Annotated in this window: 214 protein-coding genes, 1 tRNA gene, 1 other RNA gene, 4 pseudogenes and 1 riboswitch; of the genes and pseudogenes, 107 read left to right on the top strand and 113 right to left on the bottom strand. The window is 50.8% G+C overall.

Translation table 11 applies throughout. From position 1 onward, the window contains the following. Position 1: 1 nt before the first annotated feature. Complete coding sequence (locus ACJHYR_RS05335) at positions 2-532, bottom strand: hypothetical protein (RefSeq protein ID WP_001294022.1); 531 nt, start codon at positions 530-532, stop codon at positions 2-4. 157 nt (positions 533-689) lie between these two features. Here ACJHYR_RS05335 and ACJHYR_RS05330 point away from each other — a divergent pair, with 157 nt between their 5' ends. Then, positions 690-1,409 (top strand): murein L,D-transpeptidase family protein, encoded by a 720-nt coding sequence (locus tag ACJHYR_RS05330; RefSeq protein WP_000532754.1) that lies wholly within the window; start codon positions 690-692, stop codon positions 1,407-1,409. Here the strand turns inward: ACJHYR_RS05330 and ACJHYR_RS05325 are convergent. From ACJHYR_RS05325 to ACJHYR_RS05315, 3 genes are all read right to left on the bottom strand, one after another. Further along, positions 1,387-2,394 carry a luciferase-like monooxygenase gene (locus ACJHYR_RS05325; protein ID WP_000130402.1) on the bottom strand — a complete coding sequence of 336 codons (1,008 nt, stop codon included), beginning with the start codon at positions 2,392-2,394 and terminating at the stop codon, positions 1,387-1,389. The two genes, ACJHYR_RS05330 and ACJHYR_RS05325, sit on opposite strands and share 23 nt — an antisense overlap. An 80-nt stretch (positions 2,395-2,474) precedes the next feature. Then, positions 2,475-3,353 (bottom strand): U32 family peptidase, encoded by an 879-nt coding sequence (locus ACJHYR_RS05320; RefSeq protein ID WP_001298329.1) that lies wholly within the window; start codon positions 3,351-3,353, stop codon positions 2,475-2,477. 8 nt (positions 3,354-3,361) lie between these two features. Continuing rightward, a complete protein-coding gene (locus ACJHYR_RS05315) occupies positions 3,362-4,357 on the bottom strand; it encodes a peptidase U32 family protein (protein ID WP_000421305.1) in 996 nt (331 codons plus the stop codon). Positions 4,358-4,565: 208 nt separating this feature from the next. Between ACJHYR_RS05315 and ACJHYR_RS05310 the strand changes: the two genes are divergently transcribed. Both ACJHYR_RS05310 and ACJHYR_RS05305 read left to right on the top strand, forming a co-directional pair. Continuing rightward, complete coding sequence (locus ACJHYR_RS05310) at positions 4,566-5,090, top strand: SCP2 domain-containing protein (RefSeq protein WP_072837420.1); 525 nt, start codon at positions 4,566-4,568, stop codon at positions 5,088-5,090. Further along, positions 5,084-5,587, top strand: a complete 504-nt coding sequence (locus tag ACJHYR_RS05305) for a GNAT family N-acetyltransferase (protein ID WP_000908551.1) — start codon at positions 5,084-5,086, stop codon at positions 5,585-5,587. The genes ACJHYR_RS05310 and ACJHYR_RS05305 overlap by 7 nt, the downstream gene beginning before the upstream one ends. Here the strand turns inward: ACJHYR_RS05305 and yhbQ are convergent. Next, a complete protein-coding gene (yhbQ, locus tag ACJHYR_RS05300) occupies positions 5,574-5,876 on the bottom strand; it encodes a DNA damage response exodeoxyribonuclease YhbQ (RefSeq protein ID WP_059328202.1) in 303 nt (100 codons plus the stop codon). The genes ACJHYR_RS05305 and yhbQ overlap by 14 nt on opposite strands. A 50-nt stretch (positions 5,877-5,926) precedes the next feature. Between yhbQ and ACJHYR_RS05295 the strand changes: the two genes are divergently transcribed. Continuing rightward, the gene (locus ACJHYR_RS05295; RefSeq protein WP_000449453.1) at positions 5,927-6,370 is read left to right on the top strand and encodes a YhbP family protein; all 444 of its coding nucleotides are present in this window, start codon (positions 5,927-5,929) and stop codon (positions 6,368-6,370) included. On the opposite strand, the gene yhbO is transcribed toward ACJHYR_RS05295, so the two are convergent. After that, positions 6,350-6,868, bottom strand: a complete 519-nt coding sequence (gene yhbO / locus ACJHYR_RS05290) for a protein/nucleic acid deglycase (RefSeq protein ID WP_000037608.1) — start codon at positions 6,866-6,868, stop codon at positions 6,350-6,352. The genes ACJHYR_RS05295 and yhbO overlap by 21 nt on opposite strands. A gap of 127 nt (positions 6,869-6,995) precedes the next feature. Here yhbO and ACJHYR_RS05285 point away from each other — a divergent pair, with 127 nt between their 5' ends. Both ACJHYR_RS05285 and ACJHYR_RS05280 read left to right on the top strand, forming a co-directional pair. Then, entirely contained in the window at positions 6,996-7,631 is a 636-nt protein-coding gene (locus ACJHYR_RS05285; RefSeq protein WP_001309782.1) for an NAD(P)H-binding protein, read from the top strand. A 72-nt stretch (positions 7,632-7,703) separates the two neighbouring features. Then, entirely contained in the window at positions 7,704-8,744 is a 1,041-nt protein-coding gene (locus tag ACJHYR_RS05280; protein WP_000147608.1) for a permease, read from the top strand. A gap of 112 nt (positions 8,745-8,856) precedes the next feature. Here ACJHYR_RS05280 and dolP read toward each other — a convergent pair whose 3' ends face one another. Genes dolP through lpoA form a run of 4 tightly spaced genes read right to left on the bottom strand, consistent with a single transcriptional unit; the run spans position 8,857 to position 12,441 of the window. Then, positions 8,857-9,432, bottom strand: coding sequence for a division/outer membrane stress-associated lipid-binding lipoprotein (dolP, locus tag ACJHYR_RS05275; RefSeq protein WP_000646049.1), 576 nt, complete (start codon positions 9,430-9,432; stop codon positions 8,857-8,859). Between the two features lie 9 nt (positions 9,433-9,441). Further along, positions 9,442-10,032 carry a DnaA initiator-associating protein DiaA gene (gene diaA, locus ACJHYR_RS05270; protein WP_001158035.1) on the bottom strand — a complete coding sequence of 197 codons (591 nt, stop codon included), beginning with the start codon at positions 10,030-10,032 and terminating at the stop codon, positions 9,442-9,444. A 19-nt stretch (positions 10,033-10,051) separates the two neighbouring features. After that, entirely contained in the window at positions 10,052-10,447 is a 396-nt protein-coding gene (locus ACJHYR_RS05265; protein ID WP_000246847.1) for a YraN family protein, read from the bottom strand. Further along, positions 10,405-12,441 (bottom strand): penicillin-binding protein activator LpoA, encoded by a 2,037-nt coding sequence (gene lpoA / locus ACJHYR_RS05260; RefSeq protein ID WP_000249120.1) that lies wholly within the window; start codon positions 12,439-12,441, stop codon positions 10,405-10,407. The genes ACJHYR_RS05265 and lpoA overlap by 43 nt, the downstream gene beginning before the upstream one ends. Before the next feature lie 64 nt (positions 12,442-12,505). On the opposite strand from lpoA, the gene rsmI reads away from it, so the two are divergent. Further along, positions 12,506-13,369: a 16S rRNA (cytidine(1402)-2'-O)-methyltransferase gene (gene rsmI, locus ACJHYR_RS05255; protein WP_000809263.1), complete on the top strand. Its 864-nt coding sequence runs from the start codon at positions 12,506-12,508 to the stop codon at positions 13,367-13,369. Between the two features lie 49 nt (positions 13,370-13,418). Here rsmI and ACJHYR_RS05250 read toward each other — a convergent pair whose 3' ends face one another. The 12 genes from ACJHYR_RS05250 to kbaZ form a co-directional block, all read right to left on the bottom strand. Beyond that, a complete protein-coding gene (locus ACJHYR_RS05250) occupies positions 13,419-14,186 on the bottom strand; it encodes a galactosamine-6-phosphate isomerase (protein WP_014639316.1) in 768 nt (255 codons plus the stop codon). Next, entirely contained in the window at positions 14,187-14,978 is a 792-nt protein-coding gene (agaD, locus tag ACJHYR_RS05245) for a PTS galactosamine transporter subunit IID (RefSeq protein WP_000534351.1), read from the bottom strand. Beyond that, positions 14,968-15,771, bottom strand: a complete 804-nt coding sequence (agaC, locus tag ACJHYR_RS05240) for a PTS galactosamine transporter subunit IIC (protein ID WP_000544474.1) — start codon at positions 15,769-15,771, stop codon at positions 14,968-14,970. Before agaC ends, agaD begins: the two co-directional genes overlap by 11 nt. A gap of 38 nt (positions 15,772-15,809) precedes the next feature. Then, positions 15,810-16,286: a PTS galactosamine transporter subunit IIB gene (gene agaB, locus ACJHYR_RS05235; protein ID WP_000098025.1), complete on the bottom strand. Its 477-nt coding sequence runs from the start codon at positions 16,284-16,286 to the stop codon at positions 15,810-15,812. Between the two features lie 166 nt (positions 16,287-16,452). Continuing rightward, positions 16,453-17,313, bottom strand: coding sequence for a tagatose-bisphosphate aldolase subunit KbaY (gene kbaY, locus ACJHYR_RS05230; protein ID WP_000022766.1), 861 nt, complete (start codon positions 17,311-17,313; stop codon positions 16,453-16,455). Between the two features lie 12 nt (positions 17,314-17,325). Beyond that, positions 17,326-18,480 (bottom strand): AgaS family sugar isomerase, encoded by a 1,155-nt coding sequence (locus tag ACJHYR_RS05225; RefSeq protein WP_059328200.1) that lies wholly within the window; start codon positions 18,478-18,480, stop codon positions 17,326-17,328. 350 nt (positions 18,481-18,830) lie between these two features. Continuing rightward, positions 18,831-19,964, bottom strand: coding sequence for an N-acetylglucosamine-6-phosphate deacetylase (gene nagA, locus ACJHYR_RS05220; RefSeq protein ID WP_059328199.1), 1,134 nt, complete (start codon positions 19,962-19,964; stop codon positions 18,831-18,833). Further along, entirely contained in the window at positions 19,961-20,395 is a 435-nt protein-coding gene (gene agaF, locus ACJHYR_RS05215; RefSeq protein WP_000948818.1) for a PTS galactosamine/N-acetylgalactosamine transporter subunit IIA, read from the bottom strand. Before agaF ends, nagA begins: the two co-directional genes overlap by 4 nt. A 17-nt stretch (positions 20,396-20,412) precedes the next feature. Continuing rightward, the gene (gene agaE / locus ACJHYR_RS05210; RefSeq protein WP_001295548.1) at positions 20,413-21,291 is read right to left on the bottom strand and encodes a PTS N-acetylgalactosamine transporter subunit IID; all 879 of its coding nucleotides are present in this window, start codon (positions 21,289-21,291) and stop codon (positions 20,413-20,415) included. Then, positions 21,281-22,060: a PTS N-acetylgalactosamine transporter subunit IIC gene (gene agaW, locus ACJHYR_RS05205; RefSeq protein ID WP_000406214.1), complete on the bottom strand. Its 780-nt coding sequence runs from the start codon at positions 22,058-22,060 to the stop codon at positions 21,281-21,283. The genes agaE and agaW overlap by 11 nt, the downstream gene beginning before the upstream one ends. Positions 22,061-22,070: 10 nt before the next feature. Further along, positions 22,071-22,544 (bottom strand): PTS N-acetylgalactosamine transporter subunit IIB, encoded by a 474-nt coding sequence (gene agaV, locus ACJHYR_RS05200; protein ID WP_001295547.1) that lies wholly within the window; start codon positions 22,542-22,544, stop codon positions 22,071-22,073. 22 nt (positions 22,545-22,566) lie between these two features. Further along, positions 22,567-23,847 (bottom strand): tagatose-bisphosphate aldolase subunit KbaZ, encoded by a 1,281-nt coding sequence (gene kbaZ, locus ACJHYR_RS05195; RefSeq protein WP_059328198.1) that lies wholly within the window; start codon positions 23,845-23,847, stop codon positions 22,567-22,569. A 248-nt stretch (positions 23,848-24,095) separates the two neighbouring features. Here kbaZ and agaR point away from each other — a divergent pair, with 248 nt between their 5' ends. After that, a complete protein-coding gene (agaR, locus tag ACJHYR_RS05190) occupies positions 24,096-24,905 on the top strand; it encodes an aga operon transcriptional regulator AgaR (RefSeq protein ID WP_000072171.1) in 810 nt (269 codons plus the stop codon). A 54-nt stretch (positions 24,906-24,959) separates the two neighbouring features. On the opposite strand, the gene yhaV is transcribed toward agaR, so the two are convergent. The 3 genes from yhaV to garD all read right to left on the bottom strand — a co-directional run bounded on the left by yhaV (position 24,960) and on the right by garD (position 27,479). Continuing rightward, the gene (yhaV, locus tag ACJHYR_RS05185) at positions 24,960-25,424 is read right to left on the bottom strand and encodes a type II toxin-antitoxin system ribonuclease toxin YhaV (protein WP_000347272.1); all 465 of its coding nucleotides are present in this window, start codon (positions 25,422-25,424) and stop codon (positions 24,960-24,962) included. Further along, positions 25,424-25,759, bottom strand: coding sequence for a type II toxin-antitoxin system antitoxin PrlF (gene prlF / locus ACJHYR_RS05180; protein WP_001307405.1), 336 nt, complete (start codon positions 25,757-25,759; stop codon positions 25,424-25,426). Before prlF ends, yhaV begins: the two co-directional genes overlap by 1 nt. 148 nt (positions 25,760-25,907) lie before the next feature. Further along, positions 25,908-27,479 carry a galactarate dehydratase gene (gene garD / locus ACJHYR_RS05175; RefSeq protein ID WP_001273772.1) on the bottom strand — a complete coding sequence of 524 codons (1,572 nt, stop codon included), beginning with the start codon at positions 27,477-27,479 and terminating at the stop codon, positions 25,908-25,910. Between the two features lie 374 nt (positions 27,480-27,853). Here garD and garP point away from each other — a divergent pair, with 374 nt between their 5' ends. The 5 genes from garP (at position 27,854) to rnpB (ending at position 32,545) form a co-directional block, all read left to right on the top strand. After that, positions 27,854-29,188, top strand: coding sequence for a galactarate/glucarate/glycerate transporter GarP (gene garP / locus ACJHYR_RS05170; RefSeq protein ID WP_000599651.1), 1,335 nt, complete (start codon positions 27,854-27,856; stop codon positions 29,186-29,188). Positions 29,189-29,203: 15 nt separating this feature from the next. Further along, positions 29,204-29,974, top strand: a complete 771-nt coding sequence (gene garL / locus ACJHYR_RS05165; protein WP_001058227.1) for a 2-dehydro-3-deoxyglucarate aldolase — start codon at positions 29,204-29,206, stop codon at positions 29,972-29,974. A gap of 29 nt (positions 29,975-30,003) precedes the next feature. Continuing rightward, positions 30,004-30,894, top strand: coding sequence for a 2-hydroxy-3-oxopropionate reductase (gene garR, locus ACJHYR_RS05160; protein ID WP_001303675.1), 891 nt, complete (start codon positions 30,004-30,006; stop codon positions 30,892-30,894). Positions 30,895-30,990: 96 nt separating this feature from the next. Further along, positions 30,991-32,136, top strand: coding sequence for a glycerate 2-kinase (garK, locus tag ACJHYR_RS05155; protein ID WP_001315025.1), 1,146 nt, complete (start codon positions 30,991-30,993; stop codon positions 32,134-32,136). Between the two features lie 32 nt (positions 32,137-32,168). Continuing rightward, positions 32,169-32,545: RNase P RNA component class A (gene rnpB / locus ACJHYR_RS05150), an RNA gene on the top strand. Between the two features lie 227 nt (positions 32,546-32,772). Here rnpB and ACJHYR_RS05145 read toward each other — a convergent pair. The 3 genes from ACJHYR_RS05145 to tdcR form a co-directional block, all read right to left on the bottom strand. Further along, a complete protein-coding gene (locus ACJHYR_RS05145) occupies positions 32,773-33,960 on the bottom strand; it encodes a YhaC family protein (RefSeq protein WP_072837419.1) in 1,188 nt (395 codons plus the stop codon). Positions 33,961-33,981: 21 nt separating this feature from the next. Next, positions 33,982-34,521 (bottom strand): protein YhaB, encoded by a 540-nt coding sequence (gene yhaB, locus ACJHYR_RS05140; protein ID WP_000675750.1) that lies wholly within the window; start codon positions 34,519-34,521, stop codon positions 33,982-33,984. A 255-nt stretch (positions 34,522-34,776) separates the two neighbouring features. Then, complete coding sequence (gene tdcR / locus ACJHYR_RS05135) at positions 34,777-34,995, bottom strand: transcriptional activator TdcR (RefSeq protein WP_014639313.1); 219 nt, start codon at positions 34,993-34,995, stop codon at positions 34,777-34,779. Positions 34,996-35,309: 314 nt separating this feature from the next. Between tdcR and tdcA the strand changes: the two genes are divergently transcribed. The 9 genes from tdcA (at position 35,310) to cyuA (ending at position 47,034) form a co-directional block, all read left to right on the top strand. Beyond that, positions 35,310-36,248, top strand: a complete 939-nt coding sequence (gene tdcA, locus ACJHYR_RS05130; protein ID WP_000104211.1) for a transcriptional regulator TdcA — start codon at positions 35,310-35,312, stop codon at positions 36,246-36,248. Between the two features lie 98 nt (positions 36,249-36,346). After that, on the top strand, positions 36,347-37,336 hold the full coding sequence (tdcB, locus tag ACJHYR_RS05125; RefSeq protein ID WP_000548347.1) for a bifunctional threonine ammonia-lyase/L-serine ammonia-lyase TdcB: 990 nt from the start codon (positions 36,347-36,349) through the stop codon (positions 37,334-37,336). 21 nt (positions 37,337-37,357) lie between these two features. Next, positions 37,358-38,689, top strand: a complete 1,332-nt coding sequence (gene tdcC / locus ACJHYR_RS05120; RefSeq protein ID WP_000107721.1) for a threonine/serine transporter TdcC — start codon at positions 37,358-37,360, stop codon at positions 38,687-38,689. 25 nt (positions 38,690-38,714) lie between these two features. Beyond that, the gene (gene tdcD / locus ACJHYR_RS05115) at positions 38,715-39,923 is read left to right on the top strand and encodes a propionate kinase (protein WP_001389443.1); all 1,209 of its coding nucleotides are present in this window, start codon (positions 38,715-38,717) and stop codon (positions 39,921-39,923) included. A gap of 33 nt (positions 39,924-39,956) precedes the next feature. Then, complete coding sequence (gene tdcE, locus ACJHYR_RS05110; protein WP_000861746.1) at positions 39,957-42,251, top strand: 2-ketobutyrate formate-lyase/pyruvate formate-lyase; 2,295 nt, start codon at positions 39,957-39,959, stop codon at positions 42,249-42,251. 13 nt (positions 42,252-42,264) lie between these two features. Further along, a complete protein-coding gene (locus ACJHYR_RS05105; protein WP_000719990.1) occupies positions 42,265-42,654 on the top strand; it encodes an enamine/imine deaminase in 390 nt (129 codons plus the stop codon). Positions 42,655-42,725: 71 nt separating this feature from the next. Beyond that, positions 42,726-44,090, top strand: a complete 1,365-nt coding sequence (gene tdcG / locus ACJHYR_RS05100) for an L-serine ammonia-lyase (RefSeq protein WP_000622115.1) — start codon at positions 42,726-42,728, stop codon at positions 44,088-44,090. A 274-nt stretch (positions 44,091-44,364) separates the two neighbouring features. Continuing rightward, positions 44,365-45,696, top strand: a complete 1,332-nt coding sequence (locus tag ACJHYR_RS05095; RefSeq protein WP_000401593.1) for an amino acid permease — start codon at positions 44,365-44,367, stop codon at positions 45,694-45,696. A gap of 27 nt (positions 45,697-45,723) precedes the next feature. Next, the gene (cyuA, locus tag ACJHYR_RS05090) at positions 45,724-47,034 is read left to right on the top strand and encodes a cysteine desulfidase (RefSeq protein ID WP_000460503.1); all 1,311 of its coding nucleotides are present in this window, start codon (positions 45,724-45,726) and stop codon (positions 47,032-47,034) included. A 132-nt stretch (positions 47,035-47,166) separates the two neighbouring features. Here cyuA and yhaL read toward each other — a convergent pair whose 3' ends face one another. Together yhaL and ACJHYR_RS05080 are read right to left on the bottom strand one after the other, a co-directional pair. Next, positions 47,167-47,331 (bottom strand): protein YhaL, encoded by a 165-nt coding sequence (gene yhaL, locus ACJHYR_RS05085; protein ID WP_001306007.1) that lies wholly within the window; start codon positions 47,329-47,331, stop codon positions 47,167-47,169. Positions 47,332-47,353: 22 nt separating this feature from the next. Continuing rightward, on the bottom strand, positions 47,354-48,055 hold the full coding sequence (locus ACJHYR_RS05080) for a pirin family protein (RefSeq protein WP_000633599.1): 702 nt from the start codon (positions 48,053-48,055) through the stop codon (positions 47,354-47,356). Positions 48,056-48,159: 104 nt separating this feature from the next. Here ACJHYR_RS05080 and yhaJ point away from each other — a divergent pair, with 104 nt between their 5' ends. Next, complete coding sequence (gene yhaJ, locus ACJHYR_RS05075; protein ID WP_001041010.1) at positions 48,160-49,056, top strand: DNA-binding transcriptional regulator YhaJ; 897 nt, start codon at positions 48,160-48,162, stop codon at positions 49,054-49,056. A 50-nt stretch (positions 49,057-49,106) separates the two neighbouring features. On the opposite strand, the gene ACJHYR_RS05070 is transcribed toward yhaJ, so the two are convergent. The 13 genes from ACJHYR_RS05070 to exuT form a co-directional block, all read right to left on the bottom strand. Beyond that, positions 49,107-49,463 (bottom strand): DUF805 domain-containing protein, encoded by a 357-nt coding sequence (locus ACJHYR_RS05070; protein ID WP_001198802.1) that lies wholly within the window; start codon positions 49,461-49,463, stop codon positions 49,107-49,109. A gap of 241 nt (positions 49,464-49,704) precedes the next feature. After that, positions 49,705-50,070 carry a DUF805 domain-containing protein gene (locus ACJHYR_RS05065; RefSeq protein ID WP_000384145.1) on the bottom strand — a complete coding sequence of 122 codons (366 nt, stop codon included), beginning with the start codon at positions 50,068-50,070 and terminating at the stop codon, positions 49,705-49,707. Positions 50,071-50,361: 291 nt separating this feature from the next. Beyond that, complete coding sequence (gene yqjG / locus ACJHYR_RS05060; RefSeq protein ID WP_000531202.1) at positions 50,362-51,348, bottom strand: glutathionyl-hydroquinone reductase YqjG; 987 nt, start codon at positions 51,346-51,348, stop codon at positions 50,362-50,364. A gap of 69 nt (positions 51,349-51,417) precedes the next feature. Then, a complete protein-coding gene (locus ACJHYR_RS05055; protein ID WP_000732240.1) occupies positions 51,418-51,810 on the bottom strand; it encodes a DoxX family protein in 393 nt (130 codons plus the stop codon). A gap of 185 nt (positions 51,811-51,995) precedes the next feature. Continuing rightward, the gene (locus ACJHYR_RS05050) at positions 51,996-52,295 is read right to left on the bottom strand and encodes a YqjK-like family protein (protein WP_000095939.1); all 300 of its coding nucleotides are present in this window, start codon (positions 52,293-52,295) and stop codon (positions 51,996-51,998) included. Then, positions 52,285-52,689 carry a phage holin family protein gene (locus ACJHYR_RS05045; RefSeq protein ID WP_000785722.1) on the bottom strand — a complete coding sequence of 135 codons (405 nt, stop codon included), beginning with the start codon at positions 52,687-52,689 and terminating at the stop codon, positions 52,285-52,287. The genes ACJHYR_RS05050 and ACJHYR_RS05045 overlap by 11 nt, the downstream gene beginning before the upstream one ends. A gap of 2 nt (positions 52,690-52,691) precedes the next feature. Further along, entirely contained in the window at positions 52,692-52,997 is a 306-nt protein-coding gene (locus ACJHYR_RS05040; RefSeq protein ID WP_000031415.1) for a YqjD family protein, read from the bottom strand. A 37-nt stretch (positions 52,998-53,034) separates the two neighbouring features. Next, positions 53,035-53,403, bottom strand: coding sequence for a DUF1090 family protein YqjC (gene yqjC / locus ACJHYR_RS05035; RefSeq protein ID WP_001295543.1), 369 nt, complete (start codon positions 53,401-53,403; stop codon positions 53,035-53,037). 146 nt (positions 53,404-53,549) lie between these two features. Then, the gene (gene mzrA, locus ACJHYR_RS05030) at positions 53,550-53,933 is read right to left on the bottom strand and encodes an EnvZ/OmpR regulon moderator MzrA (protein ID WP_001166760.1); all 384 of its coding nucleotides are present in this window, start codon (positions 53,931-53,933) and stop codon (positions 53,550-53,552) included. A 3-nt stretch (positions 53,934-53,936) separates the two neighbouring features. Continuing rightward, complete coding sequence (yqjA, locus tag ACJHYR_RS05025; RefSeq protein WP_000422149.1) at positions 53,937-54,599, bottom strand: DedA family general envelope maintenance protein YqjA; 663 nt, start codon at positions 54,597-54,599, stop codon at positions 53,937-53,939. A gap of 21 nt (positions 54,600-54,620) precedes the next feature. Then, the gene (gene yqiM / locus ACJHYR_RS05020; RefSeq protein WP_212735802.1) at positions 54,621-54,704 is read right to left on the bottom strand and encodes a hypothetical protein; all 84 of its coding nucleotides are present in this window, start codon (positions 54,702-54,704) and stop codon (positions 54,621-54,623) included. Between the two features lie 239 nt (positions 54,705-54,943). After that, entirely contained in the window at positions 54,944-55,720 is a 777-nt protein-coding gene (gene exuR / locus ACJHYR_RS05015; protein ID WP_000406487.1) for a transcriptional regulator ExuR, read from the bottom strand. 129 nt (positions 55,721-55,849) lie between these two features. Further along, positions 55,850-57,148, bottom strand: coding sequence for a hexuronate transporter ExuT (gene exuT / locus ACJHYR_RS05010; RefSeq protein WP_001226463.1), 1,299 nt, complete (start codon positions 57,146-57,148; stop codon positions 55,850-55,852). Between the two features lie 482 nt (positions 57,149-57,630). On the opposite strand from exuT, the gene uxaC reads away from it, so the two are divergent. From uxaC to ACJHYR_RS04995, 3 genes are all read left to right on the top strand, one after another. Continuing rightward, positions 57,631-59,043, top strand: a complete 1,413-nt coding sequence (gene uxaC, locus ACJHYR_RS05005) for a glucuronate isomerase (protein ID WP_000187442.1) — start codon at positions 57,631-57,633, stop codon at positions 59,041-59,043. A 14-nt stretch (positions 59,044-59,057) separates the two neighbouring features. After that, positions 59,058-60,545 (top strand): altronate dehydratase, encoded by a 1,488-nt coding sequence (gene uxaA / locus ACJHYR_RS05000; protein ID WP_001586285.1) that lies wholly within the window; start codon positions 59,058-59,060, stop codon positions 60,543-60,545. A gap of 82 nt (positions 60,546-60,627) precedes the next feature. Further along, positions 60,628-61,179 (top strand): YgjV family protein, encoded by a 552-nt coding sequence (locus tag ACJHYR_RS04995; RefSeq protein ID WP_000128138.1) that lies wholly within the window; start codon positions 60,628-60,630, stop codon positions 61,177-61,179. Between the two features lie 3 nt (positions 61,180-61,182). On the opposite strand, the gene sstT is transcribed toward ACJHYR_RS04995, so the two are convergent. The 6 genes from sstT to ACJHYR_RS04965 all read right to left on the bottom strand — a co-directional run bounded on the left by sstT (position 61,183) and on the right by ACJHYR_RS04965 (position 66,619). Continuing rightward, positions 61,183-62,427, bottom strand: coding sequence for a serine/threonine transporter SstT (sstT, locus tag ACJHYR_RS04990; RefSeq protein WP_000211655.1), 1,245 nt, complete (start codon positions 62,425-62,427; stop codon positions 61,183-61,185). 204 nt (positions 62,428-62,631) lie between these two features. Continuing rightward, a complete protein-coding gene (locus ACJHYR_RS04985; protein ID WP_410233087.1) occupies positions 62,632-62,934 on the bottom strand; it encodes a hypothetical protein in 303 nt (100 codons plus the stop codon). Positions 62,935-63,042: 108 nt separating this feature from the next. After that, on the bottom strand, positions 63,043-64,008 hold the full coding sequence (alx, locus tag ACJHYR_RS04980) for a TerC family membrane protein Alx (protein WP_001098805.1): 966 nt from the start codon (positions 64,006-64,008) through the stop codon (positions 63,043-63,045). A gap of 282 nt (positions 64,009-64,290) precedes the next feature. Further along, positions 64,291-65,277, bottom strand: coding sequence for a Gfo/Idh/MocA family protein (locus tag ACJHYR_RS04975; RefSeq protein WP_001315023.1), 987 nt, complete (start codon positions 65,275-65,277; stop codon positions 64,291-64,293). A 78-nt stretch (positions 65,278-65,355) separates the two neighbouring features. Continuing rightward, positions 65,356-66,039 (bottom strand): vancomycin high temperature exclusion protein, encoded by a 684-nt coding sequence (locus ACJHYR_RS04970; RefSeq protein ID WP_001183054.1) that lies wholly within the window; start codon positions 66,037-66,039, stop codon positions 65,356-65,358. A 76-nt stretch (positions 66,040-66,115) separates the two neighbouring features. Further along, positions 66,116-66,619: a M48 family metallopeptidase gene (locus tag ACJHYR_RS04965; protein ID WP_001309773.1), complete on the bottom strand. Its 504-nt coding sequence runs from the start codon at positions 66,617-66,619 to the stop codon at positions 66,116-66,118. Between the two features lie 84 nt (positions 66,620-66,703). Here ACJHYR_RS04965 and rlmG point away from each other — a divergent pair, with 84 nt between their 5' ends. From rlmG to higA, 3 genes are all read left to right on the top strand, one after another. Continuing rightward, positions 66,704-67,840, top strand: coding sequence for a 23S rRNA (guanine(1835)-N(2))-methyltransferase RlmG (gene rlmG, locus ACJHYR_RS04960; RefSeq protein WP_000018677.1), 1,137 nt, complete (start codon positions 66,704-66,706; stop codon positions 67,838-67,840). Positions 67,841-68,124: 284 nt separating this feature from the next. Continuing rightward, positions 68,125-68,439, top strand: a complete 315-nt coding sequence (higB, locus tag ACJHYR_RS04955; RefSeq protein WP_000550189.1) for a type II toxin-antitoxin system toxin HigB — start codon at positions 68,125-68,127, stop codon at positions 68,437-68,439. Further along, positions 68,436-68,852, top strand: a complete 417-nt coding sequence (gene higA / locus ACJHYR_RS04950; protein WP_000560253.1) for a type II toxin-antitoxin system antitoxin HigA — start codon at positions 68,436-68,438, stop codon at positions 68,850-68,852. Before higB ends, higA begins: the two co-directional genes overlap by 4 nt. Before the next feature lie 44 nt (positions 68,853-68,896). Here the strand turns inward: higA and fadH are convergent, their stop codons facing one another. The 7 genes and pseudogenes from fadH to ebgR form a co-directional block, all read right to left on the bottom strand. Further along, complete coding sequence (gene fadH / locus ACJHYR_RS04945) at positions 68,897-70,915, bottom strand: NADPH-dependent 2,4-dienoyl-CoA reductase (protein ID WP_072837418.1); 2,019 nt, start codon at positions 70,913-70,915, stop codon at positions 68,897-68,899. A gap of 170 nt (positions 70,916-71,085) precedes the next feature. Beyond that, positions 71,086-73,447: pseudogene (gene ygjK / locus ACJHYR_RS04940) on the bottom strand (alpha-glucosidase). 16 nt (positions 73,448-73,463) lie between these two features. Continuing rightward, positions 73,464-74,534, bottom strand: a complete 1,071-nt coding sequence (gene ygjJ / locus ACJHYR_RS04935; RefSeq protein ID WP_000767633.1) for a protein YgjJ — start codon at positions 74,532-74,534, stop codon at positions 73,464-73,466. Positions 74,535-74,667: 133 nt separating this feature from the next. Then, positions 74,668-76,101: an amino acid permease gene (locus ACJHYR_RS04930; protein WP_001285446.1), complete on the bottom strand. Its 1,434-nt coding sequence runs from the start codon at positions 76,099-76,101 to the stop codon at positions 74,668-74,670. 62 nt (positions 76,102-76,163) lie between these two features. After that, positions 76,164-76,613, bottom strand: coding sequence for a beta-galactosidase subunit beta (locus ACJHYR_RS04925; protein WP_001219954.1), 450 nt, complete (start codon positions 76,611-76,613; stop codon positions 76,164-76,166). Next, the gene (ebgA, locus tag ACJHYR_RS04920; protein WP_001082833.1) at positions 76,610-79,702 is read right to left on the bottom strand and encodes a beta-galactosidase subunit alpha; all 3,093 of its coding nucleotides are present in this window, start codon (positions 79,700-79,702) and stop codon (positions 76,610-76,612) included. Before ebgA ends, ACJHYR_RS04925 begins: the two co-directional genes overlap by 4 nt. A 183-nt stretch (positions 79,703-79,885) precedes the next feature. Continuing rightward, positions 79,886-80,869, bottom strand: a complete 984-nt coding sequence (gene ebgR, locus ACJHYR_RS04915; RefSeq protein ID WP_000212457.1) for a transcriptional regulator EbgR — start codon at positions 80,867-80,869, stop codon at positions 79,886-79,888. A 218-nt stretch (positions 80,870-81,087) separates the two neighbouring features. Here ebgR and ACJHYR_RS04910 point away from each other — a divergent pair, with 218 nt between their 5' ends. Beyond that, positions 81,088-81,420, top strand: a complete 333-nt coding sequence (locus ACJHYR_RS04910) for a tRNA-binding protein (RefSeq protein WP_000450587.1) — start codon at positions 81,088-81,090, stop codon at positions 81,418-81,420. A 41-nt stretch (positions 81,421-81,461) separates the two neighbouring features. On the opposite strand, the gene ygjG is transcribed toward ACJHYR_RS04910, so the two are convergent. Continuing rightward, positions 81,462-82,841, bottom strand: coding sequence for a putrescine aminotransferase (gene ygjG / locus ACJHYR_RS04905; RefSeq protein ID WP_077248664.1), 1,380 nt, complete (start codon positions 82,839-82,841; stop codon positions 81,462-81,464). A gap of 417 nt (positions 82,842-83,258) precedes the next feature. Between ygjG and aer the strand changes: the two genes are divergently transcribed. Further along, positions 83,259-84,779 (top strand): aerotaxis sensor receptor Aer, encoded by a 1,521-nt coding sequence (gene aer, locus ACJHYR_RS04900; protein WP_000094732.1) that lies wholly within the window; start codon positions 83,259-83,261, stop codon positions 84,777-84,779. A gap of 104 nt (positions 84,780-84,883) precedes the next feature. Here the strand turns inward: aer and nfeR are convergent, their stop codons facing one another. After that, positions 84,884-85,507, bottom strand: a complete 624-nt coding sequence (nfeR, locus tag ACJHYR_RS04895) for a DNA-binding transcriptional regulator NfeR (protein ID WP_000018005.1) — start codon at positions 85,505-85,507, stop codon at positions 84,884-84,886. 276 nt (positions 85,508-85,783) lie between these two features. Here nfeR and nfeF point away from each other — a divergent pair, with 276 nt between their 5' ends. Continuing rightward, positions 85,784-86,548 (top strand): NADPH-dependent ferric chelate reductase NfeF, encoded by a 765-nt coding sequence (nfeF, locus tag ACJHYR_RS04890; protein ID WP_001065878.1) that lies wholly within the window; start codon positions 85,784-85,786, stop codon positions 86,546-86,548. 53 nt (positions 86,549-86,601) lie between these two features. Here nfeF and ACJHYR_RS04885 read toward each other — a convergent pair. Then, positions 86,602-86,677: transfer RNA gene (locus tag ACJHYR_RS04885), tRNA-Ile, on the bottom strand. A 124-nt stretch (positions 86,678-86,801) separates the two neighbouring features. On the opposite strand from ACJHYR_RS04885, the gene mug reads away from it, so the two are divergent. Next, positions 86,802-87,308: a G/U mismatch-specific DNA glycosylase gene (gene mug / locus ACJHYR_RS04880; RefSeq protein WP_000228937.1), complete on the top strand. Its 507-nt coding sequence runs from the start codon at positions 86,802-86,804 to the stop codon at positions 87,306-87,308. Positions 87,309-87,386: 78 nt separating this feature from the next. On the opposite strand, the gene rpoD is transcribed toward mug, so the two are convergent. The 3 genes from rpoD to rpsU all read right to left on the bottom strand — a co-directional run bounded on the left by rpoD (position 87,387) and on the right by rpsU (position 91,494). Continuing rightward, positions 87,387-89,228, bottom strand: coding sequence for an RNA polymerase sigma factor RpoD (rpoD, locus tag ACJHYR_RS04875; RefSeq protein ID WP_000437371.1), 1,842 nt, complete (start codon positions 89,226-89,228; stop codon positions 87,387-87,389). 194 nt (positions 89,229-89,422) lie between these two features. Further along, positions 89,423-91,168 (bottom strand): DNA primase, encoded by a 1,746-nt coding sequence (gene dnaG / locus ACJHYR_RS04870; protein WP_000918827.1) that lies wholly within the window; start codon positions 91,166-91,168, stop codon positions 89,423-89,425. 110 nt (positions 91,169-91,278) lie between these two features. After that, positions 91,279-91,494, bottom strand: coding sequence for a 30S ribosomal protein S21 (gene rpsU / locus ACJHYR_RS04865; protein ID WP_001144069.1), 216 nt, complete (start codon positions 91,492-91,494; stop codon positions 91,279-91,281). Positions 91,495-91,731: 237 nt separating this feature from the next. Here rpsU and tsaD point away from each other — a divergent pair, with 237 nt between their 5' ends. Further along, positions 91,732-92,745 (top strand): tRNA (adenosine(37)-N6)-threonylcarbamoyltransferase complex transferase subunit TsaD, encoded by a 1,014-nt coding sequence (tsaD, locus tag ACJHYR_RS04860; RefSeq protein ID WP_001264352.1) that lies wholly within the window; start codon positions 91,732-91,734, stop codon positions 92,743-92,745. Positions 92,746-92,787: 42 nt separating this feature from the next. On the opposite strand, the gene ttdT is transcribed toward tsaD, so the two are convergent. Genes ttdT through ttdA form a run of 3 tightly spaced genes read right to left on the bottom strand, consistent with a single transcriptional unit; the run spans position 92,788 to position 95,813 of the window. Beyond that, positions 92,788-94,251 (bottom strand): L-tartrate/succinate antiporter, encoded by a 1,464-nt coding sequence (gene ttdT / locus ACJHYR_RS04855; protein ID WP_001586282.1) that lies wholly within the window; start codon positions 94,249-94,251, stop codon positions 92,788-92,790. A gap of 48 nt (positions 94,252-94,299) precedes the next feature. Next, positions 94,300-94,905, bottom strand: a complete 606-nt coding sequence (gene ttdB, locus ACJHYR_RS04850; protein WP_000722957.1) for a L(+)-tartrate dehydratase subunit beta — start codon at positions 94,903-94,905, stop codon at positions 94,300-94,302. Continuing rightward, positions 94,902-95,813 carry a L(+)-tartrate dehydratase subunit alpha gene (gene ttdA, locus ACJHYR_RS04845; protein WP_001551674.1) on the bottom strand — a complete coding sequence of 304 codons (912 nt, stop codon included), beginning with the start codon at positions 95,811-95,813 and terminating at the stop codon, positions 94,902-94,904. Before ttdA ends, ttdB begins: the two co-directional genes overlap by 4 nt. 206 nt (positions 95,814-96,019) lie before the next feature. Between ttdA and ttdR the strand changes: the two genes are divergently transcribed. Then, positions 96,020-96,952 carry an L-tartrate utilization transcriptional activator TtdR gene (gene ttdR, locus ACJHYR_RS04840; RefSeq protein ID WP_001586280.1) on the top strand — a complete coding sequence of 311 codons (933 nt, stop codon included), beginning with the start codon at positions 96,020-96,022 and terminating at the stop codon, positions 96,950-96,952. 12 nt (positions 96,953-96,964) lie between these two features. On the opposite strand, the gene plsY is transcribed toward ttdR, so the two are convergent. Further along, on the bottom strand, positions 96,965-97,582 hold the full coding sequence (gene plsY / locus ACJHYR_RS04835; protein WP_001272796.1) for a glycerol-3-phosphate 1-O-acyltransferase PlsY: 618 nt from the start codon (positions 97,580-97,582) through the stop codon (positions 96,965-96,967). A gap of 104 nt (positions 97,583-97,686) precedes the next feature. Between plsY and folB the strand changes: the two genes are divergently transcribed. Both folB and bacA read left to right on the top strand, forming a co-directional pair. Next, entirely contained in the window at positions 97,687-98,055 is a 369-nt protein-coding gene (folB, locus tag ACJHYR_RS04830) for a bifunctional dihydroneopterin aldolase/7,8-dihydroneopterin epimerase (RefSeq protein ID WP_001295541.1), read from the top strand. A 90-nt stretch (positions 98,056-98,145) separates the two neighbouring features. Next, on the top strand, positions 98,146-98,967 hold the full coding sequence (gene bacA, locus ACJHYR_RS04825; protein ID WP_001305111.1) for an undecaprenyl-diphosphate phosphatase: 822 nt from the start codon (positions 98,146-98,148) through the stop codon (positions 98,965-98,967). Positions 98,968-99,047: 80 nt separating this feature from the next. On the opposite strand, the gene cca is transcribed toward bacA, so the two are convergent. Together cca and ACJHYR_RS04815 are read right to left on the bottom strand one after the other, a co-directional pair. Then, positions 99,048-100,286: a fused tRNA nucleotidyltransferase/2',3'-cyclic phosphodiesterase/2' nucleotidase/phosphatase Cca gene (gene cca / locus ACJHYR_RS04820; protein WP_000708490.1), complete on the bottom strand. Its 1,239-nt coding sequence runs from the start codon at positions 100,284-100,286 to the stop codon at positions 99,048-99,050. Between the two features lie 63 nt (positions 100,287-100,349). After that, positions 100,350-100,970 (bottom strand): TIGR04211 family SH3 domain-containing protein, encoded by a 621-nt coding sequence (locus tag ACJHYR_RS04815; protein ID WP_001125331.1) that lies wholly within the window; start codon positions 100,968-100,970, stop codon positions 100,350-100,352. 241 nt (positions 100,971-101,211) lie between these two features. Between ACJHYR_RS04815 and ygiF the strand changes: the two genes are divergently transcribed. Genes ygiF through hldE form a run of 3 tightly spaced genes read left to right on the top strand, consistent with a single transcriptional unit; the run spans position 101,212 to position 106,857 of the window. Continuing rightward, positions 101,212-102,513: an inorganic triphosphatase gene (ygiF, locus tag ACJHYR_RS04810; protein WP_410233080.1), complete on the top strand. Its 1,302-nt coding sequence runs from the start codon at positions 101,212-101,214 to the stop codon at positions 102,511-102,513. 22 nt (positions 102,514-102,535) lie between these two features. Then, positions 102,536-105,376, top strand: a complete 2,841-nt coding sequence (gene glnE, locus ACJHYR_RS04805; protein ID WP_001586275.1) for a bifunctional [glutamate--ammonia ligase]-adenylyl-L-tyrosine phosphorylase/[glutamate--ammonia-ligase] adenylyltransferase — start codon at positions 102,536-102,538, stop codon at positions 105,374-105,376. A gap of 47 nt (positions 105,377-105,423) precedes the next feature. Beyond that, positions 105,424-106,857, top strand: coding sequence for a bifunctional D-glycero-beta-D-manno-heptose-7-phosphate kinase/D-glycero-beta-D-manno-heptose 1-phosphate adenylyltransferase HldE (gene hldE / locus ACJHYR_RS04800; RefSeq protein WP_000869178.1), 1,434 nt, complete (start codon positions 105,424-105,426; stop codon positions 106,855-106,857). Positions 106,858-106,980: 123 nt separating this feature from the next. Here the strand turns inward: hldE and ACJHYR_RS04795 are convergent. From ACJHYR_RS04795 to ACJHYR_RS04780, 4 genes and pseudogenes are all read right to left on the bottom strand, one after another. After that, positions 106,981-107,037, bottom strand: a pseudogene (locus tag ACJHYR_RS04795) (type I toxin-antitoxin system Ibs family toxin); the annotation flags it as partial. Positions 107,038-107,353: 316 nt separating this feature from the next. Further along, a complete protein-coding gene (locus tag ACJHYR_RS04790; protein WP_105461410.1) occupies positions 107,354-107,413 on the bottom strand; it encodes a type I toxin-antitoxin system Ibs family toxin in 60 nt (19 codons plus the stop codon). A 238-nt stretch (positions 107,414-107,651) separates the two neighbouring features. Continuing rightward, positions 107,652-109,313 carry a flotillin family protein gene (locus ACJHYR_RS04785; RefSeq protein ID WP_001559965.1) on the bottom strand — a complete coding sequence of 554 codons (1,662 nt, stop codon included), beginning with the start codon at positions 109,311-109,313 and terminating at the stop codon, positions 107,652-107,654. A gap of 26 nt (positions 109,314-109,339) precedes the next feature. Next, positions 109,340-109,969 carry an OB-fold-containig protein gene (locus tag ACJHYR_RS04780; protein ID WP_000599928.1) on the bottom strand — a complete coding sequence of 210 codons (630 nt, stop codon included), beginning with the start codon at positions 109,967-109,969 and terminating at the stop codon, positions 109,340-109,342. A gap of 268 nt (positions 109,970-110,237) precedes the next feature. Between ACJHYR_RS04780 and glgS the strand changes: the two genes are divergently transcribed. After that, positions 110,238-110,438, top strand: coding sequence for a cell surface composition regulator GlgS (glgS, locus tag ACJHYR_RS04775; RefSeq protein WP_001296424.1), 201 nt, complete (start codon positions 110,238-110,240; stop codon positions 110,436-110,438). Positions 110,439-110,472: 34 nt separating this feature from the next. Here the strand turns inward: glgS and ubiK are convergent, their stop codons facing one another. Next, on the bottom strand, positions 110,473-110,772 hold the full coding sequence (gene ubiK, locus ACJHYR_RS04770) for a ubiquinone biosynthesis accessory factor UbiK (protein WP_001298379.1): 300 nt from the start codon (positions 110,770-110,772) through the stop codon (positions 110,473-110,475). Between the two features lie 121 nt (positions 110,773-110,893). Further along, positions 110,894-111,042: riboswitch (FMN riboswitch) on the top strand. Between the two features lie 103 nt (positions 111,043-111,145). On the opposite strand from ubiK, the gene ribB reads away from it, so the two are divergent. Then, positions 111,146-111,799 carry a 3,4-dihydroxy-2-butanone-4-phosphate synthase gene (gene ribB, locus ACJHYR_RS04765; protein WP_001076997.1) on the top strand — a complete coding sequence of 218 codons (654 nt, stop codon included), beginning with the start codon at positions 111,146-111,148 and terminating at the stop codon, positions 111,797-111,799. Positions 111,800-111,852: 53 nt separating this feature from the next. Here the strand turns inward: ribB and ACJHYR_RS04760 are convergent, their stop codons facing one another. The 4 genes from ACJHYR_RS04760 to ACJHYR_RS04745 all read right to left on the bottom strand — a co-directional run bounded on the left by ACJHYR_RS04760 (position 111,853) and on the right by ACJHYR_RS04745 (position 116,827). Then, positions 111,853-112,902: a pilus protein gene (locus ACJHYR_RS04760; protein ID WP_000631274.1), complete on the bottom strand. Its 1,050-nt coding sequence runs from the start codon at positions 112,900-112,902 to the stop codon at positions 111,853-111,855. Continuing rightward, positions 112,899-113,639 (bottom strand): molecular chaperone, encoded by a 741-nt coding sequence (locus ACJHYR_RS04755; protein WP_077248680.1) that lies wholly within the window; start codon positions 113,637-113,639, stop codon positions 112,899-112,901. Before ACJHYR_RS04755 ends, ACJHYR_RS04760 begins: the two co-directional genes overlap by 4 nt. A gap of 15 nt (positions 113,640-113,654) precedes the next feature. Beyond that, complete coding sequence (locus ACJHYR_RS04750; protein WP_001060682.1) at positions 113,655-116,177, bottom strand: fimbria/pilus outer membrane usher protein; 2,523 nt, start codon at positions 116,175-116,177, stop codon at positions 113,655-113,657. A gap of 86 nt (positions 116,178-116,263) precedes the next feature. Next, a complete protein-coding gene (locus tag ACJHYR_RS04745; RefSeq protein ID WP_000475129.1) occupies positions 116,264-116,827 on the bottom strand; it encodes a fimbrial-like protein in 564 nt (187 codons plus the stop codon). 581 nt (positions 116,828-117,408) lie between these two features. Here ACJHYR_RS04745 and ACJHYR_RS04740 point away from each other — a divergent pair. Further along, the gene (locus tag ACJHYR_RS04740; protein ID WP_001296421.1) at positions 117,409-117,579 is read left to right on the top strand and encodes a hypothetical protein; all 171 of its coding nucleotides are present in this window, start codon (positions 117,409-117,411) and stop codon (positions 117,577-117,579) included. Positions 117,580-117,640: 61 nt separating this feature from the next. Here the strand turns inward: ACJHYR_RS04740 and zupT are convergent, their stop codons facing one another. Beyond that, a complete protein-coding gene (gene zupT / locus ACJHYR_RS04735) occupies positions 117,641-118,414 on the bottom strand; it encodes a zinc transporter ZupT (RefSeq protein ID WP_001295627.1) in 774 nt (257 codons plus the stop codon). A gap of 142 nt (positions 118,415-118,556) precedes the next feature. Between zupT and ygiD the strand changes: the two genes are divergently transcribed. Beyond that, complete coding sequence (gene ygiD, locus ACJHYR_RS04730) at positions 118,557-119,345, top strand: 4,5-DOPA dioxygenase extradiol (RefSeq protein ID WP_001445835.1); 789 nt, start codon at positions 118,557-118,559, stop codon at positions 119,343-119,345. Between the two features lie 45 nt (positions 119,346-119,390). On the opposite strand, the gene dsbI is transcribed toward ygiD, so the two are convergent. The 6 genes from dsbI to tolC all read right to left on the bottom strand — a co-directional run bounded on the left by dsbI (position 119,391) and on the right by tolC (position 126,510). After that, positions 119,391-120,062 (bottom strand): protein-disulfide oxidoreductase DsbI, encoded by a 672-nt coding sequence (dsbI, locus tag ACJHYR_RS04725; RefSeq protein WP_000511501.1) that lies wholly within the window; start codon positions 120,060-120,062, stop codon positions 119,391-119,393. A gap of 14 nt (positions 120,063-120,076) precedes the next feature. Further along, the gene (locus tag ACJHYR_RS04720; RefSeq protein WP_000040021.1) at positions 120,077-120,745 is read right to left on the bottom strand and encodes a thiol:disulfide interchange protein DsbA/DsbL; all 669 of its coding nucleotides are present in this window, start codon (positions 120,743-120,745) and stop codon (positions 120,077-120,079) included. Between the two features lie 17 nt (positions 120,746-120,762). After that, the gene (locus tag ACJHYR_RS04715; protein ID WP_000459856.1) at positions 120,763-122,559 is read right to left on the bottom strand and encodes an aryl-sulfate sulfotransferase; all 1,797 of its coding nucleotides are present in this window, start codon (positions 122,557-122,559) and stop codon (positions 120,763-120,765) included. 484 nt (positions 122,560-123,043) lie between these two features. Continuing rightward, the gene (locus ACJHYR_RS04710) at positions 123,044-124,204 is read right to left on the bottom strand and encodes a glutathionylspermidine synthase family protein (RefSeq protein WP_000442860.1); all 1,161 of its coding nucleotides are present in this window, start codon (positions 124,202-124,204) and stop codon (positions 123,044-123,046) included. 5 nt (positions 124,205-124,209) lie between these two features. Further along, entirely contained in the window at positions 124,210-124,881 is a 672-nt protein-coding gene (locus tag ACJHYR_RS04705) for a DUF1190 family protein (protein ID WP_000831543.1), read from the bottom strand. Positions 124,882-125,028: 147 nt separating this feature from the next. Next, positions 125,029-126,510: an outer membrane channel protein TolC gene (tolC, locus tag ACJHYR_RS04700; RefSeq protein ID WP_000735278.1), complete on the bottom strand. Its 1,482-nt coding sequence runs from the start codon at positions 126,508-126,510 to the stop codon at positions 125,029-125,031. A 204-nt stretch (positions 126,511-126,714) separates the two neighbouring features. Between tolC and nudF the strand changes: the two genes are divergently transcribed. Genes nudF through parE form a run of 5 tightly spaced genes read left to right on the top strand, consistent with a single transcriptional unit; the run spans position 126,715 to position 131,121 of the window. Then, positions 126,715-127,344 carry an ADP-ribose diphosphatase gene (gene nudF / locus ACJHYR_RS04695; protein ID WP_000917117.1) on the top strand — a complete coding sequence of 210 codons (630 nt, stop codon included), beginning with the start codon at positions 126,715-126,717 and terminating at the stop codon, positions 127,342-127,344. After that, complete coding sequence (locus tag ACJHYR_RS04690; RefSeq protein ID WP_000833393.1) at positions 127,345-127,767, top strand: DUF1249 family protein; 423 nt, start codon at positions 127,345-127,347, stop codon at positions 127,765-127,767. Positions 127,768-127,791: 24 nt separating this feature from the next. Further along, positions 127,792-128,619 carry a 3',5'-cyclic-AMP phosphodiesterase gene (gene cpdA / locus ACJHYR_RS04685; RefSeq protein WP_000444747.1) on the top strand — a complete coding sequence of 276 codons (828 nt, stop codon included), beginning with the start codon at positions 127,792-127,794 and terminating at the stop codon, positions 128,617-128,619. Continuing rightward, on the top strand, positions 128,619-129,200 hold the full coding sequence (gene yqiA, locus ACJHYR_RS04680) for an esterase YqiA (protein ID WP_000105733.1): 582 nt from the start codon (positions 128,619-128,621) through the stop codon (positions 129,198-129,200). Before cpdA ends, yqiA begins: the two co-directional genes overlap by 1 nt. A 28-nt stretch (positions 129,201-129,228) precedes the next feature. After that, the gene (gene parE / locus ACJHYR_RS04675) at positions 129,229-131,121 is read left to right on the top strand and encodes a DNA topoisomerase IV subunit B (RefSeq protein WP_000195296.1); all 1,893 of its coding nucleotides are present in this window, start codon (positions 129,229-129,231) and stop codon (positions 131,119-131,121) included. A gap of 63 nt (positions 131,122-131,184) precedes the next feature. Here parE and ACJHYR_RS04670 read toward each other — a convergent pair whose 3' ends face one another. Continuing rightward, positions 131,185-133,326: a TonB-dependent siderophore receptor gene (locus ACJHYR_RS04670; RefSeq protein WP_072837496.1), complete on the bottom strand. Its 2,142-nt coding sequence runs from the start codon at positions 133,324-133,326 to the stop codon at positions 131,185-131,187. 373 nt (positions 133,327-133,699) lie between these two features. Here ACJHYR_RS04670 and ACJHYR_RS04665 point away from each other — a divergent pair, with 373 nt between their 5' ends. From ACJHYR_RS04665 to ACJHYR_RS04645, 5 genes are read left to right on the top strand one after another with little or no spacing between them, the layout of a single operon-like run. Beyond that, the gene (locus tag ACJHYR_RS04665; protein WP_000940887.1) at positions 133,700-134,509 is read left to right on the top strand and encodes an ABC transporter ATP-binding protein; all 810 of its coding nucleotides are present in this window, start codon (positions 133,700-133,702) and stop codon (positions 134,507-134,509) included. Continuing rightward, positions 134,506-135,489 (top strand): FecCD family ABC transporter permease, encoded by a 984-nt coding sequence (locus tag ACJHYR_RS04660; protein ID WP_000986441.1) that lies wholly within the window; start codon positions 134,506-134,508, stop codon positions 135,487-135,489. Before ACJHYR_RS04665 ends, ACJHYR_RS04660 begins: the two co-directional genes overlap by 4 nt. A gap of 8 nt (positions 135,490-135,497) precedes the next feature. Then, complete coding sequence (locus ACJHYR_RS04655) at positions 135,498-136,535, top strand: FecCD family ABC transporter permease (protein ID WP_122986655.1); 1,038 nt, start codon at positions 135,498-135,500, stop codon at positions 136,533-136,535. Between the two features lie 10 nt (positions 136,536-136,545). Then, positions 136,546-137,493 carry an iron-siderophore ABC transporter substrate-binding protein gene (locus ACJHYR_RS04650; RefSeq protein ID WP_001315018.1) on the top strand — a complete coding sequence of 316 codons (948 nt, stop codon included), beginning with the start codon at positions 136,546-136,548 and terminating at the stop codon, positions 137,491-137,493. After that, complete coding sequence (locus ACJHYR_RS04645) at positions 137,490-138,377, top strand: MurR/RpiR family transcriptional regulator (RefSeq protein ID WP_000614957.1); 888 nt, start codon at positions 137,490-137,492, stop codon at positions 138,375-138,377. Before ACJHYR_RS04650 ends, ACJHYR_RS04645 begins: the two co-directional genes overlap by 4 nt. A gap of 44 nt (positions 138,378-138,421) precedes the next feature. Here ACJHYR_RS04645 and ACJHYR_RS04640 read toward each other — a convergent pair whose 3' ends face one another. The 4 genes from ACJHYR_RS04640 to qseB all read right to left on the bottom strand — a co-directional run bounded on the left by ACJHYR_RS04640 (position 138,422) and on the right by qseB (position 141,463). Then, positions 138,422-138,736 (bottom strand): putative quinol monooxygenase, encoded by a 315-nt coding sequence (locus tag ACJHYR_RS04640; protein WP_000958598.1) that lies wholly within the window; start codon positions 138,734-138,736, stop codon positions 138,422-138,424. Positions 138,737-138,766: 30 nt separating this feature from the next. Further along, positions 138,767-139,348: an NADPH:quinone oxidoreductase MdaB gene (mdaB, locus tag ACJHYR_RS04635; protein ID WP_000072420.1), complete on the bottom strand. Its 582-nt coding sequence runs from the start codon at positions 139,346-139,348 to the stop codon at positions 138,767-138,769. Positions 139,349-139,457: 109 nt separating this feature from the next. Then, positions 139,458-140,807, bottom strand: coding sequence for a quorum sensing histidine kinase QseC (gene qseC, locus ACJHYR_RS04630; protein ID WP_000673370.1), 1,350 nt, complete (start codon positions 140,805-140,807; stop codon positions 139,458-139,460). Beyond that, positions 140,804-141,463: a quorum sensing response regulator transcription factor QseB gene (qseB, locus tag ACJHYR_RS04625; RefSeq protein ID WP_001221493.1), complete on the bottom strand. Its 660-nt coding sequence runs from the start codon at positions 141,461-141,463 to the stop codon at positions 140,804-140,806. The genes qseC and qseB overlap by 4 nt, the downstream gene beginning before the upstream one ends. 151 nt (positions 141,464-141,614) lie before the next feature. Here qseB and ygiW point away from each other — a divergent pair, with 151 nt between their 5' ends. The 6 genes from ygiW (at position 141,615) to ACJHYR_RS04595 (ending at position 150,134) form a co-directional block, all read left to right on the top strand. After that, positions 141,615-142,007 (top strand): OB fold stress tolerance protein YgiW, encoded by a 393-nt coding sequence (gene ygiW, locus ACJHYR_RS04620; RefSeq protein WP_000712658.1) that lies wholly within the window; start codon positions 141,615-141,617, stop codon positions 142,005-142,007. Between the two features lie 52 nt (positions 142,008-142,059). Continuing rightward, positions 142,060-142,542 (top strand): GyrI-like domain-containing protein, encoded by a 483-nt coding sequence (locus ACJHYR_RS04615; protein WP_000183504.1) that lies wholly within the window; start codon positions 142,060-142,062, stop codon positions 142,540-142,542. Positions 142,543-143,087: 545 nt separating this feature from the next. Beyond that, positions 143,088-145,346, top strand: coding sequence for a DNA topoisomerase IV subunit A (gene parC / locus ACJHYR_RS04610; RefSeq protein WP_001281919.1), 2,259 nt, complete (start codon positions 143,088-143,090; stop codon positions 145,344-145,346). A 233-nt stretch (positions 145,347-145,579) separates the two neighbouring features. Continuing rightward, positions 145,580-146,317: a 1-acylglycerol-3-phosphate O-acyltransferase gene (gene plsC, locus ACJHYR_RS04605; protein ID WP_000965712.1), complete on the top strand. Its 738-nt coding sequence runs from the start codon at positions 145,580-145,582 to the stop codon at positions 146,315-146,317. 74 nt (positions 146,318-146,391) lie between these two features. Further along, complete coding sequence (gene ftsP, locus ACJHYR_RS04600; RefSeq protein WP_000059395.1) at positions 146,392-147,804, top strand: cell division protein FtsP; 1,413 nt, start codon at positions 146,392-146,394, stop codon at positions 147,802-147,804. Between the two features lie 110 nt (positions 147,805-147,914). Continuing rightward, positions 147,915-150,134, top strand: a complete 2,220-nt coding sequence (locus ACJHYR_RS04595) for a YgiQ family radical SAM protein (RefSeq protein ID WP_000095187.1) — start codon at positions 147,915-147,917, stop codon at positions 150,132-150,134. A gap of 41 nt (positions 150,135-150,175) precedes the next feature. Here ACJHYR_RS04595 and yqhH read toward each other — a convergent pair whose 3' ends face one another. From yqhH to yqhD, 4 genes are all read right to left on the bottom strand, one after another. Continuing rightward, complete coding sequence (yqhH, locus tag ACJHYR_RS04590) at positions 150,176-150,433, bottom strand: lipoprotein YqhH (RefSeq protein ID WP_000848523.1); 258 nt, start codon at positions 150,431-150,433, stop codon at positions 150,176-150,178. A gap of 50 nt (positions 150,434-150,483) precedes the next feature. Then, positions 150,484-151,410, bottom strand: a complete 927-nt coding sequence (locus ACJHYR_RS04585; protein WP_033547602.1) for a YbjP/YqhG family protein — start codon at positions 151,408-151,410, stop codon at positions 150,484-150,486. A 199-nt stretch (positions 151,411-151,609) separates the two neighbouring features. After that, the gene (gene dkgA, locus ACJHYR_RS04580; protein ID WP_033547603.1) at positions 151,610-152,437 is read right to left on the bottom strand and encodes a 2,5-didehydrogluconate reductase DkgA; all 828 of its coding nucleotides are present in this window, start codon (positions 152,435-152,437) and stop codon (positions 151,610-151,612) included. Between the two features lie 104 nt (positions 152,438-152,541). Beyond that, the gene (yqhD, locus tag ACJHYR_RS04575) at positions 152,542-153,705 is read right to left on the bottom strand and encodes an alcohol dehydrogenase (protein ID WP_001058802.1); all 1,164 of its coding nucleotides are present in this window, start codon (positions 153,703-153,705) and stop codon (positions 152,542-152,544) included. 193 nt (positions 153,706-153,898) lie between these two features. On the opposite strand from yqhD, the gene yqhC reads away from it, so the two are divergent. After that, a complete protein-coding gene (gene yqhC, locus ACJHYR_RS04570; RefSeq protein WP_001329635.1) occupies positions 153,899-154,798 on the top strand; it encodes a DNA-binding transcriptional regulator YqhC in 900 nt (299 codons plus the stop codon). A gap of 39 nt (positions 154,799-154,837) precedes the next feature. On the opposite strand, the gene yghB is transcribed toward yqhC, so the two are convergent. Continuing rightward, positions 154,838-155,497, bottom strand: coding sequence for a DedA family general envelope maintenance protein YghB (gene yghB, locus ACJHYR_RS04565; protein WP_000268426.1), 660 nt, complete (start codon positions 155,495-155,497; stop codon positions 154,838-154,840). A 139-nt stretch (positions 155,498-155,636) separates the two neighbouring features. Next, positions 155,637-156,824, bottom strand: a complete 1,188-nt coding sequence (gene metC, locus ACJHYR_RS04560; protein WP_033547604.1) for a cystathionine beta-lyase — start codon at positions 156,822-156,824, stop codon at positions 155,637-155,639. A 251-nt stretch (positions 156,825-157,075) separates the two neighbouring features. On the opposite strand from metC, the gene exbB reads away from it, so the two are divergent. Together exbB and exbD are read left to right on the top strand one after the other, a co-directional pair. Continuing rightward, entirely contained in the window at positions 157,076-157,810 is a 735-nt protein-coding gene (gene exbB / locus ACJHYR_RS04555; RefSeq protein WP_000527864.1) for a tol-pal system-associated acyl-CoA thioesterase, read from the top strand. A gap of 6 nt (positions 157,811-157,816) precedes the next feature. After that, the gene (gene exbD / locus ACJHYR_RS04550; RefSeq protein ID WP_001240712.1) at positions 157,817-158,242 is read left to right on the top strand and encodes a TonB system transport protein ExbD; all 426 of its coding nucleotides are present in this window, start codon (positions 157,817-157,819) and stop codon (positions 158,240-158,242) included. A 38-nt stretch (positions 158,243-158,280) separates the two neighbouring features. Here the strand turns inward: exbD and yghA are convergent, their stop codons facing one another. After that, positions 158,281-159,165: an NADP(+)-dependent aldehyde reductase gene (yghA, locus tag ACJHYR_RS04545; RefSeq protein ID WP_072837497.1), complete on the bottom strand. Its 885-nt coding sequence runs from the start codon at positions 159,163-159,165 to the stop codon at positions 158,281-158,283. Positions 159,166-159,355: 190 nt separating this feature from the next. On the opposite strand from yghA, the gene ACJHYR_RS04540 reads away from it, so the two are divergent. Beyond that, positions 159,356-159,850, top strand: coding sequence for a TIGR00645 family protein (locus tag ACJHYR_RS04540; RefSeq protein ID WP_000439331.1), 495 nt, complete (start codon positions 159,356-159,358; stop codon positions 159,848-159,850). 39 nt (positions 159,851-159,889) lie between these two features. Here the strand turns inward: ACJHYR_RS04540 and gpr are convergent, their stop codons facing one another. Next, a complete protein-coding gene (gene gpr, locus ACJHYR_RS04535; RefSeq protein WP_000262160.1) occupies positions 159,890-160,930 on the bottom strand; it encodes an L-glyceraldehyde 3-phosphate reductase in 1,041 nt (346 codons plus the stop codon). 156 nt (positions 160,931-161,086) lie between these two features. Between gpr and yghX the strand changes: the two genes are divergently transcribed. From yghX to hybG, 10 genes are all read left to right on the top strand, one after another. Beyond that, positions 161,087-161,974 (top strand): YghX family hydrolase, encoded by an 888-nt coding sequence (yghX, locus tag ACJHYR_RS04530; RefSeq protein ID WP_001315014.1) that lies wholly within the window; start codon positions 161,087-161,089, stop codon positions 161,972-161,974. A 118-nt stretch (positions 161,975-162,092) separates the two neighbouring features. After that, complete coding sequence (yghW, locus tag ACJHYR_RS04525) at positions 162,093-162,380, top strand: DUF2623 family protein YghW (protein WP_001059139.1); 288 nt, start codon at positions 162,093-162,095, stop codon at positions 162,378-162,380. Positions 162,381-162,568: 188 nt separating this feature from the next. Next, a complete protein-coding gene (gene hybO / locus ACJHYR_RS04520; protein ID WP_000145410.1) occupies positions 162,569-163,687 on the top strand; it encodes a hydrogenase 2 small subunit in 1,119 nt (372 codons plus the stop codon). Positions 163,688-163,689: 2 nt separating this feature from the next. Further along, positions 163,690-164,676, top strand: a complete 987-nt coding sequence (hybA, locus tag ACJHYR_RS04515) for a hydrogenase 2 operon protein HybA (protein WP_001081870.1) — start codon at positions 163,690-163,692, stop codon at positions 164,674-164,676. Then, positions 164,666-165,844 (top strand): Ni/Fe-hydrogenase cytochrome b subunit, encoded by a 1,179-nt coding sequence (gene hybB / locus ACJHYR_RS04510; RefSeq protein ID WP_000017703.1) that lies wholly within the window; start codon positions 164,666-164,668, stop codon positions 165,842-165,844. The genes hybA and hybB overlap by 11 nt, the downstream gene beginning before the upstream one ends. After that, on the top strand, positions 165,841-167,544 hold the full coding sequence (gene hybC / locus ACJHYR_RS04505; protein ID WP_000083065.1) for a hydrogenase 2 large subunit: 1,704 nt from the start codon (positions 165,841-165,843) through the stop codon (positions 167,542-167,544). The genes hybB and hybC overlap by 4 nt, the downstream gene beginning before the upstream one ends. Continuing rightward, entirely contained in the window at positions 167,544-168,038 is a 495-nt protein-coding gene (locus ACJHYR_RS04500; RefSeq protein WP_001221940.1) for a HyaD/HybD family hydrogenase maturation endopeptidase, read from the top strand. The genes hybC and ACJHYR_RS04500 overlap by 1 nt, the downstream gene beginning before the upstream one ends. After that, a complete protein-coding gene (hybE, locus tag ACJHYR_RS04495) occupies positions 168,031-168,519 on the top strand; it encodes a hydrogenase-2 assembly chaperone (protein ID WP_000134014.1) in 489 nt (162 codons plus the stop codon). The genes ACJHYR_RS04500 and hybE overlap by 8 nt, the downstream gene beginning before the upstream one ends. Beyond that, a complete protein-coding gene (gene hypA / locus ACJHYR_RS04490; protein WP_000544953.1) occupies positions 168,512-168,853 on the top strand; it encodes a hydrogenase maturation nickel metallochaperone HypA in 342 nt (113 codons plus the stop codon). The genes hybE and hypA overlap by 8 nt, the downstream gene beginning before the upstream one ends. A 12-nt stretch (positions 168,854-168,865) precedes the next feature. After that, a complete protein-coding gene (gene hybG / locus ACJHYR_RS04485; protein WP_000334896.1) occupies positions 168,866-169,114 on the top strand; it encodes a hydrogenase maturation factor HybG in 249 nt (82 codons plus the stop codon). A 231-nt stretch (positions 169,115-169,345) separates the two neighbouring features. Here the strand turns inward: hybG and yghU are convergent, their stop codons facing one another. Next, a complete protein-coding gene (yghU, locus tag ACJHYR_RS04480) occupies positions 169,346-170,212 on the bottom strand; it encodes a glutathione-dependent disulfide-bond oxidoreductase (protein WP_021564648.1) in 867 nt (288 codons plus the stop codon). A 204-nt stretch (positions 170,213-170,416) separates the two neighbouring features. On the opposite strand from yghU, the gene gss reads away from it, so the two are divergent. Both gss and pitB read left to right on the top strand, forming a co-directional pair. Beyond that, a complete protein-coding gene (gene gss, locus ACJHYR_RS04475) occupies positions 170,417-172,276 on the top strand; it encodes a bifunctional glutathionylspermidine amidase/synthase (RefSeq protein WP_001309761.1) in 1,860 nt (619 codons plus the stop codon). 291 nt (positions 172,277-172,567) lie between these two features. Further along, a complete protein-coding gene (pitB, locus tag ACJHYR_RS04470) occupies positions 172,568-174,067 on the top strand; it encodes an inorganic phosphate transporter PitB (protein WP_000933296.1) in 1,500 nt (499 codons plus the stop codon). Positions 174,068-174,115: 48 nt separating this feature from the next. On the opposite strand, the gene ACJHYR_RS04465 is transcribed toward pitB, so the two are convergent. Continuing rightward, positions 174,116-174,808: a dTMP kinase gene (locus tag ACJHYR_RS04465; protein WP_001190774.1), complete on the bottom strand. Its 693-nt coding sequence runs from the start codon at positions 174,806-174,808 to the stop codon at positions 174,116-174,118. Positions 174,809-174,981: 173 nt separating this feature from the next. Between ACJHYR_RS04465 and ACJHYR_RS04460 the strand changes: the two genes are divergently transcribed. The 7 genes from ACJHYR_RS04460 to lptG are packed head-to-tail and all read left to right on the top strand — an operon-like array spanning position 174,982 to position 181,453. After that, positions 174,982-175,695 (top strand): dTMP kinase, encoded by a 714-nt coding sequence (locus tag ACJHYR_RS04460; RefSeq protein ID WP_001076250.1) that lies wholly within the window; start codon positions 174,982-174,984, stop codon positions 175,693-175,695. Between the two features lie 31 nt (positions 175,696-175,726). Further along, positions 175,727-176,485 carry a hypothetical protein gene (locus ACJHYR_RS04455; RefSeq protein ID WP_000339529.1) on the top strand — a complete coding sequence of 253 codons (759 nt, stop codon included), beginning with the start codon at positions 175,727-175,729 and terminating at the stop codon, positions 176,483-176,485. A gap of 45 nt (positions 176,486-176,530) precedes the next feature. Next, positions 176,531-177,880, top strand: a complete 1,350-nt coding sequence (locus tag ACJHYR_RS04450) for a lipopolysaccharide biosynthesis protein (RefSeq protein WP_000896892.1) — start codon at positions 176,531-176,533, stop codon at positions 177,878-177,880. Further along, a complete protein-coding gene (locus ACJHYR_RS04445) occupies positions 177,880-178,704 on the top strand; it encodes a hypothetical protein (RefSeq protein WP_000984964.1) in 825 nt (274 codons plus the stop codon). The genes ACJHYR_RS04450 and ACJHYR_RS04445 overlap by 1 nt, the downstream gene beginning before the upstream one ends. Positions 178,705-178,715: 11 nt before the next feature. Continuing rightward, entirely contained in the window at positions 178,716-179,276 is a 561-nt protein-coding gene (locus ACJHYR_RS04440; protein WP_072837498.1) for a YtfJ family protein, read from the top strand. Between the two features lie 30 nt (positions 179,277-179,306). Further along, positions 179,307-180,377, top strand: coding sequence for an LPS export ABC transporter permease LptF (gene lptF, locus ACJHYR_RS04435; RefSeq protein WP_000779645.1), 1,071 nt, complete (start codon positions 179,307-179,309; stop codon positions 180,375-180,377). Continuing rightward, entirely contained in the window at positions 180,374-181,453 is a 1,080-nt protein-coding gene (gene lptG, locus ACJHYR_RS04430; protein ID WP_059327708.1) for an LPS export ABC transporter permease LptG, read from the top strand. Before lptF ends, lptG begins: the two co-directional genes overlap by 4 nt. 34 nt (positions 181,454-181,487) lie before the next feature. Here lptG and spt read toward each other — a convergent pair whose 3' ends face one another. From spt to ACJHYR_RS04410, 4 genes are read right to left on the bottom strand one after another with little or no spacing between them, the layout of a single operon-like run. After that, on the bottom strand, positions 181,488-182,660 hold the full coding sequence (gene spt / locus ACJHYR_RS04425; RefSeq protein WP_000524929.1) for a serine palmitoyltransferase: 1,173 nt from the start codon (positions 182,658-182,660) through the stop codon (positions 181,488-181,490). Further along, on the bottom strand, positions 182,660-182,908 hold the full coding sequence (locus ACJHYR_RS04420; protein ID WP_000248097.1) for an acyl carrier protein: 249 nt from the start codon (positions 182,906-182,908) through the stop codon (positions 182,660-182,662). The genes spt and ACJHYR_RS04420 overlap by 1 nt, the downstream gene beginning before the upstream one ends. A 31-nt stretch (positions 182,909-182,939) precedes the next feature. Beyond that, positions 182,940-183,854: an NAD-dependent epimerase/dehydratase family protein gene (locus tag ACJHYR_RS04415; protein WP_072837499.1), complete on the bottom strand. Its 915-nt coding sequence runs from the start codon at positions 183,852-183,854 to the stop codon at positions 182,940-182,942. Further along, positions 183,851-185,575 carry a fatty acyl-AMP ligase gene (locus tag ACJHYR_RS04410; protein ID WP_001544942.1) on the bottom strand — a complete coding sequence of 575 codons (1,725 nt, stop codon included), beginning with the start codon at positions 185,573-185,575 and terminating at the stop codon, positions 183,851-183,853. Before ACJHYR_RS04410 ends, ACJHYR_RS04415 begins: the two co-directional genes overlap by 4 nt. Before the next feature lie 371 nt (positions 185,576-185,946). Here ACJHYR_RS04410 and yghO point away from each other — a divergent pair, with 371 nt between their 5' ends. Next, positions 185,947-187,089, top strand: coding sequence for a protein YghO (gene yghO, locus ACJHYR_RS04405; protein WP_001305975.1), 1,143 nt, complete (start codon positions 185,947-185,949; stop codon positions 187,087-187,089). 6 nt (positions 187,090-187,095) lie between these two features. On the opposite strand, the gene glcC is transcribed toward yghO, so the two are convergent. After that, entirely contained in the window at positions 187,096-187,860 is a 765-nt protein-coding gene (gene glcC / locus ACJHYR_RS04400) for a transcriptional regulator GlcC (RefSeq protein WP_001308066.1), read from the bottom strand. Positions 187,861-188,110: 250 nt separating this feature from the next. Here glcC and glcD point away from each other — a divergent pair, with 250 nt between their 5' ends. The 23 genes from glcD (at position 188,111) to ACJHYR_RS04285 (ending at position 219,215) form a co-directional block, all read left to right on the top strand. Further along, on the top strand, positions 188,111-189,610 hold the full coding sequence (gene glcD / locus ACJHYR_RS04395) for a glycolate oxidase subunit GlcD (protein WP_000026105.1): 1,500 nt from the start codon (positions 188,111-188,113) through the stop codon (positions 189,608-189,610). Continuing rightward, positions 189,610-190,662 (top strand): glycolate oxidase subunit GlcE, encoded by a 1,053-nt coding sequence (glcE, locus tag ACJHYR_RS04390; RefSeq protein WP_000943050.1) that lies wholly within the window; start codon positions 189,610-189,612, stop codon positions 190,660-190,662. The genes glcD and glcE overlap by 1 nt, the downstream gene beginning before the upstream one ends. 10 nt (positions 190,663-190,672) lie before the next feature. After that, complete coding sequence (gene glcF / locus ACJHYR_RS04385) at positions 190,673-191,896, top strand: glycolate oxidase subunit GlcF (RefSeq protein WP_001194805.1); 1,224 nt, start codon at positions 190,673-190,675, stop codon at positions 191,894-191,896. 4 nt (positions 191,897-191,900) lie between these two features. After that, entirely contained in the window at positions 191,901-192,305 is a 405-nt protein-coding gene (locus ACJHYR_RS04380; RefSeq protein ID WP_000853256.1) for a GlcG family protein, read from the top strand. Between the two features lie 21 nt (positions 192,306-192,326). Continuing rightward, on the top strand, positions 192,327-194,498 hold the full coding sequence (gene glcB / locus ACJHYR_RS04375; RefSeq protein WP_000005017.1) for a malate synthase G: 2,172 nt from the start codon (positions 192,327-192,329) through the stop codon (positions 194,496-194,498). 354 nt (positions 194,499-194,852) lie between these two features. Further along, positions 194,853-196,535, top strand: coding sequence for a glycolate permease GlcA (gene glcA, locus ACJHYR_RS04370; RefSeq protein ID WP_000259302.1), 1,683 nt, complete (start codon positions 194,853-194,855; stop codon positions 196,533-196,535). Between the two features lie 484 nt (positions 196,536-197,019). Then, complete coding sequence (sslE, locus tag ACJHYR_RS04365; protein ID WP_001034472.1) at positions 197,020-201,582, top strand: lipoprotein metalloprotease SslE; 4,563 nt, start codon at positions 197,020-197,022, stop codon at positions 201,580-201,582. 129 nt (positions 201,583-201,711) lie between these two features. After that, positions 201,712-202,521 (top strand): prepilin peptidase PppA, encoded by an 810-nt coding sequence (gene pppA / locus ACJHYR_RS04360; protein WP_000464638.1) that lies wholly within the window; start codon positions 201,712-201,714, stop codon positions 202,519-202,521. Positions 202,522-202,586: 65 nt separating this feature from the next. Then, on the top strand, positions 202,587-202,997 hold the full coding sequence (gspS2, locus tag ACJHYR_RS04355; protein WP_001305972.1) for a type II secretion system pilot lipoprotein GspS-beta: 411 nt from the start codon (positions 202,587-202,589) through the stop codon (positions 202,995-202,997). 17 nt (positions 202,998-203,014) lie between these two features. Next, positions 203,015-203,974, top strand: a complete 960-nt coding sequence (gene gspC / locus ACJHYR_RS04350; protein WP_001366858.1) for a type II secretion system protein GspC — start codon at positions 203,015-203,017, stop codon at positions 203,972-203,974. 29 nt (positions 203,975-204,003) lie between these two features. Then, entirely contained in the window at positions 204,004-206,064 is a 2,061-nt protein-coding gene (gspD, locus tag ACJHYR_RS04345) for a type II secretion system secretin GspD (RefSeq protein WP_072837500.1), read from the top strand. Beyond that, the gene (gene gspE, locus ACJHYR_RS04340) at positions 206,064-207,557 is read left to right on the top strand and encodes a type II secretion system ATPase GspE (protein ID WP_000249334.1); all 1,494 of its coding nucleotides are present in this window, start codon (positions 206,064-206,066) and stop codon (positions 207,555-207,557) included. Before gspD ends, gspE begins: the two co-directional genes overlap by 1 nt. Then, positions 207,557-208,780, top strand: a complete 1,224-nt coding sequence (gspF, locus tag ACJHYR_RS04335) for a type II secretion system inner membrane protein GspF (RefSeq protein ID WP_001173436.1) — start codon at positions 207,557-207,559, stop codon at positions 208,778-208,780. Before gspE ends, gspF begins: the two co-directional genes overlap by 1 nt. A 16-nt stretch (positions 208,781-208,796) precedes the next feature. Then, on the top strand, positions 208,797-209,252 hold the full coding sequence (gene gspG, locus ACJHYR_RS04330; RefSeq protein WP_001087296.1) for a type II secretion system major pseudopilin GspG: 456 nt from the start codon (positions 208,797-208,799) through the stop codon (positions 209,250-209,252). Positions 209,253-209,255: 3 nt separating this feature from the next. Beyond that, entirely contained in the window at positions 209,256-209,819 is a 564-nt protein-coding gene (gene gspH, locus ACJHYR_RS04325; protein ID WP_001588244.1) for a type II secretion system minor pseudopilin GspH, read from the top strand. Beyond that, positions 209,816-210,187, top strand: coding sequence for a type II secretion system minor pseudopilin GspI (gene gspI, locus ACJHYR_RS04320; protein WP_000820109.1), 372 nt, complete (start codon positions 209,816-209,818; stop codon positions 210,185-210,187). The genes gspH and gspI overlap by 4 nt, the downstream gene beginning before the upstream one ends. Continuing rightward, positions 210,184-210,789, top strand: coding sequence for a type II secretion system minor pseudopilin GspJ (gene gspJ, locus ACJHYR_RS04315; RefSeq protein WP_001250461.1), 606 nt, complete (start codon positions 210,184-210,186; stop codon positions 210,787-210,789). The genes gspI and gspJ overlap by 4 nt, the downstream gene beginning before the upstream one ends. Beyond that, complete coding sequence (gspK, locus tag ACJHYR_RS04310) at positions 210,786-211,763, top strand: type II secretion system minor pseudopilin GspK (RefSeq protein WP_000633218.1); 978 nt, start codon at positions 210,786-210,788, stop codon at positions 211,761-211,763. Before gspJ ends, gspK begins: the two co-directional genes overlap by 4 nt. Beyond that, positions 211,760-212,938: a type II secretion system protein GspL gene (gspL, locus tag ACJHYR_RS04305; RefSeq protein ID WP_000097233.1), complete on the top strand. Its 1,179-nt coding sequence runs from the start codon at positions 211,760-211,762 to the stop codon at positions 212,936-212,938. The genes gspK and gspL overlap by 4 nt, the downstream gene beginning before the upstream one ends. Before the next feature lies 1 nt (position 212,939). After that, the gene (gene yghD / locus ACJHYR_RS04300) at positions 212,940-213,476 is read left to right on the top strand and encodes a GspM family type II secretion system protein YghD (protein ID WP_000942803.1); all 537 of its coding nucleotides are present in this window, start codon (positions 212,940-212,942) and stop codon (positions 213,474-213,476) included. A gap of 1,150 nt (positions 213,477-214,626) precedes the next feature. Beyond that, entirely contained in the window at positions 214,627-215,403 is a 777-nt protein-coding gene (locus tag ACJHYR_RS04295; protein WP_000124296.1) for an ABC transporter permease, read from the top strand. Continuing rightward, positions 215,400-216,071, top strand: a complete 672-nt coding sequence (locus ACJHYR_RS04290; RefSeq protein ID WP_000590246.1) for an ABC transporter ATP-binding protein — start codon at positions 215,400-215,402, stop codon at positions 216,069-216,071. The genes ACJHYR_RS04295 and ACJHYR_RS04290 overlap by 4 nt, the downstream gene beginning before the upstream one ends. Before the next feature lie 231 nt (positions 216,072-216,302). Beyond that, positions 216,303-219,215: a glycosyltransferase gene (locus ACJHYR_RS04285; protein WP_053295894.1), complete on the top strand. Its 2,913-nt coding sequence runs from the start codon at positions 216,303-216,305 to the stop codon at positions 219,213-219,215. Positions 219,216-219,620: 405 nt separating this feature from the next. Here the strand turns inward: ACJHYR_RS04285 and ACJHYR_RS04280 are convergent, their stop codons facing one another. The 9 genes and pseudogenes from ACJHYR_RS04280 to ACJHYR_RS04240 all read right to left on the bottom strand — a co-directional run. Next, complete coding sequence (locus ACJHYR_RS04280) at positions 219,621-220,592, bottom strand: IS481-like element ISEc18 family transposase (RefSeq protein WP_072837501.1); 972 nt, start codon at positions 220,590-220,592, stop codon at positions 219,621-219,623. A gap of 61 nt (positions 220,593-220,653) precedes the next feature. Then, on the bottom strand, positions 220,654-221,889 hold the full coding sequence (locus ACJHYR_RS04275; protein ID WP_001161842.1) for a capsule biosynthesis protein: 1,236 nt from the start codon (positions 221,887-221,889) through the stop codon (positions 220,654-220,656). 34 nt (positions 221,890-221,923) lie between these two features. Beyond that, positions 221,924-223,951, bottom strand: a complete 2,028-nt coding sequence (locus ACJHYR_RS04270; RefSeq protein ID WP_000579524.1) for a capsular polysaccharide biosynthesis protein — start codon at positions 223,949-223,951, stop codon at positions 221,924-221,926. Continuing rightward, positions 223,948-224,688, bottom strand: coding sequence for a 3-deoxy-manno-octulosonate cytidylyltransferase (kdsB, locus tag ACJHYR_RS04265; protein ID WP_000030763.1), 741 nt, complete (start codon positions 224,686-224,688; stop codon positions 223,948-223,950). Before kdsB ends, ACJHYR_RS04270 begins: the two co-directional genes overlap by 4 nt. A 9-nt stretch (positions 224,689-224,697) precedes the next feature. Then, on the bottom strand, positions 224,698-226,374 hold the full coding sequence (locus tag ACJHYR_RS04260) for a polysaccharide biosynthesis/export family protein (protein ID WP_001305965.1): 1,677 nt from the start codon (positions 226,372-226,374) through the stop codon (positions 224,698-224,700). Positions 226,375-226,397: 23 nt separating this feature from the next. Next, positions 226,398-227,546, bottom strand: a complete 1,149-nt coding sequence (locus tag ACJHYR_RS04255) for a capsule polysaccharide export inner-membrane protein KpsE (RefSeq protein ID WP_000905920.1) — start codon at positions 227,544-227,546, stop codon at positions 226,398-226,400. 71 nt (positions 227,547-227,617) lie between these two features. Further along, positions 227,618-228,601 (bottom strand): SIS domain-containing protein, encoded by a 984-nt coding sequence (locus ACJHYR_RS04250; protein WP_001298261.1) that lies wholly within the window; start codon positions 228,599-228,601, stop codon positions 227,618-227,620. An 810-nt stretch (positions 228,602-229,411) separates the two neighbouring features. Next, positions 229,412-229,582: pseudogene (locus tag ACJHYR_RS04245) on the bottom strand (IS110 family transposase); the annotation flags it as partial. 342 nt (positions 229,583-229,924) lie between these two features. Next, positions 229,925-230,686, bottom strand: a pseudogene (locus tag ACJHYR_RS04240) (DUF4942 domain-containing protein); the annotation flags it as partial.

The following is a 230,686-nucleotide window of genomic DNA, read 5'->3' as shown; positions in this document are numbered from 1 at the left end:
ATCAAATAAACCCCTGTTTATTATAAAGTTCTTCAGCGAGAGCTTCCCCGTGCTCATCGAAAAAAGCATCGGCGATAGTTAAATTTTCTGCCTTAGGATTTGCCGTTATTTTGCTACCATTGGCATCAAATTCGAGCGCGATAGCGGTCTCCGAACCCCACCAGTAATAATAAATTAGCGCAAAATTATTTTCCCCTGGCGTAATAAACTTCTCGATTCCCCGCACACAGGCCATGAGTGGCATGAAGATTTCATAGCTCTCTGAGAGAAATATGTGATCCATCGTGACTATCTGTGTTTCTTTATTAAAGTTGATATGTTCGGCATAAATATTCTTTTCACTTTCACCAGAATTACAAGCTGCAAGATTGTTAAGCATTTTTGCAGGATCGCCGTACAACCGCTGCTTCTCGATAAACCATGGCAACCAGTCGTCATGGTCTTTGATATTTGTTGCTGGTGAATGGAAAAACTTCTCGAGGTTACTCTCGGTAATATGTGCATGAAGAAAAAAGGAAGCCGGTTCACTCATAATGATTTTCTCTGGTAATAAGTCGATTTGTTCATTTCTCTGTTTGGCGATGATAAAACGATGACTATTTTATAAAAGTACAGAACTGGACCTTTTATCTATTTCATATCATAAGAAAATATATACAAGAACTGGCTCAGAATAAGCGGAATACGAAATGGGGCGTAAAGGACTACTTGCTATTGTATTGTTGAGCCTGTTTATCGCCATGATTTTTCAATTTTTCTGGCCTGCCCCACACGATGAACACGTTTTCCTGCCAGTTGAAAAACCTGTCGCACCGTCTTTAAAAATCATTCATCCTGGTGACCAGTTATTTATCCGCATTCTGAAAGCGGAAGATAAGCTGGAACTGTGGGCAAGCACCAACAACAAGCCTTACGAACTCTATAAAACCTGGACTATATGCGCGTGGTCTGGTGGCTTAGGGCCAAAACACAAACAGGGGGATGGTAAAAGCCCGGAAGGTTTTTATGCCACCAACAAAGGGTTGCTTAACCCAAACAGCCGCTATCATCTGGCATTTAATATTGGTTACCCGAATGCTTACGATCGGGCAAACGGCTACACCGGTGATTTCATTATGGTTCACGGGAACTGCGTTTCAGCGGGCTGCTATGCCATGACCGATGCTGGTATTGAAGAGATTTATCAACTGGTGGCGCAGGCGCTGAATAGCGGGCAGAAGAGCGTGCCGGTGCATATCTTCCCGTTTGCGATGAACGAAGAAAATATGCGCCAGGCGCAGGTATGGCCGGAATATAATTTCTGGCGTATGTTGAAGCCCGGCTATGATTACTTTGAAAAAAATCGCCGATTGCCAACCATCACCGTTGAAAACCGGCGTTATAAAATCAGCCCAACAATTCTTCCTTAACATCCATCGCCAGTTCAAACGAATGCAGGCGCGCCTGGTGATCGAAAATCTGCCCGTTAACCATAATCTCATCGGCGTCGGTTTCGCGCAGGATCGACTGCAAGCCGTGACGCACTTTCGCTTTATCACCCACCAGCGACATACTCAGCGCCTGCTGCACGCCATACTGCTCGGACGGTGACCAGAACTGATCCATATTTTGAATCGGCGGCGGCAGTTGCCCGGTTTCGCCACGGCGCAGCTTCACAAAGGCTTGCTGCATTGAGGTAAACAGAAATTCAGCGTCGCGGTTGCTGTCGGCGGCGATAATATTGATGCACACCATCGCATACGGTTTTTCCAGCCGTGCCGACGGTTTGAAGTTACTGCGATAAAGATGCAGCGCCTGGAACAACATATCCGGCGCGAAGTGTGAGGCAAACGCAAACGGCAGACCAAGCTGCGCCGCCAGTTGCGCGCTGTAAAGGCTGGAGCCTAACAACCACACGGGGATTTTCTCGCCATAGCCCGGTACCGGGCGCACATGCGGATTGGGATCGCGGGCGTCAAACCAGTCCACCAGCTCCGCGACATCGCGGGGGAAATTATCAATATCGCCGCTCATATGACGACGTAGAGCCATCATGGTTCGCTGGTCACTACCCGGAGCACGGCCCAGCCCCAAATCGATTCGCCCCGGATAGAGCGTATTAAGCGTGCCGAACTGTTCGGCGATCACCAATGGTGAGTGATTAGGCAACATCACGCCGCCAGACCCCAGATGCAGCGTAGTGGTATTCGCCGCCAGATAGCCAATCAAAACTGATGTTGCAGCACTGGCAATGCCGGTCATATTGTGGTGTTCTGCCAGCCAGTAGCGATGATAGCCGCGCTTTTCAGCCAGACGGGCGAGCTCGAGAGAGTGGGAGAACGCTTCCCGCGCTGAAGAGCCTTCGGGAATGGGGGCCAGATCGAGTAGCGAAAACGCAATGGTTTTATCAGTCATAACAGCTCACTTTGTTACCGATTAATCTTTAATACTGCATTAAAGAGTAGTTAAAGTTGTTAACAAAGTGAGCTATTTACTTAGGCTTGCAGCTCCAGCCCAGCCAGCCGCCGCCAGTAGCCGTTACAGTCGCTGTTTGCCGTCAACGGCAGTGGCGCAGCGCCATTTTCATTGGCGCGGAAGGCGTCGAGCATAGCGAAAGTGTCAGTCCCCTGCGGTGACAGACGAACCACATCAACCAGTCCCTGCATGGATGCCAGCTCGTTACCGAGGTTGTAAACGTAGCCGCTCATGGTCTGAATGCCGTTGAGTACAAACACTTGTTGGTTTTCCTGCGACAGAACGTTGCGCCCGTTCGGATACTTAATGCAGCAGGTTTCGCACTCATCTTTCGGGCGGTCTTCCGAACGCGCGGTAAAGCAGCGGGCGGAGTAGGCCAGCGGCAGATGACCGTAGCTCAAGACTTCCACTTCAAACTGGTTGCGAATGCCCAGCTCATCGCACTGATTAAGCAGATTCACCAGCCAGTCGCGGGATAGCTCCACCGGCATACACCAGCGCATCATGCCCTGTTTGAGCAATATTTTCAGTGTCACCGCGTTGTAGCAGTTCAGCGCGTGCCCGGCGACGAACGGCAGTTTGCGTTCAGCGCACATATTCACCACGCCGAGATCGCTGGCTTCAATCAGAAACTCACCGTTCTCAACATAGCGTTTCAGTTCGCCCAGTTCGGAGGACGCCTGCACCAGTGCCAGCGTGGAGAGCACAATCTGCTTACCACTTCCGGCGAGCGATTTCGCCATCTCCAGCCAGTCGCCAACTTTGGTTGCCCGACGCTTGCTGCATACCGCTTCACCAAGATAAATCACGTCGGCGCTGCTGGCGGCGGCCTGCTGATAAAATTCTTCCAGCGTCTCTTTTGGCCAGTACCACAGCACTGGCCCTAAGGAATATTTCATTGCTTTTCTCACTGCCATTTACGGTGATACGCGCCAAGGGTGGTCTGCGTGCCTTCGGACATCGACCCGAGCGTCTCCATCCACGCGCTTTGCGGTACGAAGTTTTGCGGATCGGCCTTACAACGGTCGATAGCCTGACGCCAGACTTTCGCCACCTGGCTGACATACGCCGGGCTACGCTGGCGGCCTTCAATTTTCACCGAAGCAATATTCGCTGCCATTAACTCCGGCAGCAGTTCCAGGGTATTGAGACTGGTGGGTTCTTCCAGCGCGTGATAGCGCTCGCCGTCCACCAGATAACGCCCTTTACACAGCGTCGGATAACCTGCGTTTTCGCCGTCCTGATAACGGTCGATCAGCACTTCGTTCAGGCGGGATTCCAGCCCCTGCGGCGTTTGCTGCCAGCGCACGAAGCGAGCCGGAGAACATGCACCGACGGTGTTGGGCGATTCACCCGTCAGATATGACGACAGATAGCAACGGCCTTCCGACATAATGCACAGGCTGCCGAAAGCAAAGACTTCCAGTGGTACAGGCGTGACCCGCGCCAGTTGTTTCACCTGATGAATCGACAACACGCGCGGCAGCACCACGCGTGCAACGTCAAAATGGCGATGATAAAAGTTAATCGCCTCTTCATTGGTCGCCGAAGCCTGCACTGACACATGACGCTCAATATGCGGGTAACGCTCGGCGGCGTACTCCAGCATGGCGAGGTCGGCGAGGATAAGCGCGTCGGCACCCAGCTGCGCCGCCATATCCACGGCGCGCTGCCAACGGGCGTAACCGTCCGGATGCGCAAAAGTGTTAATCGCGATGTGAAGTTTGCGGCGATGTTGATGGACAAAACTCACCGCTTCCTGCAATTTTTTCTCGGTAAAGTTAAGGCCGGCGAAGTGACGGGCATTGGTATCATCTTTTAGCCCGATATAAACAGCATCTGCGCCGTTTTCGATGGCCGCCTTAAGCGCCGGGAGATTTCCGGCAGGGCAGAGCAGCTCCATAATTTTTCCTGAAGGTTGCGCTATCAAAACGCAAAAATGTTAACGAACTGGGATTTTAGTTAACCTTGCTGCGACAATTTTTGATTTAAGGCAGTTAAAGTTGTATTGGTGGTAGCAGCAATTTCATATGGAATTGTTGATTTATACCGCTATGTTATTTTTCTGATATGGCAAAATAGGATGATTGTTGAAACAGGGAGTAAAACTCGTGTTGGATAAACTGCGTTCCCGTATTGTGCATTTGGGGCCATCTCTGTTGAGTGTACCGGTAAAACTGACGCCATTTGCGCTAAAACGCCAGGTTCTTGAGCAGGTCCTAAGCTGGCAATTCCGTCAGGCGCTGGATGATGGCGAGCTGGAGTTTCTTGAAGGCCGCTGGTTAAGTATTCATGTGCGTGATATTGACCTGCAATGGTTTACCTCGGTGGTGAATGGCAAACTGGTCGTTAGCCAGAACGCGCAAGCTGATGTGAGTTTTAGTGCCGACGCCAGCGATCTGCTGATGATTGCGGCGCGTAAACAAGATCCGGATACGCTCTTCTTCCAGCGTCGGCTGGCGATTGAAGGCGATACGGAGCTGGGGCTGTATGTGAAAAACCTGATGGACGCCATTGAACTGGAGCAAATGCCGAAAGCCTTACGCATGATGCTGCTGCAACTGGCGGATTTTGTTGAGGCGGGAATTAAAACCGCGCCTGAAACCAAACAGACATCGGTAGGTGAACCATGCTAATTCGAGTAGAAATTCCCATTGATGCGCCGGGTATTGATGCCCTGCTGCGTCGTTCATTCGAAAGTGATGCGGAAGCGAAGCTGGTTCACGATCTGCGTGAAGATGGCTTTCTGACGTTGGGGCTGGTGGCGACAGATGACGAAGGTCAGGTCATTGGCTATGTGGCATTTAGTCCGGTTGATGTGCAGGGCGAAGACCTGCAATGGGTCGGCATGGCACCGTTGGCGGTTGATGAAAAATACCGTGGACAGGGGCTGGCACGCCAACTGGTCTATGAAGGACTCGATTCGCTTAATGAGTTCGGCTATGCCGCAGTGGTGACGCTGGGCGATCCGGCGCTGTACAGTCGTTTCGGCTTTGAGCTGGCGGCGCATCACGATCTGCGTTGCCGCTGGCCGGGCACTGAAAGCGCCTTCCAGGTACATCGTTTAGCGGATGACGCGCTGAAAGGCGTAACCGGTCTGGTTGAGTATCACGAGCACTTCAATCGCTTTTAATCTTTGGGGGTTGCAGGCTGCTCAACAGTTCTGCAAACCCTGTGCCTTCCGCTACCAGACGCTCTTTTTGCCGTTTGGTCAGTTGCTTAACGCGATATTCCGCCCGTAGTGCCAGTGAACGGTCGCCCACTGGCGCGGAAAATGCCAGCGTCAGTTCACCTTTCCCACGCAGTGCTTTTGCGCCTTTGCCGCTTTGATGTTGCTGATAGCGGCGTTCGACATCCGTGGTGATCCCGGTATAAAGCTTATTGTCGGCGGTACGGATCAAGTAAAGAAACCAGGGTGTCATCGTCTGCGTCGCATGTTAAGGTCAGGCCCACAGAATAAAAGAGAACAGCAATGGAAACACTCACCGCCATCAGCCGTTGGCTGGCAAAACAACATGTTGTCACCTGGTGTGTGCAGCAGGAAGGGGAACTCTGGTGCGCTAATGCCTTTTATCTTTTTGATGCGCAGAAAGTCGCCTTCTACATTTTGACGGAAGAAAAAACGCGCCACGCGCAGATGAGTGGGCCGCAGGCGGCAGTTGCCGGAACTGTAAACGGTCAGCCGAAAACGGTAGCGTTAATTCGCGGCGTGCAATTTAAAGGCGAGATCCGCAGGCTTGAAGGTGAGGAAAGCGACCTCGCACGCAAGGCGTACAACCGTCGCTTTCCGGTTGCCAGAATGCTGTCGGCCCCGGTATGGGAAATCCGGCTCGATGAAATCAAATTCACCGACAACACGCTGGGCTTTGGTAAAAAAATGATTTGGCTACGTAACTCAGGCACCGAGCAGGCGTAACGCCTCACGGTTAAACGCTGGCAGATCGTCCGGCGTTCGGCTGGTAACCAGCTGATCTTTATCGACCACCACTTCCTGATCGTAAAATTCCGCGCCCGCGTTTTTAACATCAATAATGATCGGTTTAACTGCGGTCAGTTTGCGCCCCCGAATCACATCGGCGCTGATCAGCAGCTGCGGACCGTGACAGATGGCGAAAACAGGTTTGCCGCTATTCACAAAATCACGGGTGAAAGTGACAAAACGATTGTCGCCACGCAGATAATCCGGTGAATGACCGCCCGGTAGCAACAGGGCATCAAACTCCGCTGGCGTCACTTCATCGATGGATTTATCGATGGTCACGCTGGCTTCTCCTTTTTTGCCTTTCACCGTTTTACCCGCTTGCTTTTCAATGGTAATCACTTCGTGTCCGGCTTTACGGAACTCGTCTGCGGGTGAAGTAAATTCTGAATCCTCAAATTCATCAGTGATTAAAACGGCAATTTTCTTACTCATGCTTCCTCCGCGTTGTTGCATTGGATGAGGCGAATTTCCCACAATCGGGGATAATTACCTCATGGTCTATTAAGCCTGGTGCATGAGCCGGGGAGCGCAAGGCAGACAATTCTGTAAAGGAGCGAAGATGAGTCAGGTACTGATTACAGGCGCAACGGGGCTGGTGGGCGGTCACCTGCTGCGGATGTTGATTAACGAACCGAAAGTTAACGCCATAGCCGCGCCGACGCGACGTCCGTTGGGCGATATGCCCGGGGTGTTTAATCCCCATGATCCGCAACTGACCGACGCGCTGGCGCAGGTCACCGATCCCATCGACATTGTGTTTTGTTGTCTCGGCACCACGCGGCGAGAAGCGGGGAGTAAAGAGGCGTTTATTCATGCCGATTACACGCTGGTAGTGGATACCGCATTAACCGGGCGGCGGTTGGGCGCACAGCATATGCTGGTAGTCAGTGCTATGGGTGCCAAGGCCCACTCGCCGTTTTTCTATAACCGCGTCAAAGGGGAGATGGAAGAAGCATTAATTGCCCAGAACTGGCCGAAATTGACCATTGCTCGCCCGTCGATGTTACTGGGCGATCGTAGCAAACAGCGGATGAACGAAACGCTTTTTGCGCCGCTGTTCCGTTTGTTACCTGGTAACTGGAAATCCATTGATGCGAGAGACGTGGCGCGGGTCATGCTGGCAGAGGCGATGCGGCCTGAGCATGAAGGTGTGACGATTTTAAGCTCTTCAGAATTACGCAAAAGAGCTGAATAATTATTCCCAAGAATTGATAGTGAGCGTAATATTCACGCGCTCAATTATCATAACTTATTCCTGGGGAATGCTATGACTGGTCAGTCTTCATCTCAGGCGGCAACGCCCATTCAGTGGTGGAAACCCGCGCTTTTCTTTCTGGTTGTCATTGCCGGTCTCTGGTATGTGAAATGGCAACCTTACTACGGCAAAGCGTTTACTGCTGCCGAAACCCACAGTATCGGTAAATCTATCCTTGCGCAGGCGGATGCTAATCCGTGGCAGGCGGCGTTGGATTACGCGATGATCTATTTCCTCGCGGTATGGAAAGCGGCGGTGCTGGGGGTGATCCTCGGTTCGTTGATACAGGTGCTGATCCCGCGTGACTGGTTGCTGCGTACGCTTGGGCAATCGCGCTTTCGCGGCACGCTGCTGGGAACGCTGTTTTCGCTGCCGGGCATGATGTGTACCTGCTGTGCGGCTCCGGTCGCGGCGGGAATGCGTCGCCAACAGGTATCGATGGGCGGGGCGCTGGCATTCTGGATGGGCAATCCGTTGTTAAACCCGGCGACGCTGGTGTTTATGGGGTTTGTCCTCGGTTGGCAATTTGCCGCGATTCGTCTGGTTGCAGGCCTTGCGATGGTGTTGCTGATTGCGACGCTGGTACAAAAATGGGTACGTGAAATACCGCTAACGCAGGCACCGGTCGAAATTGACATACCGGAAGCGCAGGGCGGATTTTTTAGCCGCTGGGGCAGGGCGCTATGGACGCTTTTCTGGAGTACGATCCCGGTTTACATCCTTGCAGTACTGGTGTTGGGTGCCGCTCGCGTCTGGTTATTCCCCCATGCCGATGGTGCTGTCGATAACAGCCTTATGTGGGTGGTGGCGATGGCGGTAGCAGGATGCTTGTTTGTCATTCCCACGGCAGCAGAAATTCCAATTGTGCAAACGATGATGCTGGCAGGTATGGGAACCGCTCCGGCGCTGGCATTGTTGATGACGCTCCCGGCGGTGAGTTTGCCGTCACTGATTATGCTGCGTAAAGCGTTCCCGGCGAAAGCCTTATGGCTGACGGGGGCGATGGTGGCAGTGTCTGGTGTGATTGTCGGCGGGCTGGCGCTGTTGGTTTGATTTGAGGGAAAACATGTCGGATGCGGCGTAAACGCGTTATTCGACCTACGGTTTGCATCGTTGTAGGCCTGATAAGACGCGGCAAGCGTCGCATCAGGCATTACAAGGGCTGCTATTTAATAAACGTAAACGCCGTGGTTACCCGCTTCACGCCGCTTACCCGGCTGGCAATATCTGCCGCCGCTTTCGCTTCACGTTCAGTCACTAGCCCCATCAGGAACACTTCACCGTTTTCGGTGGTCACTTTCACGTTGGACGATTTCACCAGGTCGCTGGTTAACAGCTGCGAACGCACTTTGGTGGTGATCCACGTATCGTTAGACGCTTCGCCCAGACCAATCGGCTGGCCCTGACGAATCTCGTTATACACTTCGTTGGCACCGTCGACGCCCATCGCAATTTGTTTAGCGCGAGCCGAAAGTTCAGCGTTTGGTGACTGCCCAACCAGCAGCACTTTGCCCTGATAAGCCGTGACATTAATACGGGTTTCTTTCTTAATCTGTTCGTCTTTCGACAATGCGCTGTTTACGCGCACTTCCAGGGTACCATCGTCCACCTGGGTGCCGACACTGCGTGGATCAGTTGCGGCTTTGGTACCCACAGCAGCGGTACCCACTACGGCAGCGGCAACACAACCTTGCAACAGCAGCGCGGAAAGAAGGACTGCGATTGGCGATAATGCCTTCATGTATTCTCCTTAAACATCCTGGTGAGGGAAAAGCGTGTTATCGATCAGATCGCACAGGCAATTTACCGTCAGCATATGCATCTCCTGAATGCGAGCACTACGATGCGAAGGAATGCGGATCTCCACATCCTGTGGCCCTAACAAACCTGCAAGTTCACCGCCGTCATAGCCGGTTAATGCCACAATGGTCATATCACGCGTAACGGCAGCTTCTACCGCTTTTACAATATCGCGGCTGTTGCCACGGGTGGAAATGGCTAACAATACATCTCCCGCATGACCCAGCGCCCGCACCTGTTTTGCATACACTTCATCATGTAAGCGATCGTTGGCAATCGCCGTTAAGACAACATTATCAGTATTTAGTGCAATGGCAGGTAAGCTGGGCCGCTCCGTTTCGAAACGGTTGATCATGCTGGCAGCAAAATGCTGTGCATTGGCAGCGGAAGTTCCATTACCACAACAGAGGATTTTGTTGCCATTGAGCAGAGACTGAACCAGCGTCATGGCTGCACGGGAGATGGCATCCGGAAGCGCCTCTGCCGCCGCAATTTGAGTTTGAATGCTTTCAGTGAAGCAAGCTTTAATTCTTTCTTGCACGCTAATCCTTAAACCTTAATTATGAGTGGTCATTAAAGGCATCCTTAATCCACTCAACCTCATTCCCGGTGAAGGCTACCACATCGAACCGGCAATCCACAGTATCAAAACTCCCATTATGACGCGCGAGCCACAAGCGGGCAGTCTGTAATAATTTGTGTTGTTTGCTGCGGGTCACACTGGCTGCCGCGCCGCCATAAAGCGCAGAGCGGCGGTAACGCACCTCGACAAAAACGGTGGTCCGGCCTTCACGCATTATCAGATCGATCTCGCCGCCACGCTCGTTCACGTTAGCGGCGATAAACCGCAGTCCTTTGCCTTCCAGCCAGCGACGCGCTTGTACTTCCCACGCATCGCCGGTCTGTTTGGTGGTTAACTGGCGGGGACTACCTGACCTTGTTGGTACTGTAGCCATGATAACTTCCTGTTAATCACGCAATCCGGGTTAGCCGTCAGACTTCCGGTATTACCGTTGATTTCAAAACCCTGAACCTGGCGCATTTGTGAGAAATGATTTGCCAACGACCAGGCATCAACGCCCATCGCATACATGCGAGCCAGCGAATAATCGTTGTTCACCGCGCTGAGCGCCTGCTGCATTAACGGCAGATTACCGCCTGCCAGCATCGGGATTTCGCTGTACTGCAAGCCTTCCATCTCCAGGCGGAAATCCGGGCCAGCGGTCCCTTGCGCACTGCGGGAGCTGGCGTACAGCGTCGCACCGCTGTGACTGCCGTTACGCATGGCGATCATCGGTTTGATAAAGGCGATTTCGCCCGGCGTTGCCACAATGTACACCGCATCGACACGACCGCCATTATTGGTGAACTGGTCATCGGTTGGCGTGGTTTGCAGCGTTGGATTGTTGGTCGTCATGCCGGAGTCGGTTGTCGCTCTGGGAGTAATCGGGCTACCCGTTAAAGCAATACCAGAACCGCCGTTAACACCCGCGCGTAATTCGCTGGTGGAACCAAATTTTTGTTGCAGAACGGTGCCGCCACCCAGTTTCTGCCACTCTTGCGCAAACGCATTGGCTACGCGATCGCCCAATGAACTGCGCGGGATCAGCACCAGCGGCGCTTGTTTACCCTGGTCACGAATATGACGCGCTGCATCGCGCGCTTCGTCTTCCGGCGAAAGCGCGAAGTAACAAATATTGACGCGGTTTTCGATATTTTCCGGCTGGTTCAGTGCCAGCACGTTCAGCGGAGTGTTGCTCTTCAGCAACTCTTCAACGTTATTTTTCAGTAGCGGGCCGACCACAATACTCGCGCCATCCTGCTGGACCTGGCTTAAGATCTGGCTAAGTGGTTGTGATGATGTATCGTAGATTTTCAGCTCTGCGGATGGATTTGCTGGTGCGCTTACCGCTGCGGTGGTTGCCGCCGGGGCGCTTACAGGCACCGGCTGGGCCGCAGGTTGTTCACCGGTCAGATCGCTAACCGAGGCTTGTGCCGGGCTGGCAACGCCATCCACGGTTTGCGGCTGAGGTTGTTCTGCTACGTCTGCGGCAGGTGCGGCAGCTACCTGAGCCGCCACTGGCTGAGTGCCGATATTTTTCGCCGCTTCAAAGCCTTGCTGAATAGTGCGACCAAATACCGCTGCCTGGCCATTCAGTGGCAACAGCAGGGCGATTTTGTTGGTCGATGCGGGTTTAAACGCTTTTACGTTAACCAACTGCGTTGGCAGCATTTTCGCGCCCGGGTTGTTCGGATAACGTTTCTGCCAGTCGGCGATCCCAGCTTTCATCATGTCGGGATCGTTACGGTTATCAAACCAGATGCGCTGCAGATCCAGCCAGCCTTGCAGAATATTTTCGTCGGCATTGATCACCAGCGTATTCGCCTGTTCCTGAGTCATGGAGGAGAGCGCCTGCCAGGTGGCATCAATATTCTGCTGTTTTTCTTTCGCGCCAAGCAGCGGTTCCTGAGCAATTAACGCGCGCAGTAAATCAATGGAAGGACGCCCCTGGCTGGCATCGATTTTTGCCTGCCAGTAACGGGCTTGCTGGTTTTGTTCTAAATCGGCAGGTGTGATTTTCGCCAGCAAGTTTTGCGCGCCAGCAAAATCTTTCTGCGCCAGTTTAATCTCTGCCGCCAGCAGTGTTTTCTCGCGACGCTGAGAATCGTTCAGTTCTTGCGGTAGTTGGTTAAACAACTCCACCGCCTGTCCGGTTTTACCTTCTTTCACCAGTGCACGAATGGCGAGTAATTGCCAGTTGATCCTGGTATCATCAGAACTTTGCTGCATCTGTTGCAGGTAAAAGGCAGAATCAGCCTGCGCCGTGCCCTGCATATAAGCAGTGGACTGATCGGGAGTATGGGTGCCACAACCGGCGAAAATCAGGGCTGCCAGAACAACAGGCAGACAACGCGCGGCTTTCAAACGAGAAAATGTTGAGGGTACCATAATGTATCCAGTGATATTTTTTTTACGCAATGCTCAATATTAAATCGGCAATACGGACGACACAATGAAACAACACCAATCGGCGGATAATTCTCAGGGCCAGCTTTACATTGTACCGACGCCAATCGGCAATCTGGCGGATATCACCCAGCGTGCGTTGGAGGTATTACAGGCCGTTGATCTGATTGCCGCCGAGGATACGCGTCACACCGGTTTATTGCTGCAACATTTTGGGATTAATGCTCGGTTGTTTGCGCTGCACGACCATAACGAACAACAAAAAGCCGAAACGCTGCTGGCGAAGCTGCAAGAGGGGCAAAACATTGCGCTGGTTTCCGATGCCGGAACGCCGCTAATTAACGATCCTGGCTACCATCTGGTGCGTACCTGCCGTGAAGCGGGGATTCGCGTGGTGCCGCTACCCGGGCCGTGTGCTGCTATCACTGCGTTAAGCGCCGCGGGTTTACCATCCGATCGTTTTTGTTATGAAGGATTTTTACCTGCCAAATCAAAAGGCCGCCGTGATGCGCTAAAAGCCATTGAAGCGGAGCCGCGTACGCTGATTTTTTATGAATCTACCCACCGTCTGTTAGATAGCCTGGAAGATATCGTTGCGGTATTAGGCGAATCCCGCTACGTGGTTCTGGCGCGTGAGCTGACCAAAACCTGGGAAACCATTCACGGCGCGCCCGTTGGCGAGCTGCTGGCGTGGGTCAAAGAAGATGAAAACCGTCGTAAAGGCGAAATGGTGCTGATTGTTGAAGGCCATAAAGCACAGGAAGAAGACTTACCCGCCGATGCACTGCGCACACTGGCGCTGTTGCAGGCAGAACTGCCGCTGAAAAAAGCGGCGGCGCTGGCAGCAGAAATTCACGGCGTGAAGAAAAATGCGCTGTATAAGTATGCGCTGGAGCAGCAGGGAGAGTGATTACAGGCGTTGCAGCAGGAATAGCGTTGCAACGCCTGTACCAGGCGAGTTAACGACGACACATCTCATCAATCATGCATGTGAAATAGTTATGCAGCCATAAAAATGAAGCCGGGGTAGCGGTAGAGACTTTAGCCGTGAGAAAACGTTCTGTCGCATCCTGCTTTCCTTCGCCAGTCACCAGTAACAAAACTTCGCGGGCATTGAGAATATCCTTCAGGCCTAAGGTGATCCCACGAGTCACGGGACGGCCCGCGGCTTTTAACATCTCATGTTGCTGTGTTCTGGCATCAAGTTGACTGATATGGCAGGCCGGTTGCAGGCTTTCTCCCGGTTCGTTCAGCCCAAGATGACCGTTTTTCCCCAATCCGAGAACGCATAAATCCAGACCGCCTTTGCGCGCAATCAGGTTCGTTACCCGTTCGCACTCTGTCTCATTTATCTCTTCGGAGCGAAAGCTGATGAGCTGGTCTTCACGCAGCCCCAGCGGCTGCACGATATGCTGTTGTAGGAAAGTTTCGCAGGTGCCAGGCATCGTTAATGGCAGATCCACCCATTCGTCGAGCTTCAGGAAGGTGAGCTGGCTGACATCAACCTGCTGCTGGTGGATTTTTTCTACCAGATAATGATACGTCAGTAATGGCGTGGCTCCGGTCGCCAGGCAAATCACGGCATCCGGTTTGCTACGGATCACGGCCAATAAATATTCGCTGGCACGTTCACTTAACGCCGTATAGTTTTCAACTTGTTGAAGGGTTTGCACAGGATGAAATTCCTTAAGTAAAGAGGCACCGCCAGACGCGGTGCCTCGTTCCATTTACAAAATGCCGAATGCAGAACAAACAATAGAAAGAACAAACGTCACGCCGATTAACAGCACCGGATGCGCTTTTTTCACCCGCAGGAAGTAATACATCAGCAGGGTGTAGGCCATCGGTAAAATATTCGGGAAGACTTTATCGAAGAAATCCTGCTGCAGCGCGACGCTGTGGGTACTGTCGATGGCAAACGATGTCACCACGTTAATATGCACATACGAAGCGATCAGCCCGCCGATTACCGTGATCCCGAGGATGGTTGCCGAACGAGCAATCATCTGCGAGTTCTCTCGCACTTTATCGATCGCCTTCACGCCGACTGAATAACCGACGTGGGTCCAGCCGACGCGCAGGAAGAAGATAAGCAGGTAAACGGCGAAAAATAGAATCGGCCCCAGCAAGTTTCCCTGGCTGGCAAATGATGAGCAAATTCCCGCCATAATCGGCAATAAGGTAAACCAGAAAATCGCATCGCCAATCCCGGCGATTGGGCCAAACAGTGCCACTTTGAGGCCTTTAATGGTGTCGCGGTTTTCTCCTTTTTCTTCCATCGAAATTAATAACCCCATCAGGAATCCGACCAGATTCGGGTGGGTATTAATAAATTCGAGGTTATCTTTCATCGCCGCGCTTAGGCCCGGTTTGTCGTCCTTATAAATCTTTTTCAGGATCGGCAACATCGCCCAGGTAAAACCGCCCGCCTGCATCCTTTCGTAGTTAAAGCTTGCTTGTAGCAGTGACGAACGAAAGCCCAGACGGGTGATATCTTTTTTACTGATTTCAGATCCCATTGCTGTAGTCCTCTTCTTCATTTTTACTGGCAACGGGCTGCGGTTGCGCTTGCTGCCGGGATTTCGCATTGAAAAACTCATACACCGCAAAGCCTGCGCCCAGTACGGCAACCGGCAACAGGTTGCTGACCTGGATGTAGCAAACAAACAGGAAGCCGGCGATCAGGTAAGGGATATATTGAGCTTTGAACATCACGCGCAGCAGCAAGCCAAAACCAACGGCAGGCAGAATACCGCCAGCCACTTCAAAGCCGTGGGTCAGCCAGGCGGGCATCGCTTTCACCAGCGCCTGCATCGCCCCTTGTGCCAGGTAAGTACAGAGGAAAGCAATCACCGCATACGCTGAAGCAACGATGAGCATCGTTGTCCAGTTAAGTCGGGAAAACGCTGCCGTATCCGCTTCTTTCGCGCATTTATCGGCTTTGGTCATAAATAATGAGAAAGCAGAATAGAAGAACAGAATGACGTACTGCATTAACAAACTAAACGGCAGGCCAAGACCAATTGCCGTTTTGGCATCAACGCCCGTAGACCATGCAATGACGGTGGTCATCAGACCCGCCATAATCGGGTTGGGCGGCTGAACACCACCTGCAGGGGTTAATCCGGCGAAAGCCAACTCTGTCAGACCACCGGTAATTAAGCCAGTCTGAATATCACCGAGAATAGCGCCAGTTAGGGTACAAACGATTATCGGGCGGAATAAAAATAAGGCTTCCAGCCAAAAATCAATCCCCAGAAAGAAAACTAACGCCGCCAGGGATAATCCCTGAAGTAGGGTTATTTCATGCATTTTTATTACCTCAAACCAATATTAAGGCGATTTTAGATTTAGTCAGGGATTTGTTCTTTTTGATCGCCAGGGACGTCCTGAATGAAAACATTCACGCCACGTTGTTTAATAAAACGTAAGTCCGTGAGATCCTGGTCATCGACATAAACTTTACTGCTGATTTGCTTTTTCCCTTCCGAGAAATGCATATTGCCGACGTTGACATCTTTCAGGTCAATGCCACCTTCTACCAATTTACGTACCGTTTGTGGCGTGCGGCAAATCAGGAAGATCTTCTGATGCGGTGCAGCTTTGCCGATGACGTTAATGGTTTTTTCGATAGTAAAGAAACGAATGCCAAAGCCGTAGGTTTCTGCGGTAATACCCATTAATTTCTGTTGAATATCATCGTTAGCGACAACATCATCCACGACTACCAGCAGATTCGCACCGATGGTGGATGTCCAGGTCACGCCAACCTGACCGTGAACCAGACGGTTATCAATACGGGTTAAGAGAATATTTGGACTGCTCATTGTGTAATCCTCACCATAAAGTTGAATAATATAATCTTTTTAAATATATTATTGTTGCGGTATTGTACTGATGTATTTATTAAGGTTTAGTTATCTCCTTTACCATTAAGGCACTCCCCGATATTAATCGGGAAGTACATTGGGATAAATCATAAAAAACTAATGATTATGCTGAAATTCGATTCGCTGAACCACAGACATTAATTTTATTTCTGACAACTTCTTTCATCGCATCCATACCGACGCGCATATAATAACGAGGATCATTACCCTGCGGATTTTCCGCAAACCAGGCTTTAACCGCGCCAGCGAAGGCTATTTTTAATTCTGTGGCAACGTTCACTTTTGTGACGCCAAGTTCAATAGTGCGACGGACAAATTCATCCGGGACATCGCTGGCACCATGCAGCACCAGAGGAACATCCACCACTTCACGAATTTCCGCCAGCCGCTGGAAATCAATCTTCGGCGTTTTGCTGTATAAGCCGTGCGCCGTACCAATCGCTACCGCCAGGCTGTCGACGCCAGTCAGTTCGACAAAGCGTTTAGCTTCTTGTGGATCGGTCAGGAATGCACTTTCGGCGTCAACGCTCATGTCATCTTCAACACCGCCCAGGCGGCCCAGTTCTGCTTCCACGCTGCAATCCTGTGAGTGGCAGAAGTCGACAACCGATTTCACCAGCTTTACGTTCTCGGCAAACGGGAAGTGGCTGCCGTCGATCATCGCACTGCGCACGCCTGCGTGGACTTTACGGCGAATATCATCCAGCGATTCGTGGTGGTCGAGATGCAGCGCCAGTGGCATGTTGTAGGTTGTGGAATAGGCGCTACACAGGGCGTAGATCTCTTCCAGCGCGATATGTTTAAAGGTCCCCGGCGTTCCGGCGAGGATCACCGGCGATCGCATTTCACTGCACACTTCGAGGATCGCCTGGATCGTCTCGGCGTTATGAATGTTAAAGGCAGGCACCGCGTAGCCATTGGCCTGGGCGTCCTGTAACAGATATTTGGTGGAGATAATGCTCATAATGCGATCCTCTTATGCCTGCCACGGATGAATGATTACGCCTTGCACCACGCGGTTAACGGTGCCACTGGCTGATGGGGTATCCGGCGTATTGCCCATGTGCAGCGACTGCATCAGTGCAAACGTCTGGGCGTACATCAGGAAGCAAAATGCCTGCTCAACGTCGATAAAGTGACGTGACGGCGGCAGGATGATATGTGGACCGGCGGTAATAACGTCGTTGCTTTCCGCGGCGATAGCGATTACGCGCATCGCCTGGTTATCGCGGCGAAGTTCAGCCAGCAGATCAAGATCATACTGACGGGTGTAAGGGTGGCTGGAGACAAATACCACCACCAGCGTTTCGTTATCGACCAGCGATTTCGGGCCATGACGGAATCCGGTCGGGGAATCATAAAAGGCCGCCAGTTTACCCGCCGTCAGTTCCAGTACTTTCAGCGCCGACTCGCGTGCTGCGCCCTGTAAGCCACCGCTGCCGAGATAAACGATCCGTTTCCACGGTGCGTAACCAAACACACCTTCGCTGAAATCGCCCAGTGAGGTTAGGATCGCCTGGCAACGATCCGCCACGTCGCGGAAGCTCTGGCTGTTGATCGTCTCAGGTGCGAAAACCGCGAGGCAGCTGGCCATCATGGTGGTAATGCTGCTGGTCATCGCAAAGCCGCGATCGTGCGTTTCTGCGGGCATCAGCAGGGCAAACGCGTTGTCGCTGTTGATCGCGTTTTGGTAAAGAGCGCCCGCTTCGTTGCAGGTGATCGGCAGGTGATAGCACTCGGGTACAAATTGATTTGCCAGTTCCACGGCGGCGACGCTTTCCGGGCTGTTGCCGGATCGACCGAAGGAGATCAACAGCAGTGGATGAGTTGGATTCAGGTAGTCCATCGGATTGGTGACCAGATCGGTGGTCGGTACGGCGCTGAAGTTTTTACCGGTATGGCTGGCGAGCCACGGCGCGATAATGTCACCGATAAATGCCGAGGTTCCGGCTCCGGTCAGGATTACCCGCAGATTCTCTTTGCGCAGTAACGGTTCAAGGAAGTTATTGAGCGCGGAACGTAGTGCGTCGATGTTGGTGAGTGAACGGATCCATGCGCGAGGCTGATGGCGGATCTCTTCTTCAGTCCATGTACCGGTTGCGGCAGCAGCAGGGGTGTAATTTTCTGGCATAACTCAATCCTTAGTCTGATGAACTTGACGTCGGGCGTTGTCGCTTTCGCTTACCTTTCGTTTCATTTCACTTGGTGATGTCTTTCGTTGATTAAAATCTATAGAAAAGAAACTGAAAGTTCAATGGAGAAAAAAGAAATAAAACGAAATTTGTGATCGTTGAAAGAAAAGACAAGGGAAGATTAAAGGATTGCGTGATAACGTCGCTATGTTCACCGATTGCCGGATGCGGCGTACCGTAGGTCGGATCAGACGCGTTAGCGTCGCATCCGACACCGCTGCACAGATCAAAAAGAAAGAAAAAGAAAGGCCTTACGGGGGAAGTGAAGGCCCAATAATGGAGCAAACCATCAAAACGAAGCTAATTGACCCTGAATCCAGATTTGTTGCACATGTAGCCCGCTATCCAGCGCAACGACGCTGGCGCGTTTGCCCGGTTTAAGCGATCCCAGAACACCATCAACACCCAGCATTCGCGCCGGATGCAGCGACGCCATATGGATGGCTTCCGCAGGCGTTACGCCCGTTAACTCGACCATGTTGCGCACTGCTGCATCGACAGATAGCGTACTGCCCGCCAGCCCACCGGACGCGGTACGGACAACGCCACCGTGCATCTGCACTTCTTCGCCACATAACGTATAGCGACCATCCGGCATCCCGGCTGCCTGCATCGCGTCGGTGATCAGTACGATTCTCTCTTTCGCACAGCAACAACACAGCGACATCGCCGCCGGATGCACATGATGACCATCGGCTATCAGTTCCAGCCAGGCGCGCTTGTCCGTTAATCCCGCGCCAACCATTCCCGGTTCGCGGTGATGTAAACCTGTCATCCCGTTATAGCAATGCACCAGGCCGTCGGCACCAGCATCAAATGCGGCGTGGGTTTGTTGCCAGGTCGCCGCGCTATGCCCCAGCATCACCCTTACGTTTTGCTGTTTAAGATGGCGGATGGCCTGCAATGCCCCTTCTTTTTCCGGTGCCAGCGCTACCACGCGTAAGGTGTGCTGAGAAACGGCAATCAATTGATCCAGCTCGGCAATTTCCAGCTCGCGAAACAGCTCCGGTGGATGCGCGCCTTTATTCTGCGGCGTGAAGTACGGTCCTTCGAGATAACTCCCCAGCACTTGCGCACCAGGTCCGCCGCGTTGGCAACGTTGAGCAATACGTTTCAGCGCCGCATGAATGGTATTAAGCGGCGCGGTTACGGTGGTCGGTAACCAACTGCCGACACCTTCGCATGCCTTGTGCATTGCCAGCTTGTCGAGTACATCCGGCGCGTCATCCATTACATCAACGCCCGCACCACCGTGTACATGGGTGTCGATGTAAGCGGGGCAGAGCAGTTCCGCATCGCGTTCAGTCACGCCCACTGGAATCGGTTCGATTGCTGCGATGACACCGTCAGCAATACGCAACTGATGGTCATCGAGCCATCCCTCTTCAGTTAGCAGCCTTCTGGCGCGCAGAACGGGTGTCATATTCCTTCCTCGACCGGACATTCTTCATGGCAGCGGCCTAACTCGTCCACCAAACTGGTCAGCCCACGGTGTCCACACTCCAGCGCCTGCACACGGAACTCTTCACCGCTTAACCCTTCGCGCTCCAGCACCATCTCCAGTAGCAGTTGCAAATTGGTGCCGGTGATCACTTCACAGCCCGGTTTTTGCATCGCCAGCGTTGAAGCTACGCGAAACGGCGTGCCGCCCAGCAAATCTGTCAGAAAAACAATGCCGTCTTCACAATCCAGTTGGGCGAAGGCCTCTTCAAGCTGCGATGTAAGCAGCGCGGTGCTTGAGGTTTCCGGAAAATCGATGGCGATAAACTGCGATTGCTCGCCGAGGATTTGCTTCATTGCTTTTTCCATGCCGCTGGCAAATCCGCCATGCCCTGTCAAAATAATACTTAACATCTAATACCTCATTGTATTTAAAGGAAATGACAGAATTTACCGACGATACCGAGAACCACGGTAACTGCAATCAGGCGCAGCGGACTCCAGCCGCGGCGTACCAGCCAGAACATGGTCAGGGTGTAGACCAGCGGTAAGAAGGCAGGCATCAGTTTGTCGATAACATCAGCCTGTAACTTAACCACTGCATCGCCAGCGGTGATTTCCAGCGTGGTGCTTAAACGAACATAGGTTGCTACCAGCGCGCCGATTACCGTCATCCCAACGATTGACGCAGCATGGCCGACTTTTTTGGTATTCGCTTTAATGAGTGGAATCGCCGCCACGCCCATGCGGTAAGCATAATGCGCCAGACCAAAACGCAGCCCCAGGTGTACCACGTTAAACAGCACAATAAAGACGACTGCGCCAAGAATGGAGCCTTGCAATGCCAGACTGGCTCCAATCCCGCCACAAATCGGCAGTAGCGTTAGCCAGAACATTGCATCGCCAATCCCGCCAAGCGGCGCACCGACGGCAATTTTGGTGCTCTGAATACTGTTAACGTCCTGCTTAGAACGCTCCATCGCAAGGATAATGCCGATAACAAACGTCACCAGAAACGGATGGGTATTGAAGAAACCCATATGCCCTTTCATGGCGCGCGCCAGGTCGCGTTTATTAGTGTGGATCTTTTTCAGAGCAGGCAGCAGACCGTACAACCAGCCGGAAGCCTGCATACGTTCGTAGTTAAAAGACGCTTGTAACAGCATGGAACGCCAGGCGACGCGGTTGATATCTTTTTTTGTCAGCTCCGCGCCAATACTCTGATCTTCATACACGTTTTCATTGACGCCTGTCAGCAGTGTTTCTTCGTTTTCACTGACGTTCGGCAGGGTGGTTTGATTAGATGCCATCTTCAAATTCCTCTTTCTGTGCCGCAGGTTGAGTCGGTTCAGGAGATTTACGCAGCAGGTCGATCAGCGCCATCGCCAGCGCGGCGGCAGCAATAGCCAGCACCGGTAACTTGAGCCAGGCTGCGGCAACAAAGCCCAGGATGAAGTAGGGGATGTAGACGTTTTTCATCATGATTTTCAGCAGCACGGCAAAACCGATTGCTGGCATGATGCCGCCCGCGACGCCGAGGCCGTCGATTAATCGTTGCGGCAGGACATCAATGATGGTTTTGGCATGTTCTGCGCCGAAGTAGATAGGCAGGAAAGCGCAGAGAAAATAGAAAGTGCCGAGTGCCAACAGTGCCAGATAGTTCACGCGTTCAATGCCGCGTGTATCGGCGTTCTCCGCCATCCGGTCGCAGCGGGACATTACGCCAGACATCACCGAGAACAGGAAGGTAATCCCCATCTGTACTGCGACAGCGAAAGGTACGGCGACACCGACCGCGACATCGGGTTTCACGCCAGTAGTAATGGCAAACGCCGTGCCGACGATAGTACCGATAATCACGTTAGGCGGCTGTGCGCCCGCCAGCGGGGCCAGCCCCATCCACACCAGTTCCAGCGTACCGCCGGTTAAAATACCGGTATGCAGATCGCCAAGTACCAGCCCGACTAACGGGCCGAGGACCACCGGGCGGTGCATATGGGTTAAGCCGTTAAACATATCCAGGCCAGCGATAAAGGCGATAATGCCCAACGCGAATGCCTGCAACAGACTGATTTCCATGATGAATCCCTCAAAGTAATTTAAAGAGGTCCACAGCAGGCTCTGTCGGGACGCCCTGAACGAAGCATTCCACCCCAGCGGCTTTCAGGTCGTTAAATGCTGCGATATCGCCCGCATCCACAGAAACCGTTTTGGCGATTTGTTGCTTGCCATTGGCGTAGTGCATATTGCCAACGTTAATGCGATTCACCGGAACGCCACCTTTCACCAGCGTCAGGAAATCGGCAGGTGTTTTACAAACCAGCAGGATTTTCTGTCGATCGGCGGCGCGATGAATGTTGTCGATGACTTTTTGCAGCGTCCAGAAACGTACGGCGATCCCTTCTGCCAGTACCATTTCCATCAGGTTTTGTTGTACCGGATCTTCGGCAACCTCATCGTTGGCTACCAGCACCAGATTTGCCCCCGCAAATCCGACCCACTGAACGCCGACCTGACCGTGAATCAAGCGTTCATCAATCCGGCTTAAAACAATATTTGGCATAGCGTGTTCCTCTTTGTTTTGCTTATTGGCCTTCACAGGCTGTGTGGTACTGCGCCAGGATGTCCTGAATATGGTTGATAATGAGTTCCCGTGGTGTTGGCTGCAGCTCGCCGGAGCGAACTTTCACGTACTGCAGCGGCAGATACTGGCTGATGAGCGGTAGCGGAATTGGTGAATCCGCCAGATTACGAACCAGATGAGCGAAAGCGTCATCAATCTGGCTGTCCGGCCAGTAGTAACGCACGCGATCCGAGTAGCTGTAACCACGCGCCAGACGACGCGCGTTGCCGTCACCGTGGTAGTGGCTTTGCCAGTATTCCGGGCGGTCGAGCATCACTTTTTCCAGCACCTGACGCAGACCAGAACAGGCTTTTGCTGGTACCAGTTCTTCTTCAATCGCCGCCAGAGAGAACAGAGCTTCACGCAGGGCGAAGGTCAGCGCCGGGCCAACTTTCAGAATGGCAAAGTGGTCAATCACCAGCTGGCGCAGCGATTGCGGCGTTTGATAATCGGTAGAGTGCGCTTCGAAAATCAGCGTTTCGTAGTTTTCGACCATCTGGCTTAAGGCGGTCGCTTTGGCGGGCTGATAATCAATAACGTTGGTGTGATCGAATTCGACGCCGGGTTGTACCACCAGAGCAATGATGCGTGGCCAGATGGCACTCAGACCCTGCTTTTCAAAGGCGTGACGATGGGCTTCCAGCGTGGCGCGGGCGGCATCCGGCGTGGTGACCGCCAGCTCGCTTAAGGTTTCATGCGCGCCGCCAGGTACCGGTACTTCGGTACCAATGACATACTCCAGATCGGCTTCGCCAAAGTGTTCAAGACAGGTTTCTTCCGCCACTTTCGCCAGACGTGCGGCGCGTTCAGCCACGATGTCATCAGTTAAGGGAATTGGATCGTCCTGACAGGACATGCTGCAATCAAGGTGAATTTTTTTGAATCCTGCCGCCACGTAGCTTTTAATCAAATCATCGGCATTGGCCATTGCCTGAGCGGCTGGCAGGTTTTGCCAGCGGTTTGGCCCCAGATGGTCGCCTCCCAAAATCAACGCATCCTGTGGGAAATTCAACGAGTCGGCGAGCTGACAAACAAAGCCGCGAAAATCGGCGGGCGTCATTCCAGTATAACCGCCGAACTGGTCTACCTGATTGGAGGTTGCTTCAATCAGTAACGGCGTTTGGTTTGCACTGGCGTAGCGGATTGCAGCTTCCAGCACCAGCGGATGTGCGGAACAAACGGCATAAATTCCATTTGTTTTGCCCTCTTTGTGCTGTCTCACCATTTCTGTCAGATGTTTCACTTTCCTCTCCAGTTCAGATTACTGCGATATTAATCTTTCGTTTTGTTTCAGTTGATACTGCGCCATGGTGAGATAAAAATAAAACGAAAGATAATAGTTTTCTGATCTGATTCACAAAAGAAACATAATGAAAGCCACTGAAACGAGAGTAGCTTGCGCCAATGGGTAAGGTGGGCTTGCATTTGCTTAATAGAAAGGCGTTAATAGGCAAAACGAAATGAAACGAAAGTTTTACGAAAGGACTTACTATGAGTAATACCGACGCTTCAGGTGAGAAGCGAATGACAGGCACCAGCGAGCGACGAGAACAGATCATTCAGCGTCTGCGACAGCAAGGGAGTGTGCAGGTTAACGATCTGTCGGCATTGTATGGCGTATCTACTGTGACGATCCGCAACGATCTGGCGTTTCTGGAAAAGCAGGGGATCGCTGTGCGTGCCTATGGCGGCGCGTTGATCTGCGATAGCACCACGCCGTCAGTCGAGCCATCAGTGGAAGATAAAAGCGCGCTGAACACCGCGATGAAACGCAGCGTTGCGAAAGCTGCCGTTGAGTTGATTCAGCCAGGTCATCGGGTGATCCTCGATTCCGGGACCACCACTTTTGAGATTGCTCGTCTGATGCGCAAGCACACTGACGTAATTGCGATGACCAACGGTATGAACGTGGCTAATGCGTTGCTGGAAGCGGAAGGCGTTGAGCTGCTGATGACCGGCGGGCATTTGCGCCGTCAGTCGCAATCTTTTTACGGCGATCAGGCTGAGCAATCGCTGCAAAATTACCACTTCGATATGCTGTTTCTTGGTGTAGATGCGATCGATCTGGAGCGCGGCGTCAGTACGCATAATGAAGATGAAGCCCGTTTAAACCGCCGGATGTGCGAAGTTGCGGAACGGATCATCGTGGTCACCGATTCCAGTAAATTCAATCGTTCCAGTTTACATAAGATCATTGATACTCAACGTATCGACATGATCATTGTTGATGAAGGCATTCCTGCGGATAGCCTGGAAGGGCTGCGAAAGGCTGGGGTTGAAGTGATTCTGGTCGGGGAGTGAGAAAGGGTGCCCGCTGGTCAACACGAATGCGTTCGGCGGGCATTGTGAACACCATCAATGGGGTTCTTCTGTCTCTCGGGTGAGGGTTTCCCAGTCGGCAGGAGGATGTCCTCTTTTTAACATTTTGCTGAATACGGTATAGGCATCTGTTTTTTTACCGTAGGTGCGCAGAGTGTTTTCATCGTTCATCCATCCCAGAATGATGACTTTCTCTTTTTCACTATAACGAAAGAAGAGACGATAACGACCAGCACCAAATTTTACCCGTGACCAGTCTTTATTTTTCCCAGAGCCTAACGACTTGCCATGACGGAATGCCGGTGATGATGGATTGACCGTGATATGCTCCTCAATCACTTTATGGACTACCGCCAATAACTTTGTGGCGGCTTTTCTCTGATAATTTTCAGGATCTTTTCCCTTTAATGTCTCGACTTCGGCAACTAAAGCGTCGTAGGTTTCCTGAAAACAGGGATGAGCATATAGCGCCCAACCATTAACCCTTTGTGGAAAATCCATTATTCGTCGTCGCCAATCTCATCATCAATGTTGACGTCCATGCCAGCGACAAGTTTCTTTCCTTGTTGAATGTTGAATGGACGAGTTTTTTGCGGGTTGTTCTGGATATCTGCATCCAGAAAACGCAAAAATGCATTCATAGTATGATCCTCCTGTTCATCTCCCAGTCGGCACATAAATACTTGCCCACCAGGCAGAATTTCGTAATGAATGCTGTCCTGGCCTGGCTTCAGTTTTAAGGCCTCACGCACTGGCGCGGGGATAGTTGTTTGTCCGCGTATCGTGACCTTTGATTCAGTGGTCAGTACAGCGTGAGAGCGAGCATTAGCGGGCATGATTCACTGTCCTTTTACAGCCTGTTTTCTGCTCAAATTATAAGCTTGAACTAAGGTAATGCAAATGCATTATTAATGGACGAGGGGACTTTAAACAATAAAAACATGGCACTAAGGCCATGTTTTGCGAGGGACGTTCCAAAAGAAATCAGGTCACCGGTGCCGGGTTAAACACCGCCAGCTGGTTATGCAGTCCCCATTGATCTGAGAAGGTTTTCTTCTTCCCGCTGGCGACGTCGAGAATAAAGTGGAACAACTTCCAGCCCACCTCTTCAATGCTCTCTTCGCCGGTAGCGATGGTGCCCGCATTAATATCCATTAAATCAAACCAGCGGTTCGCCAGCTCGGTGCGGGTCGCCATTTTAATGACGGGTACCGCCATCAGGCCGTACGGCGTACCGCGACCGGTCGTAAACACTTGCACGGTAATCCCTGAAGCCACCTGTTGTGTGCCACAGACAAAATCGCTGGCAGGTGTGGCCGCGTAAATTAATCCACGTTTGGTCGGACGTTGACCCGGTGACAGCACTTCAACAATCGCACTTTTACCCGATTTCGCAATGGAGCCGAGTGCCTTCTCCACCACATTTGCCAGACCGCCTTTCTTGTTGCCCGGCGAAGGGTTGGCGCTGCGGTCGGTTTTTCCCATATTGAGATAGTTATCGTACCACTCCATCTCCTCCAGCAGCCGTTTGCCGACCTCTTCGTTCACTGCGCGTGGTGTCAGCAGATGGATCGCGTCACGCACTTCCGTGACTTCTGAAAACATCACCGTTGCGCCGCAGCGCACCAGTAGATCAGACGCATACCCAACCGCCGGGTTTGCCGTTACGCCAGAAAACGCATCGCTACCGCCGCACTGCATGCCGACAACCAGTTCTGAAGCCGGACAGGTTTCTCGCTGCCGTTGATTCAGTTTGTGCAAATGGCGTTCGGCGACCTGCAAAATATCCTCGACCATGGACTGAAAACCGACATGCTTTTCATCCTGCAAGCTGACAATACTGGCGTTCTCCAGCGGAATACCTTGTACATCATCCGTGCCGACCAGCAGGCGTTCTGGCTGTAATTTCTCGCAACCCAGGCCAATCACCATCACCTCGCCGCCAAAGTTTGGGTTAAGCGAAATGTTGTGAATGGTCCGAATGGGCACCACCGCCGCCGGAGCGTTAATCGCCACGCCACAACCGTACAGATGATTCAGCCCCACCACGCCATCGACGTTCGGGTATTTCGGCAGCAGATCGCGTTCAATGATTTTTACTACGTAGTCCACCACGCCTGCCACACAGTGGACGCTGGTGGTGATGCCGAGCAGGTTTTTGGTGCCCACGCTGCCATCGGCATTGCGATAGCCTTCAAAGGTGTATCCTTCCAGCGGCGGTAAGGGTTCCGGCACTTTGGTTGCCAGTGGCAGCGTGTGTAACGGCGGCGCTTCCGGTAGTACAACCATTGATTCGTCGATCCAGCTTCCGCGTGGGATTGCGCGCACGGCGTAACCAATCACTTCGCCATAACGAATAATTTCACCATTAGCCGGAATGTCCAGCAATGCGACTTTATGCCCCTGGGGAATATGTTCAATTAATTCCAGGCCATCCGGAAAACGCGTTCCTGCTTTCAGGCCATTATCATTAACAATAATTGCCACATTATCTGTGTCGTGAACTTTTATATAAAACGCAGTTGGCGTTTCTTGTCTGATTTCGATGTTGGCCATTGTGCAATATTCTCCAGCCAGGGGTTATTAAAATGAGGACCTGGTCTCATTTAAAAATAAATGACTTCATTGGGTGAAATAAGAATGTCAGGAGTTTAAACGCAGAAATGTGATCAATGTCAATCATTTCAGGGATTGCAGTGCCGCCAGGTAAGGTAAAGCGCAAATCTGTGCTTTAGCGCGCAACCTTATGTGCATATGCTCAAAATAATATTTAAATAGTACTGATTAAATTAGCATTTGCACAATGATTATTATTCTCCCGCTGCTTATACTAATTCCCGAGTTCATTGTCGTAACGGCATAAATAAAACTCATAAATAACACCTTCCCCATAATAATAAAAATCAGCATAAGTACCCGAGGTAAATAAAATGATTCTGGACACCGTTGACGTAAAAAAGAAAGGCGTGCATACCCGCTATTTAATATTACTGATTATTTTTATTGTTACCGCCGTTAACTACGCCGATCGTGCAACGCTGTCTATTGCTGGTACCGAAGTGGCAAAAGAGTTGCAGTTAAGTGCGGTTTCGATGGGTTACATCTTCTCCGCTTTTGGCTGGGCCTACCTGCTGATGCAAATTCCCGGCGGCTGGTTGCTTGATAAGTTTGGCTCGAAAAAAGTTTACACCTACAGCCTCTTTTTCTGGTCGCTGTTCACCTTCCTGCAAGGCTTTGTTGATATGTTCCCGCTGGCCTGGGCAGGGATCTCCATGTTCTTTATGCGCTTTATGCTGGGATTCTCGGAAGCGCCATCATTCCCGGCGAACGCCCGTATTGTCGCCGCCTGGTTCCCAACGAAAGAACGTGGTACTGCCTCCGCCATCTTTAACTCGGCGCAATATTTCTCGCTGGCGCTCTTTTCGCCGCTGCTTGGCTGGCTGACTTTCGCCTGGGGCTGGGAGCACGTCTTTACCGTTATGGGGGTAATTGGTTTTGTGCTGACGGCGCTGTGGATCAAGTTGATTCATAACCCGACAGATCACCCACGTATGTCTGCGGAAGAGCTGAAGTTTATCTCAGAAAATGGCGCGGTGGTCGATATGGACCACAAAAAGCCGGGCAGTGCGGCAGCAAGCGGTCCCAAACTGCATTACATCAAGCAATTGCTCTCTAACCGCATGATGCTGGGCGTATTTTTCGGACAATATTTTATCAACACCATCACCTGGTTCTTCCTCACCTGGTTCCCAATTTATCTGGTGCAGGAAAAAGGCATGTCGATTCTGAAAGTGGGTCTGGTCGCCTCGATTCCGGCACTGTGTGGCTTTGCGGGCGGCGTGCTGGGAGGTGTCTTCTCGGATTATCTGATCAAACGCGGTTTGTCCCTGACCCTGGCACGTAAGCTACCGATTGTGCTGGGAATGTTGCTGGCTTCCACCATCATCTTATGTAACTACACCAACAACACCACGCTGGTGGTCATGCTGATGGCGCTGGCTTTCTTTGGCAAAGGATTTGGTGCGCTGGGCTGGCCAGTGATTTCTGACACCGCGCCGAAAGAGATTGTTGGTCTCTGCGGCGGCGTCTTTAACGTCTTTGGCAATGTTGCCTCCATTGTCACTCCACTGGTGATTGGCTACCTGGTAAGTGAACTGCACTCCTTCAATGCAGCACTGGTTTTCGTGGGATGTTCAGCGCTGATGGCGATGGTCTGCTACCTCTTCGTAGTTGGCGACATTAAACGTATGGAATTGCAGAAATAAGCAAAGGTATAAGCGATGAATAACGATGTTTTCCCGAATAAATTCAAAGCCGCACTGGCTGCGAAACAGGTACAAATTGGTTGCTGGTCAGCACTCTCTAACCCGATTAGCACTGAAGTCCTTGGTTTGGCTGGGTTTGACTGGCTGGTGCTGGATGGCGAACATGCGCCAAACGATATCTCCACGTTTATTCCGCAGTTAATGGCCCTGAAAGGCAGCGCCAGCGCGCCAGTAGTGCGAGTGCCGACCAACGAGCCGGTAATTATTAAGCGTCTTCTGGATATCGGTTTCTATAACTTCCTGATTCCTTTTGTAGAAACAAAAGAGGAAGCAGAGCAGGCGGTGGCATCAACCCGTTACCCACCGGAAGGCATTCGCGGCGTCTCCGTTTCTCACCGCGCCAATATGTTTGGCACCGTGGCGGATTATTTCGCTCAGTCGAACAAGAACATCACCATTCTGGTCCAGATAGAAAGTCAGCAGGGCGTAGATAACGTCGATGCCATTGCCGCTACCGAAGGTGTAGACGGTATCTTCGTCGGCCCCAGCGATCTGGCTGCGGCATTAGGCCATCTCGGCAATGCCTCGCACCCGGATGTACAAAAAGCAATTCAGCATATTTTTAACCGTGCCAGTGCGCACGGCAAACCCAGCGGTATCCTCGCACCGGTCGAAGCCGATGCGCGTCGTTATCTGGAATGGGGTGCGACGTTTGTGGCTGTCGGCAGCGATCTCGGCGTCTTCCGCTCTGCCACTCAGAAACTGGCTGATACCTTTAAAAAATAACCACCACCGCAACAAGAGAGATGATTGATATGACTATGAAAGTTGGTTTTATTGGCCTGGGGATTATGGGTAAACCAATGAGTAAAAACCTTCTGAAAGCAGGTTACTCGCTGGTGGTTGCTGACCGTAACCCAGAAGCTATTGCTGACGTGATTGCTGCAGGTGCAGAAACAGCCTCTACGGCTAAAGCGATCGCTGAACAGTGCGACGTCATCATAACCATGCTGCCAAACTCCCCTCATGTGAAAGAGGTGGCGCTGGGTGAGAATGGCATTATTGAAGGCGCGAAGCCTGGTACGGTATTGATCGATATGAGTTCTATCGCACCGCTGGCAAGCCGTGAAATCAGCGAAGCGCTGAAAGCGAAAGGCATTGATATGCTGGATGCTCCGGTGAGCGGCGGTGAACCGAAAGCTATCGACGGTACGCTGTCAGTGATGGTGGGCGGCGACAAGGCTATTTTCGACAAATACTATGATTTGATGAAAGCGATGGCGGGTTCCGTGGTGCATACCGGGGAAATCGGTGCAGGTAACGTCACCAAACTGGCAAATCAGGTCATTGTGGCGCTGAATATTGCCGCGATGTCAGAAGCGTTAACGCTGGCAACTAAAGCGGGCGTTAACCCGGACCTGGTTTATCAGGCAATTCGCGGTGGGCTGGCGGGCAGTACCGTGCTGGATGCCAAAGCGCCGATGGTGATGGACCGCAACTTCAAGCCGGGCTTCCGCATTGATCTGCATATTAAGGACCTGGCGAATGCGCTGGATACTTCTCACGGCGTCGGCGCGCAACTGCCGCTCACAGCTGCGGTTATGGAGATGATGCAGGCACTGCGTGCAGATGGTTTAGGAACGGCGGATCATAGCGCCCTGGCGTGCTACTACGAAAAACTGGCGAAAGTCGAAGTTACTCGCTAATGACGTCGTGCCCGGATGGCGTATTGCAATCCGGGCCTGGAATCCAGGCCGAATAAGAGAAACGCCCTCCGGCGTCATGTGGTAACAGGCATAGGTATGAAAATCGTAATCGCCCCAGACTCTTATAAAGAAAGTTTATCTGCCAGCGAGGTTGCGCAGGCGATAGAAAAAGGATTTCGGGAAATTTTTCCTGATGCACAGTACGTTTCTGTTCCGGTTGCCGATGGTGGCGAAGGAACGGTGGAAGCGATGATTGCAGCTACCCAGGGTTCTGAACGTCACGCCTGGGTTACAGGGCCGCTGGGCGAGAAAGTGGATGCCAGTTGGGGGATCTCCGGCGATGGCAAAACCGCGTTTATTGAAATGGCGGCGGCCAGTGGGCTGGAGCTGGTACCTGCGGAAAAACGTGATCCACTCGTGACCACTTCACGCGGCACAGGCGAGTTAATTCTGCAGGCGCTGGAGAGCGGCGCGACAAACATTATTATCGGCATTGGCGGTAGCGCTACAAATGATGGCGGCGCAGGCATGGTACAGGCGCTGGGGGCGAAATTATGCGACGCCAACGGCAATGAAATTGGTTTTGGCGGCGGTAGTCTTAATACTCTGAATGATATTGATATTTCCGGCCTCGATCCGCGCTTAAAAGATTGCGTCATTCGCGTCGCTTGTGATGTCACCAATCCGCTGGTGGGTGATAACGGCGCATCGCGCATCTTTGGCCCACAAAAGGGAGCCAGTGAAGCGATGATTGTCGAGCTGGACAATAACCTCTCTCACTATGCCGATGTCATTAAAAAAGCGCTGCATGTTGATGTGAAAGATGTCCCCGGCGCAGGAGCTGCGGGTGGTATGGGCGCGGCGCTGATGGCGTTTCTTGGTGCAGAACTGAAAAGTGGTATTGAAATAGTCACTACGGCGCTGAATCTGGAGGAACATATTCACGATTGTACGCTGGTGATCACCGGTGAAGGGCGTATTGACAGCCAGAGTATACACGGCAAGGTTCCGATTGGCGTCGCAAACGTGGCGAAAAAGTACCATAAACCGGTTATTGGCATTGCGGGTAGCCTGACCAATGATGTTGGCGTTGTACATCAGCATGGCATTGATGCGGTCTTCAGCGTATTGACCAGTATTGGTACGTTGGACGAAGCATTCCGCGGGGCTTATGACAATATTTACCGTGCTTCACGTAATATCGCCGCGACACTGGCGATTGGAATGCGCAACGTGGGGTGACAAGGGCGCGCAAACCCTCTATACTGCGCGCCGAAGCTGACCAGACAGTCGCCGCTTCGTCGTCGTCCTCTTCGGGGGAGACGGGCGGAGGGGAGGAAAGTCCGGGCTCCATAGGGCAGGGTGCCAGGTAACGCCTGGGGGGGAAACCCACGACCAGTGCAACAGAGAGCAAACCGCCGATGGCCCGCGCAAGCGGGATCAGGTAAGGGTGAAAGGGTGCGGTAAGAGCGCACCGCGCGGCTGGTAACAGTCCGTGGCACGGTAAACTCCACCCGGAGCAAGGCCAAATAGGGGTTCATAAGGTACGGCCCGTACTGAACCCGGGTAGGCTGCTTGAGCCAGTGAGCGATTGCTGGCCTAGATGAATGACTGTCCACGACAGAACCCGGCTTATCGGTCAGTTTCACCTGTTTTACGTAAAAACCCGCTTCGGCGGGTTTTTGCTTTTGGAGGGGCAGAAAGATGAATGACTGTCCACGACACTATACTCAAAAGAAAGCGGCTTATCGGTCAGTTTCACCTCTTTTAACGAAAACCCGGCAGCGTAAACTGGCGGGTTTTTGCTTTTTGGAGCATAGTGTAAGATGAATAAATATCTACGGTATAAATAATAGACTTTGTAAGAAATTATTAAGTCTATATTGCATTTAAAAGGTCGTAATCATACGTATAGTCCTCTCTGGTAAAATATTGCTTCTCTGAGTTATATGCTTCATATGTGTTATATTTTACAACCTCAAAGCAATTGTCAGGAGAATTTTCGTCTTTCTCGAGTGTATTATCTGAAAGGAATTCCTCTGAGCTAGAATCCTCTATGTTTAAATCTGTATTGTAATTATTTTTTGGATCGATAAGATAAGCATTTTCTTTGACGCTTTCATAATCTTTAATGATTATATCGATGTAATAATATATTTTTTCTAATGAGAATACTTTCATCTCTGGTAATTTAATTCTGTTCAAGTAATTGTTAATTTTCGATGAGCTTTTATATATTTCTTTTGTTAATTCATTTTCTAATTCATCTGTTAGAGTTGCTCTTGGTATAGATTCTATAATTGCAAGTCTCATAATTTTTAATTGTTCTTCGGTAATATCTCCAAGCGCATTTAAACAACTTTCGACAAGCTTAATTTTTTCTTCAGAATACATATCGTTAATGCTTGTTATAACAGGCGTTATTTTTAGTAAATAATCCCATGAGATTGTGGCGTTTTGTTTTGAACTAACGAAATTTACCTGAAACATGTTGGCATTAGTAAAATCTGTGTCATCCAATTTAAAAGGATTTAAAATTGTATTGGCCATATGTTTATCTGTAAAATCATAAAGTTCTAAATCGACATTCCGTAAGTCCAGAGAGGATAGATCAACTATACCTCCAGTCCCACAACTAAAGATTACGTTCAACCTCCTGATTTCATTGTAAATGTCTTTCAATGGGCAATTAACATTGATATTGCCTGTGGATATTTCCTGGTTTTTTAACGGTTCATTAATTGTAAGTTCACAGGTATTGTCTGATCGTTGAATAATTCGGGCGTTATAACCAAAAAAATCCATACGAAGAGAGGAGTCATTATAAAGAATTACATTTTGTAAGTACGCTAATTCTTTTTGAAAATCACCAGTGATAATGCATTTCCCACCTGGTTGTAACGCGTTAAGTAAAGTGACCATTTCAATAGAGGTCTGTTTTAGTTTTTCTATGCCTGGTGCTAGTGCTTCGAGGTTATTTCCTATGGGGCTTTCAGGAAGGTCATTCATTTTTCGACGGGCTAAATCACTACTAATATCATTACCAATTGATGAAACAGGGGACATTATTTTATCCTTCATAAATAATCAATAAAAATCATTATTAAAATGATCGGGTGAAAAAAAGAGAATTTGCCAACAATCTGAAGGAATGGAGGTTTTATTAAAGTACGTAGGGGGGGTTAAGATGGCTTCTTTTCGGGTGAATTTTGCACAATACTTAGAAATCGTCTCCTTAATACACTCCAGCTCTTTTTTATTGACGGCTGAGCAAGTACATTGTTCGCCAAAAGGTGCAAAAGTGCCTACATCTAATGTTTGTATGATATAATCGTCATGTTCTCCTGTAGAAATATCTATGATGAATGGACTCATATTTTCCGGTTGGATTCGAATCATGACAGAAGGAACATCGCCTTGATAGAAGTTCAATGCAGTAATTGCAGATAATACTCTCCGCAGTTCATTACTTATACTGTATATTTTATTAACGTCATTGGTGGAGACAATTTCTGCAAACTTTCTTTTTACCGTCCAATAATCAATATTTCTGTTGTGATTGTTAACCACTGCGTGCATTGGCGGGATTGAAGGGTGAAAAATATGTGCAATTGGGAAGCCTTTCATTGATGCCTGCCTTGTCATCATGACAAACAATAATAGATGCTTATTTTCCTCGCACGGCACTTTCGCACTATCAAAAAACGCTCATTTACCCGGCATTACAGTAAACGAAGCAACATTCTGTGGCCTACGCCGATCAAAAGCTCTGTGAAAATTCCCCTTGTTGTCTTTGGCTGACCTTATCGCGGCGACCAGCAATTATTCGTTTTGTGATCCTCAACACAAAATGCTATTCGTCACCTATGAGGGGAGAGGAATTTATGGAAAACGATTGCATTCACAAAATGACGTCCTGTCAGAAGAGAAAAAGTTGACGTTAATCAATTGTTCGAGATGATCAATACCTGTATTCGAAATTTTAACATATTGATAAAATAAATGTTTGTTCTCCAACAAATAGCGTGAAAAAATGTGACGTGCCGCATTATTTATCGCTGAAAATGATTTATTTATAATAAAATTTGAGAACTTGCTCATTAAATTTAACTCAAAATTTGCCTGGTAATTATCCGGTAATTGCTTGAAATATGGTCTCAGCCCCTTTTTTGTATTAACCACATAACGAATGATGTTATCGCCATAAAATATGGTTATCCCCGTCATTTTTTTTGACAAAAATCAGGGTTTATGCTGATTTTTATACTTTAACTTATTGATATATAAAGATATTTAATTGGAATAACGATACCATGGAAAGTATTGAAAGTTAATTTGTGAGTGGTCGCACATATCCTGTTCATTTCATTTTGATACACTTCATGCCGTCAATGAGGTAATTAACGTAGGTCGTTATGAGCACTATTCTTCTTCCGAAAACGCAACACCTGGTAGTCTTTCAGGAAGTCATTAGAAGTGGTTCTATCGGCTCGGCTGCAAAAGAATTAGGGTTAACTCAACCGGCTGTCAGTAAAATCATTAACGATATTGAAGATTATTTTGGCGTGGAATTAGTGGTGCGGAAAAATACCGGTGTAACATTAACACCTGCCGGTCAATTGTTACTCTCCCGTTCCGAATCCATTACCCGTGAAATGAAAAATATGGTTAATGAGATAAGCGGTATGTCTTCTGAGGCGGTGGTGGAAGTCTCATTTGGTTTTCCTTCATTGATTGGTTTTACTTTTATGTCAGGGATGATCAACAAGTTCAAAGAGGTGTTCCCGAAAGCGCAGGTTTCTATGTATGAAGCGCAACTGTCTTCGTTCTTACCGGCAATCCGCGACGGTCGACTGGATTTTGCGATTGGTACGTTAAGCGCAGAAATGAAGCTTCAGGATTTACATGTTGAGCCGCTGTTCGAGTCCGAGTTTGTGCTGGTAGCCAGTAAGTCCCGAACATGCACCGGCACCACCACGCTGGAGTCGTTGAAGAACGAACAGTGGGTGTTGCCACAAACCAATATGGGGTACTACAGCGAGCTACTTACTACGTTACAAAGGAATGGCATCAGTATTGAAAACATCGTTAAAACCGACTCAGTCGTGACAATTTATAATCTTGTTCTCAATGCTGATTTCTTAACTGTAATTCCTTGTGATATGACATCACCTTTTGGTTCAAATCAATTTATTACTATTCCGGTTGAAGAAACGTTACCTGTGGCACAATATGCCGCGGTATGGTCGAAAAATTATCGTATTAAAAAAGCAGCATCGGTTTTGGTGGAATTAGCCAAAGAGTATTCATCTTATAATGGGTGTAGACGAAGGCAATTAATTGAAGTTGGTTAGTTATTTGTTTTTATTTAAACATAAATAATCCACCTGTCTGTTTTGCAGGTGTCGGTTACGGTTACCTACATATTTAATTCAGGCTAAGAGGTTTTATAATGCATATTACATACGATCTCCCGGTTGCTATTGATGACATCATTGAAGCTAAACAACGACTGGCTGGGCGAATTTATAAAACAGGCATGCCTCGCTCCAACTATTTTAGTGAACGTTGCAAAGGTGAAATATTCCTCAAATTCGAAAACATGCAGCGTACCGGTTCATTTAAAATTCGTGGCGCATTTAATAAATTAAGTTCACTGACCGATGCGGAAAAACGTAAAGGTGTAGTGGCCTGCTCTGCGGGCAACCATGCGCAAGGGGTTTCGCTCTCCTGCGCGATGCTGGGTATCGACGGTAAAGTGGTGATGCCAAAAGGCGCGCCGAAATCCAAAGTAGCGGCAACGTGCGACTACTCCGCAGAAGTCGTTCTGCATGGTGATAACTTCAACGACACTATCGCTAAAGTGAGCGAAATTGTCGAAATGGAAGGCCGTATTTTTATCCCACCTTACGATGATCCGAAAGTGATTGCTGGCCAGGGAACGATTGGTCTGGAAATTATGGAAGATCTCTATGATGTCGATAACGTGATTGTGCCAATTGGTGGTGGCGGTTTAATTGCTGGTATTGCGGTGGCAATAAAATCTATTAACCCGACCATTCGTGTTATTGGCGTACAGTCAGAAAACGTTCACGGCATGGCGGCTTCTTTCCACTCCGGAGAAATAACCACGCACCGAACTACCGGCACCCTGGCGGATGGTTGTGATGTCTCCCGCCCGGGTAATTTAACTTACGAAATCGTTCGTGAATTAGTCGATGACATCGTGCTGGTCAGCGAAGATGAAATCAGAAACAGTATGATTGCCTTAATTCAGCGCAATAAAGTCGTCACCGAAGGCGCAGGCGCTCTGGCATGTGCTGCATTATTAAGCGGTAAATTAGACCAATATATTCAAAACAGAAAAACCGTCAGTATTATTTCCGGCGGCAATATCGATCTTTCTCGCGTCTCTCAAATCACCGGTTTCGTTGACGCTTAATTAATTCGTTGAGGATAGGATATGAGTACTTCAGATAGCATTGTATCCAGCCAGACAAAACAATCGTCCTGGCGTAAATCAGATACCACATGGACGTTAGGCTTGTTTGGTACGGCAATCGGCGCCGGGGTGCTGTTCTTCCCTATCCGCGCAGGTTTTGGCGGACTGATCCCGATTCTTCTGATGTTGGTATTAGCATACCCCATCGCATTTTATTGCCACCGGGCGCTGGCGCGTCTGTGTCTTTCTGGCTCTAACCCTTCCGGCAACATTACGGAAACGGTGGAAGAGCATTTTGGTAAAACTGGCGGCGTGGTTATCACGTTCCTGTACTTCTTCGCGATTTGCCCACTGCTGTGGATTTATGGCGTTACTATTACCAACACCTTTATGACCTTCTGGGAAAACCAGCTCGGCTTTGCACCGCTGAATCGCGGCTTTGTGGCGCTGTTCCTGTTGCTGCTGATGGCTTTCGTCATCTGGTTTGGTAAGGATCTGATGGTTAAAGTGATGAGCTACCTGGTATGGCCGTTTATCGCCAGCCTGGTGCTGATTTCTCTGTCGCTGATCCCTTACTGGAACTCTGCAGTTATCGACCAGGTTGACCTCGGTTCGCTGTCGTTAACCGGTCATGACGGTATCCTGATCACTGTCTGGCTGGGGATTTCCATCATGGTTTTCTCCTTTAACTTCTCGCCAATCGTCTCTTCCTTCGTGGTTTCTAAACGTGAAGAGTATGAGAAAGACTTCGGTCGCGACTTCACCGAACGTAAATGTTCCCAAATCATTTCTCGTGCCAGCATGCTGATGGTTGCAGTGGTGATGTTCTTTGCCTTTAGCTGCCTGTTTACGCTGTCTCCGGCCAACATGGCGGAAGCCAAAGCGCAGAATATTCCAGTGCTTTCTTATCTGGCTAACCACTTTGCGTCCATGACCGGTACCAAAACAACGTTCGCGATTACACTGGAATATGCGGCTTCCATCATCGCACTCGTGGCTATCTTCAAATCTTTCTTCGGTCACTATCTGGGGACGCTGGAAGGCTTGAATGGCCTGATTCTGAAGTTCGGTTATAAAGGTGACAAAACCAAAGTGTCGCTGGGTAAACTGAATACTCTCAGCATGATCTTCATCATGGGCTCCACCTGGGTTGTTGCCTACGCCAACCCGAACATCCTCGACCTGATTGAAGCCATGGGCGCACCGATTATCGCATCCCTGCTGTGCCTGTTGCCGATGTATGCCATCCGTAAAGCGCCGTCTCTGGCGAAATACCGTGGTCGTCTGGATAACGTGTTTGTTACCGTGATTGGTCTGCTGACCATCCTGAACATCGTATACAAACTGTTTTAATCCGTAACTCAGGATGAGAAAAGAGATGAATGAATTTCCGGTTGTTTTGGTTATTAACTGTGGTTCGTCTTCGATTAAGTTTTCCGTGCTCGATGCCAGCGACTGTGAAGTATTAATGTCAGGTATTGCCGACGGTATTAACTCGGAAAATGCATTCTTATCCGTAAATGGGGGAGAGCCAGCACCGCTGGCTCACCACAGCTACGAAGGTGCATTGAAGGCAATTGCATTTGAACTGGAAAAACGGAATTTAAATGACAGCGTGGCCTTAATTGGCCACCGCATCGCTCACGGCGGCAGTATTTTTACCGAGTCCGCCATTATTACCGATGAAGTCATTGATAATATCCGTCGCGTTTCTCCACTGGCACCCCTGCATAATTACGCCAATTTAAGTGGTATTGAATCGGCGCAGCAATTATTTCCTGGCGTAACTCAGGTGGCGGTATTTGATACCAGTTTCCACCAGACGATGGCTCCGGAAGCTTATTTATACGGCCTGCCGTGGAAATATTATGAAGAGTTAGGTGTACGCCGTTATGGTTTCCACGGCACGTCGCACCGCTATGTTTCCCAGCGCGCACATTCTTTGCTGAATCTGGCGGAAGATGACTCCGGCCTGGTTGTGGCGCATCTTGGCAATGGCGCGTCAATCTGCGCAGTTCGCAACGGTCAGAGTGTTGACACTTCAATGGGAATGACGCCGCTGGAAGGCTTGATGATGGGTACCCGCAGTGGTGATGTCGACTTTGGTGCGATGTCCTGGGTCGCCAGCCAAACCAACCAGAGCCTGGGTGACCTGGAACGCGTAGTGAATAAAGAGTCGGGATTATTAGGTATTTCCGGTCTTTCTTCGGATTTACGTGTTCTGGAAAAAGCCTGGCATGAAGGTCACGAACGCGCGCAACTGGCAATTAAAACCTTTGTTCACCGAATTGCCCGTCATATTGCCGGACACGCAGCCTCATTACGTCGCCTGGATGGAATTATATTCACCGGCGGAATAGGAGAAAATTCAAGTTTAATTCGTCGTCTGGTCATGGAACATTTGGCTGTATTAGGCGTAGAGATTGATACAGAAATGAATAATCGCTCTAACTCCTGTGGAGAGCGAATTGTTTCCAGTGAAAATGCCCGTGTCATTTGCGCCGTTATCCCAACCAACGAAGAAAAAATGATTGCTTTGGATGCCATTCATTTAGGCAAAGTGAACGCGTCCGCAGAATTTGCATAATTTAGTTGAAGTATTGTAGAGAGATTATTTTTCATGAAGGTAGATATTGATACCAGCGATAAGCTGTACGCCGACGCATGGCTTGGCTTTAAAGGTACGGACTGGAAAAACGAAATTAATGTCCGCGATTTTATTCAACATAACTATACACCGTATGAAGGCGATGAATCTTTCCTCGCTGAAGCGACGCCAGCCACCACGGAATTGTGGGAAAAGGTGATGGAAGGCATTCGTATTGAAAACGCAACCCACGCGCCGGTTGATTTCGATACCAATATTGCCACCACCATTACCGCTCATGATGCGGGATATATTAACCAGCCGCTGGAAAAAATAGTGGGCCTGCAAACGGATGCGCCATTAAAGCGTGCGCTGCATCCGTTCGGTGGCATTAATATGATTAAAAGTTCATTCCACGCCTATGGCCGTGAAATGGACAGTGAATTTGAATATCTGTTTACCGATCTGCGTAAAACCCATAATCAGGGCGTATTTGATGTTTACTCACCGGATATGCTGCGCTGCCGTAAATCGGGTGTACTGACTGGTTTGCCAGATGGTTATGGCCGTGGGCGCATTATCGGTGACTACCGCCGCGTGGCGCTGTATGGCATCAGTTATCTGGTGCGTGAACGCGAACTGCAATTTGCCGATCTCCAGTCCCGTCTGGAAAAAGGCGAGGATCTGGAAGCCACTATCCGTCTGCGTGAGGAGCTGGCAGAGCATCGTCATGCGCTGTTGCAGATTCAGGAAATGGCGGCGAAATATGGCTTTGATGTCTCTCGCCCGGCGCAGAATGCGCAGGAAGCGGTGCAGTGGCTCTACTTCGCTTACCTGGCGGCAGTGAAATCACAGAACGGCGGCGCGATGTCGCTGGGTCGCACGGCATCGTTCCTCGATATCTACATTGAGCGCGACTTTAAAGCTGGCGTACTCAATGAGCAGCAGGCACAGGAACTGATCGATCACTTCATCATGAAGATCCGTATGGTACGCTTCCTGCGTACACCGGAATTTGATTCGCTGTTCTCCGGCGACCCAATCTGGGCGACGGAAGTGATCGGCGGGATGGGGCTGGACGGTCGTACGCTGGTGACCAAAAACTCCTTCCGCTATTTGCACACCCTGCACACTATGGGGCCTGCACCGGAACCTAACCTGACCATTCTTTGGTCGGAAGAATTACCGATTGCCTTCAAAAAATATGCCGCGCAGGTGTCGATCGTCACCTCTTCCTTGCAGTATGAAAACGACGATCTGATGCGTACTGACTTCAACAGCGACGATTACGCGATTGCCTGCTGCGTCAGCCCAATGGTGATTGGTAAGCAGATGCAGTTCTTTGGTGCGCGCGCTAACCTGGCGAAAACACTGCTGTACGCAATTAACGGCGGGGTGGATGAGAAGCTGAAGATTCAGGTCGGGCCGAAAACAGCACCATTGATGGACGACGTGCTGGACTACGACAAAGTGATGGACAGCCTCGATCATTTCATGGACTGGCTGGCAGTGCAGTACATCAGCGCGCTGAATATCATCCACTACATGCACGACAAGTACAGCTATGAAGCCTCGCTGATGGCGCTGCACGATCGTGATGTTTATCGCACGATGGCTTGCGGCATCGCGGGTCTGTCGGTGGCGACGGACTCCCTGTCTGCCATCAAATATGCCCGCGTGAAACCGATCCGTGACGAAAACGGCCTGGCGGTGGATTTCGAAATCGACGGCGAATATCCGCAGTATGGCAACAACGACGAGCGCGTAGACAGCATTGCCTGCGATCTGGTTGAACGCTTTATGAAGAAAATTAAAGCGCTGCCAACCTATCGCAACGCCGTCCCTACCCAGTCGATTCTGACTATCACTTCTAACGTGGTGTACGGCCAGAAAACCGGTAACACGCCAGACGGTCGTCGTGCGGGTACACCGTTCGCACCGGGCGCTAACCCGATGCACGGTCGTGACCGCAAAGGTGCGGTAGCCTCGCTGACGTCGGTGGCGAAACTGCCGTTCACCTACGCCAAAGACGGGATCTCGTACACCTTCTCGATCGTGCCTGCGGCGCTGGGCAAAGAAGATCCAGTACGTAAAACCAACCTTGTCGGCCTGCTGGATGGGTATTTCCACCACGAAGCGGATGTCGAAGGCGGTCAACACCTCAACGTCAACGTAATGAATAGGGAAATGCTGCTGGATGCCATCGAGCACCCGGAAAAATATCCTAACCTGACAATCCGTGTCTCTGGCTACGCCGTGCGCTTCAACGCACTGACCCGTGAACAGCAACAGGATGTTATTTCACGTACTTTTACCCAGGCGCTCTGACGCCGGAGGATGTATGAAAAAGATTATCGAAACGCAACGTGCCCCAGGCGCAATCGGCCCTTATGTTCAGGGCGTTGATTTAGGCAGTATGGTCTTCACCTCCGGGCAAATTCCGGTTTGCCCACAAACCGGTGAGATCCCGGCTGATGTGCAAGATCAGGCGCGTTTAAGCCTCGAAAACGTCAAAGCGATCGTGGTTGCTGCCGGGCTGAGCGTGGGCGATATCATCAAGATGACCGTGTTCATCACCGATCTGAATGATTTTGCCACCATCAACGAAGTCTATAAGCAGTTCTTCGATGAGCATCAGGCGACCTACCCGACCCGGAGCTGTGTACAGGTCGCGCGTTTGCCGAAAGATGTGAAGCTGGAAATTGAAGCCATCGCAGTACGTAGTGCGTAAAGCCTCGTGAGCGGGACGGTCGCAAGGTCGTTCCGCTCCACTTCACTGAACGGCAATCCGAGGGTGTGGATATGATTAGTGCATTCGATATTTTCAAAATTGGGATTGGTCCCTCCAGTTCGCATACCGTGGGGCCAATGAATGCCGGAAAAAGTTTTATTGATCGGCTGGAAAGTAGCGGCTTATTAACCGCGACGAGCCATATTGTGGTCGATCTGTACGGGTCGTTGTCACTGACGGGCAAAGGCCATGCCACGGATGTCGCCATCATCATGGGACTGGCAGGAAACAGTCCGCAGGATGTTGTCATTGATGAGATCCCTGCATTTATAGAGTTAGTAACGCGCAGCGGGCGGCTGCCAGTGGCATCTGGTGCGCATATTGTTGATTTTCCTGTAGCAAAGAACATTATCTTCCATCCCGAAATGTTGCCTCGCCATGAGAACGGAATGCGGATCACTGCCTGGAAGGGACAGGAAGCGCTATTAAGTAAAACCTATTACTCTGTCGGCGGCGGGTTTATTGTCGAAGAAGAACACTTCGGCCTGTCGCACGATGTCGAAACGTCCGTACCTTACGATTTCCACTCAGCAGGTGAACTGCTGAAAATGTGTGATTACAACGGCCTGTCTATATCTGGTCTGATGATGCACAACGAGCTGGCGCTGCGCAGCAAAGCGGAAATTGACGCAGGGTTTGCCCGTATCTGGCAAGTGATGCATGACGGTATTGAACGCGGGATGAACACTGAAGGCGTGCTGCCTGGTCCGCTCAATGTGCCGCGTCGTGCCGTAGCGCTGCGTCGTCAGCTGGTTTCCAGCGATAACATCTCTAACGATCCGATGAATGTCATCGACTGGATCAACATGTATGCGCTGGCGGTTAGTGAAGAAAACGCAGCTGGCGGGCGTGTGGTAACGGCACCGACTAACGGTGCGTGCGGCATTATTCCGGCAGTGCTGGCTTATTACGATAAGTTCCGTCGTCCGGTAAACGAGCGGTCAATTGCCCGCTATTTTCTGGCCGCGGGAGCTATTGGCGCGCTGTATAAAATGAACGCCTCCATCTCTGGCGCGGAAGTCGGCTGTCAGGGGGAGATTGGCGTGGCCTGTTCAATGGCGGCGGCAGGGTTAACTGAACTCCTGGGCGGCAGTCCGGCGCAGGTATGCAATGCGGCGGAAATCGCGATGGAGCATAACCTTGGGCTGACCTGCGATCCGGTTGCCGGACAGGTACAAATCCCGTGCATTGAACGTAATGCCATTAATGCCGTGAAAGCAGTAAATGCCGCACGGATGGCGATGCGCCGCACCTCGGCACCACGTGTTTCACTCGATAAAGTGATCGAGACGATGTATGAAACCGGCAAAGATATGAACGATAAATACCGCGAAACATCACGCGGAGGACTGGCCATTAAAGTGGTCTGCGGCTGACATTACTGTCAGCTTTCATCCTTGGGTGCACAAATGTGCACCTTTTTTTTGTGATCTGCCGCAAATAGAGAATGAATATTCTCTTGTGATTAATTTAGTAGAAAATTCTTATCCATCTCCGTTATTTCAAAGTCTTGATTGTGAAGATTTTCTCTGACCTCGCGCGTATCATTTCTTTATTCTAATAACTCGCCTGCAAAAACGTAGACCGCATATCGCCTTGATGCGGCTCGGAAAAAAATAATAAGCCCTACAAAATATTGAGCGAGAAATTATGGAAATTGCATCGAATAAAGGCGTCATTGCAGACGCTTCGACCCCGGCGGGTCGTGCTGGAATGAGTGAGAGCGAGTGGCGAGAAGCGATCAAATTCGACAGTACTGACACCGGCTGGGTGATTATGAGTATCGGGATGGCGATTGGCGCGGGGATTGTTTTTCTCCCGGTGCAGGTCGGTTTGATGGGATTGTGGGTATTTTTGCTCTCATCGGTGATTGGTTACCCGGCAATGTATCTGTTTCAGCGATTGTTTATTAATACGCTGGCAGAATCACCAGAATGTAAAGATTACCCGAGTGTCATTAGCGGTTATTTAGGTAAAAACTGGGGCATCCTGTTAGGTGCGCTCTATTTCGTAATGCTGGTGATTTGGATGTTCGTCTATTCCACCGCCATCACCAACGATAGTGCTTCCTACCTGCATACCTTCGGCGTGACGGAAGGGTTGCTGTCAGACAGTCCCTTTTATGGTCTGGTACTGATTTGCATTCTGGTGGCGATCTCCTCACGCGGCGAGAAATTGTTATTCAAAATTTCGACGGGCATGGTGCTGACCAAGCTGCTGGTGGTCGCGGCGCTGGGCGTGTCGATGGTGGGAATGTGGCATCTGTATAACGTCGGTTCTCTACCGCCGCTGGGGCTACTGGTGAAAAACGCCATTATTACGCTGCCGTTTACCCTGACGTCGATTCTGTTTATCCAGACGTTAAGCCCGATGGTGATCTCTTATCGCTCGCGGGAAAAATCAATTGAAGTGGCGCGGCATAAAGCATTGCGGGCAATGAATATCGCGTTTGGCATTTTGTTTGTCACCGTCTTTTTCTACGCCGTGTCGTTCACGCTGGCGATGGGACATGACGAAGCGGTAAAAGCCTACGAGCAGAATATTTCCGCGTTGGCGATTGCCGCACAGTTTATTAGCGGTGACGGCGCAGCGTGGGTGAAAGTGGTCAGCGTCATTCTCAATATCTTTGCTGTAATGACTGCATTCTTTGGCGTCTATTTAGGCTTTCGCGAAGCAACGCAAGGGATCGTAATGAACATCCTGCGTCGCAAGATACCTGCCGAGAAGATTAACGAAAATCTCGTTCAGCGCGGCATCATGATTTTCGCCATTTTGCTGGCCTGGAGCGCCATCGTACTGAACGCCCCGGTGTTGAGCTTCACCTCTATCTGTAGCCCGATTTTCGGCATGGTAGGGTGCCTGATCCCGGCGTGGCTGGTTTACAAAGTACCGGCATTGCACAAATACAAAGGGATGTCTCTGTACCTGATTATCGTCACTGGTTTGTTGCTTTGTGTTTCTCCGTTCCTGGCATTTTCTTGATTTACCTGAAATTTTAAGGTTTTTAATATGTTTGATTCGACTTTAAATCCGTTATGGCAGCGTTACATCCTCGCCGTTCAGGAGGAGGTAAAACCGGCGCTGGGGTGTACTGAACCGATTTCACTGGCGCTAGCGGCGGCGGTTGCTGCGGCTGAACTGGAAGGTCCGGTTGAACGTGTAGAAGCCTGGGTTTCGCCAAATCTGATGAAGAACGGTCTGGGTGTCACCGTTCCCGGTACAGGAATGGTGGGGCTGCCAATTGCGGCGGCGCTGGGAGCGTTAGGTGGAAATGCTAACGCCGGGCTGGAAGTGCTGAAAGACGCAACAGCGCAGGCAATTGCCGATGCCAAAGCACTGCTGGCGGCGGGGAAAGTCTCAGTTAAGATCCAGGAACCTTGCGATGAAATCCTCTTCTCACGCGCCAAAGTCTGGAACGGTGAGAAGTGGGCGTGTGTCACCATCGTCGGCGGGCATACCAACATTGTGCATATTGAGACGCACAATGGTGTGGTGTTTACCCAGCAGGCGTGTGTGACAGAGGGCGAGCAAGAGTCGCCGCTGACGGTGCTTTCAAGAACGACGCTGGCTGAGATCCTGAAGTTCGTCAATGAAGTCCCGTTTGCGGCGATCCGCTTTATTCTCGATTCCGCGAAGCTAAATTGTGCGTTATCGCAGGAAGGTTTGAGCGGTAAGTGGGGGCTGCATATTGGCGCGACGCTGGAAAAACAGTGTGCACGCGGTTTGCTGGCGAAAGATCTCTCTTCATCCATTGTGATTCGTACCAGCGCGGCATCCGATGCGCGTATGGGCGGCGCTACGCTTCCGGCAATGAGTAACTCCGGCTCGGGTAACCAGGGGATCACTGCAACAATGCCAGTGGTGGTGGTAGCAGAACACTTCGGGGCCGATGATGAACGGCTGGCGCGTGCGCTGATGCTTTCGCATTTGAGCGCGATTTACATCCATAACCAGTTACCGCGTTTGTCTGCGCTTTGTGCCGCAACGACCGCAGCAATGGGGGCCGCCGCCGGGATGGCATGGCTGGTGGATGGGCGTTATGAAACCATTTCGATGGCGATCAGCAGTATGATCGGCGATGTCAGCGGCATGATTTGCGATGGTGCGTCGAACAGCTGCGCGATGAAGGTTTCGACCAGTGCTTCGGCTGCGTGGAAAGCGGTGTTAATGGCGCTGGATGATACCGCAGTGACCGGCAATGAAGGGATTGTGGCGCATGATGTTGAGCAGTCGATTGCCAACCTGTGTGCGTTAGCAAGCCATTCGATGCAGCAAACGGATCGGCAGATTATCGAGATTATGGCGAGCAAGGCCAGATAATCGCCAGGTTTTGGGTATCGTGCCGGATGCGATGCTGGCGCATCTTATCCGGCCTACGAATTGCACAATTTGTTGATGTTGTTGGGTTTTGTAGGCCGGATAAGGCGTTTACGCCGCATCCGGCACCTGTCTTTACGCGGTAGCTTCATCCTCGGCTAAACGCGTTTCAGCATCCGCGACGATGGCTTCCAGCTCGCTCAACATCTCTTCATAGCCAAAATTATTGGCGGTGCGAGCAGGTTCTTTCGCCACCACGGGCTTCACTGGCTGACGCTTTTTGGCCGATTTTTTACTCATCATCATCTCCCTGTAAAAACAACTAGACAGGCAAATCTATCAGCAAAGCGCGCAGTGGGGAATCGGCAACCAGCGTAATGTTAGCCTCGTCACGAATAAACGCCCCATCACCGCAGGTTAGCGCCGCTTTCTCTTCATGATGCGTAAGCGCATGAAATTTCCCGTGAATCGATTGCAAATACGCGCGTGGCCCATGCAACTGGAAATTCGCACTTTCGCCTTTGTCGAGCACGATATGGTGCAGCCACACTTGTTGGCGTAATTGCAGGCTTCCCATCGCACCCTCTGGCGAGGCGATTAATTGCTGCTTGTCCATATTAAGCGCCAGCTTTTGAATCAGCGGATTCTCTCGCTGCGGGCAGGCATCCAGCCAAAGCTGCATTCGCGTTAACGGTTTGTCTTTGCTGAGATTGTGTTCGCTATAGCTGACACCCGGCTGGGTAGAGAGCAGCAACGCCTCACCGGAGCTGGTCTGAACATGATTGCCTTCGCTGTCGCGATACTCTGCTTCTCCATCCAGAATCACATTTAAAATATCGACTTTGGGATAGGTTCGCGGCTGAAAGGCGGCACCTGGGGCCAGCACTTCCTGGTTAAGCACGCGCAGGGAGGCATAGCCTAACAATTTCGGGTCGAAGTAGTGTCCAAAGGAAAAAGTATACCGGGCCTGCAACCATCCGTAGTCTGCTTGTCCACACTGCCTGGCAGTTCGGGTAGTAATCATAATTCTTGACCTCTCTTTACTTCCTTTTATGGTAAGGGGCTGGACGCTACATTGTTAGCCAGATATTCTGCCCGGTATGTTCAAATTTCCTGAATGAGAACGAAATGGCCAAAGAAAGGGCATTAACGCTGGAAGCACTACGGGTTATGGATGCGATCGATCGCCGGGGCAGTTTTGCGGCGGCGGCGGATGAGCTGGGACGCGTGCCTTCCGCACTTAGCTACACCATGCAAAAACTGGAAGAAGAGCTGGATGTGGTGCTGTTTGACCGCTCGGGCCATCGCACCAAATTCACCAATGTCGGGAGGATGTTGCTGGAGCGAGGGCGCGTTTTGCTGGAAGCCGCAGATAAACTGACTACCGATGCGGAAGCCCTCGCGCGCGGTTGGGAAACGCATCTCACCATTGTGACCGAGGCGCTGGTACCGACACCTGCCTTTTTCCCGTTAATTGACAAACTGGCGGCAAAAGCCAATACCCAACTGGCAATCATCACCGAAGTGCTGGCGGGGGCGTGGGAACGACTGGAGCAGGGGCGGGCGGATATCGTTATCGCGCCGGATATGCATTTTCGTTCCTCGTCGGAGATCAACTCGCGCAAGCTCTATACGTTAATGAACGTCTACGTTGCCGCGCCTGATCACCCGATTCATCAGGAGCCGGAACCGTTATCTGAAGTGACGCGCGTGAAATATCGTGGAATTGCGGTGGCGGATACCGCTCGTGAGCGCCCGGTATTGACCGTACAGCTACTGGACAAACAGCCGCGTTTAACGGTGAGCACGATTGAAGATAAACGTCAGGCATTACTGGCGGGGCTTGGCGTGGCGACGATGCCGTATCCGATGGTCGAAAAAGATATCGCGGAAGGGCGGTTGCGTGTCGTCAGCCCAGAATCGACCAGCGAGATCGATATTATTATGGCCTGGCGTCGTGACAGTATGGGGGAAGCGAAATCCTGGTGTCTGCGGGAAATTCCCAAACTTTTTAGCGGAAAATAATATTTGTTATTGTTAATAAAAAGGGGCGAAATATCGCCCCAATTTTAATATTAATTTGAACCAAACTTCGGATCGTTTCCGTAACGATTGCTGCCAGAATTGCCCTCTAAACAGGCAAATACAAACAGAACTAACCAGCCAATGATCGGTACCAGATAGAGAAGCGCCCACGCACCTGAACGGTCAGTATCATGCAGACGACGAACGCACAGAGCAATGACCGGAATGATTGTTGCTGCCAGGTAAATGAGAGAAAGGAACGGAAACTCTAAACCTAAAATCAATTGAATGACATTGATAATAGCGCCGACGATGGCGTTAATCAGAGTAAACATCCAGTACTCTTTACGACGTGCGCGACCAGAGAAACCAACATAATTTTTTAATACGGATAAATACCACTGCATAAAAACATCCCTTTAATTAAAAGTGACGAAAGTTTATTCCGGGTATTGTGTAAATGCTATTCGTATCTTTCTTTTTCGGATGTTATAAAGGTTTTGATATTTAAGATAAATACATGGTTATTTTTTATATGTAATTTATATAACGACATTGAAATATTTTAAATAAACATTAGTAAATTATTCATTCATCAACATAATGATAAAAGCCGGATGAGTCAGACATCCGGCGAGGAGATTTGTTTTAAGGTTCCAGTTTTGGATCAGGTCCAAAGCGGTTTTCGCCTGGCGTACCCGCCTGGCAGTTAAAGACGATGATAATAAGCCAGCCGATAAACGGGATTAAGAATAGCAGTGCCCACCACGCCGAGCGGTCGGTGTCGTGCAGGCGGCGGAACTGAACTGCCCACCATGGTAAAAACACCAGAATACCGTAGATTGTCGTCAGGATGCCTTCGCCACCGGCACGTTGCCAGCCTAACATTTTATCCAGCAGCCCCAGCACGAACGTAAAGATGATGTTGACCAGAATAAACATCCAGTACTCTTTGCGCCGCGCACGACCCCGGAAACCGACATAATTTTTTAGTACTTTCAGATACCAGTCCATTTTTGCCTCAATTTTGCTCAATCACTTGTTTTTAAAGCAGCAAATTAAGAATAGACGTGAATGAAATGGCAGTAAATATTCGTTCAAGGAATTAATAAAGTGCCGTGAAGGCGCGCTAAGACTGATGACAAGCGCAAAATCGCCAGATGCGCTACGCTTATCTGGCCTACGCGGCATTGTAACATATTGAATATAAACGTTTTGTAGGTTGGAGAAGACGTTCACGCCGCATCCGACATGAACAACATGCACTTAGCTAATAATCAGAGGCACCCCGTAAGGTGCCTTTTTTTAACCGAAGCGAACATCTCGTCCATGCGGTTCATCGAGATCCTGCCACGGACCAATTGAAATAATCCCCGTAGGGTTGATGGTCTTATGGCTGCGGAAGTAATGATTACGGATGTGATTGAAATTGACAGTTTCGGCGATCCCCGGCATCTGGTAGATATCGCGCAGAAAACCGTACAGATTCAGGTAATCGCTGATGCGGTGCTTATCACACTTGAAGTGGGTCACATACACCGGATCAAAACGGACCAGCGTGGTCCACAGGCGAATATCGGCTTCGGTTAGCTGATTGCCGGTCAGGTAACGATGCTGGCCTAAAATCTGCTCCAGTCGCGCCAGCGATTCAAACACTTTCGCCACCGCCTCGTCGTAAGCTTGCTGGCTGGTGGCAAAACCAGCTTTATACACGCCGTTGTTAACGGTGTCATAAATCCAGCCGTTAAGTTCGTCAATTTTCGTTTGCAGGGCTGGTGGGTAGTAATCACCCGCTTTCGCGCCCAGCGCATCAAACGCGGTATTGAACATGCGGATGATTTCCGCTGATTCGTTGCTGACGATGGTGTGGTTCTTTTTGTCCCAGAGTACGGGAACAGTAACTCGTCCGCTGTAGTGTGGATCGGCGTGGAGATAAAGCTGATACAAAAATTCATGTTGATAGAGTGTATCGCCGGTTGCACCCGGAAAACTGTCATCAAAGGTCCAGCCGTTTTCCAGCATCAGCGGGTTCACTACGGAAACGGAAATAAACGGTTCCAGTCCTTTGAGTTTACGCATGATCAGCGTGCGGTGCGCCCACGGGCAGGCGAGTGAAACATAGAGATGATAACGATCTTTCTCTGCGATAAAACCGCCTGTGCCAGTGGGGCCTGGCGCGCCATCGGCAGTGAGCCAGTTACGAAATGCGGAAGCTGAACGTTGAAATTTACCGCCGGTAGATTTGGTATCGTACCAGGTGTCATGCCAGACGCCGTCAATCAGTTGACCCATATTTCTCTCCTCCAATAGCAAAAACGAGGAGCTTCCTCCTCGTTTTTTATCATTAAGTATAGCGCGTGCTTACCACTTTTTATTCAGCAGGCGGTCGATGCTATACGCGCCCGGACCGGTAATTGCCAGCAGCAGGAATCCGCCAGAAATTGTCAGGTTTTTCATGAACATCAGCGAGTTGACGCCTTCAGCAAAGTTGCTGTGAAATAAAAATGCCGTCAGCAGCGTAAAGCCCGCAGTAAACAGGGCAGTGGTGCGAGTCAGGAAACCGAACAGGATTGCCAGACCACCACCGAACTCAAGCAGAATCACCAGCGGCAGCATAAAACCCGGGACGCCCATTGCTTCCATATATTGTTGGGTACCCGCGTAGCCAGTAATTTTTCCCCAGCCAGCGGTAATAAACAGAATCGGCATTAAAATGCGCGCTACCAGTACACCAACATCTTCTAATTTTTTCATCATACTCTCCACTGCGCCACTCAGGCTGCTGATTGTTTTTTTGTGCAAGGGCGCGGTATTAGCGTCGTTGCTGTCGATGGAGAGAATCATAAACGTGGTGAATGATGAATGTTAGCAAGGAAAACTGTCAAAAATCTTCAAAAAATTTGAGGGATAAGGCCGGAATGGCTCCGGCCAGAGGGAAGTTAACCGCGAAGTTGTTGCTGCTTGAGGGTCGTTTTCACCAGACGCCAGGCGCTCCATACGCCAAAACCGCGTCTGGCCCAGCGGACCAGCATATTAGGATGGCGAATCGTCCAGATCGCCATCACGCTACTGCCTACCAGCGCCCAGGAGCGCAGACTTAGCAGCATATTCCAGCGACGATCGTAAGCGCCTGTTGCCTCCAGCCATTCACGACGACTGGCGGAAAGATCCAGCCGTTGTTGCTGGATCTGGCTCAGCAGTTGCGCCTTACGTCGTTCAAGTTCGACTTTACTGCTCACGGGACTCCTCCTCGAGCAGCTGCCGATCGTTTGCCAGCTCATGGCGCGTGTGGCGCAGCAGGGTGGATTTACGCGATTTACGTAACGTCCAGATACCGCCAATCAGTGCCAGTAGCAGCAACACCACGGTGGTGGCAATCATCGCATTCAGGCGATATTGCGGATCAACCGCCCAAATAATCAGCACCATCAGGCTCATAAGACCAAATGCAGCGAAAAGCATCGTCAGGCCCAGCATCAGTAAAAGTTGAAAGAGATTCGCTTTTTCCTCTTCCAGCTCCACCACCGCCAGCCGCAGACGTGTTTCCACCATTTCAACCATGATGGAAACAATTCGCTGCCCGATGCCCAGAACGCTTTTACCGGGCCCTTGCGCGTGATGAGTGTCCGCCATAATTAACGACGCGACAGCAGAACGCCGAGCACTACACCGATTGCAGCGCCAATGCCCACGCCCGTCCACGGGTTTTCACGCACATACTCATCGGCACGCGCTGCCGCGACACGGGTTTGTTTGGCAATGGCATCACCGGTTTCACCCAGGCGATAACGGCTCTGTTTCAGTGCCTGCTCCGCTTTGCTACGAATCTTACTCAACTCTTCTTTCGACTTCTCGCCAGATGAGCTAAGCACCTCTTCCAGCGTATCGGAAAGGGATTTCAACTCAGCACGCAGATGTTCCGTAGTGTGTTCTTTCGACATAGTTTTCTCCAGGTGAGTAAGTAGTGACTATTGTGAGTTAGTAGTCGCGCGCTTCCAGCTTTTTCAGCTCTTCCTGCGCTTCTGCCAGTTTCCGTTCGCGTTTGGCAATCTTATCGGCATCGCCTTTTTGCTTCGCCTCGGCTAAATCTTGCTGGCGTTCCGCCACCTCATCTTTCTGCTTTGCGATTTTCTTCTGATGATCGGCACGCAGCTGGCTATCTGAACAGTTGGCCCGGACTTCACTCAGGGCTTTATTCAGACCGTCAATACGATTCTGGTTTTGGTGTTTTTCGGCATAGCTGATCTCCTTAAGGATATTTTGCTCCTTTTCCTGACACAGGGTAGTGGCATAACTACCGGCACTAAGAGCAAAAAGAGAAACAGCTAAAGCGATGCGGTATTTCATTCTTGAACCTTCCATTGTGATTCGGACCTATTACAAAGGAACGATTGTCCAGACAACGAAGCGGTAGTGTTAACCACCGCCTCATTAATCATAGACAGTTACGGTGAAATCACCAAAGTCAGTGATATGTTTCGGATAACAGGAAGTTATCCGAAGCGATGAGAGTTATCCCGCAACCGGGTCAGCCACTGCATAGCCTGACTATTATTGTCCTGCTGTGCAATGATGTAGCCATGGGGCAATGTTCTGTCGAGGACCGCTTTTGCGGCGGCACTCTGGTCGCTGGAGTCAAAGGTAATTAACAGAGTGTCATTTTTGGGGGTGATACTTTTGAAAGGAATGCCGTGAGCGTCAAGGTGATGCCAGATTGAAAAACCGTCTGGCATCGTTGTCCCTTGATGAACGGCACGAATCGCCAGCGTAGACTCTTGCTGGCGAACCGCGGACCAGGCCAGCAACAGTGTGCCGACCAGAAGTAAAACAGCGCCGGACCAGGCTAGCTGGCGAAGCGACATGCGAGGTATTTGCATCCCTTACCCCCGATTTCCATATTTCTTTTTCCATAACACGACCAGAGAACCTGCCAGGCCAAACACCAGAAGCACCACCGGGAGCAGCATCAGGCATGACATCAGCTGGTCCTCGTACTTTAAAAATACCGGCGTTTTGCCGAGCATGTAACCCAGAGTTGTCAGGATCAATACCCACAGCAGACCGCTCATCCAGTTGAAGAACTGAAAGCGCGCGTTATTCAGCCCTGATAATCCGGCAATCGTCGGCAGCAGTGTTCTGACAAATGCAATAAAGCGACCAATTAACAGCGCCGATAAACCGTGTTTATGAAAAAGATGGTGTGCGCGTTGATGATAATGCGCGGGTAAATGAGATAGCCAGTTTTGTACGGTGCGGGTATTGCCCAGCCATCGCCCCTGAATATAGCTGACCCAGCAACCGAGGCTGGCGGCAACGGTCAGCAGCAGAATCGTTTGCGGATAGCCCATCGCGCCTTTCGCAATCAATACGCCGACCAACACCAGTAAACTGTCGCCCGGTAAAAAGGCCGCCGGAAGCAAGCCGTTTTCAAGGAACAAAATTACAAACAAGACAAAATACAACATGCCAATCATCGACGGATTGGCCAAGGTTTCAAAATCCTGCGCCCACAGGGCTTGCAGCAATTGGGTCAAAAGTTCCATTCATTATTCCTGGTGAATCGGTTAACGCCACGCTGGTTTTAAAAGATGCACTACCGCAATGTTATTGCTGTTTTGGTATGTTTTGCGGGTTTGATACATCAACACAGCCTGAACTATTCCCTGTTAAATCGTGAGATAAGAAAGCATTCAAAAGCATAAATTCAAATTGAATCTAATTGTAACAAAGGTCAACGTTGTTCGTTATCAAAATTACATGTCCGTGGAGTCTGATTTTGCTGATTGCAGGGGAGGGTGGCGAGAGGATTTACACAGGCTGACACTTTATACTTTTCGCTTACCGACGAAGCAAACAGGCGCATTGCAGCGCCTGTCGGATGGAAATTTCATTTGCTGCCGCTGGTGGCCGTATCGAGATGCACTACCGGGTTTTCTGCGAACAGATAGCGGTCGGCATTGAACTCGAAATCGTCGCTGGTTTCGTTAAATAACATGATTTTGGTGTTTTCCAGATGCTGCCACATTGCCAGCTTGGCAGCATGAGGATCTTTGCGAATTAACGCCTTGAGGATCTGATCGTGGTCATCGCACCAGTTATCGACAGTACGGGCATCAATGTGTTCGTGTAGTTTTTTCCAGTACGGGTTATGGCTACGTTGGGTCCACATTTTTTCAACGATAGCCGCCAGGGCGGAGTTCTGCGTCGCCAGGGCTACCTGAATGTGGAACTGCAAATCCCACTCGGAATCACGGAAGCATTGTTCGCCGCGCGCCTGCTCCTGGATGGCCATCAGTTTCATGATGTCCTGTTTCGTTACCTGAGTTGCCGCGAACTCGGCAATATTACTTTCGATGAGCTGGCGAGCCTGGAGCAACTCAAACGGACCGTAATTGGCGAATTCCATATTATTGTCCGCCGCCTGCTGATGACGCGGCTGGTTGGAAACCACGTGAATACCTGAACCTTTACGCACCTCCACATAGCCTTCAACTTCCAGCATGATGATGGCTTCACGAACTACCGTACGGCTGACGTTCTTTTCATCGGCAATAAAGCGCTCAGCAGGCAGTTTATCACCCACCAGATAGACGCCCTGTTCGATGCGCTCTTTCAGATCAGCGGCAAGTTGTTGATACAAACGGCGTGGTTCAGTGATTTCCATATGCGCTCCAGGCATGATACGGCAGACTATATTTGTTATACCACTTTTGCGAGTTTAGCTCTACTCACAGTGATGAAAAAGCCGCCTGAGAAGGCGGCTTTGAAGGGAAACTAAAACTTACACGAAGCCTTAATGTTGCGGTGCAGGATCGTTATGTGTTTCCTGCGCCACCTCAATCGCCGGTTTGTTCTGCAACACCGTCCAGATAACCAGCGCACCCAGCAGGTCAAATACTGCCAGAACTGCGAACAGCGGGCTGAAGCCGATGGTGTCAGCCAGTGCACCGACAACCAGCGCAAACAGCGTACTTGCCAGCCATGCGGACATCCCGGTTAAACCGTTTGCCGTTGCCACTTCGTTACGACCGAACACGTCAGAAGAGAGCGTAATCAGCGCGCCAGACAGTGCCTGGTGAGCAAAACCACCGATACACAGCAGCATAATTGCGACATACGGGTTGGTGAACAGACCGATCATACCCGGGCCAATCATCAGCACAGCACCCAGCGTTACGACCATCTTACGAGAAACGATCAGGTTAACACCAAACCAACGCTGGAACAGCGGCGGCAGGTAACCACCGAGGATACAACCGAGGTCAGCAAACAGCATCGGCATCCAGGCAAACATCGCGATCTCTTTCAGGTTAAAGCCGTAAACTTTAAACATGAACAGCGGGATCCACGCGTTAAAAGTACCCCAGGCCGGTTCTGCCAGGAAACGCGGCAGTGCAATACCCCAGAACTGACGGTTACGCAGGATCTGACCAACGGACATTTTCTTCGCCGTGCTCACCTGGTGCTGGGCTTCCTGACCATTAATAATGTAGTCGCGTTCTTCATCGGTCAGATGCTTCTGGTCGCGCGGATGTTTATAGAAAATCAGCCATGCCATTGCCCAGATAAAGCTCAATGCACCGGAGATGATAAATGCCATCTGCCAGCTGTGCATCACGATTGCCCATACAACCAGCGGCGGCGCAATCATCGCACCAATAGAAGAACCTACGTTAAAGTAGCCTACTGCGATGGAACGCTCTTTCGCCGGGAACCATTCGGAGCTGGCTTTCAGACCCGCCGGGATCATCGCTGCTTCCGCGGCACCGACCGCACCACGAGCAATCGCCAGGCCACCCCAGCTACCTGCCAGCGCGGTTGCACCACAGAATACGGCCCACAGTACAGCAAACATTGCGTAACCGATTTTCGTACCCAGCACATCCAGTACATAACCCGCTACCGGTTGCATGACCGTATAAGCAGCAGAATAGGCTGCGATGATATAGGAATACTGTTGGGTGGAGATGTTTAACTCTTCCATCAGAGTTGGCGCAGCTGCCGCCACAGTGTTACGCGTCAGGTAACCAAGCACGGTGCCGAGCGTCACCAGTGCGATCATATACCAACGTAACCCTTTAATTTTACGCATGTAAAACCTCATCGTTTTGTTATATCCGCAGGAAGCGCGGCCATCATCCCGCCAGAGGCTGAAGATGTTAGTTACGACCGGGTAACCGAAAAAAAACCGGCACGCCCCGAACGTTGCCATGAAAGTTTCGTGCTAATTCGGCTTCCGTACCGGTTAACCCGATTCATCTAACAAATGAATGAATCGGCAATTTGCATTCCGTCGACTTATGATTTGCGACGGCAGAAAGATAACTTGTCATACAACTTTAAAAGGTGAGAGCCATCACAAATGTGGGAATATTTGTAGGGACATTACCTGATGACAACGAGGCCAGTACTGGCGCGGCCTGCAGCGAGATTTACCACTTTGAGAGTAATTTTTTTAACTACGTTTATTGATCTATCTCACGAAAATATCTTCGGACTCTGGAAATTGGTGTGATAACTTTGTCAGCATCGCACCATAAGCAAGCTAGCTCACTCGTTGAGAGGAAGACGAAAATGACTCCGTTTATGACTGAAGATTTCCTGTTAGATACCGAATTTGCCCGCCGTCTGTATCACGACTACGCAAAAGACCAGCCGATTTTCGATTACCATTGCCATTTGCCGCCGCAGCAGATTGCGGAAGACTATCGTTTTAAAAACCTGTATGACATCTGGTTGAAGGGCGATCACTACAAATGGCGCGCTATGCGTACCAACGGTGTGGCCGAGCGTCTGTGCACCGGTGATGCGTCTGACCGTGAAAAATTTGACGCCTGGGCGGCGACTGTTCCGCACACTATCGGCAACCCGTTATACCACTGGACGCACCTCGAACTGCGTCGTCCGTTTGGTATCACTGGCAAATTGCTTTCTCCGTCAACTGCCGATGAAATCTGGAACGAATGTAATGAACTGCTGGCGCAGGATAACTTCTCCGCGCGCGGCATCATGCAGCAGATGAACGTGAAAATGGTCGGCACCACCGATGACCCGATCGATTCTCTGGAGCATCACGCAGAGATCGCCAAAGACGGCTCTTTCACCATTAAAGTGCTGCCGAGCTGGCGTCCTGATAAAGCCTTCAACATCGAACAGGCGACCTTTAACGACTACATGGCGAAGCTGGGCGAAGTTTCCGATACCGACATCCGCCGCTTTGCTGATCTGCAAACTGCCCTGACCAAACGTCTGGATCACTTCGCCGCTCACGGCTGTAAAGTGTCTGACCACGCGCTGGATGTGGTGATGTTTGCTGAAGCGAACGAAGCGGAACTGGACAGCATCCTCGCGCGCCGTCTGGCAGGCGAAACCCTGAGCGAGCACGAAGTGGCACAGTTCAAAACTGCGGTGCTGGTGTTCCTCGGCGCTGAATACGCACGTCGCGGCTGGGTACAGCAGTACCACATTGGCGCACTGCGTAATAACAACCTGCGTCAGTTTAAACTGCTGGGGCCGGATGTCGGCTTTGACTCCATCAACGACCGTCCGATGGCGGAAGAGCTGTCTAAGTTGCTGAGCAAGCAGAACGAAGAAAACCTGCTGCCGAAAACCATTCTCTACTGCCTGAACCCGCGCGATAACGAAGTGCTGGGCACTATGATCGGTAACTTCCAGGGCGAAGGTATGCCGGGCAAAATGCAGTTCGGTTCCGGCTGGTGGTTTAACGATCAGAAAGACGGTATGGAACGTCAGATGACCCAACTGGCGCAGCTCGGTCTGCTGAGCCGCTTTGTCGGTATGCTGACTGACAGCCGTAGCTTCCTGTCATACACCCGTCACGAATACTTCCGCCGCATTCTGTGCCAGATGATTGGTCGCTGGGTGGAAGCGGGCGAAGCGCCGGCGGACATCAACCTGCTGGGCGAGATGGTGAAAAATATTTGCTTTAACAATGCGCGTGACTACTTCGCCATTGAACTGAACTAAGGTCTGGGGTTGATATGCAATACATCAAGATCCATGCGCTGGATAACGTCGCGGTCGCTTTAGCGGATTTGGCTGAAGGCACAGAAGTCAGTGTCGATAACCAGACTGTTACGCTGCGCCAGGATGTTGCTCGTGGACATAAATTTGCGTTAACGGATATCGCAAAAGGGGCCAACGTCATCAAATATGGCCTGCCGATTGGTTATGCATTGGCGGATATTGCGGCGGGGGAACACGTTCACGCCCACAATACGCGCACGAATCTGAGCGATCTGGATCAGTATCGCTATCAACCTGATTTTCAGGATCTGCCTGCGCAAGCGGCAGATCGTGAAGTGCAGATCTATCGTCGCGCTAACGGCGATGTCGGGGTGCGCAATGAGCTGTGGATCCTGCCAACCGTGGGCTGTGTCAACGGCATCGCGCGGCAGATCCAGAACCGTTTTCTGAAAGAGACCAACAACGCTGAAGGTACCGACGGCGTGTTCCTCTTCAGCCACACCTACGGCTGCTCACAGCTGGGCGACGATCACATTAATACCCGCACCATGCTGCAAAACATGGTGCGCCACCCGAACGCAGGCGCAGTGCTGGTGATTGGTCTGGGCTGTGAAAACAACCAGGTTGCCGCATTCCGTGAAACGCTGGGCGATATCGATCCTGAACGCGTTCATTTCATGAACTGCCAACAGCAGGATGATGAGATCGAGGCCGGGATCGAGCATTTGCATCAGCTGTATAACGTGATGCGCAACGATAAACGCGAGCCAGGCAAACTCAGCGAACTGAAGTTTGGTCTGGAGTGCGGTGGTTCTGACGGTCTTTCTGGTATTACTGCTAACCCGATGCTGGGGCGTTTCTCTGACTACGTGATTGCTAACGGCGGTACTACCGTACTGACCGAAGTGCCGGAGATGTTTGGCGCAGAGCAGTTGCTGATGGACCATTGCCGCGACGAAGCAACGTTTGAAAAACTGGTCACCATGGTCAATGACTTCAAGCAGTACTTTATTGCCCATGACCAGCCGATCTACGAAAACCCATCACCGGGGAACAAAGCAGGCGGTATCACCACGCTGGAAGATAAATCGCTTGGCTGTACCCAGAAAGCGGGTTCCAGTGTCGTGGTTGACGTGCTGCGTTACGGCGAGCGTCTGAAAACGCCGGGGCTGAACTTGTTAAGTGCGCCGGGTAACGATGCCGTAGCGACCAGCGCCCTGGCGGGTGCGGGCTGCCATATGGTGCTGTTTAGTACTGGTCGTGGCACGCCGTATGGTGGATTTGTGCCGACGGTGAAAATCGCCACCAACAGTGAACTGGCGGCGAAGAAAAAACACTGGATCGACTTTGACGCGGGTCAGCTGATCCACGGTAAAGCGATGCCGCAGTTGTTGGAAGAATTTATCGACACCATCGTTGAGTTTGCCAATGGTAAACAAACCTGCAACGAGCGTAACGACTTCCGCGAACTGGCGATCTTCAAAAGCGGCGTAACGCTATAAAGTCGAAATGAGTTGTTAATAAAAAACGGCGTTTCATAATGTGAAGCGCCGTTTGCTTTTCCATACCTGCTAAGGATTTATCATGACCGCGTATTGGCTGGCCCAGGGCGTGGGTGTCATCGCCTTTCTGATTGGTATCACAACATTTTTCAATCGTGACGAACGTCGCTTCAAAAAGCAGCTTTCGGTCTATAGCGCCGTTATTGGCGTACATTTTTTTCTTCTGGGTACCTATCCCGCCGGTGCCAGTGCCATTCTTAATGCCATTCGTACACTGATTACTTTACGCACGCGCAGCTTATGGGTAATGGCGATTTTTATTGTGCTGACTGGCGGAATTGGCCTCGCGAAGTTCCATCATCCTGTCGAACTATTGCCGGTTATCGGCACGATTGTCAGTACCTGGGCGCTGTTCCGCTGTAAAGGGCTGACCATGCGCTGCGTGATGTGGTTTTCAACGTGTTGCTGGGTGATTCACAACTTCTGGGCGGGGTCGATAGGCGGCACGATGATTGAGGGGAGTTTTCTGCTTATGAATGGCCTGAATATCATTCGTTTCTGGCGGATGCAGAAAAGGGGGATTGATCCGTTTAAAGTAGAGAAAACCCCTTCCGCCGTAGACGAAAGGGGGTAAACATTAATTACGCAGGGCGCTATTTGCCAGACGATCGTCTTCTGCCTGGCAAGCTGCCGCAGTGAACAGCACGTCAGTTGAAGAGTTCAGCGCGGTTTCGCAAGAGTCCTGCAATACGCCGATGATAAAGCCGACGGCAACCACCTGCATGGCGATATCGTTCGAAATACCGAACATATTACAGGCCAGTGGGATCAGCAGCAGAGACCCCCCCGCCACGCCGGATGCGCCACAGGCACACAGAGAAGCCACTACGCTCAACAGCAGCGCTGTGGGCAGATCGACCGGAATACCCAGCGTATTAACCGCAGCCAGCGTCAACACGGTAATGGTGATTGCTGCGCCCGCCATATTGATGGTGGCTCCCAGCGGAATAGAAACGGAATAGGTATCGCGATCCAGATTCAGCTTTTCACACAGCGCCATATTCACCGGAATGTTCGCTGCAGAGCTGCGGGTGAAGAAGGCATACACACCGCTTTCACGCAGGCACAGCAGCACCAGCGGGAACGGGTTACGACGAATTTTCCACCACACCAGCAATGGGTTAACCACCAGCGCCACCAGTAACATACAGCCAACCAGCACGACCAGCAGTTGCGCGTAGCCCCACAGTGTGGAGAAACCGGTGGTTGCCAGGGTAGAAGAAACCAGACCAAAAATACCGATCGGTGCGAAGCGAATGACCAGTTTCACCATAAAGGTGACGGCATTCGACATATCGTTGACCAGGTTTTTGGTGGTCTCGTTACCGTGACGCAGTGCGAAACCGAGGCCAATTGCCCACACCAGAATCCCGATGTAGTTACCTTTCAGCAGCGCGTCGATGGGGTTGGAAACCATGCTCATTACCAGCCCGCGCATCACTTCGACAATGCCTGACGGCGGCGAAATATCACCCGCGCTACTGGACAAGTGCAGGGTAGAAGGGAAGGCAAAGCTGAAGACTACTGCGGCCAGAGCAGCAGAGAAGGTGCCCAGTAGATAGAGGAACAAAATAGGACGGATATTGGTTTTCTGCCCGTGCTGGTGGTTAGCAATAGACGCCATTACCAGCATCAACACCAGGATGGGGGCAACGGCTTTCAGTGCGCCGACGAACAAAGTACCTAACAGACCAACAGCTTCCGCCGCGGGTTTTGAGATCCATGCCAGAAGAATCCCCAGAACAAGGCCGACCAGGATTTGTTTTACCAGGCTGCCATGAGCCAGACGCCGGAATAGCCCCGGTGAACGTTGCGTAGTCATTTTTCGATCCTTTCATTGTGTTGTCGCACATCCCTGGTGCGTTCTGTCGACGCATCTTTCAGGATGTAACAAAGTGTTTGCAAGGTCGAGTATAAGGAAAGTTACAGCTTCGGGAAGCGAAAAATGCTGGATTTTAAAGAGAGGTCATATTTTGCAACTTAATGGTTACATTTATTTGACATAAACAGAGGGAAGGACTGGCTACTAAGGCTGATTAGATAACATATGGGCAAAACTATTTGGAATATGAGAACGGTTGCGCTCCTTTAATGTGTTATGCCATATAAAGTCACTGGCGCAGGGAGCGCGCAGGGGGCGGCCAATCGCCGCCGCCCCCTGCACCCCCAGGCTCTGGCGAACAAAATCGCCGCTGCGCGGTTCCCTCAGCTTATCCCTTGCGGCTACCGGGTCGGGCGCAAGGGAACGTCCCTGTAAGATGCGCCCTCGCCGCGCATCCATGCGCGTCGCCCCGGCCTCCAGGGAACGCTTCGGCGATTTTGACGCCACCAACACCCGTGCGGTCTTTTTGTAAAGAGCTATAAGCCGATTACATAATTAATAGCTCACCTTTGTCTGGAATGAGTTATCTCTAGTAATGGCTTAATATACAGCGAATCATTCTCCCCGCTGCTTATCATGCCGATAATTCACCCAGGCGTTGATAATAAATGTCATCACCAGAATGCCAAACACCACGCCCAGCGAGACGGCGATTGGAATATGGTAGAAGTCGACAATCAGCATCTTGATACCGATAAACACCAGAATCACCGCCAGGCCATATTTGAGCATCGAGAAACGTTCTGCTACGCCCGCCAGCAGGAAATACATCGCACGCAGGCCGAGGATCGCAAACAGGTTTGAGGTCAGCACAATAAACGGATCGGTGGTCACGGCGAAGATAGCCGGGATGCTATCCACGGCGAAAATCACGTCGCTCAATTCCACCAGAATCAGCACCAGCATCAGCGGCGTGGCATACAGCAAGCCATTCTTACGCACAAAGAAATGCTCGTTGTCGATGGTGTCGGTCATGCGCAAATGACCGCGTAGCCAGCGCACCAGCGGCTTGTCGCCAATGCCTGATTCATCTTCATGGGCCAGCGCCATCTTCACGCCGGTAAACAGCAGGAAGGCACCGAAGATATACAGGATCCAGTCGAACTGCGAAATCAGCCAGCTGCCAGTGAAGATCATGATGGTACGCAGAACAATCGCCCCGAGCACGCCATACACCAGCACGCGCCGTTGTAACGCCGCCGGAACAGAGAAATAGCTGAACAACATCAGCCAGACAAAGACGTTATCGACCGCCAGCGATTTCTCAATCAGATAACCCGTGAGAAAGGCCAGTGCCTGTGGATCGGCAACGGCGCGACCTTCGGTTTGCACCAGATACCACCAGAAAGCGGCGTTAAACAGTAACGACAGCGTCACCCAGACCAGCGACCAGGCCGCAGCCTGTTTCATGGTCATGGCATGTGCCCCACGACGCCCCTGCAACAACAGGTCGATAGCCAGCATAATGGCGACAACAACAGCGAATCCGCCCCATAGCAACGGCGTGCCGACAGTATTCATAGAAGTTCCTTACACATAAAAAAACGGCCAACGTCGGAAGACGTCAGCCGCTGCTTTTTATGCATAGACCTCGCCTTCCGGCAAGGTCTCACTTACAACAAAAAAGGAATACGTCTGCGTATTCCTTTCGGGTTGCCCGGTGACCGGATGTGGTTTTGCACACATCGTAATGACGATCGACCGGCAATGAAGTTACTCCCCTTTGCAGGTAACAAAGTATGACAGACCATTCAGTCAGTCAATGGTCTGTTACATGCCTTTTACACTGCTTTACGGTAACCATTATTGTTTTACGCTATCTGCCGGAAAAATCACCCCAGTCTGGCGGCGGATTTCGGTCAGCAGTTTGGCGGTGATGCGACTGACCGCCAGCCCTGGATGATCCACCAGATGCTCATCCACCAGGGTAGCGAACAGCTCTGCTTCGTAGAGCATGGTATTAATATGCTGCGGTTGGGTGAGATCCTGCATCTGGCTGCCACGCGGAACAAAGCAAACTTTCTGGCATTCAGACAGTTTTTCAATCACCAGCGATCCTGCTTCGCCCTGAATCTCGCTTGCCAGGACAGAATCGCTCACTTTTGAGTGCTGCAACGTAACGCTGAAATCACCGTAATCCATCACCACCACGCCGTGGGCATCCACACCGCTTGCCAGCAAACTGGCGGTTGCCTGCACGCTTTTCGGTTCACCGAATAATGCCACCGCCGACGCCAGGCAGTAAAAGCCGATATCCATAATTGAACCGTTAGAGAATGCCGGATTAAAGGTGTTGGGATTCTCACCATCCAGGTAACGTTGATACCGCGAGGAATACTGGCAATAGTTGAAAAAGACTTTACGCAGTTTGCCGACTTTTGGCAGTGCCTGGCGTAACAGATGAAAGTTCGGCAGGCTGGCGGTTTTAAATGCCTCAAACAGCACCACCTGATTTTCCCGCGCACAGGCAATGGCGGCATCCACTTCCGCCAGATTCGATGCCAGCGGCTTCTCGCAAATCACATGAATTTTGTGGCTAAGGAAAAGTTGTGTCTGGGAAAAGTGCAGGGCATTCGGGCTGGCAATATACACCGCGTCAATGGCATCGCTTTCTGCCATCGCTTCCAGCGACGTAAACAGATGCTCGACAGAAAAATCATTGGCAAAGTGCTGGGCCTGTTCAAGGCTGCGGGAATATACGGCGGTTAACTTGTATTTACCGCTCTCATGGGCGGCCTCGACGAACTGGCGAGTGATCCAGTTCGTACCAATCACAGCGAAACGTATCATAACGCGTGGATACTCCATAAAGGGATTCTGCCGTCAATGTAGCACGCCTTTTTCATCTTCGACGTGCGCAGATACGCATTATTTCTGCGCCGGACAGCCATGCTCACTAAACGGCCCAATCATGACCGATGGCCCGAGATATTTCGGCTGGCGATGGAGGATTTTGGCGTCAATCACCGCGCTGACTCTGGCGAGTTTCTCCCGTAACTGAGTATAAAAACCGTGCTTCATATTGAGGTCTGGCGCGTTAAAGCCGATAGCGTCGATGCCGTACTGTTTTGCCAGCCAGATGGCGCGTTGGTTATGAAATTCTTGCGAAATAATGGTGATATGGTTTTCACCAAACACCTTTTTGGCACGCACCACGGAATCAAGCGTTGAGAATCCGGCATAGTCGCAGAAGATCACTTTCGCCGGTACGCCTTTAGCGATCAAAGCCTGCTGCATACCTGAGGCTTCATCGTAATTTTTACGTCCGTTATCGCCACTTACCAGTAGCCATTTCACTTTTCCGGCGTGGTACAACGCTGCTGCGGTATCAATACGTCGGGTAAAGTAGCGATTACCCGGCCTCGCCCCCAGCAATAAACCCACGTTACGCGCCGGAACTGCGTTGACATCGCTCCAGGTCAGCTGCTTGCTGGTGTTGACCATAACGCGATCGGCAATAAAAATGGTCGCTCCTGCTATAAGCAACAATAAACAGCCAATCTTAAGAGTCCGGCGAGAAAAACAAATACGGAGAAGAAGGCGGGGCTGCATGGTCGTTATCCTTAACGAAAGGGGGGAGGTCGATTTTAGGCGCTATAGGAAGAAAAGATAACGCCTGACATCATTTTCAGATTTTGTCCTGCCCAAGCGACAACTGCGTTAGCCACAGCCGGGTGTCGAACTCAAGCTGGTGGTACTGCGGCTCCATATGGCAGCACAATTGATAGAACGCTTTGTTATGCTCTTTCTCCTTCAGGTGCGCCAACTCGTGCACCACGATCATGCGCAAAAACGGTTCCGGCGCGTTGCGAAACACGGTAGCGACGCGGATCTCCGCCTTTGCTTTCAGCTTGCCGCCCTGCACACGCGAAACAGCGGTATGTAACCCGAGCGCGTTTTTCAGCACATGGATCTTGTTGTCATACATCACTTTAGTGATCGGCGGGGCATTGCGCAGAAACTGATTTTTAAGATCCTGAGTATATTGCCAGAGGGCTTTATCGGTGGAGTAGTCGTGTGTTCCCGGATAGCGTTTTGCCAGCACATCGCCCAGACGCTGTTCGTTAATCAGCGTTCGCACCTGGGAAAGTAGGTGCTCGGGATAACCCTGAAGATAAGTAAGATTGCTCATAACCGCCCACGAAAAAGAGAAAAAGGGTATACTCACGCACCCTTTTCAGGGGCAACGTCGAAATTTTATCATTCAGGAGGGCCGATGAGCCACTTAGACAACGGTTTCCGTTCACTGACACTACAACGTTTTCCGGCGACGGATGACGTTAACCCACTACAGGCGTGGGAAGCGGCGGATGAATATTTGCTGCAACAGTTGGACGACACAGAAATCCGCGGCCCGGTGTTGATCCTGAATGATGCCTTTGGTGCGTTAAGTTGTGCGCTGGCGGAACATAAGCCATACAGCATTGGCGACTCATACATCAGCGAACTGGCGACGCGCGAGAATTTACGCCTCAACGGGATTGATGAGTCGAGCGTGAAGTTTCTCGACAGCACCGCTGACTACCCGCAACAGCCGGGAGTGGTGCTGATCAAAGTACCGAAAACACTGGCATTGTTGGAACAGCAACTGCGCGCGCTGCGCAAAGTGGTCACGCCAGATACGCGCATTATTGCCGGTACCAAAGCCCGTGACATTCACACTTCCACCCTGGAACTGTTCGAAAAAGTGCTCGGCCCGACCACCACCACGCTGGCATGGAAGAAGGCACGCTTAATTAACTGTACTTTCAACGAGCCGCCGCTGGCCGATGCGCCGCAGACCGTTAGCTGGAAACTGGAAGGTACTGACTGGACTATCCACAACCATGCGAATGTCTTCTCCCGCACCGGGCTGGATATTGGCGCGCGCTTCTTTATGCAGCATCTGCCAGAGAATCTCGAAGGTGAGATTGTCGATCTCGGTTGTGGTAATGGCGTTATTGGTCTGACGCTGCTTGATAAAAACCCGCAGGCGAAAGTGGTGTTTGTCGATGAATCGCCGATGGCGGTTGCTTCCAGCCGTTTGAACGTTGAAACCAACATGCCAGAGGCGTTGGATCGCTGCGAGTTTATGATCAACAACGCGCTCTCCGGCGTGGAGCCTTTCCGCTTTAATGCTGTGCTCTGCAACCCGCCGTTTCATCAGCAACATGCGCTGACCGATAACGTCGCCTGGGAGATGTTCCACCACGCCCGCCGCTGTCTGAAAATCAACGGCGAGCTGTATATCGTTGCCAACCGTCACCTGGATTACTTCCATAAACTGAAGAAGATTTTCGGCAACTGCACCACCATCGCCACGAATAATAAATTTGTGGTGCTGAAAGCAGTGAAGCTGGGGCGTCGTCGGTAAGATTGGCAGCTACCTGCCAGATAAGGCGTAAACGCCTTATCTGGCATACGTTCAGCACATTACCCCCAGGTCGGATAAGACGCGGCAAGCGTCGCATCCGGCAATGTCTGCCCAGTTCTGGAATCGCGTTTCCATAAAACAAAAAATCCCTGTCACCATCCTCTACATTCTCTTGTTTAGCATTTTTCTACGTTTATTCTTCCGTCACACAGATAAATTCATTCGTTGCCAATCTGTCAACGGATGTTATCATATTGCCAATTTGTCAACGGACGTGATGAAGAATGCACCTGATAACTCAAAAAGCATTGAAAGATGCTGCGGAAAAATACCCGCAACATAAAACGGAGTTGGTGGCTCTGGGGAACACGATTGCTAAGGGATATTTCAAAAAACCTGAATCATTAAAAGCAGTATTCCCATCTCTGGATAACTTCAAATATCTGGATAAGCATTATGTTTTCAATGTCGGGGGCAATGAATTACGTGTTGTAGCAATGGTCTTTTTTGAATCGCAAAAGTGCTACATACGTGAAGTTATGACGCATAAAGAATACGATTTCTTTACCGCCGTTCATCGTACTAAGGGGAAAAAATGATTGCGATTGCCGACATCTTGCAAGCAGGAGAAAAGCTAACTGCTGTGGCACCTTTTCTGGCGGGTATTCAGAACGAGGAACAATACGCCCAGGCGCTGGAACTGGTCGATCATCTGCTGCTCAACGATCCTGAAAATCCCTTGCTGGATCTGGTGTGTGCCAAAATAACCGCGTGGGAAGAATCAGCGCCCGAATTTGCTGAATTTAATGCCATGGCTCAAGCCATGCCTGGCGGTATAGCCGTGATTCGTACCCTTATGGATCAATATGGTTTAACCCTTTCCGATCTTCCGGAAATTGGCAGTAAATCCATGGTGTCACGCGTTTTGAGCGGGAAGAGGAAATTAACGCTGGAACACGCTAAAAAACTGGCAACGCGATTCGGCATTTCTCCCGCCTTGTTTATTGATTAACGCGACGTGCCGGATGCGTCGCATCCGGCGCTTCAAATAACGATTTAAATCTCCAGCGCCAGCCGTGTTCCCTGGGCAATTGCCCGTCGTGCGTCCAGCTCCATAGCTACATCGCAGCCGCCAATTAAATGCACAGTTTTCCCGCCATCAATCAGCGGTTGCGCCAGCGCGCGGTTTGGCTCTTGCCCTGCGCAGATCACCACATTGTCCACTGCTAATACCTGCGGTTCGCCGTTGATCACCACATGCAGCCCGTCATCGTCAATCTTCTGATAACTTACGCCTGGGATCATTTTCACACCCCGCGAGAGCAGGGTGGTGCGATGGATCCAGCCGGTGGTTTTGCCTAACCCCTGTCCCGGTTTGCTGTCTTTGCGCTGGAGCATCACAATCTGCCGTGGGCTACGCGGGATCTGCATTCCCTGCGGGCTTAAGCCACCAGCCTGTTGCAGGCTGCTGTCGATCCCCCACTCATTACAGAACTCGGCAATGTTCTGGCTGGTGGACTCACCCGGCTGACTTAAAAACATCGCCGTATCAAAACCAATCCCGCCACAACCGATGATTGCTACCTTTTTGCCCACAGGCGCTTTGTCGCGCAGTACGTCGAGATAACTCAACACCTTCGGATGATCGATTCCGTCGATAGGTGGAATGCGCGGTACGATCCCGCTAGCGAGGATCGTTTCATCGAACGACTGTAACTGATCCGCCGTCACGGTGTGATTGAGTTTCAGCGTCACGCCTGTTACTTCGATCATCCGGCGGTAATAGCGCAGCGTTTCGTAAAACTCCTCTTTGCCAGGGATCTGTTTGGCGATATTAAACTGACCGCCGATCTCACTGTGAGCATCAAACAACGTTACCTGATGACCACGTGCCGCCGCGTTAATGGCAAACGCCAGCCCAGCCGGACCAGCGCCGACCACCGCCAGATTTTTTTTCTGCACGGCGGGAAGGATCGGCATTTTGGTTTCGTGGCAGGCGCGAGGATTCACCAGGCACGAGGTGACTTTGCCAACGAAGATCTGATCGAGGCAGGCTTGATTGCAGCCAATACAGGTGTTGATCTCATCGGCTCGCCCCGATTGCGCTTTTGACAGCAGTTCCGCATCAGCAAGAAACGGTCGCGCCATCGATACCATATCGGCATCACCGCGCGAGAGAATGTCGTCGGCAACCTGCGGATCGTTAATCCGGTTGGTGGTCACCAGCGGCAGCGAGACGTGGCTTTTCAGTTTGCGCGTGACCCAGCTAAAGGCACCGCGCGGCACGGGCGTGGCAATGGTCGGAATACGTGCTTCATGCCAGCCAATGCCGGTGTTGATAATGGTCGCGCCCGCCGCTTCAATGGCCTGCGCCAGCCCTACCGTTTCTGCAAAAGTACCGCCGCCTTCTACCAGGTCGAGCATCGACAGACGGTAGATAATAATGAAGTCATTGCCGACGCGTTCGCGCACTGCTCGCACCACTTCAACTGCAAAGCGCATCCGGTTGCGGTAATCGCCGCCCCACTGGTCGCTACGCTGGTTGGTGCGCAGGGTCAGAAACTCGTTGATCAAATACCCTTCGGAACCCATCACTTCTACGCCGTCGTATCCGGCCTCCCGCGCCAGTTGCGCGCAGCGGGCGAAATTGTCGATCAGTTGCAGGATCTCTTCATGGCTTAACTCATGGGGAACGAAACGGTTGATGGGAGCCTGCAATGCGGAAGGAGCGACCAGATGCGGTTGGTAGCTGTAGCGCCCGGTATGCAAAATTTGCAGGGCGATTTTGCCGCCTTCCTGATGTACGGCTTCGGTTATGGTGCGATGGTGCGGGATCTGGCTTGCGTCATTGAGCATTGCGCCGCCTTCCATGCCAACGCCTGTTAAATCTGGTGCAATACCGCCGCTGACAATCAACGCCACGCCGTGACGGGCGCGTTCAGCATAAAACGCTGCCAGCCGTTCAGCGCCGTCCGGGTATTCCTCCAGTCCCGTGTGCATTGAACCCATCAGTACTCGGTTTTTTAACGTGGTGAAGCCTAAATCCAGCGGGGCGAACAGCGACGGGTAGCTCATAAAATTGTCCAGTATGTAAAATAATTGTTATGTGGTCGGATGAGTTCTAATTTAGCCGTCGCCGGAGAAAAGGGAAAAGGGGAGTGTGGGGTTTGTGATGGGATTCAAAAAGAATACGCCTGTTCGTCATGCCGGACGGCGGTAATACAGTCGTCCGGCATCGGGAAAAATTACTGCTTACGGAAAAAATCGTTATACAACATATACAAATGCGCGGCGCTCCAGGAGAAATTTGGTGCGCCTTGCTGCGCGCCAGTGAGCGGGTTGTAATTTTCCTGAATCGGGCCGTCGGCGGTTAACCCTTTGGCGTGCCGGAAGAACGTATCCGCCAGTTTCAGGGCATCATCACGATAACCGTAACGCTCCATCCCTTTCAGACCAAACCAGAACTGATCCACCCATACGCGCCCGCGCCAGTAGATATCAGCGCCAAAAGCCGGATTGGTTAACGCCGCCGTTCCCAGCGGAACAAAGGTGTTGAACTCTTTAGGATCGAGCATCACCTTCACCACCGCGTCGGCGTTGGCCTGCGTTGCCGCACCGTTAAACAGCGGTGACCAGCCTTCTGGCCCTTTACCGCGCTCGACAATCGGTTTGCCCGCGCAGCCGTTCGGCAGCGGTTTATCTTCAATGCGCACGTCATAGTAGAACTGGGTAGTCGGGTCGAACATACAGGTGTTGATGTAGTCCGCGAGCTGCTGTGCCAACTGGCGATAGCGTTTGGCCTCTTCCGGCTTACCGAGTATGGTTGCCATCTCCGCCAGATAATGGTTATCGCTGTACATATAGCTGGCCTGATCCACCGACTCCTGCAATAGCGAGTACCCCAGCAACGTTCCGTCCTGACTGCGGTTTTCGGCGAATTTCACCGTCCAGTCGCTACGTTTGCCGCCATTAGCGACATATTTATCCAGCTGTTCTTTGTCGATAAACCCAAAGACGGCGGCGTCATCACGACCTGATTCCCACGACGCAGCAACCTGTGCCGGAATTTCCAGACTGTCGTACTGGCCTTTCTCCACCACACGGGCGTAGTTGTTCAGCCCAGACTGCGTCTCTTCTTTGTCGCCTTTTTTCACCGTAAACAGCATCTCGCCGCTCTCGGTGTTGTGGGCTTTGTCGCGGGTCGCACCATATTCCGGCACGCCGTTGCCGTTGTGATCGCGATTACGTAACCACCAGTCGTGATAGGCCACCAGCTTCGGGTACATCTCTGCCAACCAGGCTTTATCCTGGGTGACGTTATACACTTCCATTACTGACCAGGCGGCAAGGCTGGGTTTGGTATTACGTTCGTTCCAGTTGCCGCCATCGCCGCCACGCTCGGGGCTAAGGTTCCACGCTATCAGGTCGGGGACAAAGCCCACATCCTGCGGACGCACGCTGTCGCCAGGCTGGATCTGCCAGGAGAAGACCGCGCGGATATTCTCTTTGGCGATGTCCGGATTGAAATGCGCCATCGCAAACGCCTGCTTCCAGGTATCCCACGGCCAGGTCTGGTTGCCGGAGAACCAGCGTCCGGTCACCGACGGCGTGACGGTGTTATATTTCACCGCCCCGCCCGGCGAGCGCCAGTTACCGTTGAGCGTTTCGATCGCTTTCACCGCGACGCGCGTCTGTTCCGGCGTCGCATCCGGATTGGTTAACCCTTTCTTCAGATACTCTTCCCAGCGTTGCTGCGAGGCGGTGAGATAAAACGCCGGACGCGCCAGAATATCGCGGATCTGCATTTGCTCTTTGCTAACTTCCTGAGCGGTCAGCAGGTGGGAGTAGGTGGTATAGAGCGTGGTCGAACCGTTGATATGCGCCTTACTGGTAAAGCGATTGCCGTTGATTTCAGTCTGCACCGGCAGGGATTTATGCACCTGATATTCCGATTCGCCGGAGGTCAGCAGATCCCAGGTGGCGCGCACTTTGCCAAAGGTGACTTTCAGGCCATCACGGGTGGCGCTGATTTTGCGCTGGTAGTCAGGGTATTCGCCAGCAATGGTTTTATCGGAAAGCGGTTTCCCTTCTTTCGCTTCCAGTTTTTCCAGCAGTTCGCCGTCCCACACCAGATCCAGCGGTTTATTGCTGATGATTTTAGTTTCCAGTAGTGACGTGCGTGGCGTGGCGTGGCGTGGCGAAGCGAAGAGTCATTTCAACCTGTACATCTTTTGCTGTCAGTTTTTGCACCAGCGCGCCGGGAATACTGTATGCCTCCAGCGTGAAGTCGACTTTCTTACCGTCCTGCCAGACGGTCAGGCGGTCGAAATTGCTGGCCATAAAGTTGATGTACTCTTCCGTCAGCAGCGCAACGCCCGGAAAGCCGCCCATGGTGTTCGGGCCGTCTGGCAACAGATGGCCATGCCAGGCTCCGAGATCGAAAAACGGATTAAAACGCTGGTGATCGTCGTAATCGTAATCCTTCATGTACTGCGGCGCGCCAGTACGGTTAATCACGTTTTTATAATTGTCGGCGTTAGCGGCATGGGCGGAAAAACTTATCAGCAGAGCGCAGGTTACTGGCGTTAAAATAGTTTTGATTTTCATGAAATTACAGTCCTTATTACCAGTAGAAATATTGCATCAGGAAGATTTGGTCGCTGGGATCGTGAGAGGCATTTTTCATGTAGAAGCGGCTATCAAAAGCCGTTGCGAAACGTCCGCCGCCGTATTCGTACCAGATACCAAACTGCATGAAAGAGGTGGTTTCATCGTCAGCGTGGTCAGGGCGATGTTTGGCGTAGGTGTAAGCGGTGGAGAGATAAACGCCCTTTAACGCTTCATACATGGCGCTCACCATCATCCCGCTTTCACTTCCCGGTACGTCCAGCCCGTCGGCGCGTCCGGTATGGTGCCAGGCGCGAGCGGCAAAGTTAGGGGTAAGCAGGCCCGTCAGATAGAGTTGCCCTGTGCCATCGGTGATTTCCAGACCGTTCATCCAGGTGATGCCTTCGGCAAGGTCATACTGGATGTAACCGTTCATCATTGCCGGGTAGGTGTATTTGTCGTCGTAGCGATCGTACTTGCCAAAATGTAGCCAGGCTTTGCTTTCGTCATGATGTCCGGCAGGTGTGGCGGTGACGCTATAACGAAAGTTGCCGCTTAAGTTCTGCACCTTCAGCGCAGTCATAATGTCGCGGGTATTGGGAATGACGTAGCCCAGATCGGGCGTGAAATCGCCCCACCATTGCAGGTCATCCAGCGAGGAATCCTGACGCAGACTGAGCATGATTTCGGTGCCATCATTGGTACGATAACCGCCATAGAAACGGTTAATCCCGCCCTCGAAACCGCCCCAGCTATGGTCAGGCACCCAGGCATTACCGTCGTGGTCGGCCTGCACGGTCCAGCCTTCGCCGTAAATCAGGCCGAACCAGGAGCCGTACTTCATCTCCAGGCCACCTTCAATATAGGTGCCGTCGCTGTATTTATGTTTATTCTCACCCTCTAAATCCATATATCCACCAACCCCTAATTCGCCGTAAAAACGAAATGAAGGAGAAGATGTCGAGGTAATGGCGGGTGTTTTTGTGTCGTCATGTTCTGCCGGACGTGCTTCTTCAGCGGCCGCAGAAAAGGCGTAGCAAAACGGCAGAGCAAGTAATGCTCTGCATGGTGCAGTGATTAATTTCATTGTGTTAATCCATGAGCTAAAGAAAAAGTACAGCCTTTTATCGTTGTAATTATAAAGATATAAAGGCAGAAACTATTTTCCCTCTCCCCATCCAGGAAGAGGGAAAATGCCTGCTCATTTTTTATTAGTCTGCTTAATCAACATTGCTGGCTGGCGTCGCTTCAATATGGCGCTCTTCAGCCGTTAATCCCTTTATATATTTACTGTATTTCCACCACGCAAAGCCAAGGAAGATAACAATACCGCCGACGTTATAAAAAATGATGGTCAGAATATTCGCGCCAGTCGGGAATGTCGAAGCGACAAACCCTACGGCAAATATCGCAATCAGCATTGAAACAACGATAATACCGGTGCGGCGGGAACCCATACGGAAATCACGTGGCAGGTGATCTAATTTGGCGCGTAAATTCAGGTAAGCCAGCATGATGAATAACGGCGGAAGCATGGACGCTGCGGCGGTCATATTAATAATGGTATTCATCAGATCCTGCACGGTATTGGAACCGAGCATCGGGATAATCATCAGCGGGATGACGATCAGGAACTGGATCCACGCTGCGCGCGCCGGAACGCCGTTTTCGTTCAGTTCGACGGTTTTCTTACCAAAGATGCCTTCCGGGATTTCGGAGAAGAAAATTTTCACCGGCGTTGCGGTCCACATCAGCAGGGAACCGAACATCGCGGTAAAGGACACCAGACCGACAAAGCGATTCATCAACGCTTCCGGCAGACCAAAATACGCCGCCATGCCGTGGAATACCTGCACCGATCCGCCAGTAAATTTCAACTCTTTGCTGCTGACGAAGACGTTAATCAGCACCGAGGAAACGGAATACAGTACGCCGATAAAAATCCCGGCGAGGATGATCACTTTAACGAACGATTTCGAACCGCCTTTGACGTCGTTAACGTACACCGCGACGGACTCCGCGCCACCTGCGGCCATAAAGATCCAGGTGGTAACGCCGAGAAACGCCCAGTTGAAGTTCGGGATCATCGCGTCAACGGTGATCGGATCGGCAGGCTGTACGCCGCCAACCAGTGCCGTACCTGCCAGTAAAATGTAGGAGAGCGTTAACAGCAGCATCAGCGTTGAAGTGACGGAGGTAATTGGCCCCAGCATTTTCGCCCCGTTGGTGGAAACCCAGGTGGAGAAGGCGAACAGCACCATACTGATAATGGTGGTGGCAACCGGCGTCATAATATATTCGTAGCCGAGGAAGGCATACGAAGCATAAGCAATAACGCGCGGCAACAGCGAGGTGAAAAAGAACAGGTTTACGAACCAGTAGGTATAGGCAGTAATAAATGCCCAACGCCCGCCCAGCGAACTTTTTACCCACGCGTAGACACCAGCTTCTGAGTTTTTATTTAACGAAACAAATTCTGCGATGATCAGACAGAAGGGAATAAAATAAAAAATCGTCGCGAGGAAAAACATCGGTGCCGAGGCCAGTCCAAGCTCAATATTATTATTGATAACGTTGTTAAAGCTGTAAACGGCGGCAAAAGTCAGCGAGAGCAAGCCGAATTTGCCGATTGTATTACGTTTGGTATCAGACATAACACATCTCCGAAAATGAGTAGGGTAGCGGTGGCGGCAAACTCCTTTTGCCGCCGTAGTTGTTATTTGTTATGGAAATAACCATCTTCGATGGTGACTTTGAGAACCACTTTTTTGACCGCGTTATTGCAGATAAACCGATATGCTTCATGGATATCGCAAATAACGATTTGCCCTTCGTGGACCTCAACGGTTTCTCCGCAGCCTTTTAAATATTCACGGTCAGTTTCATCACGATAATATTCCACGACCTGTAATGTCTCTTTCGGCGCATATTCAATTTTTTGCTGCCCTTGCAGGTAGTAATGCACTTCAAAATAGCGTCGATGCCCAGTAAATAGCGCATCGGTCGCGGAGTCTGTCTCCACGCGGTAAGTCAATGAGTCACCGATGGAGTGGGCGACGCCAGGCTGAATGTTGTCGATATTTTCAATCGCTTCAACGCAGCGTTGCCACTTCTTGCCAGAGGCGTAAATCTGGCGGAACTGTTCTAAGTTATCGATGATCCTCATTGCTTATTCTCGCTGTGCAAATTCGTGGAAAAGAACCCTGCGCCGAACTCATACGACGCCAGGCTTTGCGCGGTAGCTTCTCCGCCAGAAACCGGCAGCAACGTAAAGCCGTAGCTGAAGTCACGGAACCAGACGCGCCAGGAGTCCAGCACCTCGCTGCCCCAGGAGTTGGAGCCGAGGCCAAGCAGCTGGTGGTCGAGATTCAGAGTGATGTCATCACTGCGCTGAAGCTCGTTACAGTGCTGGGCAGCGTGGATGTTTTCCTGGGTATAGCGCCAGGCGCTGAAGTTAATGGGGCGCTGTGGAACCACCAGCAGACCGTTGCCGTGGCGGTTAGTGAGTGCCGTCCAGCGGACATGCTGACGGTTGCCGTTGTTCTGCGGGAAGGGATAGTTCTCGAACATGGCATCGACGGTGCTGCGCCAGATTTCGATGATGTTAGCCTGCTGGCTGTCGGCGTAGTTTTCGCCCGGTCCACGACCGTAATACGCCACCTGGTCGTATTCGCCGTTAATCCCCATGGTGAAACCGATGCACGGAATGATGTGCGGATAGTCGCCGTAACGCTCGCCGGAAAGCGCCACGTTAACCTGGCCATCGGCAGCGATGCGCCAGATGTAGGTGCAGCGCATTCCGAAATCAAACACCGGTGGGGCAATAACCGTGCGGCTGATGATCAACACTTCATCATCACTTTGCTCAACGACAAAATCGCGCAGATGCTCCTGCATGATCTGCAAATGATTTGGCTGCCACAGCCCTTCGTACTCCTGCTTATGGTTGTCGATCATCGGCTTGAAGAAGTTGATCTTTGGCTCGCGGGTCAGCAGCGATTCGCCATTTACCTGCCAGGATGTCGGTTTACCACTCGTTTTTGAGAAGGTGATCGCAAAGTTGTAGCCGCGAACAGTACAGCTCAAACGATCGTCTTCCAGCGTCAGCGGACGGGCGTTATTCGGTGCGAAAGGTACAGGCTGCGCGGTGTTTTCCTTCAGCGGGAACTGATAAGTGGCGATAGAATGCCCGGCTTCGCTGTAGCGGGTGCGGGAATCTTTGGTCACCGTAATGTTGAGGAACGCTTCGCGGGCGTCCAGCTGCGGCAGCGTGATCTGTAAGGGGGCTTCGCTGTTCGGCGCAACGTCGCGCAGTTTAATCTGCTGCGTCGCGAGTGTTTCACCTTCGGCGCGCACCTCTGCGTGCAGGGTGTAGTCATCCAGCGTGGTAAACCACAGTTTATTTTCGACTTTCAACTCGCCGCGAGTCAGATCCAACGCGTGGATTTTTACCGGCGCGATAACCTGTTTGTACTCTTTCAGGCCCGGCCCAGGCGTCTGATCGGAATAGATCAAACCATCAAGACAGAAGTTATAGTTGTTGGGATAGTCGCCGTAGTCGCCGCCGAATTTATACCAGACATTGCCGTTGTCATCCTGCGCCTGGATCCCGTGGTCGCACCATTCCCAGACATAATGTCCCTGAATGCAATCGTGCTTATAGAAGACGTTCTGGTACTCCGTCAGCCCGCCCGGTCCGTTTCCCATCGCATGAGCATATTCACAGATGATGCGCGGCTTCGGATGCGGGTATTCACCAAACTCATTCATCAGCGGCACGCGGGTGTACATGGTGGAAATAATATCGACCACTTCAGCATCGCGATCTTCTTCGTAGTGCACCAGTCGCGTGTCATCCAGCGCCTTCGCCGCGTGGTACATCGCGCGGATGTTACAGCCATAGCCGGATTCATTGCCCAGCGACCAGATGATGATCGACGGATGGTTTTTCTGCGCGTGAATATGGCGAACAATGCGCTCGACGTAGACGTTTTCCCACTGCGGATCGTCGGTAATACGGCTGATATCGCCGACATTGGCAAAGCCGTGCGATTCGACGTCGGTTTCCGCCATCACAAACAGGCCGTAGATATCACACAGTTCGTAAAAACGCGGATCGTTCGGGTAGTGAGCGGTACGTACGGAGTTGATGTTGTGCTGCTTCATCAACTGGAGATCTTTCTCGACGCGATCCATCCCAACGGCGCGGCCTTTGCGATGATCGTTGTCGTGGCGGTTGACGCCGTGCAGCATCACATAACGGTTATTGATCCAGAACAGACCGTCGCGCACTTTGATATCACGAAAGCCAACGCGTTGCGGCACCACTTCCAGAATGTTGCCGTCGGCGTCTTTCAGCGTCATGACCAGATGGTAAAGATAAGGAGACTCTGCCGACCATTGCTGCGGCTGTTCGACAGTAAACGCAAAGCTGGCGCTGGTCAGTTTTTCAATTGCCAGATGATCAATGGAGCTGCTGTGCACCACACGCTCGCCGTCGAACAGGCTATATTCCAGCGTCGTTGCGACAGGGGAGGCGGCGAGATTTTCCAGCACCACTTCGCAGGAAAGCGTGGCATCGCAATAGGCTTCGTCAAAGTCGGTACGAACGGTGAAATCGTTAATATGTGTTAGTTGTTTTCCGATCAGATAAACATCGCGGAAGATCCCCGCTGACCACCACATATCCTGGTCTTCCACGTAGGTAGAGTCCGCCCATTGCATCACGCGCACACACAACAGGTTGTCGCCGGTTTTAACCATCGCGCTGATGTCAAACTCTGCGGTCAGGCGACTGCCCTTGCTGAAACCCACATACTGACCGTTAACGTAGACTTCAAAATAGGTTTCGACGCCGTCAAATTTAATCAGCGTCTGTTTACCCTGCCAGCCGTCGCTGAGGGTGAAAATACGTTGATAGGCACCGGTTGGGTTATCGCTGGGGACAAACGGCACATCGATAGGGAACGGAAAACCTTCGTCGGTATATTGCAGTTTGCCGTGACCTTCCATTTGCCACATGGCGGGGACGGTAATATGCCCCCAGTCAGCCATTAACTCAGAGGTGAAGGCTTCTGGCACTTGCAGCGGGTGGTCAAAAAAGTGGAAATTCCACTGACCGCTTAAGGGCAGAAACAGGCTGCTGGTTTCGCGGGCAAAGGTACGCGCTTGCGCAACAGAATCATATGAAAAAAAGTACGCACGCGGCGCAAGTCGGTTTTCGTGGGTGAGCTGAATGTTTTCCCAGCGATTCATAGGGCCTCCCGGTAGAGAGAAATCGGAACCATTCATGGTGATGGTAGTTTGTGTAATTGCTGGGGAGTTTAGTAAAATTTTTACTAAAAAGTAGCGGGTAAATGCATTTACTTTAACTGGATCACGAAAATAAACGGCAGCACTGTCCGGCAAAAACGATTGCCGGACAGTGTGTAAGGGGATTTAGCGGGTCGTGCCGCGCAGTTTTAATTTGCTGGGAACGAAGACTAACAGCGGCAGCGCGCGACCATCGCGAGCCTTTTCATACAACAGGTTAACGCCCTGACTTCCCATCATCTCGGAATGGATGCGCACGGTTGAGAGCGGCGGAAAGGTAAATCGCGCGGTGGGGATGTCGTTCACGCTGATAAGCGAAATATCCTGTGGGATGTTCAGGCCTCGTTCATGAATTGCCCGCAGTACGCCGATAGCAATGGAATCAGAAGCGACAAACAACGCCTTCGGGTAGTCTTCCCGCGCCAACATTTGTTTTGCCAGTTCATAGCCCGACGAACTGGAAAAGCCTCCGCGCCAGATATCCTCTTCGCGTACCACTTGTTTCAGTCGGCCATATTCCGCAAAGGCGACCTCACGAATATCCGCCTTGCCAGGCTCATCTTCACCGCCAATAAAACCAATGCGATTAACGCCCTGGTTGATATAGAAGTCGATGATTTCTTTACTGATGCGTGCCAGATCGATATCCACCGCATCGTAACCGCTGCCGGGTTCGTGAAAGTCGATAAAACAGATATTGTCGGTCAACGCACAGGCGGCGGCGCGCAGGGCGGGCGTGGGTTTGCCGACAATTAAAATACCGGTGACGTTTTTAATGTCTGGTAATCCGCTGTGTTCATAACAGTTGGTCAGTTCGATCGCCAGCTTTTCGCACTGAGTTTCAATGCCGTGGCGGATCGCCAGATAGTAAGGATCGTTGATCTCCAGCTCCTGTTGGTAGCTGTAGATAGCCAGAATATGGTGTTGGTTGACTGCACCTGTCTGGAGTTTACGGGCACTACTGGTCTTGTACTCCAGCTTTTCGGCGATCTCGAGAATGCGATGTTTCGTCTCTTCTTTCACATTCAATGTCGGATCGTCATTTAAGACCCTGGATACTGTCGCCAGGGATACGCCAGCTTCGATTGCGATGTCTTTTAGTGTTGCCATGTTTACCTTTTTTACTTTCCCTGATGTGCGCCCCCATTGTAGAGGAAGTGCTTATCGGGTCACCTGTTTTCAGTAAATAAAGCGCGTTTCTTTGACGCTGTAACGGTAACACAGCGGCTCACGAATGTGATCACGCCTGCATTCTCCATTTTTAGCCTACAGGATTGAGAAAAACTTTTGCTATAGTTTAGTAAAATTTTACCCGAAGGGAGGAAACAATGGAAACCGTGGCTTACGCTGATTTTGCACGTCTGGAAATGCGCGTCGGAAAGATTGTGGAAGTGAAACGCCATGAAAACGCCGACAAGCTGTACATCGTACAGGTTGATGTGGGGGAAAAAACACTGCAAACCGTGACCAGCCTGGTGCCGTACTACAGCGAAGAAGAGCTGATGGAAAAAACGGTGGTGGTCTTATGTAATCTGCAAAAAGCGAAAATGCGCGGTGAAACGTCGGAATGCATGCTGTTGTGTGCGGAAACCGATGACGGCAGTGAAAGCGTGTTGTTAACGCCGGAGCGGATGATGCCTGCGGGCGTACGTATTGTATAAAAAGATCGAATGGCGACGTCGTATCGCCATTCGACTTGATATTACGCTTCTTCGACACTTACTCGCATGGCCGCCAGCGCCTTACGCGCCGCTTTGATCACCAGTTCACACTGTTCAATGGTCAGTGTCAGTGGTGGTTCAATGCGGATCGTTTTAGCGTTGTTGAGTGTTCCGGCCACCAGGACGCGCTGGCGGAACATCTCGCTGGCAAAGTTATAGCCGATTTCGTTATCAACAAACTCAATCGCCATCAACATCCCTTTACCACGCGCTTCCTGTACCAGATCGGGATATTCCCGCGCCAATTGACGGAAACCGTCCAGCAACATATCGCCTTTTTGTTCAGCCTGAGCCGGTAAGTTCTGCTCCAGCAACACATTGATGGTCGCCAGCGCCGCCGCACAGGCCAGCGGGTTGCCGCCAAAGGTAGTGGTATGCAGGAACGGGTTGTCGAACAGAACGGAAAACACCTCTTCAGTGGCGATGGTTGCGCCAATCGGCATCACGCCGCCGCCGAGGGCTTTTGCCAGACACAGGATGTCCGGCTGTACGTTCTCATGCTCGCAGGCGAACATCTTGCCCGTGCGCCCCATACCGGTTTGCACTTCATCGAGGATCATCAGTGCGCCGAACTCATCGCACAGCTTACGCACGGCGGTGAGATATCCCGGCGGCGGCAGAATGACGCCACCTTCGCCCTGAATCGGCTCAAGGATCACTGCAGCAACATCATCACCGGTTTTTTTGCACTCGCTAAGGGCCGTGCGCATGGCTTCGATATTGCCAAACGGCACATGACGGAACCCTGGCAGCAGCGGCATAAATGGTTTGCGGAAGGTCGATTTCGCCGTGGCCGACAGCGCGCCAAGGGATTTACCGTGGAACGCGCCGCTGGTGGCAATAAAAGTAAACTTGCCGCGCGGTGACTGATAAGCCTTCGCCAGCTTCAGCGCTGCTTCAACGGACTCGGTGCCGCTATTACAAAAGAAGCTGTATTTCAGTTTACCGGGCGTCAGTGCAGCAAGTGTTTTTGCCAGCATCGCCCGTAACGGATCGAGCAGCTCCTGGCTGTGCAGCGGTTGTTTCGCAAGTTGATTCTGTACGGCGGAAACCACAACTGGATTACGGTGCCCCACGTTGAAAATTCCAAAACCTCCAAGGCAGTCGATAAACTCCTGTCCCTGGGTGTCGACAAGCGTATTTAAACCCCCCGCTTGCCACTCTACGGCTCCGTAATCCCCGCCGGCGGTAACAGATTTGCGATACTCTAAAAACCCCGGATTGACATGCTCTTTGAAGTATTCAATCACCTCTCGGTTAAGTGCTTTCATCTCCTCATGATCCAGCGTTCGCTTCTCAATGAGATTCAGGGCGTGGGCGCTGCGCGCTAAAGCCGATGCGCTCGAAGGTAACCTGTTCAAAATATGCTCCGGAGGCTCGCGTATCACATGATACCGATTTAAGTATTGCAGGGATTGCGCCACTCCGGCTGCGATCGCGAAAATCGGGATAAACACAAATGTGGTTATCATTTGCGCAATATTTAATGCTATTTGTTAACATCTGTTGTTATTTTGCACGGTTTTTGTCGGGTATGGATTTGGCGATTGCTGCGCAAATGCACACTTTCAGGGCAACAACTGCCTGATTTTTGGGCAAGATAATTAACGTTTTCGTATAGTAACAGAGTGAAAGTATTTTAAATCAAGGGATTAGATTTATGCTTTAATCGCAAATTGCGATCTAAATCAAATTAATCAGTTAAAGATAACCGCAGCGGGGCCGACATAAACTCTGACAAGAAGTTAACAACCATATAACCTGCACAGGACGCGAACATGTCTTCTCATCCGTATGTCACCCAGCAAAATACCCCGCTGGCGGACGATACCACTCTGATGTCCACTACCGATCTGCAAAGCTATATCACTCATGCTAATGACACTTTTGTGCAGGTGAGCGGCTATACCTTGCAAGAGTTACAAGGGCAGCCGCACAACATGGTGCGTCACCCGGATATGCCAAAAGCGGCGTTTGCGGATATGTGGTTCACCCTGAAAAAAGGGGAGCCCTGGAGCGGCATCGTGAAAAATCGCCGCAAAAATGGCGACCATTATTGGGTGCGGGCCAATGCGGTACCGATGGTGCGCGAGGGAAAAATCAGTGGCTATATGTCGATTCGTACCCGGGCGACGGATGAAGAGATCGCGGCGGTGGAGCCGCTGTACAAAGCGTTGAACGCCGGACGTACCAGTAAGCGTATTCATAAAGGCCTGGTGGTGCGTAAAGGCTGGCTGGGGAAACTGCCTTCATTACCGCTTCGCTGGCGGGCGCGTGGCGTGATGACCCTGATGTTTATCTTGCTGGCGGTCATGCTTTGGTTTGTTGCTGCCCCGGTGGTGACGTATATCCTCTGTGCGTTAGTGGTATTGTTGGCAAGCGCCTGTTTTGAATGGCAGATTGTCCGCCCGATAGAAAATGTCGCCCGTCAGGCACTGAAGGTGGCGACCGGAGAGCGTAATAGTGTTGAGCATCTGAATCGCAGCGATGAGCTGGGGCTGACATTACGCGCGGTAGGGCAGCTTGGCCTGATGTGCCGTTGGCTAATTAACGATGTCTCAAGCCAGGTGTCCAGTGTCAGAAACGGCAGTGAGACGCTGGCGAAAGGTACCGATGAACTGAACGAACATACCCAGCAGACAGTTGATAACGTTCAGCAAACGGTGGCGACCATGAACCAAATGGCGGCGTCGGTGAAACAGAACTCTGCCACGGCGTCGGCTGCCGATAAACTTTCTATCACCGCCAGTAATGCGGCAGTGCAGGGCGGGGAGGCGATGACCACGGTGATCAAGACAATGGACGATATCGCCGACAGTACCCAGCGCATTGGCACCATTACTTCGCTGATTAACGATATTGCGTTTCAGACCAATATACTGGCCCTGAATGCGGCGGTGGAAGCGGCACGAGCCGGCGAACAAGGCAAAGGTTTTGCAGTGGTGGCAGGGGAAGTGCGTCATTTAGCCAGCCGCAGCGCCAGTGCCGCCAACGATATTCGCAAGCTGATCGATGCCAGTGCTGATAAGGTGCAATCCGGTTCGCAGCAGGTACACGCAGCCGGACGGACGATGGAAGATATTGTGGCACAGGTGAAAAACGTCACCCAGTTGATCGCCCAGATTAGCCATTCAACGCTGGAACAGGCCGATGGGCTTTCCAGCCTGACCCGTGCAGTGGATGAGCTTAACCTCATCACCCAGAAAAATGCCGAGCTGGTGGAAGAGAGTGCGCAGGTGTCGGCGATGGTAAAACACCGCGCCAGCCGACTGGAAGACGCGGTGACGGTGCTGCATTAATCGATATGCCGCATCCGGCGGTTGGCGCACAATGCCTGATGCGATGCGGCGCATCTTATCAGGCCTACGGGGGGGTAGGGCACGCCACATCCGGCAATCGGTGATTAATCCAGTTGCGTAATATCAAAAGCGGCGCGGTCGATCACCGCAATGATCTTTTTTATTTGTGCATCAGTGATATCGCTCTGGTTGACGCGTAAATCCAGCACCGCTTTAAAATTATCCAGCGCCCGCTTCATTTGCGGGTTCTGGCGGAGTGCAGCACCAACGCAACGCGCTTTGATGCGTTCTTCGATCATCTCCACCTGTTCGCGGTTTTCTTCCAGCCACTGCGCGCCCTGTTCGGTCAACGCAATCTGCTTCTTACCACCTTCCTCTTCGCGGATGGTAATCAGCGACTGCTCCTGCAGAAAATCCAGCGTCGGGTAGATGACACCCGGGCTTGGGGTGTAATTCCCCTGGGTTAGATTCTCAATCGCTTTAATCAATTCGTAACCGTGGCTGTCATCGCGCGAGAGAATATCCAGAATCACCAGACGCAATTCACCGTGACCAAAGAAACGCTGCCGACGACCGCCGCCGCGACCGTGGCGACCACCGCAGCATTGACCGTGTTCATGCTGGTGACCGTGTCCGCAGTGCTCATGTTCTGACTTCTCACCTTTGCAGCAGCCTTCATGGCGTGGCTGGCCTTCATGTTTACAACACCCTTCGTGATGATGGCTCATATCAGCCTCCTTTTGCTTAATTAGATATATCTAATTTATATCTGATATGAGCGCTTTTGCAAGTATAAAAATGATTTTTAAACGTGAATACACCTCACATCCAGGCCGGATAATTCGTTCACGCCGCATCCAACAGCCTTGCTACGACGCTGAATGTCTTCTCATACTTCAGATATATCAGTTCTACAAATCGCTTGCATTTATCATGATTAACAATCATTATCATTTGCGAAATTTATTTAGATATATCTGATTACTATCACGAAGGCGATAACAATGAATAACTCCCCCCGCTACCCGCAGCGCGTTCGCAATGATCTGCGCTTCCGTGAACTGACTGTGCTACGCGCTGAGCGTATTAGCGCCGGTTTTCAGCGCATTGTCCTTGGCGGCGAGGCGCTGGACGGTTTTACATCGCGCGGCTTTGACGATCACAGCAAACTCTTCTTTCCTCAATCTGATGCTCACTTTGTGCCGCCAACGGTAACGGAAGAGGGCATCGTCTGGCCGGAAGGACCACGCCCACCGTCGCGTGACTATACGCCGCTGTATGACGAACTACGCCATGAACTGGCGATTGATTTCTTTATTCACGAAGGTGGCGTCGCCAGCAGCTGGGCAATGCAGGCGCAACCGGGCGATAAACTCACGGTGGCAGGTCCGCGCGGTTCGCTGGTGATGCCAGAGGATTACGCGTATCAGCTGTATGTCTGCGATGAATCCGGAATGCCCGCACTGCGCCGCCGCCTGGAAACGTTGAGCAAACTTGCTGTTAAACCGCAAGTTAGCGCGCTGGTTAGCGTGCGAGATCACGCCTGTCAGGATTATCTCGCGCACCTTGATGGTTTTAATATCGAATGGCTGGCACATGATGAGCAGGCGGTAGATGCGCGTCTGGCGCAGATGCAAATCCCTGCCGATGATTACTTCATCTGGATAACCGGCGAAGGCAAAGTCGTTAAGAATTTAAGCCGCCGCTTTGAAGCGGAACAGTATGATCCACAGCGGGTACGTGCAGCGGCTTACTGGCACGCAAAGTAACTGATATATAAAAAGAAAAAGGCTGACGATTTCTCGTCAGCCTTTGCTATATCTGGTGGCCCCTGCTGGACTTGAACCAGCGACCAAGCGATTATGAGTCGCCTGCTCTAACCACTGAGCTAAGGGGCCATGGTAGCGGATTATAAAGTAACTCCGTGTCGCAATCCAGCCATTACCGCGCGCCTGCTGTTTTTATAAACAATGTATTTTCAATCCGTTATACTTTTCCTGGTGATGTTAGAAAGGAGTAAATATGGTTGAGGATATTTTGGCTCCAGGGTTACGGGTCGTGTTTTGCGGTATCAACCCTGGGCTTTCATCCGCCGGGACTGGTTTTCCCTTTGCTCATCCGGCAAATCGCTTCTGGAAGGTGATATATCAGGCCGGGTTTACCGACCGTCAGTTGAAGCCGCAGGAGGCACAGCATCTGCTGGATTATCGTTGTGGCGTCACCAAACTGGTAGACCGTCCAACGGTGCAAGCCAATGAAGTTTCAAAGCAGGAGCTGCACGCAGGCGGGCGTAAGCTAATTGAAAAAATAGAAGATTATCAGCCACAGGCGTTGGCGATTCTGGGCAAACAAGCATATGAACAGGGATTCAGCCAGCGCGGTGCACAGTGGGGGAAACAAACGCTCACCATTGGTTCGACGCAGATTTGGGTGCTGCCAAATCCCAGTGGTTTAAGTCGCGTTTCACTGGAGAAACTGGTTGAAGCGTATCGCGAGCTGGACCAGGCGCTGGTAGTGCGTGGGCGATAAAAAACGCCACCGAAAAGGTGGCGTTTGTGCAGAGGGCCTAGTGCCGGGTGCGGCGTAACGCCTGATCCGGCCTACCGATTAATCGTCCAGGAAGCTACGCAGCACTTCAGAACGGCTCGGGTGACGCAGTTTGCGCAGCGCCTTCGCTTCGATCTGACGGATACGTTCGCGGGTAACGTCGAACTGTTTACCCACTTCTTCCAGCGTGTGGTCGGTGTTCATATCGATACCGAAACGCATACGCAGAACTTTTGCTTCACGCGCGGTCAGGCCAGCCAGCACGTCGTGCGTTGCCGCACGCAGGCTTTCGGTGGTCGCAGAATCCAGCGGCAGCTCGAGGGTGGTATCCTCGATGAAATCCCCCAGATGCGAATCTTCATCATCACCGATCGGCGTTTCCATGGAGATTGGCTCTTTGGCGATCTTCAGCACTTTGCGGATCTTATCTTCCGGCATAAGCATACGTTCAGCCAGTTCTTCCGGCGTCGGCTCGCGGCCCATCTCTTGCAGCATCTGGCGAGAAATACGGTTGAGTTTGTTGATAGTCTCAATCATATGCACCGGAATACGGATGGTGCGCGCCTGATCCGCGATAGAGCGGGTGATCGCCTGACGGATCCACCAGGTTGCGTAGGTGGAGAACTTGTAACCACGGCGGTATTCGAATTTATCAACCGCTTTCATCAGACCGATGTTGCCTTCCTGAATCAGGTCAAGGAACTGCAAGCCACGGTTGGTGTATTTCTTGGCGATAGAAATAACCAGACGTAAGTTCGCTTCAACCATCTCTTTCTTCGCACGGCGGGCTTTCGCTTCACCGATGGACATACGACGGTTGATATCTTTAACCTGCTCGATGGTCAGGCCGGTTTCTTCTTCAATCTGCTGCAGTTTCTGCAGGGCGCGATGCACTTCTTCAGAGACATCGTGCAGTTTTTCCGACCACGGCTTGTTCATTGCAATTGCCGCGTTGAACCAGGTATCGCTGGTTTCGTTGCCGGTAAACAGGGTAATGAAGTTTTTCTTCGGCATTTTGCACTGCTCAACGCAGAGCTTCATGATCAGACGTTCTTGCGTACGAACGCGGTCCATCATGACGCGCATGCTGTTGACCAGGTAGTCAAACTGCTTCGGCACCAGGCGGAACTGTTTGAATACTTCAGACAGTTTCAGGATCTCTTCCTGAGCGGCAGCGTGACTGCGACCTTTCGCTTTGATGGTGTCACGCGTTACAACGTACTGAGCGCGCAGTTCCGCAAATTTTTCGCGAGCCAGTTCCGGGTCGATGCTGTTGTCATCATCGGCGCTGTCGTCATCGCCATCTTCTTCGTCTTCATCTTCGTCATCGTCCAGATCTTCCTGGGAAAGCTCAGAACCGACGTGAGTGGCGGTAGGTGCCAGATCTTCTTCTGCGTTCGGGTCAACAAAGCCGGTGATCAGATCGGACAGACGCGCTTCTTCTGCTTCAACACGATCGTACTGTTCCAGCAGATAGGTGATCGCTTCCGGATATTCAGCAACGGAGCATTGAACCTGGTTGATCCCGTCTTCAATACGCTTAGCGATGTCAATTTCGCCTTCGCGGGTCAACAGTTCAACGGTGCCCATTTCACGCATGTACATGCGTACCGGGTCAGTCGTGCGCCCGATTTCAGATTCCACGCTGGAAAGCACCTGCGCGGCGGCTTCGGCAGCATCTTCGTCCGCGGTGTTTTCAGCCAGCATCAGATCATCGGCATCCGGTGCTTCTTCCATCACCTGAATGCCCATGTCGTTGATCATTTGGATGATGTCTTCGATCTGATCTGAATCGACGATATCTTCCGGCAGATGGTCATTGACCTCGGCATAGGTCAGATAGCCTTGCTCCTTACCACGGGTGACAAGAAGTTTCAGCTGTGACTGCGGGTTTTGCTCCATAAGACGGTATCCACACTTATTTCATGAGGTTGGTGTTGGGCGATTGACCCGATGTCCTTCAGCCGTTAACGCTGAAATCCAACGGTTGTTTACCGCCAACGATAATTACGAGGGCGTACTTATATATTTGCCGCTGCCTCTCAGTGCGGCTGTCGGGGGCTTCCCGATTGCTCTTCGGCACTTAAGCCGTTAAATCACTTTTTCGCCAGCTCCTGGTTTAATGTCCAGAGCTCCAGGCGTTCTTCGTTGCTTAAACCATGCGTGCGCTCACGAGCGATTAACTCTTCCTGGCGCAGTTCAAGCAGCGAATCAAACATATGGTTGAGTGAGTCGGTGAAGGTTTGCTCAGCAATATTCTTATCTGCTATATCGTCCCACATCGATAGTTTTTCAAGGGTGGCAGCATTATTTGTACCACGATAGTGCTCTAAAAGTTGCCCGGTGGTCAGACCTGGCTGGGAGAGACAAGTGTTGACCAGTTCTCTGAATAAGCCAAGTCCAGGGAGCTTATTTTCATCCAGATTCTCAAGCGGCGGGACCAACGTCGCTAATTCTGGATTTTGCACCAGCAACCCTATAAGTATACGCATGGTCGTGCGTTTTAGCTGCGGAACAGGGCGAGAAACGCCGCTCTCTGCCGCTTTTGGCATTAATCGTTCAAGCTGGCTGTCATCAAGTATGCCTAATTTGTTGCCTAATTCCTGACGAAGATATATTCGCAGCGTTTCGCCCGGCACTTGCGATATCAATGGCAGTGCCAGCGTACTCAAACGTGCGCGCCCGTCAGGGGTACTCAGATCAACTTGCGGCATCAGACTGTTAAACAGAAATGCGGAGAGTGGCATCGCCTGCTCCATCCGCGCTTCAAACGCTTCTTTACCTTCTTTTCGTACCAGCGTGTCAGGGTCTTCGCCATCCGGCAAAAACATAAAGCGTAGCTGACGACCGTCTGTCATGTAAGGCAACGCCGTTTCCAGCGCTCGCCATGCGGCATCGCGGCCTGCACGGTCGCCGTCATAACAGCAAATGACATTGTTGGTCGCGCGGAACAACAGTTGTATGTGATCGGCGGTGGTTGACGTACCTAACGACGCAACGGCGTAATTAATACCGTATTGCGCCAGCGCCACCACGTCCATATAGCCTTCGACCACAAGCAGACGATTGGGTTCAGCGTTATCCTGCTGCGCTTCATAAAGACCGTAAAGCTGGCGGCCTTTATGGAAAATGTCTGTTTCCGGCGAGTTCAGGTATTTGGGGGTATCGTTGCCCAGCACGCGTCCGCCAAAACCAATCACCCGACCGCGTTTATCACGAATGGGGAACATTACCCGCTCGCGGAAACGATCGTAACTGCGACCCTGATCGTTAGTGACCAACATCCCCGCATCAATCAATGACTGGCGATTTTCTGGATTGCCGCCAAACCGCTTCAGGACGTTGTCCCAGCCGGGGGGCGCAAAACCAATCGCAAAGCGGGCGATAACCTCGTGGCTTAATCCGCGTTTTTCCAGATACTGGCGCGCAGACGTGGCAACAGGTTGCTGTAAAGATTGTTGGTAAAACGTATTCAGACCGTCCATCAACTGATAAAGCGTTTGTCGTTGATGGCGCTCGATCTGGCTGGGGCCGCTACCTGCTTCAAATGGCACTTCAAGATTGTGCATTGCTGCCAGCTCTTCGACCGTTTCGACGAACTCAAGCTTGTCGTAGTTCATCAAGAAGTCGATCGCGTTGCCGTGCGCGCCACATCCAAAGCAGTGGTAAAACTGTTTCTCACCGTTAACGGTGAATGATGGGGTTTTCTCGTTGTGGAATGGACAACACGCGTGGAAATTCTTGCCCTGCTTTTTCAGCTTCACACGGGCATCGATCAGATCGACGATGTCAGTGCGTGCCAGCAGATCATTAATGAATACGCGTGGGATTCGTCCAGCCATAGGCCCCGATTTTTAGCAATTCATAAACGAAAATAAGCCGCGCATTCCTTTCGGAAGCACGGCCTTACAACTACAACTCGGTCTGATCGGAGAGCAACGCTCTCGGGGAATTAGTACAGACGAGTGCGGCGTGCGTTTTCGCGAGCCAGTTTCTTCGCGTGACGTTTCACTGCAGAAGCTTTAGCGCGCTTACGTTCGGTAGTCGGTTTTTCATAGAACTCACGACGACGAACTTCCGCCAGAACACCTGCTTTTTCGCAGGAACGCTTGAAGCGACGCAGAGCTACGTCGAACGGCTCGTTTTCACGTACTTTAATTACCGGCATGTGCCTCTCACCTTTGATTAATTCGGTTTGCCGCTGGCATCAACGCCAGCTTATTTCAAAATGGTGCGGAATTTTACTGCAATTGCTGCTGCTTTGTAAAGCACCGCGGCCTTTTTTGAAAGGGACTTTTATAAGGGTGAGGAGTATACACGAGGCTTTCTCCAGGGGCGAACAAAGTTTTACATCAACCCGCATTGGTCCTACACTGCGCGGTAATAAAGCGAGGTAAAACAAGTCATGCGTGTACTGGGTATTGAAACTTCCTGCGATGAAACCGGCATCGCCATTTACGACGATGAAAAAGGTTTGTTAGCCAACCAATTGTATAGTCAGGTGAAATTGCACGCTGACTACGGCGGCGTCGTGCCTGAACTGGCCTCCCGCGATCACGTGCGTAAAACCGTACCGTTGATTCAGGCGGCGCTGAAAGAGTCCGGTTTAACGGCAAAAGACATTGATGCTGTGGCCTATACCGCAGGCCCTGGATTAGTCGGCGCGCTGCTGGTTGGCGCGACCGTGGGGCGTTCTCTGGCGTTTGCCTGGGACGTTCCTGCGATCCCGGTACACCATATGGAAGGACATCTGTTAGCGCCGATGCTGGAAGATAACCCGCCGGAATTTCCGTTTGTCGCGCTGCTGGTTTCCGGCGGTCATACGCAGTTAATCAGCGTGACTGGCATTGGTCAGTACGAGCTGCTCGGAGAGTCTATCGATGATGCGGCTGGTGAAGCGTTTGATAAAACCGCGAAGCTGCTGGGGCTGGATTATCCTGGCGGGCCGTTATTGTCGAAAATGGCGGCTCAGGGTACAGCCGGGCGCTTTGTCTTCCCGCGCCCGATGACCGACCGTCCAGGGCTGGATTTCAGCTTTTCTGGTCTGAAAACCTTCGCGGCAAATACCATTCGTGATAACGGCACCGACGACCAGACGCGTGCTGATATCGCCCGCGCCTTTGAAGATGCGGTGGTCGATACGTTGATGATTAAGTGTAAGCGAGCGCTGGATCAGACGGGCTTTAAGCGACTGGTAATGGCAGGCGGCGTGAGTGCTAACCGCACGTTACGGGCGAAGCTGGCTGAAATGATGAAAAAACGCCGTGGCGAAGTGTTCTACGCGCGTCCGGAATTTTGTACTGATAACGGCGCGATGATCGCCTATGCCGGAATGGTGCGGTTTAAAGCAGGCGCGACGGCGGATCTCGGCGTTAGCGTGCGTCCGCGCTGGCCGCTGGCGGAGTTACCGGCTGCGTAAAACTATTGGGTGCCGGAGAGTCACTTCCGGCACCGTCCTCACTTAAAGCAACACCATGGGCATCCACAGTAAGCCGGTAATCACCAGCAACACGAGGAATATCAGCCCAAAAATTGCCCCCAGTCGCCAGTAATCCACCGTTGGCAGATAACCACTACCGTAGTAAATCGGACTGGGTCCGGTGGCGTATGGCGTAAGAATGCTCCCCAGACCAATTGCCGCGCCAACCATCAGGCAGAACACCGGCAGCGGGATTTCGGACATCGCCAGCGCGGCGGCAATCATCATCGGCGCGAGGGCCGAGGTATACGCCGTGGCGCTGGCAAAGAAGTAGCGCAGTAGATAAAACACCACAATCAACGCCACCATCACCATCGTCGGCGAATAACCACTTAAGCTGCCTGCTAACAGTTTGCCAAACCAGCTAATAAAACCGGTGTTGTTGAGTCCGGTAGCGAGGGTGATAAGCGAGGCCAGCCAGAAGAAAACGTTCCACGCCGCTTTATTACTGACAATGTCGTCCCAACTGATAATGCGCAGAAGCAGCATCAGTGCCACCACGCTGTAACCGACCATCGCGGCATCGATATAATCACCGCCGAAAATCCACAGCACCAGTGCGCCTACCATCAGCCCCAGCATCCGTTTTTCACGAGAACAGAGCGGGCCCATTGCCTGCAGTTCCGTCTCTGCCCAGCGCGGCACCTGATCACCAGACTTCAGTACCGGCGGGTACAGCACGTAAGCCAGCCAGGGAACCAGCAGAACCAGTAAAATACTGAGCGGCAACATCCCGAGGAACCAGTCGCCCCAACTCAGTGTGGCGTGAGATGCGCTTTTCATCAGGCCAATTAACAGCAAGTTAGGTGCCATCGCCGTCAGGAAAATGGCGCTGGTCACGCAGTCGGCAACAATCCCCATCCACATGATGTACGAGCCAATGCTGCGCGAACTGCTGTCGTTTGGTTGTGATTGATAGAGCGGTGGCAGGTTACGGATGATGGGATAGATAATCCCCGCACCGCGCGCCGAGTTGGACGGTGTTACAGGTGCCAGGATCAGCTCGGAGAACATCACCGCATAGCCGAGAAACAGCGTACGATGCCCCATCTTTTTCACCAGAATCAGCGCGATACGTCGCCCCAGCCCGGTTTTTTCATAGCCTGTGCCAAACATAAAGGCGGCGAAAATCAGCCAGATAACCGAATTAGAAAAACCAGAAACCGCCCAGGAGAGGGATTTGGCGGTGAACTTAAAACCTGGCTGGGCGAGCTGCTCCGGGCTAAACAGCAGCCACGGCGAGAGAATGGCGATAATGGAGATACCCACCATCGCCACCACGGCACCCGGCACGGGTTCGAGGATCAGTCCAACGATCACGCCAGTAAAAACGGCAAAGTAGAGCCAGGTATGACTCTCCAGCCCTGCGGGAACCGGAATTAGAGCAATAATGGCGATGACCGCCAGCGGCGCAAGGTATCGCCACCATTCAGTGGAAGGTTTCATCGTGTTATGCCTGCGAAAAAGGAGAGGGGGTGAGCCTCTCCGGGAGGGTTATTTGATGTAGTGGACGTGCTCGCAAATCTCTTCCACGATGGGATCGCGGCGTTCGGCGAACAGCTTTTTGTTTTCGGCTATCAGGTTGTTGCCGTGGGTATCAATAGAGACAATCAGCGGACCGAACTCTTTGACCCGGCAGACCCACAGCGACTCCGGCATCCCGAGTTCTGTCCAGTGCACCTCTTCAATCTCTTCCACCTGGGTTGCCGCCAGTACTGCGCAGCCTGCCGGGAAAATCACATGCAGCGCCTTGAATTTCTGGCAGCCTTCTTCGGTCAGCGGCCCCATTCCGCCTTTGCCGACCACCAGTTTCACGCCGGTCTGTTCGATAAATTCACGTTCAAAACTTTCCATACGCATACTGGTTGTCGGACCGACGGAAACCATCTCCCATTTGTCGCCGTTTTTGCGCACGATGGGGCCAGCGTGGAAAATCGCTTTGCCGTTGAGATCGTAAGGGATCGGACGTTTCAGTTCGATCAAGCGGCGGTGACAAACGTCACGGCAGGTCACCAGCGTACCGGTCAGGTAGATCACATCGCCGACGCGAATATCTTGCAGATCTTCAGCTTTGATCGGGGTTGTCAGGATCTTTTTCATAACGCGCTCCGGGTGTGAGACAGATTTTCAAAGGAGAGATCGGCATGAACCAGCAGTGTGCCGCGACGATGCGCCCAGCAGCCTGTAGAAACAGCAACGCCGATGGTTGACGGATGGCGGGCGGCAGATTCGATATGCACGCCCATCACTGAACTGTTGCCAGTCAGCCCTTGTGGACCAATCCCCAGACGGTTGAGTCCTTCTTCCAGGCGTACTTCCAGCTCTGCCGCTTTTGGATTTGGATGGCGGCTGCCAATCGGGCGCAAAATGGCTTTTCGCGAGAGCACGGCGGCGGTTTCCACCGAGGTGGCGATGCCCACGCCCACCAGTACCGGTGGACAGGCGTTTACGGCGAGGGTGGAGATATTTTCGAAGACGAATTTCACTACGCCTTCGTAGCCTTCTGACGGCATTAACACTTTCGAGCGGCCTGGTAGCGTGCAGCCGCCGCCTGCCATGTAAACTTCGATTTCCGCATCGTCATTGTCGTGGATGATGTCCCAGGTGACCCACGGTACGCCGCTACCGGTATTTTTGCCGGTATTTACTTCGTCAAAAATTTCTACCGCATTGTGACGCAGTGGCGCTTTGACGGTTGCCTCTTCCACGGCTTGTTTGAGTATGCTTTGCAGCTCGCCAAGCAGTGGGAAGCGGGAACCGACTTTAACGAAGAACATAATCTCCCCGGTGTCCTGACAGGCAGGACGATTCAGGTCAATCGCTTTTTGCATGTTGTCGAACATCGTATGGTAGATAATTTTCCCCATCGACGACGTTTCGGCATCCTTTAGCTGTTTTAGTTTATCCACCACGTCATCAGGCATTCGGGTAGAAATCATGGCGGTAAAGTTAGCGACAATCTCCGTCAACTTATTCACTGCCTGTTGCTTATTACTTTCGCTCATCATGGCAACTCCAGTTTATGTATTTGTCTGGAAAAATTCACCGCCACAAACTACCACTAAAAATGTGGTTTTATATTTTTTGCCACCGTGAATATGTAATTAACAGTTCGTGAATCAACGCGAAAATAAGAACGAATATTGCGCCAGAGCAGGGAATGGTAATGTTTTGCGAAATACACTGCGTTTATCAAAACTGCGGATATTTAACAATGCTAAATAGCTGGCCTTTAGCCAAAGACTTGCAGGTACTGGTGGAAATCGTCCATAGCGGGAGTTTTAGTGCTGCAGCGGCGACGCTTGGGCAAACGCCTGCATTTGTCACCAAGCGGATCCAAATCCTTGAAAATACGCTGGCAACAACTCTGCTGAACCGCTCCGCTCGCGGCGTGGCGCTGACTGAAAGTGGCCAGCGTTGTTACGAACATGCGCTGGAAATCCTCACCCAATATCAGCGACTGGTCGATGACGTCACGCAAATCAAAACGCGCCCGGAGGGGATGATCCGCATTGGTTGCAGTTTTGGTTTTGGGCGCAGCCATATTGCGCCAGCTATTACCGAACTGATGCGCAATTATCCTGAGTTACAGGTGCATTTTGAATTGTTCGATCGACAAATTGATTTAGTGCAGGATAATATTGATCTGGATATTCGTATTAATGACGCAATTCCTGATTATTATATTGCGCATCTTTTGACAAAAAATAAAAGAATATTATGCGCAGCACCTGAGTATCTGCAAAAATATCCGAGGCCACAATCCTTACAGGAATTAAGTCGTCATGACTGCCTGGTGACCAAAGAGCGCGATATGACCCACGGAATATGGGAGTTGGGGAACGGTCAGGAGAAAAAATCGGTGAAGGTAAGCGGACATCTTTCCTCCAATAGCGGCGAGATAGTGTTGCAATGGGCGCTGGAGGGCAAAGGGATTATGTTGCGTTCCGAGTGGGATGTGTTGCCGTTTCTGGAGAGTGGCAAACTGGTGCGAGTATTGCCGGAGTATGCACAAAGCGCCAATATCTGGGCTGTTTACCGGGAGCCGCTCTATCGCAGCATGAAATTACGTGTCTGCGTGGAATTTCTGGCGGCATGGTGCCAGCAACGGCTGGGCAAGCCCGACGAAGGCTATCAGGTTATGTAGACTCGCGAAAAATCACTCAGGATCCTTTTCGCGCTTTCTTTTGAATTTCGTCCAGATTTTTGTCTCCTGACGACGCCACAGACGCTGGATGTTGTCATGATGACGCAGCAGGATCAGGCAAGAGAGCATCGAAACCGGGAAGGTGAATTGTGGCTTAAACCACCAGACATAAAACGGAGCAATCAGTGCACTGACAATCGCTCCCAGCGACGAATATCCGCTCAATAGCACGGTCAGTAACCAGGTTCCCGCCATTACTCCGGTAAGATCCCAGCCAATTGGTGCGATGGCACCAAAAGCGGTAGCAACGCCTTTTCCTCCTTTAAAACCGAAGAAAACGGGCCAGATGTGTCCAAGACAGGCGGCGATGGCAATTAAGCCTAGCCAAAAGGGGCTGACACCTAATTCATATGCCCCCCAGACAGGTAACATTCCTTTCAGAACGTCAAAGATCAGCACTGCTACGGCTGCTCCCTTGCCACCGATACGTAACACATTGGTTGCGCCTGGATTGCCGGAGCCGCTGGTTCGCGGATCGGGCAGCCCACACAAGCGGCAAACCAGAATGGCACTGGAAATGGAGCCGCAGAGGTACGCGATGAGGATCATTCCAGGCGCGATTGCACTCATAAGCTGTTCCGTTTTGAAAATTAGTTTTCAACGATGAATCTGTGGATAATACGCACATTTCGCCGGAAGTGGTATCCGGTTAGCCAAAAAGCAGGCAGGACGTGATGGATATTGTATTTATAGAGCAACTTTCGGTAATCACCACCATTGGTGTTTACGACTGGGAACAGACCATCGAACAGAAGTTAGTGTTCGATATCGAAATGGCGTGGGATAACCGTAAAGCGGCGAAAAGTGATGATGTGGCGGATTGCCTCAGTTACGCTGACATTGCAGAAACGGTAGTCAGCCACGTCGAGGGGGCGCGTTTTGCGCTGGTGGAACGTGTGGCGGAAGAGGTGGCGGAGCTGCTGTTAGCACGCTTCAACTCGCCGTGGGTGCGTATCAAACTCAGCAAGCCAGGCGCAGTGGCGCGGGCGGCGAATGTTGGCGTCATCATTGAGCGTGGCAATAATCTGAAAGAAAATAATTAATTTTACAGCTGTTAAACCAAACGGTTATAACCTGGTCATACTGCAGTAGTTCGGACAAGCGTTACATTTTTATAATTTAGGGGTTTATTGATGAGCGATATGCACTCGCTGCTGATAGCGGCAATATTGGGTGTGGTCGAAGGATTGACAGAATTTCTGCCGGTATCCAGCACGGGCCATATGATTATTGTCGGTCACTTGTTGGGGTTTGAGGGCGACACGGCGAAAACCTTTGAAGTCGTGATCCAGTTAGGATCAATTCTGGCAGTGGTTGTCATGTTCTGGCGACGTCTGTTTGGCCTTATTGGTATTCACTTTGGTCGCCCGTTGCAGCACGAAGGAGAAAGCAAAGGCCGTTTAACGCTGATCCACATTCTGCTTGGCATGATCCCAGCGGTAGTACTGGGGCTATTGTTCCACGACACGATTAAATCATTGTTTAACCCGATAAATGTGATGTATGCACTGGTCGTTGGCGGTCTGTTGCTGATTGCCGCTGAATGCCTGAAGCCGAAAGAGCCGCGTGCGCCGGGTCTTGATGATATGACCTATCGTCAGGCGTTTATGATTGGCTGTTTCCAGTGTCTGGCGCTGTGGCCGGGTTTCTCCCGTTCCGGGGCGACCATTTCAGGTGGGATGCTGATGGGGGTGAGCCGTTACGCTGCTTCCGAGTTTTCGTTCCTGCTGGCGGTGCCGATGATGATGGGCGCAACGGCGCTCGATCTCTACAAAAGCTGGGGCTTCCTGACAACCGGCGATATCCCGATGTTTGCCGTTGGGTTTATCACCGCTTTTGTGGTGGCGCTGATAGCGATTAAAACCTTCCTGCAATTGATTAAGCGCATTTCGTTTATCCCGTTCGCCATTTATCGCTTTATTGTGGCGGCTGCGGTGTATGTCGTGTTCTTTTGATTGAGGAATAGTGTCGGATATGACGCTTGTGCGTCTTATCCGACCTGGCCGGTGTTTGCAATAAATTGAAATTCAAGTGCTTAATCAGGCTTTGGACAACGTTGTTCCTTCCAGCTGGCTACCGCCGCAATCCGCCGTCGGGTCAGCTCCTCGCGAATCTCCGCACCTTTAAATCCCGCTTCAACGACGGCTTTTGTCGGCACTGACTGTGCCACTTCCCAGGCTTCGCGCAACCAGCGGCCTTGCGGGTAGTCCGCTGATTCAAAACCGGTTCTGCCGCGCACATCAGCCTCGCTGGTCAGCGCCAGTTGCTCGACACGCTGCGGTTTACGCCAGGCGTCGATGGAATCAAACAATTTGACGATGGTTTTTGGGTTCAGCATTGGGAAGGTGTGGATGAGATCGTGAAACTCAGCCACCAGTCTGGCTAAATCGCGAATTTCATTTGGCACGCGCAGACGCTGACAGAGTTGTTCCACTAACTTAACACCCGCCGGGCCATGACCATGATGACGCGGCCAAAGTTCTGGTGGCGTCAGTCCTTTACCGAGATCGTGGCATAAAGTTGCGAAACGGACATCGACCTGCGGACTTAGCATCGCCGCCATTGAGAGCGTCATTAAGGTGTGAATACCGGTGTCGATTTCCGGATGCCACCTGGCAGGGGCCGGAACGCCAAACAGGGCGTCAATTTCCGGGAATAAAACGCGTAGTGCACCACAATCGCGCAGTACCTGGAAGAACACCTGGGGATTGCGGGTGGTGAGGGCGCTTTCCGTCTCTTTCCATACCCGTTCAGGCGTCAGGTGTTCCAGTTCACCCGCATGGGTCATCTCGCGCATCAGTGCCAGAGTTTCATCGGCAATACGAAAACCGAGGTGGGCATAACGCGCAGCAAAACGCGCCACGCGCAATACGCGTAACGGATCTTCGCCAAAAGCGGGGGAAACATGGCGCAACAGACGATTTTGCAGATCGCCCAGACCGTTGTACGGGTCGATAATCTCGCCGTTATCGTCCTGGGCCAGCGCATTAATGGTCAGATCGCGACGCTTAAGATCATCTTCCAGCGTGACATCCGGTGCGGCATAGCAGGTAAAACCGGTGTAACCGGAACCGGATTTCCGTTCAGTACGTGCCAGCGCATACTCTTCATGCGTTTGCGGATGCAGAAAAACAGGAAAATCGCGGCCTACCTGCTGGTAGCCCGCGTCGAGCATCTCCTGTGGCGTACTGCCGACCACCACCCAATCTCTGTCTTTGACCGGTAGCCCTAACAATGCATCCCGAACAGCACCACCGACCAGATAAATCTTCACGCCATCATCCCTTCGTCAAATACACAATTCCTAATAATAAGACAGTGCAACGAAGAAGGCGATTTAGTTCATCCAGCGATCTTTGCGTTTGCGGCTTGGGATCAGGTGCGGCAGTACCAGACCGAGCAGCAAGCCAAGCCCCAGCACGCCGCCGCCATACATAAACCATTGCATGATGATGGTGCGCTGTTTGTCATCCAGCTGTACGCTGGCGGCATCGACCTTTTTCTGCGCGACAATCAGCTCGTTTTTCAGTTTCTGATTTTCTTCTTTTAACCCGTTGATCACGCTGTCGCTCTGCGCCACTTTTTGCTGCATTTCTGCGGTGCGCTGATTCCAGGTGTTATCGATATTGGTGAGTTTATCGGTCAGGGTTTTGACCTGATTTTCCAGATCTGGCACACGGGAGCGCAGGCTTGGCTCAGTGCTAAGTTGTTTCAACGGGATCCAGGCGGTACGGCCAGAGCTGTCTTTCACCTGGGCATAATTGGTGTTGGCGTCAGTTTGTAATAAGGTCACTTCCTCGCCGGCATTAACCGTGCCCACGAGGCGATAATGATCTCCCGGACCGCTACGGACCCAGGTATTCAGTTCGTCGGAAACATAGCGCGTTTCTTCAGCGTGTGAGACGGCAGTGGCGCTAAGTGCGAGTAAAGTTAATCCGATCAGGCGTAATTTTGGCATCAGGCTGTCGTTATTGTCATGGAAAGTGGAACGATAGTAGTGGCATCAGTGTCGCTACGCAAAGCATTCGACATCAATCGGAATCCTCTGTGTCAGGTCTTGCCACTGCTTCAAACTTTTACGCCCGTCAAATTGCCCGTTGCATGGCAATTTGGCGCAAAATACTATCTACTGACAAAAAAGATCGCATTAAGTTCGCCGTTCATCGTCACTTATGTGACATAACCGATAAGTAAAGGCCATGGCTCAGGAAATCGAATTAAAGTTTATTGTTAATCACAGTGCCGTTGAGGCGTTGCGTGACCATCTCAATACGCTGGGCGGCGAGCACCATGACCCCGTGCAGTTGTTGAATATTTACTACGAAACGCCGGATAACTGGCTGCGTGGGCACGACATGGGCTTGCGTATTCGTGGCGAAAACGGTCGCTATGAGATGACCATGAAAGTTGCAGGAAGAGTGACAGGCGGCTTACACCAGCGCCCGGAATATAACGTGGCGTTGAGCGAACCGACGCTCGACCTGGCGCAGTTACCGACGGAAGTCTGGCCGAACGGCGAATTGCCTGCCGATCTCGCTTCCCGCGTACAACCGCTGTTCAGCACCGATTTTTATCGCGAAAAGTGGCTGGTAGAGGTTGATGGTAGCCAAATTGAAATCGCCCTCGACCAGGGGGAAGTGAAAGCGGGTGAATTTGCTGAACCTATCTGCGAGCTGGAACTGGAACTGCTTAGCGGCGACACGCGCGCGGTGCTGAAACTGGCGAACCAACTGGTATCGCAAACCGGATTACACCAGGGCAGCCTGAGCAAAGCGGCGCGTGGCTATCATCTGGCGCAGGGCAATCCGGCGCGTGAAATCAAACCGACCACCATTTTGCATGTTGCGGCAAAAGCCGATGTGGAACAGGGGCTGGAAGCGGCGTTCGAGCTGGCGTTAGCGCAATGGCAGTATCATGAAGAACTGTGGGTACGCGGCAACGATGCGGCGAAAGAACAGGTGCTGGCAGCCATTAGCCTGGTCCGTCATACGCTGATGCTGTTCGGTGGTATTGTGCCGCGTAAAGCGAGCACTCACTTACGTGATTTGCTGACCCAATGCGAAGCGACCATTGCTTCTGCGGTTTCTGCCGTGACGGCGGTCTACTCTACCGAAACGGCAATGGCGAAGCTGGCGTTGACCGAATGGTTGGTAAGCAAAGCATGGCAGCCATTTTTAGATGCCAAAGCGCAGAGTAAAATGAGCGATTCCTTCAAACGCTTTGCCGATATCCATCTTTCCCGCCATGCCGCTGAACTGAAAAGCGTTTTCTGCCAGCCGTTGGGCGATCGCTACCGTGACCAGTTGCCACGCCTGACGCGTGATATTGACTCAATCCTGTTGCTGGCGGGTTACTACGATCCTGTCGTCGCGCAAGCCTGGCTGGAGAACTGGCAGGGGCTGCGTCACGCTATTGCGACCGGGCAACGCATCGAAATTGAACATTTCCGTAATGAGGCAAACAATCAGGAACCGTTCTGGTTGCACAGCGGAAAACGTTAATCAGGCAAGGATAAAATCGCTTATGAAGCCGCTCTCTTCACCGTTACAGCAGTACTGGCAGACCGTTGTTGAGCGGCTGCCAGAGCCTTTAGCCGAGGAATCACTTAGCGCACAGGCGAAGTCAGTACTTACTTTTAGTGATTTTGTGCAGGACAGCGTGATTGCGCATCCTGAGTGGCTGACGGAACTGGAAAGCCAGCCGCCGCAGGCCGACGAATGGCAGCATTACGCAGCATGGTTGCAGGAGGCGCTCAGTAATGTGAGTGACGAAGCCGGGTTAATGCGCGAGCTGCGGCTATTCCGGCGGCGCATTATGGTGCGCATCGCCTGGGCGCAAACGCTGGCATTGGTTACTGAAGAGAGCATTTTGCAGCAGCTCAGCCATCTGGCGGAGACGCTGATTGTTGCGGCGCGTGACTGGCTGTATGACGCCTGCTGCCGCGAATGGGGAACGCCGTGCAATGCGCAGGGCGAAGCGCAACCGCTGCTGATTTTAGGCATGGGTAAGCTGGGCGGTGGGGAACTGAATTTCTCATCAGATATCGATCTGATTTTTGCCTGGCCGGAACATGGTTGTACGCAGGGTGGACGCCGGGAACTGGATAACGCCCAGTTTTTTACCCGCATGGGGCAGCGGCTGATTAAAGTGCTGGATCAACCAACGCAGGATGGCTTCGTCTATCGCGTGGATATGCGACTGCGTCCGTTTGGCGAAAGTGGCCCGCTGGTGCTGAGCTTTGCGGCACTGGAAGATTATTACCAGGAGCAGGGGCGCGACTGGGAGCGTTACGCGATGGTCAAGGCGCGGATTATGGGCGATAGCGAAGGCGTCTATGCTAACGAGTTGCGTGCGATGCTGCGCCCGTTTGTTTTCCGTCGTTACATCGATTTCAGCGTGATTCAGTCGCTGCGCAACATGAAAGGGATGATTGCCCGTGAAGTGCGTCGGCGCGGTTTGACCGACAACATCAAACTTGGCGCAGGCGGCATTCGCGAAATTGAATTTATCGTCCAGGTGTTCCAGCTCATTCGCGGCGGGCGTGAACCGTCGCTGCAATCGCGCTCTTTACTGCCAACGCTCAGCGCCATTTCCGCGCTGCATCTGCTTTCTGAAAACGATGCTGAACAATTGCGAGTGGCGTATCTGTTCCTGCGGCGTCTGGAAAACCTGCTGCAAAGCATTAACGACGAACAAACCCAGACGCTTCCTTCTGATGAGCTTAACCGTGCGCGGCTGGCGTGGGCGATGGACTTTGCTGACTGGTCGCAATTGACCGGGGCGCTGACCGTACATATGACCAATGTGCGCCGGGTGTTTAATGAATTGATTGGCGACGACGAAAGCGAAACTCAGGAAGAGTCGCTGTCGGAACAGTGGCGTGAGCTGTGGCAGGACGCGTTGCAGGAAGATGACACTACACCAGTGCTGGCGCATCTTAGCGAGGACGATCGCAAACAGGTGCTGACGCTGATTGCCGATTTTCGCAAAGAGCTGGATAAGCGTACCATCGGGCCGCGCGGGCGTCAGGTGCTCGACCATCTGATGCCGCATCTGCTAAGTGATGTCTGTGCGCGTGAAGACGCTGTTGTCACGCTGTCGCGCATTACCGCCTTGCTGGTGGGGATTGTTACCCGCACCACCTATTTAGAATTGCTCAGTGAATTCCCCGCGGCGCTTAAGCATTTGATTTCTCTGTGTGCCGCATCGCCGATGATTGCCAGCCAGCTGGCGCGCTATCCGTTATTGCTGGATGAACTGCTCGATCCAAACACTCTCTACCAGCCGACGGCGACCGATGCTTACCGTGATGAGTTGCGCCAGTATTTGCTGCGCGTGCCGGAAGATGACGAAGAACAACAGCTTGAGGCGCTGCGTCAGTTCAAACAGGCGCAACTGTTACGCATTGCGGCAGCGGATATCGCCGGTACGCTGCCGGTAATGAAAGTGAGCGATCACTTAACCTGGTTGGCGGAAGCCATGATTGACGCCGTTGTTCAGCAGGCGTGGGTTCAAATGGTTGCCCGCTACGGTAAGCCAAATCACCTGAACGAACGCGAAGGGCGTGGTTTTGCGGTGGTCGGCTACGGCAAGCTGGGCGGCTGGGAGTTAGGCTACAGTTCCGATCTTGACCTGATCTTCCTCCATGATTGCCCAATGGATGCGATGACTGACGGCGAGCGGGAAATCGACGGGCGACAGTTTTATCTGCGTCTGGCGCAACGCATTATGCATCTGTTCAGTACGCGAACCTCTTCCGGCATTTTGTATGAAGTGGATGCACGGTTGCGTCCGTCCGGGGCGGCGGGAATGCTGGTGACATCCGCAGAAGCGTTTGCCGATTATCAGAAAAACGAGGCCTGGACGTGGGAACATCAGGCGCTGGTGCGTGCGCGTGTAGTGTACGGCGATCCGCAGCTCACCGCGCACTTTGACGCAGTACGCCGGGAGATTATGACGCTGCCGCGCGAAGGCAAAACCCTGCAAACAGAAGTGCGGGAAATGCGCGAGAAAATGCGTGCTCATCTCGGCAATAAACATCGCGATCGCTTTGATATCAAAGCCGATGAGGGCGGAATTACCGATATCGAATTTATTACTCAATATCTGGTGTTGCGCTACGCTCATGAAAAACCGAAGTTAACGCGCTGGTCAGACAACGTGCGCATTCTGGAACTACTGGCGCAAAACGACATTATGGAAGAGCAGGAAGCGATGGCGCTGACCCGTGCTTACACGACGCTGCGCGATGAACTTCATCATCTGGCATTACAGGAATTGCCGGGCCATGTGTCGGAGGATTGCTTCACCGCAGAGCGTGAACTGGTGCGGGCAAGCTGGCAGAAGTGGCTGGTGGAAGAATGAAGTATGGTATTATCGCGCGCAAATTTTGAATCTCTCAGGAGACAGGAATGAAAGTAACGCTGCCAGAGTTTGAACGTGCAGGAGTGATGGTGGTTGGTGATGTGATGCTGGATCGTTACTGGTACGGTCCCACCAGCCGTATCTCGCCGGAAGCGCCGGTGCCCGTGGTTAAAGTAAATACCATCGAAGAACGTCCGGGCGGCGCGGCTAACGTGGCGATGAATATCGCTTCTCTCGGTGCTAATGCACGCCTGGTCGGGTTGACGGGCATTGACGATGCGGCGCGCGCGCTGAGTAAATCTCTGGCCGACGTCAACGTCAAATGCGACTTTGTTTCTGTACCGACGCATCCGACTATCACCAAATTACGGGTACTTTCCCGCAACCAACAGCTGATCCGTCTGGATTTCGAAGAAGGTTTCGAAGGGGTTGATCCGCAGCCGCTGCACGAGCGGATTAATCAGGCACTGAGTTCGATTGGCGCGCTGGTGCTTTCTGACTACGCCAAAGGTGCGCTGGCAAGCGTACAGCAGATGATCCAACTGGCGCGTAAAGCGGGTGTTCCGGTGCTGATTGATCCAAAAGGTACCGATTTTGAGCGCTACCGCGGCGCTACGCTGTTAACGCCGAATCTCTCGGAATTTGAAGCTGTTGTCGGTAAATGTAAGACCGAAGAAGAGATTGTTGAGCGCGGCATGAAACTGATTGCCGATTACGAACTCTCGGCTCTGTTAGTGACCCGTTCCGAACAGGGTATGTCGCTGCTGCAACCGGGTAAAGCACCGCTGCATATGCCAACTCAGGCGCAGGAAGTATATGACGTTACCGGTGCGGGCGACACGGTGATTGGCGTCCTGGCGGCAACGCTGGCTGCGGGTAATTCGCTGGAAGAAGCCTGCTTCTTTGCCAATGCGGCGGCAGGCGTGGTGGTCGGCAAACTGGGGACATCCACGGTTTCGCCGATCGAGCTGGAAAATGCAGTACGTGGACGTGCAGATACCGGCTTTGGTGTGATGACCGAAGAGGAACTGAAGCTTGCTGTAGCGGCGGCGCGTAAACGCGGTGAAAAAGTGGTGATGACCAACGGCGTCTTCGACATCCTGCACGCCGGGCACGTCTCCTATCTGGCAAATGCCCGCAAACTGGGTGACCGCCTGATTGTCGCTGTGAACAGCGATGCCTCCACCAAACGGCTGAAAGGGGATTCCCGCCCCGTTAACCCGCTCGAACAGCGTATGATTGTGCTGGGCGCACTGGAAGCGGTCGACTGGGTGGTGTCGTTTGAAGAAGACACGCCGCAGCGCTTAATTGCCGGGATCCTGCCAGACCTGCTGGTGAAAGGTGGCGACTATAAACCAGAAGAGATTGCCGGGAGTAAAGAAGTCTGGGCCAACGGCGGCGAAGTGCTGGTGCTCAACTTTGAAGACGGTTGCTCGACGACCAACATCATCAAGAAGATCCAACAGGATAAAAAAGGCTAACCGGAAAGCGGTTCACAGATCTCGCCTCGAACCTGGCAGGCCTATTGACGCTGTTGTTTTTTCAACCTAGAGTAAAGGAACAAGGGTAAGGGAGGATTTCTCCCCCCTCTGAATTGGTTGTGAATAAGCCTGGAAACTTACTAGTAACAACACAATCAGTATGATGACGAACTTCATCATAACCCTTTCCTTCTATAAGGCCCCTTCTTCGGGAGGGGCTTTCCCGTTTCAGCCCCTTGCTGACTCCCCGATTGTTGATGAGCGCCAGACCCCGCGCAACGCTTTCCCAGAGGCAGTTTTGCCTTCCCCGAGTGGTCACGCAAAAGGCTGCAACGACCTGAGCATTTGCAGTTTTTTGCGGAACGCAGATATAAAAAATCCCCGGTTTTTTGGGCCAGGAATATGTGTTAATGAAACCTTCTTGACGCTGATTTTTTTTCAACCTAAAGTAAAGGAACAAGGGTGAGGGAGGATTTCTCCCCCCTCTGATTGGCTGTTAGTAAGCGTGGAAACTTATCAGTAACAACACAATCAGTATGATGATGAGCTTCATCATAACCCTTTCCTTATACAAGGCCCCTTCTTCGGGAGGGGCTTTCCCGTTTCAGCCCCTTGCTGACTTCCCGATTGTTGATGAACGCCGGACCCCGCGCAATGCTTACCCAGAGGCAGTTTTGCCTTCCCCGAGCGGTCACGCAAAATGCTGCAACAGCCCGATCATTTGCACTTTTTATCGGAACGCAGATATAAAGAATCCCCGGCTTTTTGGGCCAGGGATGTTCATAGTTGAAAATTTATTCTACGTTTTCTGCGACGGGAGTTGTTGAGGTTAAGGGTGAAGTCAATGCAGCCAGTGAGCCGCCTGAAACGCCAATTTCATTGAGCAAGGAGTCAATCAGTGGTGCCTGTGTGCGGTAAGAGAGTGCGGCTGATAATGCCTGTTCTGCCAGGTTTCCGCCACTAACGCTGCCTGATGCCGCATTCCCCGCAGCACCACCTCGGTTTAATCCATCGACCTGAATAATCTTGATGCCGTCGATAGACTTCATCGGCTCAACGGATTTCTCTATTACTGCAGGTAACGACTGTAATAGCGCCAGTTTGAATTTAAGGCTGGTTTGTTCATCAGAAAGTACGTTGATAGCGTCGTTCAGCGCACGTTGCGCTTCTGCTTCCGCCAGACCCTTTTTACGCGTAGCTTCGGCTAACTCAACGATTGCCGCCGCCTGCATCTCTGCGGCTTCTTTCTCTGCTTTCGCCCGCACGGTCAGTTCAACCGCTTTGGTTTCTGCATCCTGCGCGGCAGCGATTAGGGCAACTTGTTTAGCACGATCGGCTTCTGCGGTCTGGCGAGTTGTTTCTACGTTTTGCTGGGCGCTTACCGCTTCTGCAAGTGCAAGGTTGGCACGCGCTTCCGCTTGTGACTGCTGTTCCGATTTGGCGGCAATAGCGATCGATTTCGTCTGGTTAGCGATTTCGGTGACCTGCTGCTGTTCGATCTCTTTAATGCGAACTTCGCGTTCAGCTTCAACTTTTCTGGAACGGACGGCCTGTTCGCGGTCGATTTCCGTTTCCTGAATCTGTCGTTCAGCCAGAATTCGCGTCTGCTCTGCTTCCCGACGACGCTCGGCCTCAAAAGCCGCAATTTTCGCATTCTGCTCAGCGGTACGGGTTTTAACCTGCTGCTCCTGCTCAAGCGTCATAAACGCTTCTTGTTGTTCAATCTCTAGCTTCCGCGAAAGCGCATCACGGTTTTTCTCACGCACCGCAACTTCTACATCCTGTTCAACTTCGTTACGTTCGCGACGACGGCGCTCCGTCTCCTGCGTCAGCTTGGTTAAACCTTCGGCGTCAAAGGCGTTGTTAGGATTGAAATGTTCTTTCGACGTCTGGTTAAAGTTGGTAAGTGAAACGCTTTCCAGTTCCAGGCCATTTTTCGACAGATCTTCAGCTACGGTATTTTGTACGCCCTGCACGAAGTTCTCGCGGGTATCCTGTAACTCATGCATGGTCATTTGTGCAGCTGTTGCACGGAGGGCATCGACAAATTTATCTTCAACCAACATACGTAAGTCTTCAGGCGACAGGGTGCGTTGCCCCAGCGTCTGGGCGGCGGTGGCAATACCTTCCACTGACGGTTTTACCCGCACAAAGAAAGCGACAACGACATCGACGCGCATACGATCTTTCGTAATCAGGCTATCAATGGTTGAGCGGCTGACTTCCAGCTTCAGAGTATTCATATTGATGGGGATTATTTCATGAAAGATCGGCATCACGATTGCGCCACCGCTCATTACCACTTTTTGCCCACCTAAACCAGTACGAACAAAAGCTTGCTCTGCCGAAGCGCGACGATAGAGCCTGGCGAAAATAATTCCAATAATAAACAGAATGCATACGGCAATAATTGCGGTAAACATCCAGGAGGGCACAGAATTAACAATATCATCCATTATTAAATTTCCTTTTGATTAATAAATTACAATATTTGGGGCCAGGGATTGTTTTCCGCCAAATATCGCGTTGCAGAAAGTCGGCAAATAATTAACACTTTGTCTCCTTTAGTGAAAATTTTTCCTTCTTCAGGCTCCAGTAGTAAATAATGTATTTGGCCAAATTGATCGGTGAGTTTTCCTTCGCAGGGATTACCTGAAGTGGCCTGATGACCGGTAATTAATGCCATGCTACCAATATATTCTTCTTCTGTAATAGCTGAACTATGGTCGCGTGGAATCCAGGGCGCAACTATTTTACCGGTATAATGCACCGTAATAATCGTAAACAGTAAACTGACAGGAACCACGAACAGGTTCGACAGTGGTGATTGCCAGACCATGATGCAGGCATGCTGCAACAGGATGCCAATAAGACCAAAAAAACCAGCCAGCAAGCAGAGAACGACGAGAGCTGGCAATCTTCCGATATTGAGATAATGAAGTGCCTGGCTAATATGACCTGTGGTTATGGAATCATAATGGTCAAGATGTGCATCAAGTGCACCGGAGAGCATGTGACCGCAGATAAGCGCAAAAATTTCTAAAAGGCCGATCAACAGTACAAAGGAAATAGCGAAAAGATAAGGGGTGTTATAGTCGGCGAATAAAATCATATGTCACTCCAATGTCCATTTAGTGACGCAATATTTACTTTAGGATAGTTTCCTTGCTTACATTTATCTTTGTTAATAATAACACATGTTAGAGAAGTTCTGGAAGAGAAAGTCTTTTAATATGGTTTTTTATTTTTCACTAAAAAGTGTGATCGGGGACAATATATTTACGCACGTTATGTTTAAAGGCACTACACTGATTGGGGAATACTGAAATCAGAAAAAGCATATGGCCTTAAAAGGTATGCGATAACCGGAGGATGTGCTTATGGATCATAGTCTTAATTCTTTAAATAATTTCGATTTCCTGGCGCGTAGTTTTGCCAGAATGCACGCAGAAGGTCGCCCGGTCGATATTCTGGCCGTTACTGGTAACATGGATGAAGAACATAGAACCTGGTTTTGCGCACGTTATGCCTGGTATTGCCAACAGATGATGCAAACCAGAGAACTTGAATTAGAACACTGATATTACGGGCCGTCTGGCCCGTTTTTGTGTTGCTTTATTCTGCTTTATCAATAGGCGGGATAGCCGGAGGAGATTGAAGGTCTGCTACCGAATTATTGCGCGCTTCCAGTTCACTGATGCGCTGCTCCAGTAATGCCAGTTTCTCACGAGTCCGTAACAGGACTTGCGTCTGTACGTCGAATTCTTCGCGGCTCACCAGATCGAGACGCGTCAGCTGCGCTTGTAGGGTTTGGCGGATTTTTTTCTCCACATCTTCCCCGAACTCCCTGATTCCTTTAGGCATTGATTCGTGAACCTGGCGAGCGATTTGCTCAATTTTTTTCGGGTCAATCATTGTAGTTTCCCTGTACTGATAGGTGTTGAGTGCCATTGTAGTGCGATAAGGGTAAGTCATAAACCAGAATTATGTGAAGCTATGCGTTGCTGCCGCTAATCATTAGCGTTATAGTGAATCCGCTTATTCTCAGGGCGGGGCGAAATTCCCCACCGGCGGTAAATCAACTCAGTTGAAAGCCCGCGAGCGCTTTGGGTGCGAACTCAAAGGACAGCAGATCCGGTGTAATTCCGGGGCCGACGGTTAGAGTCCGGATGGGAGAGAGTAACGATTCTGTCGGGCATGGACCCGCTCACGTTATTTTGGCTATATGCCGCCACTCCTAAGACTGCCCTGATTCTGGTAACCATAATTTTAGTGAGGTTTTTTTACCATGAATCAGACGCTACTTTCCTCTTTTGGTACGCCTTTCGAACGTGTTGAAAATGCACTGGCTGCGCTGCGTGAAGGACGCGGTGTAATGGTGCTTGATGATGAAGACCGTGAAAACGAAGGCGATATGATCTTCCCGGCAGAAACCATGACCGTTGAGCAGATGGCGCTGACCATTCGCCACGGTAGCGGTATTGTTTGCCTGTGCATTACTGAAGATCGCCGTAAACAACTCGATCTGCCAATGATGGTAGAAAATAACACCAGCGCCTATGGCACCGGTTTTACCGTGACCATTGAAGCGGCTGAAGGTGTGACTACCGGTGTTTCTGCCGCTGACCGTATTACGACCGTTCGCGCAGCGATTGCCGATGGCGCAAAACCTTCTGATCTGAATCGCCCGGGCCACGTTTTCCCACTTCGCGCGCAGGCAGGTGGAGTACTGACGCGTGGCGGTCATACTGAAGCAACTATTGATCTGATGACGCTGGCAGGCTTTAAACCGGCTGGTGTGCTGTGTGAGCTGACTAATGACGATGGCACGATGGCGCGTGCACCAGAGTGCATTGAGTTTGCCAATAAACACAATATGGCGCTCGTGACTATTGAAGACCTGGTGGCATACCGTCAGGCACATGAGCGTAAAGCCAGCTAATGAGATGAAATACTAAATATGAAAATGCCGGGGTGTTCCCGGCATTTTGCTGTTTAGTGGTAGTTGATTTTAACTATCAGGTCTTTCTGAAATGGGCCATAGACGAGTGGTTCACCAGGTTTTTGGGTTAATTCGGCCTGGTAATCGCGGGTTGCCATTGCCGCACTCTGACCGGGAATATAAGTACTAAATAATTTGAACTGGTTAAATTCAATATCTTCTTGCGTTTTTTGATCAGTAATTCGCATGAGCAAGCCGTTACCTATTTCCAGATGCGTATTGTCATATAATGTATCTGAAGTAAAGAAACTGGTTGCAACATCAAACTGTTCGGTACAATCAGACGCAATGTCTTTTATGGTAGAAACGCTGAATGCTGCCTTCGGTGGGAAAGTTGCAATGGAATTCGCAGCGATCTGCCCAAAATTGACTATCTGACTTTCCGGGGAAATGCGGACGTCGACACTACAGTCAAGGAATGAAATATTATCTAACCCCGTAATCGCATAGCGTAAATTTTTCGCGTTGGGGGCCATGTTCGCCCCGCCTTCACCGTCGAATTGCAGCACGTTGACTGTGCCAAAGTTTACCGTCTGATCTCCTGCCGGGCGGCTTTTGAATTTTACATAGACGCGAAAATGGGCGTTAAATGTTACATTTTTTTGAAGAGTGCTGCCATTGCATACAGGGTCATGATAATACCCATTATAGTATTGTTCATATTTATCCAGGCACGCATGAGTATCAATTTTTTCATTTGTCCCTTCATAATCTACACCATTATAAGTCACGCCAAATGTTAAATACGGATTATTCAACATATCGGCACTATTTATTTGGGGCAATTTGATCCAGGCATAGACATTTTCTGATGGGTTATTACTTGACCATCCTGGTGCATTGTCACAATAAACTGTGATATTAATATCTCCGCTCTCCCAAATTTTTTGCCCAGGTTGCGCATTCTCTGGAATTTTGAACGTTGGTAAATCTCCATTTATGAGGGTTGTTCCTCTGTACCCATCCTGATAGCAATCAACAGCAAAAGCTGAAACGTTAAAAAAAAGGCAAAGAATCGCCAGTAGTCGAAAAAGTGTAATCATATTTTCCCCTTCTTCGCAGGAGTACTTTGGCAGAGGGACTGGACGGAATTACATACTACTTTAAACATCTCCAGCCCGCCGTAGTCCGCCACAAAGCCTAACTGGAACGTAGAGGGCAGGTTGTTTAAGTGTTGAGTCGCAGAAGCAAATGGTGCCACCATAATACTGTCCGCATCAGGCATCAGTGTCTTGCCATTAGTGCCGATATAGCCGACGGTAATATGATAAGGCGTCGGGTTATTCAGGGTCAGCCCGGCGGCGGTGCGGGTAATCGTCACTTTTTGCAGAGGAACCATCTCTCCTTCTTTTAACTCAATCGCTTTCGGTCGCCAGAATAGTTTCAGACGGCTTTGCATGGCGATTTGCATGACATTCTGTTCTTTGGCACGCGGCGGAATTTCCCGCACGTTATAGTAGAATAGCGTTTCTCTGTCCTGTGGTAAGTTATTTAACGAGGCCAGCGCCATCAGGCGAATTTGTACCTGTTCATCAGGCTCAATACGTTCCATCGGCGGCAGTGTTGAAATGTAATCACGCGTTTTTTTACCGCTGGCATCTTCAATCCACGATTGAGCAAGATAAGGATCGATTTTACTTTGGTTGGTCAGGCGAACCGTTGCGCTTTTATTCGAAGCATTAAAAATGATGCGTGTCCTGTCGGGGGAGACAGTAGCCTGGGCAAAGTTGCAGATCCCCAGAAAACAAATCATTCCTGTTGTGATTAATGGTAATTTCATTATATTCATCCTGAATTATTTGACTGTTTTACAAGGTAAAATTATCGCGCTTTCACTAATGTTACTTTGGTTTGGCGGCGTGACTTCACAGGTATTATCACCCCAGGTTAAATGCAGAATACTGTTTTCCTGAATACCGCTGAGATAAACGAAGCCATCTTCCGCTACCAGGCCCACATCTTTACCTGTCGCTTGATCCGTGACATTCACACCTAGTGGAGGGAAGCGGCCATTTTCCTGACGAATAACGCCGACGATTTGGTATCCGGTGGTGGCATTCAGTTTTGCGTAGCCGATGGCACCCTGGGTGAGCGTAGTACGAATAACCGAGTTTTCGACATCGACACCTTCAGGCAGATCGTTATTGTTCACCCGCAACATGGAGGTGGTGTAGTTCGATAACGAAGGTATCACGGCGATGCCCAGCCCGTTGGTAACAGTTCGGTTAGAGTTGATTTCAACGCCGGAGATGCCATCGGTATCGACCATCATGCGGGCGTTATCGCCATAGCTATAATCGTGAAGGGCGACACCATGACGTGTAGCGGTAAGTGAACCGTACCAGCCTGCGGTAACAGAATTGTACTGATTCGGCTGTACACTGCCATTAATGTTCAGACGTCCCCACGGCGAATAGTGCTGGTAGCTGCCGCGCAGTGTGGGTTCGCCATCACGTATATTGTCGTCAGTTGCCGACGCAGAAATATTCCAGATATTGTTGCGATCTGATGAATCGTACCAGGAAATCATCTGCGAAGTATTACTGCTTCCCGTACGCTGCATACTGTAGGAGATGTTGCGGTTTTGTTGTAAAGGTAGAGAGAAAGAGAAGTAATATTGATTCTCTTCGTCGTCATCCCAGCGGATTCGACTTACTGCCAGCGATGCAGAGATACCTTTGAAATCGCCAATATCAAAGTTTTTGCTTACAGATACGGAGTAGTTGGTATTGCTGGCGCTGTCCCAATAAGTATTGCGTGTAACGTTGAGATAAGAGTTTAATTCCAGCGTTTCAAAGTACTGGTTCAAGGAAATGACATAACTCTCTTTTTCATTATCAATTGACTCATCGCCATTACGCGAGCTTAGGTACTCACTCATCGACACGTAATCTTTATCTGAGAAGCGATAACCCGCGAAGGTAATCTGACTACCTGTCGATTCGAAATGCTTTGCATAGTTGAAGCGATAGCTGTAACCACGCAGATTGTCGCTATTTTGTTGCTGCAGAGAGGCGTCTGCTCCGGTGACATCAAAAGAAAGCGAACCGAATTGGTTAAGGTTAAAGCCAATACCGGTAGTGATAGCCTGATAATCATCAGCGGTGAACATGCCGCCACCATACAGCGACACATTGTTCAGCCAGCCCCAGGAGGCTTCCGCCGTCCAGAAAAAGGGATTATTGATATCGTTATGCCCGACGGATGTTGGTTTTCCCAGCGACGTCTTATAGCGCACTTGCCCTTTACGGGTTAAATAGGGAATGGATGCGGAGCCAACCTGGAAGGTGCTGGTGCGGCCATCTTCTTCTTCCACTGTGACATCCAACTGCCCCTGAAACGATTGCCCCAAATCAGAAATAGTAAAAGGGCCTGGCGCGACAGTGGTTTGATAAAGTACGCGACCATTTTGTGCCACAGTCACTTTAGCGTTGGTCTGCGCGATACCGGTAATTTGTGGCGCATAACCCTGTAAATCTGGCGGCAGCATGCTTTCATCACTTTCCAGCGATGCGCCAGTAAAGTGGAAGGTATCGTAAAGATTGGAGCTCAGGTCGTACTGGCCCATAGTGAATTTTGACGACCAGGAGGGGATAGGGCGAAACAGATAAGTTCGCGCAAATTCGCTGTCGTGGTTTACCGAGCGTCCATCAGCAAAATTCTGATTATATTGGTAATCGCTACGTAAGCGCCATGCGCCGAGGTTAAAGCCTAACGTACCATAGGAGCTGACGTTTTGGGTGCTGTCTCCGTGATGTGGGGCATACTGGCTGGCATACATGTTGTAATCAAGAATAAACCCGGCGATACCGGCATCCCAAAACTCTGGTGGCGTCCAGTTTGTTGCCTGGTATTTTAACCACGCTTGGGGAACACTTAGCGATAATATCATCGTAGCTTTATCAAGCCGTGTCGTTAATTCCTGACGTTGGCTTAAATTGAGACATTCGCTGCCAGCTATGGTTTGCAATGATTCAATAAATTCCGTATTAAGACCGAAACTAGTCAGATTTTCTTTGGTTAAGCAGAGTAACGAACCACTTTCATTATCGGCTTTTACCCATTCCAGTATTAACGTTTGTGGCAACATATTTTTATTTATCTGCACACGAACGAGATATTTACCAGGAGTAATATAGCCTTTTTTCTCAAAACGCGAGATATCGATGTTTTCACGGTCTTCAACGTCAATCATATCGACGTTGAATTCCACGGCGTGGACAGGTAAAACGAAGAGTAGCGAACACACAACGCCAGACAGGGCAATTTTAATTGCATGGGATAACTTATCCCCGGTAAACGTGTTTTTATTGTTCATAAAAATCCATTTCTAAAAAGGCCCAAAGTTGCCGATGAAATTTCATCGGCTTTATCGCCTGACGTTGTGTAGTTACTAATTGCCGCTTACTTGTAGTCGAGTACGTAATTAGCTTGTGCCTGCACGTTACCTGGGGTCGCGGTGCGTCCCAGAGATTCCATACGGGCTTTAAAGTTCAACTCCTGGTAGGAGTTAGTCGTCGGGAAGTTGATAGTGATTGGAGTGCCAAGAGTCACGTTGGTGTTGTCTGATTTCACCAGACGTACGCCTACATCAGTTGCGCCGCCGATGTTACCTTCCAGAGTGTTTTTAAGCAGGTTGGAATCGGTAGCGTCAACACTGGCAGAACTAAAGGTGATTTTGACTTTATCAACAGTATTAGTGCCGTCAGATAAAATACAATCCTGCAAGTGAATGGTGACATCTACAGGCAGAGATTTCTGACCGCTTTTTAATACGGTATCAGCAACTTCACCGAGGTTTATTGTCTGATCTTCATCACCAGGAGCAATAGAACAAGGTGCATCGATAACTTCACCTTTAAAAGTAATTTTACCGGACCCCTGATTAGCATCGTCAGCAAGAGCGTTAAAAGCAACGCCTGATAACAATGCGGTTGCGAACATAGATAACAATGTTTTTTTAAACATGACTATAATCCTTTATAAATTAGAAAGGTTATTAATGAGGAAAATATAGGTTTGAATCTGATATTAATTCCGCTATGGAGATTACCATAGTTAGAGATGACTTAGCTTGTTATTAATATTAAATACTGATTAAGTAAAACTTAAATCATACACTTTCATTATATATTAAGATGCGTATACCTGGATATTTGTTGTATATCGTTGTGAATAATAATTTTTTTGTATGAGTTGTGGTGAAAAAATGAACATCCATTGACAAAAGTTTACGTATGATATTGTAAGGTGGTAAAGTATGTTTATTAAAACGAGTAGGGACGCAAGAATCGTGAAGATATAATATATATCTAGTGGTGCTTATTAAGTTTTATCATTAATTAGTAATGTTTTATCGGGGGATAATATATATTAATAGTCTTGGTTGTTCTTTTTTTAACCAGATATGGTATATAATACAACACTTACTATGATCGAAATCATATACTTGATCCAGAATTATGCGAGTATATGAATGTATTCAACGATGGATATGTGAAATTTTAACGCTAAATGTTTAGTAATGTTAAATTTTGAAGGTGAAAAGGATGTTTATTGCCTGGTACTGGATTGTATTAATTGTTCTACTGGCTGGTGGCTATTTTCTTCATCTTAAACGTTACTGTAAAGCTTTTCGCCATGACAGAGATGCGCTGTTAGCTGCCCGAAGTAAATTAGATAAACGCTCCGATAAAGAAGTGTTTGAAAAGCATCAATAATACCTTTAATAACGATACAGATGTTGCCTTTAGCAATGGGCAACATCTGTCATTATCGTCTTTAACCAATTCCCGCCGTTTGTAGCAGCACTAAACTGAATCCCATCACTGACATTCCACATAGTACGCCATAGCTGGGGTTATTATTAGGGTCAATCTCTTTGGCGAGCGGCATTAATTCATCAACCGAGAGCGCCACCATAATTCCTGCAACCGCCGCCATGATTGCCGCCATGACCACCGGGGAAATCATGCTACCGAGGATTAACCACGCCAGCACACCACCAAGAATTTCTGCCAGTCCAGAAATCCCCGCCCACAGAATCGCGGTACGTTTCGATCCTGTTGCAGCGTAAACCGGCCCTGCAACGGCCAGACCTTCAGGAATATTGTGCAACGCTACGGCCAGGGCGATACCAAATCCCAGCTCCAGGTTGCTGCTCGCCGTGACAAAGGTGGCAATCCCTTCCGGGAAGTTATGCAGACTGATACCGAGAGTGAGCAGAATGGCTGTGCGCTTGATCGATTTTGGCAACGGCTGCACCGATTTTTGCATTAAATCCTGCGGATGCGCATGTGGCAACATGCGGTCCAGGCCAAAATAGCCAAGCAGACCGAAGATAAACATTCCATAACCCAACACAGGCGACATTCCTTCGGCGGCTAGTGCGGCAGGAAGCATTTCCATTAATGAGATGAGCAACATGATCCCCGCCGCAAATCCTAGCGAAAACGCCAGTAAGCGGTTCGAGGGTTTTTGCCCGAGAACGCCGAGAAACGCGCCAATAAACGTGGCTGCCCCCGCCAGTATGGTCAGAATGAGAGGTACTGACATCGACAACTCCTTATAAATCTTCACCTTCAGGCAGATCGTCAAAATAACTGATGATCATCATCATTGTTATCCGGGTTCTTACTCCGCCGAACAAGCGTATTGTGAGGATATCAAAATGACACCTTTAATTAAGGATATCATCATGTCTTCAACACGTATGCCAGCATTGTTTTTAGGTCACGGTAGTCCGATGAACGTGCTGGAAGATAATTTGTATACCCGCAGCTGGCAGAAGTTGGGGATGACATTGCCACGCCCGCAAGCGATTGTGGTGGTTTCGGCTCACTGGTTTACCCGTGGAACAGGAGTGACCGCGATGGAGACGCCGCCCACGATTCATGACTTTGGTGGCTTCCCGCAGGCGCTGTACGACACGCATTATCCTGCTCCGGGTTCGCCTGCGCTGGCACAGCATCTGGTTGAGCTGTTAGCGCCGGTCCCGGTGGAGCTGGATAAAGAAGCCTGGGGCTTTGACCACGGTTCCTGGGGAGTGCTGATTAAGATGTACCCTGACGCCGATATCCCGATGGTGCAGTTGAGTATCGACAGTAGCAAACCTGCCGCCTGGCATTTCGAAATGGGGCGCAAACTCGCGGCGCTGCGTGATGAAGGGATAATGTTGGTCGCCAGTGGCAACGTGGTGCATAACCTGCGTACAGTGAAGTGGCACGGTGATAGTTCACCGTATCCGTGGGCGACGTCGTTTAATGAGTATGTGAAAGCGAATCTGACGTGGCAAGGGCCAGTGGAACAACATCCTCTGGTGAATTATCTCGACCATGAAGGTGGCGCGTTATCGAACCCAACGCCAGAGCACTATCTGCCGTTGTTGTATGTCTTAGGGGCGTGGGATGGGCAGGAGCCAATTACCATTCCGGTCGATGGTATAGAAATGGGCAGTTTAAGTATGCTGTCGGTGCAGATAGGTTAATAAAAGAACCCGAAGCCAGAACGACTGGCTTCGGGTGTTGCTGAGTTAGCCTCTGATGATTTTAAGCGCCCATGCGCCACTCATAATGACCAGCAGCACCAGACACATACCAAAAGCCAGCATACAAGCCTGAGCCATATTCATAAAATGCCATGGTGGTAGCAGATACCAGCCTTCAGATTGCTGATACATTTCCACAAACCACTGTTGCGTGCTGCTCAGTGTGACGCCATCAGGAACGATTGGTGCGTCATAGCCACAATCCCCGGTAGGCTTGAACCAATTTGGTGCCCACTGTGCCAGCGGCAGGTTAAAGGGAAAAGTTGGATCGGTAGAGCAACCCTGTACGCCAAACAGTGAATCGGGATCCGGATTATGTACTGCATGGTGGATATCGTTCAGTTTGAGCGAAAACTTCAGTCCCAAAATGCTGCCGTAAAATGCCATCACGCAGCCAATTAGCTTTAGGATGATGTTCTTTGGGTTGATCGCTGCAACCAATCCTCCAATAACCATCACAAACATGGCGTAGCGAATGTATACACATTGCTCACAGGGTGCCATGTAGAGATAGATCTGGAAGAAAGAGTGCGCCAGGATAATTAACGCGCCCATCGCAATGGCCATTAACAACCACAAAAAACGTTGTTCTTGCCATCTTACCAGCGTGTCCACCGGTGAAGTGCGAAGGTCTTTCCACATTCCCTTAATACCCATAGCCTGTTTCCCTGTTATTTGCTTGCTAACTCGCGGATAAGGTCTGCCATTGAGTCAATAGATTTAATACTCTTGGTGTAGATCAGGTATTTACCATTGACGACATACGCCGGAACGCCCTGGATTTTTGCAACTTCATAAGAGGCTTTCCATTTTTCCAGCGTTTCCTGAACTGCAGGCTCTTTCAGCGCGGCTTCAAAATCGGCCTGACTCATACCTGCGGCGTCCAGTCCGGTTTTGATAAAGGCAGCCGGATCTTTACCATCAGACCAGCGTTCTTTTTTGTCATGATAAGCCGCGTAATAAGCAAACTTGGCTTTCTTAAACTGAGAGTTAGCATCAAATAATGAAATACCTGCTGCTTTATCTTTATTGATCAAGACCGCAAAGACTTCGCTTGCTTGTTTGCCGTATTCACCTTTTGTTTCCAGATGGAATGGAGTAAAAGCAACGATATCTTTCACTTTTTCCGATACCGGACCGGTAACCGCTTTGTCGTACTTGTAACAGAACGGGCAGGCGTAGCTAAATACCTTAATCAGCGTTTTGTCGGCATTCGGAATAGGTTTTTCCAGAACCATGTAATCCGTGCCTTCGGTAAATGCAGAAGCGGTAAATGAAACAGCCAAAGCTGCGGTAAGCAGTATGGTTTTAAATAGTGATGAGATCCCTAATTTCGACATTTTTATTCCCTTCTTAATTATTTGAACATCTGTTGTGGACGGACTAACAGTGCACGATAGTGAGTCTGATTGGGTTTATCTGACAGCACGTCGATTTCCACTTTCACTTCTTTGGTTTTGTAATCGATTTCGTTCAACTTACCGACGGTTGGCTGCCCGACATCGAACAAATGAATAGAACCACCGAAGCCAAACATGGTGTTACGGTCGGCTTGATATTCAATGATGGAGGTAATCGGGCTATAGAAATCGTAGCCACGTTCTTTACCGTATTCCCACACTTGCTGAACGGTGCCTTTCTTCTCATCAATCTTATATTCCACAAAGCGGGAGTATTTCATGGTTGGTAAGGCAGGTTGTTCCAGATGACGCCCATCGCCATTATCAAAAATGGTGAGCGTTCCTTTGCTGGAAATCCAGGCGGTATGCTGGGTGTAGGTAAAGTCGAAGTCTGAGTTTTCGCACAGGCCATTTTCGTTACAGGTAATTGGCTTACCGTTAGCATCAACCGGTTTCAGCAGCTTGCTGGCCAGCGGTTTTTCCCAACCTTTAGAGGGCGCAAGGATCCATTTCACTTGCTTATCACGACCAATTTTCACAACACCCTGGTGGCGAGAGGAGAGGATGATTGAGTCATCTTTTGCGTCATAGGCGATTGAGTTAACGTGCGCCCAGTTACGACCTGGCCCTACACCCAGCGCGTCGCCGAACGGTGTATCTGGTTCCAGTTTTGCCTGTTGTCCTGCATGGGCAAGGTCAACGTTAACGCAAACTGCACCTGCATCCAGCGCGCCGAGCAGTGCATCGCGTTTCGGATCGAGGATCTTGGTCAGATCCCATACATCGACAACGCGACCAGATTTATCGACTTCGAGGATATGGTCACGAATGGTGGTGACGTGTACGCCGTCATCGCGACGGTAATTGCTCTTACCTACGCGCAACAATACTGTGCCATTAGGCGTCTCAATGGACTCATGAGTGGCGTCAGCAAATCCGCGCGGTAGTTTGTGATCTTCGAGCACCTGCCCCATCATGTCGAACTCGTACCAGTGCTGACCTTGTACAGCGGTAAAGGTGCCGCGTGGTGTTTCGCGGATACCCATCAGATAACCACGCTTGTTGATATCGCGGTCACGACCATCGTAGAAGGTGTTTTGATCCAACCACCAGCGGTATTCGCCTTCCGTATCGACGATAAAGGTGAATGGCGCGATATCAAAAGGGAGTGCGCCAGTTGCCGGACCCGCATCAAGGATACCGGCATTTTTATCTTTCTCACCATGCCAGTGGAGATCGGAACCTTGGGCGGTAAAGGTGTGGGTATTAACCAGATAGAGGCGATCTTCAAAACCCGGTGCGACTTTAATAACTTTGGTCTGTTGTAAATCGGAGATAGAGCGGTTATCCATGTAATTATTGACGATGGCCGAAGTGTGCACCACATAATCATCTTTCATGACCTTGCCGTTTTCTTTCCACTCAACGGTCACTTTGTTAGCAAATTTCTGATAAAGACCAAAAATCGGTACTCCATCATAAGTTTTTAGTGATTCCTGACCCACGGGATAGCTGATTTCTACGCCTTTTTCGCCCTTCCCATGGACGGTAACTTTGACATCAGAAATGACATGGCTATCTAAGTCAACCAAAGCGGTCAGTGGTGCATTGCCGTAGGGATCGACAATGACCGCACCCAGTTGCCCGGCAGGTGGTGCGGGTTTAAAACCTGCTGCCATCACCCCCGGTGCTGACAAACCCAGAGTTATCGCCACAGCTCCGGCTACCAGAGTTTTTCTATATTTATCAAACATGGATATATCTCCTTATATAACGCAAATATATAATAATGATGAATATCGACTGTTGAGGTGGTGCTAATAAATTTGTTTTGTGAATTAAAATGTATTAATAATAATCGTTATGAATATTTTTTACTGATTTTAGATTTTTTGTATTTCTCTGTAACAAATATTTTCTTTTGGTCGATACTAGGTGGGCAATATATCAATAACAATATTCAATATTGTGTAGTGTGATCCCAGCGACATTGTTTTTTAATTATTAAATCTATTTTTGATGCGGTGTTGGATATAAATAAATTTATAAAACAATAGGTTACCAAGTGATTTTATTGATTAATTTAATTACAGTATCGCTTACATATGACGATTTAATATTAAATTAGGAATTAATGTTAAATAAAAGTGATGGATGTGATTGATTATATATAGATGGGGGTGATGATTTGCGAAGTATAATAAATTGCCCCGGTAAACGGGGCAATATTGAACAGTATTACTCAACAAAAATATGCGGATAAAACCGAGACATATCCTGGGTGATCAATGCACGGTCTTCACGAATGCCAATTCCGGCAGGTTGATCGTTCACCAGCCAGCTACCAATCAGCATATAGCTGTCGCCGAATTTCGGTAACGGGTGGAATTGCTGAACAATCATCCCTTCTTCGCCATACGGACCTTCCGCTGCTTCAATGGTTTTGCCGTTCTCAATGATCGACACGTTTGCGCCTTCACGGGAGAAGATCGGTTTAACCACATATTTTTCCATTTGCGGATGATCATCTTCCGCAAAATAAGCAGGCAGCAGGTTCGGGTGATTCGGGAACATCTCCCACAGTAGCGGCAGAAGCGCTTTGTTGGAGATAATGCTCTTCCACGCCGGTTCCAGCCAGCGTACGCCTGCATCCTCCAGCTTGGTGGAGAACATCTCACGCAGCATAAATTCCCACGGATACAGCTTGAACAGGTTAGAAATCACCTGATCCTGTAAATCCGTGAACTGACCTTTTTCGCCTAAACCGATATCGTCGATGTAGAGGAATTCAGTAGCGATTTCAGCTTCTGTCGCGCAGTCCTGCAAATACTGAATGGTTCCGCGATCTTCCACCGTGTCGCGACAGCAGGTGAGATGCAGCAACTGGAAGCCATACTGTTCACGCAGCTCGACAAAGCGATCGATCAGCTTCTCTTGCAGACTGTTAAACTGGTCGCTGCCTTCCGGCAGGTTACCGGCGTTAAGCTGATCTTCCAGCCAGATCCACTGAAAGAATGCGGCTTCATACAGTGACGTTGGCGTATCGGCGTTATTTTCCAGAAGTTTAGGCTCGCCAGTACCATCCCACGCCAGATCAAGACGCGAATAAAGCGATGGCTGGTGAGTCAGCCATGACTGGCGCACAAAACTCCAGGTGTGTTTTGGAATGCGGAATTTGGTCATCAGCTCATCGCTGGCGATCACTTTTTCAACCACTTTCAGGCACATCTGGTGCAGTTCGGCGGTGACTTCTTCCAGCTTTTCAACCTGGGCGAGGGTCAACTTGTAGTAAGCATCTTCACACCAGTACGGTTCGCCGTACATGGTGTGAAAATTGAAACCGTATTCGTGGGCTTTTTCGCGCCAGTCCGGGCGCTCGGTAATACTGACTCTTTCCATCGGTATCAGCCACCCATTGAACGAGAAGAGGTGCCGGTTGCGCTACGCTGCATAGTGCTTTGTTTGGCAACAGATTCACCAAAACCGCCACGGGTAACAGTAGTAGTGGTCGCCGGTTTTGGTGCCATTGCCGTCTTCGGTACGGTCATGGTGCGGCCTGGCTGGGCTGCGCCATAGTTTTTACCGGTCGCGTCGGTATATTTACCGTAAGCCGGGCTGGCCGGGTTTTTCGAGGAGAACAGCGGCTGCTGTGCAAATCCCGCGCCGCCGCCCATCAGACGACCCATCATGTAACCGGCCATCAGCGGCATCCAGAAACTCCCGCTGGATTGCTGGGCCTGCGCCTGGTTTTCTGGTGCCATGCCAGCCTGGGCTGGTGCCTGCTGGCACTGACCTTCACCAAATTCAGCAACACAGTCTTCACGGGTGGCGTATTTCGGCGCAGTACGTTCGGCTTCTTTCAGCGCATTGTTGTACGCGGTGGTACATTCGGCGCTTTTGCCTGGGTTTGCAGCTGAACAGTCGTCAGCATTTTGATAGAGAGACACTGTTTCATCACTCTTTTCACAGCCAGCCAGCATAAAAACAGTGGCAACCGCGAGAGCGACTGGTGTCAGATGGCGTGCGCTCCAGTTTTTGCGGAACGATGCGTGGCGTATGGATTTTGTCCGTTTCATTTTTGTCTTCCGGGACCAGTGGTAAATACCCATCAGAATAGAGGATGGCTGGTCGAAATTGAAGCGAGAAGGGGGAAGAATGCGGCAGATAACCCGTATCTTTACGTTGCCTTACGTTTAGACGGGGCCGAAGCCCCGTCGTCGTCATCAGTTACGGAAAGGGTTATGACCGTTACTGGTGGTAGTGCGTGCGGATGTTTGCTGAACGACGGGGGCCGGGCTATCAGGCGCATAACCATCAGCAATAGCATTCTGTTCCGGCGTTTGCGGGGCAACGTTTTCCGGATTAGTGGAAACCGGTTTGCTCAGCGCATTGTTCAGTGCCAGCAGATCCTGCTCGTTCAACGTACCCAAGGCTGACTTAATATTCAGCTGATTAATCAGGTAGTTATAACGCGCATTCGCCAGCTCTTGCTTGGCGTTGTACAGCGTGGTGGTCGCATCCAACACATCAACAATGGTACGCGTACCGACCGAGTAGCCCGCTTCCATCGCGTCTAATGAGCTTTGAGCGGAAACTACGGCTTGTTTGTAGGCGTTAATGCTACTGATAGAAGCATTAATGTTGTTGAAGGAGGAACGTACGGTTTGCACGACGCTACGATGCGCGCTTTCCAGTTGCTCACTGGCACCAACAAAGTTGTACTGGGCCTGTTTCACCTGCGAGTTAACCATTCCGCCCTGATAAATCGGCAGCGAGAAGCTCAGGCCAACTTTGTTCTGGCCCATATTGCTATCGTCATACTGGGTACCAGCGGCACCACGGGTTTTCGAACCGCTATATGAGGTGTCAGAAATCCCGGTAGAAGCCGTTAAATCCAGAGTCGGTAAGTGACCATCCTGCGCCTGGCGAATTTGCTCGCGCGCCAGGTCCTGGCTCAAGCGTGCCTGTAACAGCGACAGGTTGCGTTTTTCGGCTTCTTTCAGCAGCGCGTTAACCGGCTGTGGTTTGTCGGTTTTAAAGTTTTCGACATTCAGCGCCGCCAGTTCCGGATAGTAGTTACCGGTGATCTGGCGCAGCTGCTCTACCGCGTTATCAAGGTTATTACGTGCGGTCACTTCGTTCGCCAGCACGGTATCGTACTGTGCGCGGGCGTTCTGCACGTCGGTGATCGCTACCAGGCCCACGTTAAAACGTTGGGTGGTTTGATCTAATTGACGGTAGATCGCTTCTTTTTGCGCCTGTGTATAGGAAAGAACGTCAATAGCATTCAACACGTTGAAATAAGCGGTCGCGGTGTTGAGGATCAAGGTTTGTTGATCGGTCTGATACGTGACGTCCTGAATCCCAGCTGCTTTTTCCTGCAGCGTTAACGCACGCCATTTCGACATATCAAAAATGGATTGAGTTAACTGCAGGGACGCACTGGTCGCGTTAGAGTTGATGCCGTTCGCGTCGCGGTAGCCGTTGCTATAGGTGTAATCTGCACCTAAACCTAGCTGTGGCAGTAATGGACTGCGCGCTTCATTAATTTTTTCAAAGGCAGCATCACGATCGGCGGCAGACTTACGCAATTCCGGGTTACTAAGGCGTGCTTGCTGATAAACTTGCATCAGGTTCTCGGCCTGGCTCAACGAACTGAACCCAGAAAGGCTCAGGCCGATAAGAATGGGGAGCAATTTCTTCATTTGCATTCCTTGTGGTGAAGCAGTATTTAGCGCGATCAAACTGTAAAATTATTGCGGATTCTAGCAGAAGCCGCTACCGCAAAAGGTTGGCGTTACGTGCCATAGGGCGTTAATGTGCCTCAATTTAACACATGACTGCTCAAACGGCAGTCAAACGTCGCTGAAATTCACATTTAATTCACTATTAGTGCCAGGACATTAACAATGCTTAAGCCAGACAACCTGCCCGTTACATTTGGCAAAAACGATGTAGAAATTATTGCACGAGAAACACTTTATCGCGGCTTTTTTTCATTAGATCTTTATAGATTTCGTCATCGTCTATTCAACGGGCAAATGAGTCATGAGGTACGGCGGGAAATTTTTGAGCGCGGTCACGCCGCAGTCTTGCTACCCTTTGACCCAGTGCGTGATGAAGTTGTGCTGATTGAGCAGATTCGGATTGCCGCATACGACACCAGCGAAACCCCCTGGCTACTGGAGATGGTTGCCGGGATGATAGAAGAGGGTGAAAGTGTGGAAGATGTTGCCCGTCGCGAAGCGATTGAAGAGGCGGGACTGATAGTCAAACGGACCAAACCGGTGTTAAGTTTCCTGGCAAGCCCGGGGGGCACCAGTGAGCGTTCGTCAATTATGGTGGGCGAAGTGGACGCCACGACCGCAAGCGGTATTCATGGTCTGGCTGATGAAAACGAAGATATTCGCGTTCATGTGGTAAGCCGGGAACAGGCATACCAGTGGGTAGAAGAGGGGAAAATCGACAACGCAGCGTCGGTCATCGCTTTGCAATGGCTGCAGCTGCATCATCAAGCGTTAAAAAATGAGTGGGCATAAATGAAGCGTTACACACCTGACTTTCCTGAAATGATGCGCCTGTGCGAGATGAACTTTTCACAATTGCGCCGTTTGTTACCGCGCAATGACGCACCCGGCGAAACTGTAAGCTATCAGGTGGCAAACGCACAATATCGGCTGACGATTGTGGAATCGACCCGATACACTACCCTGGTGACAATAGAACAGACTGCGCCCGCGATCAGTTACTGGAGCCTTCCGTCAATGACGGTGCGTCTGTATCATGACGCGATGGTGGCTGAAGTGTGTTCAAGCCAGCAGATTTTTCGCTTCAAAGCGCGGTATGATTATCCTAATAAAAAGTTGCATCAACGCGACGAAAAGCATCAAATTAACCAGTTTTTAGCGGACTGGTTGCGATACTGTTTAGCACATGGAGCGATGGCGATTCCGGTTTACTAGCGTCGTGAAACCTAAGGACACCATTTGGAAAGCCTGTTAACCCTTCCTCTGGCTGGTGAGGCCAGAGTCAGGATTTTACAAATTACCGACACTCACCTGTTTGCGCAAAAGCACGAAGCCCTGTTAGGGGTAAACACCTGGGAAAGCTACCAGGCGGTGCTGGAGGCGATTCGGCCACACCAGCACGAATTCGACCTGATTGTCGCGACAGGTGATTTAGCGCAGGATCAATCCTCTGCGGCCTATCAGCATTTCGCTGAAGGCATCGCAAGTTTTCGTGCGCCCTGCGTCTGGCTGCCGGGCAACCACGATTTCCAGCCCGCGATGTACAGCGCGTTACAGGATGCGGGTATCTCCCCGGCGAAGCGCGTGTTTATTGGTGAGCAATGGCAAATCCTGTTGCTGGATAGCCAGGTGTTTGGCGTGCCGCACGGTGAGCTGAGCGAGTTTCAGCTTGAGTGGCTGGAACGTAAACTGGCCGATGCGCCAGAACGCCATACGTTGCTGCTGCTGCATCATCATCCGTTACCTGCGGGTTGTAGTTGGCTTGATCAACACAGCCTGCGTAACGCGGGCGAACTGGATACCGTGCTGGCGAAGTTTCCGCATGTCAAATACTTGCTGTGCGGTCATATTCATCAGGAGCTGGATCTCGACTGGAACGGTCGCCGCCTGCTGGCAACGCCGTCGACCTGTGTGCAGTTTAAGCCGCACTGTTCCAACTTTACGCTGGACACCATCGCGCCCGGCTGGCGTACTCTCGAGTTACATGCTGATGGCACGCTGACCACCGAGGTGCATCGCCTGGCGGACACACGTTTCCAACCTGATACCGCTTCAGAAGGCTACTGATGTCTACGCTTCTTTATTTACACGGTTTCAACAGCTCGCCGCGCTCTGCAAAAGCGAGCTTGTTAAAAAACTGGTTGGCGGAACATCACCCTGACGTAGAGATGATCATTCCGCAGTTGCCGCCGTATCCTTCCGATGCGGCAGAACTGCTGGAATCCATTGTCCTGGAACATGGCGGCGATTCGCTGGGTATTGTCGGTTCGTCACTGGGGGGATATTACGCCACCTGGTTGTCGCAATGTTTTATGCTGCCCGCAGTGGTGGTCAACCCGGCGGTGCGCCCGTTTGAACTGCTGACGGACTATCTCGGTCAGAACGAGAACCCCTACACCGGGCAGCAATATGTGCTAGAGTCACGCCATATTTACGATCTCAAAGTCATGCAGATTGACCCGCTGGAAGCGCCGGATTTGATCTGGCTGCTGCAACAGACGGGAGATGAAGTGCTGGATTACCGCCAGGCGGTGGCGTACTACGCTTCCTGCCGCCAGACTGTCATAGAAGGCGGCAACCACGCATTCACGGGCTTCGAAGATTATTTCAACCCGATCGTCGATTTTCTTGGTCTGCACCATCTCTGACGATCAACTCGAATTGCTAACTTAAACCATGACGCAAACTTATAACGCTGATGCCATTGAGGTACTCACCGGGCTTGAGCCGGTTCGCCGCCGTCCGGGGATGTATACCGATACCACTCGCCCTAACCATTTGGGGCAAGAAGTTATTGATAACAGTGTCGATGAAGCACTGGCGGGTCACGCAAAACGCGTGGATGTAATCTTACATGCTGACCAGTCGTTAGAAGTGATTGACGATGGGCGAGGGATGCCGGTGGATATTCACCCGGAAGAGGGTGTACCGGCGGTTGAACTGATTCTTTGCCGTCTGCATGCAGGCGGTAAATTCTCTAACAAAAACTACCAGTTCTCTGGCGGCCTGCATGGCGTGGGGATTTCGGTAGTTAACGCCCTGTCGAAGCGCGTAGAAGTTAACGTACGCCGCGATGGTCAGGTTTATAACATCGCCTTTGAAAATGGCGAAAAGGTGCAGGATTTACAGGTTGTCGGCACTTGCGGTAAGCGCAATACCGGTACCAGCGTGCACTTCTGGCCGGATGAAACCTTCTTTGACAGCCCGCGTTTTTCTGTTTCACGCCTGACACATGTGCTGAAAGCCAAAGCGGTACTGTGCCCTGGTGTTGAGATCACCTTTAAAGATGAGATCAACAACACCGAACAGCGCTGGTGCTATCAGGACGGTCTGAATGATTACCTGGCGGAAGCGGTAAACGGTTTACCGACGCTGCCAGAAAAACCGTTTATCGGTAATTTCGCTGGCGATACTGAAGCGGTGGACTGGGCGCTACTGTGGCTGCCGGAAGGCGGTGAACTGCTGACCGAAAGCTACGTCAACCTGATCCCAACGATGCAGGGCGGTACGCACGTTAATGGCCTGCGTCAGGGCCTGCTGGACGCGATGCGTGAGTTCTGTGAATACCGCAACATTCTGCCGCGCGGTGTAAAGCTGTCGGCGGAAGATATCTGGGATCGCTGCGCCTATGTGCTGTCAGTAAAAATGCAGGATCCGCAGTTTGCCGGGCAGACCAAAGAACGTCTCTCTTCGCGTCAGTGCGCGGCATTCGTTTCGGGCGTGGTGAAAGATGCCTTCATCCTGTGGCTGAACCAGAACGTTCAGGCGGCGGAGCTGTTGGCAGAGATGGCGATTTCCAGCGCCCAGCGTCGTATGCGTGCGGCTAAAAAAGTGGTGCGTAAAAAGCTAACCAGCGGCCCGGCGTTGCCTGGCAAACTGGCTGATTGTACCGCGCAGGACCTTAACCGTACCGAGCTGTTCCTTGTGGAAGGTGACTCCGCAGGCGGATCTGCCAAGCAGGCGCGCGATCGCGAATATCAGGCTATCATGCCACTGAAAGGTAAGATCCTTAACACCTGGGAAGTCTCCTCCGACGAAGTGCTGGCTTCGCAGGAAGTGCACGATATTTCGGTAGCGATCGGTATCGATCCTGACAGCGACGATCTGAGCCAGCTTCGTTACGGCAAAATCTGTATCCTCGCGGATGCGGACTCTGATGGTCTGCACATTGCCACGCTGCTCTGCGCTTTGTTTGTAAAACACTTCCGCGCATTGGTGAAACACGGTCACGTTTACGTCGCACTGCCACCGCTCTACCGTATTGATCTCGGGAAAGAGGTTTATTACGCGCTGACGGAAGAAGAGAAAGAGGGCGTACTTGAGCAATTAAAACGCAAGAAAGGCAAGCCGAACGTTCAGCGTTTTAAAGGTCTGGGGGAAATGAACCCGATGCAATTGCGCGAAACCACGCTTGATCCGAACACTCGCCGTCTGGTGCAGCTGACTATCGATGATGAAGACGATCAGCGTACTGACGCGATGATGGATATGCTGCTGGCGAAGAAACGCTCGGAAGATCGCCGCAACTGGTTGCAAGAGAAAGGCGACATGGCGGAGATTGAGGTCTGATAATCCTCCCGCCAGAAGAATAAAACATAGCCCGGTATACAAGTGTATACCGGGCTTTTTTGATCAAAATTCCATTTTCACCGTGAATTGCACTTCACGCGGATCGCCAATCTGATTCCCCAGATTATTTGTGGCGATGGAAGAGGTGTAATACGTTTTATCAAACAGGTTTTTGACGTTTAATTGCAGTGTGACCGGATACTGCAATTTCATTTTGTATGCGGCGAAGGCATCGGCAACGAAATAGCCTGGCAGATAATAGTCAGCCCCATTGGTTGCCGAACGACGGCTTACGCCATGTCCACCACCGCCAAACGTCAGTGTGTTATTGCCTGGCATGTTATGAATGTCATAGGTCAGGAATAGCGAACCGGTATGACGAGGAACATTCGGCAATGGTTTCCCTGCATAATCAGGATCCTCCAGAACCTTAGTATCGGTATAGCCGTAGCTGGCAATGATATTAATGTTTTCAGTTAATGCTCCCGCAAGGTCGACTTCTACCCCTCTTGAACGAACGCGGCCTGCCGTTTTGGCGATGGTTTCATCACCAATACTTTCGGTATACAACACGTTACGTTTATGGATATCAAACAGCGCAATATCTGCGGTTATACCATCGAACAGCTCGAATTTTGCCCCGACTTCGTAAGCATTAGATGATTCCGGTGGAAGATCTCCGATGTAGCTGGCAATTGACGATTGCGGCATAAATGTTTGCGAATAATTAGCAAATAAGGATACCGATGGCGTCAGTTTGTAGACTAACCCCAGTTTGGGCGTCCATTGTTCATCGCGGCTGTCAGTATTGACATTAAAAGGACGGCCTTTACCCGCATACTGCGTGTAATACTGATAGCGGATCCCGGCGACGGCAATCCAGTTATCGGTCAGATAGAGCGCGTCCTGTGCATAAGCTGAGTAGCTCTCCTGTTTGATCGTCTGATCGCTGTCCGACGCCGAGACAGTTGTGCATTTGCTGGTATTGCCGTAAACAGGGTTGTAGATATTGAAATCTTTAGCGTTTTTACAGCGAATCATATCTGTGCGCAGAAGATCATAATATTCATATGACACCCCACCCAGAATCTCATTATAGAACCCAGCAATATCAACATTCCCTTGCAGATCCGCACGAGTAGAATGCATACGCTGGGTAGATCCCTGAGTTGCATCAACACGCCGTGTCAGCGTTCCTGTCGTTGCATCATACGCGGTAACGCGAGCCTGATTGTCGCTGTATTTATCCTGGCTGTAGCTGTAATCAAAGCGCGCTGTCCACTGGCTATTGAGATGATATTCTGCGTTGAGTTGCGCCAGATCGGACTGACCATCTGTAATATTAAACGGTTCGTCAAAACGTATTTTTCGATCAACGTTTACGGGCTGTTTCGTCGTAAGGTCGAAAATCGTTCCACGATCGAACGGAGTTTTATAGTCCCGATGGGAATAGAGCATGGTTACTGTTGCATTATCACCAAACCAGGTGAGTGACGGGGCAATAAATGTACTGCGCTCTTTACCGAAGTTTCGCCAGTAATCTTCATCCTGCACTTCCCCCGTCAGGCGGTATGCCAGCTGAGTGCCTTCAATGGGACCTGTGATATCAAGTTGCCCAGTGCCTCCGCCAAAACTGGAGGACGTGGCTGAGACAGAACCATGGAATGTTTTTTCCGGGCGCTTGGTCACGACGTTAATCAATCCACCAGGATCGAGAATGCCATACAGCGTGGAGGCCGGACCTTTTAGCACTTCCACACGTTCTGTGGCGGCGTTGAAACTGCGAGGAAGTACAGTTCGCAGGCCGTTGGTCATGATGGAGCCATCCCGGTTAGCACCAAACCCACGACGTACAAAGGCGTCCTGAGTTCCGCCTAATGTATTGGTCTGTACCACGTTACTGACGTTATAAAGCGCTTCATCCAGCGTCGTCGCATTCTGATTTTCCAGAACCTGATCGCTAACCGTATTGACCACCTGCGGGATATCCAGCATCGGCATATCGGTTAATGTCGCCGTGGAAGTGCTCAGAGGTTGATAACCATCGGTCGCCTCAGTTGCGGTATTTGCATCCGCTGTAACAGTGATTGTTTCGCCATCTTTGGTCGTTGCAGTGTCGGTTGCATGAATCATTGGTGCTGCAAAGAGCAGTGAAAAGAGCGCCCGACCTTTGATTCCTGAGAATGAAGGTGTGAACTTAGCCATTTAGTCTGTTATCCCAAAAACTCACGGATTGTCGTGAGTGAAAATTGTTTCTTGTTGCTCACTAAGCACTATCCGTTTGTTATTTCGCCATCGGATATGTAATTGAGAATCATTCAACCATGCGGTGATGTAGTAGTAAATGAGAAATAACAAAAAATTGCTACATGTGTTTTTATGAGAGGTTAATGCAATTCAATTGATGATAATTTATTAATATTTAATGGTTTTATTTTTATCTTTAAAAATATTTCACCTGTTATTTACCTTGTTTTTGTATGGCTTTTAACTTCTTGACTACTACATTTTGTGGCGTCAAACTCTCAAAGGAGAATGAGTTTTATTTTTGTTTGTCTTTGATTAAGTTGGCGTACACGTGGCACATAACGCAAAAGGGCAGGGGCTGATCCTCGACAATGTTTCTGCCGGGTATCACACGAAAATCATTGTTGATGGTGTTTCTTTCTCCGTTCCCACAGAAAAAATGACCGTTCTGGTTGGGGCAAACGGCTGTGGAAAGTCGACGTTGCTCAGCACCATTGCACGTATCTTGCAACCTATGGGCGGCTCGATATTGCTGGATGGTAAAGCGATTCACGAGCAACCAACGAAAGCGTTATCCCGTAGACTTGGGATCTTGCCGCAGTCGCCATTATTGCCGGAGGGCTTAACCGTTTATGAACTGGTGTCGCGTGGGCGTTTTCCCTGGCAGAATTTCATTCGTCAATGGAGCGACGCCGACGAGCAGGCGGTAGAAGAGGCCCTGAAATTAACCGGTACGCAGGAGTTTGCACATTTACCTGTTGAAAAACTTTCTGGTGGGCAGCGCCAGCGTTGCTGGATTGCGATGGTGTTGGCGCAAAAGACGCCTTATATCCTGCTGGATGAACCCACAACCTGGCTTGATTTACGTTATCAGGTTGAAATTCTTGAGTTATTACATGATTTAACGCGTCATCACGGGCGTACAGTCGTCGTGGTGTTGCATGATCTGAATTTTGCCGTCAATTATGGTGATACGTTGATATTTTTACGCCAGGGGAAAGTGGTGCGTGTGTTGAATGAGGGGGAACATTGCACGCCTGAGCTGGTAAAAGCTGTCTTTGACGTTGATGTTCACGCATCAATAAATCCTCTGACGGGAAAGCCGTTCTTCATGCCGTTTCGTGGTGTAGAAAAAGTATGATGCGCACAGGGCTGGTTACTGTAATTTTCCTCGCCTTACTGCTGGTGGGATGCGTGGTATATCCAGGGATTGGTGCCCGATTTATTGCACCACAAACGGTGTTGCAGGCATTTCTTCATTTTGAACCGCAAAACTTCGATCACAACGTAATTGTAAGACTCCGTTTGCCGCGTTTAGCGGCAGCATTGCTTACCGGTGCTTCTCTTGGAGTTGCTGGTGCTTTGTTGCAGGCTGTCATTCGTAACCCATTGGGGGAGCCACATATTTTAGGCTTAAATGCCGGAGCCGCTCTTGCTGTCGTTGCTGCCAGTGCGCTTGGGCTGGCCTTTCCGGTTGGACGCCCACTGCTGGCATCTACGGGCGGCGCGTTATTGTTCCTGTTGATATTGCTGCTTTCCTCCGCAGGGCGTTCAGGGTTAACGCCAATGAAAGTTACTTTATGCGGCGTGGCGCTATCGGCGTTCGTGTCCTCAATAACGGCTGCAATCCTGATTCTTGACGAACAAACACTGCTGGCGATGCGGACATGGCTAGCAGGTGATTTAGCGGGGCAGGATTGGGCGACGCTGGGTACGTCCGCCTGGTTTTCTCTGGGGGGGGTTGTGTTAGCCATTTACCTTGCGCCCTCTCTTAACATGTTGGCACTGGGTGATCGCATGGCGCAGGGGCTGGGCGTCTCGGTACTCCGCACGCGAACATTCACTCTGCTTGCGATCGCGTTGCTCTGTGGCGCAGCCGTATCGATTGCTGGCCCCATTGGTTTTGTCGGTCTGCTAGTACCGCAGATTGTCAGGCGTCTGGTATCAGCGGATCTGCGCGTTCTGCTCCCTCTTTCAGCTTGTGTCGGCGCGCTTTTGTTATTACTGGCAGATATTATTGCTCGGACGCTTTTCACGCCCCATGAGTTAGCGACCGGTGTCATGACGGCGTTAGTTGGTGCGCCTGTTTTTGTCATTATGGCGACGAGGATGTTCAAATGAGTCGGATAATGAACGTCGGGCTACGTCCACTACGTGTTGGTAAGTTTTCGACACTGGTACGCCCTAAAAATCAGGTGTTGCTTGGTGGGCTGTTTCTGTTTGCGGTTGGAATACTGATATTCGGTCTGATGCATGGTTCTTTTTCTGTCCCGGCATCGGAAATAGGACGAGCGTTGTTTGCTCCAGAAAACGTAAGCACAGACGCACGTTATATTGTGCAGGATATTCGCTTGCCGAGAGTCATCATGGCATTGCTATGCGGAGCCATGTTAGGTATGGCGGGGGCCGCGATGCAATCCATTGCGCGTAACGGCCTTGCCGATCCTGGTTTAATCGGCGTCAAAGAAGGATGTAGCGTGGCGGTGCTGTGGCTGATTTTCCAGTTTCCAATGCTGGGAATGTTCTGGCGTCCAGTGGCTGGTCTTGCTGGTGGCTTGTTGGTGGCTTTAATCGTGATTTTTTGTGCGCGCGATATTTCCCGCCCGCGATTTGTTCTGATTGGTATTGGTGTTTCCTGGTTTTTCGCCGCCGGTATCGGTGTATTTATGACCACTGCAGATGTTCGAGATGTACAAACTGCATTGATGTGGTTATCGGGAAGCCTGCATGCAGCTAACTGGATGTTAGTCGGTATTTCAGCCTGTTGGATGTTGCCAGCCGCTCTTTTATTGCTGTTCACCGCCAGGACGGCGGATATCGCTCTGCTTGGTCATCAGGTTGCAACCGGGTTAGGGGTGAATAGTTCTCGTCTGGCGTTGTTACGTGTCGCCGCACCAATAATCCTGACAGCCGTCTGCGTTTCGTGTGTTGGTAACATCGGTTTTGTCGGATTGATAGCACCCCATATATCACGTTTTATTCTACGTGGCGGGCAGACGACATTACTGCTGGGGAGCGCCGTATCGGGGGCGTTGTTAGTCATCCTGGCGGATAGCATTGGTCGTTTGGCTTTTTTGCCTTTGCAACTGCCTGCCGGAATCATTATTTCATTGATTGGTGGACCATTCTTTTTGCTACTGCTCTGGCAGCGCAGGAACAGTTTTTAATGGGAGTTATATGCGTTTATTTTTTTCTCTGCTGATACTGTTGTCATTCTTTGCCCGCGCGACAGAACCTGTTCAGGTCTTTACTGATGATTTAGGGCGCAAAGTCACTGTTCCTGCTCATCCAAAGAGAATTGTCTCTTTACACGATCTTGATATCACTATTCCTCTGATTGAGCTCGGTGTACCTCCTGTCGCCAGCCACGGGCGAACCCGGCCTGACGGTAGCCATTTCATTCGATCAGGCGCGTTATTGACAGGTGTCGACTTTGATAATTCATCGATCGCTTTTATTGGCACCGCTGATATTGATATTGAAGCGATTGTGGCGGCAAAGCCTGACCTGATCATCACAGAACCGACCCGTAATACGCCCATTGAACAACTGGAAAAAATTGCGCCCACGGTGAGCATTGATCATCTCAAAGGAGGCGCGCCAGAAATCTACCGCAAGCTGGCAGAACTTACAGGAACGCAGTCGCAGCTGGCGATACTTGAACGCCGCTATCAGGCACAAATCAATGCGCTGAAGGCGACGCTGGACAGCCAAAAAATAACGGTATCGGTGATTCAGGCAAATCAGGGAAAAATTAATGTGATGCATAGCTATCATTCGCTGGGGCGGGTATTACGCGATGCTGGTTTTCGCTTTCCGCCGCTGATTGAGAGCATTCCTGAAGGTGGGCGAATGGATGTGAGCGCAGAGCGTTTACCTGAACTGGATGCCGATTTTGTTTTTGCAACCTGGCGCGGTGACACCGGTGCTAAACCTCAGGATGAGCTGGCAGCAATGGAAAAAGTCATGCCGGGATGGTGTCAGTTTCTGACGGCCTGTCGTTCCGGGCGCTATGTGCTGATTTCTCGTGAAGAGGCGATTTCTAACTCCTTTGCATCTCTGGGGCTGATGGCTGCGCAGATACAATCACAAATTGCGGGACGACCTCTACCGGAGGCTAAATGATCCAGAAAGACAAAACGCGGGTTGATATTTATGGTGAGCGTTTTCGCACTCGCGCGAGTCAGTTAACGCCTGGGTTAAGAACTGTCGCAAGCTACATTAATGAGCATCGTGAAGTGGTACTCGAGCAAACGGCGATGGAAATTGCGGCCACGTTGAACACTTCCGATGCCACAGTTATCAGGGCTATACAGGCTCTGGGGTTTGCCGGGCTGCGTGATCTGAAACGCACTCTGGAACAGTGGCTTGGTCCAGCCCTTAGTTCCAGCGAAAAGATGTCTACGACGGTGAGTAACTTGACGAGCGATGTTAACACCGCAATCGACTTTGTTCTTGAAGGGCATTTGTATACTTGTAATGTCCTGTCAGAGCCTGAAAACCGCCACGCGCTTGCGCAAGCTGTAGCGTTGTTGGTGCAGGCACGGCAAGTCGCTATTTTTGGCATTGGCGCTTCGGGTATCCTGGCGGACTATACCGCACGACTATTCAACCGCATAGGTTTGCCTGCCACGGCACTAAACCGTACGGGTATTGGCCTTGCCGAGCAACTGATCGCGCTTCAACGTGGCGATGTTCTGATCATGATGGCGCAAAAATCTGCGCACCGGGAAGGACTGACAACGCTGCGTGAAGCGAGACGGCTGGGGATCCCTGTTATTTTGCTGACAAACGCGCTGGATTCACGTTTTAGCAAAGACGCCAGTATCGTGATTCATGTTCCGCGCGGGGATGAAAAAGGAAAAACGCCGCTACATGGTACGGTATTGTTGTGTCTGGAAATGATTGTCTGGTCGGTAGCTTCCGCAGTGCCGCAGCGTGCGGTTAAAACCATTAAGCGAATTAACGATTTCCATCGAGGACTGAAAACGGGAAGAAAGAATGGCTAATCTGACCTGAGGCCGGTAGCAACACCGGCCTCTTTTCAGGAATGTTAAATCCCCGGTTGCAGGATGCGGATATTCATCTCCAGCACATCGCCTTTTACGGCCTCGCTGTACGCTTTCATGTGCGGGGTCTGCAAGTGCGCTTCAAGATGCGCGATGCTTTCCCACTGCTCAATCATCACGATAGAATCCGGTGCCATAGACTGGAAACTCACGCCAGCAGCGCAATCCACCATTGGCGCATAGCCGTGGCAACCTTCTTCTTTCAGTACGGTTGGAACGATTTTAGCAAACTGATCCAATACCGCCTGACGGTGATGTTGACCAGGACGAGTACGGATTTCTGCGATTACGGTAAGCATGGTTAACTCCTTCTAAAGCCTGAGCTCTAGTTAACCAAAAATTTCCACAAGATGCTTGCGATATTCTTCAGTATAGCGGGGAACATCAGGCATTTTTATCACGTCATTAGCGATAAATGTCGGCAGCGGTTCCATGCCAAGGAATTGGTTTGCTTTATGGAACGGCAGATACACACCGTCAACGCCAACGCCGTGGAAGAACTGATCTTTTTCGGTGAAGGCTTCCATTGGTGCGTTCCAGGTCAGAGAAAGCATATATTTTTTGCCCTGTACCAGGCCGCCGGAACCGTATTTTTTCGACGGATCTTTGCGGGTACGACCATCGCTGGCATACAGAGTCCCGTGACCTTCGGTGAATACATCATCAATGTATTTTTTCACTGTCCACGGCGCGCCCATCCACCAGCCTGGCATCTGCCAGATCACCACATCAGCCCAGAGAAAGTTTTGTACTTCCGCTTTGACATCGTAGTCGCTGTCGGCGCGAACGATGCGAACATCATGCCCGAGGTCGCGCAGTGTGCCATCCGCGACTTCGGTCAGGGTGTCGTTCAGTTGACCATTGGAGTGGGCGAATTTTTTCGCGCCGTTGATAATCAGGGTGTTGCTCATTTTTTAACCTCAAGGTGAGACGTTTGTCGACTATAGTACGTCACAGAGCGGTACGGTGAAATTAGCAAAATGTGCAAAGTCTTTTGCGAATTTAGCAAAAATCTTACCCTTACCAGCTTACCTTCGTCTCAAATCCACCTTGTTCCACATTCCCAAACTCAACATTCATGCCATGCAGCTTGGCGATTCGCTGGACAATCGATAGCCCAAGTCCACTGCCGGTAGCGGTTTGTCCGGGTGGGCGATAGAAGCGTTCGCCAATTCGCGCCAGTGCCTCTGGCGTCACACCGGGGCCGTTATCCCTCACGATGAAACTATCGGCATTCAGCGTGATGTCCACCACGCTGCCCTGTGGACTGTAACGCACGGCGTTATCCAGAAGGTTTCGTACCAACAAACTTAGCAACAGCGGTTGTCCGGTGCGTTTGATGCCGTGGGCATTGAGTGTCAGTCGCACGTCAATTTTCGCCTGCTGCGCCGTGTGGTAAATATCCATCACCGACGATTGCAGGAGATCTTCAAGCGGGATCTCCGCGACGTCCTGAAGGTTATCCAGTGAGTCCAGCCGCGATAGCGTGAGCAGTTGATCAACCAGACGAGTAGCGCGATCGATTCCGGAATGTAATTGAAGCAGCGCTTTTTTCCGCGCCTGCGGATCATCGTCAGAGAGCTGCGCAACTTCGGTTTGCACTTTCAGCGCCGTTAACGGGCTACGAAGTTCGTGAGCTGCGTCGGAGGTAAAGCGTCGTTCACGAACCATCATCGCATGTGTACGGGCGAACAGTTGATTCAACGACTCAACCAGTGGACGCACTTCGCTGGGTACGCCCGTCGCGTTTAGTGGTTTTTCCGAGTCAGGGTCACGCATACGTAGTGCCAGCGCCAGTTTGTTCAGCGGCGCGAGTTCACGACCCAGTAGTACCATCATGATGATTAACATAATCGGCAGTGCGACAAGCCACGGGATCAATTGCCCGGCAACAATCGCCAGCGCCATGTCTTCGCGGTATTCCCATTCCTGACCAACAACGATGCGATATTTGCCATCAGGTGAGGTCATCCAGACAAAACGCCAGGGATCGTCTTCACCGACCAGTTGCCCGTCAGCAAAACCTTCCCGTTGATAGCTATAGGGAATATCTTCTCCGTTATCGCCATCGTTAAGGACCATTCTGCCGTCGTGGGTAAAGATGGCAAAGGTCAGCGCATCGTCATCAACATGACCGTGTTTTAATTTATTTGGCGTCTGTGCCATGCGATCTGCCGCGTTGATTTCGTTGAGATCGAGCGTACTTAACCGCTTGGCAAACAGCATCAGTTGGGTGTCGAACAACTCATCGACGTTATCCGTTGTTTGTTTCCAGGCGACAAAGCTGGAAAGCAGCCAGGTCACTGAGGCCAGAATTAAAAAGATTAGCGTCAGCCTGACTCGCAGACTAAGACGTTGGGTAAATTTCATTTCTCACCTAATGTGTAGCCAATACCATGAACGGTACGAATAAAATCACTGCCGAGTTTGCGTCGCAGATGATGCACATGCACTTCAACGGCATTACTGGTGACCTCTTCGTCCCAGGTATACAGTTTCTCTTCAATCAGTTTGCGCGGCAGTACCCGACCAGCGTTACGCATCAGTAATTCCAGCAGGGCAAATTCTTTTGGTTTCAGAGTTAAGGGTTCGCCAGCCAGCGTGGCGATACGTTTGCCGGGGTCGAGCATGACGTTACCGTGGCGCAGTTCGTTGCTGGCCTGGCCGTTGGTTCGGCGCATCAGAGCTTCCAGCCTGGCGGCGACTTCTATCAACGCAAAAGGTTTACACAGATAATCGTCAGCTCCCAGACGCAGCCCCTCTACACGTTCCGCTAACGCATCGCGCGCGGTCAGGATCAGTACCGGCTCACGCTGACCTTTTTCTCGCCATTCGCGCAAAATATCGCGACCATCCATGCCTGGTAAGGTTAAATCCAGGATCACCGCATCATAAGGCGCACTATATAGCGCCTCTTTTCCCTGACGACCTTGTGTAAACCAGTCGACGCTAAAACCCATTTTACTAAGGCCCGTTTTGATGCCGTCGCCAATCAGCATGTCATCTTCTATCAGTAAAATTCGCATTTTTTCATCCCTGCGATAACCGTATTTGCTGCCAGTAAACCGTGTTGTAACGCGCTCTGTACAGCATTAAATTTTATTTTTTTCCCTTAAGAAGTTGTTAAGGACTATCTTGTTAAATGCTCGGAAACAGACATTAAAGGGAGTAATAAACATGAAAAAATTCGCAGCAGTAATCGCAGTAATGGCCCTGTGCAGCGCACCGGTGATGGCAGCAGAGCAGGGCGGTTTTTCTGGCCCATCGGCAACGCAAAGTCAGGCCGGAGGATTCCAGGGGCCGAACGGCAGCGTAACGACCGTAGAAAGCGCAAAATCCCTGCGTGACGACACCTGGGTAACCCTGCGCGGCAATATCGTTGAACGCATCTCTGACGATCTCTACGTGTTCAAAGATGCCAGCGGTACTATCAATGTTGATATCGACCACAAACGCTGGAACGGCGTGACGGTGACGCCGAAAGATACGGTTGAGATCCAGGGGGAAGTCGATAAAGACTGGAACTCTGTTGAAATTGACGTCAAACAGATCCGCAAAGTAAATCCGTAATTGTTACCGCTCCCGGGACGCGTTCCCGGGAATAATTTCGCAGGGAGGCAAAATGACAAACCTGACACTGGATGTAAACATTATCGATTTCCCATCAATCCCTGTGGCGATGTTGCCGCACCGCTGTAGCCCTGAGTTGCTCAACTACAGCGTGGCGAAATTTATCATGTGGCGTAAAGAGACGGGGCTTTCTCCTGTTAACCAAAGCCAGACTTTTGGCGTCGCCTGGGATGACCCTGCCACCACCGCACCGGAAGCGTTTCGCTTTGATATCTGCGGCAGCGTTAGCGAACCGATTCCCGATAATCGTTATGGCGTGAGTAATGGTGAACTTACCGGTGGACGTTATGCTGTGGCCCGCCATGTTGGCGAGCTGGACGATATTTCACACACGGTATGGGGCATCATTCGCCACTGGCTGCCTGCAAGCGGCGAGAAAATGCGTAAAGCACCGATTCTGTTTCACTACACCAATCTTGCCGAGGGGATGACAGAGCAGAGACTGGAAACGGATGTTTATGTGCCGTTGGCGTGATGAAGAATCTTTACCGGAGTGTGAGCCAAATCACTCGCGATAAGTTTGAGCGAACAATGCCACAGGCGTATTGTTGTCGGGCTTATAAGTTCTCCGGTAAGGAATGCCATGTATACGCGAAATTTATTATCCGGTGCGCCGTAAGCCGTCTCGAGGGTACCCATGAGCAGGCCGCACTTATGGCAGGAGGCGCGGGGCACAGGTGGAGACACTGCTAAGCTGGGCTGAACCGTATACTTACAGACGACTACTTTGATGCTTTAGGCTTCCCTGGACTCGCATAACCTCAACTTCTCGAATCGCCCGGTGCGGACCCGCATGCCGAGTGGTGTGGCATGGGCGCAACCTTGTGTTGCCCCCTATGCCGATCAAGTCTACAGCAAAGAGTTGTATATCAAGGCACATTGATGCCTTTATCGCCGCCGGAGCACGTCCGGCGGCGCTAATGACGCTGATCTCCTGTGACTCGACGCGGCAGATAATGTAGTATCTCCAGCAATATTGCCCCTTTGAAGGCTGGCGAATAAGTTGAGGAATCAGAATTAATGAGCGATATGGCAGAGCGCCTTGCGCTGCATGAGTTTACGGAGAACGCCTACTTAAACTACTCCATGTACGTGATCATGGACCGTGCGTTGCCGTTTATTGGTGATGGTCTGAAACCCGTTCAACGCCGCATTGTGTATGCGATGTCAGAACTGGGCCTGAATGCTACCGCCAAATTTAAAAAGTCGGCTCGTACTGTCGGTGACGTACTGGGTAAATACCATCCGCATGGCGACAGCGCCTGCTATGAAGCGATGGTGCTGATGGCGCAGCCATTCTCTTATCGTTATCCGCTGGTGGACGGGCAGGGGAACTGGGGCGCACCGGACGATCCGAAATCGTTCGCGGCAATGCGTTACACCGAATCCCGCCTGTCGAAATATTCCGAGCTTTTATTAAGTGAACTGGGGCAAGGAACGGCAGATTGGGTGCCAAACTTCGACGGCACGTTGCAAGAGCCGAAGATGCTCCCCGCTCGCTTGCCGAATATTTTACTTAACGGCACCACCGGCATTGCCGTCGGCATGGCGACGGATATTCCGCCGCACAACCTGCGTGAAGTCGCGCAGGCGGCAATCGCCTTAATTGAGCAGCCCAATACCACGCTCGACCAGTTACTGGATATCGTGCAGGGGCCAGACTACCCGACCGAAGCGGAAATCATTACCTCCCGAGCGGAGATCCGCAAAATCTACGAGAACGGTCGCGGTTCTGTGCGTATGCGCGCGGTGTGGAAGAAAGAAGATGGCGCGGTGGTTATCAGCGCACTACCGCATCAGGTTTCTGGCGCGCGCGTGCTGGAGCAGATTGCTGCGCAAATGCGCAACAAGAAGCTGCCGATGGTTGACGATCTGCGCGATGAATCTGACCACGAGAACCCGACCCGTCTGGTGATCGTGCCGCGTTCCAATCGCGTGGATATGGAGCAGGTGATGAATCACCTCTTCGCCACCACCGATCTGGAAAAGAGCTATCGTATTAACCTCAATATGATCGGTCTGGATGGGCGTCCGGCGGTGAAAAATCTGCGGGAAATCCTCTCTGAATGGCTGGTGTTCCGTCGTGATACCGTACGCCGCCGTCTGAACTATCGCCTGGAGAAGGTCCTCAAGCGCCTGCATATCCTCGAAGGTTTGCTGGTGGCGTTTCTCAATATCGACGAAGTGATTGAGATCATTCGTAATGAAGATGAACCGAAACCGGCGCTGATGTCGCGGTTTGGCCTTACGGAAACCCAGGCGGAAGCGATCCTCGAACTGAAACTGCGTCATCTTGCCAAACTGGAAGAGATGAAGATTCGCGGTGAGCAGAGTGAGCTGGAAAAAGAGCGCGACCAGTTGCAGGGCATTTTGGCTTCCGAGCGTAAAATGAATAACCTGCTGAAGAAAGAACTGCAGGCAGACGCGCAAGCCTACGGTGACGAACGTCGTTCGCCGTTGCAGGAACGCGAAGAAGCGAAAGCGATGAGCGAGCACGACATGCTGCCGTCTGAACCTGTCACCATTGTGCTGTCGCAGATGGGCTGGGTACGCAGCGCTAAAGGCCATGATATCGACGCGCCGGGCCTGAATTATAAAGCGGGCGATAGCTTCAAAGCGGCGGTGAAAGGTAAGAGCAACCAACCGGTAGTGTTTGTTGATTCCACCGGTCGTAGCTATGCCATTGACCCGATTACGCTGCCGTCGGCGCGTGGTCAGGGCGAACCGCTCACCGGCAAATTAACGTTGCCGCCTGGGGCGACCGTTGACCATATGCTGATGGAAAGCGACGATCAGAAACTGCTGATGGCTTCCGATGCGGGTTACGGTTTCGTCTGCACCTTTAACGATCTGGTGGCGCGTAACCGTGCAGGTAAAGCTTTGATCACCTTACCGGAAAATGCCCATGTTATGCCGCCGGTGGTGATTGAGGATGCTTCCGATATGCTGCTGGCAATCACTCAGGCAGGCCGTATGTTGATGTTCCCGGTAAGCGATCTGCCGCAGCTGTCGAAGGGCAAAGGCAACAAGATTATCAACATTCCATCGGCAGAAGCCGCGCGTGGAGAAGATGGTCTGGCGCAACTGTACGTTCTGCCGCCGCAAAGCACGCTGACCATTCATGTTGGGAAACGCAAAATTAAACTGCGTCCGGAAGAGCTACAGAAAGTCACTGGCGAACGTGGACGCCGCGGTACGTTGATGCGCGGTTTGCAGCGTATCGATCGTGTTGAGATCGACTCTCCTCGCCGTGCCAGCAGCGGTGATAGCGAAGAGTAATATGCCGGGGAGGGCGCTGTTTCCTCCCGCTTGCAAGGAACGCCGGATGAAACGTTAAGTCGTCATCCGGCAGCGTATTCAACCCCCGGAAACGATAAAAATTCCCTTGAAACCGTTGTTTATTCATGCGTTGCGATTAACAATACGCTTTTCCAGAGAGCGGCTTTTAACAATGCCCTAACCTGATTTCAGGTGACGTACAATGCCAGTCTCTCAGACCTTCAGAGGGTGTTATGCTATATATCTTTCGTCTTATTATTACCGTGATTTACAGCATCTTAGTCTGTGTATTCGGCTCCATTTACTGCCTTTTCAGCCCGCGTAACCCGAAACATGTGGCCACCTTTGGGCATATGTTTGGTCGTCTTGCGCCGCTGTTCGGCCTGAAAGTTGAGTGCCGCAAACCTGCGGATGCTGAAAGCTACGGCAATGCTATTTATATCGCTAACCACCAGAACAACTATGACATGGTGACAGCATCGAACATTGTGCAACCGCCGACGGTGACGGTAGGTAAAAAGAGCTTGCTGTGGATCCCCTTCTTCGGGCAGTTGTACTGGTTAACCGGCAACTTATTGATCGACAGAAACAATCGCACTAAAGCTCACGGCACTATTGCGGAAGTCGTGAATCACTTCAAAAAACGCCGTATTTCCATCTGGATGTTCCCGGAAGGTACCCGCAGCCGTGGTCGCGGCCTGCTACCGTTCAAGACCGGGGCATTTCACGCGGCAATTGCGGCAGGCGTCCCGATTATTCCCGTGTGCGTCTCTACAACTTCGAATAAGATTAATCTTAATCGACTGCACAACGGTCTGGTGATTGTCGAAATGCTGCCGCCAATTGACGTCAGTCAGTATGGCAAAGATCAGGTTCGTGAGCTGGCTGCCCATTGTCGTTCGATAATGGAACAAAAAATCGCTGAGCTCGATAAAGAAGTCGCAGAGCGCGAAGCCGCCGGAAAAGTTTAAGTCGGCAATCTGTATTTTTGCGGGGAACACTTTCCTGCACGGTATTACTTTAGCCAGTTTTACATGGAGCAAATATGTCACTCAGTCGGCGTCAGTTCATTCAGGCATCGGGGATTGCACTTTGTGCAGGCGCTGTTCCCCTGAAGGCCAGCGCAGCCGGGCAACAGCAACCGCTACCCGTTCCGCCGCTGCTTGAATCTCGCCGTGGGCAACCGCTGTTTATGACTGTACAACGTGCGCACTGGTCATTTACGCCAGGGACACGCGCGTCGGTTTGGGGAATCAATGGTCGTTACCTGGGGCCGACTATCCGCGTCTGGAAGGGCGACGATGTTAAGCTTATTTACAGCAACCGCCTGACAGAAAATGTCTCAATGACGGTGGCCGGGCTACAGGTACCAGGCCCGCTGATGGGCGGTCCGGCACGGATGATGTCGCCAAACGCTGACTGGGCACCCGTACTGCCTATTCGCCAGAACGCAGCTACTCTGTGGTATCACGCCAATACTCCCAACCGCACGGCTCAGCAGGTCTATAACGGCCTTGCCGGAATGTGGCTGGTGGAAGATGAAGTCAGCAAGTCGCTGCCTATCCCCAACCATTATGGTGTGGATGATTTTCCGGTCATTATTCAGGATAAACGGCTGGATAACTTTGGTACGCCAGAATACAACGAACCGGGAAGCGGCGGCTTTGTTGGTGACACACTGCTGGTTAACGGTGTACAAAGCCCGTACGTTGAAGTTTCGCGAGGCTGGGTGCGCTTGCGACTGCTGAACGCGTCGAACTCTCGTCGCTATCAACTGCAGATGAGCGATGGTCGCCCGTTACATGTGATTTCTGGCGATCAGGGATTCCTGCCTGCTCCTGTATCGGTGAAGCAACTTTCGCTGGCACCGGGCGAGCGCCGCGAGATTCTGGTGGATATGAGCAACGGCGATGAAGTGTCGATCACCTGTGGCGAAGCGGCGAGCATTGTTGATCGTATTCGTGGCTTCTTTGAGCCATCCAGCATTCTGGTTTCTACCCTGGTGCTAACGCTGCGCCCAACCGGCCTTCTGCCGCTGGTCACAGACAGTCTTCCGATGCGCTTGCTGCCAACTGAAATCATGGCCGGTTCGCCGATTCGTAGTCGCGATATCAGTCTGGGTGATGACCCGGGTATTAATGGACAACTGTGGGACGTCAACCGTATTGATGTCACCGCGCAGCAAGGAACGTGGGAACGCTGGACGGTACGCGCGGACGAGCCGCAAGCGTTCCATATTGAAGGCGTGATGTTCCAGATCCGTAACGTGAATGGCGCGATGCCGTTCCCGGAAGACAGAGGCTGGAAAGATACCGTTTGGGTTGACGGACAAGTGGAGCTGCTGGTTTATTTCGGTCAGCCTTCCTGGGCGCACTTCCCGTTCTACTTCAACAGTCAGACGCTGGAAATGGCGGACCGTGGCTCGATAGGGCAACTGTTGGTCAATCCGGTACCGTAATCTTCATACTCGCCCGAGGAGGGCGAGTATGGAATACTTTTCGATTTCTCTTTCGTTCCGGCTTATAATCCCCGGCCTTTGATTATTTTTTTATCATTTCTGGAAGCAAAATGAGCTCTATCTCCCTGATCCAACCGGATCGCGACCTGTTCTCCTGGCCGCAGTACTGGGCCGCCTGTTTTGGACCGGCACCGTTTTTGCCGATGTCTCGTGAAGAGATGGATCAACTTGGCTGGGATAGCTGCGACATCATTTTGGTTACTGGCGACGCGTATGTCGATCACCCAAGCTTCGGGATGGCGATTTGCGGTCGTATGCTGGAAGCGCAGGGCTTTCGCGTCGGGATCATCGCCCAGCCGGACTGGAGCAGCAAAGACGACTTTATGCGTCTGGGTAAACCGAATCTGTTTTTTGGTGTTACTGCTGGCAACATGGATTCGATGATCAACCGCTATACCGCCGATCGCCGTTTACGTCATGACGATGCCTACACGCCGGATAACGTCGCGGGTAAGCGACCGGATCGCGCCACACTGGTTTATACCCAGCGTTGTAAAGAGGCGTGGAAAGATGTGCCGGTGATCCTAGGCGGTATTGAGGCTAGTCTGCGCCGTACCGCGCATTATGATTACTGGTCCGATACCGTGCGCCGTTCCGTGCTGGTGGATTCGAAAGCCGACATGCTGATGTTCGGTAACGGTGAGCGTCCGCTGGTGGAAGTGGCGCATCGTCTGGCGATGGGCGAGCCGATTAGTGAAATCCGCGATGTGCGTAATACCGCGATTATCGTAAAAGAGGCGTTGCCAGGCTGGAGCGGTGTGGATTCCACCCGTCTTGATACCCCAGGGAAAATCGACCCAATCCCGCATCCGTATGGCGAAGATTTGCCCTGTGCGGATAACAAACCGGTGGCCCCGAAAAAGCAGGAAGCCAAAGCCGTAACCGTGCAGCCGCCGCGCCCGAAACCGTGGGAAAAAACCTACGTATTGCTGCCTTCTTTCGAGAAAGTGAAGGGCGATAAAGTGCTGTACGCCCATGCTTCGCGTATTCTGCACCACGAAACTAACCCAGGCTGCGCCCGCGCATTGATGCAAAAACATGGCGACCGCTATGTGTGGATCAACCCGCCTGCTATTCCGCTCTCTACCGAAGAGATGGACAGCGTTTTTGCGCTGCCGTACAAGCGCGTGCCGCATCCGGCCTATGGCAATGCTCGTATTCCGGCTTACGAAATGATCCGTTTCTCGGTCAACATTATGCGTGGCTGCTTTGGTGGCTGTTCTTTCTGTTCTATTACCGAGCATGAAGGGCGCATTATTCAGAGCCGTTCGGAAGATTCGATCATTAATGAGATCGAAGCAATCCGCGACACCGTTCCAGGTTTTACGGGCGTAATTTCCGATCTCGGTGGGCCAACTGCCAACATGTATATGTTGCGCTGCAAATCGCCACGCGCTGAGCAAACCTGCCGTCGTTTGTCGTGCGTTTATCCGGATATTTGTCCGCACATGGACACTAACCACGAACCGACGATCAACCTCTATCGCCGTGCGCGTGATCTGAAAGGCATTAAAAAAATCCTCATCGCCTCAGGCGTGCGTTATGACATCGCCGTGGAAGATCCGCGCTATATCAAAGAGCTGGCGACCCATCACGTCGGCGGTTATCTGAAGATTGCCCCGGAACATACCGAAGAAGGGCCGTTGTCGAAGATGATGAAGCCGGGCATGGGCAGCTATGACCGCTTTAAAGAGCTGTTCGATACCTACTCGAAACAGGCAGGTAAAGAGCAGTATTTGATCCCGTATTTCATCTCCGCGCACCCCGGTACGCGCGATGAAGATATGGTGAATCTGGCGCTGTGGCTGAAAAAGCACCGCTTCCGCCTCGACCAGGTACAGAACTTCTACCCGTCGCCGCTGGCTAACTCGACCACTATGTATTACACCGGCAAAAACCCGCTGGCGAAGATTGGTTATAAGAGTGAAGACGTCTTTGTACCGAAGGGCGACAAGCAGCGTCGCCTGCATAAAGCGTTGTTGCGTTACCACGATCCGGCAAACTGGCCGTTAATCCGCCAGGCGCTGGAAGCGATGGGCAAAAAGCATCTGATTGGCAGCCGTCGCGATTGCTTAGTGCCTGCGCCAACCATTGAAGAGATGCGTGAGGCTCGTCGCCAGAACCGCAATACCCGTCCGGCGTTGACTAAACATACGCCGATGGCGACCCAGCGTCAGACGCCTGCTACGGCAAAAAAAGCGTCGTCTACGCAATCTCGTCCGGTGAATGCTGGTGCGAAGAAACGCCCTAAAGCGGCGGTTGGACGTTAAAAAATATCCCCGGTAACAGAATGCTGCCGGGGATTTTTTTATCATTCTGCGTACATACGCAAGCAGCGCAGGCAATCAAAATAGTCCTGAGCATCAAGACGCGTATTGGCTCTGTTAGCGTCGGATTTGGCAGCATAGATTTGTGGGCGTAATGCTTTCATATCCTGCTCAAGCCGGGCGATTTTGGCATTTAATGTTTGCACATTGCTCGCCAGCTGATTGACCTTTTGCTCATTGACGCAGCCACTGAGCAAGCAGGTTGCCAGAACAACAGCTCCCACGGTGAAAATCGTTTTCATATAGTGTTCCCTTTTATTTATTGTTCCGGCTAATTGTTATTTAATTCAGCTCATTGCTTTAATCTGGCGGCGGTTTTTACCTCAATCTGCTTAAGTAGGCTGCCGCTGTTCGGGCGGATAAAATCAGCGATTTTCCACTTACCTTCGCGCCGCTGTAAAACCAGTTCTTGCTCTTCGTTGTTGCCATTGGTCAGCGTAAAACGAACATGAATGCGGGCGGAATCGGCGGTTTTCTCCAGGACACGGATTTCATCAACGCGTGAAAATAGCGACTCTTCGCCAAAACAGATCGGATTGTCGTAAATAAATTGCCGTTCTATTTGCATATCTTCATCGGGATTGTTGGCAGTCTTGAAGGTGGTTTTATAGAAGGCATTGACCGCCTGGCGGTAAGAGTCGGAAACCACCCACGTCCACGGCCAGCTATAATCAGCAATATGTTCAAAGAGTTCGGCAACAAAGGCTTCCGGCTGTTCTTTTTGCAACGAAGCTATAGCGGCCAGCGTTTTTTCATTCTCGCTATTAACTGCTTGTAAGACGCTGCCATGATTGCTGACAATATCGTCAATGACCCAACGACCATTTTCCGCCACCATTTTCAGTGTCTGCATGGTCTTTTCTTTATCGTCTTTAAAGATACGAAAGCGCACAACGGCATCGGCATGATCGGCGTCAGGTTGGGTTATCGCTACGCTTTCTAACACCAGATCGCCAAAATCCTGACAATCACAAACCGGATCATAATCCAGCCAGCCAATATTGCCCGGCAGCGTAAGATTGTCGTTCAGGGTAAGCGCCTGTTGAATACGCGCTGAAGTTATCGCCTGCTCTCCGGTTTCACCGAAATAAGGCGTACTGGCATCTGATTTATAGTTCTGATAAATCTGCCGGACTGTTTGTTCTACGGTCTGTGAAGGAGGCTGCGCGTGTACGGTAAAACTTGCCAGGGCTGCTAAAAACAGAAGTATTATTTTCATCTGTTTTTCACCTCTCCGTTGCGTTTATCCCGGGTGTAGATGAGTTGTTCCTTTAAGAGCTTCCGGCTCTGCATGATGATGTCCTTATATTTGGCATTCCTGAACAAGGAAGAGTAACAATGGGCAGGACGCGAGGGGAATAAATGATTTCTGAAAAGTCCGGTAGCGGAACATTACCGCCACCGGGAGAATTTGCACGTTAGCCGCCAAACTGGTCAGGATCGGGACCGAGACGCTTGCCCTGATCGAGTTTTGCAATTTCGCCGAGTTCGTCTTTGTCGAGACGGAAATCCCAGACATCAAAGTTTTCGACAATGCGTGAAGATGTGACCGATTTCGGGATCACCACCAGGCCGCTATCCAGATGCCAGCGGATAACAATCTGCGCCGGGGTTTTGCCGTATTTATCTGCCAGATCGCGAATGACTTTCTGATCGAAAACGCCTTTCCCTCCTTGCGCTAATGGGCTCCAGGATTCGGTCTGGATTTTGTGTGTCGCGTTCCAGGCATGTAGCTGGCGTTGTTGCATCAGCGGGTGAAGTTCGATCTGATTAATAACAGGCGTCACGCCAGTTTCATCAATCAGGCGTTGCAGGTGATGGATCTGGAAGTTGCACACGCCGATGCTTTTGATTAATCCCTCTTTTTGCAATTCGATCATGCCTTTCCATGCTTCGACATAATGGTCGATAGCGGGAACGGGCCAGTGCATTAAGTAGAGGTCGATATAATCAAGCTGGAGTTTTTTCAGGCTGTCGAGCAGGGCTTCGCGGGGGCGCTTGTGGTCGTCGTTCCACAGCTTAGTGGTGATGAACAGTTCTTCTCTGTTGACTGAGGCATTTTTCAGGGCTTTGCCGACACCTTCTTCGTTCTTATAGGCCGCGGCGGTATCAATCGAGCGATAACCCACGTCTAACGCTTTTTGAATGGCGGTGATTACTTCCTCATTACTTGCTTGCCAGACGCCCAGTCCCAGCTGGGGCATGACATTGCCATCCTGTAGCTTAATAACGGTTGGATTAGCCATACGTTCCTCCTTTATATGAACTCACCGGAGCAGGCTCCGGTGAGGTGTTGTGAACTTAAGTCTGGACGAAATGCCCGAAAACGAAAGTTTGAGGCGTAAAAAGCTTAGCGGGCGGCTTCGTATATGCGGCGGCTGACATCCAGCGTAATGTCATGATTTTCGCCCAGTTGGGTCATACCGTGCTCTTCCAGTTTTTTCAACAAAGCCGGGATGGAGCTGCCGTCCAGACCGTAGTCGGAGAGGTGGGTCGGCACGCCTAATTGCTCAAAGAAATTGCGGGTTGCGGCAATCGCGGCGTCAATACGCTCATCGTCGGAACCTTCTGTGATGTTCCAGACGCGTTCAGCATATTGCAGCAGCTTAGCGCGCTTGGTATCGCGTTTTTCATTCCACAGTGCAGGCAGGACGATAGCCAGTGTTTGCGCGTGATCCAGACCGTGCATCGCAGTCAGTTCGTGGCCCAGCATATGCGTTGCCCAGTCCTGCGGTACGCCAGCGCCGATCAAACCGTTCAGCGCCTGAGTCGCCGCCCACATAACGTTGGCGCGCACATCGTAGTTTTCTGGCTCTTTCAGGGCTTTCGGACCATCTTCGATCAGCGTCAACAAAATGCCTTCTGCGAAACGGTCCTGAATTTTGGCATCAACCGGTTTGGTAACATACTGTTCCACGGTGTGCACAAAGGCATCCACTACACCGTTAGCCACCTGACGCGGCGGCAGAGTGTAGGTATAAACCGGATCGAGCACGGCAAATACGGGTTGAACATGGGCAGAATGGAACGCCTGCTTGTCGCCTGTGGTTTTACGGGAGATCACCGCGCCTGCGTTGGATTCTGAACCGGTTGCTGGCAGCGTCAGCACACAGCCCATCGGGATGGCGCTTTTAATTTCTTTACCGCCCGTTTGCAGAATGTGCCACGGATCGATATTTTCCGGATAGTTAGCCGCTGCGGCGATAAATTTGGTGCCGTCCAGTACAGAACCGCCGCCAACCGCCAGCAGGAAAGTCACTTTTTGTTCGCGAACCAGTTTCACGGCGTTCATCAGCGTTTCATAAGCCGGGTTTGGCTCAATACCGCCAAATTCCAGCACGTCCATGCCTTTCAGGGCATCCAGAACTTGATCGAGAACGCCGGTTTTTTTCACGCTGCCGCCGCCGTAGGTAATCAATACGCGAGCATCGTGAGGAATTTGTTCGCGTAAACCAGCGATTGCGCCTTTACCAAACAGAATGCGGGTTGGGGTGTGCAGATTAAAGTTGTTCATTACTTGCTCCCTTTGCTGGGCCAATATGAGGGCAGAGAACGATCTGCCTGATGTTTTTCATTGTGATCGCCAGCGCCCTGGCTCTCAATGCTCATTTCTGCCAATGTCTTGCCTATTTCTCCAGAGTGCTGGAGAAATGCTACAAAATTGCGCACAATCAAATTGCCGCATTATTCCTAAGAAATTACGCGATATGAAACGTGAAGAGATTTGCCGCTTGCTGGCGGATAAAGTTAATAAACTGAAAAATAAAGAAAATGGTTTGTCAGAGCTGTTGCCCGATGTGCGTTTGTTGTATGGCGAGACGCCTTTCGCACGTACACCGGTAATGTACGAGCCTGGCATCATAATTCTCTTTTCCGGGCATAAAATCGGTTATATCAATGAACGCGTGTTTCGTTATGATGCCAATGAATACCTGCTGCTGACGGTGCCGTTGCCGTTTGAGTGCGAAACCTATGCCACGTCAGAGGTGCCGCTGGCAGGGTTGCGTCTCAATGTCGATATTTTGCAGTTACAGGAACTGTTGATGGACATTGGCGAAGATGAGCATTTCCAGCCGTCGATGGCAGCCAGCGGGATTAACTCCGCCACGTTATCAGAAGAGATTTTATGCGCGGCGGAGCGGTTACTCGACGTGATGGAGCGACCACTGGATGCGCGTATTCTCGGCAAACAGATCATCCGCGAAATTCTGTACTACGTGCTGACCGGACCTTGCGGCGGCGCGTTACTGGCGCTGGTCAGTCGCCAGACTCACTTCAGCCTGATTAGCCGCGTGCTGAAACGGATTGAGAATAAATACACCGAAAACCTGAGCGTCGAGCAACTGGCGGCAGAAGCCAACATGAGCGTATCGGCGTTCCACCATAATTTTAAGTCTGTCACTAGCACCTCGCCGTTGCAGTATTTGAAGAATTACCGTCTGCATAAGGCGCGGATGATGATCATCCACGACGGCATGAAAGCCAGCGCGGCGGCGATGCGCGTCGGCTATGAAAGCGCATCGCAATTTAGCCGTGAGTTTAAACGTTACTTCGGTGTGACGCCGGGGGAAGATGCGGCAAGAATGCGGGCGATGCAGGGGAATTAAATACGTTCCCGGTACAGCAACCGGGAACGGGGAAAATCGTCAGGCGTTACAGTATTTTTTTTTAATCACCACAAACAGCGTGCCTAACAAGCCAGCGGTTAACAAGGCAATTGGCAGGATCATCAGGATCGTCATTACCTGATCTTCATGGCGTTTAACGAACGGAATCATACTTAAGGCATAGCCGAAACTGGTTACCACGCTGACCCACAGCAATCCGCTTAACCAGTTGAAAAACTGGAAACGGCGGTTTGGCAAACCGGAAATTCCTGCCATGGTTGGCAGCAGCGTACGGACAAATGCAAGAAAACGTCCAGCCAGCAGCGCCAGCAGACCGTGGCGGTCAAACATGCAGGTGGCGCGCTGGTGATATTTAGCAGGAAGCTGTGCCAGCCAGCCTTTCACCGTTTTGGTATTCCCTAACCAGCGCCCCTGAATATAACTTAACCAGCAGCCCAGACTTGCTGCGGCGGTCAGAATCGCAATCGTAGGCAGAAAATCCATAACCCCCTGGGCAATCAATGCGCCAGCCAATATCAACAAGCTGTCGCCTGGCAAAAATGAGGCGGGCAGCAGGCCGTTTTCTAAAAACAGCGTGGCAAACATGACAAAGTAAACAACGCTAACAATATGAGGATCCGCCAGCGCGGCAAAGTCGTGTTGCCAGAGCGCAGCGATGATATCTTGAATAACAGCCATGGACTTTCCTGTGGAACAGCGTTTAAGCCTTTATCTGCCTATTGTACTCCTGAATCGTCCGGGACGCCTTGATCCCGGACGCAACAATTTAAGACTTTTCACAATAAAATGTCTGCAAAATTGTCCAAAAGTGGCAATGTTATACAATTCGCGCAAAACCGGCGTCCAGATCGGCAATCAGATCGTCGACATCTTCCAGACCAATATGCAGGCGAATCAAGGTCCCGCTAAAATCGATCTCGCCTTGCGGGCGAATGGCGGCGATATGTTCTGGTTGATTTGCCAGGATCAACGACTCATAACCGCCCCACGAGTAGGCCATGCTGAATAAACTGAAGTTATCCAGATAGTTCGCCAGCTCTTCATCATTGAGCTTTTTCTTAAGCACAAAGGAAAATAGCCCGCTGCTACCTGTAAAGTCTCGTTTCCAGAATTCGTGTCCTTTACTGCCAGGCAGAGCAGGGTGGTTAACTCGCGCTACTTGCGGATGTTCTGCCAGCCATTCAGCCACTTTCAGACTGCTTTCATGATGTTGACGCAGGCGAACACCCAAAGTGCGCAGGCCACGGCTGGTTATATAGGCGGTATCAGCATCGACCATTTGGCCCATCAGATAGGCATTCTCCCGCAGCTGCTCCCAGCAACGGGCATTGCACACGGCAGTGCCAATCATCGCATCTGAATGCCCCACCAGATATTTGGTAGCGGCCTGAATGGAAACATCAATGCCAAAATCCAGCGCCTTAAACAGCACACCGGCCGCCCAGGTGTTATCGATCATAATGATGGCATCTGGCACCACATTGCGCACGGCGGCAACAATCGCCGGAACGTCGTGGATTTCCATGGTGATGGAGCCTGGGGATTCCAGAAACACGATTTTAGTGTTTGGCTGCACATGTTTAACGATATCTGCGCCAATCAGCGGATCAAACCACGATGTCGTTACGCCCAGTTTGCTGAGGATTTTGCTACAGAAATCCTGACTCGGTTCATAGGCGGTGTTGGTCATCAACACATGATCGCCCTGTTCGACAAAAGCAAGAATAGAATTAGCAACCGCCGCCGCCCCGCAGGGGAACAGCACGCAGCCTGCGCCACCTTCCAGTTCGCACATCGCTTCTTGTAAGGAGAAATGGGTTAACGTTCCGCGCCGTCCATAGAACAACTCGCCATTGGCGCGATTGCGCGTTGCGTGTTTTTTGGCTTCCACACTGTCAAAGACCAGTGAAGAAGCGCGCTGAATCACGCTATTTACCGCGCCGAGAGTGTATTTTTTGCTGCGTCCTGCATTCACCAGTTGAGTATCAAGCTTTTTGTCCGCCATGTCGGGATTCCTGTTTTTATACGTCTGGATGTCTAAACTAGCATGAATATTCGCGTGCGCATCCTGAAGAATTGGCATAAAGCAGAAAATTTTCGCAAATGGCGTGCTGGTGACTTTTTTACTGCGTAAACGCAAGGAAAAGAAAGCAAAGGTACGGCAGTATGCAAATAGTAATGAGAACGACTATCAATTCGACGTCGTTTTGATATTATTATGCGCAGATTTTGTGACTTGCGTCCTGGAGATACACAGTGGGTAATAATTTAATGCAGACGGATCTTTCCGTCTGGGGTATGTATCAGCACGCCGATATTGTCGTTAAGTGCGTGATGATTGGGCTTATTTTGGCCTCCGTAGTCACCTGGGCAATCTTCTTCAGTAAGAGCGTAGAGTTCTTCACTCAGAAGCGTCGCCTTAAGCGCGAGCAGCAACTGCTGGCTGAAGCGCGTTCCTTAAACCAGGCCAACGATATCGCCGCTGATTTTGGTAGCAAAAGCTTAAGCCTGCATTTGCTCAATGAAGCGCAGAATGAGCTGGAACTGTCAGAAGGCAGCGACGATAACGAAGGTATTAAAGAACGTACCAGCTTCCGTCTGGAGCGTCGGGTCGCCGCAGTAGGTCGTCAAATGGGCCGCGGTAACGGTTATCTGGCAACCATCGGCGCGATTTCGCCGTTCGTTGGTCTGTTTGGTACGGTCTGGGGCATCATGAACAGCTTTATTGGTATCGCGCAAACGCAGACCACTAACCTGGCAGTCGTTGCGCCGGGTATTGCAGAAGCTCTGTTAGCAACGGCAATCGGCCTCGTGGCAGCGATTCCGGCGGTCGTTATCTATAACGTATTTGCACGCCAGATTGGCGGCTTTAAAGCGATGCTGGGTGATGTTGCAGCGCAGGTATTGTTGCTGCAAAGCCGTGACCTGGATCTGGAAGCCAGCGCCGCTGCGCATCCGGTTCGTGTCGCACAAAAATTACGCGCAGGATAATGTCCGATGGCAATGCATCTTAACGAAAACCTCGACGATAACGGCGAAATGCATGATATCAACGTGACGCCGTTTATCGACGTGATGTTGGTTCTGCTGATTATCTTTATGGTGGCGGCACCGTTAGCGACGGTAGATGTGAAGGTGAACTTGCCTGCTTCTACCAGCACGCCGCAGCCGCGCCCGGAAAAACCGGTTTATCTGTCGGTGAAGGCAGACAACTCGATGTTTATCGGTAACGATCCGGTCACCGATGAAACAATGATTACGGCGTTGAATGCGTTAACCGAAGGCAAGAAAGACACCACCATCTTCTTCCGAGCGGACAAAACCGTCGATTACGAGACGTTGATGAAAGTAATGGATACGCTGCATCAGGCGGGTTACCTGAAGATAGGTCTGGTCGGCGAAGAAACTGCCAAAGCGAAATAAAAATGATGCCCGGTTGCTTTTCACAACCGGGCATTTTTTTAGCCTAAATGCTCGCCGCCGCACACGCCATGCACTTCTGCGGTGACGTAGCTCGACTCCTGACTTGTCAGATAAACATATACAGGGGCCAGTTCCGCCGGTTGCCCCGCACGCTTCATCGGCGTTTTCTGACCAAACTGCGGGATCTTATCCTGCGTCTGTCCGCCGGAAATTTGCAGTGCTGTCCAGATCGGGCCTGGCGCGACAATATTCACCCGAATACCTTTCTCTGCGACCTGTTTTGCCAGGCCACGGCTGTAGTTCAGAATCGCCGCCTTCGTAGCCGCATAGTCCAGTAAATGCGGGCTTGGCTGGTATGCCTGGATTGACGAAGTGGTGATGATACTGGCACCTTTCGGTAGCAGGGGGATCGCTTCCTGGGTTAGCCAGAACAGCGCGAAAACGTTAATGGCAAAGGTCTTTTGAAACTGTTCGCTGGTGAGGTCTGCAATATCAGGAATGGCAACCTGTTTCCCGGCGACCAGCGCCATAATATCCAGCCCGCCTAACGCCTTGTGCGCTTCGTGAACCAGCGAACGGGAGAATTTCTCATCGCTTAAATCGCCTGGCAGCAGGACGGCTTTGCGTCCGCATTCTTCAATGATCTTTTTCACATCCTGAGCGTCTTGTTCTTCTACGGGAAGATAACTAATCGCCACGTCAGCCCCTTCACGCGCGTAAGCAATGGCGGCAGCGCGACCGATTCCGGAATCGCCCCCTGTCACCAGTGCTTTACGATCTTTCAGGCGACCGCTACCAACATAGGTTTTCTCGCCGCAATCCGGTACCGGTGTCATCTTCGCCTGGATGCCTGGCGTCGGTTGTTTCTGTTTGGGATATTCACCAGTGTAATACTGCGTGGTCGGGTCTTTTAAATGAGACATCGTTTTTCTCCCTTCAGGTTCAACGTCCTTTAAGGGTAGACGCTCTCGATGCGTTGATAAGGGAACCAGGAAGATCCCTAAACCTCGGATTTATGCGACAAAGGTTTAACGGATATGTTGATTTGCTGTTGCGCGCTGTTTACTCAATTGCGATATACTGTTGCCCGTTTTAACTACACGACAGGAATGTATGGAACGTTTTCTTGAAAATGCAATGTATGCTTCTCGCTGGCTGCTTGCCCCCGTGTACTTTGGCCTTTCGCTGGCGTTAGTTGCCCTGGCGCTGAAGTTCTTCCAGGAGATTATTCACGTACTGCCGAATATCTTCTCGATGGCGGAATCAGATTTGATCCTCGTGTTGCTGTCGCTGGTGGATATGACGCTGGTTGGCGGTTTGCTGGTGATGGTGATGTTTTCCGGTTATGAGAATTTCGTCTCACAACTGGATATCTCCGAGAACAAAGAGAAGCTGAACTGGCTGGGGAAAATGGACGCAACGTCGCTGAAAAACAAAGTAGCAGCGTCGATTGTGGCAATTTCTTCCATTCACTTACTGCGCGTCTTTATGGATGCGAAAAATGTCCCTGATAACAAACTGATGTGGTACGTCATTATCCATCTGACGTTTGTGCTCTCTGCATTTGTGATGGGCTATCTTGACCGACTGACTCGTCATAATCACTGATCTGATTCGGGCGCGGTTCTCGCGCCCGTTATTAACAGGTCATTTATCGGAAGACGCCTGCCACAGATTCAGCTCGCCATCGGCGATATGCTGATCAATCTGCGCCAGCTCCTCGGTGCTAAATGTCAGATTATTCAGCGCCTGCACGTTCTCCTCAAGTTGCTCCGCGCGGCTGGCACCAATCAATACCGACGTCACGCGATCATCTTTCAGCAACCAGCTTAACGCCATTTGCGCCATTGATTGTCCACGCTGCTGTGCCATTTCATTCAATAACCGCAGGCTGTTGAGGTTGGCTTCGGTGAGCATTTTCGGCGTCAGACCACGAACTTTATTCCCTTCACGATGCATCCGTGAATCTTCAGGAATGCCGTTGAGATATTTTCCGGTCAGCAATCCCTGAGCCAGAGGAGTAAAGGCAATGCAGCCCACGCCGTTATGTTGCAGGGTATCCAGCAGGCCGCTTTTATCCACCCAGCGGTTCAGTAAATTGTAAGAAGGTTGATGAATTAACAGCGGAATTTTCCACTCGCGCAGCAACTCGACCATTTTTTGCGTCCGCTCTGGCGAGTAAGAGGAGATCCCGACATAAAGCGCCTTACCGCTTTGTACCGCATGAGCCAGAGCAGAGGCGGTTTCTTCCATCGGTGTATTTTCATCGACGCGATGAGAGTAAAAGATATCGACATACTCAAGCCCCATACGCTTCAGGCTTTGGTCGAGGCTGGCGAGCAGGTATTTACGTGAACCGCCAGAGCCGTACGGGCCGGGCCACATATCGTATCCGGCTTTGGTAGAGATAATCAGTTCATCGCGATAAGCGGCAAAATCCTCGCGCAGCAGGCGACCAAAGTTCTCTTCTGCGCTTCCTGGAGGCGGCCCGTAATTGTTGGCTAAATCAAAGTGCGTAATGCCCAAATCAAACGCTTTGCGCAGGATCGCACGCTGTGATTCCAGTGCGTTAACGTGACCGAAATTGTGCCATAAACCGAGCGATAACGCGGGCAGGCGTAAACCGCTTTTTCCGCAATAGCGGTATTGCATCTGCCCGTAACGTTCGGGATTCGCTAACCAGACCATGACCTCTCCTTTCCACCATTCAATTTCGAAACAATGTTTCTAGTTTAGCGATTCGCCAGCGCGTATCCCGTAGTCTGGCTCACAGAGTGACGAAAAACTGGGCAAAAACACGCGCTTATGCTTTGCTTAAAAAAACACCAGCTGAGGAGTGCAACGATGCCGCGTTTAACCGCCAGAGATTTCCCACAAGAGTTGCTGGATTACTACGACTATTACGCTCACGGGAAAATCTCGAAACGTGAGTTCCTCAACCTTGCGGCGAAGTATGCGGTAGTCGGGATGACGGCATTAGCGTTGTTTGATTTGCTCAAGCCAAATTATGCGCTGGCGACTCAGGTAGAGTTTACCGACCCGGAGATTGTTGCTGAGTACATCACGTATCCTTCACCAAATGGTCACGGCGAGGTACGGGGTTATCTGGTGAAGCCCGCAAAGATGAGCGGCAAAACGCCAGCCGTGGTGGTGGTGCATGAGAATCGTGGACTGAATCCGTATATCGAAGATGTGGCACGGCGAGTGGCGAAGGCGGGGTATATCGCCCTGGCACCTGACGGCTTAAGTTCCGTTGGAGGTTATCCGGGAAATGATGATAAAGGTCGTGAGCTGCAACAGCAGGTTGATCCAACCAAACTGATGAATGATTTCTTTGCCGCGATTGAGTTTATGCAAAGCTATCCGCAAGCGACAGGCAAAGTGGGTATTACTGGATTTTGCTATGGCGGTGGCGTATCGAACGCGGCGGCTGTCGCGTATCCGGAACTGGCCTGCGCGGTGCCGTTTTATGGTCGTCAGGCACCCACTGCCGATGTGGCGAAGATTAAAGCGCCTTTACTGCTCCACTACGCTGAACTGGATACCCGAATCAACGAGGGTTGGCCCGCTTACGAGGCGGCGTTGAAAGCCAATAATAAGGTCTATGAGGCGTATATCTATCCGGGGGTTAATCACGGATTCCATAATGATTCCACGCCCCGTTATGACAAATCTGCCGCCGATCTTGCCTGGCAAAGGACGCTGAAATGGTTCGATAAATATCTCTCCTGATAGGTTTATCTCTTACGGGATTACGTCTTAAACAAGCATGAAAAAATAGCGTGCGCAAAAGTCGTTCTTTGCCTAAAATATCGCTATATATGACAATATATAGCGAATGAGGTGAACGATGAATAACCATTTTGGTAAAGGCTTAATGGCGGGATTAAAAGCAACGCATGCCGACAGTGCGGTTAATGTGACAAAATACTGTGCCGATTATAAACGCGGTTTTGTATTAGGCTACTCACACCGGATGTACGAAAAGACCGGAGATCGCCAGCTTAGCGCCTGGGAAGCGGGTATTCTGACGCGCCGCTATGGACTGGATAAAGAGATGGTAATGGATTTCTTTCGTGAGAATAATTCCTGTTCTACGTTGCGCTTTTTTATGGCCGGTTATCGCCTCGAAAATTGATCAAACATACGTATTATCTTGCTTTAATTAATTACACTAATGCTTCTTCCCTTCGTTTTAGCGCCCCGCCGCAGTATCATGATATCGATAACCATAATAAATGTGTGGTAAATGGCGCATCGATCGCATTATTGATTTTGCGATTGAGGCAAAATATATGCCAGGTCTTCGCAACGGAATAACTATAAATGACTGGAGATAACACCCTCATCCATTCTCACGGCATTAACCGTCGTGATTTCATGAAGCTTTGTGCAGCATTAGCCGCCACCATGGGGTTAAGTAGCAAAGCCGCTGCAGAGATGGCCGAATCGGTTACTAACCCGCAGCGTCCGCCAGTTATCTGGATTGGCGCGCAGGAGTGCACCGGTTGTACGGAATCTCTGCTTCGTGCAACGCATCCAACGGTAGAAAACCTCGTGCTGGAGACTATCTCTCTGGAGTATCACGAAGTGCTTTCCGCCGCCTTCGGTCATCAGGTCGAAGAGAACAAACATAACGCTCTCGAGAAGTACAAAGGGCAGTATGTGTTAGTGGTGGATGGTTCCATCCCATTAAAAGATAATGGTATTTATTGCATGGTTGCCGGTGAGCCGATTGTGGATCACATCCGCAAAGCGGCGGAAGGCGCAGCAGCCATTATCGCTATCGGTTCCTGCTCTGCGTGGGGCGGTGTTGCCGCAGCTGGAGTTAACCCAACTGGCGCAGTCAGCCTGCAAGAAGTTCTGCCTGGCAAAACCGTTATCAACATTCCGGGCTGCCCGCCGAACCCGCACAACTTCCTCGCGACCGTTGCGCACATTATCACTTACGGCAAGCCGCCGAAACTGGATGACAAAAACCGTCCGACCTTCGCCTATGGCCGTCTGATTCACGAACACTGTGAACGTCGCCCGCACTTCGATGCTGGTCGCTTTGCGAAAGAGTTCGGCGACGAAGGCCACCGTGAAGGCTGGTGCCTGTACCACCTCGGCTGTAAAGGGCCAGAAACTTACGGCAACTGCTCAACGCTGCAATTCTGCGACGTTGGCGGCGTGTGGCCGGTGGCGATTGGTCACCCGTGCTATGGCTGTAACGAAGAAGGTATCGGCTTCCATAAAGGCATCCATCAGCTTGCCAACGTCGAAAATCAGACTCCGCGTTCACAGAAACCGGACGTTAACGCTAAAGAAGGCGGCAACGTCTCTGCGGGCGCTATTGGTTTGCTCGGCGGTGTGGTTGGGCTGGTTGCCGGTGTCAGCGTGATGGCGGTGCGTGAACTGGGTCGTCAGCAAAAGAAAGATAACGCTGACTCACGGGGAGAATAACCGTGAACAGACGTAATTTTATTAAAGCAGCCTCCTGCGGGGCATTGCTGACGGGCGCGTTGCCGTCTGTCAGTCATGCGGCTGCTGAAAACCGCCCGCCAATTCCGGGATCGCTGGGGATGTTGTACGACTCGACCTTGTGCGTAGGCTGCCAGGCTTGCGTCACCAAGTGTCAGGATATCAACTTCCCTGAACGTAACCCGCAAGGGGAACAGACCTGGTCGAACAACGACAAACTGTCGCCGTATACCAATAACATTATTCAGGTGTGGACCAGCGGCACGGGTGTCAACAAAGACCAGGAAGAGAACGGCTACGCGTACATTAAGAAACAGTGTATGCACTGCGTCGATCCGAACTGTGTCTCCGTGTGTCCGGTCTCTGCGCTGAAAAAAGATCCGAAAACCGGCATTGTCCATTACGACAAAGATGTGTGCACTGGCTGCCGTTACTGCATGGTCGCCTGCCCATACAACGTGCCGAAGTACGACTACAACAACCCATTTGGTGCGCTGCATAAGTGTGAACTGTGCAACCAGAAAGGTGTGGAACGTCTTGATAAAGGCGGTCTGCCTGGCTGCGTAGAAGTGTGCCCGGCGGGCGCGGTGATTTTTGGTACGCGTGAAGAGCTGATGGCTGAGGCGAAAAAACGTCTGGCGCTGAAGCCAGGCAGCGAATACCACTATCCGCGTCAGACGCTGAAATCTGGCGACACTTACCTGCATACGGTGCCGAAATATTATCCGCATCTGTACGGCGAGAAAGAGGGCGGCGGTACTCAGGTTCTGGTACTGACGGGGGTGCCTTATGAAAATCTTGACCTGCCGAAACTGGACGATCTTTCTACCGGTGCGCGTTCCGAAAATATTCAACACACCCTGTATAAAGGCATGATGCTACCACTGGCTGTGCTGGCGGGCTTAACCGTGCTGGTTCGTCGCAACACCAAAAACGACCATCACGACGGAGGAGACGATCATGAGTCATGATCCACAACCGCTGGGCGGCAAAATCATCAGTAAACCGGTCATGATTTTTGGACCGTTAATCGTCATCTGTATGCTCCTGATTGTGAAGCGTCTGGTGTTCGGTCTGGGCTCTGTCTCTGACCTGAACGGCGGCTTCCCGTGGGGTGTGTGGATCGCGTTTGACCTGTTGATCGGCACCGGCTTTGCCTGTGGCGGCTGGGCGCTGGCGTGGGCGGTGTACGTCTTTAACCGTGGGCAATACCATCCGCTGGTGCGTCCGGCGCTGTTGGCGAGTCTGTTCGGTTACTCACTGGGTGGCTTGTCGATCACCATCGACGTTGGTCGCTACTGGAACCTGCCGTACTTCTACATTCCGGGTCACTTCAACGTGAACTCGGTACTGTTCGAGACGGCGGTCTGTATGACCATCTACATCGGCGTGATGGCACTGGAGTTTGCTCCGGCATTGTTTGAACGATTGGGCTGGAAGGTGTCGCTACAGCGTCTGAACAAGGTGATGTTCTTCATCATCGCGCTCGGTGCGCTGCTGCCAACTATGCACCAGTCTTCAATGGGGTCGCTGATGATCTCGGCGGGCTACAAAGTGCATCCGTTGTGGCAGAGCTATGAAATGTTGCCGCTGTTCTCGCTGCTGACGGCGTTCATCATGGGCTTCTCGATTGTCATCTTTGAAGGTTCGTTGGTGCAGGCGGGTCTGCGTGGCAACGGTCCGGATGAAAAGAGTCTGTTCGTTAAGCTGACCAACACCATCAGTGTGTTGCTGGCGATTTTCATCGTGCTGCGCTTTGGCGAGCTTATCTATCGCGACAAGCTGTCGTTAGCGTTTGCCGGTGACTTCTACTCCGTGATGTTCTGGATTGAAGTCCTGCTGATGCTCTTCCCGCTGGTCGTTCTGCGTGTGGCGAAGCTGCGTAATGATTCCCGCATGCTGTTCCTGTCAGCACTGAGCGCGCTGTTAGGTTGTGCAACCTGGCGTCTGACCTATTCGCTGGTGGCATTCAACCCGGGCGGCGGTTACGCCTACTTCCCAACCTGGGAAGAACTGTTGATTTCTATTGGTTTTGTGGCTATTGAGATTTGCGCTTACATCGTACTCATTCGTCTACTGCCGATACTTCCTCCTTTAAAACAAAACGATCATAATCGTCATGAGGCGAGCAAAGCATGAGCCAGAGAATTACTATTGATCCGGTAACCCGTATTGAGGGGCATTTACGCATCGATTGCGAAATCGAAAATGGTGTCGTTTCGAAAGCATGGGCTTCCGGTACCATGTGGCGCGGCATGGAAGAGATCGTGAAAAACCGCGATCCGCGCGATGCATGGATGATTGTGCAACGTATCTGTGGCGTATGTACTACCACTCACGCGCTGTCTTCCGTTCGTGCGGCAGAGAGTGCGCTGAATATCGACGTTCCGGTTAACGCGCAATACATCCGTAACATCATTCTGGCTGCGCACACCACGCATGACCATATCGTTCATTTCTATCAACTTTCGGCGCTGGACTGGGTGGATATCACTTCTGCACTGCAAGCTGACCCAACCAAAGCCTCCGAAATGCTGAAAGGCGTTTCGACCTGGCATCTGAACAGTCCGGAAGAGTTCACTAAAGTTCAGAACAAGATCAAAGATCTGGTTGCCAGCGGTCAGTTGGGTATTTTCGCCAATGGCTACTGGGGTCACCCGGCGATGAAACTGCCGCCGGAAGTGAACCTGATTGCGGTAGCGCACTACCTGCAGGCGCTGGAGTGCCAGCGTGACGCTAACCGCGTCGTGGCGCTGCTGGGCGGTAAAACGCCGCACATTCAGAACCTGGCAGTAGGTGGGGTCGCTAACCCGATCAACCTCGACGGTCTGGGCGTGCTGAATCTTGAGCGTCTGATGTACATCAAGTCCTTCATCGACAAGCTGAGCGACTTTGTTGAGCAGGTTTATAAGGTTGATACCGCGGTTATCGCCGCGTTCTATCCGGAATGGCTGACGCGCGGTAAAGGTGCGGTGAACTACCTGAGCGTGCCGGAATTCCCGACCGACAGTAAAAACGGCAGCTTCCTGTTCCCGGGCGGCTACATTGAGAATGCGGATCTGTCCTCGTATCGCCCGATCACTTCCCACTCCGATGAATACCTGATCAAAGGCATTCAGGAAAGCGCGAAGCACTCCTGGTATAAAGACGAAGCGCCGCAGGCACCGTGGGAAGGTACCACCATCCCGGCTTATGATGGTTGGTCTGACGACGGGAAATATTCCTGGGTGAAATCACCGACTTTCTACGGCAAAACGGTAGAAGTGGGTCCGCTGGCTAATATGCTGGTGAAACTGGCGGCAGGTCGCGAATCTACCCAGAATAAACTGAATGAAATCGTTGCGATTTATCAGAAACTGACTGGCAACACGCTGGAAGTGGCGCAGCTGCACTCCACGCTGGGCCGTATTATTGGTCGTACCGTTCACTGCTGCGAATTGCAGGATATCCTGCAAAATCAATACAGTGCACTGATCACCAATATCGGCAAAGGCGATCACACCACCTTTGTGAAGCCGAACATTCCGGCTACAGGTGAGTTCAAAGGCGTTGGTTTCCTTGAAGCACCGCGCGGTATGCTCTCTCACTGGATGGTGATCAAAGACGGTATCATCAGCAACTACCAGGCAGTTGTTCCATCAACCTGGAACTCTGGCCCGCGTAACTTCAATGATGACGTCGGTCCTTACGAGCAGTCGCTGGTGGGTACACCGGTTGCCGATCCGAATAAGCCGCTGGAAGTGGTGCGTACCATTCACTCCTTCGACCCGTGCATGGCCTGTGCGGTACACGTAGTGGATGCCGACGGCAACGAAGTGGTTTCAGTGAAGGTTCTGTAATGCGTATTTTAGTCTTAGGGGTTGGCAATATTTTGCTGACCGATGAAGCCATCGGTGTGCGGATTGTCGAAGCGTTAGAGCAACGATACATTCTGCCGGATTATGTTGAGATCCTCGATGGCGGCACGGCGGGAATGGAGCTGCTTGGCGACATGGCAAATCGCGATCATCTGATTATTGCGGATGCCATTGTGTCGAAAAAGAACGCGCCGGGAACGATGATGATCCTGCGGGATGAAGAAGTTCCGGCGTTGTTTACCAACAAAATCTCTCCGCATCAGCTTGGCCTGGCCGACGTATTGTCGGCCCTGCGCTTCACCGGTGAGTTTCCGAAAAAGCTGACGCTGGTCGGCGTGATCCCGGAATCGCTGGAGCCGCACATCGGCTTAACGCCGACGGTCGAAGCGATGATTGAACCTGCGCTTGAGCAGGTTCTGGCTGCGCTGCGCGAATCAGGCGTGGAAGCCATCCCACGGGAGGCGACTCATGACTGAAGAGATAGCAGGTTTCCAGACCTCCCCGAAGGCGCAAGTACAGGCAGCTTTTGAAGAAATTGCCCGGCGTTCGATGCATGATCTCTCTTTTCTGCATCCTTCAATGCCGGTGTATGTTTCTGACTTTACGCTGTTCGAAGGTCAGTGGACGGGGTGTGTGATCACCCCGTGGATGCTGAGTGCAGTTATCTTCCCCGGCCCGGATCAACTCTGGCCGCTGCGCAAAGTGAGTGAAAAAATTGGTCTGCAACTGCCGTATGGCACCATGACCTTTACCGTTGGCGAACTGGACGGTGTTTCGCAATACCTCTCCTGCTCGCTGATGTCGCCGCTTTCGCACAGCATGTCGATTGAAGAGGGCCAACGCCTGACGGATGACTGCGCACGAATGATCCTTTCGCTGCCAGTCACGAATCCGGATGTACCACACGCAGGGCGTCGCGCCCTGCTGTTTGGCCGCAGGAGTGGCGAAAATGCATGAGTTGTCGCTTTGCCAGAGCGCCGTTGAAATTATCCAACGGCAGGCGGAGCAGCACGATGTTAAGCGCGTCACCGCCGTGTGGCTGGAAATTGGCGCGCTCTCCTGCGTTGAGGAGAGCGCCGTCCGTTTTAGTTTTGAAATTGTCTGCCACGGAACGGTGGCGCAAGGGTGCGATTTACATATCGTCTATAAACCCGCCCAGGCCTGGTGCTGGGATTGCAGCCAGGTGGTGGAGATTCATCAGCACGATGCGCAGTGTCCGCTCTGTCATGGCGAGCGGTTGCGTGTCGATACCGGCGATTCGCTGATCGTCAAAAGTATTGAAGTTGAATAACCGGAGTTAACAATGTGTATTGGCGTTCCAGGCCAGGTGCTGGCTGTCGGTGAGGATATTCACCAGCTTGCGCAGGTTGAAGTATGTGGTATCAAGCGCGACGTGAATATCGCCCTGATTTGTGAAGGTAACCCTGCCGATCTGCTGGGCCAGTGGGTGCTGGTACACGTCGGATTTGCCATGAGCATCATCGACGAAGATGAAGCCAAAGCCACATTAGACGCGCTGCGCCAAATGGATTACGACATTACCAGCGCGTGATGATTAGCTTTCGTAGGCCTGATAAGACGCGACAGCGTCGCATCAGGCATTGTGCACGATTGCCGGATGCGGCGTGAACGCCTTATCCGGCCTACCGTTCGGGTGCCGATTGTAGGCCTGATAAGACGCGGCAGCGTCGCATCAGGCATTATGCACGATTGCCGGATGCGGCGTGAACGCCTTTTCCGGCCTACCTCGGCCTGGATGGCTTGCTGCGACGAACACCAACCCTTACCCCTGACGCTTATCTTCCGTATTCGTCTCAAAATCACTGGCGTCATGGCGCTCATGCAACTGCTCGTTCAGCGGCCCGTTGGTGCGGTTAACAATACGCCCACGCTTCACCGCCGGACGTTCGCCCACTTCTTTCGCCCAGCGTTGCACATGTTTATAACTGCCCGCATCAAGAAACTCAGCGGCATCATACACACCACCTAACACCACGTTGCCAAACCACGGCCAAATCGCCATATCCGCAATGGTGTACTCATCGCCCGCAACAAACTTATGCTGCGCCAGTTGCTTATCCAGCACGTCGAGCAGGCGCTTGGCTTCCATGGTAAAGCGATTGATGGCGTACTCAATTTTCACCGGCGCGTAATGGTAAAAGTGACCAAAACCACCGCCGAGAAACGGCGCAGCACCCTGTAACCAGAACAACCAGTTCATTGCTTCAGTACGCTTTGCCAGATCCTGCGGCAGGAAGTAGCCAAATTTCTCCGCCAGATAAAGCAGAATCGATCCAGACTCAAACACGCGGAGCGGCGGATTATGCGTATGATCGCGCAGCGCCGGGATCTTCGAGTTTGGGTTTACTTCGACAAAACCGCTGGAGAATTGATCGCCATCGCCTATGCGTATCAGCCAGGCATCGTACTCTGCGCCAGTAACGCCCAGCGCCAGCAGCTCCTCAAGCATAATCGTTACTTTCTGGCCGTTCGGCGTTCCCAGCGAATAGAGTTGTAAGGGGTGTTTGCCAACGGGCAGCGTTTTTTCATGCGTCGGACCAGAAACCGGGCGGTTGATATTGGCGAACGCGCCGCCGGCGGATTTGTCCCACGTCCAGACTTTCGCGGGCTGATAAGTATTGTCTGTCATAGTGAGTTGCCTTCTGAGTGGTAGTGTCGAAGCAGTGTAGCAGGTCACTTGCTGTACAGAATGTGAATTTTTTAACCCTTTGCGCCAGCCGCTGCGATGAGGTGTATGATTAGTCTGACCTCTGTCCGGTTAATGTCGCTGAGCAGGTAATCAGAGCACAACAATTACGCCAACTGCTTAGGTTGTATTGTTAAAGGTAAAGTGATGAGCAAAGGAACGACCAGCCAGGATGCCCCGTTCGGGACATTATTGGGCTACGCCCCAGGTGGGGTAGCAATCTACTCTTCAGATTACAGTTCTCTCGATCCGCAGGAATACGAAGATGACGCCGTATTCCGTAGCTATATCGACGACGAATATATGGGCCACAAATGGCAATGCGTTGAATTTGCTCGCCGTTTTCTCTTTCTGAATTACGGTGTGGTCTTCACTGACGTGGGTATGGCGTGGGAGATTTTCTCGCTGCGCTTCCTGCGTGAAGTGGTTAATGACAACATCCTGCCATTGCAGGCATTTCCTAATGGCTCGCCGCGTGCACCGGTCGCGGGCGCGCTTCTTATCTGGGATAAAGGCGGTGAATTTAAAGACACTGGCCATGTCGCCATCATTACCCAATTGCATGGCAACAAAGTCCGTATTGCGGAACAGAACGTGATTCATTCCCCGTTACCGCAAGGGCAACAGTGGACACGCGAGCTGGAGATGGTGGTCGAAAACGGCTGCTATACCCTTAAAGACACGTTTGATGACACCACCATTCTGGGCTGGATGATCCAGACGGAAGATACTGAATACAGCTTACCGCAGCCGGAAATTGCAGGCGAGCTGCTGAAAATCAGCGGAGCGCGCCTGGAAAACAAAGGTCAGTTTGACGGTAAATGGCTGGATGAAAAAGATCCGCTACAAAACGCCTATGTGCAGGCCAACGGTCAGGTGATCAATCAGGATCCGTATCATTACTACACCATTACCGAGAGTGCCGAGCAGGAGCTGATTAAAGCCACCAACGAACTGCACCTGATGTATCTTCACGCCACCGACAAGGTGCTGAAAGATGACAACCTGCTGGCGCTGTTCGACATTCCGAAAATCCTTTGGCCACGTTTGCGTCTCTCCTGGCAGCGTCGCCGTCACCATATGATCACCGGTCGTATGGATTTCTGTATGGACGAACGTGGCCTGAAGGTCTACGAATACAACGCCGATTCCGCCTCCTGTCATACCGAAGCGGGCTTGATCCTCGAACGTTGGGCGGAGCAGGGCTATAAAGGCAACGGCTTCAATCCGGCGGAAGGGCTGATTAACGAACTGGCTGGTGCCTGGAAACACAGTCGTGCACGTCCGTTTGTCCATATCATGCAGGACAAAGATATCGAGGAAAACTATCACGCGCAGTTTATGGAGCAGGCGCTGCACCAGGCGGGCTTTGAAACGCGTATCTTGCGCGGGCTGGATGAACTGGGCTGGGATGCTGCCGGGCAACTGATTGATGGGGAAGGGCGACTGGTTAACTGCGTGTGGAAAACCTGGGCGTGGGAAACCGCGTTTGATCAGATTCGTGAAGTTAGCGACCGTGAGTTTGCTGCGGTGCCGATCCGTACCGGTCATCCGCAAAATGAAGTGCGTCTTATCGACGTATTGCTGCGCCCGGAAGTGCTGGTCTTTGAGCCGCTGTGGACGGTGATCCCCGGCAACAAAGCGATTCTGCCGATCCTCTGGTCGCTGTTCCCGCACCATCGCTACCTGCTGGATACCGATTTCTCCGTGAATGATGAACTGGTGAAAACCGGTTATGCAGTGAAACCGATCGCTGGTCGCTGTGGTAGCAATATCGACCTGGTCAGCCATCATGAAGAGGTGCTGGACAAAACCAGCGGTAAATTTGCTGAGCAGAAAAACATCTATCAGCAACTGTGGTGTTTGCCGAAAGTGGACGGTAAATACATTCAGGTATGTACCTTCACCGTTGGCGGCAACTACGGTGGGACGTGTTTGCGCGGTGATGAATCACTGGTCATTAAAAAAGAGAGTGATATTGAACCGTTAATTGTGGTGAAAGAGTAATACATGTTGTAGCAACCCCGCACTGATTATGAAGAATAATCAGTGCGGGGATTAATCAAAATATTCAATATTTATATATTCAAATATTTATTCATTTCATGTGTGAATGTATTAACCAGTGGAATGCCTGTGTTTTGATTATTTCTAAAGGTTTTGAATGAATGCTTATTATCTGATACACAAGAAATAACACTCTTTTTATCGTTAAAAAATGATATTTCACTTTGCCCACGCCGTTAAAGTCACTGATAATGCGTCCGTTCGTAAATTCAAAATGGCGTAATCTAATATATGCTAAATTTATTTGTTGGCCTTGATATATACACGGGGCTTTTGTTATTACTTGCTCTGGCATTTGTGTTGTTCTACGAAGCAATCAATGGTTTTCATGATACGGCGAATGCGGTGGCAACCGTTATTTATACTCGTGCCATGCAACCACAACTTGCTGTGGTGATGGCGGCATTTTTTAACTTTTTTGGCGTATTGCTAGGCGGACTTAGCGTTGCCTATGCCATTGTCCATATGTTGCCAACCGATTTGTTGCTGAATATGGGGTCAACTCACGGCCTGGCGATGGTCTTTTCCATGCTGCTGGCGGCGATTATCTGGAACCTGGGAACGTGGTTCTTTGGTTTACCGGCCTCCAGTTCGCATACCTTGATTGGTGCGATTATCGGCATCGGTTTAACCAACGCGCTGTTAACCGGCTCATCGGTGATGGATGCGTTAAACCTGCGTGAAGTGACCAAAATTTTCTCCTCGCTGATTGTTTCCCCTATCGTCGGCCTGGTCATTGCGGGAGGCCTGATATTCCTGCTGCGCCGCTACTGGAGCGGGACGAAAAAGCGTGACCGTATTCACCGCATTCCGGAAGATCGCAAAAAGAAAAAAGGCAAACGTAAGCCACCATTCTGGACGCGTATTGCGCTGATTGTTTCCGCTGCGGGCGTGGCGTTTTCGCACGGTGCTAACGACGGGCAGAAAGGGATCGGCCTGGTGATGCTGGTACTTGTGGGGATTGCCCCTGCTGGCTTCGTCGTCAATATGAACGCGTCCGGCTATGAAATTACCCGTACCCGCGATGCCGTCACCAACTTCGAACACTACCTGCAACAGCATCCTGAACTGCCGCAGAAGTTGATTGCGATGGAACCTCCATTGCCTGCGGCATCGACTGATGGCACGCAAGTAACGGAGTTTCACTGTCATCCGGCAAATACCTTTGATGCGATTGCGCGCGTTAAAACGATGCTGCCAGGCAATATGGAAAGTTACGAGCCGTTAAGCGTGAGTCAGCGCAGCCAGCTGCGCCGCATTATGCTGTGCATCTCTGATACCTCCGCGAAGCTGGCGAAACTGCCAGGCGTCAGTAAAGAAGACCAGAACCTGCTGAAAAAACTGCGCAGCGATATGTTAAGCACCATTGAGTACGCTCCGGTGTGGATCATCATGGCAGTAGCTCTGGCGCTCGGCATTGGCACCATGATTGGCTGGCGTCGTGTAGCGATGACCATCGGTGAGAAGATTGGTAAGCGCGGCATGACGTATGCGCAAGGCATGGCGGCACAAATGACGGCGGCAGTGTCTATCGGCCTTGCCAGTTATATTGGGATGCCCGTCTCCACAACACACGTCCTCTCGTCTGCGGTAGCAGGGACGATGGTGGTGGACGGCGGTGGGTTACAGCGTAAAACGGTAACCAGCATCCTGATGGCGTGGGTGTTTACTTTACCGGCGGCGATTTTTCTTTCTGGTGGGTTGTACTGGATAGCATTGCAGTTGATTTAACCTTCCTGAAAATGCCCGGTCCTGGCGATCGGGCATTTCCATTTTTGACTAGTGATAACCACGCGCGGTCATAAAATCCGTAATCGCTTTTTCCGCATCAACCAGCACTTGTTCCAGCGGTTGATTGGCATCGATATCAACCAGTTGCGCGCCTCCAAAGGTTAACTGTGGCGTTATGGCTATCTTCCTTTCCAGCGATTCTCTTTTGTGGTCAGGCTTACGCGCGCAGGCCACGTCCAGATCGACATTGAGTTTGATGACCAGATCGGGCTTATGGCTCGCCATCCAGTGAAACGCTTTACGTTCCTGGCTTGCCAGCCATGAGACAAAACGACCACCTTCAACGTTAGGTGGGAACACCGTACCATCGTAAGCACCAGGAATTTGGTCCTGAGGATAACGGTCGGTTAGAACAATTAACCCGCGACGACGACAGGCAAGCATATGACGAAAGCGCAGTAAGCGACGGGCGACAAACGCTGTAATTACCAGCGCCGGAACAGGGCCAGGCAATTTTTTTGCTGTTTTCACCTGATTTCGTTCAATTGTTTTATGTAAGGATTTTCCCATCAACGGTAATTTTGTCACTGCACGACCGACATTTCCGGCCTGTTTTCCTAAATGAACTCTTTCGGCAGCACCATATTTTTCGACAACGGTAATGAGATGTTCACACACCGTTGACTTGCCTGAACCATCGCTACCAATAACGGCAATTAATGGAGGTGTTATTGACTGCATGAATATATCCTTTAATTTAAATATCCATTAAAAATATTTATTTGGTTAATATGTTTTTATGAAAGCGTAATTCAGGTCAATGTCACAATTAACCATTGTCACAATAAGGTTGAACGGATATTCTGAGCACGGACCACGTAATATTCAATACATTATTTGCTGCCGGGTTTTTCGTGAATCAACGTAATATGTCAATAATTAATTCCACGCCAGTGCGTGTTATTGCCATTGTAGGATGTGATGGTTCAGGTAAATCGACCCTCACGGCAAGCCTGGTAAATGAACTGGCAGCAAGAATGCCAACAGAACACATTTATCTCGGGCAATCGTCCGGGCGAATTGGCGAATGGATTTCACAGCTCCCTGTTATTGGCGCACCTTTTGGGCGTTATCTGCGAAGTAAAGCGGCACATGTGCACGAAAAGCCCTCAACACCGCCTGGCAATATTACTGCGCTGGTTATCTATCTGCTTTCCTGCTGGCGGGCGTATAAGTTTCGCAAAATGTTGTGTAAAAGCCAGCAAGGCTATCTGCTCATCACCGACCGCTACCCGCAGGTTGAAGTGCCGGGTTTTCGCTTTGATGGCCCGCAATTGGCAAAAACCACGGGCGGTAACGGTTGGATAAAAATGTTAAGGCAGCGCGAGCTGAAGCTGTACCAATGGATGGCGTCTTATTTGCCCGTATTGTTGATTCGTCTTGGCATTGATGAACAAACCGCGTTTGCGCGTAAACCTGACCACCAACTGGCAGCGTTACAGGAAAAAATCGCCGTTACGCCGCAACTGACATTCAATGGCGCAAAGATCCTTGAACTGGATGGTCGGCAACCAGCCGATGAAATTATGCAAGCGTCACTACGCGCAATTCACGCCGCGCTTTCCTGATCACCAAAATGGATAGGGGATGATTTAACGAATGGATGCACTACAAACACAAACTGTTAATAGTACAACCGCGCCGCAGCCCAACTACATTCCGGGGCTGATTGCGGTGGTCGGGTGTGATGGCACCGGTAAATCCACGCTGACCACCGACCTGGTGAAATCGCTGCAACAACACTGGCAAACCGAGCGCCGCTATTTGGGGCTGCTCTCCGGCGAAGACGGTGACAAAATCAAACGATTGCCGTTGGTTGGCGTCTGGCTCGAACGGCGACTGGCGGCCAAATCCTCGAAAACCCAAAGCATGAAAACCAAATCTCCAGCGCTATGGGCGGCGGTGATTATGTACTGCTTCTCGCTGCGAAGAATGGCGAATCTACGCAAGGTTCAGCGACTGGCGCAAAGTGGCGTTCTGGTGGTCAGCGATCGCTTCCCGCAGGCTGAAATTTCGGGCTTTTATTATGACGGACCGGGGATCGGCGTCGAACGTGCGACCGGGAAAATCAGCATGTTTCTGGCGCAGCGCGAACGGCGTTTATACCAACAAATGGCGCAATACCGTCCTGAATTAATCATTCGTTTGGGGATTGATATTGATACTGCCATCTCCCGCAAGCCTGACCATGACTATGCCGAGCTGCAGGACAAAATCGGCGTCATGTCGACGATTGGCTATAACGGCACAAAAATTCTTGAGATTGATTCCAGAGCGCCCTACAGCGAAGTGCTGGAACAGGCACAGAAGGCGGTTTCTCTGGTTGCCATCGTTTCTGACCGCCGAAGTTTAACTTAAGGCTGGCGGGATACTTTTTACTATCAACGATAAGGTCAGGCTGAATTGGCGGGTTTTAACATCAAACATTGGTTTGCAGATGGCGCGTTTCGCACCATTATTCGCAATAGCGCCTGGTTAGGCTCCAGTAATGTCGTGAGCGCTTTGCTGGGTCTGTTGGCGCTCTCGTGTGCCGGTAAAGGGATGACGCCCGCCATGTTTGGCGTACTGGTGATTGTGCAATCGTACGCCAAGTCGATCAGCGATTTTATTAAGTTTCAGACATGGCAGTTGGTGGTGCAGTACGGAACGCCAGCCTTGACCAACAATAATCCGCAGCAATTTCGCAATGTTGTCTCATTTTCCTTCTCGCTGGATATCGTCAGCGGCGCGGTGGCGATTGTCGGCGGCATTGCCTTACTGCCATTCCTTTCCCATTCATTAGGTCTGGATGACCAAAGCTTTTGGCTGGCGGCGCTCTATTGCACGCTCATTCCTTCAATGGCTTCCTCCACGCCGACCGGCATTCTGCGTGCGGTAGATCGCTTTGATTTGATTGCTGTACAGCAGGCGACGAAACCTTTTCTGCGCGCAGCGGGGAGCGTCGTAGCCTGGTATTTTGACTTTGGTTTTGCGGGTTTTGTTATTGCCTGGTACGTGTCGAATCTGGTTGGCGGCACCATGTACTGGTGGTTTGCCGCGCGCGAATTACGCCGCAGAAATATCCATAACGCCTTCAAATTGAATCTGTTTGAGTCTGCCCGACACATCAAAGGCGCGTGGAGTTTTGTCTGGTCAACCAACATTGCCCATTCCATCTGGTCGGCGCGTAATTCGTGCAGCACAGTGTTGGTGGGGATCGTGTTAGGACCCGCTGCCGCCGGGTTATTTAAAATCGCCATGACATTCTTCGACGCCGCCGGAACGCCAGCGGGTTTACTGGGTAAAAGTTTTTACCCAGAGGTGATGCGTTTAGATCCGCGCACCACCAGACCGTGGTTGTTAGGCGTGAAGTCCGGTTTACTGGCGGGCGGAATCGGTATTCTGGTGTCGCTCGCGGTGTTGATCGTCGGCAAGCCGCTCATTTCGCTGGTGTTTGGCGTTAAGTATCTCGAAGCGTATGACCTGATTCAGGTGATGCTGGGCGCAATTGTGATTTCGATGCTGGGCTTCCCACAGGAGTCATTGCTATTGATGGCGGGAAAACAGCGCGCTTTTCTCGTGGCGCAAACCATCGCCTCAATCGGCTACATCGTATTGCTGTTCATGTTCTGTCATCTATTTGGCGTGCTGGGGGCTGCATTTGCTTACTTCGGTGGGCAATGTCTGGATGTGGTGTTCTCGCTAATTCCGACCTTAAAGGCATTTTTTCAGCGCCATTCCTTGCTTTATAACGCAGCCGGAGAGAAATCCTGATGATGAGAAAATATTTCCCGCTTGAGGCGAGCGAGCGTCTATTTGTTGCGATTGAAGAAGATGATGTCGTTGATGCACAGGTCAGTTTGCCGCCGACTATCGCACTAAGTTGTACCACCGAAATCATCCATGATAATTACGCGTTATGCCTGAAATTCTGGCTGGATGGTGTTAATCGTCAGGAGCTACTGCGTTTAATCCGCAAACAGGCGAAAGGCGATGAGCTGACGACAGACGAGCGCAAAAAGTATAAATACATGCGAGCGCGCTACAAGCATCTGCGCTTTGCGCAACGGCTGTATTTAAAGAAGCATCAGGCCGGATTTTTATTCGGCAAAACGACCGTTTTTTTGGGGCGTTTTCAGGACGGCTTTCGTAACGGTAAGAAAAATATTGTGTCGTATTACGGCAACCTGTTACGGGTTTATTTAAGCTCTCCGGTCTGGTCGTTGGTGAACTATTCATTACGCCATAGCCAGTTAGAAAGCGTAAGCGGTTTTATTGCCTATCGGCAAAAGCAAATGCATACCCTGAAAGAGATAATTGCCAAACCGCGACTAACTGGCAGGGAATTTCATGATGTGCGAAAAATCATCAGCCAGCAGGTTTCTTATTACGACACCCTAAGATCGCTTGATCCTGAAAATAAAGAGGCGTTACAGATTTCCCGCTTCCTCGCCGCCATTAATGGCCTGATGGGGGATAAACACGACGACATGGTGGCGGATGATATGGAAAACCGCCAGTCGTATGATGCACCGATGGCGCTGGATAGCGATATTCGTCAGCGCTTAGAACTGCTGATTTCGCGTTTTCCGCTATAACCGGAGCAATGATGTCATCTCGTTTGATTATTGCGCTGATTATCATGCTCTTAGCCCCGGGTGTGCAGGCGCACAATTTCGTCACTGGTAAAACAGTTACCCCTGTTTATATCCAGGAAGGCGGCGAGCTGCTTCTGAATAGCGACGACGAAATTCACTACCAAAAGTGGAACAGCACACAGTTGGCGGGAAAAGTCCGCATTATTCAGTATATCGCCGGGCGTAAGTCGGCGAAGAAAAAGAACTCACTGTTAATTAAAGCGATTGAAGCGGCAAACTTTCCGCAGGATCGTTTTCAGCCCACCACCATTGTGAACACCGATGATGCCATCTTTGGTACCGGCTATTTTGTCGTTGGCAAAATCGAAAAAAATAAACGCCGCTATCCATGGGCGCAATTCGTTATTGACGGCAATGGACAGGGACGTGTTGCCTGGCACTTGCAGGAGCAGAGTTCAACCATTCTGGTGCTGAATAAATACGGGCAAATTCAGTGGGCAAAGGACGGCAGCCTGACGCCGGAAGAGGTAGATCATGTCATTGCGCTGGCGCAGAAACTGATCAATGAATAAAAAATTCAAAGGATTGAGGGCGTTAGCGAGATGAAGCTGGTTGAACACTACATCATGCGTGGTACGCGCCGTCTGGTGTTGATTATCGTCGGTTTTCTGATCTTTATTTTCGCCAGCTACTCCGCACAGCGTTATCTGACCGAAGCGGCAAATGGGACATTAGCTCTTGATGTTGTGCTGGATATCGTTTTCTACAAAGTGCTGATTGCACTGGAGATGTTGTTACCTGTTGGACTGTATGTGTCAGTTGGCGTGACGCTAGGGCAGATGTATACCGATTCGGAAATTACCGCTATTTCTGCGGCGGGGGGCAGTCCGGGACGCTTGTACAAAGCCGTTCTTTATCTGGCGATACCGCTAAGTATTTTTGTCACCCTTCTGTCGATGTATGGTCGTCCGTGGGCTTATGCGCAGATTTATCAACTGGAGCAACAGTCACAGTCGGAGCTGGATGTTCGCCAGTTGCGGGCAAAGAAATTTAACACTAACGATAACGGACGAATGATCCTTTCGCAGACGGTTGATCAGGATAATAATCGCCTGACTGACGCGCTGATTTATACTTCTACTGCCAATCGAACCCGCATTTTCCGCGCCCGTTCGGTTGATGTGGTTGACCCATCACCTGAGAAACCGACCGTTATGTTGCATAACGGGACCGCCTATCTTCTCGATCATCAGGGGCGTGACGACAACGAACAGATCTACCGTAATCTGCAATTACATCTGAATCCGCTGGATCAAAGCCCTAACGTCAAACGCAAAGCAAAATCGGTCACGGAGCTGGCGCGCTCCGCCTTTCCTGCCGATCATGCCGAACTGCAATGGCGACAAAGCCGTGGCCTGACAGCGTTGTTGATGGCGCTGCTGGCCATTTCATTAAGTCGGGTAAAACCGCGGCAAGGGCGATTTTCAACGTTATTGCCACTGACGTTGCTGTTTGTTGCCATTTTTTATGGCGGCGACGTCTGCCGTACGCTGGTGGCTAACGGCGCGATTCCCCTCATTCCTGGTTTGTGGTTAGTACCCGGACTCATGCTAATGGGCCTGCTGATGCTGGTCGCACGCGACTTCTCTTTGCTGCAGAAATTTTCCCGATGAATGTTTTCAGCCGCTATTTAATCCGTCATCTCTTTCTCGGTTTTGCCGCCGCCGCAGGGCTATTGCTGCCGCTTTTTACCACCTTCAACCTGATTAACGAACTGGATGATGTCAGCCCGGGCGGTTATCGCTGGACTCAGGCGGTGCTGGTGGTGCTGATGACCTTACCGCGCACACTGGTCGAACTTTCGCCGTTTATCGCCTTATTGGGAGGGATTGTCGGCCTGGGGCAACTATCGAAAAACAGTGAGCTTACCGCCATTCGCAGCACGGGGTTTTCTATCTTCCGTATTGCACTGGTGGCGCTGGTTGCCGGGATATTGTGGACTGTTTCGTTAGGCGCGATAGATGAGTGGGTGGCGTCGCCATTGCAGCAACAGGCGCTGCAAATCAAATCGACTGCCACTGCGTTGGGGGAGGACGATGACATTACCGGCAATATGCTGTGGGCCAGGCGTGGTAATGAATTTGTGACGGTGAAATCGCTGAACGAGCAGGGCCAGCCGGTGGGCGTGGAGATATTTCATTACCGCGACGATCTCTCGCTCGAATCCTACATTTATGCACGCAGTGCCACCATTGAAGACGACAAAACGTGGATCCTGCATGGTGTGAATCATAAAAAATGGCTGAATGGCAAAGAAACGCTGGAAACATTAGATAATCTTGCCTGGCAATCGGCCTTCACCAGTATGAATCTTGAAGAGTTATCAATGCCGGGCAATACTTTTTCTGTCCGTCAGCTTAATCATTACATCCATTATTTGCAGGAAACCGGGCAACCCAGCAGCGAATACCGCCTTGCACTGTGGGAAAAACTGGGGCAACCCATCCTGACCCTGGCGATGATTTTGCTGGCTGTGCCGTTTACCTTTAGTGCCCCGCGTTCGCCTGGGATGGGTAGCCGTCTCGCTGTAGGCGTCATCGTGGGCTTACTTACCTGGATCAGCTATCAAATCATGGTCAATCTGGGATTGCTATTTGCGTTGAGCTCACCTGTTACCGCGCTCGGTTTACCGATAGTGTTTGTGCTGGTGGCGTTGAGCCTGGTGTATTGGTATGACAGTCAACATTAAACCCGCCGTGGCGCAGCACCACAGCGGGCTCACATTACTGCTTCAGAGTAGCAAATGCCTGAATGATGGCATCGATTTGCTCACGACTGTGGGCAGCGTTTACGCTACAGCGCAGCAGCGTGATGCCTGCAGGCGCGGCAGGTGGCAGGATAAGATTCACATAAACGCCCAGCGAAATAAGCTCGCGCCAGATGCGTAAACCTTCCTCTTTCGAACCGATTATTACTGGCACTACCGGGCTAATATGTGAACTTAACTCATAACCCAGTTTTTGCAGACCGTCATACAGATGGTTGGCGTTATCCATCAGCTTTTGCCGCAGCTCTGGTTGTGAGGCAATGGTTCTTAACGACGAGCGCACGGTCGCAATGCAGGACGGAGAAGGAGAGGCGGTAAAAATATACGGGCGGCTGCCGTAGCGCAGCACTTCCATCGCTTCCGAACCGACAGCAAAACCGCCAATCGAGGCCAGACTTTTACTGAAGGTACCAACGATAATATCCACATCATCTTCAACGCCGACAGCTTCAGCCAGTCCACGCCCCGTTGCACCTAACACGCCAAACGAATGCGCTTCATCGACAATCAAATAACCACCGAGACGACGTTTGATATCAACAATTTCCGCCAGCGGCGCAACGTCACCGAGCATGCTGTAGATGCCCTCAACGATGATAATCGCCTCTTTCGCCCGTTCACCGAGGCGAACCATGCGCCGTTCCAGATCTTTAGCATCGTTATGGCGGAAACGAATAATTTCCGCGCCACCGAGAGAACAGGCGTCATAAATACTGGCGTGGCTGTCGGCATCCAGTAACACCACGGCGTTATGGTCGGCAAGTGCGCTGATGACGCCTAAATTAGCGGTATAACCGGTTGAAAAAACGATAGCGGTAGGGCGATTAAAAAACTCGGCGATCTCTTTCTCTAACGCCAGATGCGGCGCATAACTGCCGTTTGCCATACGAGAACCGGTGGTGCCGGTGCCTTGGGCCGCTAATGCTGCCTGACCTTCGGCGATGGCATCATGATTAAAGGTTAAACCGAGATAATTATTGGTCCCGGCCAGAATCACTTTTTTATTGCCGATCCGACCTTCGGTGGCGGAATACACTTCATCAATACAGGTGCCAAACGGTGTTAACCCGTTGTCACTAAATTGCAGTCGCTCGCCAGCAAGGCGCGCAAATTTATCGTATAGCCCCATTATTTATTCTCCAGCCATGGAAGTAGTGTTTCCATTAATTGCGCAGGGGTTTTGACATCCAGCAGAATATTAATAGGAATGGAAATATCGAATCTGTCTTCCAGCATCATTAAGAGATCCATCACTTTGATCGACTCCAGGCCAAGATCGTTGACGAGATCGCTGTCGGGCTTAATTTCCACACCGTTTTCGACCAAATCCTGTAAACAGGAAAGGATGTAATCCATTACTATTTCACGATTTACCATAGAAACGTTAACACACCTTTAAACAAGACAATCAAAATAGCCCGTTGCGTAATGCGTGTTCCAGGCTAATCCCGGGAAACCAATTAATATCTTCAGAAATACGGTTATTATTTGCCGACCAGTCGGCGTGGGTTAATTCACGGATTTTCGAGCGGGTCAGCATAGGTTCTTTACCTGCCAGGCGACTCAACGCGGTACTGATATCCGCAAGGCAGGTGAGTACCGACAGAGGAATACCAACCATTCGAACGGAACCGCAACGGGCGTCGGCGGCAAGCTGTCTTACGCGTTGCCAGTCATAGCCGCCGGCGACGCCATCGCATAATTCATAGGTTTGCGTCTGTACAGTTTCGGCGCTTAACCACTGCCCCACGGCTTGCGCGAAATCGGTGACGTGAAGAAAAGAGAGCTGTGTCTCTGGCGTGCCAAGTCGTGGCAGCAGGCCGCGCAGCATCCAGTCAAACAGCGGTTTTAACTCTTTATCGCCGGGACCATACACGGCTGTCGGGCGAAAAACGCCCAGCGTAATTTCATCAGCCATTGCAGTCAGCCGTTGTTCGGCGACGTGTTTGGAATTTGCGTACCAGGAGAGTTCGGGATGGCACGCCGCCAGCGAAGAGATAAACAGAAAACGTTGGCAAAAGCCGCTCTCTTTTGCCGCTTGCATCAGTCGCAGGCTGCCGTCAACGTTACAGCGGGTAAAAATCTCTTCTTTGTGCCCGCGCACTTGCCCGGCGCAATGGACCACCGCGCTGGCTCCGGCAACCAGTTCGCTAAGTGAATGAGTATCTTCCAGCGAACCGCGCACCCAGATGAGATTATCATTGACGTGAGCGCGGGCAGTACGCGTCAATGCGCGAACGTGAAAGCCGCGGGCGAGCAGGTTATCGATAATATATTTACCGATAAACCCGGTAGCGCCCGTCACCGCGACAGTTTGATTCATGCCAGGGATTCCTGCACATGAAGGCTTGCAGCATAAGCCTTCTGATAACGTTTTTTCGCTTCCGCACGGGCAGGCTTGCCGGAGGACGTTCGGGGAATACTGTGGGGCGGCAACAGATCGATAGCCGCGGTCACGCCAAATTCGCTTTGGATCCGTGCTGCCAGCGCGTGGATAAGCTGCCCGCGACGTTCTTCATCGCTGATCCGACACTGGATCTGCAAAATGATTTTTTCCTGGGCGGTAACAAAAGCAATCGCATCGCCAGAATGAATTTCCGGTTCCTGTTCCGCAATGTATTCAATATCCTGCGGCCAGATATTACGGCCACGAATAATAATCAGATCTTTAATGCGTCCGGTGACATACAGATAACCGTCCAGCAGATAACCGAGGTCGCCGGTGTCTAACCAGCCCGTCGCGGCAATCTCGTCTTGTGAAATCTGGTCGCCAAAGTAACCGCTCATCAGGCTAGGGCCGGAGATGCAAATATGGCCTACCACACGTTCCGCGACAGGTATACCTGCTTCATTGCGGATTTCAATGCCATGTTCCGGCAACGCTTTACCGCAGTTGACGAAAGTCGATACGGCGCGTGTTTCAGCATCCGGCGCGACGGCTTTGCCCTGATATTCAAGGATGTCGCGATCCACTTCGTTAACCACAACCCCGGAAGCTTCATCAGAGAAGCTGACAGCCAGCGCATTTTCTGCCAGTCCGTAGCACGGCATGAAAGTTTTATCGTCAAAGTTGACCTGACGGAAACATTCAGCGAATTGATGGAGTTGTTCTGCGGAGATGGGTTCTGCGCCAATACCAGCGACGCGCCAGCAGGAAAGATCCAGTTCAGCGAGATCTTTTTCATTCACGCGGCGCTGGCACAATTCATAGCCAAACGGCGGCGCAACGGAAACGGTGCCGCGATTTTTACTGATCAATTTAAGCCATTGCAGAGGACGCATGGCAAAATCCTGAGTGCGCAAATAATCTACTGAAAGCTGCGTGGCGACGGGGGTCAGGAGAAAGCCGACCAGTCCCATATCATGGTAGAAAGGCAGCCAGGAGACGCAGCGGTCGCCAGGGCGTAATTTAATGCCATCGTGGCTTATAGCACGTAGATTAGCCATCACTTCGCGATGGGTGATAATGACGCCACGGGGAAAACGGGTGCTGCCGGAGGTGTACTGGAGGTAGGCGATATCGTTCGGAACTGGACGCTGGAGCGCAACATCGGCTTCCGGTAATGCCTTAAACCAGGCGTGGCTTAAAACATGTAATTCGGGGTTGTTGTTATGCGTCGCGGCATTGACCAGCGGTAACCACTCATCACCAGTGATAATGGCTGCGGGCTGGCAACTTGCCAGTAAACCCTGCAGTTTGGCGCTCCAGGAATCCCGCTGACCGACGCCCATTGGAATCGCCAACGGGACGGCGACTAAGCCGGCATACTGGCAGGAAAAAAAAGCCTCTACAAACCCGCTACTCGTTTCGGCAATCAGCGCCACGCGATCGCCTTTTTTCAGGTTCAGCGATAACAACCGCTTCGCACCAGCTTCGGCACGCGCTTTTAACGTCTGATATTCCAGTTGATCTTCAAGTTGGCAACGTCTGTCATAAAAATTCATTCCGGCGCTACTCAGAGCGGCGTAGTCCAAAGCATCAACCAGCGTTGGAAAATCGGCATAGCGCATAGGTAGGGAATGCGTAAAGATTTTATTAGACATATACACCACGAAAAAATTGGATATCAAAAATAAAATGACAATAATGCGGTGGATTATATAGGCATAAAAGATAAATGAGATAGTATTTTCATCAGTGTGAAAATGAACATTGATTTAAATAATGAGTTTGAGTTTTTTTGTTTTTATTGTGAATGATATTTAATTTATGAATATATTAAGAAGAAGCCTTGTCCGGTCGCCTTAAATCGACAAAAGGCATTGAGGTGCTTCTGTGTAGTCTCTGATCTTATCTTAATTATTAATAAATACTATTTATTCTTTGTTTGTATTCATTGGGTTGATTATTAAGGTGCCGTTCGTTGCTGTTGCAACCTGTTTGTCACCGTTAATTATTTGTTACCCACAGAACTATGGAATGCGATCTGCTGATGATTAAAATTGAAAAAGTAATTAATAAAAATGACCTTAAGGCATTTATCGCTTTTCCGTCATCACTTTATCCCGACGATCCAAACTGGATACCCCCTTTATTCATTGAACGCAACGAGCATTTGTCTGCGAAAAATCCGGGGACGGACCATATCATCTGGCAGGCGTGGGTGGCAAAAAAAGCGGGGCAGATAGTTGGGCGTATTACCGCGCAAATAGATACCTTGCACCGCGAGCGTTACGGTGAAGATACCGGTCATTTCGGCATGATTGACGCCATTGATGATCCGCAGGTTTTTGCCGCGTTGTTTGGCGCAGCGGAAGCGTGGTTGAAGTCACAAGGAGCAAGTAAGATCAGCGGGCCTTTCAGCCTGAATATCAATCAGGAAAGCGGATTACTGATTGAAGGTTTCGATACACCACCCTGTGCGATGATGCCGCACGGTAAACCGTGGTATGCCGCGCATATTGAACAATTGGGTTATCACAAAGGCATTGATTTACTGGCGTGGTGGATGCAGCGAACCGATCTCACTTTCTCTCCGGCGCTAAAAAAACTGATGGATCAGGTGCGTAAGAAGGTGACCATTCGCTGCATCAATCGCCAGCGGTTTGCCGAAGAGATGCAGATCCTGCGTGAGATTTTCAACTCTGGCTGGCAGCAAAACTGGGGATTTGTGCCGTTTACCGAACATGAATTCGCGACCATGGGCGATCAACTTAAATATCTGGTGCCGGACGATATGATCTACATCGCTGAGATTGATTCTGCACCCTGCGCGTTTATTGTCGGCTTGCCAAACATCAACGAGGCGATTGCCGATCTGAACGGATCGCTCTTTCCCTTCGGCTGGGCAAAATTGCTGTGGCGTTTAAAAGTCAGCGGTGTGCGAACTGCGCGAGTACCGCTGATGGGCGTGCGGGACGAGTATCAGTTTAGCCGCATCGGCCCGGTGATTGCGCTGTTATTGATTGAAGCCTTACGCGATCCGTTTGCCCGCCGGAAGATCGATGCGCTGGAAATGTCATGGATCCTCGAAACCAATACAGGCATGAATAACATGCTGGAACGCATTGGGGCGGAGCCGTACAAGCGTTACCGATTGTATGAAAAGCAGATTTAATACCAGCTAACTCTGGTTCATCTCCAGCGGCACCGCCGAGCGAATCAAATGGTGGCCTTCCAGCTCGATATCGTGGAGATTCTTTTTCACGGTCCGCACATGATCGCGTGCTGCGCGCTGGGCGACGTGCGGCAGCCGCTGCAACACCGCGTTGTAGATCCGCGCATGCTGGCGATCGATCTGCTTTTTTTGCTGTGGTCGATGGTAGAGATTATTTACGCTGGCAAACACTGAATTAAACATCAGGTCGGTCAATGATTGCAGTGTAAACACCAACACCTGATTGTGAGAAGCCTGACAAATGGCGAGATGGAAAGCGTGATCCAACTGCGCATGTTCGATCAGCGAAATCTCTTTGTTGTTCTCACTGGCGGCGAGCATTTTTTCATAACAGCGGGTTATCACAACAAAATCAGCCTGCGTTCCCAGCGTTGCCGCCAGCCTTGCCGATTCGCCCTCCAGCAATGCGCGAACGTCGAGCAGATCATACAGCGTTCGCGGCTGCGTGCTGAACAGATGAATTAGCGGGCTGGTGTCCTGCACCCGATTAAGCCGTGCGACACGAGAATCGCGACCCTGCGCCGTTTCAATAATCCCGCGCCCGCGCAGCACGGTCAGCCCTTCACGCAGTGCGGAGCGTGAGAAGCCGAGCTTTTCACACAGTCGACGTTCCGAGGGAAGCGGCTGACCGACCTTCAGTACGCCGTCGATAATTAACCGTTCGATACTCTCTGCAACCACTTCGCAAATAGGGCGACGTTCATCTTTCATTCCCGGACCTCGTGCACAGGTAGGACCAATTTTTCTGTTCTTGACTCGCAAAACACGCACATCACGTAAGTGATTATGTTACATCAATTTAACATTAAATTAACCAAGACAAGGTCACAGAGCTGGAAAAAAAATGGTCTGACCGGTAGCTAAAGAGATAGACGAAAACGAAAAGCCCGCTTAATAACTGTTCACAGAAGCAGCGCGCAAAAATCAGCTGCCACACAACACAACAAAGCGAAGCCTACTCATGAGCATCTTGTACGAAGAGCGTCTTGATGGCGCTTTACCCGATGTCGACCGCACATCGGTACTGATGGCACTGCGTGAGCATGTCCCTGGACTGGAGATCCTGCATACCGATGAGGAGATCATTCCTTACGAGTGTGACGGGTTGAGCGCGTATCGCACGCGTCCATTACTGGTTGTTCTGCCTAAGCAAATGGAACAGGTGACAGCGATTCTGGCTGTTTGTCACCGCCTGCGTGTACCGGTGGTGACCCGTGGTGCAGGCACCGGGCTTTCTGGTGGCGCGCTGCCGCTGGAAAAAGGTGTGTTGTTGGTGATGGCGCGCTTTAAAGAGATCCTCGACATTAACCCCGTTGGTCGCCGCGCGCGCGCGCAGCCGGGCGTGCGTAACCTGGCGATCTCCCAGGCCGTTGCGCCGCATAATCTCTATTACGCGCCGGATCCTTCCTCACAAATCGCCTGTTCAATTGGCGGCAATGTGGCGGAAAATGCCGGTGGCGTCCACTGCCTGAAATATGGTCTGACCGTACATAACCTGCTGAAAATTGAAGTGCAAACGCTGGACGGCGAGGCGCTGACGCTGGGATCGGACGCGCTGGATTCGCCTGGTTTTGACCTGCTGGCGCTGTTCACCGGATCGGAAGGTATGCTCGGCGTGACCACCGAAGTAACGGTGAAGCTGTTGCCGAAGCCGCCCGTGGCGCGGGTTCTGTTAGCCAGCTTTGACTCGGTAGAAAAAGCCGGACTTGCGGTTGGTGACATCATCGCCAATGGCATTATCCCCGGCGGGCTGGAGATGATGGATAACCTGTCGATCCGCGCAGCGGAAGATTTTATTCATGCCGGTTATCCCGTCGACGCCGAAGCGATTTTGTTATGCGAGCTGGACGGCGTGGAGTCTGACGTACAGGAAGACTGCGAGCGGGTTAACGACATCTTGTTGAAAGCGGGCGCGACTGACGTCCGTCTGGCACAGGACGAAGCAGAGCGCGTACGTTTCTGGGCCGGTCGCAAAAATGCGTTCCCTGCGGTAGGACGAATCTCCCCGGATTACTACTGCATGGATGGCACCATCCCGCGCCGCGCCCTGCCTGGCGTACTGGAAGGCATTGCCCGTTTATCGCAGCAATATGATTTACGCGTTGCCAACGTCTTTCATGCCGGAGACGGCAACATGCACCCGTTAATCCTTTTCGATGCCAACGAAACCGGTGAATTTGCCCGCGCGGAAGAGCTGGGCGGGAAGATCCTCGAACTCTGCGTTGAAGTTGGCGGCAGCATCAGTGGGGAACATGGCATCGGGCGCGAAAAAATCAATCAAATGTGCGCCCAGTTCAACAGCGATGAAATCACGACCTTCCATGCGGTCAAGGCGGCGTTTGATCCCGATGGTTTGTTGAACCCTGGGAAAAACATTCCCACGCTACACCGCTGTGCTGAATTTGGTGCCATGCATGTGCATCACGGTCATTTACCTTTCCCTGAACTGGAGCGTTTCTGATGCTACGCGAGTGTGATTACAGCCAGGCGCTGCTGGAGCAGGTGAATCAGGCGATTAGCGATAAAACGCCGCTGGTGATTCAGGGCAGCAATAGCAAAGCCTTTTTAGGTCGTCCTGTCACCGGGCAAACGCTGGATGTGCGTTGTCATCGCGGCATTGTTAATTACGACCCGACCGAGCTGGTGATAACCGCTCGTGCCGGAACGCCGCTGGTGGCGATTGAAGCGGCGCTGGAGAGCGCCGGGCAAATGCTCCCCTGCGAGCCACCACATTATGGTGAAGAAGCTACCTGGGGCGGGATGATCGCCTGCGGGCTGGCGGGGCCGCGTCGCCCGTGGAGCGGTTCGGTCCGCGATTTTGTCCTCGGCACGCGCATCATTACCGGCACTGGAAAACATCTGCGTTTTGGTGGCGAAGTGATGAAAAACGTTGCCGGATACGATCTCTCACGGTTAATGGCCGGAAGCTACGGTTGTCTGGGTGTGCTCACTGAAATCTCGATGAAAGTGTTACCGCGACCACGCGCCACCCTGAGTCTGCGTCGGGAAATCAGCCTGCAAGAAGCCATGAATGAAATCGCCCAGTGGCAACTCCAGCCATTACCCATTAGTGGCTTATGTTACTTCGACAATGCGTTGTGGATCCGCCTTGAGGGCGGCGAAGGATCGGTAAAAGCAGCGCGTGAACTGCTGGGTGGCGAAGAGGTTGCGGGTCAGTTCTGGCAGAAATTGCGTGAACAACAACTGCCGTTCTTCTCGTTACCAGGTACCTTATGGCGCATTTCCTTACCCTGCGATGCGCCGATGATGGATTTACCCGGCGAGCAACTGATCGACTGGGGCGGGGCGTTACGCTGGCTGAAATCGACAGCCGAGGACAATCAAATCCATCGCATCGCCCGCAACGCTGGCGGTCATGCGACCCGCTTTAGTGCCGGAGATGGTGGTTTTGCCCCGCTACCGGCTCCTTTATTCCGCTATCACCAGCAGCTTAAACAGCAGCTCGACCCTTGCGGCGTGTTTAACCCCGGTCGCATGTACGCGGAACTTTGAGGAGCAGGCTATGCAAACCCGATTAACCGAAGATATGCGGCAGAACGCGCGGGCGCTGGAAGCCGACAGCATCCTGCGTGCCTGTGTTCACTGCGGATTTTGTACCGCAACCTGCCCAACCTATCAGCTCCTGGGCGATGAACTGGACGGGCCGCGCGGGCGCATCTATCTGATTAAACAGGTGCTGGAAGGTAACGAAGTCACGCTTAAAACACAGGAGCATCTCGATCGCTGTCTCACTTGCCGCAATTGTGAAACGACCTGTCCTTCTGGTGTGCGCTATCACAATTTGCTGGATATCGGGCGTGATATTGTCGAGCAGAAAGTGAAACGCCCACTGCCGGAGCGAATGCTGCGCGAAGGATTGCGCCAGGTAGTGCCGCGTCCGGCGGTCTTCCGTGCGCTGACGCAGGTAGGGCTGGTGCTGCGACCGTTTTTACCGGAACAGGTCAGAGCAAAACTGCCTGCTGAAACCGTGAAAGCTAAACCGCGTCCACCGCTGCGCCATAAGCGTCGGGTTTTAATGCTGGAAGGCTGCGCCCAGCCTACGCTTTCGCCCAACACCAACGCGGCAACTGCGCGAGTGCTGGATCGTCTGGGGATCAGCGTCATGCCAGCTAACGAAGCAGGCTGTTGTGGCGCGGTGGACTATCATCTTAATGCGCAAGAGAAAGGGTTAGCGCGGGCGCGCAATAATATTGATGCCTGGTGGCCCGCGATTGAAGCAGGTGCCGAGGCAATTTTGCAAACCGCCAGCGGTTGCGGCGCGTTCGTTAAAGAGTATGGGCAGATGCTGAAAAACGATGCGTTGTATGCCGATAAAGCGCGTCAGGTCAGTGAACTGGCGGTCGATTTAGTCGAACTTCTGCGCAAGGAACCGCTGGAAAAACTGGCAATTCGCGGCGATAAAAAACTGGCCTTCCACTGCCCGTGTACCCTGCAACATGCGCAAAAGCTGAACGGCGAAGTGGAAAAAGTGTTACTTCGTCTTGGATTTACCTTAACGGACGTTCCCGACAGCCATCTGTGCTGCGGTTCAGCGGGAACATATGCGTTAACGCATCCCGATCTGGCACGCCAGCTGCGGGATAACAAAATGAATGCGCTGGAAAGCGGCAAACCGGAAATGATCGTCACCGCCAACATTGGTTGCCAGACGCATCTGGCGAGCGCCGGTCGTACCTCTGTGCGTCACTGGATTGAAATTGTAGAACAAGCCCTTGATAAGGAATAACAAAATGAAAACTAAAGTCATTCTTAGCCAGCAAATGGCGAGTGCAATTATTGCCGCAGGTCAGGAAGAGGCGCAGAAAAATAACTGGTCTGTTTCCATTGCTGTTGCCGATGACGGCGGTCATCTGCTGGCGTTAAGTCGCATGGATGATTGCGCGCCAATTGCGGCTTACATCTCCCAGGAGAAAGCGCGTACCGCCGCGCTGGGACGTCGTGAAACTAAGGGCTATGAAGAGATGGTGAACAACGGACGTACCGCGTTCGTGACTGCGCCGTTACTGACGTCGCTGGAAGGCGGCGTACCGGTTGTTGTGGATGGGCAAATTATTGGTGCCGTGGGCGTTTCTGGTTTAACCGGAGCACAGGATGCGCAGGTCGCGAAAGCGGCAGCAGCGGTGTTGGCGAAATAAGCGAAAACGAGGAGATAAATAATGAGTGAAACCATAACCCAAGGCCTTTTACGCATTGACGCCGACTTTAAACGTTTTGTGGATGAAGAAGTTTTGCCGGGCGTAGAACTGGATGCTGCCGCGTTCTGGCGCAATGTTGATGAGATTGTTCACGATCTGGCACCAGAAAATCGTCAGTTGCTGGCAGAACGCGATCGCATTCAGGCAGCGCTTGATGAGTGGCATCGCAGCAATCCGGGGCCGGTAAAAGATAAAGCGGCCTATAAATCTTTCCTGTGTGAACTGGGCTACCTGGTGCCGCAACCGGAGCGCGTGACGGTGGAAACCACGGGCATTGACAGCGAAATCACCAGCCAGGCGGGGCCACAGCTGGTGGTTCCGGCAATGAATGCCCGCTACGCGCTGAACGCGGCGAACGCGCGCTGGGGCTCACTGTACGATGCGTTATACGGCAGCGACATCATCCCGCAGGAAGGGGCGATGGTCAGCGGCTACGATCCGCAGCGCGGTGAGCAGGTTATCGCCTGGGTTCGGCGTTTCCTCGATGAATCTCTACCGCTGGAAAACGGCAGCTATCAGGATGTGGTGGCGTTTAAGGTGGTTGATAAACAATTACGCATCCAGTTGAAAAATGGTAAAGAAACCACGTTACGCACCCCGGCGCAGTTTATCGGTTACCGTGGCAATGCCGCTGCGCCGTCCTGCATTTTGCTGAAAAATAACGGCCTGCATATTGAGCTGCAAATCGATGCCAACGGGCGGATTGGCAAAGACGATCCGGCGCATATCAACGATGTTATCGTCGAAGCGGCCATCAGTACCATTCTCGACTGCGAAGATTCGGTCGCGGCGGTTGATGCGGAAGATAAAATCCTGCTGTACCGCAACCTGCTGGGCCTGATGCAGGGGACTCTGCAAGAGAAAATGGAGAAAAACGGTCGGCAAATCGTGCGTAAACTGAATGACGATCGTCAGTACACCGCCGCCGATGGCTCTGAAATTTCTCTGCACGGACGCTCGTTGCTGTTTATCCGCAACGTGGGGCATTTGATGACCATTCCTGTGATTTGGGACAGCGAAGGCAATGAAATCCCGGAAGGCATTCTTGATGGCGTCATGACTAGCGCGATTGCCCTCTATGATTTAAAAGTGCAGAAAAACTCGCGCACTGGCAGCGTCTATATTGTGAAACCGAAAATGCACGGTCCGCAGGAAGTGGCGTTCGCCAACAAACTGTTTACCCGCATTGAGACAATGCTCGGTATGGCACCGAATACCCTGAAAATGGGCATTATGGATGAAGAACGTCGGACCTCGCTGAACTTGCGTAGCTGTATCGCTCAGGCGCGCAACCGCGTGGCGTTCATCAATACCGGTTTCCTCGACCGTACCGGCGATGAAATGCATTCGGTGATGGAAGCTGGCCCGATGCTGCGTAAAAACCAGATGAAATCGACGCCGTGGATCAAAGCCTACGAGCGTAATAACGTGCTTTCCGGTCTGTTCTGTGGGCTGCGCGGTAAAGCGCAAATTGGTAAAGGCATGTGGGCAATGCCGGACCTGATGGCAGACATGTACAGCCAGAAGGGCGACCAACTGCGTGCCGGGGCAAACACAGCCTGGGTTCCGTCACCAACCGCTGCTACGCTCCATGCGCTGCACTACCACCAAACCAACGTACAGAGCGTGCAGGCCAACATTGCCCAGAGCGAGTTCAATGCTGAATTTGAACCGTTGCTGGACGATCTGCTGACTATTCCGGTGGCTGAAAACGCTAACTGGTCGGTGGAAGAGATCCAACAAGAGCTGGATAACAACGTGCAGGGGATTCTGGGGTACGTGGTGCGTTGGGTGGAGCAGGGGATTGGTTGTTCAAAAGTGCCGGATATTCACAACGTGGCGCTGATGGAAGACCGCGCAACGCTGCGTATCTCCAGCCAGCATATCGCCAACTGGTTACGTCACGGTATTCTGACCAAAGAACAGGTGCAGGCGTCGCTGGAGAATATGGCGAAAGTGGTTGATCAGCAAAACGCTGGCGATCCGGCTTATCGTCCGATGGCGGGGAATTTCGCTAACTCGTGTGCTTTTAAAGCTGCCAGCGATTTAATCTTCCTCGGCGTGAAACAGCCAAACGGCTATACCGAACCGTTATTACACGCCTGGCGTTTACGCGAAAAAGAAAGTCATTAATAGCGTCAAAAAAGCCCCGGCAAGTTTTATTGTCGGGGCTATGATAGTAACTGCGGTAGTACATTTATCCCGGAAATAACCGGAGCGATTATCAGGGTTTAACAATATTAAATACCCGTAGCGCATTACTAGCGGGCCTAAAACAACAATATGGACATCTTAACGATATTCTGCGCCTGCGTGTGCGGAACAGAAACACTTACCCGATATACTTGTTATGCCAGAGGTAGCAATTGCGTTAGCAGCGTACTGTTGCTGTAAAGTATAACGCCTATATTTTACAGTTCAGTCCTCTTTTGCTTATTACAACCTTAAGTATATCAAGCATATAAAGATAATAAGAGACTGAACAATATGGTTACCTGGACCCAAATGTATATGCCGATGGGAGGACTGGGGCTATCCGCTCTGGTCGCCCTGATCCCGATAATATTCTTCTTCGTTGCACTCGCGGTATTACGTCTGAAAGGACATGTCGCCGGAGCAATAACCCTTATATTATCTATCCTGATTGCAATATTCGCCTTTAAAATGCCGATTGATATGGCATTTGCTGCTGCGGGCTATGGCTTTATTTATGGATTATGGCCTATTGCGTGGATTATTGTTGCGGCGGTGTTCCTCTATAAATTAACCGTTGCCAGCGGTCAGTTCGATATTATCCGCAGCTCGGTTATCTCCATCACTGACGATCAGCGTTTGCAGGTGTTACTGATTGGTTTCTCCTTTGGCGCGCTGCTGGAAGGGGCGGCTGGCTTTGGTGCGCCGGTGGCGATTACCGGTGCGCTGCTGGTGGGCCTGGGCTTCAAACCGTTATACGCGGCGGGGCTGTGTCTGATTGCCAATACTGCGCCGGTGGCGTTTGGTGCGTTGGGCGTGCCGATTCTGGTCGCCGGTCAGGTAACGGGAATCGATCCGTTCCACATTGGCGCAATGGCGGGACGTCAGTTACCGTTCCTGTCGGTTCTTGTGCCGTTCTGGCTGGTAGCAATGATGGACGGCTGGAAAGGGGTGAAAGAGACGTGGCCAGCGGCGCTGGTTGCTGGGGGAAGCTTCGCTGTCACGCAGTTCTTTACCTCTAACTATATTGGTCCGGAACTGCCGGATATTACTTCGGCGCTGGTGAGTATCGTCTCACTCGCTTTATTCCTTAAAGTCTGGCGGCCGAAAAATACCGAAACGGCAATCAGCATGGGACAATCCGCAGGTGCGATGGTGGTGAATAAACCATCTTCTGGCGGTCCCGTGCCTTCAGAATATAGTCTGGGGCAAATCATTCGTGCGTGGTCACCGTTTTTAATCTTAACGGTGCTGGTCACCATCTGGACGATGAAGCCATTTAAAGCGTTATTTGCTCCGGGCGGCGCGTTTTATTCGCTGGTGATTAATTTCCAGATCCCTCATTTGCATCAACAAGTGTTGAAAGCGGCACCCATTGTCGCCCAGCCAACGCCAATGGATGCGGTATTTAAATTCGACCCTCTCTCTGCTGGCGGCACCGCTATTTTTATTGCAGCGATTATCTCTATCTTCATCCTCGGCGTGGGGATCAAGAAAGGTATTGGCGTCTTTGCCGAAACGCTAATTAGCCTGAAGTGGCCGATACTGTCGATTGGCATGGTGCTGGCGTTCGCCTTCGTCACCAACTATTCCGGTATGTCCACCACGCTGGCGCTGGTACTGGCAGGTACAGGCGTGATGTTCCCGTTCTTTTCGCCATTCCTCGGCTGGCTGGGGGTATTCCTTACCGGCTCGGACACTTCCTCTAACGCCCTGTTTGGTTCACTGCAATCGACCACGGCGCAGCAAATCAACGTCTCCGACACCCTGCTGGTGGCAGCAAATACCAGCGGCGGCGTAACTGGCAAGATGATCTCCCCGCAATCTATCGCCGTGGCCTGCGCCGCGACGGGCATGGTGGGCCGAGAATCTGAACTGTTCCGCTACACCGTGAAGCACAGTCTGATTTTTGCCAGCGTTATCGGCATTATCACGCTGTTGCAGGCGTATGTGTTTACCGGGATGTTAGTTTCGTAAGTCAATAATGCCGGATGATCGTTAATATCATCCGGCTACATTTACATTATTCTGTCTTATTAATTGAAAATTATTTCCCTCTTTATTATCCATGCAGCAATAATGTTTTGCGTTCAGATAACCTGCTAAATAATTAAGAACGTGAGAATATCTATTTTTTTATCACGCAAAACAAGTTTGTACTAATTATGTTCGCTTGATGAGCAAACACCGTGCTATCTGTTGCTTTTGCAATCGCAATCGTTAAAACTATCAACAACTTGGGATAGTTACATTGTGAATAATTGTTACTTTTTTGTTTGTTGAATCTTTTTATAAATACCCCGTCTGACATCGAATAGGGGATATTCTTATAAATTTCACCTGTTTCGTTATCAATAATGCAGTTTTTTAAGAATGGAGGAAGTTATTAGAGAAGATAAAGCATAAAACTATTTCTCCCAGTTACGAATTTTTTAACATTGTTTTGTCACTTGCGTTATTAATGAATAAGAAATTTAAATATAAGAAATCGCTTTTAGCGGCTATTTTGAGCGCAACCCTGTTAGCCGGTTGTGATGGCGGTGGTTCCGGATCTTCCTCCGATACGCCGCCTGTAGATTCTGGAACAGGGTCTTTGCCGGAAGTGAAACCTGATCCAACACCAAACCCGGAGCCGACGCCTGAGCCAACGCCGGACCCAGAACCTACGCCGGAACCGATACCTGATCCTGAGCCAACACCAGAACCGGAGCCAGAACCTGTTCCTACGAAAACGGGTTATCTGACCCTGGGCGGAAGCCAGCGGGTAACTGGTGCTACCTGTAATGGTGAATCCAGCGATGGCTTTACATTTACACCTGGTGAGGACGTTACTTGCGTGGCGGGTAACACGACAATTGCCACCTTCAACACTCAGTCAGAAGCTGCGCGTAGCCTGCGTGCGGTTGAAAAAGTGTCGTTTAGTCTTGAGGACGCGCAAGAACTGGCGGCTTCCGACAATAAGAAAAGCAATGCGGTTTCGCTGGTAACGTCCAGTAACAGCTGTCCGGCGGATACAGAACAGGTTTGCCTGACGTTCTCCTCTGTGATCGAGAGTAAACGTTTCGACTCGCTGTATAAGCAAATCGATCTGGCACCGGAAGAGTTCAAAAAGCTGGTCAATGAAGAGGTGGAAAACAATGCCGCGACCGATAAAGCGCCATCCACTCATACTTCACCGGTCGTGCCTGTCACCACGCCGGGAACAAAACCGGATCTGAACGCCTCCTTCGTGTCGGCTAACGCGGAACAGTTTTATCAGTATCAACCTACGGAAATCATTCTCTCCGAAGGCCGACTGGTAGATAGCCAGGGATATGGTGTTGCTGGCGTCAACTACTACACCAATTCAGGCCGTGGCGTGACAGGGGAAAATGGTGAATTTTCCTTTAGCTGGGGCGAAACCATCTCCTTTGGTATCGATACCTTTGAACTGGGTTCAGTGCGCGGCAATAAGTCGACCATTGCGCTGACTGAACTGGGTGATGAAGTTCGCGGGGCGAATATTGATCAGCTTATTCATCGCTATTCGACGACCGGGCAAAATAATACCCGTGTTGTTCCGGACGATGTACGCAAGGTCTTTGCCGAATATCCCAACGTGATCAACGAGATTATCAATCTCTCGTTATCCAACGGTGCGACGCTGGATGAAGGTGAGCAAGTTGTTAATCTGCCAAACGAATTTATTGAGCAGTTTAAGACGGGTCAAGCCAAAGAGATCGATACCGCGATTTGTGCGAAAACCGACGGTTGTAACGAGGCTCGCTGGTTCTCGCTGACGACGCGCAATGTTAATGACGGCCAGATTCAGGGCGTTATTAACAAGCTGTGGGGTGTGGATACAAGTTACAAATCTGTCAGCAAGTTCCATGTATTCCATGACTCTACCAACTTCTATGGCAGCACCGGTAATGCGCGCGGTCAGGCGGTGGTGAATATCTCCAACGCGGCATTCCCGATTCTGATGGCGCGTAATGATAAAAACTACTGGCTGGCCTTCGGCGAAAAACGCGCCTGGGATAAAAATGAGCTGGCGTACATTACGGAAGCGCCTTCCATTGTGCGCCCGGAAAACGTGACTCGCGAAACTGCCACCTTCAACCTGCCGTTTATCTCGCTGGGGCAAGTCGGCAAAGGTAAGCTGATGGTTATCGGTAACCCGCACTACAACAGCATTCTGCGCTGTCCGAACGGTTACAGCTGGGAAGGCGGTGTTGATAAAAACGGTCAGTGTACGCGTAACAGTGATTCTAATGATATGAAGCACTTTATGCAGAACGTGTTGCGCTATCTGTCCAACGATAAATGGACGCCGGACGCGAAAGCCAGCATGACCGTAGGCACCAACCTGGATACTGTCTATTTCAAACGTCATGGTCAGGTTACAGGAAACAGTGCTGAGTTCGGCTTCCATCCGGATTTTGCGGGTATCTCCGTTGAGCATTTAAGTAGCTATGGCGATCTCGATCCGCAGAAAATGCCGCTGCTGATCCTTAACGGCTTTGAGTATGTGACTCAGGTGGGGGGCGATCCCTATGCAGTGCCTCTGCGTGCAGATACCAGCAAACCGAAGCTGACCCAGCAGGATGTGACCGATTTGATCGCCTATATGAACAAAGGTGGCTCGGTGCTGATCATGGAAAACGTGATGAGCAATCTTAAGGAAGAGAGCGCGTCTGGCTTTGTGCGTCTGCTGGATGCCGCAGGCCTGTCAATGGCACTGAACAAGTCGGTGGTGAATAACGATCCGCAGGGTTATCCAGACCGCGTGCGCCAGCGTCGAGCGACTGGCATTTGGGTTTATGAACGTTATCCGGTTGTGGAGGGTGAGCTGCCGTACACCATTGATTCCAAAACAGGAAAAGTTACCTGGAAATATCAGATTGATAACAAGCCTGATAAGAAACCGAAACTGGAAGTAGCCAGCTGGCAAGAAGAGGTTGATGGTAAACAGGTAACTCAATTCGCCTTTATCGATGAAGCCGACCACAAAACGACTGAATCTCTGGATGCTGCGAAGAAGAAAATTCTGGAAAAATTCAAGGGATTAGAGGAGTGTAAGGACTCGACATATCACTACGAAATCAACTGCCTGGAATACCGTCCTGGCACGAACGTTCCGGTTACTGGTGGCATGTATGTTCCGCGCTATACGCAACTGAATCTCAGCGCCGACACTGCAAAAGCGATGGTGCAGGCGGCGGATTTAGGCACCAACATTCAGCGTCTGTATCAGCATGAGCTCTACTTCCGGACCAATGGTCGCAAAGGTGAGCGTCTGAGCAGCGTCGATCTGGAACGTCTGTACCAGAACATGTCGGTCTGGCTGTGGAATGAAATTGAATACAGCTATGACAGCAGCAAGGAAGACGAGCTGGGCTTTAAAACGTTCACCGAGTTCCTGAACTGCTACGCCAACGATGCCTATACTGGCGGCACGCAGTGTTCTGATGAGCTGAAAAAATCGCTGGTCGATAACAACATGATCTACGGCGAGAAGAGCGTTAATAAAGCGGGCATGATGAACCCCAGCTATCCGCTCAACTATATGGAAAAACCGCTGACGCGCCTGATGCTGGGTCGTTCCTGGTGGGATCTGAACATCAAAGTTGATGTCGAGAAGTATCCGGGAGCGGTATCGGCAGAAGGTGAGAAGGTTACTGAAACCATCAGCCTGTACTCGAATCCGACCAAATGGTTTGCGGGTAACATGCAGTCTACTGGCCTATGGGCTCCGGCTCAGAAAGAGGTCACCATTGAGTCTTCTGCATCAGTTCCTGTGACTGTCACCGTGGCGCTGGCCGACGATCTGACCGGACGCGAGAAGCATGAAGTCGCGCTGAACCGTCCGCCAAAAGTGACGAAAACCTATGATCTGAAAGCCAATGATAAGGTGACCTTCAAGGTGCCTTACGGTGGTCTGATTTATATCAAGGGCAACAGCCCAAAGAATGAGTCAGCCGAATTCACCTTTACTGGTGTGGTAAAAGCGCCGTTCTATAAAGACGGCGAATGGAAAAACGCTCTGAACTCCCCTGCGCCGCTGGGCGAGCTGGAATCAGACGCTTTCGTTTATACCACGCCGAAGAAGAACCTTGAGGCCAGCAATTTCACTGGTGGTGTAGCAGAATTCGCTAAAGATCTGGATACCTTTGCCAGCTCGATGAATGACTTCTACGGTCGTAATGATGAAGACGGTAAGCACCGGATGTTTACCTATAAAAACTTGACGGGGCACAAGCATCGTTTCACCAACGATGTGCAGATCTCCATCGGTGATGCGCACTCTGGTTATCCGGTAATGAACAGCAGCTTCTCGACGAACAGCACCACGCTGCCGACGACGCCGCTGAACGACTGGCTGATCTGGCACGAAGTTGGTCACAACGCCGCCGAAACGCCGCTGACTGTTCCTGGCGCAACTGAAGTAGCGAACAACGTGCTGGCGCTGTACATGCAGGATCGCTATCTCGGCAAGATGAACCGTGTCGCTGACGACATTACCGTCGCGCCGGAATATCTGGAGGAGAGCAACGGTCAGGCATGGGCGCGCGGCGGTGCGGGTGACCGTCTGCTGATGTACGCACAGCTGAAAGAGTGGGCAGAGAAAAACTTTGATATCAAGACGTGGTATCCAGATGGCAATCTGCCAGCGTTCTACAGCGAGCGTGAAGGGATGAAAGGCTGGAACCTGTTCCAGTTGATGCATCGTAAAGCACGCGGCGATGAGGTTGGCAAAACCAAGTTTGGCGAAAGAAATTACTGTGCCGAATCCAACGGTAACGCTGCCGACACGCTGATGCTGTGTGCATCCTGGGTCGCCCAGACGGATCTTTCGGAGTTCTTTAAGAAATGGAATCCGGGCGCGAATGCTTACCAGTTGCCGGGAGCGAGCGAGATGAACTTCGAGGGCGGTGTGAGCCAGTCGGCTTACGAGACGCTGGCGGCGCTTAATCTGCCGAAACCGCAGCAAGGGCCGGAAACCATTAATCAGGTTACCGAGCATAAGATGTCAGCTGAGTAAGCCTGTATGCCGGAAAAGGCGCTCGCGCCGCATCCGGCATGAAATAAGGCGCATCGGGCCTGGAGGAAAGCCGTATGGCATACACCTGCAGGCCCGCATCCGGCAAGTTACAACAAATAACCTTTAACCATGTTTTTTGATGTTTTTCAGCAATACCCCGCGGCGATGCCCGTCCTGGCTACCGTCGGAGGATTGATTATCGGCAGTTTTTTGAATGTGGTGATTTGGCGTTACCCCATCATGCTGCGCCAACAAATGGCGGAGTTTCACGGTGAAATGCCGAGTGCGCAGTCAAAAATAAGCCTTGCGCTACCGCGTTCGCACTGCCCACATTGTCAGCAGACCATCCGGATACGTGACAATATTCCGCTGCTCTCCTGGCTGATGCTCAAAGGGCGCTGCCGTGATTGTCAGGCGAAAATCAGCAAGCGTTATCCGCTGGTGGAGTTATTGACGGCACTCGCTTTTTTGCTGGCGAGTCTGGTCTGGCCAGAAAGTGGATGGGGGCTGGCGGTGATGATATTATCCGCTTGGCTGATTGCCGCGAGCGTCATTGACCTCGATAACCAATGGCTGCCCGATGTTTTTACTCAGGGCGTATTGTGGACCGGGCTGATTGCGGCATGGGCGCAACAGAGTCCGTTAACGCTACAAGACGCAGTTACCGGCGTACTGGTGGGATTTATCACTTTTTACTCCCTGCGCTGGATAGCCGGAATAGTTCTGCGTAAAGAAGCATTAGGCATGGGCGATGTATTACTCTTCGCCGCTTTAGGTGGCTGGGTGGGGGCGTTATCACTGCCCAACGTTGCTTTAATCGCCTCATGCTGCGGCCTGATATATGCCGTTATTACAAAAAGAGGATCAACCACACTGCCTTTTGGACCGTGTTTAAGTCTGGGCGGTATAGCAACACTTTATCTACAGGCATTGTTTTAATGATAACAACGTCATTATCAAAGTGACATTTTAACTCTTATTAATAACCTTAGAGATTATTTACCATGTCGATAAAACAAATGCCAGGGAGGGTATTAATATCGCTATTGTTGAGCGTTACAGGATTATTAAGTGGCTGTGCCAGCCATAATGAAAATGCCAGTTTACTGGCGAAAAAACAGGCGCAAAATATCAGCCAAAACCTGCCGATTAAATCTGCGGGATATACCTTAGTGCTGGCGCAAAGTAGCGGCACGACGGTAAAAATGACCATTATCAGCGAAGCGGGTGCTCAGACCACGCAGACGCCTGATGCCTTTTTAACCAGCTATCAACGACAAATGTGCGCTGACCCGACGGTGAAATTAATGATAACCGAGGGAATTAATTACAGCATAATGATTAATGATACACGTACAGGTAACCAGTATCAGCGGAAACTGGATCGTACCACCTGTGGAATAGTCAAAGCATAACGTCGGGTAGATATAAATTGGCGCGGGTTGTTTTTCGTGACGCACGAATTTATCTCATTCAATGGCTGACAAAAATTCGTCACACTCTTAACCAGAGACAATCTCTTAATACAGACAAAGAGCATCTGCGAAAAATTGTACGCGCGATGTTCTGGCTGATGCTGCTTATTATTTCTGCAAAAGTGGCGCATTCACTCTGGCGCTATTTCTCCTTTTCTGCGGAATATACGGCGGTTTCCCCATCGGCGAATAAACCGCCCCGTGCAGATGCAAAAACGTTCGATAAAAATGACGTGCAATTAATCAGCCAGCAAAACTGGTTTGGCAAATATCAGCCCGTCGCCGCACCGGTAAAACAACCTGAACCTGTGCCTGTGGCAGAAACACGTCTTAATGTGGTGCTGCGCGGGATCGCCTTTGGTGCCAGACCCGGCGCGGTTATTGAAGAAGGCGGTAAACAGCAGGTCTATTTGCAGGGTGAAACGCTTGGCTCGCACAACGCAGTGATTGAGGAAATCAATCGCGACCATGTGATGCTGCGCTATCAGGGAAAAATAGAGCGCCTGAGCCTGGCAGAAGAGGAGCGTTCCACCGTAGCCGTGACCAACAAAAAAGCCATCAGTGACGAAGCAAAGCAAGCTGTTGCTGAGCCTGCTGCCAGTGCGCCAGTTGAGATCCCGACTGCTGTGCGTCAGGCACTGGCGAAAGATCCGCAGAAAATTTTTAACTATATCCAGCTTACGCCTGTGCGTAAGGAGGGGATTGTCGGTTATGCAGTGAAGCCGGGGGCAGATCGTTCTCTGTTCGATGCCAGCGGTTTCAAGGAAGGCGATATCGCCATTGCGCTAAATCAGCAGGATTTCACTGATCCACGAGCAATGATTGCTCTGATGCGGCAGTTACCTTCAATGGATTCCATTCAACTTACGGTTTTACGCAAGGGTGCGCGCCACGACATTTCCATCGCGCTGCGCTAACCGCATTTAATCCAGGAGAATCATTCATCGTGTTTTGGCGTGATATTACGTTGTCGGTCTGGCGTAAGAAGACAACTGGCCTCAAAACAAAAAAGCGTTTACTGCCGCTGGTGCTGGCAGCGGCATTATGCAGTTCACCGGTCTGGGCGGAAGAAGCCACTTTCACCGCTAATTTTAAAGATACCGACCTGAAATCGTTCATCGAAACCGTCGGCGCTAACCTTAATAAAACCATCATTATGGGGCCGGGCGTACAGGGGAAAGTGAGTATTCGCACCATGACCCCGCTCAATGAACGCCAGTATTATCAGCTATTCCTTAACCTGCTGGAAGCACAGGGGTATGCGGTCGTACCGATGGAAAACGACGTGCTGAAGGTGGTGAAATCCAGTGCCGCGAAAGTCGAGCCGCTGCCGCTGGTTGGTGAAGGCAGCGACAACTACGCGGGCGATGAAATGGTCACCAAAGTAGTGCCGGTACGTAATGTGTCGGTACGCGAACTGGCACCGATTCTGCGCCAGATGATCGACAGCGCAGGCTCAGGCAACGTTGTTAATTACGATCCCTCCAACGTGATTATGCTCACCGGGCGCGCCTCCGTCGTGGAGCGGCTGACGGAAGTGATCCAGCGTGTGGATCACGCGGGTAATCGCACTGAAGAGGTGATCCCGCTGGATAACGCCTCGGCTTCGGAAATCGCCCGCGTGCTGGAAAGCCTGACCAAAAACAGCGGCGAGAACCAGCCTGCGACGCTGAAATCTCAAATTGTCGCCGACGAACGCACCAACAGTGTGATTGTCAGTGGTGACCCGGCCACGCGGGACAAAATGCGCCGCCTGATCCGTCGGCTGGACTCAGAAATGGAGCGCAGCGGCAACAGCCAGGTTTTCTATCTCAAATACAGCAAAGCGGAAGATCTGGTCGATGTGCTGAAGCAGGTCAGCGGCACGCTCACGGCGGCTAAAGAAGAGGCGGAAGGCACCGTCGGTAGCGGGCGTGAGGTTGTCTCCATCGCCGCCAGCAAACACAGTAATGCCCTGATTGTTACTGCGCCGCAGGACATCATGCAGTCGCTGCAAAGCGTGATTGAACAACTGGATATTCGCCGTGCTCAGGTGCACGTCGAGGCGTTGATCGTGGAAGTTGCTGAAGGCAGCAATATCAACTTCGGCGTGCAGTGGGCGTCGAAAGATGCCGGATTAATGCAGTTTGCTAACGGTACGCAGATCCCTATTGGCACGCTGGGGGCAACCATTTCTCAGGCGAAACCGCAGAAAGGCTCGACGGTAATCAGTGAAAACGGCGCTACCACCATAAATCCGGATACTAACGGCGATCTCTCCACGCTTGCTCAGCTACTTTCCGGCTTTAGCGGTACGGCGGTTGGCGTGGTGAAAGGTGACTGGATGGCGCTGGTACAGGCGGTCAAAAACGACTCCAGCTCGAACGTGCTCTCCACGCCGAGCATCACCACGCTGGACAACCAGGAAGCCTTCTTCATGGTGGGCCAGGACGTTCCGGTATTAACTGGATCTACCGTTGGCTCCAATAACAGCAATCCTTTCAACACCGTAGAGAGGAAAAAAGTCGGCATCATGCTGAAAGTTACGCCGCAGATTAACGAAGGTAACGCGGTACAGATGGTGATTGAGCAGGAAGTGTCGAAGGTGGAAGGACAGACCAGCCTCGACGTGGTGTTTGGTGAGCGCAAACTGAAGACCACCGTGCTGGCTAACGATGGTGAACTGATCGTGCTTGGCGGTCTGATGGACGACCAGGCGGGAGAAAGCGTGGCGAAAGTGCCGCTGCTGGGCGATATCCCGTTGATTGGTAACCTGTTTAAATCGACGGCGGATAAAAAAGAAAAACGTAACCTGATGGTGTTTATCCGCCCGACCATTCTGCGTGACGGTATGGCGGCAGACGGCGTGTCGCAGCGCAAATATAACTACATGCGCGCCGAGCAGATCTATCGCGATGAGCAAGGCTTAAGCCTGATGCCGCACACCGCGCAGCCGGTACTGCCAGCGCAAAATCAGGCCTTACCGCCGGAAGTTCGCGCATTCCTCAATGCCGGGAGAACGCGTTAATGGTGCCTGTAGCACAGGAAACCACCGCTAACACCGTGCGTCTGCCCTACAGTTTCAGCCGTCGGTTTAGCCTGGTGGCATGGTGCGAAGCGTCGCTGGAGATCCTCCATGTTCATCCGTTGTCGCTCTCTGTTTTGCAGGAGCTGCAGCGGGGGCTGAACGCGCCCTTTACGCTACGGCAAATCGACGAGGCCGAATTTGAACAGCGACTGAATGCCGTCTGGCAGCGGGACTCTTCCGAGGCTCGCCAGCTGATGGAAGATCTCGGTTCTGCCGAGGACTTCTTTACCCTCGCAGAAGAGCTGCCGGAAACGGAAGATCTGCTGGAAAGTGACGACGATGCGCCGATCATCAAACTGATCAACGCCATGCTGGCAGAGGCGATTAAAGAAGGCGCTTCGGATATCCACATCGAGACGTTTGAAAAGAGTCTGGTGATCCGTTTTCGTGTTGACGGCACATTACATGAAATGCTGCGTCCGGGGCGCAAACTGGCCTCGCTGCTGGTATCGCGTATTAAGGTGATGGCACGGCTGGATATCGCCGAAAAGCGCGTACCGCAGGATGGCCGTATTGCGCTGCTGCTGGGCGGTCGGGCGATTGACGTGCGTGTCTCCACCATGCCATCCGCCTGGGGCGAGCGCGTGGTGCTGCGACTGCTGGACAAAAACCAGGCCCGCCTGACGCTGGAGCGTCTGGGTTTAAGTCACGAACTGACCGCGCAGTTGCGCCAGCTACTGCACAAACCGCACGGCATCTTTCTGGTGACGGGGCCGACGGGTTCCGGCAAAAGCACCACGCTGTACGCCGGATTGCAGGAGCTGAACAACCATTCGCGTAACATTCTCACGGTTGAAGACCCCATCGAATACATGATTGAAGGGATCGGTCAGACACAGGTTAACACCCGCGTCGGCATGACCTTTGCCCGTGGCCTGCGCGCGATTTTGCGTCAGGACCCGGATGTGGTGATGGTCGGTGAAATCCGCGATACCGAAACCGCAGAAATCGCCGTTCAGGCGTCGCTCACTGGGCACCTGGTACTTTCCACGCTGCATACCAACACGGCGGTGGGGGCGATCACACGTTTGCAGGATATGGGCGTGGAGCCTTTCCTGCTCTCTTCCAGTCTGACGGGCGTGATGGCGCAGCGACTGGTTCGCACGCTGTGTCCCGATTGCCGCCAGTCCGCGCCTGCCACCGACGAAGAAAAACGCCTGCTGGGGATTACCGATGCGCATGCCGTCACTCTGTACTATCCGCAGGGCTGCCCCGCCTGTAATCACAAAGGTTTTCGCGGACGTACCGCTATCCATGAACTGATTGTGGTGGACGCCACATTGCGTGATTTGATCCACCGTCAGGCCGGGGAGCTGGAGCTGGAACGTTATGTCCGGCAACACTCTGCGGGCATCCGCAGCAATGGCATTGAGAAAGTGCTCGCCGGAGAAACCTCTCTCGATGAAGTTCTGCGGGTAACCATGGAGGCGTAATGGCACTGTTTTACTATCAGGCGCTGGAGCGTAATGGTCGCAAAACCAAAGGCATGATTGAGGCGGATTCAGCGCGTCATGCCCGCCAGTTGTTGCGCGGTAAAGAGCTTATCCCCGTGCACATTGAAGCCCGGATGAATGCTTCTGCAGGGGGAATGTTGCAGCGTCGGCGGCACGCACATCGTCGCGTGGCGGCGGCAGATCTGGCGCTGTTCACGCGCCAACTGGCAACGCTGGTGCAGGCAGCAATGCCGCTGGAAACCTGCTTACAGGCGGTCAGTGAGCAAAGCGAAAAACTGCATGTAAAAAGCCTCGGAATGGCGCTACGCAGCCGGATTCAGGAAGGTTACACCCTGTCGGACAGCCTGCGCGAACATCCCCGCGTCTTTGATTCTCTGTTTTGTTCGATGGTCGCTGCCGGAGAAAAATCCGGACATCTCGACGTGGTGCTTAATCGCCTGGCGGATTACACCGAACAGCGGCAGCGTCTGAAATCACGCCTGCTGCAGGCCATGCTCTACCCGCTGGTACTGCTGGTGGTGGCAACGGGCGTGGTCACTATTTTGCTGACGGCAGTAGTGCCGAAAATTATCGAACAGTTTGATCATCTCGGACACGCGCTGCCTGCCTCCACCCGCATGCTCATCGCCATGAGCGACACGTTACAGACCAGCGGCGTTTACTGGCTGGCGGGATTGCTGGGGCTTCTGGTGCTGGGGCAACGGCTACTCAAAAATCCTGCCATGCGCCTGCGCTGGGATAAAACCTTGCTGCGTTTGCCCGTGACGGGGCGTGTTGCGCGCGGGCTGAATACGGCGCGTTTTTCCCGCACCTTAAGCATCCTCACCGCCAGCAGTGTTCCGCTACTGGAAGGTATTCAGACCGCTGCCGCCGTGTCGGCAAATCGCTATGTCGAGCAACAACTGCTGCTGGCGGCAGATCGCGTCCGCGAAGGAAGCAGTCTGCGCGCCGCGCTGGCGGATCTGCGCCTGTTCCCGCCGATGATGCTGTACATGATCGCCTCCGGCGAACAGAGCGGTGAACTGGAAACCATGCTTGAACAGGCCGCAGTTAACCAGGAACGAGAATTTGATACCCAGGTGGGGCTGGCGTTGGGGCTGTTTGAGCCTGCTCTGGTGGTGATGATGGCGGGCGTGGTGCTGTTTATCGTCATCGCCATCCTCGAGCCGATGCTGCAACTGAACAATATGGTTGGAATGTAATTTACGGAGTTATCACATGAATTCGTTATCCCGCACACAAAAACCACGGGCAGGTTTTACCCTGCTGGAAGTGATGGTGGTGATTGTTATTCTTGGCGTCCTGGCAAGTCTGGTGGTGCCTAACCTGCTGGGCAACAAAGAGAAAGCCGATCGGCAAAAAGCCATCAGCGATATCGTGGCGCTGGAGAATGCGCTGGATATGTACCGACTGGATAACGGGCGTTATCCGACTACCGAGCAGGGGCTTGAGGCGCTGATCCAGCAACCGGCCAATATGGCGGACTCCCGCAACTACCGTACCGGTGGATACATTAAACGACTGCCAAAAGATCCGTGGGGCAATGATTATCAGTATCTCAGCCCGGGTGAAAAAGGACTGTTTGATGTTTATACCCTGGGGGCAGATGGTCAGGAAAACGGGGAGGGCGCTGGCGCAGATATCGGTAACTGGAATTTGCAGGAGTTTCAGTAATCAGTGCCTGAACGCGGATTCACACTTCTGGAAATCATGCTGGTGATTTTCCTTATCGGCCTTGCCAGTGCGGGCGTGGTACAGACGTTTGCGACCGCTTCAGAGCCGCCTGCGAAAAAAGCGGCGCAGGATTTTCTGACTCGCTTTGCGCAGTTTAAGGACAGGGCAGTGATTGAAGGGCAGACACTCGGTGTGTTAATCGACCCGCCTGGCTATCAGTTTATGCAGCGTCGTCACGGGCAGTGGTTGCCCGTTTCCTCGACCCGGTTATCGGCACAGGTTACGGAGCCGAAACAGGTGCAGATGCTGTTACAACCCGGAAGTGATATCTGGCAGAAGGAATATGCGCTGGAGCTGCAGCGTCGTCGCCTGACGCTGCACGATATTGAACTGGAGCTGCAAAAAGAGGCGAAAAAGAAGACGCCGCAGATCCGTTTTTCGCCTTTTGAACCCGCCACGCCGTTTACGCTGCGCTTCTACTCGGCGGCGCAAAACGCATGTTGGGCGGTAAAACTGGCACACGATGGCGCGTTATCCCTCAATCAATGTGATGAGAGGATGCGATGAAGCGCGGATTTACCTTGCTGGAAGTGATGCTCGCGCTGGCGATTTTTGCGCTGGCTGCCACGGCGGTGTTACAGATTGCCAGCGGTGCGCTGAGTAATCAGCACGTTCTTGAGGAAAAAACGGTAGCAGGCTGGGTGGCTGAAAACCAGACCGCGCTGCTCTACCTGATGACCCGCGAGCAGCGGGCGGTCAGGCATCAGGGCGAGAGCGATATGGCAGGAAGCCGCTGGTACTGGCGAACCACACCGCTGAGTACAGGCAACGCGCTGCTCCAGGCGGTGGATATTGAAGTCAGCCTTCACGAAGACTTTTCGCCGGTGATTCAGTCACGACGCGCCTGGTTTAGCGCCGTGGGAGGCCAACAGTGAGAAGGGCTCGCGCTGGTTTCACGTTACTGGAAATGCTGGTGGCAATTGCCATTTTTGCCTCGCTGGCACTGATGGCGCAGCAGGTGACTAACGGCGTCACGCGCGTGAATAGCGCCGTCGCCGGACACGATCAAAAACTAAACCTCATGCAGCAAACGATGAGTTTTCTGACCCACGATCTGACACAAATGATGCCGCGTCCGGTAAGAGGCGATCAGGGCCAGCGTGAACCAGCGTTACTGGCTGGCGCTGGCGTGCTGGCGTCTGAGAGTGAAGGGATGCGCTTTGTGCGCGGCGGTGTGGTTAATCCGTTGATGCGTCTGCCGCGCAGTAATCTGCTCACCGTCGGTTACCGCATTCATGACGGTTATCTCGAACGGTTAGCCTGGCCGCTGACCGACGCAGCAGGCAGCGTGAAGCCGACAATGCAAAAGTTGATTCCGGCGGATTCGCTTCGTTTGCAGTTCTATGATGGTATGCGCTGGCAGGAGAGCTGGTCGTCAGTACAGGCGATCCCCGTGGCGGTACGCATAACCCTGCATTCGCCGCAATGGGGCGAAATTGAACGCATCTGGTTGTTACGCGGGCCGCAATTATCATGATCACCTCACCACCAAAACGCGGAATGGCACTGGTCGTGGTGCTGGTATTGCTGGCGGTCATGATGCTGGTAACCATCACGCTTTCCGGGCGGATGCAGCAACAACTTGGGCGAACGCGCAGCCAGCAGGAGTACCAGCAGGCGCTGTGGTACAGCGCCAGTGCAGAAAGCCTGGCGTTGAGCGCACTCAGTCTGAGCCTGAAAAATGAAAAGCGCGTGCATCTGGCACAACCGTGGGCTTCTGGCCCTCGTTTTTTCCCACTGCCGCAGGGGCAAATCGCCGTCACTCTGCGTGACGCACAGGCCTGCTTTAACCTGAATGCCCTCGCTCAGCCGACGACGGCGTCGCGTCCGCTCGCGGTACAACAACTGATTGCCCTGATCTCGCGCCTCAATGTGCCTGCTTATCGGGCCGAACTGATAGCCGAAAGCCTGTGGGAGTTTATTGACGAAGACCGCAGCGTGCAGACGCGTCTGGGGCGTGAAGACAGCGAGTATCTCGCCCGTTCGGTGCCGTTCTACGCCGCTAATCAACCGCTGGCTGATATCAGTGAGATGCGCGTGGTACAGGGAATGGACGCCGGGCTTTATCAAAAACTGAAACCGCTGGTCTGTGCGCTGCCGATGACCCGCCAGCAAATCAACATTAATACCCTGGACGTCGCGCAAAGTGTGATTCTTGAGGCGCTGTTTGACCCGTGGTTAAGCCCTGTTCAGGCGCGGGCGTTATTACAACAACGTCCGGCGAAGGGCTGGGAAGATGTCGATCAGTTTCTTGCACAGCCGCTACTTGCTGACGTCGATGAGCGTACTAAAAAACAGCTAAAAACCGTCCTGAGCGTGGACAGCAATTACTTCTGGCTGCGTTCAGATATCACCGTGAATGAGATTGAACTGACGATGAACTCGTTAATTGTCCGCATGGGCCCACAACACTTTTCTGTTCTCTGGCATCAGACAGGAGAAAGTGAGTGAGTTCCATGCTTGAGATTTTTATCCCGCTTTGCGCCTCCGATCCCATCCGTTGGCAGCACCGTACCACCGACGTGGAGCACGGCATCTGGTCTGACGTTGACAACGAACAGCTCCAGCAATGGCTGCAAACTGATGCGATTCGATTCTACATTCCCGGCGAATGGATCAGCGTCTGGCAGGTTGAACTGCCTGATATCCCCCGCAAGCAGATACCGACTATTCTGCCCGCCTTGCTGGAAGAAGAGCTGAACCAGGATATCGATGAACTGCATTTCGCCCCGTTGAAAGTCGACCAGCAACTGGCAACCGTAGCTGTGATTCACCAGCAGCATATGCGCAACATTGCGCAGTGGTTGCAGGCAAACGGCATCACCCGCGCTACCGTCGCGCCGGACTGGATGTCCATTCCTTGTGGGTTTATGGCTGGCGATGCGCAACGGGTTATCTGCCGCATCGATGAATGCCGGGGATGGAGCGCCGGGCGGACGCTGGCCCCGGTCATGTTCCGCGCCCAGCTCAATGAGCAGGCGTCACCGATTTCGCTGACCGTAGTCGGAATCGCGCCGGAAGAGCTATCTGCATGGGCTGGCCCAGACGCTGAACGTCTGACCGTTACGGCTCTGCCCGCCATTACCACTTATGGCGAACCGGACGGGAATCTGCTAACAGGGCCGTGGCAGCCTCGGGTCAGCTACCGAAAACAGTGGGCGCGCTGGCGGGTGATGATTCTGCCGATATTGCTGATTCTGGTTGCGCTGGCAGTGGAACGGGGCGTGACGTTATGGAGCGTCAGCGAACAGGTGGCGCAAAGCCGCACCCAGGCGGAAAAAAAGTTCTTAACACTGTTCCCGGAGCAGAAGCGGATTGTGAATTTGCGTTCCCAGGTGACGATGGCGCTGAAAAAATATCGCCCGCAGGCCGACGATACCCGGCTGCTCGCAGAATTGTCAGCGATCGCCAGTACCCTGAAATCAGCGTCACTTACCGACATCGAAATGCGTGGTTTCACCTTTGATCAAAAACGCCAGACGCTCCACCTTCAGTTGCGGGCCGCGAACTTTGCCAGTTTCGACAAACTGCGTAGCGCACTGGCGGCAGATTATGTTGTGCAACAGGACGCGTTACAGAAAGAGGGTGATGTGGTTTCCGGCGGCGTAACGTTGCGGAGGAAATAACATGTTACGCGATAAATTTATTCACTATTTTCAGCAATGGCGTGAACGCCAGTTAAGCCGTGGCGAACACTGGCTGACACAACACCTGGCGGGGCGTTCTCCGCGTGAAAAGGGCATATTACTGGCAGCGGTGGTGTTCCTGTTTAGCGCCGGATATTACGTTCTCATCTGGCAGCCTTTGAGCGAACGGATTGAGCAACAGGAGACGATGTTGCAGCAGCTGGTGACGATGAACACCCGACTGAAGAGCGCCGCGCCGGATATTATTGCGGCGCGAAAATCCGCCACAACCACGCCTGCACAGGTATCGAGGGTCATCAGTGACAGTGCTTCCGCGCACTCAGTGGTCATCAAGCGGATAGCTGAGCGCGGGGAGAATATTCAGGTCTGGATAGAACCTGTGGTGTTTCATGACCTGCTGAACTGGTTAAACGCGCTGGATGAAAAGTATGCGCTGCGGGTGACACAAATTGATGTTAGTGCGGGTGAGAAGCCAGGGATGGTGAATGTGCAGCGGTTGGAGTTGATAAGAGGATAAGTGTTCCAGTAAATTCCTTACCTGTGAAATTCAGTCCGAAAGGTGAGTGTATAATCTTCTTATCCACTCACCGAGTTAAATATTTTTGCAATAAGAAATATCCCACTCCCGCCATCACTGAATGTTCTGCAAAACGACAGATACGAGTTCTCTCCTGAAACAGCCCTGCGTCCTATAAATATGCTTACGTGTGGCAATACATCATGATTATTAATAGATGCAATGAATCATTAGGTAGCAATTGATAGGTCAAAACATATAGGATAATTCTTGTGTGATCTGTATTTTGTGTAGCCTAGAAATTAGTAAAATTCCTGGAGATAATCAGAGAGGGAATTTCAAATAGTATAATAATTTCCCAAGAAACTATTCGTCGATTTTAGGAAAAGTCTGCTCAGGTATATCTACCGAGGGATAATGCTGGCTGTAACGCTGGTTAAAATAGATACACAAAATAATCAAGATGTATATTTTAATCGACGAAAATAATTACTTCCGGGATTATTGATGCGACTTAAATAACACCATTTAAATGTGATATAAATCACAAATATGGCTGTGAAGAGGGTGCTGTAGATATAAATAAGAAGTACATGAGTGAATTTTAAATAGGGGAATAGTTTCTCGCTAAACAATTTATTGGTAATCAATCACATGCGTTCTGGTTTGAGGCAGATTGCAGGTGTTGTTACGCATAAAATTCATAGGTGGTATTATAATCAAGTAGTTAACAGTAATAGTAAAAAATAATTTCTTGCGAAATTAGCAGCCCGTTTTGAATAAGTGTGTTCCGGAGTAATCCAGAGCGCATGCTGCTTTACGTCTTTTTCAAGCCATGTTGGTTAAGCAAAAAGAGGTAGAAATAATTTCCTGAGAAATTAACTCAACATTCTGAAATGGCCAGTTTTCTGAAATTACCAGAAGACCGAATACATTCATGCCTGAAGAATGGATTAGAAGAAACGAGACGGAAATAGATCTATTTATCCCTGCGGAAATAATTTCTGCTGAAATTTTTTGCGGCTATTAAAAAGGTCAAACCGTCTGAGTAAATTTTATCCAGTTACAAATAAGCATTACCTCCAGTGTATTGGTAGCTGTTAAGCCAAGGGCGGTAGCGTACCTGAAGAGATTAGGATCACATCATCAAATGGCAAGAAGTGGATTTGAAGTCCAGAAAGTCACCGTAGAGGCATTATTTCTACGAGAAATACGAACACGCTTTGGTAAGTTCCGTCTGGGATATTTGTGGGCGATTCTCGAACCCTCTGCGCATTTGCTGATACTGTTGGGCATTTTTGGTTACATTATGCACCGCACGATGCCAGACATCTCATTCCCGGTGTTTTTACTTAATGGCCTGATTCCCTTTTTTATCTTTAGCAGTATCAGCAATCGTTCTGTAGGTGCTATTGAAGCGAATCAGGGGTTGTTTAATTATCGACCAGTAAAACCCATCGATACGATCATTGCGCGTGCATTGCTTGAGACACTGATTTACGTTGCTGTTTATATATTGCTTATGCTTATCGTCTGGATGGTAGGCGAATATTTCGAAATAACAAACTTTTTACAACTTGTGCTTACCTGGAGTTTGTTAATCATTCTTTCATGTGGCGTTGGCTTAATATTCATGGTCGTTGGTAAAACCTTCCCTGAAATGCAAAAGGTCCTGCCGATACTGCTTAAGCCGCTGTATTTCATCTCCTGCATCATGTTCCCTCTACACTCGATTCCGAAGCAATACTGGTCATATCTACTCTGGAATCCATTAGTGCATGTCGTAGAGTTAAGCCGCGAGGCAGTTATGCCTGGCTATATCAGCGAAGGCGTGAGTCTGAACTACCTGGCAATGTTCACTCTGGTCACCCTGTTCATCGGTCTGGCGTTATACCGAACGCGTGAAGAGGCAATGCTGACATCATGATTAAGATTGAGAATTTGACGAAGTCCTATCGCACGCCAACGGGTCGACACTATGTCTTTAAGGATTTAAATATTGAAATCCCTTCAGGAAAAAGTGTCGCCTTTATTGGTCGCAACGGAGCGGGTAAATCAACGTTACTGAGAATGATTGGCGGCATTGACCGCCCCGACAGTGGAAAGATCATCACCAATAAGACAATATCATGGCCAGTCGGTCTTGCAGGTGGATTTCAGGGAAGTTTAACCGGACGCGAAAACGTAAAATTTGTTGCGCGGTTATACGCGAAGCAAGAAGAGCTGAAAGAGAAAGTTGAGTTTGTTGAAGAATTTGCCGAACTCGGTAAGTACTTCGATATGCCGATTAAAACTTACTCATCCGGTATGCGATCGCGTTTAGGCTTCGGTTTAAGCATGGCATTTAAGTTTGATTATTATATCGTCGATGAAGTAACCGCAGTCGGTGATGCCAGGTTTAAAGAAAAATGCGCTCAATTGTTTAATGAAAGGCATAAAGAGTCTAGTTTTTTGATGGTTTCACATAGTTTGAATTCATTGAAAGAGTTTTGTGATGTGGCCATTGTGTTTAAGGACGATAATGCGGTTAGTTTTTATGAGGATGTTCAGGAGGGGATAGAGGAGTATATAGAAGGAAAACTTATTTTATATTAACATATTCATATGTTTTTTAATCATGCGCCTGAAAGTTGACTTAATAAAAATATATAATTTATCTTCTCTTGATGATAAAACTACAAGAAATGACTGAGTTTTTTGTTTGTAACAATAAAAATTATATAAATAGTTAATGGGGCAACTTGTTATTTGTTCAGCGCGTTTGATGTGCTAATTGAAATGCTATTTTCTACTATAAATGTCGAGTTTGTTTCCTAGAGGTAAAGAGTGAAGAATATTTTAATAGTAACCCCGGAAATCCCATATCCAGCATTTAAAGGGAATCAAAACAGAATTCATCAAACAATCAAACTGCTGGAATCATTAAATTGTAAAATATCACTAGCAATACTTAACTCAAATCAAAAAGAACGGAAAAGCATTGATGTAAAGAAAGATGTTTTAAAAGCTTATAAGTTATCTGATGTAATTGTAAAAAGGCATCCTAAATTCTCAAAAGATAATGTTTTTTCGGCATTAAAAAAGATAGATGAGAGTCTTTTTGGGACGGACAGGATTTGTACGCAAGAGACTTGTCCATATACATTTAAAAAAGTTGTAAGGAAATATATAAAAACTAAGTCACCCGATTATGTAATTGTTAATTATTTGAAAATATCCGATGTAATTCCACGAGGTTACAAGGGGAAAACAATAGTTGATACACACGATTTTGCTACAGAGATAATGAAAGGAGCCCTAAAGATAAAACCAAACGATAGATTTGATCTCGCTAAATTTGAAAAAAGTGAGAGAAAATGTATTAATAAATTTGATACAGTAATAGCAATTAATCCAAATGAAGAAAAGGAATTCAAGCGTAGATTTGGCATCAAAAATACAGTGTTCATACCCGGATTTCATAACGTTAAAACATGTGTAAATAGAGACTCTAAACATAAATATGATATTTTGTTTGTGGGTTCTAGTTCACCATTCAATATAGAAGGATTCATGAAGTTCAATGCGAATGTTATACCGCAGCTTTCGAAACTACTTGGAAAAATGCCGTTGATCGCTGTAGCAGGAGATGTAAGCAATTGCGCAGCTATAAAAAAAATTAAAGGAAATCATATTAATCGTCTTGGTCGTGTTCCAGATCTATCAGAATGTTATAATTCAGCAAAAGTTGTAATCTGCCCAATACTCAACGGCGCAGGTATGAAAATAAAATCCGTTGAGGCTCTTTCTTATGGAAAAGCAATGGTAACAACCACCTTGGGTTGTGATGGTATTAATATTAAAAATGGTGTTCATGCCATTATTGCAGATCAATGGCATGATTTCACTTCTGCGCTTTATGATATACTTACTCATAACGAGAAAAGAATACAGTTAGAAGAAAATGCACTGCAATTAGCTAAAGATGAATATAGTTTCGAAAGTGTGGCTATAAAATGGAGGGAAATATTAGAACTACCTAGAGATAATATTTGTATAAAACAGGAAAATAGCATAAGAAAAACACCAGTTAATGAAAGTAAAACGCCTTCCCGTAAAAAAGCTTTAATTTTCGGTATGGATGCCAGATTATTAATGGATATAAATCTGCATATTGCAATGGAATTAAGAAGACAAGGAGTTTTTAGTGAGATTGTGAAGGTCGAAAGCGCTCATAAAAATTTTTTCATGCAGCATGACTTTATAACACATTCACTAAAAGAAATGTTTACCAAAAAAAATAGAGATCTGGCAGAAGAGTGGTATAGGGAAAATCATGAACTTCCTATCGCAAAAATGAGCTATCGAGGAGTAAATATTGGAGTTGATATTTTAACTCATAAGAGAATGTTTCCAGAGCATTATGAGAAAGATAAATTTTCTAAATCAATAAAATATTGTATTCTTTTGATTGAGACATTGTTGAATCTTTGTGAGAAAATACGACCAGATTTTTTGGTAAGTTGGAATGGAAATGGACCTCATATGATATTCATTCCTAAAATTGTTGCAAAGATTATAGATGTTCCGGTTCTCTTTGTAGAAAGAGGGCTTCTGCCATCTACTTATCTTGTGGATTATCAAGGTGTTAATTTTAAAAGCTATCTTGCGGGAAGTTACATCGACATACCGCCAAACAATAAATTTCATTTCGCTGATAATTATATAAAAAACTTTTCTGATGCTAATGAAACGATTGTTAACACTAATGATTTGATCATTTCAGATAAGCAAAGAATATTCCAAAAATTAAAAATTAAAAATAAAGGTTTTATTCTTTTTTGTGAACAAATAGAAGGTGATTCCAATATAATTATAAATTCACCTAAATTTAAAAAAATGCGACAAGTGATTAATGAACTAATGCCCGTCGCAAAAAAATTAGGTTTTTCTCTTGTTATTCGCCCTCATCCTGAGAATAAAAAAAGGCAAATTGATTATCCGGCTGGATGCATAATTAACTCAGATATTAACCTACACTCCTTGCTTAAAGCTTCAGAGTTTAATGTGGTCATAAACTCTACGGTGGGTTTGGAATCTCTTATTTTAAATAAATTGACATTTGTACTTGGGAACAGTATTTATACGGGGAAGGGTTTTACATATGATGTTCGTTCAGGGGAGGAAATAATATCTCTTTATCGTGAGTTTGCTCATCAATCAGATGATGAAAAATACGAGAAGGAGCTAAAGTTTAAATCTTTTTTAATATATTTGTTATGTAATTATTTAGTACATTATAAGGATTCATCATATGATGAAATCACATATGATATATTTGAAAATATTTTAATAAGGCTCGGTTTTGAATATCGCTTAAAAACAAATCCTAAACAAACAAAAGCATGTCAGTATTTAGTTGGTGAAAAAAATAAAATTAATTTTATTTCTGGCGATGTTGCAATAATAAATACGGTTAATTCAAAAACAAAGTTGTATTACACAGGTGTTGATAGACCATCTTTTTCTATTTCTAAAATATTTGAAGTTTATCCACAGTTGAACGTAAATAGCCCTGTGTGGTCCTGCAAGCCAAATAAAATAGAGTCTTTTCTAAAAAGCAAAGAAAAAAATGAAAAAAATAGAATATTTATTATAATAATGGAAAATTCCAGCGAATATCTTTCCGACATTAAAGGGTGGATGAAAAAAAACAATCTGAAAGCAATATTTTTAGATGAGTATTTTACAGTTCAATAAATAACATTATTTTGCGAAATAAAAATAATTTTGGTCAATTATAAAATATCCCGCCAAAGATACTGGTGGGATATTTATGACATAGGTTATTTAAAATACTAATAACCAAATGCGTATCGATAATTTTCAGATGACTAGTTTGGTGTTAATTTACCTATCCATTTTTATCGGTTAAATTCACATTGCATTTGAGAAAAGTGTTTTATTTGAATGGTATGTTAAAACATCTTCATTGCTGCTGTTTTATATGAGTAATTATATTTTAATAGTTATATAGGATAGTGATTATAAAAGAGAGCAAGACCATTGAAATAAATATTTATAATTGTATGTAGATTAAGATATGTAATAATAGATGCATTTATATGATTTATTGTGGGGTTTGTATTTAACTAGATGTGTGATTCATAGACATCGTTTCAATTTTCTCAGTTCAATTTCAAGTTTGTAATTCTGTTCCTGTATATGCTCTTCATTGGGCTGATAGCTTGCGTGAACGGCATCAGAGTATGGTGTTTGCTCTGCAAGTTCGAAGTAGCGCTCCATCGGAGTTTTACCGTTGTGAGCGCTATGAGGGCGTTCCCAGTTATAGTAATGCTGCCATTCTGCCAGCAGTTCTTTCAGGTCATCAGTTGAGAGGTCTACGGTAGCGTAAAACTCGGCTTTGTCTGTCTTTTGAGAACGTTCAACTTTGCCATTAAGATGAGGTGAGGCTGGCTTATTTGGACGAAACTTGATGCTGTATTCTTTCAATTTTTCCTGCACCTTAACGGCAAAAAACTCTCTTCCCCGGTCTGTCTGTAAGCGCTGTATCGGGAAAGGCATTTCTTCAATAACACAATCGATAAAATCCAGTGTGTTTGCAGCCGTGCGACGAGAGTAGAGTCTCAGGACTCTGTAGCGAGTGCAGTCATCAACAGATGTGTACTGATACAAACCGGGGCCAATTTTACAGGTATCCATCTGGACCCGATCACCGGGAACAGGGCGTTCGTAGCGAATAAAATCTGCTTTACGCCGGAATTTAACGACAGGTTTAACCTTATTCTGGCAAAGAACTTTGTGGATCGTTGCCACTGCCAGTGAGATTGCATGAAGTCGTTTTAACTCGCTCTGAATCCTCCTTGCACCCAAATTTCGCAGGGAACGTAACTCCAGAATCAGAGCGACTTCGCCAACGCCGGTTTTCGTTGATGGTGAATGTTTAGGGCGACGGCTATGGCTTTCCAGACCAGCGATGCCCTGAGCCAGATATCTGCGCCACCATTTACGCAATGTGGGGCGGGAAATACCGCAGCGACGGCATACGAACCCCGCGTCACCAGACGTTTCATAGAGTTTTACCCACTGTAGCCGCTGCTGAATTTCCCTGTTCATAGTAAGGCATTATAGTGAAACGATGTCTATGAATCACACAAACTAGATAATACATGGGCTATTATCTGTTTTTTATTGCGAGATGTGTTTTATTTTCCACCATCATTCTGTTTTCAAAAAACCTTCCCCCATAATAAACTGCATTAACCTGCGTCTTCATCAATAAATACCCTCGAAACTTCTTAAACAGTTTCATATCCGGTTTAAAATCGGCCTGCCAGAACTGGTGCAAATGCCCTTGATACGTCAAGCCCTTGATGTCGTACAGGGCATTGCCCATCACTTTGAGTGGTTTGTTATGAATCAGTGCAGATATCCCCGCCGTACTGTTAATTGTCACCACCGCTTTAGCATGGCGTAATAATTCCGGCATCGGGAGATCGTGCACATAAATGACGCGCTCGCCTAAGCCATATTCCTTACTCAACCGCTTAATTAATGGTCGATAGAGTCTGTGACCACGATCCATCGGATGATGTTTGATCACCAAATAACTTTCTTTCGGCGCTTTACGTGAAAATGAGTTCATGACTTCATTAATATAGTCACGCACATCGTTATAATTGCTGTGGTTACGAATCTGGCTATCGTTATACACCTGCAAAACGGCAAGATAATAACGCTGGTCCAGCTCATTCATTAACCTCGGTAATACCTTACGCTGTGTTACCTTGTAAAGTTGCTTGCGCCAGTATGCACGAACCCAGCAACGTGCTTCATACCAGGGGGAAAACGATTTATGGTGGCGGTAGCGAGGGAACTCATGGCGGTAATGCCAGCCCATCAGGTAATACCACATCGCATGACCTATACGTTTCATCGTTGAAGGTTTTAAGTTCTCAACGTGCGGCGTAGGCATATCTGGTAATTTACGATAAAAATCCGGATCACGCGGTAGCGATGAATATGCGTTTACTCCGCCTTCTTCAACGGTAATAAATTGCGGGCGTAAATATCCTTCCTCAAATGCCAGAAAGCGGATCCCTTTCGACTTTGCCCAACGTTTTGCTTCTTTGTGCAATGGGCGGCAGTCACCAAAGCAGAGGATGGTATCAAAGTCATATTGCCGGTGGAGATCCCGTAACCATCCGGGGAACTCTTTCGGCGTTTGGTAGTAAGCCAGGTATTGTCGATGGCGGCAGTAAAAACGATCCCCACCGTTGAATACAACATTCACAGCGTTACGTCCTAATGACTCTAACCATTCGGCGACGTCATTGAAAAAAGGTCCCATCGGCCCCTGCAATAGCAGATATTTTTTACCGGATAATAAAACGGTTAGTGCATTACCTTGCATAAATAATTTGCGTAATAGTCAACTATGAAATTGTTTAGCCAAATCTGACCTTGCAGAAAATAATTAATTTGCGGTAATAGCGTATTACCCGCCCCGCTTTTTTTCGGGTAATAAACATCGGCTTGCGCGGCGTCTTGATTAAATATTCCGCAGCTTCTTCTACCGTAATAGGTTGTAGCCGTGTTGGGTGGATATAGGTTGGATAAACAATCAACGCCTGATAGATCAAATCTGCTAACGTTAATTTTTGCTCGCGGCGCGGGCAGTGATGTTCATCAACGGTTAAACCCCAACCGGCATAGAAGGGCAGGCCGTAACAATGAACTTGCTTGCCATGTAATAACGCTTCAAACCCGGACAATGATGTCATGGTGTGCACTTCATCTGCGCGCTGAATGCATTGAATAATATCTGCGTCCAGTGCCTGATAATCAGCGAGTTCAGCAATTAGTTCTGCCGGAATATCGCCCTTGCGATTCCCCACCAGTACATCCGGGTGCGGTTTATAAACAATGTAGGCGTGCGGATTACGCTCGCGTACTGTGCGTAATAACTCAAGGTTGCTCTTAATCGAGACAGTGCCTGTTTTAATAGAGGCATCGTCCTCTACCTGACCCGGCACCAGGATAACTTTTTTATCTTTGGCTTCGGCTGGTAGAGAGAAATCGGCTCCCAGGTTGTACTTACTCAGTTTGCTTTCAACCAGTCGCTGGCGTAATTTTTCAGCTCGCATCTTCTGCGCCAGCGTTAGCTGGCTATGATTCAGCAGCACTTCCAGATCGCTGGGGCGCGTGGCGTCATAGTAAATACCGCGTTTATCCAGCACCAGCGATAGCGGCGGCAGCAGGTCAGAGCCAAGTCCGGATGAACGCAGAAAACCATCTTCCATTCGCCATAACGGCAGTGATTTTCGCTGCGCTTCGGCTCGCCATTGCTGTTCTCCCTTTACACCCCATACCACGCAGGCGCTCGCCGCAGTACAGCGACGTGAAAAACTCAGCCGGTTTGTTGCCGTTTGCAAGAAAGGTTTCAGGATCGCTGACTTCCACAGCGTTAAGCCTGGCGCCCATAAATAACCATTACGCTGTTGCAGATGTCGACGTTGTAATTGCAGCCATTGCAGCACGGTAAATAGATCGCTTACTTCTCCCGTTTGCGGATCGATATAGCGACAGTAACGCAGGTATGCAGCGGCAAAAAGTTCCTCCAGCGTGGCAGAACCGCGTCGGGCAGATAACAAAGCGGACTGTGGATGACGATCGTCGGTTAAGCCCCAACCTGCATACCAGGGCTGGCCGAAACATGTTACTGGTTTTCCTGCCAGCAAGGCTTCAAAGCCGTATTGGGATGTCACGACGTAAACCTGGGAAACGTGTCGCAATAGCGACTGCGGACTGACATTCTCGGCAATCAAACATACTCGTTGCGTGGCACGCAGATCGGCTAAATAACCTGTTTTCTTTCCTTCCAGTACATCTGGGTGCACCTTCACCCAAATTTCGGCTTGAGGATTTTCCGCCATCGCGGCTTCCAGCATGGCAGCAAACTCATGCGGGCCAGCATTGCCATACGTCACTGACATATCATTAAATGTCTGATCGACAACCAGAACGATGTCTGAACGTTCTGATTCATCCGCCACAAACGCAGGTGCCAGGTTATATTTCGACAAATCCCCGGTCACGATGGTGTGCATCGCTTCTCTGGCCTGGCTTATCAGAGCTGTATTTCCGGCTTTATCCTGTACCAGTTTCTCCAGTGCTGAAGGCTTGCTGGCATCGTAGTAAATGCCACAATCATCCACCACCAGAGAAAGCGGCGGCTCGCCATTGACGCCAAGATCCAGCGAACGCACAAATCCATCTTCCAGACGAATGACGGGTTTTCCCGCTGCTTTGGCGATGGCGACTGGTTTCGCCGCGCTGGGACGATGTCCCCACACGGCGATAGCATCAACTTCTTGCGGAACAGGGCGCAGCAGAGAAAGTTTCTGGCACGGTTGCGCCAGAAATTTCTCCAGATGCGGAATACGCCAGATGCCAGGCGAGTAAATGCCAATCATGCGTTTTCAGCCAGTTCCTGTGCCATCAGGGCGCGCACTTTTTCCAGGCATGCTGGGGTGTCGACGCCCGGACCGGTTGCGGCAACCTCAAATGTGCGGATGTTGATCCCCGCGTTCATCAACCTTAGCTGCTCCAGTGATTCCGCCTGCTCCGGCATGGACTCCGGTAACTGGCTGTAGTTTTGCAGCACATCGCGACGATAAGCGTAAATACCGACGTGTTTCAGGTAGCGCGCTTTTTCAGCATTACGCGGATACGGAATCGGTGAGCGGCTGAAATAAAGCGCATCCTGGCGGGTATTTACCACCACTTTTACCGTGCTTGGCTCGGTCGCTTCTTCGGCAGAAATCGCGTGGCATAGAGTTGCCACTGGCAACGCGGGATCATCACGCATTCCTTGTAGCAGCGTTTCTACATCCCGCGGGCGAATCATTGGTTCGTCGCCCTGCAGGTTAATGTAGATATCTGCCTCGACTTTATACATCACCTCGACCAGCCGATCGGTGCCGGATTCATGATCGTTGCGCGTCATGATGGCTTTCCCGCCAAATGCCTGCACGGCCTTTTCAACACGCTGATCGTCTGTTGCCACCCAAACTTCTGCGACGCCCGCCACCTGTAACGCACGCTCGTAAACATGCTGGATCATCGGTTTACCAACAATATCGAGCAGTGGCTTACCCGGCAGGCGCGAGGAGCCATAGCGAGCCGGAATGACAATAACTGCTTTGCTCATCTCAACTCCTTACAAAGACAGAATCACTTTTGCACCCACCGCCAGCTGATAGAGGATGGTGGAAATACCACGGGTAACTTCAATGTTTTTCGATTCATATTTCGGCAGAACCATAATCTCATCGCCCGGCTTGAGTGAATCCACATCTTCCGCGTTGACCGCAGCACCGTTCTGACGAATGACGATAATTCTGGCGTTACCCGATTTTTGCGTCAGGCCACCACATTTCTCGATGTAATCCTCGGTGGTCATTCCCTTCTGCCAGCTCACCGCGTTCGGGAACAGCACCTCGCCGTGAACCATAACCAGCGACGTTTTCTCCGGAATATTGATGACGTCGCCATCTTCCAGCAGAACAGAATCAATATTGGACTCGTTGAGGATCACTTCACCTTTCGGAACCACGGTGCGCGCTTTCGCCACAAAGCGGCTGATCAGTTGCGCTTCCTGCATTCGCAGGCTGGCTTCTTCTTTGGTGGAGGACTGGGCGGAAAGAGATGCTTCCTCCAGCTTTTGCAGCGAGAGATTCAGCATCTCTTTCTGACGCTGGGCCACTGATGGGCGATAAAGCTGAACCGCGTTCATCTGCGACATGCTGTTCGGACGGACTTTTTCCAGAACCGCACGCATGGTAGAGCCATAAGGCAGCACCATGGCGTGTTCACCGGAGTGCGCGCCTTCAACCCGCACCTGAATGGTGCCTGCATAGCGGTCAGTGCTGACGATTAAGGTATCGCCATTTTGCAACATACGGCCTGGCGCAGAACTGATCGGATAGTATTCGCTACGTTTTTGCAGTCCCTGTTTACGCATAATCGTAATGTGAGTCGCGCCAGGCTTAGGGCGCGCCCAGCTCAACGCTTCCGTTACGGGAATGCTGCTTTCGCGGAACTCAAAGTCGTAGCTGTTAAAGACATCGCCCTGAACGCTGAAAGTATGCTGACGCGGCCCGACGATGATGGTGTCACCATCGGCGAACTGCGAAAGCCCCAGTTTACCGTTCAGCAGGAAGTCGTACAGGTTGACGTTGGAGCGCACGCGGTTACCGCGCTTGACCACAATATCAACGTAACTTCCGCGCTCTGGATCAACGCCGCCAGCCTTGATCAGATAATTGAGTAACGAATCAGACGTCACACCGCCATACAGACCAGGATTACGCACAAATCCGGTCACGTACACTTTTACTGGCTGCGCCTGTAATAAGGAGGCGTAGACGTTGACGTTGGACTGGTACACTTCCTTCACTTTTGATGTAACCAGAGTGTTCAACTGACTATTGCTAACCCCGGCAACTTTCACCGGACCAACGTTTGGCAGAAAAATATTACCTTTGGGATCAATCTGTAATGCACCATCAAAGGTGAACGCACCCCACAAGCGAACCTGAATGCTATCACCCGGATTCAGAATATAGTCAGGGTTGAATCCTACCGTCGCACCGCTATCCGCGCTGGTGCCGTTGAAAAGTTGAGCACCAAACATACGGCTCATTACCACCGGCGGTGCGGGCGGCGGGGTATTGTCGAAGCCGCTCATGTTTTGCGTATCCGACTGTTGCCCGTTCAGAATACCGGTAAGCGGCGCGGCTCCTGTAAGGTTTGGGTCAGCGTTAATATCAATGGCCGCGCTGGCCTGCGCCGCGTGACAGGCGGCAATCAGTAAAATTGATTTAAATAATTTCATCACAAACTCATTCAGCGACAGCGTTAGTCTCGGTGATCTTCAATAACAGCCAGCAACAGTTTCAGGGTGCCGAACAGCAGGCAGCACACCAGTAACCAGCAGGCGATCAAATAAGGGATATTTGGAAAAGACGATTCCTGCGGCAACTGTGGCGAACTGATCACTGACAGCACCTTGAGCTTACGAGCCGCTTCTACACGGGTCTTTTCAATGGAGGTCAGGGTCAGTTTGTACAGCTCGGTGTTGAACTCTACTTTTGATTTGATTTCTTCAAAATCCACCGCCATACGGTTTAGCTTGTCACCCTGCGGCGCTGTGATTTTGCTTTTTTCTTCGTCAATTTGTGCCTGCAATGACTGAATCGCATTACGCGCACTCACAACTTGCGGGGCGTCCTCACGCAGATACGTCAGCAAGTTCCGCAGGTCCGCTTCCATCTGGATCTTCTGGCCCATCAGCGTATTCACTAACGTGCTCGCCGCCTGTGCCTGTGCCTGTGGATCCAGAACGTTGTTGTTGTCCTGATAAGAGAGCAATTCCGCTTTGCTGGCGTCCAGACGCTGGCGTGCCTTTTCCATCTCCGTTTCTGCAAAGGCAAGCTGGTCACGCGCGATGCGATGTGACATCTCATTGATAAAGCGCTCTGACTCTTTCAGCACGGTCTGGTTAAACTTAAGCGCAAACTCCGGGCTAAAGCCCTGCGTCTGAATATTCAGTAATCCGGTTTTATCGTCATACGAGACGTTGATACGGTCCTTGTAGTACTTCAGGAAGCCTTCTGCGGTTTCATCCTTGCTAAGATGATTAAGAAAATCGAGCCCGCTGTGGCTAAACGCTTCACGAAAATTTAGTTGCTTATCCAGCGCCGCCAGCATATCCGGCGAGTTGATGTACTCTTTCAGATACAACGCATCTTCTGCGGAACTGGGGTTAGAGGCACCCAGAAGCAGACCAAAATTCAGGCTGCCGCTGTTTAAATCATCCGAGCGTTTAATGGCGACTTTCGACTCGCTCATATAGCGAGGCTGGCTGAAGATAGCCAGATAGATCAGCAGCACCGCCATCGGTGCCAGAATGATGATTTTCGCCAGGTGTTTTTGGATATCTGCCAGTGAGATGGCAGACAGACGAGCACGCATCCAGGATACGGCAGACTTCACTTTTATCAACATGTAACGATTATCAAAGTTTCAGTGGGGCGCAAACTCAATGAGAGACTAACCTCTCGCACCCCGTTGCTTAATTAGTCGAAAATGCGCACAAGGCCAGTGACTTTATTTGCCTTGTTGGTCACCAATAACGTTGAGACGCGGTGCTTTTGCATTTTTTCTTCCGCTTCAATGATCATGGTGTCTTCCGGTAGCGTCAGCGGTTCACGTGTCATCATCTGCGCAGCCGTGGCGGATGTCAGAGAATCCTCTTTTTCCATAAAGCGACGCAGGTCACCGTCGGTGATAATGCCCGCTAGCCCACCTTCTGCGTCTTCTACCATCACCATTCCCTGGCATCCGCTGGTGATACGTTGAATCACGGTTTTAAATGACGCATCCAGCTGTACCGCAGGAACATCATGCTGCATGACATCAGCAACGCGGGTCAGCAGGCGACGACCTAATGAACCGCCCGGGTGATAGCGCGCAAAATCATTCGGCATAAATTTGCGTTGGTGGATCATGGCAATCGCCAGCGCATCGCCGATCGCCATCGTCAGCGTGGTAGACGTTGTTGGTGCAAGATTATTCGGGCAGGTTTCATTCGCCATGTGGAGTTCCAGCACGGCATCAGCATTTTTCGCCAGCGTGGAATTTCCATTATTGGTAATGGCGATAATTCGGTTGCCGAAATTTTTCAGTGAAGGAACTAGCTTGAGGATTTCATCCGTTTCACCGCTGGCAGAAATAAGGATCAGAAGATCGTAAGGCGTAATCATGCCCAGATCGCCATGGAAAGCTTCTGCAGGATGAATAAAGAAACTAGGCGTACCCGTAGAGGCCAGCGTCGCTGACATTTTACGACCGACATGCCCTGATTTACCCATTCCCGAAAGAATAACGTGCCCTTTACAGTTCATTATCAAATTAAGGACACGCTGGTACTGCCCGGAATCCAGTTGTTTAGACAAGTTTTGTAATGCTGCGCCTTGTTCTGCCAGAGTCTGGCGAACAGAGGTAATTAGATATGGATCGATAGTACTGCTCTGGTCATCAGGTAAATGTCTTTCAGACATATCAGCTCCTTTGCACGGAAATAATGCCACAGTCACAACAAACCCGAACCCACTATAATTTATTTATGCTAAATCAATGGGTTGTAACAAAATTTTTAATGAATATAAAACCATGGTCAGTCCATGCTTATATGCAGGACTTATCACCTTCTTATTAAGTCGCAATGTCTCATGGAGGTGCGAAGATGCTGCAATATTACAGGCGAGAAGGGGAACCAAATTTTGCCCACCTATTTAACACACCCCTACATTATGAACAAGGAATTTAGGATTTTTATCATTTATTAAAATGTTTCCTACTTGACTATTAAGAACAAAAACAATTTATCAATTGATTATTTCCTTGTAAAAAAAGAACGTATGACTATGTTATTAATAAATAAAACACGCAAATAATGGTGATGTTGTTTTGTGATTAACTATTTAAGTGCGGCATAATAAACAGGTTGACAATTTCTATGTAAAGAAGAGGAAAATAATAAAATTTTAGCGGTGACTATTGAATGATATGATAGTTGTGGTGTTGATTATTTCTGGTAATGAATGCGGAATTAAATCTGGCCGGATTGTATTTTTGCTATATCTATTTTTCAGGAGATTATTATTAAATAGAAAAATAACAATGGTGATTATCTCCGGTTGAGCTGGAGTCACGTATGCCAGCGAGTGCTTTCTTCCGGGCCTTCCTTCACTTCAGAGAAAGAGCCTATGGAAAAGAGGCAATCATCAGGCTCTTTTTGAGTCATATGCGCCGATAATCAACTGTCTTGAACGTAAAAATTATGGAGCAACATGATGCTACGATTCATTTCACTCTTCGTTCTTTCTGAGCATTGCGTTCAGGATGGTCAGCAATTTACGCATACAGTCAACCAGCGCCACTTTTTTGGTTTTTCCGGCTGCTGGCAGATGCATGTAAAACGCCTCTATCACCGGATTAAACCAGGTTACCACAAGCGCTGCCATGTGCAGGGCTGCTCTTGCCTCCGTATGCGCACTGGCGTCGTTCGGCCAGCAGATATGTGTGGGATAACAGGGATGTTATGTGAACTGAACTGTGTTTTGTTAGCGGGGGATGTTTATTGATGATTCGGGAGTGTTTAAGACCTGATGGCGTTATGCTCCCAAGTTTATTTTATATAAAGATCCAAAAGCAAAAACCCGCCTTGTGGGCGGGTTCTTAAGAATTAGTGGTGCCGGACTCGGAATCGAAGAATGCTTCTATCGTGTTGATATTGGTTTATTTTGTTTGGTTTGGTGAAAGATGTACCCTCTTTTGTACCCGCAGTCCCTTTTGATATCGAAAGGGAATCAAACTCGGGGTCAGGCTGAGAGCACAGAAGGAAAGTGCCTGGCTATTATATCGTTAATTCTGTCAATCAGCTCCAGCCTTTTGAAAGTGATGTGTGCAGCTCCCTTCTTAAAGTATTTAATGATGAACATCTCATCTTCATAGCGTCCTTTACCCTGAACGGACTGTATGTGGTCATCCAGATTAATGGTGATATTCCCCGGTTGTCGGGGATCGGTTTACCGCTGAGCAGATGCAACATTCTTTCCAGGTCAGCCAGGCGATCTGCCTGCATTCCACTGATAAGATGAAATCCCCACTGGTCCCACCTCACCAGATTGTTGACGATAATTTTACTGCCAAATTTACAGGGTGAGTTGGTTTTGTAATCCCAGCTCAGCCCTTTGAAGAGGTTGATCACCCCCCGCTCAAACACTTCATCCTTATTCTGGTGCAGTTGTTCAAATGTGCTCAGAATGTTCGCTTCACTGATTTCCGGAAAATTATCATATTCCAGTGACCTGTACCATGTATCACGTGCCTGTGCATCCATTAAGGAAAGCATCCCGGAACGCTGCATCAGGTTACGCCAGATTTCGCGGTCAAGATTCCGGGTAATGGCTTTCATTGCGGTTTCCTGTTTCTCCTTCAGCCAGCAGCCACAGCGAAAATCCTGTTTCATGGCCCAGTCCGGGGCGGCTTTACCGCCAATACTTTCCGTCAGTGCTGAGATTTCTGTCAGTTGCCGGATAAGCGTGTCGATTTGCAGCAGTGTACTCTTTCGTACAGCCAGG

This window comes from Escherichia sp. WS1450, from assembly GCF_046487395.1.
GTDB lineage: Bacteria > Pseudomonadota > Gammaproteobacteria > Enterobacterales > Enterobacteriaceae > Escherichia > Escherichia coli.
Note: the sequence above shows the minus strand (reverse complement) of the source record. Positions and strands in the feature narration are given on the sequence as shown.

Bases quoted from the DNA above. Each gene is read 5' to 3' on its own strand.
- ACJHYR_RS05335 (WP_001294022.1), bottom strand. From the start codon at position 532: ATGAGTGAACCGGCTTCCTTTTTTCTTCATGCACATATTACCGAGAGT.
- ACJHYR_RS05330 (WP_000532754.1), top strand. From the start codon at position 690: ATGGGGCGTAAAGGACTACTTGCTATTGTATTGTTGAGCCTGTTTATC.
- ACJHYR_RS05325 (WP_000130402.1), bottom strand. From the start codon at position 2,394: ATGACTGATAAAACCATTGCGTTTTCGCTACTCGATCTGGCCCCCATT.
- ACJHYR_RS05320 (WP_001298329.1), bottom strand. From the start codon at position 3,353: ATGAAATATTCCTTAGGGCCAGTGCTGTGGTACTGGCCAAAAGAGACG.
- ACJHYR_RS05315 (WP_000421305.1), bottom strand. From the start codon at position 4,357: ATGGAGCTGCTCTGCCCTGCCGGAAATCTCCCGGCGCTTAAGGCGGCC.
- ACJHYR_RS05305 (WP_000908551.1), top strand. From the start codon at position 5,084: ATGCTAATTCGAGTAGAAATTCCCATTGATGCGCCGGGTATTGATGCC.
- yhbQ (WP_059328202.1), bottom strand. From the start codon at position 5,876: ATGACACCCTGGTTTCTTTACTTGATCCGTACCGCCGACAATAAGCTT.
- ACJHYR_RS05295 (WP_000449453.1), top strand. From the start codon at position 5,927: ATGGAAACACTCACCGCCATCAGCCGTTGGCTGGCAAAACAACATGTT.
- yhbO (WP_000037608.1), bottom strand. From the start codon at position 6,868: ATGAGTAAGAAAATTGCCGTTTTAATCACTGATGAATTTGAGGATTCA.
- ACJHYR_RS05285 (WP_001309782.1), top strand. From the start codon at position 6,996: ATGAGTCAGGTACTGATTACAGGCGCAACGGGGCTGGTGGGCGGTCAC.
- ACJHYR_RS05280 (WP_000147608.1), top strand. From the start codon at position 7,704: ATGACTGGTCAGTCTTCATCTCAGGCGGCAACGCCCATTCAGTGGTGG.
- dolP (WP_000646049.1), bottom strand. From the start codon at position 9,432: ATGAAGGCATTATCGCCAATCGCAGTCCTTCTTTCCGCGCTGCTGTTG.
- ACJHYR_RS05265 (WP_000246847.1), bottom strand. From the start codon at position 10,447: ATGGCTACAGTACCAACAAGGTCAGGTAGTCCCCGCCAGTTAACCACC.
- lpoA (WP_000249120.1), bottom strand. From the start codon at position 12,441: ATGGTACCCTCAACATTTTCTCGTTTGAAAGCCGCGCGTTGTCTGCCT.
- rsmI (WP_000809263.1), top strand. From the start codon at position 12,506: ATGAAACAACACCAATCGGCGGATAATTCTCAGGGCCAGCTTTACATT.
- ACJHYR_RS05250 (WP_014639316.1), bottom strand. From the start codon at position 14,186: ATGGAACGAGGCACCGCGTCTGGCGGTGCCTCTTTACTTAAGGAATTT.
- agaD (WP_000534351.1), bottom strand. From the start codon at position 14,978: ATGGGATCTGAAATCAGTAAAAAAGATATCACCCGTCTGGGCTTTCGT.
- agaC (WP_000544474.1), bottom strand. From the start codon at position 15,771: ATGCATGAAATAACCCTACTTCAGGGATTATCCCTGGCGGCGTTAGTT.
- agaB (WP_000098025.1), bottom strand. From the start codon at position 16,286: ATGAGCAGTCCAAATATTCTCTTAACCCGTATTGATAACCGTCTGGTT.
- kbaY (WP_000022766.1), bottom strand. From the start codon at position 17,313: ATGAGCATTATCTCCACCAAATATCTGTTACAGGACGCCCAGGCCAAT.
- ACJHYR_RS05225 (WP_059328200.1), bottom strand. From the start codon at position 18,480: ATGCCAGAAAATTACACCCCTGCTGCTGCCGCAACCGGTACATGGACT.
- nagA (WP_059328199.1), bottom strand. From the start codon at position 19,964: ATGACACCCGTTCTGCGCGCCAGAAGGCTGCTAACTGAAGAGGGATGG.
- agaF (WP_000948818.1), bottom strand. From the start codon at position 20,395: ATGTTAAGTATTATTTTGACAGGGCATGGCGGATTTGCCAGCGGCATG.
- agaE (WP_001295548.1), bottom strand. From the start codon at position 21,291: ATGGCATCTAATCAAACCACCCTGCCGAACGTCAGTGAAAACGAAGAA.
- agaW (WP_000406214.1), bottom strand. From the start codon at position 22,060: ATGGAAATCAGTCTGTTGCAGGCATTCGCGTTGGGCATTATCGCCTTT.
- agaV (WP_001295547.1), bottom strand. From the start codon at position 22,544: ATGCCAAATATTGTTTTAAGCCGGATTGATGAACGCTTGATTCACGGT.
- agaR (WP_000072171.1), top strand. From the start codon at position 24,096: ATGAGTAATACCGACGCTTCAGGTGAGAAGCGAATGACAGGCACCAGC.
- yhaV (WP_000347272.1), bottom strand. From the start codon at position 25,424: ATGGATTTTCCACAAAGGGTTAATGGTTGGGCGCTATATGCTCATCCC.
- prlF (WP_001307405.1), bottom strand. From the start codon at position 25,759: ATGCCCGCTAATGCTCGCTCTCACGCTGTACTGACCACTGAATCAAAG.
- garD (WP_001273772.1), bottom strand. From the start codon at position 27,479: ATGGCCAACATCGAAATCAGACAAGAAACGCCAACTGCGTTTTATATA.
- garP (WP_000599651.1), top strand. From the start codon at position 27,854: ATGATTCTGGACACCGTTGACGTAAAAAAGAAAGGCGTGCATACCCGC.
- garL (WP_001058227.1), top strand. From the start codon at position 29,204: ATGAATAACGATGTTTTCCCGAATAAATTCAAAGCCGCACTGGCTGCG.
- garR (WP_001303675.1), top strand. From the start codon at position 30,004: ATGACTATGAAAGTTGGTTTTATTGGCCTGGGGATTATGGGTAAACCA.
- garK (WP_001315025.1), top strand. From the start codon at position 30,991: ATGAAAATCGTAATCGCCCCAGACTCTTATAAAGAAAGTTTATCTGCC.
- ACJHYR_RS05145 (WP_072837419.1), bottom strand. From the start codon at position 33,960: ATGTCCCCTGTTTCATCAATTGGTAATGATATTAGTAGTGATTTAGCC.
- yhaB (WP_000675750.1), bottom strand. From the start codon at position 34,521: ATGAAAGGCTTCCCAATTGCACATATTTTTCACCCTTCAATCCCGCCA.
- tdcR (WP_014639313.1), bottom strand. From the start codon at position 34,995: ATGAGCAAGTTCTCAAATTTTATTATAAATAAATCATTTTCAGCGATA.
- tdcA (WP_000104211.1), top strand. From the start codon at position 35,310: ATGAGCACTATTCTTCTTCCGAAAACGCAACACCTGGTAGTCTTTCAG.
- tdcB (WP_000548347.1), top strand. From the start codon at position 36,347: ATGCATATTACATACGATCTCCCGGTTGCTATTGATGACATCATTGAA.
- tdcC (WP_000107721.1), top strand. From the start codon at position 37,358: ATGAGTACTTCAGATAGCATTGTATCCAGCCAGACAAAACAATCGTCC.
- tdcD (WP_001389443.1), top strand. From the start codon at position 38,715: ATGAATGAATTTCCGGTTGTTTTGGTTATTAACTGTGGTTCGTCTTCG.
- tdcE (WP_000861746.1), top strand. From the start codon at position 39,957: ATGAAGGTAGATATTGATACCAGCGATAAGCTGTACGCCGACGCATGG.
- ACJHYR_RS05105 (WP_000719990.1), top strand. From the start codon at position 42,265: ATGAAAAAGATTATCGAAACGCAACGTGCCCCAGGCGCAATCGGCCCT.
- tdcG (WP_000622115.1), top strand. From the start codon at position 42,726: ATGATTAGTGCATTCGATATTTTCAAAATTGGGATTGGTCCCTCCAGT.
- ACJHYR_RS05095 (WP_000401593.1), top strand. From the start codon at position 44,365: ATGGAAATTGCATCGAATAAAGGCGTCATTGCAGACGCTTCGACCCCG.
- cyuA (WP_000460503.1), top strand. From the start codon at position 45,724: ATGTTTGATTCGACTTTAAATCCGTTATGGCAGCGTTACATCCTCGCC.
- yhaL (WP_001306007.1), bottom strand. From the start codon at position 47,331: ATGAGTAAAAAATCGGCCAAAAAGCGTCAGCCAGTGAAGCCCGTGGTG.
- ACJHYR_RS05080 (WP_000633599.1), bottom strand. From the start codon at position 48,055: ATGATTACTACCCGAACTGCCAGGCAGTGTGGACAAGCAGACTACGGA.
- yhaJ (WP_001041010.1), top strand. From the start codon at position 48,160: ATGGCCAAAGAAAGGGCATTAACGCTGGAAGCACTACGGGTTATGGAT.
- ACJHYR_RS05070 (WP_001198802.1), bottom strand. From the start codon at position 49,463: ATGCAGTGGTATTTATCCGTATTAAAAAATTATGTTGGTTTCTCTGGT.
- ACJHYR_RS05065 (WP_000384145.1), bottom strand. From the start codon at position 50,070: ATGGACTGGTATCTGAAAGTACTAAAAAATTATGTCGGTTTCCGGGGT.
- yqjG (WP_000531202.1), bottom strand. From the start codon at position 51,348: ATGGGTCAACTGATTGACGGCGTCTGGCATGACACCTGGTACGATACC.
- ACJHYR_RS05055 (WP_000732240.1), bottom strand. From the start codon at position 51,810: ATGAAAAAATTAGAAGATGTTGGTGTACTGGTAGCGCGCATTTTAATG.
- ACJHYR_RS05045 (WP_000785722.1), bottom strand. From the start codon at position 52,689: ATGGCGGACACTCATCACGCGCAAGGGCCCGGTAAAAGCGTTCTGGGC.
- ACJHYR_RS05040 (WP_000031415.1), bottom strand. From the start codon at position 52,997: ATGTCGAAAGAACACACTACGGAACATCTGCGTGCTGAGTTGAAATCC.
- yqjC (WP_001295543.1), bottom strand. From the start codon at position 53,403: ATGAAATACCGCATCGCTTTAGCTGTTTCTCTTTTTGCTCTTAGTGCC.
- mzrA (WP_001166760.1), bottom strand. From the start codon at position 53,933: ATGCAAATACCTCGCATGTCGCTTCGCCAGCTAGCCTGGTCCGGCGCT.
- yqjA (WP_000422149.1), bottom strand. From the start codon at position 54,599: ATGGAACTTTTGACCCAATTGCTGCAAGCCCTGTGGGCGCAGGATTTT.
- exuR (WP_000406487.1), bottom strand. From the start codon at position 55,720: ATGGAAATCACTGAACCACGCCGTTTGTATCAACAACTTGCCGCTGAT.
- exuT (WP_001226463.1), bottom strand. From the start codon at position 57,148: ATGCGTAAAATTAAAGGGTTACGTTGGTATATGATCGCACTGGTGACG.
- uxaC (WP_000187442.1), top strand. From the start codon at position 57,631: ATGACTCCGTTTATGACTGAAGATTTCCTGTTAGATACCGAATTTGCC.
- uxaA (WP_001586285.1), top strand. From the start codon at position 59,058: ATGCAATACATCAAGATCCATGCGCTGGATAACGTCGCGGTCGCTTTA.
- ACJHYR_RS04995 (WP_000128138.1), top strand. From the start codon at position 60,628: ATGACCGCGTATTGGCTGGCCCAGGGCGTGGGTGTCATCGCCTTTCTG.
- sstT (WP_000211655.1), bottom strand. From the start codon at position 62,427: ATGACTACGCAACGTTCACCGGGGCTATTCCGGCGTCTGGCTCATGGC.
- alx (WP_001098805.1), bottom strand. From the start codon at position 64,008: ATGAATACTGTCGGCACGCCGTTGCTATGGGGCGGATTCGCTGTTGTT.
- ACJHYR_RS04975 (WP_001315023.1), bottom strand. From the start codon at position 65,277: ATGATACGTTTCGCTGTGATTGGTACGAACTGGATCACTCGCCAGTTC.
- ACJHYR_RS04970 (WP_001183054.1), bottom strand. From the start codon at position 66,039: ATGCAGCCCCGCCTTCTTCTCCGTATTTGTTTTTCTCGCCGGACTCTT.
- ACJHYR_RS04965 (WP_001309773.1), bottom strand. From the start codon at position 66,619: ATGAGCAATCTTACTTATCTTCAGGGTTATCCCGAGCACCTACTTTCC.
- rlmG (WP_000018677.1), top strand. From the start codon at position 66,704: ATGAGCCACTTAGACAACGGTTTCCGTTCACTGACACTACAACGTTTT.
- higB (WP_000550189.1), top strand. From the start codon at position 68,125: ATGCACCTGATAACTCAAAAAGCATTGAAAGATGCTGCGGAAAAATAC.
- higA (WP_000560253.1), top strand. From the start codon at position 68,436: ATGATTGCGATTGCCGACATCTTGCAAGCAGGAGAAAAGCTAACTGCT.
- fadH (WP_072837418.1), bottom strand. From the start codon at position 70,915: ATGAGCTACCCGTCGCTGTTCGCCCCGCTGGATTTAGGCTTCACCACG.
- ygjJ (WP_000767633.1), bottom strand. From the start codon at position 74,534: ATGAAATTAATCACTGCACCATGCAGAGCATTACTTGCTCTGCCGTTT.
- ACJHYR_RS04930 (WP_001285446.1), bottom strand. From the start codon at position 76,101: ATGTCTGATACCAAACGTAATACAATCGGCAAATTCGGCTTGCTCTCG.
- ACJHYR_RS04925 (WP_001219954.1), bottom strand. From the start codon at position 76,613: ATGAGGATCATCGATAACTTAGAACAGTTCCGCCAGATTTACGCCTCT.
- ebgA (WP_001082833.1), bottom strand. From the start codon at position 79,702: ATGAATCGCTGGGAAAACATTCAGCTCACCCACGAAAACCGACTTGCG.
- ebgR (WP_000212457.1), bottom strand. From the start codon at position 80,869: ATGGCAACACTAAAAGACATCGCAATCGAAGCTGGCGTATCCCTGGCG.
- ACJHYR_RS04910 (WP_000450587.1), top strand. From the start codon at position 81,088: ATGGAAACCGTGGCTTACGCTGATTTTGCACGTCTGGAAATGCGCGTC.
- aer (WP_000094732.1), top strand. From the start codon at position 83,259: ATGTCTTCTCATCCGTATGTCACCCAGCAAAATACCCCGCTGGCGGAC.
- nfeR (WP_000018005.1), bottom strand. From the start codon at position 85,507: ATGAGCCATCATCACGAAGGGTGTTGTAAACATGAAGGCCAGCCACGC.
- nfeF (WP_001065878.1), top strand. From the start codon at position 85,784: ATGAATAACTCCCCCCGCTACCCGCAGCGCGTTCGCAATGATCTGCGC.
- mug (WP_000228937.1), top strand. From the start codon at position 86,802: ATGGTTGAGGATATTTTGGCTCCAGGGTTACGGGTCGTGTTTTGCGGT.
- rpoD (WP_000437371.1), bottom strand. From the start codon at position 89,228: ATGGAGCAAAACCCGCAGTCACAGCTGAAACTTCTTGTCACCCGTGGT.
- dnaG (WP_000918827.1), bottom strand. From the start codon at position 91,168: ATGGCTGGACGAATCCCACGCGTATTCATTAATGATCTGCTGGCACGC.
- rpsU (WP_001144069.1), bottom strand. From the start codon at position 91,494: ATGCCGGTAATTAAAGTACGTGAAAACGAGCCGTTCGACGTAGCTCTG.
- tsaD (WP_001264352.1), top strand. From the start codon at position 91,732: ATGCGTGTACTGGGTATTGAAACTTCCTGCGATGAAACCGGCATCGCC.
- ttdT (WP_001586282.1), bottom strand. From the start codon at position 94,251: ATGAAACCTTCCACTGAATGGTGGCGATACCTTGCGCCGCTGGCGGTC.
- ttdB (WP_000722957.1), bottom strand. From the start codon at position 94,905: ATGAAAAAGATCCTGACAACCCCGATCAAAGCTGAAGATCTGCAAGAT.
- ttdA (WP_001551674.1), bottom strand. From the start codon at position 95,813: ATGATGAGCGAAAGTAATAAGCAACAGGCAGTGAATAAGTTGACGGAG.
- ttdR (WP_001586280.1), top strand. From the start codon at position 96,020: ATGCTAAATAGCTGGCCTTTAGCCAAAGACTTGCAGGTACTGGTGGAA.
- plsY (WP_001272796.1), bottom strand. From the start codon at position 97,582: ATGAGTGCAATCGCGCCTGGAATGATCCTCATCGCGTACCTCTGCGGC.
- folB (WP_001295541.1), top strand. From the start codon at position 97,687: ATGGATATTGTATTTATAGAGCAACTTTCGGTAATCACCACCATTGGT.
- bacA (WP_001305111.1), top strand. From the start codon at position 98,146: ATGAGCGATATGCACTCGCTGCTGATAGCGGCAATATTGGGTGTGGTC.
- ACJHYR_RS04815 (WP_001125331.1), bottom strand. From the start codon at position 100,970: ATGCCAAAATTACGCCTGATCGGATTAACTTTACTCGCACTTAGCGCC.
- ygiF (WP_410233080.1), top strand. From the start codon at position 101,212: ATGGCTCAGGAAATCGAATTAAAGTTTATTGTTAATCACAGTGCCGTT.
- glnE (WP_001586275.1), top strand. From the start codon at position 102,536: ATGAAGCCGCTCTCTTCACCGTTACAGCAGTACTGGCAGACCGTTGTT.
- hldE (WP_000869178.1), top strand. From the start codon at position 105,424: ATGAAAGTAACGCTGCCAGAGTTTGAACGTGCAGGAGTGATGGTGGTT.
- ACJHYR_RS04785 (WP_001559965.1), bottom strand. From the start codon at position 109,313: ATGGATGATATTGTTAATTCTGTGCCCTCCTGGATGTTTACCGCAATT.
- ACJHYR_RS04780 (WP_000599928.1), bottom strand. From the start codon at position 109,969: ATGATTTTATTCGCCGACTATAACACCCCTTATCTTTTCGCTATTTCC.
- glgS (WP_001296424.1), top strand. From the start codon at position 110,238: ATGGATCATAGTCTTAATTCTTTAAATAATTTCGATTTCCTGGCGCGT.
- ubiK (WP_001298379.1), bottom strand. From the start codon at position 110,772: ATGATTGACCCGAAAAAAATTGAGCAAATCGCTCGCCAGGTTCACGAA.
- ribB (WP_001076997.1), top strand. From the start codon at position 111,146: ATGAATCAGACGCTACTTTCCTCTTTTGGTACGCCTTTCGAACGTGTT.
- ACJHYR_RS04760 (WP_000631274.1), bottom strand. From the start codon at position 112,902: ATGATTACACTTTTTCGACTACTGGCGATTCTTTGCCTTTTTTTTAAC.
- ACJHYR_RS04755 (WP_077248680.1), bottom strand. From the start codon at position 113,639: ATGAAATTACCATTAATCACAACAGGAATGATTTGTTTTCTGGGGATC.
- ACJHYR_RS04750 (WP_001060682.1), bottom strand. From the start codon at position 116,177: ATGAACAATAAAAACACGTTTACCGGGGATAAGTTATCCCATGCAATT.
- ACJHYR_RS04745 (WP_000475129.1), bottom strand. From the start codon at position 116,827: ATGTTTAAAAAAACATTGTTATCTATGTTCGCAACCGCATTGTTATCA.
- ACJHYR_RS04740 (WP_001296421.1), top strand. From the start codon at position 117,409: ATGTTTATTGCCTGGTACTGGATTGTATTAATTGTTCTACTGGCTGGT.
- zupT (WP_001295627.1), bottom strand. From the start codon at position 118,414: ATGTCAGTACCTCTCATTCTGACCATACTGGCGGGGGCAGCCACGTTT.
- ygiD (WP_001445835.1), top strand. From the start codon at position 118,557: ATGTCTTCAACACGTATGCCAGCATTGTTTTTAGGTCACGGTAGTCCG.
- dsbI (WP_000511501.1), bottom strand. From the start codon at position 120,062: ATGGGTATTAAGGGAATGTGGAAAGACCTTCGCACTTCACCGGTGGAC.
- ACJHYR_RS04720 (WP_000040021.1), bottom strand. From the start codon at position 120,745: ATGTCGAAATTAGGGATCTCATCACTATTTAAAACCATACTGCTTACC.
- ACJHYR_RS04715 (WP_000459856.1), bottom strand. From the start codon at position 122,559: ATGTTTGATAAATATAGAAAAACTCTGGTAGCCGGAGCTGTGGCGATA.
- ACJHYR_RS04710 (WP_000442860.1), bottom strand. From the start codon at position 124,204: ATGGAAAGAGTCAGTATTACCGAGCGCCCGGACTGGCGCGAAAAAGCC.
- ACJHYR_RS04705 (WP_000831543.1), bottom strand. From the start codon at position 124,881: ATGAAACGGACAAAATCCATACGCCACGCATCGTTCCGCAAAAACTGG.
- tolC (WP_000735278.1), bottom strand. From the start codon at position 126,510: ATGAAGAAATTGCTCCCCATTCTTATCGGCCTGAGCCTTTCTGGGTTC.
- nudF (WP_000917117.1), top strand. From the start codon at position 126,715: ATGCTTAAGCCAGACAACCTGCCCGTTACATTTGGCAAAAACGATGTA.
- ACJHYR_RS04690 (WP_000833393.1), top strand. From the start codon at position 127,345: ATGAAGCGTTACACACCTGACTTTCCTGAAATGATGCGCCTGTGCGAG.
- yqiA (WP_000105733.1), top strand. From the start codon at position 128,619: ATGTCTACGCTTCTTTATTTACACGGTTTCAACAGCTCGCCGCGCTCT.
- parE (WP_000195296.1), top strand. From the start codon at position 129,229: ATGACGCAAACTTATAACGCTGATGCCATTGAGGTACTCACCGGGCTT.
- ACJHYR_RS04670 (WP_072837496.1), bottom strand. From the start codon at position 133,326: ATGGCTAAGTTCACACCTTCATTCTCAGGAATCAAAGGTCGGGCGCTC.
- ACJHYR_RS04660 (WP_000986441.1), top strand. From the start codon at position 134,506: ATGATGCGCACAGGGCTGGTTACTGTAATTTTCCTCGCCTTACTGCTG.
- ACJHYR_RS04655 (WP_122986655.1), top strand. From the start codon at position 135,498: ATGAACGTCGGGCTACGTCCACTACGTGTTGGTAAGTTTTCGACACTG.
- ACJHYR_RS04650 (WP_001315018.1), top strand. From the start codon at position 136,546: ATGCGTTTATTTTTTTCTCTGCTGATACTGTTGTCATTCTTTGCCCGC.
- ACJHYR_RS04645 (WP_000614957.1), top strand. From the start codon at position 137,490: ATGATCCAGAAAGACAAAACGCGGGTTGATATTTATGGTGAGCGTTTT.
- ACJHYR_RS04640 (WP_000958598.1), bottom strand. From the start codon at position 138,736: ATGCTTACCGTAATCGCAGAAATCCGTACTCGTCCTGGTCAACATCAC.
- mdaB (WP_000072420.1), bottom strand. From the start codon at position 139,348: ATGAGCAACACCCTGATTATCAACGGCGCGAAAAAATTCGCCCACTCC.
- qseC (WP_000673370.1), bottom strand. From the start codon at position 140,807: ATGAAATTTACCCAACGTCTTAGTCTGCGAGTCAGGCTGACGCTAATC.
- qseB (WP_001221493.1), bottom strand. From the start codon at position 141,463: ATGCGAATTTTACTGATAGAAGATGACATGCTGATTGGCGACGGCATC.
- ygiW (WP_000712658.1), top strand. From the start codon at position 141,615: ATGAAAAAATTCGCAGCAGTAATCGCAGTAATGGCCCTGTGCAGCGCA.
- ACJHYR_RS04615 (WP_000183504.1), top strand. From the start codon at position 142,060: ATGACAAACCTGACACTGGATGTAAACATTATCGATTTCCCATCAATC.
- parC (WP_001281919.1), top strand. From the start codon at position 143,088: ATGAGCGATATGGCAGAGCGCCTTGCGCTGCATGAGTTTACGGAGAAC.
- plsC (WP_000965712.1), top strand. From the start codon at position 145,580: ATGCTATATATCTTTCGTCTTATTATTACCGTGATTTACAGCATCTTA.
- ftsP (WP_000059395.1), top strand. From the start codon at position 146,392: ATGTCACTCAGTCGGCGTCAGTTCATTCAGGCATCGGGGATTGCACTT.
- ACJHYR_RS04595 (WP_000095187.1), top strand. From the start codon at position 147,915: ATGAGCTCTATCTCCCTGATCCAACCGGATCGCGACCTGTTCTCCTGG.
- yqhH (WP_000848523.1), bottom strand. From the start codon at position 150,433: ATGAAAACGATTTTCACCGTGGGAGCTGTTGTTCTGGCAACCTGCTTG.
- ACJHYR_RS04585 (WP_033547602.1), bottom strand. From the start codon at position 151,410: ATGAAAATAATACTTCTGTTTTTAGCAGCCCTGGCAAGTTTTACCGTA.
- dkgA (WP_033547603.1), bottom strand. From the start codon at position 152,437: ATGGCTAATCCAACCGTTATTAAGCTACAGGATGGCAATGTCATGCCC.
- yqhD (WP_001058802.1), bottom strand. From the start codon at position 153,705: ATGAACAACTTTAATCTGCACACCCCAACCCGCATTCTGTTTGGTAAA.
- yqhC (WP_001329635.1), top strand. From the start codon at position 153,899: ATGAAACGTGAAGAGATTTGCCGCTTGCTGGCGGATAAAGTTAATAAA.
- yghB (WP_000268426.1), bottom strand. From the start codon at position 155,497: ATGGCTGTTATTCAAGATATCATCGCTGCGCTCTGGCAACACGACTTT.
- metC (WP_033547604.1), bottom strand. From the start codon at position 156,824: ATGGCGGACAAAAAGCTTGATACTCAACTGGTGAATGCAGGACGCAGC.
- exbD (WP_001240712.1), top strand. From the start codon at position 157,817: ATGGCAATGCATCTTAACGAAAACCTCGACGATAACGGCGAAATGCAT.
- yghA (WP_072837497.1), bottom strand. From the start codon at position 159,165: ATGTCTCATTTAAAAGACCCGACCACGCAGTATTACACTGGTGAATAT.
- ACJHYR_RS04540 (WP_000439331.1), top strand. From the start codon at position 159,356: ATGGAACGTTTTCTTGAAAATGCAATGTATGCTTCTCGCTGGCTGCTT.
- gpr (WP_000262160.1), bottom strand. From the start codon at position 160,930: ATGGTCTGGTTAGCGAATCCCGAACGTTACGGGCAGATGCAATACCGC.
- yghX (WP_001315014.1), top strand. From the start codon at position 161,087: ATGCCGCGTTTAACCGCCAGAGATTTCCCACAAGAGTTGCTGGATTAC.
- yghW (WP_001059139.1), top strand. From the start codon at position 162,093: ATGAATAACCATTTTGGTAAAGGCTTAATGGCGGGATTAAAAGCAACG.
- hybO (WP_000145410.1), top strand. From the start codon at position 162,569: ATGACTGGAGATAACACCCTCATCCATTCTCACGGCATTAACCGTCGT.
- hybB (WP_000017703.1), top strand. From the start codon at position 164,666: ATGAGTCATGATCCACAACCGCTGGGCGGCAAAATCATCAGTAAACCG.
- hybC (WP_000083065.1), top strand. From the start codon at position 165,841: ATGAGCCAGAGAATTACTATTGATCCGGTAACCCGTATTGAGGGGCAT.
- ACJHYR_RS04500 (WP_001221940.1), top strand. From the start codon at position 167,544: ATGCGTATTTTAGTCTTAGGGGTTGGCAATATTTTGCTGACCGATGAA.
- hybE (WP_000134014.1), top strand. From the start codon at position 168,031: ATGACTGAAGAGATAGCAGGTTTCCAGACCTCCCCGAAGGCGCAAGTA.
- hypA (WP_000544953.1), top strand. From the start codon at position 168,512: ATGCATGAGTTGTCGCTTTGCCAGAGCGCCGTTGAAATTATCCAACGG.
- hybG (WP_000334896.1), top strand. From the start codon at position 168,866: ATGTGTATTGGCGTTCCAGGCCAGGTGCTGGCTGTCGGTGAGGATATT.
- yghU (WP_021564648.1), bottom strand. From the start codon at position 170,212: ATGACAGACAATACTTATCAGCCCGCGAAAGTCTGGACGTGGGACAAA.
- gss (WP_001309761.1), top strand. From the start codon at position 170,417: ATGAGCAAAGGAACGACCAGCCAGGATGCCCCGTTCGGGACATTATTG.
- pitB (WP_000933296.1), top strand. From the start codon at position 172,568: ATGCTAAATTTATTTGTTGGCCTTGATATATACACGGGGCTTTTGTTA.
- ACJHYR_RS04465 (WP_001190774.1), bottom strand. From the start codon at position 174,808: ATGCAGTCAATAACACCTCCATTAATTGCCGTTATTGGTAGCGATGGT.
- ACJHYR_RS04455 (WP_000339529.1), top strand. From the start codon at position 175,727: ATGGATGCACTACAAACACAAACTGTTAATAGTACAACCGCGCCGCAG.
- ACJHYR_RS04445 (WP_000984964.1), top strand. From the start codon at position 177,880: ATGATGAGAAAATATTTCCCGCTTGAGGCGAGCGAGCGTCTATTTGTT.
- ACJHYR_RS04440 (WP_072837498.1), top strand. From the start codon at position 178,716: ATGTCATCTCGTTTGATTATTGCGCTGATTATCATGCTCTTAGCCCCG.
- lptF (WP_000779645.1), top strand. From the start codon at position 179,307: ATGAAGCTGGTTGAACACTACATCATGCGTGGTACGCGCCGTCTGGTG.
- lptG (WP_059327708.1), top strand. From the start codon at position 180,374: ATGAATGTTTTCAGCCGCTATTTAATCCGTCATCTCTTTCTCGGTTTT.
- spt (WP_000524929.1), bottom strand. From the start codon at position 182,660: ATGGGGCTATACGATAAATTTGCGCGCCTTGCTGGCGAGCGACTGCAA.
- ACJHYR_RS04420 (WP_000248097.1), bottom strand. From the start codon at position 182,908: ATGGTAAATCGTGAAATAGTAATGGATTACATCCTTTCCTGTTTACAG.
- ACJHYR_RS04415 (WP_072837499.1), bottom strand. From the start codon at position 183,854: ATGAATCAAACTGTCGCGGTGACGGGCGCTACCGGGTTTATCGGTAAA.
- ACJHYR_RS04410 (WP_001544942.1), bottom strand. From the start codon at position 185,575: ATGTCTAATAAAATCTTTACGCATTCCCTACCTATGCGCTATGCCGAT.
- yghO (WP_001305975.1), top strand. From the start codon at position 185,947: ATGGAATGCGATCTGCTGATGATTAAAATTGAAAAAGTAATTAATAAA.
- glcC (WP_001308066.1), bottom strand. From the start codon at position 187,860: ATGAAAGATGAACGTCGCCCTATTTGCGAAGTGGTTGCAGAGAGTATC.
- glcD (WP_000026105.1), top strand. From the start codon at position 188,111: ATGAGCATCTTGTACGAAGAGCGTCTTGATGGCGCTTTACCCGATGTC.
- glcE (WP_000943050.1), top strand. From the start codon at position 189,610: ATGCTACGCGAGTGTGATTACAGCCAGGCGCTGCTGGAGCAGGTGAAT.
- glcF (WP_001194805.1), top strand. From the start codon at position 190,673: ATGCAAACCCGATTAACCGAAGATATGCGGCAGAACGCGCGGGCGCTG.
- ACJHYR_RS04380 (WP_000853256.1), top strand. From the start codon at position 191,901: ATGAAAACTAAAGTCATTCTTAGCCAGCAAATGGCGAGTGCAATTATT.
- glcB (WP_000005017.1), top strand. From the start codon at position 192,327: ATGAGTGAAACCATAACCCAAGGCCTTTTACGCATTGACGCCGACTTT.
- glcA (WP_000259302.1), top strand. From the start codon at position 194,853: ATGGTTACCTGGACCCAAATGTATATGCCGATGGGAGGACTGGGGCTA.
- sslE (WP_001034472.1), top strand. From the start codon at position 197,020: ATGAATAAGAAATTTAAATATAAGAAATCGCTTTTAGCGGCTATTTTG.
- pppA (WP_000464638.1), top strand. From the start codon at position 201,712: ATGTTTTTTGATGTTTTTCAGCAATACCCCGCGGCGATGCCCGTCCTG.
- gspS2 (WP_001305972.1), top strand. From the start codon at position 202,587: ATGTCGATAAAACAAATGCCAGGGAGGGTATTAATATCGCTATTGTTG.
- gspE (WP_000249334.1), top strand. From the start codon at position 206,064: ATGGTGCCTGTAGCACAGGAAACCACCGCTAACACCGTGCGTCTGCCC.
- gspF (WP_001173436.1), top strand. From the start codon at position 207,557: ATGGCACTGTTTTACTATCAGGCGCTGGAGCGTAATGGTCGCAAAACC.
- gspG (WP_001087296.1), top strand. From the start codon at position 208,797: ATGAATTCGTTATCCCGCACACAAAAACCACGGGCAGGTTTTACCCTG.
- gspI (WP_000820109.1), top strand. From the start codon at position 209,816: ATGAAGCGCGGATTTACCTTGCTGGAAGTGATGCTCGCGCTGGCGATT.
- gspK (WP_000633218.1), top strand. From the start codon at position 210,786: ATGATCACCTCACCACCAAAACGCGGAATGGCACTGGTCGTGGTGCTG.
- yghD (WP_000942803.1), top strand. From the start codon at position 212,940: ATGTTACGCGATAAATTTATTCACTATTTTCAGCAATGGCGTGAACGC.
- ACJHYR_RS04295 (WP_000124296.1), top strand. From the start codon at position 214,627: ATGGCAAGAAGTGGATTTGAAGTCCAGAAAGTCACCGTAGAGGCATTA.
- ACJHYR_RS04290 (WP_000590246.1), top strand. From the start codon at position 215,400: ATGATTAAGATTGAGAATTTGACGAAGTCCTATCGCACGCCAACGGGT.
- ACJHYR_RS04280 (WP_072837501.1), bottom strand. From the start codon at position 220,592: ATGAACAGGGAAATTCAGCAGCGGCTACAGTGGGTAAAACTCTATGAA.
- ACJHYR_RS04275 (WP_001161842.1), bottom strand. From the start codon at position 221,889: ATGCAAGGTAATGCACTAACCGTTTTATTATCCGGTAAAAAATATCTG.
- ACJHYR_RS04270 (WP_000579524.1), bottom strand. From the start codon at position 223,951: ATGATTGGCATTTACTCGCCTGGCATCTGGCGTATTCCGCATCTGGAG.
- kdsB (WP_000030763.1), bottom strand. From the start codon at position 224,688: ATGAGCAAAGCAGTTATTGTCATTCCGGCTCGCTATGGCTCCTCGCGC.
- ACJHYR_RS04260 (WP_001305965.1), bottom strand. From the start codon at position 226,374: ATGAAATTATTTAAATCAATTTTACTGATTGCCGCCTGTCACGCGGCG.
- ACJHYR_RS04255 (WP_000905920.1), bottom strand. From the start codon at position 227,546: ATGTTGATAAAAGTGAAGTCTGCCGTATCCTGGATGCGTGCTCGTCTG.
- ACJHYR_RS04250 (WP_001298261.1), bottom strand. From the start codon at position 228,601: ATGTCTGAAAGACATTTACCTGATGACCAGAGCAGTACTATCGATCCA.